Annotated in this window: 194 protein-coding genes, 4 tRNA genes and 7 pseudogenes (2 of these 205 only partly in view); 128 read left to right on the top strand and 77 right to left on the bottom strand. The window is 32.3% G+C overall.

Going from position 1 to position 230,686, the window contains the following annotated elements; genetic code table 11:
- The 9 genes from AC0L3M_RS10455 to AC0L3M_RS10415 form a co-directional block, all read left to right on the top strand.
- Positions 1–955: the 3' portion of a glycosyltransferase family 4 protein gene (locus AC0L3M_RS10455; RefSeq protein ID WP_473430702.1), read on the top strand. It extends 170 nt beyond the left edge of the window; only the last 955 of its 1,125 coding nucleotides appear in the window; its start codon lies beyond the left edge, outside the window; it ends in the stop codon at positions 953–955.
- Positions 956–960: 5 nt separating this feature from the next.
- On the top strand, positions 961–1,527 hold the full coding sequence (locus AC0L3M_RS10450) for an acyltransferase (RefSeq protein ID WP_473430701.1): 567 nt from the start codon (positions 961–963) through the stop codon (positions 1,525–1,527).
- Position 1,528: 1 nt separating this feature from the next.
- The gene (locus AC0L3M_RS10445; RefSeq protein WP_473430700.1) at positions 1,529–1,780 is read left to right on the top strand and encodes a glycosyltransferase; all 252 of its coding nucleotides are present in this window, start codon (positions 1,529–1,531) and stop codon (positions 1,778–1,780) included.
- The gene (locus AC0L3M_RS10440) at positions 1,738–2,346 is read left to right on the top strand and encodes a glycosyltransferase family protein (RefSeq protein WP_473430699.1); all 609 of its coding nucleotides are present in this window, start codon (positions 1,738–1,740) and stop codon (positions 2,344–2,346) included. The genes AC0L3M_RS10445 and AC0L3M_RS10440 overlap by 43 nt, the downstream gene beginning before the upstream one ends.
- Complete coding sequence (locus AC0L3M_RS10435; protein WP_473430698.1) at positions 2,346–3,293, top strand: UDP-glucuronic acid decarboxylase family protein; 948 nt, start codon at positions 2,346–2,348, stop codon at positions 3,291–3,293. The genes AC0L3M_RS10440 and AC0L3M_RS10435 overlap by 1 nt, the downstream gene beginning before the upstream one ends.
- A 3-nt stretch (positions 3,294–3,296) precedes the next feature.
- Positions 3,297–4,052: a glycosyltransferase family 2 protein gene (locus AC0L3M_RS10430; protein WP_473430697.1), complete on the top strand. Its 756-nt coding sequence runs from the start codon at positions 3,297–3,299 to the stop codon at positions 4,050–4,052.
- Between the two features lie 359 nt (positions 4,053–4,411).
- Positions 4,412–5,197, top strand: coding sequence for a polysaccharide biosynthesis/export family protein (locus AC0L3M_RS10425; RefSeq protein WP_473430696.1), 786 nt, complete (start codon positions 4,412–4,414; stop codon positions 5,195–5,197).
- Between the two features lie 7 nt (positions 5,198–5,204).
- Entirely contained in the window at positions 5,205–7,565 is a 2,361-nt protein-coding gene (locus AC0L3M_RS10420) for a polysaccharide biosynthesis tyrosine autokinase (RefSeq protein WP_473430695.1), read from the top strand.
- An 89-nt stretch (positions 7,566–7,654) separates the two neighbouring features.
- Positions 7,655–8,206, top strand: a complete 552-nt coding sequence (locus AC0L3M_RS10415; RefSeq protein WP_292948008.1) for an outer membrane beta-barrel protein — start codon at positions 7,655–7,657, stop codon at positions 8,204–8,206.
- Between the two features lie 255 nt (positions 8,207–8,461).
- Here the strand turns inward: AC0L3M_RS10415 and AC0L3M_RS10410 are convergent, their stop codons facing one another.
- From AC0L3M_RS10410 to AC0L3M_RS10395, 4 genes are all read right to left on the bottom strand, one after another.
- The gene (locus AC0L3M_RS10410; protein ID WP_145004032.1) at positions 8,462–9,640 is read right to left on the bottom strand and encodes an acyl-CoA dehydrogenase family protein; all 1,179 of its coding nucleotides are present in this window, start codon (positions 9,638–9,640) and stop codon (positions 8,462–8,464) included.
- A 751-nt stretch (positions 9,641–10,391) separates the two neighbouring features.
- Positions 10,392–11,105 (bottom strand): tRNA1(Val) (adenine(37)-N6)-methyltransferase, encoded by a 714-nt coding sequence (locus AC0L3M_RS10405; RefSeq protein WP_473430694.1) that lies wholly within the window; start codon positions 11,103–11,105, stop codon positions 10,392–10,394.
- A gap of 242 nt (positions 11,106–11,347) precedes the next feature.
- Positions 11,348–11,878 (bottom strand): ribosome maturation factor RimM, encoded by a 531-nt coding sequence (gene rimM / locus AC0L3M_RS10400; protein ID WP_145004026.1) that lies wholly within the window; start codon positions 11,876–11,878, stop codon positions 11,348–11,350.
- Between the two features lie 68 nt (positions 11,879–11,946).
- Positions 11,947–12,450 carry a 30S ribosomal protein S16 gene (locus tag AC0L3M_RS10395; protein ID WP_145004023.1) on the bottom strand — a complete coding sequence of 168 codons (504 nt, stop codon included), beginning with the start codon at positions 12,448–12,450 and terminating at the stop codon, positions 11,947–11,949.
- A gap of 143 nt (positions 12,451–12,593) precedes the next feature.
- Here AC0L3M_RS10395 and AC0L3M_RS10390 point away from each other — a divergent pair, with 143 nt between their 5' ends.
- The 11 genes from AC0L3M_RS10390 to AC0L3M_RS10340 all read left to right on the top strand — a co-directional run bounded on the left by AC0L3M_RS10390 (position 12,594) and on the right by AC0L3M_RS10340 (position 24,159).
- On the top strand, positions 12,594–13,286 hold the full coding sequence (locus AC0L3M_RS10390) for a DUF6252 domain-containing protein (protein WP_473430693.1): 693 nt from the start codon (positions 12,594–12,596) through the stop codon (positions 13,284–13,286).
- 189 nt (positions 13,287–13,475) lie between these two features.
- Positions 13,476–13,925 (top strand): ferritin-like domain-containing protein, encoded by a 450-nt coding sequence (locus tag AC0L3M_RS10385; protein WP_292948100.1) that lies wholly within the window; start codon positions 13,476–13,478, stop codon positions 13,923–13,925.
- Positions 13,926–14,073: 148 nt separating this feature from the next.
- On the top strand, positions 14,074–18,465 hold the full coding sequence (gene dnaE, locus AC0L3M_RS10380) for a DNA polymerase III subunit alpha (RefSeq protein WP_473430692.1): 4,392 nt from the start codon (positions 14,074–14,076) through the stop codon (positions 18,463–18,465).
- Between the two features lie 196 nt (positions 18,466–18,661).
- Positions 18,662–18,979: a thioredoxin gene (gene trxA, locus AC0L3M_RS10375; protein WP_145004013.1), complete on the top strand. Its 318-nt coding sequence runs from the start codon at positions 18,662–18,664 to the stop codon at positions 18,977–18,979.
- A gap of 152 nt (positions 18,980–19,131) precedes the next feature.
- On the top strand, positions 19,132–19,677 hold the full coding sequence (locus AC0L3M_RS10370; RefSeq protein WP_145004010.1) for a ClpP family protease: 546 nt from the start codon (positions 19,132–19,134) through the stop codon (positions 19,675–19,677).
- Complete coding sequence (locus AC0L3M_RS10365; protein ID WP_473430691.1) at positions 19,677–20,606, top strand: DUF58 domain-containing protein; 930 nt, start codon at positions 19,677–19,679, stop codon at positions 20,604–20,606. The genes AC0L3M_RS10370 and AC0L3M_RS10365 overlap by 1 nt, the downstream gene beginning before the upstream one ends.
- 73 nt (positions 20,607–20,679) lie before the next feature.
- Positions 20,680–20,753, top strand: a tRNA-Asp gene (locus AC0L3M_RS10360).
- 423 nt (positions 20,754–21,176) lie between these two features.
- Entirely contained in the window at positions 21,177–21,356 is a 180-nt protein-coding gene (locus AC0L3M_RS10355; protein ID WP_028283267.1) for a hypothetical protein, read from the top strand.
- 113 nt (positions 21,357–21,469) lie between these two features.
- Positions 21,470–22,231, top strand: coding sequence for a hypothetical protein (locus AC0L3M_RS10350; protein WP_473430690.1), 762 nt, complete (start codon positions 21,470–21,472; stop codon positions 22,229–22,231).
- Positions 22,232–22,287: 56 nt separating this feature from the next.
- On the top strand, positions 22,288–23,478 hold the full coding sequence (locus AC0L3M_RS10345; protein WP_473430689.1) for a sensor histidine kinase: 1,191 nt from the start codon (positions 22,288–22,290) through the stop codon (positions 23,476–23,478).
- Positions 23,479–23,481: 3 nt separating this feature from the next.
- Entirely contained in the window at positions 23,482–24,159 is a 678-nt protein-coding gene (locus tag AC0L3M_RS10340) for a response regulator (protein WP_292948000.1), read from the top strand.
- A gap of 247 nt (positions 24,160–24,406) precedes the next feature.
- On the opposite strand, the gene AC0L3M_RS10335 is transcribed toward AC0L3M_RS10340, so the two are convergent.
- On the bottom strand, positions 24,407–24,904 hold the full coding sequence (locus tag AC0L3M_RS10335) for a DUF456 domain-containing protein (protein ID WP_292947999.1): 498 nt from the start codon (positions 24,902–24,904) through the stop codon (positions 24,407–24,409).
- 125 nt (positions 24,905–25,029) lie between these two features.
- Here AC0L3M_RS10335 and AC0L3M_RS10330 point away from each other — a divergent pair, with 125 nt between their 5' ends.
- From AC0L3M_RS10330 to AC0L3M_RS10310, 5 genes are all read left to right on the top strand, one after another.
- On the top strand, positions 25,030–25,389 hold the full coding sequence (locus AC0L3M_RS10330) for a BlaI/MecI/CopY family transcriptional regulator (RefSeq protein ID WP_292947998.1): 360 nt from the start codon (positions 25,030–25,032) through the stop codon (positions 25,387–25,389).
- A 125-nt stretch (positions 25,390–25,514) separates the two neighbouring features.
- Positions 25,515–26,678: a M56 family metallopeptidase gene (locus tag AC0L3M_RS10325; RefSeq protein ID WP_473430688.1), complete on the top strand. Its 1,164-nt coding sequence runs from the start codon at positions 25,515–25,517 to the stop codon at positions 26,676–26,678.
- Entirely contained in the window at positions 26,679–27,818 is a 1,140-nt protein-coding gene (locus AC0L3M_RS10320) for a tetratricopeptide repeat protein (RefSeq protein ID WP_473430687.1), read from the top strand.
- A gap of 132 nt (positions 27,819–27,950) precedes the next feature.
- Complete coding sequence (locus AC0L3M_RS10315) at positions 27,951–28,652, top strand: PDZ domain-containing protein (RefSeq protein WP_292947994.1); 702 nt, start codon at positions 27,951–27,953, stop codon at positions 28,650–28,652.
- Positions 28,653–28,710: 58 nt separating this feature from the next.
- Complete coding sequence (locus tag AC0L3M_RS10310) at positions 28,711–29,187, top strand: hypothetical protein (RefSeq protein ID WP_473430686.1); 477 nt, start codon at positions 28,711–28,713, stop codon at positions 29,185–29,187.
- Between the two features lie 9 nt (positions 29,188–29,196).
- Here the strand turns inward: AC0L3M_RS10310 and AC0L3M_RS10305 are convergent, their stop codons facing one another.
- From AC0L3M_RS10305 to AC0L3M_RS10290, 4 genes are read right to left on the bottom strand one after another with little or no spacing between them, the layout of a single operon-like run.
- Complete coding sequence (locus AC0L3M_RS10305; RefSeq protein WP_473430685.1) at positions 29,197–29,934, bottom strand: Bax inhibitor-1/YccA family protein; 738 nt, start codon at positions 29,932–29,934, stop codon at positions 29,197–29,199.
- Position 29,935: 1 nt separating this feature from the next.
- The gene (locus AC0L3M_RS10300) at positions 29,936–30,808 is read right to left on the bottom strand and encodes a hypothetical protein (RefSeq protein ID WP_473430684.1); all 873 of its coding nucleotides are present in this window, start codon (positions 30,806–30,808) and stop codon (positions 29,936–29,938) included.
- 50 nt (positions 30,809–30,858) lie between these two features.
- Complete coding sequence (locus AC0L3M_RS10295) at positions 30,859–31,992, bottom strand: glycosyltransferase family 2 protein (protein ID WP_473430683.1); 1,134 nt, start codon at positions 31,990–31,992, stop codon at positions 30,859–30,861.
- A complete protein-coding gene (locus tag AC0L3M_RS10290) occupies positions 31,986–32,960 on the bottom strand; it encodes a hypothetical protein (protein ID WP_473430682.1) in 975 nt (324 codons plus the stop codon). The genes AC0L3M_RS10295 and AC0L3M_RS10290 overlap by 7 nt, the downstream gene beginning before the upstream one ends.
- A 49-nt stretch (positions 32,961–33,009) precedes the next feature.
- On the opposite strand from AC0L3M_RS10290, the gene AC0L3M_RS10285 reads away from it, so the two are divergent.
- From AC0L3M_RS10285 to AC0L3M_RS10205, 17 genes are all read left to right on the top strand, one after another.
- Entirely contained in the window at positions 33,010–33,639 is a 630-nt protein-coding gene (locus AC0L3M_RS10285) for a cell envelope biogenesis protein OmpA (protein WP_473430681.1), read from the top strand.
- Positions 33,640–34,194 carry a crossover junction endodeoxyribonuclease RuvC gene (gene ruvC, locus AC0L3M_RS10280; RefSeq protein WP_292947980.1) on the top strand — a complete coding sequence of 185 codons (555 nt, stop codon included), beginning with the start codon at positions 33,640–33,642 and terminating at the stop codon, positions 34,192–34,194.
- Between the two features lie 35 nt (positions 34,195–34,229).
- Complete coding sequence (hemW, locus tag AC0L3M_RS10275; RefSeq protein ID WP_473430680.1) at positions 34,230–35,357, top strand: radical SAM family heme chaperone HemW; 1,128 nt, start codon at positions 34,230–34,232, stop codon at positions 35,355–35,357.
- A 2-nt stretch (positions 35,358–35,359) separates the two neighbouring features.
- Positions 35,360–36,109 carry a cyclase family protein gene (locus tag AC0L3M_RS10270; RefSeq protein ID WP_473430679.1) on the top strand — a complete coding sequence of 250 codons (750 nt, stop codon included), beginning with the start codon at positions 35,360–35,362 and terminating at the stop codon, positions 36,107–36,109.
- Positions 36,110–36,219: 110 nt separating this feature from the next.
- A complete protein-coding gene (locus tag AC0L3M_RS10265) occupies positions 36,220–36,717 on the top strand; it encodes a DUF4230 domain-containing protein (protein WP_473430678.1) in 498 nt (165 codons plus the stop codon).
- A gap of 116 nt (positions 36,718–36,833) precedes the next feature.
- Positions 36,834–36,971 (top strand): hypothetical protein, encoded by a 138-nt coding sequence (locus AC0L3M_RS10260; protein ID WP_473430677.1) that lies wholly within the window; start codon positions 36,834–36,836, stop codon positions 36,969–36,971.
- Between the two features lie 17 nt (positions 36,972–36,988).
- Positions 36,989–37,354, top strand: a complete 366-nt coding sequence (locus AC0L3M_RS10255) for an MmcQ/YjbR family DNA-binding protein (RefSeq protein ID WP_339808688.1) — start codon at positions 36,989–36,991, stop codon at positions 37,352–37,354.
- Between the two features lie 119 nt (positions 37,355–37,473).
- Positions 37,474–37,743 (top strand): hypothetical protein, encoded by a 270-nt coding sequence (locus AC0L3M_RS10250; RefSeq protein WP_473430676.1) that lies wholly within the window; start codon positions 37,474–37,476, stop codon positions 37,741–37,743.
- A 121-nt stretch (positions 37,744–37,864) separates the two neighbouring features.
- The gene (locus AC0L3M_RS10245; protein WP_145003948.1) at positions 37,865–38,278 is read left to right on the top strand and encodes a response regulator; all 414 of its coding nucleotides are present in this window, start codon (positions 37,865–37,867) and stop codon (positions 38,276–38,278) included.
- A 3-nt stretch (positions 38,279–38,281) separates the two neighbouring features.
- Positions 38,282–38,821 carry a heme NO-binding domain-containing protein gene (locus AC0L3M_RS10240; RefSeq protein WP_145003944.1) on the top strand — a complete coding sequence of 180 codons (540 nt, stop codon included), beginning with the start codon at positions 38,282–38,284 and terminating at the stop codon, positions 38,819–38,821.
- The gene (locus AC0L3M_RS10235; protein ID WP_473430675.1) at positions 38,821–40,779 is read left to right on the top strand and encodes a PAS domain-containing sensor histidine kinase; all 1,959 of its coding nucleotides are present in this window, start codon (positions 38,821–38,823) and stop codon (positions 40,777–40,779) included. Before AC0L3M_RS10240 ends, AC0L3M_RS10235 begins: the two co-directional genes overlap by 1 nt.
- A gap of 2 nt (positions 40,780–40,781) precedes the next feature.
- On the top strand, positions 40,782–41,915 hold the full coding sequence (locus AC0L3M_RS10230) for an FIST signal transduction protein (protein WP_473430674.1): 1,134 nt from the start codon (positions 40,782–40,784) through the stop codon (positions 41,913–41,915).
- Complete coding sequence (locus tag AC0L3M_RS10225; RefSeq protein WP_473430673.1) at positions 41,915–42,979, top strand: sensor histidine kinase; 1,065 nt, start codon at positions 41,915–41,917, stop codon at positions 42,977–42,979. The genes AC0L3M_RS10230 and AC0L3M_RS10225 overlap by 1 nt, the downstream gene beginning before the upstream one ends.
- Positions 42,966–43,283: an Hpt domain-containing protein gene (locus AC0L3M_RS10220; RefSeq protein ID WP_145003931.1), complete on the top strand. Its 318-nt coding sequence runs from the start codon at positions 42,966–42,968 to the stop codon at positions 43,281–43,283. Before AC0L3M_RS10225 ends, AC0L3M_RS10220 begins: the two co-directional genes overlap by 14 nt.
- 12 nt (positions 43,284–43,295) lie before the next feature.
- Positions 43,296–44,009: a LytR/AlgR family response regulator transcription factor gene (locus tag AC0L3M_RS10215; protein ID WP_473430672.1), complete on the top strand. Its 714-nt coding sequence runs from the start codon at positions 43,296–43,298 to the stop codon at positions 44,007–44,009.
- 224 nt (positions 44,010–44,233) lie between these two features.
- Complete coding sequence (locus AC0L3M_RS10210) at positions 44,234–44,728, top strand: CAP domain-containing protein (protein ID WP_473430671.1); 495 nt, start codon at positions 44,234–44,236, stop codon at positions 44,726–44,728.
- Positions 44,729–44,853: 125 nt separating this feature from the next.
- Positions 44,854–47,469: a DUF6923 family protein gene (locus AC0L3M_RS10205; RefSeq protein WP_473430670.1), complete on the top strand. Its 2,616-nt coding sequence runs from the start codon at positions 44,854–44,856 to the stop codon at positions 47,467–47,469.
- 161 nt (positions 47,470–47,630) lie between these two features.
- On the opposite strand, the gene AC0L3M_RS10200 is transcribed toward AC0L3M_RS10205, so the two are convergent.
- The 3 genes from AC0L3M_RS10200 to AC0L3M_RS10190 are packed head-to-tail and all read right to left on the bottom strand — an operon-like array spanning position 47,631 to position 49,540.
- Complete coding sequence (locus tag AC0L3M_RS10200) at positions 47,631–48,041, bottom strand: response regulator (protein WP_292947953.1); 411 nt, start codon at positions 48,039–48,041, stop codon at positions 47,631–47,633.
- Complete coding sequence (locus AC0L3M_RS10195) at positions 48,028–49,281, bottom strand: sensor histidine kinase (RefSeq protein WP_473430669.1); 1,254 nt, start codon at positions 49,279–49,281, stop codon at positions 48,028–48,030. The genes AC0L3M_RS10200 and AC0L3M_RS10195 overlap by 14 nt, the downstream gene beginning before the upstream one ends.
- Before the next feature lie 34 nt (positions 49,282–49,315).
- Positions 49,316–49,540: a hypothetical protein gene (locus AC0L3M_RS10190; RefSeq protein WP_473430668.1), complete on the bottom strand. Its 225-nt coding sequence runs from the start codon at positions 49,538–49,540 to the stop codon at positions 49,316–49,318.
- Between the two features lie 408 nt (positions 49,541–49,948).
- On the opposite strand from AC0L3M_RS10190, the gene AC0L3M_RS10185 reads away from it, so the two are divergent.
- Both AC0L3M_RS10185 and AC0L3M_RS10180 read left to right on the top strand, forming a co-directional pair.
- The gene (locus AC0L3M_RS10185; protein WP_473430667.1) at positions 49,949–50,542 is read left to right on the top strand and encodes an APC family permease; all 594 of its coding nucleotides are present in this window, start codon (positions 49,949–49,951) and stop codon (positions 50,540–50,542) included.
- On the top strand, positions 50,536–51,231 hold the full coding sequence (locus AC0L3M_RS10180) for an APC family permease (RefSeq protein ID WP_473430666.1): 696 nt from the start codon (positions 50,536–50,538) through the stop codon (positions 51,229–51,231). Before AC0L3M_RS10185 ends, AC0L3M_RS10180 begins: the two co-directional genes overlap by 7 nt.
- Before the next feature lie 4 nt (positions 51,232–51,235).
- Here AC0L3M_RS10180 and AC0L3M_RS10175 read toward each other — a convergent pair whose 3' ends face one another.
- Positions 51,236–53,296 (bottom strand): tetratricopeptide repeat protein, encoded by a 2,061-nt coding sequence (locus AC0L3M_RS10175; RefSeq protein WP_473430665.1) that lies wholly within the window; start codon positions 53,294–53,296, stop codon positions 51,236–51,238.
- Between the two features lie 152 nt (positions 53,297–53,448).
- Here AC0L3M_RS10175 and AC0L3M_RS10170 point away from each other — a divergent pair, with 152 nt between their 5' ends.
- The 3 genes from AC0L3M_RS10170 (at position 53,449) to AC0L3M_RS10160 (ending at position 56,506) form a co-directional block, all read left to right on the top strand.
- Positions 53,449–53,727: an STAS domain-containing protein gene (locus AC0L3M_RS10170; RefSeq protein WP_473430664.1), complete on the top strand. Its 279-nt coding sequence runs from the start codon at positions 53,449–53,451 to the stop codon at positions 53,725–53,727.
- 28 nt (positions 53,728–53,755) lie between these two features.
- Positions 53,756–55,000, top strand: a complete 1,245-nt coding sequence (locus tag AC0L3M_RS10165) for an oligosaccharide flippase family protein (protein WP_473430663.1) — start codon at positions 53,756–53,758, stop codon at positions 54,998–55,000.
- A gap of 309 nt (positions 55,001–55,309) precedes the next feature.
- Positions 55,310–56,506 carry a glycosyltransferase gene (locus tag AC0L3M_RS10160; protein ID WP_473430662.1) on the top strand — a complete coding sequence of 399 codons (1,197 nt, stop codon included), beginning with the start codon at positions 55,310–55,312 and terminating at the stop codon, positions 56,504–56,506.
- A gap of 195 nt (positions 56,507–56,701) precedes the next feature.
- Here AC0L3M_RS10160 and AC0L3M_RS10155 read toward each other — a convergent pair whose 3' ends face one another.
- The 3 genes from AC0L3M_RS10155 to AC0L3M_RS10145 are packed head-to-tail and all read right to left on the bottom strand — an operon-like array spanning position 56,702 to position 62,516.
- Positions 56,702–58,216: a glycoside hydrolase family 2 TIM barrel-domain containing protein gene (locus tag AC0L3M_RS10155; RefSeq protein WP_473430661.1), complete on the bottom strand. Its 1,515-nt coding sequence runs from the start codon at positions 58,214–58,216 to the stop codon at positions 56,702–56,704.
- Entirely contained in the window at positions 58,210–59,427 is a 1,218-nt protein-coding gene (locus AC0L3M_RS10150) for a hypothetical protein (protein ID WP_473430660.1), read from the bottom strand. Before AC0L3M_RS10150 ends, AC0L3M_RS10155 begins: the two co-directional genes overlap by 7 nt.
- On the bottom strand, positions 59,427–62,516 hold the full coding sequence (locus tag AC0L3M_RS10145) for a hypothetical protein (RefSeq protein WP_292947935.1): 3,090 nt from the start codon (positions 62,514–62,516) through the stop codon (positions 59,427–59,429). The genes AC0L3M_RS10150 and AC0L3M_RS10145 overlap by 1 nt, the downstream gene beginning before the upstream one ends.
- A 179-nt stretch (positions 62,517–62,695) precedes the next feature.
- Here AC0L3M_RS10145 and AC0L3M_RS10140 point away from each other — a divergent pair, with 179 nt between their 5' ends.
- From AC0L3M_RS10140 to AC0L3M_RS10125, 4 genes are all read left to right on the top strand, one after another.
- The gene (locus tag AC0L3M_RS10140; protein ID WP_145003888.1) at positions 62,696–63,880 is read left to right on the top strand and encodes a response regulator; all 1,185 of its coding nucleotides are present in this window, start codon (positions 62,696–62,698) and stop codon (positions 63,878–63,880) included.
- A 20-nt stretch (positions 63,881–63,900) separates the two neighbouring features.
- Positions 63,901–64,347 (top strand): glycosyltransferase, encoded by a 447-nt coding sequence (locus AC0L3M_RS10135; protein WP_473430659.1) that lies wholly within the window; start codon positions 63,901–63,903, stop codon positions 64,345–64,347.
- A 57-nt stretch (positions 64,348–64,404) separates the two neighbouring features.
- Entirely contained in the window at positions 64,405–65,406 is a 1,002-nt protein-coding gene (locus AC0L3M_RS10130; protein WP_473430658.1) for a type I phosphomannose isomerase catalytic subunit, read from the top strand.
- A gap of 64 nt (positions 65,407–65,470) precedes the next feature.
- On the top strand, positions 65,471–66,049 hold the full coding sequence (locus tag AC0L3M_RS10125; RefSeq protein WP_473430657.1) for a PhnA domain-containing protein: 579 nt from the start codon (positions 65,471–65,473) through the stop codon (positions 66,047–66,049).
- A gap of 53 nt (positions 66,050–66,102) precedes the next feature.
- Here the strand turns inward: AC0L3M_RS10125 and AC0L3M_RS10120 are convergent, their stop codons facing one another.
- From AC0L3M_RS10120 to AC0L3M_RS10100, 5 genes are all read right to left on the bottom strand, one after another.
- Complete coding sequence (locus AC0L3M_RS10120) at positions 66,103–67,203, bottom strand: DUF4407 domain-containing protein (protein WP_473430656.1); 1,101 nt, start codon at positions 67,201–67,203, stop codon at positions 66,103–66,105.
- A gap of 141 nt (positions 67,204–67,344) precedes the next feature.
- Complete coding sequence (locus tag AC0L3M_RS10115; RefSeq protein ID WP_473430655.1) at positions 67,345–69,306, bottom strand: M56 family metallopeptidase; 1,962 nt, start codon at positions 69,304–69,306, stop codon at positions 67,345–67,347.
- A gap of 2 nt (positions 69,307–69,308) precedes the next feature.
- Positions 69,309–69,674: a BlaI/MecI/CopY family transcriptional regulator gene (locus AC0L3M_RS10110; protein WP_099568731.1), complete on the bottom strand. Its 366-nt coding sequence runs from the start codon at positions 69,672–69,674 to the stop codon at positions 69,309–69,311.
- 465 nt (positions 69,675–70,139) lie between these two features.
- Positions 70,140–71,030: a DMT family transporter gene (locus AC0L3M_RS10105; RefSeq protein ID WP_473430654.1), complete on the bottom strand. Its 891-nt coding sequence runs from the start codon at positions 71,028–71,030 to the stop codon at positions 70,140–70,142.
- Positions 71,031–71,126: 96 nt separating this feature from the next.
- The gene (locus tag AC0L3M_RS10100) at positions 71,127–72,515 is read right to left on the bottom strand and encodes a dipeptidase (protein ID WP_292947909.1); all 1,389 of its coding nucleotides are present in this window, start codon (positions 72,513–72,515) and stop codon (positions 71,127–71,129) included.
- A gap of 114 nt (positions 72,516–72,629) precedes the next feature.
- Between AC0L3M_RS10100 and AC0L3M_RS10095 the strand changes: the two genes are divergently transcribed.
- Positions 72,630–72,711, top strand: a tRNA-Leu gene (locus tag AC0L3M_RS10095).
- 22 nt (positions 72,712–72,733) lie between these two features.
- On the opposite strand, the gene mptB is transcribed toward AC0L3M_RS10095, so the two are convergent.
- From mptB to AC0L3M_RS10065, 6 genes and pseudogenes are all read right to left on the bottom strand, one after another.
- The gene (mptB, locus tag AC0L3M_RS10090; protein WP_473430653.1) at positions 72,734–74,092 is read right to left on the bottom strand and encodes a polyprenol phosphomannose-dependent alpha 1,6 mannosyltransferase MptB; all 1,359 of its coding nucleotides are present in this window, start codon (positions 74,090–74,092) and stop codon (positions 72,734–72,736) included.
- Between the two features lie 170 nt (positions 74,093–74,262).
- A complete protein-coding gene (locus AC0L3M_RS10085; RefSeq protein ID WP_292947903.1) occupies positions 74,263–75,753 on the bottom strand; it encodes a cellulose synthase family protein in 1,491 nt (496 codons plus the stop codon).
- Positions 75,750–76,441, bottom strand: a pseudogene (locus AC0L3M_RS10080) (glycosyltransferase family 2 protein). The gene AC0L3M_RS10085 and the pseudogene AC0L3M_RS10080 overlap by 4 nt, the downstream one beginning before the upstream one ends.
- Positions 76,438–77,274: a hypothetical protein gene (locus AC0L3M_RS10075; protein WP_473430652.1), complete on the bottom strand. Its 837-nt coding sequence runs from the start codon at positions 77,272–77,274 to the stop codon at positions 76,438–76,440. Before AC0L3M_RS10075 ends, AC0L3M_RS10080 begins: the two are co-directional and overlap by 4 nt.
- 1 nt (position 77,275) lies before the next feature.
- Positions 77,276–78,865 carry a 4Fe-4S binding protein gene (locus AC0L3M_RS10070; RefSeq protein ID WP_473430651.1) on the bottom strand — a complete coding sequence of 530 codons (1,590 nt, stop codon included), beginning with the start codon at positions 78,863–78,865 and terminating at the stop codon, positions 77,276–77,278.
- 12 nt (positions 78,866–78,877) lie between these two features.
- Positions 78,878–80,181 (bottom strand): annotated as a pseudogene (locus AC0L3M_RS10065) (NAD(P)/FAD-dependent oxidoreductase).
- A 195-nt stretch (positions 80,182–80,376) separates the two neighbouring features.
- Between AC0L3M_RS10065 and AC0L3M_RS10060 the strand changes: the two are divergent.
- From AC0L3M_RS10060 to AC0L3M_RS10040, 5 genes are all read left to right on the top strand, one after another.
- Positions 80,377–81,096 (top strand): DUF547 domain-containing protein, encoded by a 720-nt coding sequence (locus AC0L3M_RS10060; protein WP_473430650.1) that lies wholly within the window; start codon positions 80,377–80,379, stop codon positions 81,094–81,096.
- 40 nt (positions 81,097–81,136) lie between these two features.
- Positions 81,137–82,000 (top strand): transporter family protein, encoded by an 864-nt coding sequence (locus tag AC0L3M_RS10055; RefSeq protein ID WP_473430649.1) that lies wholly within the window; start codon positions 81,137–81,139, stop codon positions 81,998–82,000.
- Between the two features lie 74 nt (positions 82,001–82,074).
- The gene (locus AC0L3M_RS10050) at positions 82,075–83,073 is read left to right on the top strand and encodes a glycoside hydrolase family 113 (RefSeq protein ID WP_473432500.1); all 999 of its coding nucleotides are present in this window, start codon (positions 82,075–82,077) and stop codon (positions 83,071–83,073) included.
- Entirely contained in the window at positions 83,074–84,327 is a 1,254-nt protein-coding gene (locus tag AC0L3M_RS10045; protein WP_473430648.1) for a POTRA domain-containing protein, read from the top strand.
- 36 nt (positions 84,328–84,363) lie between these two features.
- Complete coding sequence (locus AC0L3M_RS10040; protein WP_473430647.1) at positions 84,364–85,122, top strand: metallophosphoesterase family protein; 759 nt, start codon at positions 84,364–84,366, stop codon at positions 85,120–85,122.
- A gap of 12 nt (positions 85,123–85,134) precedes the next feature.
- Here AC0L3M_RS10040 and AC0L3M_RS10035 read toward each other — a convergent pair whose 3' ends face one another.
- The 15 genes from AC0L3M_RS10035 to AC0L3M_RS09965 form a co-directional block, all read right to left on the bottom strand.
- Positions 85,135–85,830, bottom strand: coding sequence for a TIGR04283 family arsenosugar biosynthesis glycosyltransferase (locus AC0L3M_RS10035; RefSeq protein WP_473430646.1), 696 nt, complete (start codon positions 85,828–85,830; stop codon positions 85,135–85,137).
- A 32-nt stretch (positions 85,831–85,862) separates the two neighbouring features.
- A complete protein-coding gene (locus tag AC0L3M_RS10030) occupies positions 85,863–86,825 on the bottom strand; it encodes a DUF547 domain-containing protein (protein WP_473430645.1) in 963 nt (320 codons plus the stop codon).
- Positions 86,822–87,703 carry a sterol desaturase family protein gene (locus AC0L3M_RS10025; protein ID WP_473430644.1) on the bottom strand — a complete coding sequence of 294 codons (882 nt, stop codon included), beginning with the start codon at positions 87,701–87,703 and terminating at the stop codon, positions 86,822–86,824. Before AC0L3M_RS10025 ends, AC0L3M_RS10030 begins: the two co-directional genes overlap by 4 nt.
- Positions 87,704–87,753: 50 nt before the next feature.
- A complete protein-coding gene (arsM, locus tag AC0L3M_RS10020; protein ID WP_028283324.1) occupies positions 87,754–88,722 on the bottom strand; it encodes an arsenosugar biosynthesis arsenite methyltransferase ArsM in 969 nt (322 codons plus the stop codon).
- A 50-nt stretch (positions 88,723–88,772) separates the two neighbouring features.
- On the bottom strand, positions 88,773–89,585 hold the full coding sequence (locus AC0L3M_RS10015) for a purine-nucleoside phosphorylase (RefSeq protein WP_473430643.1): 813 nt from the start codon (positions 89,583–89,585) through the stop codon (positions 88,773–88,775).
- On the bottom strand, positions 89,566–90,186 hold the full coding sequence (locus AC0L3M_RS10010; protein WP_473430642.1) for a TIGR04282 family arsenosugar biosynthesis glycosyltransferase: 621 nt from the start codon (positions 90,184–90,186) through the stop codon (positions 89,566–89,568). The genes AC0L3M_RS10015 and AC0L3M_RS10010 overlap by 20 nt, the downstream gene beginning before the upstream one ends.
- A 6-nt stretch (positions 90,187–90,192) precedes the next feature.
- Positions 90,193–90,705 (bottom strand): rhodanese-like domain-containing protein, encoded by a 513-nt coding sequence (locus tag AC0L3M_RS10005; RefSeq protein WP_473430641.1) that lies wholly within the window; start codon positions 90,703–90,705, stop codon positions 90,193–90,195.
- A gap of 5 nt (positions 90,706–90,710) precedes the next feature.
- Positions 90,711–91,538 (bottom strand): metallophosphoesterase family protein, encoded by an 828-nt coding sequence (locus AC0L3M_RS10000; protein WP_473430640.1) that lies wholly within the window; start codon positions 91,536–91,538, stop codon positions 90,711–90,713.
- Positions 91,523–92,857 carry a sodium:solute symporter gene (locus tag AC0L3M_RS09995; protein WP_473430639.1) on the bottom strand — a complete coding sequence of 445 codons (1,335 nt, stop codon included), beginning with the start codon at positions 92,855–92,857 and terminating at the stop codon, positions 91,523–91,525. Before AC0L3M_RS09995 ends, AC0L3M_RS10000 begins: the two co-directional genes overlap by 16 nt.
- Positions 92,858–92,860: 3 nt before the next feature.
- Positions 92,861–94,306 (bottom strand): SusD/RagB family nutrient-binding outer membrane lipoprotein, encoded by a 1,446-nt coding sequence (locus AC0L3M_RS09990; RefSeq protein WP_473430638.1) that lies wholly within the window; start codon positions 94,304–94,306, stop codon positions 92,861–92,863.
- A gap of 10 nt (positions 94,307–94,316) precedes the next feature.
- Entirely contained in the window at positions 94,317–97,511 is a 3,195-nt protein-coding gene (locus AC0L3M_RS09985) for a SusC/RagA family TonB-linked outer membrane protein (RefSeq protein ID WP_473430637.1), read from the bottom strand.
- Between the two features lie 41 nt (positions 97,512–97,552).
- Positions 97,553–98,239 carry a TIGR04282 family arsenosugar biosynthesis glycosyltransferase gene (locus AC0L3M_RS09980; RefSeq protein ID WP_473430636.1) on the bottom strand — a complete coding sequence of 229 codons (687 nt, stop codon included), beginning with the start codon at positions 98,237–98,239 and terminating at the stop codon, positions 97,553–97,555.
- Positions 98,240–98,278: 39 nt separating this feature from the next.
- Positions 98,279–99,334 (bottom strand): arsenosugar biosynthesis radical SAM (seleno)protein ArsS, encoded by a 1,056-nt coding sequence (gene arsS, locus AC0L3M_RS09975; protein ID WP_473430635.1) that lies wholly within the window; start codon positions 99,332–99,334, stop codon positions 98,279–98,281.
- A gap of 56 nt (positions 99,335–99,390) precedes the next feature.
- Positions 99,391–99,726, bottom strand: coding sequence for an arsenosugar biosynthesis-associated peroxidase-like protein (locus AC0L3M_RS09970; protein ID WP_090838001.1), 336 nt, complete (start codon positions 99,724–99,726; stop codon positions 99,391–99,393).
- Positions 99,727–99,813: 87 nt separating this feature from the next.
- Entirely contained in the window at positions 99,814–100,650 is an 837-nt protein-coding gene (locus AC0L3M_RS09965; protein ID WP_473430634.1) for an alpha/beta hydrolase, read from the bottom strand.
- Between the two features lie 139 nt (positions 100,651–100,789).
- Between AC0L3M_RS09965 and AC0L3M_RS09960 the strand changes: the two are divergent.
- The 4 genes and pseudogenes from AC0L3M_RS09960 to AC0L3M_RS09945 all read left to right on the top strand — a co-directional run bounded on the left by AC0L3M_RS09960 (position 100,790) and on the right by AC0L3M_RS09945 (position 104,348).
- Positions 100,790–102,032: pseudogene (locus tag AC0L3M_RS09960) on the top strand (cation:proton antiporter).
- 5 nt (positions 102,033–102,037) lie between these two features.
- On the top strand, positions 102,038–102,817 hold the full coding sequence (gene xdhC / locus AC0L3M_RS09955; RefSeq protein ID WP_473430633.1) for a xanthine dehydrogenase accessory protein XdhC: 780 nt from the start codon (positions 102,038–102,040) through the stop codon (positions 102,815–102,817).
- A gap of 41 nt (positions 102,818–102,858) precedes the next feature.
- Positions 102,859–103,866, top strand: a complete 1,008-nt coding sequence (locus AC0L3M_RS09950; RefSeq protein WP_473430632.1) for a hypothetical protein — start codon at positions 102,859–102,861, stop codon at positions 103,864–103,866.
- Positions 103,863–104,348 carry a nucleoside-triphosphatase gene (locus tag AC0L3M_RS09945; RefSeq protein ID WP_473430631.1) on the top strand — a complete coding sequence of 162 codons (486 nt, stop codon included), beginning with the start codon at positions 103,863–103,865 and terminating at the stop codon, positions 104,346–104,348. Before AC0L3M_RS09950 ends, AC0L3M_RS09945 begins: the two co-directional genes overlap by 4 nt.
- On the opposite strand, the gene AC0L3M_RS09940 is transcribed toward AC0L3M_RS09945, so the two are convergent.
- From AC0L3M_RS09940 to AC0L3M_RS09910, 7 genes are all read right to left on the bottom strand, one after another.
- On the bottom strand, positions 104,345–104,719 hold the full coding sequence (locus AC0L3M_RS09940; RefSeq protein WP_473430630.1) for a hypothetical protein: 375 nt from the start codon (positions 104,717–104,719) through the stop codon (positions 104,345–104,347). The two genes, AC0L3M_RS09945 and AC0L3M_RS09940, sit on opposite strands and share 4 nt — an antisense overlap.
- Before the next feature lie 123 nt (positions 104,720–104,842).
- Positions 104,843–106,753 carry a molybdopterin cofactor-binding domain-containing protein gene (locus AC0L3M_RS09935; RefSeq protein ID WP_473430629.1) on the bottom strand — a complete coding sequence of 637 codons (1,911 nt, stop codon included), beginning with the start codon at positions 106,751–106,753 and terminating at the stop codon, positions 104,843–104,845.
- Complete coding sequence (locus tag AC0L3M_RS09930; RefSeq protein ID WP_473430628.1) at positions 106,725–106,913, bottom strand: hypothetical protein; 189 nt, start codon at positions 106,911–106,913, stop codon at positions 106,725–106,727. The genes AC0L3M_RS09935 and AC0L3M_RS09930 overlap by 29 nt, the downstream gene beginning before the upstream one ends.
- Positions 106,914–107,018: 105 nt before the next feature.
- Entirely contained in the window at positions 107,019–107,339 is a 321-nt protein-coding gene (locus AC0L3M_RS09925; protein WP_473430627.1) for a hypothetical protein, read from the bottom strand.
- A 22-nt stretch (positions 107,340–107,361) separates the two neighbouring features.
- A complete protein-coding gene (locus AC0L3M_RS09920) occupies positions 107,362–108,429 on the bottom strand; it encodes an FAD binding domain-containing protein (RefSeq protein ID WP_473430626.1) in 1,068 nt (355 codons plus the stop codon).
- A 170-nt stretch (positions 108,430–108,599) separates the two neighbouring features.
- Entirely contained in the window at positions 108,600–109,073 is a 474-nt protein-coding gene (locus AC0L3M_RS09915) for a nucleoside deaminase (RefSeq protein ID WP_145003773.1), read from the bottom strand.
- A 127-nt stretch (positions 109,074–109,200) separates the two neighbouring features.
- Positions 109,201–109,276 (bottom strand) — tRNA-Phe (locus AC0L3M_RS09910).
- A gap of 188 nt (positions 109,277–109,464) precedes the next feature.
- Here AC0L3M_RS09910 and AC0L3M_RS09905 point away from each other — a divergent pair.
- From AC0L3M_RS09905 to AC0L3M_RS09875, 7 genes and pseudogenes are all read left to right on the top strand, one after another.
- Positions 109,465–110,196 carry a type III pantothenate kinase gene (locus AC0L3M_RS09905; RefSeq protein WP_473430625.1) on the top strand — a complete coding sequence of 244 codons (732 nt, stop codon included), beginning with the start codon at positions 109,465–109,467 and terminating at the stop codon, positions 110,194–110,196.
- Entirely contained in the window at positions 110,193–111,485 is a 1,293-nt protein-coding gene (locus AC0L3M_RS09900) for a hypothetical protein (protein ID WP_473430624.1), read from the top strand. Before AC0L3M_RS09905 ends, AC0L3M_RS09900 begins: the two co-directional genes overlap by 4 nt.
- Before the next feature lie 19 nt (positions 111,486–111,504).
- The gene (locus tag AC0L3M_RS09895) at positions 111,505–112,842 is read left to right on the top strand and encodes a hypothetical protein (RefSeq protein WP_473430623.1); all 1,338 of its coding nucleotides are present in this window, start codon (positions 111,505–111,507) and stop codon (positions 112,840–112,842) included.
- The gene (gene lptC, locus AC0L3M_RS09890) at positions 112,842–113,396 is read left to right on the top strand and encodes an LPS export ABC transporter periplasmic protein LptC (RefSeq protein ID WP_292947792.1); all 555 of its coding nucleotides are present in this window, start codon (positions 112,842–112,844) and stop codon (positions 113,394–113,396) included. The genes AC0L3M_RS09895 and lptC overlap by 1 nt, the downstream gene beginning before the upstream one ends.
- A gap of 61 nt (positions 113,397–113,457) precedes the next feature.
- Positions 113,458–113,643, top strand: coding sequence for a hypothetical protein (locus tag AC0L3M_RS09885; RefSeq protein ID WP_028283348.1), 186 nt, complete (start codon positions 113,458–113,460; stop codon positions 113,641–113,643).
- Positions 113,644–114,932, top strand: a pseudogene (locus AC0L3M_RS09880) (hemolysin family protein).
- A gap of 133 nt (positions 114,933–115,065) precedes the next feature.
- Positions 115,066–117,207: a peptidylprolyl isomerase gene (locus AC0L3M_RS09875; protein ID WP_473430622.1), complete on the top strand. Its 2,142-nt coding sequence runs from the start codon at positions 115,066–115,068 to the stop codon at positions 117,205–117,207.
- A 66-nt stretch (positions 117,208–117,273) separates the two neighbouring features.
- On the opposite strand, the gene AC0L3M_RS09870 is transcribed toward AC0L3M_RS09875, so the two are convergent.
- Entirely contained in the window at positions 117,274–118,179 is a 906-nt protein-coding gene (locus AC0L3M_RS09870; RefSeq protein WP_473430621.1) for a GYDIA family GHMP kinase, read from the bottom strand.
- Positions 118,179–119,477: a hydroxymethylglutaryl-CoA reductase, degradative gene (locus AC0L3M_RS09865; RefSeq protein ID WP_473430620.1), complete on the bottom strand. Its 1,299-nt coding sequence runs from the start codon at positions 119,475–119,477 to the stop codon at positions 118,179–118,181. The genes AC0L3M_RS09870 and AC0L3M_RS09865 overlap by 1 nt, the downstream gene beginning before the upstream one ends.
- A gap of 147 nt (positions 119,478–119,624) precedes the next feature.
- Here AC0L3M_RS09865 and AC0L3M_RS09860 point away from each other — a divergent pair.
- From AC0L3M_RS09860 to AC0L3M_RS09845, 4 genes and pseudogenes are all read left to right on the top strand, one after another.
- A pseudogene (locus tag AC0L3M_RS09860) lies at positions 119,625–121,807 on the top strand (S9 family peptidase).
- A 24-nt stretch (positions 121,808–121,831) separates the two neighbouring features.
- On the top strand, positions 121,832–123,421 hold the full coding sequence (locus AC0L3M_RS09855; protein ID WP_145003742.1) for a peptide MFS transporter: 1,590 nt from the start codon (positions 121,832–121,834) through the stop codon (positions 123,419–123,421).
- A 107-nt stretch (positions 123,422–123,528) separates the two neighbouring features.
- Positions 123,529–123,651: a hypothetical protein gene (locus AC0L3M_RS09850; RefSeq protein WP_473430619.1), complete on the top strand. Its 123-nt coding sequence runs from the start codon at positions 123,529–123,531 to the stop codon at positions 123,649–123,651.
- Positions 123,651–124,076, top strand: a complete 426-nt coding sequence (locus AC0L3M_RS09845) for a thioredoxin family protein (RefSeq protein ID WP_473430618.1) — start codon at positions 123,651–123,653, stop codon at positions 124,074–124,076. The genes AC0L3M_RS09850 and AC0L3M_RS09845 overlap by 1 nt, the downstream gene beginning before the upstream one ends.
- A 7-nt stretch (positions 124,077–124,083) precedes the next feature.
- Here the strand turns inward: AC0L3M_RS09845 and AC0L3M_RS09840 are convergent, their stop codons facing one another.
- Genes AC0L3M_RS09840 through surE form a run of 5 tightly spaced genes read right to left on the bottom strand, consistent with a single transcriptional unit; the run spans position 124,084 to position 128,921 of the window.
- On the bottom strand, positions 124,084–126,114 hold the full coding sequence (locus AC0L3M_RS09840; RefSeq protein ID WP_473430617.1) for a ComEC/Rec2 family competence protein: 2,031 nt from the start codon (positions 126,112–126,114) through the stop codon (positions 124,084–124,086).
- A 20-nt stretch (positions 126,115–126,134) separates the two neighbouring features.
- A complete protein-coding gene (locus tag AC0L3M_RS09835; protein WP_473430616.1) occupies positions 126,135–126,749 on the bottom strand; it encodes a C40 family peptidase in 615 nt (204 codons plus the stop codon).
- Positions 126,750–126,756: 7 nt separating this feature from the next.
- On the bottom strand, positions 126,757–127,872 hold the full coding sequence (lpxB, locus tag AC0L3M_RS09830) for a lipid-A-disaccharide synthase (protein ID WP_473430615.1): 1,116 nt from the start codon (positions 127,870–127,872) through the stop codon (positions 126,757–126,759).
- Position 127,873: 1 nt separating this feature from the next.
- Positions 127,874–128,155, bottom strand: coding sequence for a hypothetical protein (locus AC0L3M_RS09825; RefSeq protein ID WP_473430614.1), 282 nt, complete (start codon positions 128,153–128,155; stop codon positions 127,874–127,876).
- Complete coding sequence (gene surE, locus AC0L3M_RS09820; protein ID WP_473430613.1) at positions 128,148–128,921, bottom strand: 5'/3'-nucleotidase SurE; 774 nt, start codon at positions 128,919–128,921, stop codon at positions 128,148–128,150. Before surE ends, AC0L3M_RS09825 begins: the two co-directional genes overlap by 8 nt.
- Before the next feature lie 154 nt (positions 128,922–129,075).
- Between surE and AC0L3M_RS09815 the strand changes: the two genes are divergently transcribed.
- From AC0L3M_RS09815 to AC0L3M_RS09800, 4 genes are all read left to right on the top strand, one after another.
- Positions 129,076–131,241, top strand: a complete 2,166-nt coding sequence (locus AC0L3M_RS09815) for a carboxy terminal-processing peptidase (RefSeq protein ID WP_473430612.1) — start codon at positions 129,076–129,078, stop codon at positions 131,239–131,241.
- Positions 131,242–131,306: 65 nt separating this feature from the next.
- Positions 131,307–132,401, top strand: coding sequence for an ABC transporter permease (locus AC0L3M_RS09810; protein WP_473430611.1), 1,095 nt, complete (start codon positions 131,307–131,309; stop codon positions 132,399–132,401).
- Between the two features lie 69 nt (positions 132,402–132,470).
- Positions 132,471–134,423: a YgiQ family radical SAM protein gene (locus tag AC0L3M_RS09805; RefSeq protein WP_145003719.1), complete on the top strand. Its 1,953-nt coding sequence runs from the start codon at positions 132,471–132,473 to the stop codon at positions 134,421–134,423.
- A gap of 72 nt (positions 134,424–134,495) precedes the next feature.
- Positions 134,496–135,302: a tryptophan-rich sensory protein gene (locus AC0L3M_RS09800; RefSeq protein WP_473430610.1), complete on the top strand. Its 807-nt coding sequence runs from the start codon at positions 134,496–134,498 to the stop codon at positions 135,300–135,302.
- Positions 135,303–135,309: 7 nt separating this feature from the next.
- On the opposite strand, the gene AC0L3M_RS09795 is transcribed toward AC0L3M_RS09800, so the two are convergent.
- The 7 genes from AC0L3M_RS09795 to AC0L3M_RS09765 all read right to left on the bottom strand — a co-directional run bounded on the left by AC0L3M_RS09795 (position 135,310) and on the right by AC0L3M_RS09765 (position 148,434).
- Positions 135,310–136,050, bottom strand: a complete 741-nt coding sequence (locus AC0L3M_RS09795) for a hypothetical protein (RefSeq protein ID WP_473430609.1) — start codon at positions 136,048–136,050, stop codon at positions 135,310–135,312.
- A gap of 32 nt (positions 136,051–136,082) precedes the next feature.
- Complete coding sequence (locus tag AC0L3M_RS09790) at positions 136,083–137,606, bottom strand: DUF2357 domain-containing protein (RefSeq protein WP_473430608.1); 1,524 nt, start codon at positions 137,604–137,606, stop codon at positions 136,083–136,085.
- 3 nt (positions 137,607–137,609) lie between these two features.
- Positions 137,610–139,901: an McrB family protein gene (locus AC0L3M_RS09785; RefSeq protein ID WP_473430607.1), complete on the bottom strand. Its 2,292-nt coding sequence runs from the start codon at positions 139,899–139,901 to the stop codon at positions 137,610–137,612.
- A 32-nt stretch (positions 139,902–139,933) separates the two neighbouring features.
- Positions 139,934–142,789, bottom strand: a complete 2,856-nt coding sequence (gene polA, locus AC0L3M_RS09780; RefSeq protein ID WP_473430606.1) for a DNA polymerase I — start codon at positions 142,787–142,789, stop codon at positions 139,934–139,936.
- A 95-nt stretch (positions 142,790–142,884) separates the two neighbouring features.
- Positions 142,885–143,904: an isoaspartyl peptidase/L-asparaginase family protein gene (locus tag AC0L3M_RS09775; RefSeq protein ID WP_473430605.1), complete on the bottom strand. Its 1,020-nt coding sequence runs from the start codon at positions 143,902–143,904 to the stop codon at positions 142,885–142,887.
- Positions 143,905–143,913: 9 nt separating this feature from the next.
- Entirely contained in the window at positions 143,914–145,578 is a 1,665-nt protein-coding gene (locus tag AC0L3M_RS09770) for an MFS transporter (protein ID WP_473430604.1), read from the bottom strand.
- A 39-nt stretch (positions 145,579–145,617) separates the two neighbouring features.
- Positions 145,618–148,434, bottom strand: a complete 2,817-nt coding sequence (locus tag AC0L3M_RS09765) for a GH92 family glycosyl hydrolase (protein WP_473432499.1) — start codon at positions 148,432–148,434, stop codon at positions 145,618–145,620.
- A 385-nt stretch (positions 148,435–148,819) separates the two neighbouring features.
- Here AC0L3M_RS09765 and AC0L3M_RS09760 point away from each other — a divergent pair, with 385 nt between their 5' ends.
- Together AC0L3M_RS09760 and AC0L3M_RS09755 are read left to right on the top strand one after the other, a co-directional pair.
- A complete protein-coding gene (locus AC0L3M_RS09760; RefSeq protein ID WP_473430603.1) occupies positions 148,820–150,049 on the top strand; it encodes a metallophosphoesterase in 1,230 nt (409 codons plus the stop codon).
- A gap of 53 nt (positions 150,050–150,102) precedes the next feature.
- Positions 150,103–150,399: a thioredoxin family protein gene (locus AC0L3M_RS09755; RefSeq protein WP_145003689.1), complete on the top strand. Its 297-nt coding sequence runs from the start codon at positions 150,103–150,105 to the stop codon at positions 150,397–150,399.
- Here the strand turns inward: AC0L3M_RS09755 and AC0L3M_RS09750 are convergent.
- Positions 150,396–151,022, bottom strand: coding sequence for a polysaccharide deacetylase family protein (locus AC0L3M_RS09750; RefSeq protein ID WP_473430602.1), 627 nt, complete (start codon positions 151,020–151,022; stop codon positions 150,396–150,398). The genes AC0L3M_RS09755 and AC0L3M_RS09750 overlap by 4 nt on opposite strands.
- Positions 151,023–154,331 carry a glycosyltransferase family 117 protein gene (locus AC0L3M_RS09745; RefSeq protein WP_473430601.1) on the bottom strand — a complete coding sequence of 1,103 codons (3,309 nt, stop codon included), beginning with the start codon at positions 154,329–154,331 and terminating at the stop codon, positions 151,023–151,025.
- Positions 154,332–154,481: 150 nt separating this feature from the next.
- Here AC0L3M_RS09745 and AC0L3M_RS09740 point away from each other — a divergent pair.
- A tRNA-Gln gene (locus AC0L3M_RS09740) sits at positions 154,482–154,554 on the top strand.
- 50 nt (positions 154,555–154,604) lie between these two features.
- On the opposite strand, the pseudogene AC0L3M_RS09735 reads toward AC0L3M_RS09740, so the two are convergent.
- Positions 154,605–155,431, bottom strand: a pseudogene (locus tag AC0L3M_RS09735) (universal stress protein).
- Positions 155,432–155,593: 162 nt separating this feature from the next.
- Here AC0L3M_RS09735 and rimP point away from each other — a divergent pair.
- Genes rimP through infB form a run of 3 tightly spaced genes read left to right on the top strand, consistent with a single transcriptional unit; the run spans position 155,594 to position 160,118 of the window.
- The gene (gene rimP, locus AC0L3M_RS09730; protein WP_473430600.1) at positions 155,594–156,055 is read left to right on the top strand and encodes a ribosome assembly cofactor RimP; all 462 of its coding nucleotides are present in this window, start codon (positions 155,594–155,596) and stop codon (positions 156,053–156,055) included.
- Positions 156,056–156,068: 13 nt separating this feature from the next.
- Complete coding sequence (gene nusA / locus AC0L3M_RS09725; protein WP_145003674.1) at positions 156,069–157,301, top strand: transcription termination factor NusA; 1,233 nt, start codon at positions 156,069–156,071, stop codon at positions 157,299–157,301.
- A gap of 39 nt (positions 157,302–157,340) precedes the next feature.
- Positions 157,341–160,118 (top strand): translation initiation factor IF-2, encoded by a 2,778-nt coding sequence (gene infB / locus AC0L3M_RS09720; protein ID WP_145003671.1) that lies wholly within the window; start codon positions 157,341–157,343, stop codon positions 160,116–160,118.
- A 69-nt stretch (positions 160,119–160,187) separates the two neighbouring features.
- Here the strand turns inward: infB and AC0L3M_RS09715 are convergent, their stop codons facing one another.
- On the bottom strand, positions 160,188–160,586 hold the full coding sequence (locus AC0L3M_RS09715) for an SPOR domain-containing protein (RefSeq protein ID WP_473430599.1): 399 nt from the start codon (positions 160,584–160,586) through the stop codon (positions 160,188–160,190).
- 212 nt (positions 160,587–160,798) lie between these two features.
- Here AC0L3M_RS09715 and AC0L3M_RS09710 point away from each other — a divergent pair, with 212 nt between their 5' ends.
- The 11 genes from AC0L3M_RS09710 (at position 160,799) to queG (ending at position 175,683) form a co-directional block, all read left to right on the top strand.
- Complete coding sequence (locus AC0L3M_RS09710; RefSeq protein WP_473432498.1) at positions 160,799–162,106, top strand: c-type cytochrome; 1,308 nt, start codon at positions 160,799–160,801, stop codon at positions 162,104–162,106.
- Between the two features lie 75 nt (positions 162,107–162,181).
- Positions 162,182–165,283 carry a TAT-variant-translocated molybdopterin oxidoreductase gene (locus AC0L3M_RS09705; RefSeq protein ID WP_473430598.1) on the top strand — a complete coding sequence of 1,034 codons (3,102 nt, stop codon included), beginning with the start codon at positions 162,182–162,184 and terminating at the stop codon, positions 165,281–165,283.
- Between the two features lie 32 nt (positions 165,284–165,315).
- A complete protein-coding gene (nrfD, locus tag AC0L3M_RS09700) occupies positions 165,316–166,773 on the top strand; it encodes an NrfD/PsrC family molybdoenzyme membrane anchor subunit (RefSeq protein WP_145003661.1) in 1,458 nt (485 codons plus the stop codon).
- Positions 166,774–166,776: 3 nt separating this feature from the next.
- On the top strand, positions 166,777–167,307 hold the full coding sequence (locus AC0L3M_RS09695; protein ID WP_145003658.1) for a DUF3341 domain-containing protein: 531 nt from the start codon (positions 166,777–166,779) through the stop codon (positions 167,305–167,307).
- Positions 167,308–167,316: 9 nt separating this feature from the next.
- Positions 167,317–167,874: a c-type cytochrome gene (locus AC0L3M_RS09690; RefSeq protein ID WP_186439213.1), complete on the top strand. Its 558-nt coding sequence runs from the start codon at positions 167,317–167,319 to the stop codon at positions 167,872–167,874.
- Positions 167,875–167,900: 26 nt separating this feature from the next.
- The gene (locus AC0L3M_RS09685; RefSeq protein ID WP_292947681.1) at positions 167,901–169,280 is read left to right on the top strand and encodes a quinol:cytochrome C oxidoreductase; all 1,380 of its coding nucleotides are present in this window, start codon (positions 167,901–167,903) and stop codon (positions 169,278–169,280) included.
- 30 nt (positions 169,281–169,310) lie between these two features.
- Positions 169,311–170,387: a cytochrome c oxidase subunit II gene (locus AC0L3M_RS09680; RefSeq protein ID WP_145003652.1), complete on the top strand. Its 1,077-nt coding sequence runs from the start codon at positions 169,311–169,313 to the stop codon at positions 170,385–170,387.
- A gap of 33 nt (positions 170,388–170,420) precedes the next feature.
- Complete coding sequence (locus tag AC0L3M_RS09675; protein WP_292947676.1) at positions 170,421–172,211, top strand: cytochrome c oxidase subunit I; 1,791 nt, start codon at positions 170,421–170,423, stop codon at positions 172,209–172,211.
- Between the two features lie 136 nt (positions 172,212–172,347).
- Positions 172,348–173,370 (top strand): Holliday junction branch migration DNA helicase RuvB, encoded by a 1,023-nt coding sequence (ruvB, locus tag AC0L3M_RS09670; protein ID WP_473430597.1) that lies wholly within the window; start codon positions 172,348–172,350, stop codon positions 173,368–173,370.
- Between the two features lie 61 nt (positions 173,371–173,431).
- Positions 173,432–174,754, top strand: a complete 1,323-nt coding sequence (locus AC0L3M_RS09665) for a cytochrome P450 (protein WP_473430596.1) — start codon at positions 173,432–173,434, stop codon at positions 174,752–174,754.
- 2 nt (positions 174,755–174,756) lie between these two features.
- Positions 174,757–175,683 (top strand): tRNA epoxyqueuosine(34) reductase QueG, encoded by a 927-nt coding sequence (gene queG / locus AC0L3M_RS09660; RefSeq protein ID WP_473430595.1) that lies wholly within the window; start codon positions 174,757–174,759, stop codon positions 175,681–175,683.
- 4 nt (positions 175,684–175,687) lie between these two features.
- On the opposite strand, the gene AC0L3M_RS09655 is transcribed toward queG, so the two are convergent.
- Together AC0L3M_RS09655 and AC0L3M_RS09650 are read right to left on the bottom strand one after the other, a co-directional pair.
- Complete coding sequence (locus tag AC0L3M_RS09655) at positions 175,688–176,461, bottom strand: substrate-binding domain-containing protein (RefSeq protein ID WP_473432497.1); 774 nt, start codon at positions 176,459–176,461, stop codon at positions 175,688–175,690.
- Complete coding sequence (locus AC0L3M_RS09650) at positions 176,431–176,709, bottom strand: LacI family DNA-binding transcriptional regulator (protein WP_473430594.1); 279 nt, start codon at positions 176,707–176,709, stop codon at positions 176,431–176,433. Before AC0L3M_RS09650 ends, AC0L3M_RS09655 begins: the two co-directional genes overlap by 31 nt.
- Before the next feature lie 162 nt (positions 176,710–176,871).
- Between AC0L3M_RS09650 and AC0L3M_RS09645 the strand changes: the two genes are divergently transcribed.
- The 28 genes and pseudogenes from AC0L3M_RS09645 (at position 176,872) to tsaB (ending at position 211,012) form a co-directional block, all read left to right on the top strand.
- Positions 176,872–179,502 (top strand): TonB-dependent receptor domain-containing protein, encoded by a 2,631-nt coding sequence (locus tag AC0L3M_RS09645; protein ID WP_473430593.1) that lies wholly within the window; start codon positions 176,872–176,874, stop codon positions 179,500–179,502.
- 121 nt (positions 179,503–179,623) lie between these two features.
- On the top strand, positions 179,624–179,938 hold the full coding sequence (locus tag AC0L3M_RS09640; protein ID WP_473430592.1) for a glutaredoxin family protein: 315 nt from the start codon (positions 179,624–179,626) through the stop codon (positions 179,936–179,938).
- 12 nt (positions 179,939–179,950) lie between these two features.
- Positions 179,951–181,271 (top strand): annotated as a pseudogene (locus tag AC0L3M_RS09635) (MFS transporter).
- A 23-nt stretch (positions 181,272–181,294) separates the two neighbouring features.
- Positions 181,295–182,221 (top strand): carbohydrate kinase family protein, encoded by a 927-nt coding sequence (locus tag AC0L3M_RS09630; protein WP_473430591.1) that lies wholly within the window; start codon positions 181,295–181,297, stop codon positions 182,219–182,221.
- A 31-nt stretch (positions 182,222–182,252) separates the two neighbouring features.
- On the top strand, positions 182,253–183,737 hold the full coding sequence (locus tag AC0L3M_RS09625) for an alpha-amylase family protein (RefSeq protein ID WP_473430590.1): 1,485 nt from the start codon (positions 182,253–182,255) through the stop codon (positions 183,735–183,737).
- Positions 183,650–183,982, top strand: a complete 333-nt coding sequence (locus AC0L3M_RS09620; protein WP_473430589.1) for a hypothetical protein — start codon at positions 183,650–183,652, stop codon at positions 183,980–183,982. The genes AC0L3M_RS09625 and AC0L3M_RS09620 overlap by 88 nt, the downstream gene beginning before the upstream one ends.
- A gap of 101 nt (positions 183,983–184,083) precedes the next feature.
- On the top strand, positions 184,084–186,381 hold the full coding sequence (locus AC0L3M_RS09615; RefSeq protein ID WP_145003637.1) for an NADP-dependent malic enzyme: 2,298 nt from the start codon (positions 184,084–184,086) through the stop codon (positions 186,379–186,381).
- Positions 186,382–186,429: 48 nt separating this feature from the next.
- Positions 186,430–187,011, top strand: a complete 582-nt coding sequence (gene ruvA / locus AC0L3M_RS09610; RefSeq protein WP_145003633.1) for a Holliday junction branch migration protein RuvA — start codon at positions 186,430–186,432, stop codon at positions 187,009–187,011.
- 6 nt (positions 187,012–187,017) lie between these two features.
- Positions 187,018–194,217: a T9SS outer membrane translocon Sov/SprA gene (sov, locus tag AC0L3M_RS09605; protein ID WP_473430588.1), complete on the top strand. Its 7,200-nt coding sequence runs from the start codon at positions 187,018–187,020 to the stop codon at positions 194,215–194,217.
- 63 nt (positions 194,218–194,280) lie between these two features.
- Positions 194,281–194,661 (top strand): glycine cleavage system protein GcvH, encoded by a 381-nt coding sequence (gcvH, locus tag AC0L3M_RS09600; RefSeq protein ID WP_473430587.1) that lies wholly within the window; start codon positions 194,281–194,283, stop codon positions 194,659–194,661.
- The gene (locus AC0L3M_RS09595; protein WP_341587617.1) at positions 194,654–195,025 is read left to right on the top strand and encodes a VanZ family protein; all 372 of its coding nucleotides are present in this window, start codon (positions 194,654–194,656) and stop codon (positions 195,023–195,025) included. Before gcvH ends, AC0L3M_RS09595 begins: the two co-directional genes overlap by 8 nt.
- A 58-nt stretch (positions 195,026–195,083) precedes the next feature.
- On the top strand, positions 195,084–195,809 hold the full coding sequence (locus AC0L3M_RS09590) for an energy transducer TonB (RefSeq protein ID WP_145003620.1): 726 nt from the start codon (positions 195,084–195,086) through the stop codon (positions 195,807–195,809).
- A gap of 111 nt (positions 195,810–195,920) precedes the next feature.
- Positions 195,921–196,730 (top strand): energy transducer TonB, encoded by an 810-nt coding sequence (locus AC0L3M_RS09585; protein ID WP_473430586.1) that lies wholly within the window; start codon positions 195,921–195,923, stop codon positions 196,728–196,730.
- Between the two features lie 109 nt (positions 196,731–196,839).
- A complete protein-coding gene (locus tag AC0L3M_RS09580; RefSeq protein ID WP_473430585.1) occupies positions 196,840–198,975 on the top strand; it encodes a gliding motility protein RemB in 2,136 nt (711 codons plus the stop codon).
- Between the two features lie 106 nt (positions 198,976–199,081).
- Positions 199,082–199,975, top strand: coding sequence for a heme o synthase (cyoE, locus tag AC0L3M_RS09575; protein WP_028283404.1), 894 nt, complete (start codon positions 199,082–199,084; stop codon positions 199,973–199,975).
- 1 nt (position 199,976) lies between these two features.
- A complete protein-coding gene (locus tag AC0L3M_RS09570) occupies positions 199,977–200,555 on the top strand; it encodes a cytochrome c oxidase subunit 3 (protein ID WP_473430584.1) in 579 nt (192 codons plus the stop codon).
- 126 nt (positions 200,556–200,681) lie between these two features.
- Entirely contained in the window at positions 200,682–201,680 is a 999-nt protein-coding gene (locus AC0L3M_RS09565) for a cytochrome c oxidase subunit 3 (protein ID WP_292947635.1), read from the top strand.
- Positions 201,681–201,703: 23 nt separating this feature from the next.
- Positions 201,704–202,084, top strand: a complete 381-nt coding sequence (locus AC0L3M_RS09560; protein ID WP_473430583.1) for a cytochrome C oxidase subunit IV family protein — start codon at positions 201,704–201,706, stop codon at positions 202,082–202,084.
- 154 nt (positions 202,085–202,238) lie between these two features.
- The gene (locus AC0L3M_RS09555; protein WP_473430582.1) at positions 202,239–202,889 is read left to right on the top strand and encodes a hypothetical protein; all 651 of its coding nucleotides are present in this window, start codon (positions 202,239–202,241) and stop codon (positions 202,887–202,889) included.
- Between the two features lie 10 nt (positions 202,890–202,899).
- Positions 202,900–203,646 carry an SCO family protein gene (locus tag AC0L3M_RS09550; protein ID WP_473430581.1) on the top strand — a complete coding sequence of 249 codons (747 nt, stop codon included), beginning with the start codon at positions 202,900–202,902 and terminating at the stop codon, positions 203,644–203,646.
- A 42-nt stretch (positions 203,647–203,688) separates the two neighbouring features.
- Complete coding sequence (locus AC0L3M_RS09545) at positions 203,689–204,234, top strand: DUF420 domain-containing protein (protein WP_473430580.1); 546 nt, start codon at positions 203,689–203,691, stop codon at positions 204,232–204,234.
- Between the two features lie 35 nt (positions 204,235–204,269).
- Positions 204,270–204,491 (top strand): hypothetical protein, encoded by a 222-nt coding sequence (locus AC0L3M_RS09540; RefSeq protein WP_028283411.1) that lies wholly within the window; start codon positions 204,270–204,272, stop codon positions 204,489–204,491.
- A gap of 113 nt (positions 204,492–204,604) precedes the next feature.
- Complete coding sequence (locus AC0L3M_RS09535; protein ID WP_028283412.1) at positions 204,605–205,306, top strand: ABC transporter ATP-binding protein; 702 nt, start codon at positions 204,605–204,607, stop codon at positions 205,304–205,306.
- Positions 205,299–206,528: an ABC transporter permease gene (locus AC0L3M_RS09530; protein WP_473430579.1), complete on the top strand. Its 1,230-nt coding sequence runs from the start codon at positions 205,299–205,301 to the stop codon at positions 206,526–206,528. Before AC0L3M_RS09535 ends, AC0L3M_RS09530 begins: the two co-directional genes overlap by 8 nt.
- 3 nt (positions 206,529–206,531) lie before the next feature.
- Entirely contained in the window at positions 206,532–207,773 is a 1,242-nt protein-coding gene (locus AC0L3M_RS09525) for an ABC transporter permease (protein ID WP_292948097.1), read from the top strand.
- A gap of 71 nt (positions 207,774–207,844) precedes the next feature.
- Positions 207,845–208,960 (top strand): efflux RND transporter periplasmic adaptor subunit, encoded by a 1,116-nt coding sequence (locus tag AC0L3M_RS09520; RefSeq protein WP_292947613.1) that lies wholly within the window; start codon positions 207,845–207,847, stop codon positions 208,958–208,960.
- The gene (locus AC0L3M_RS09515) at positions 208,950–210,338 is read left to right on the top strand and encodes a TolC family protein (protein WP_473430578.1); all 1,389 of its coding nucleotides are present in this window, start codon (positions 208,950–208,952) and stop codon (positions 210,336–210,338) included. Before AC0L3M_RS09520 ends, AC0L3M_RS09515 begins: the two co-directional genes overlap by 11 nt.
- 2 nt (positions 210,339–210,340) lie before the next feature.
- Complete coding sequence (tsaB, locus tag AC0L3M_RS09510) at positions 210,341–211,012, top strand: tRNA (adenosine(37)-N6)-threonylcarbamoyltransferase complex dimerization subunit type 1 TsaB (RefSeq protein ID WP_473430577.1); 672 nt, start codon at positions 210,341–210,343, stop codon at positions 211,010–211,012.
- Here the strand turns inward: tsaB and AC0L3M_RS09505 are convergent, their stop codons facing one another.
- Positions 211,013–211,825: a mechanosensitive ion channel family protein gene (locus tag AC0L3M_RS09505; RefSeq protein ID WP_473430576.1), complete on the bottom strand. Its 813-nt coding sequence runs from the start codon at positions 211,823–211,825 to the stop codon at positions 211,013–211,015.
- A gap of 254 nt (positions 211,826–212,079) precedes the next feature.
- Between AC0L3M_RS09505 and AC0L3M_RS09500 the strand changes: the two genes are divergently transcribed.
- Positions 212,080–218,760 (top strand): choice-of-anchor L domain-containing protein, encoded by a 6,681-nt coding sequence (locus tag AC0L3M_RS09500; protein ID WP_473430575.1) that lies wholly within the window; start codon positions 212,080–212,082, stop codon positions 218,758–218,760.
- Positions 218,761–218,843: 83 nt separating this feature from the next.
- Here the strand turns inward: AC0L3M_RS09500 and AC0L3M_RS09495 are convergent, their stop codons facing one another.
- Positions 218,844–219,044 (bottom strand): dodecin family protein, encoded by a 201-nt coding sequence (locus AC0L3M_RS09495; protein WP_099568818.1) that lies wholly within the window; start codon positions 219,042–219,044, stop codon positions 218,844–218,846.
- A 121-nt stretch (positions 219,045–219,165) separates the two neighbouring features.
- Entirely contained in the window at positions 219,166–220,068 is a 903-nt protein-coding gene (locus tag AC0L3M_RS09490) for a NifU family protein (RefSeq protein WP_145003560.1), read from the bottom strand.
- A gap of 251 nt (positions 220,069–220,319) precedes the next feature.
- On the opposite strand from AC0L3M_RS09490, the gene AC0L3M_RS09485 reads away from it, so the two are divergent.
- Complete coding sequence (locus AC0L3M_RS09485) at positions 220,320–221,330, top strand: PorP/SprF family type IX secretion system membrane protein (RefSeq protein ID WP_292942577.1); 1,011 nt, start codon at positions 220,320–220,322, stop codon at positions 221,328–221,330.
- A 61-nt stretch (positions 221,331–221,391) separates the two neighbouring features.
- Here the strand turns inward: AC0L3M_RS09485 and AC0L3M_RS09480 are convergent, their stop codons facing one another.
- Positions 221,392–222,405 (bottom strand): SIMPL domain-containing protein, encoded by a 1,014-nt coding sequence (locus AC0L3M_RS09480; protein ID WP_473430574.1) that lies wholly within the window; start codon positions 222,403–222,405, stop codon positions 221,392–221,394.
- A 207-nt stretch (positions 222,406–222,612) separates the two neighbouring features.
- Between AC0L3M_RS09480 and AC0L3M_RS09475 the strand changes: the two genes are divergently transcribed.
- The 3 genes from AC0L3M_RS09475 (at position 222,613) to AC0L3M_RS09465 (ending at position 226,090) form a co-directional block, all read left to right on the top strand.
- On the top strand, positions 222,613–224,775 hold the full coding sequence (locus tag AC0L3M_RS09475) for a tetratricopeptide repeat-containing sensor histidine kinase (protein ID WP_473430573.1): 2,163 nt from the start codon (positions 222,613–222,615) through the stop codon (positions 224,773–224,775).
- A 2-nt stretch (positions 224,776–224,777) separates the two neighbouring features.
- On the top strand, positions 224,778–225,512 hold the full coding sequence (locus AC0L3M_RS09470) for a LytR/AlgR family response regulator transcription factor (RefSeq protein WP_473430572.1): 735 nt from the start codon (positions 224,778–224,780) through the stop codon (positions 225,510–225,512).
- A 62-nt stretch (positions 225,513–225,574) separates the two neighbouring features.
- Positions 225,575–226,090 (top strand): gamma carbonic anhydrase family protein, encoded by a 516-nt coding sequence (locus AC0L3M_RS09465; protein ID WP_473430571.1) that lies wholly within the window; start codon positions 225,575–225,577, stop codon positions 226,088–226,090.
- Between the two features lie 87 nt (positions 226,091–226,177).
- Here AC0L3M_RS09465 and AC0L3M_RS09460 read toward each other — a convergent pair whose 3' ends face one another.
- The 3 genes from AC0L3M_RS09460 to AC0L3M_RS09450 form a co-directional block, all read right to left on the bottom strand.
- Entirely contained in the window at positions 226,178–226,543 is a 366-nt protein-coding gene (locus AC0L3M_RS09460) for a GTPase (protein ID WP_473430570.1), read from the bottom strand.
- A gap of 30 nt (positions 226,544–226,573) precedes the next feature.
- On the bottom strand, positions 226,574–226,798 hold the full coding sequence (locus AC0L3M_RS09455; RefSeq protein ID WP_145003533.1) for a hypothetical protein: 225 nt from the start codon (positions 226,796–226,798) through the stop codon (positions 226,574–226,576).
- A gap of 73 nt (positions 226,799–226,871) precedes the next feature.
- A complete protein-coding gene (locus tag AC0L3M_RS09450; RefSeq protein ID WP_292942590.1) occupies positions 226,872–227,666 on the bottom strand; it encodes a DUF2797 domain-containing protein in 795 nt (264 codons plus the stop codon).
- A gap of 42 nt (positions 227,667–227,708) precedes the next feature.
- Here AC0L3M_RS09450 and AC0L3M_RS09445 point away from each other — a divergent pair, with 42 nt between their 5' ends.
- Positions 227,709–229,223 (top strand): GH3 auxin-responsive promoter family protein, encoded by a 1,515-nt coding sequence (locus AC0L3M_RS09445; RefSeq protein WP_473430569.1) that lies wholly within the window; start codon positions 227,709–227,711, stop codon positions 229,221–229,223.
- Positions 229,224–229,507: 284 nt separating this feature from the next.
- Complete coding sequence (locus AC0L3M_RS09440) at positions 229,508–229,903, top strand: hypothetical protein (protein ID WP_292942595.1); 396 nt, start codon at positions 229,508–229,510, stop codon at positions 229,901–229,903.
- A gap of 220 nt (positions 229,904–230,123) precedes the next feature.
- Here the strand turns inward: AC0L3M_RS09440 and clpX are convergent, their stop codons facing one another.
- Positions 230,124–230,686, bottom strand: the 3' portion of a protein-coding gene (clpX, locus tag AC0L3M_RS09435; protein ID WP_028283431.1) for an ATP-dependent Clp protease ATP-binding subunit ClpX. Its footprint extends 670 nt past the window's final position; only the last 563 of its 1,233 coding nucleotides appear in the window; the start codon falls outside the window, past its right edge — the gene reads right to left on this strand; the stop codon is at positions 230,124–230,126.

Genomic DNA, 230,686 nt, shown 5'->3' with positions numbered 1-230,686 from the left:
TATTAAAATAAAATATATAAAAGGCTACGATTGGACTGGTTCACTTAAAAAGGATTTAGTTTTAGATTTTATATACTCGTTTAAAGCAATGTCTGCTTTAAAAAAGACTGATATTTTAGTGCTAAATACATTTTGGTCACCATTTTTATGTGTGTTATTTTTTTGGAAATATAAAAAAACGGTTTATAATGTTGCTCGTTTTCCTAAAGGTCAATTTAAATTTTTTAAACATATTGATAGATTGTCATGCGTGTCCTCAGCTGTATATGAAGCTTTAATACAGCAAACACCTTCAGTTAAACATTTAGCTAAAGTGATTAGTAATCCTGTTAATACTGACGTGTTTAAAGTGGCAGAAGTCAAAAACTTGAATAAGGATTTATTTCGTATTGTATATACAGGTCGTGTACATCCAGAAAAGGGATTGGATTTGTTGGTTAAAGCTTTCAATATGTTATGTGATGAGTATTCAAACATTGAATTAGCAATTGTAGGACCTCGTGCTATAAGTAATGGAGGAGGAGGAGATGTGTATATTAAAAGTTTAAATGATTTAGCAACTAAATTTAAAATTAATTGGATAAACCCAGTGTCTGACGCAAACTTACTTAAAAATGAAATTGATAAGGCATCTGTGTTTTGTTATCCTTCAGTATCAGAAAAAGGAGAAACTTTTGGAGTCGCACCTTTAGAAGCTATGGCTACTGGTTGCGCAACTATCGTATCAGATTTAGCTTGTTTTAAGGATTTTATTTCACATAAAATTAATGGTTTAGTGTTTAACCATAAAGCAGCACAGCCAGAATTAGAGCTTAAAAATGCAATTAAATTATTACTAAATGATAATGATTTAAGACATGAACTAGCAAAAAATGGAGCAACAACTGCTTTAGATTTTAGTAATAAAAATATTGCAGACCTTTATTTAAAGGATTTTAATCAATTATTAAATTAAATAATATGCCTAGATTAAGTTATAAATCAGAAAATCAAAAAGATCCTTATACTTCATCTTGGTCATTAAGCGAAGTTATAGGTATTCGTCTTTGGCATGTTGTATGGTTGTTTTTGTTTAGACCTTCACCAAAGAAAATGGGTAGATATTGGCGCATTTTTCTTTTAAAACTTTTTGGAGCACAATTAACTTGGGATGTTTTTATTTATTCTTCAGCAAAAATTTATGTGCCTTGGTTATTAAAAATGGAGCATAAATCTTGTTTGGGTCCTCACAGCGAAGTATATAATCTAGGGATTGTACATTTAGCAGAAAAAGTGACAATTTCACAATATGCTTATATCTGTAATGGTACTCATGATTTTAGTGATGTGCGTTCACCTTTAATGATTGGTGATATTTTTATTGATAACAATGTATTTGTTGGTGCAAAAGCTTTTATAATGCCAGGCGTTCATGTTGGCGTAAATGCTATTGTTGGTGCTTGTGCTGTAGTTACTAAAGACGTAGAACCTTGGGCAATTGTTGGTGGTAATCCTGCAAAGTTTATTAAACAAAGAGAAATAAAATAGTATGTCTAAAATACCTATTACAGTTGTCGTTTCTGTTAAAAATGAGGAGTTAAATTTACCGCATTGTCTTGAAAAATTAAATCAATTTTCAGAGGTTATTGTCGTGGATTCTCAAAGTACAGACAAAACACCTGCTATTACTAAACAATTTGGTTTTAAAATAGTTGACTTTAATTGGGATGGTAAATTCCCAAAAAAAGAAACTGGACCTTGCGCAATGTTCCTATTAAAAATGATTGGGTATTATTTTTAGATGCAGATGAGTTTTTGACCCAACCATTTATAACTGAGATTGAGACTAAAATCAAACAAAACAATTACAGTGGGTTTTGGTTAAGTTACAATAACTATTTTATGGGTAAAGAGCTTAAGCATGGTGATAAAATGAAAAAATTAGCCTTGTTTAAAAAACAGGCTGGCGAGTATGAGCGTATTGAGGAAGACTCATGGAGTCACTTAGATATGGAAGTGCATGAGCATCCAATTATTGATGGTCCAATTGGTAAAATCACAAGTGCCATTATTCATAAAGATTATAAAGGCTTAGAACATTACATTGCTAGACATAATGCCTATTCTTCATGGGAAGCTAAACGGTATTTATTTTTAGTAAAAACAGGATTCAATAATTTAACCTCACGCCAAAAAATTAAATATAAATTAATTAATAGTGGTGTCTTACCAATGGTATATTTTTTAGGTTCATTTATCCTAAAATTAGGGTTTTTAGATGGTAAAGCAGGTTTTCGCTTGGCTAAATATAAAGCCAATTACTTTTTTCAAATTCAAACTAAAATAATAGAACTAAAACAAAAATAATGAAACGTATTTTAATTACTGGAGGAGCTGGATTTGTTGGTTCACATTTGTGTGAACGCTTATTAAAAGAAGGGAATGATGTTATCTGTTTAGATAATTATTTTACTGGAGCAAAACAAAATATAGTACACCTTTTAGATAATCCTTATTTTGAGTTAGTACGTCACGATGTTACTCATCCTTACTTTGCTGAGGTCGATGAAATCTATAATTTGGCTTGTCCTGCGTCGCCTGTACATTATCAATACAATCCAATTAAAACAATTAAAACCTCTGTGCTTGGTGCTGTAAACGTGCTAGGTTTGGCTAAACGTGTTAATGCAAAAGTATTGCAAGCTAGTACAAGTGAGGTTTATGGTGACCCAAAAGTGCATCCACAAACAGAAGATTATTGGGGAAATGTAAATCCAATTGGGATTAGATCATGCTACGATGAAGGGAAGCGTTGTGCAGAAACCTTATTTATGGATTACCATTTGCAAAATCAAGTCGCTATAAAAATCATTCGTATTTTTAATACGTATGGTCCAAACATGAATCCTAGTGATGGTCGTGTAGTGTCTAATTTTATTATGCAAGCTTTACAAGGTCAGGATATTACTATCTTTGGTGATGGTTTGCAAACACGTTCGTTTCAATATGTTGACGATTTAGTGGAAGGTATGATTAGAATGATGAATACTGGTCCTGACTTTTTAGGTCCTGTTAACTTGGGTAATCCAAACGAGTTTACCATGTTAGAACTGGCAGAAACAATTATAAAATTAACCAATTCTAAATCAAAATTAATCTTTATGCCTTTACCTCAAGACGACCCTAAACAGCGTCAACCAGATATTAGCTTGGCTAAAGCAAAATTAAATGGTTGGGAACCAAATATACAGTTAGAAGATGGGTTAACTAAAACTATAGCGTATTTTAAAACACAAATGGCTAAAGGCTTATAACCAATGAAAATTTCAATCATAACAGCAACATACAATAGTATCGCAACAATAGTAAGTTGTATGGAGTCTGTATTGCAACAATCCTATCCTAATATCGAGTATGTTATTATCGATGGTCAGTCCACAGATAACACACTAGAAATGGCACAACACATTAAAAGTAAATCGCCTCAGGCTAATATTGTCATTCAATCTGAAGCTGATAAAGGGATTTATGATGCCTTAAATAAAGGGATTGCGTTGGCAACAGGTGATGTGATTGGTTTTGTACATTCGGATGATATGTTGGCTAATCCTAATACCATTCAAAATATTGTAAATTCCTTTAATAGCCAAAACGTGGATGGTGTGTATGGTGATTTACAATATGTAACGCAAACCAATACAGACAAAGTGATTAGACATTGGCAGAGTCAAAATTTTAAATCTAGCTTGCTTAAAAAAGGATGGATGCCAGCACATCCTACCTTATTTTTAAAACGTGACGTGTATGCACAACAAGGTAATTTCAACTTAAAATATAAAATTGCTGCAGACTACGATTTTATTTTACGCATATTTAAAACGCCTGGTTATACGTTTGGATATTTACCAGAAGTGATTACCAAAATGAGAGCAGGAGGAGCCAGTAACCGTAGTTTAAAAAATATTATTATTAAATCTAAAGAAGACTATAAAGCAGTAACATCCAATAAAGTTGGTGGTTGGTACACCATTGTGTTTAAAAACCTGTCTAAAGTCAATCAGTTTTTTAAATAATGTTGGCTAAATAGTGTCGCTAAATAACAAAAATGCAAACCAAATAACACAACCAAAAATGGTTAAAAAAGAAGCCTTATAGCAAAGGTATAGTAACAGTATAGCAAAGGTATAGATAGTGTATGGATAGTGTATTAAAAAAACAGGCTAAAAATGCTGTAAAAGTAAGCGGTTTTAAATGCTTAAAATACATGGTTTTAATCCACTTAAAAGTGGTAGTTTATTATTTTGTTACTATTTTTGACACGTTAAACAAAATAAACAATACAAAACGTCACGCATTATATAAGTCAGACGTTTAAAACCAACTGCCTAACCAGTAGTGGAATAGATAAAAATCGCTAATAGTAATCATAAGTATGCAACCCAAATTTAAACATCACATCGTTAAAGTCATCACAGTCGTAACTATGGCTTTGTCATTAAGTAGCTGTGTTAGTAATAAAGAAATTTTATACTTTCAGGATGCTAACCAATACAATCAAACTAACGTACAGTATCAAGAAAATACCATTCAGCCTAACGATATATTAGCAGTAACCATAAGTGCTGCCATACCAGAAGCAGCTATTCCGTATAACAAAAATGTAAACGCAGCTGCTGTTAATAATAGCGTAGATATTTTAAAACTACAAGGGTATTTAGTAAATCCTGAAGGGTTTATAGCCTTACCAGTGTTAGGTAAAATTAAAGCAACACAGCTAACCAACTCGCAACTAGAAAACCAAATTGTAGCACAACTAGAAAATGGTGGTCACCTAATTAATCCTATTGTAACCGTTAGATTACTTAATGCTAAAGTGACTGTTTTAGGTGAAGTCCAACGTCCTGGAACCTTTAGTTTTACTGAGCAGTACATTAGTGTACCACAAGCTTTAGGCTATGCTGGCGATTTAACTATTAACGGAAAGCGTAACGATATTTTGTTAATCAGAGAGGTGGACGCAACACGTAAAATTACACACATAGATTTGACCACCACCAATTGGATGGACAATCCAGAATACAGACTAAAACCTAACGACGTGTTAGTGGTACAACCTAATCGTGCCAAAGTAAAAACAGCAGGTTACATTGGTAATGTGACGACTATAGTGGCAATTGCATCAGTAACACTAAGTGCTATAATTTTATTGACTAGATAAGTAGACTATGGATAATTACCTAGAACAACAAGACGCACAGGACCAGCAAATAGACTTAAAAGGGATTGCTAATAAGTATTTAGCCTATTGGTATTGGATCGCTTTAAGCGGAATAATTGCCTTAATTATAGCCTTTTTAAATTTACGTTACACACCAAATAGCTACAAAACTACTGCTAAAATTAAGGTGTTAACGGAAAAAGAATCCACTGCCTTAAACCTAGACTTAGATAAATTGTTAGGTAAAGGTAACGTCAACCTAGAAAACGAACGTGCTGTATTGCAATCCTTTAGATTAAACCGACAAGTGGTTAATCAATTAAATTTACAGGTGCAGTATTTTCAGTCTGGTCGTGTTAATAAATCCGAAGTCTTTAACGCACCTTTTAAAGTGGTGTTTGAACCAGAATTAGCAAAACCAGAAGCCGATTTAATTTTTGAAATTACACTTCAGGATAAAGGTTATAAATTACTAAACCTAGACACCGAAGCAACCTTACAAGTCCCAAACTTTTATTTTGAAAAGCCAACGGTTGATTTTCCGTTTACCATTCAGCCTGCAAATGCACAAAGTTTAGTGGCTAATGATAATCCAGTGTACGAGGTTAAAATTAGTAGTCAAACACAAGCGACTCAAAACTTATTACAAGCCATAAAAATTGCACCTGATGGTAAGGATAGTGATATTTTAATATTAAGTCTTGAAGATCCAAGCAAGCAAAAAGCACAACAGGTTTTAAATACTTTAATTGAAGTCTATACACAGGATGGTATTACAGACAGACAGGAAGTGTCTAAACGTACCATCGCGTTTATTGACGAAAGGTTTACGTATCTAACAACCGAGTTGGACTCGATTGAAGTCGCTAAAGGTAGCTACAAACAAAACAATAACTTAAGTATTTTTGAAGCTGATGCAGCGTCTGTGATTCAGAAAAAATCAATTAAAGACGAACAACTTTTTGAAGCCGAAACCCAATTGTTATTAGCAGATGTGCTGGATAAAAGCATTGCTAGCAATCAAGACATAAAATTATTACCTGCTAATATTGGGTTAAATAGTGGTGCAGTAAATACCTTGGTTAGCGATTATAATACTGCTGTGTTAGAATATAACAAATGGAAAGCGACAGCTGGTGACAATAATCCTAGAGTCAAGATTTTAAAAGCGTCTATTACAGATTTAAATAATAACATACAACGCTCATTATCTGGTTATAAAACCCAATTGCAACAGTCCTTATCGCAAAATAAACGTGCACAAGGCTTAGCACAACAGTCTTTTAAAACCTTACCTAGTAAAGAAAAAATACTGCGTAGTATAGAGCGTCAACAAATCCTAAAAGAAAACCTTTACTTACTATTATTACAAAAACGCGAAGAAGCAGCAATTACTATGGCTGTCACTGCAGCTAATGTAAAAGTGATAGATTACGCGATTACTAACTCCATTCCTGTAGCTCCAAAACGTAAAATTGTATTGTTAGCTGCCTTGTTATTAGGACTGGGTTTACCAATCGGTATTTTGTATTTAAAGTTTTTAACCAATACTAAAATTTACACGAGTAAGGATGTTGAAAATATTAACCCAAATACTGCAATTGTTGGTGAGATTCCGGTAATTCCTAATGCTAAACAAGCGTTAAAATTAACCTCAGGAAACACACAAACTGAGGAAGCGTTTAGAACCTTAATCCATAACCTAAACTTTACGTTGCATAACAAACAGACAAATCAAGGTCAAGTTATTGCATTAACGTCTTCGGTTAAAGGCGAAGGAAAAACAACGGTTGCGTTTAATATTGCACAAACCTATTTTCATTTAAAAAAGAAAGTGTTATTAGTTGGTGCAGATTTGCGTAATCCTCAATTACACACCTTAATTGGAAGCTCTAAAGACAAAGCTGGATTATCTAATTATTTAAGTAATCAAACCAGTAATTGGCAAGAGACTTTAGTCCATATGGATGCAGATAGTAACCAATTTGATTTACTATTGTCAGGTCCAATTCCGCCAATGCCAACGGTTTTGTTATCAAGCGCACGTTTCCAGGCGTTTTTAAACGAAGCAAAAGCACATTACGATTATATTATTGTAGATACAGCACCAACCTTATTAGTAGCAGATACGCTAACGTTTATGGATGGTATTGATTATACAGCTTATGTGGTGAGATCTGGAGTGACAGAAAAACCATTAATTGAATACTCTAAGAAATTAGTAGACCAGAAAAAGATTAAAAACATGGGTTATATCATTAACGATATTGATTTTAAAGGATCGTATGGTTATGGTTATAATTATGGCTATGGTTATGGCTATAATGCCGAAACGGTTAAGAAAAAATGGTATCAGTTTAAAAAATAAAACAATAATAACGCCTTAAAAAGGTTTGTAAAGTAACTCCCTAAACTATTAATAGCGCAATATAGTAACTAAGTTAAAATAGTAACTTGATGAATATAAAATCGCTATTACTACACATTGCTGTAGCTAGTACATTAGTCATGTACAAAGCTGTAGCACAAGACAAACCACACGTAAAGCTAGCTTTAGGTGTCAACATTATTAATAACTATCCATACAGCAGGTTACCTTGGGCAATAGACAAGTTAGACTTTGCAACGCCTTTTAATTTAGGTGTAGACTATCAGTTGGATCCTAATTGGAGTATTGGTGTTAATGTGTCCACAAATACGCTAAAAACACCCAAATCCAATGCGAGTTTGTTTGCAGTACAAGCAGATGTTAATTATTATATTATTCCAAATACAGCAAGAGATTATAAGGAGTTATACGTGTTTTTGGCAGCAGGAAAATACACGTACGCTAATACAGACGCGTTTATAGTTGGTCCAGGTTTAGGTATTAGTTATTGGCTGTTTCCTAAAATGGCTGTTAATATCTCTGGACGTGCTAACGTTGCAGTTAAAAATAACAGTCCAGAAGTGGGTAGTTATTACCAATGTAATATTGGTGTTATCTGGCGATTTACAGATGGGTTTTAGATAGCATAAGCAGGCTAACATAGTATCTTAATAACAAAAGAAAGCAAAAGCACTAGCACAAATTAAAACGAAACCACAATCACAACCAAAAAACCTATATCAAAACCAAAAGCAACAGCAGCACAAACAGAAACAGCAATTGTAAAATTGATATAGTACAAAAACAAAAAAAGCACGTCATTATAACGTGCTTTTTTTATATATAAAATTGAAAGTATGAAAGGTTAATCTTTTCTATCATCTATCATCTAACTACTACTTAAAAGCATTCAATCCAGTAACATCTAAACCAGTAATTAATAAATGGATATCATGTGTACCTTCGTAAGTAACAACACTTTCAAGGTTCATCATATGTCTCATAATGCTGTACTCACCACTAATTCCCATACCACCTAACATTTGTCTAGCGTCTCTAGCAATTTTTAGTGCCATATCTACATTATTACGTTTCGCCATAGATATTTGTGCTGAGGTTGCAGTACCATTTTCGCGCATAACACCAAGTCGCCAAGCTAATAATTGGGCTTTGGTAATTTCGGTAATCATTTCAGCAAGCTTCTTTTGTTGTAATTGGAATTGTCCAATAGGCTTACCAAATTGCATACGTTCTTTGCTATATCTTAAAGCAGTATCATAGCAATCCATTGCTGCTCCAATTGCTCCCCAAGCAATACCAAAACGTGCCGAATCTAAGCAACCTAATGGTGCGCCTAATCCAGATTTGTTTGGTAATAAGTTTTCTTTTGGTACTTTAACGTTATCAAAAATAAGCTCGCCTGTTGCAGACGCACGAAGGGACCATTTGTTATGTGTTTCAGGTGTTGTAAAACCTTCCATACCACGTTCTACAATTAAACCGTGAATACGTCCTTCTTCATTTTTAGCCCAAACAACAGCAACGTTACAAAATGGCGAATTTGAAATCCACATTTTTGCACCATTTAAAAGGTAATGGTCTCCCATATCTTTAAAGTTGGTGACCATGCCTCCAGGATTACTTCCATGGTCAGGCTCAGTTAAACCAAAACTTCCAATCCATTCTCCACTAGCTAATTTTGGTAAGTATTTTTGGCGTTGTGCCTCGTTACCATATTTCCAAATAGGATACATTACTAACGACGATTGTACTGAGGCAGTACTACGTACACCAGAATCACCACGTTCTATTTCTTGCATAATTAAACCATAAGCAATTTGGTCTAAACCTGCACCACCATATTCCACAGGAATATAAGGTCCAAAAGCACCAATATCTGCTAATCCTTTAACAATTTGCTTCGGGAATTCTGCTTTTTGAGCATACTCTTCAATAATAGGAGAGACGTCACGCTTAACCCATTCACGAGCAGCATCACGTACTAATTTATGTTCTTCAGTTAAAAGTTCGTCAAGATTATAGTAATCTGGCGCTTCAAATAAATCTGGTTTCATTTAAGTCTGTATTAAAAATAAACTATTCGTGTAGCTTATTGTTTCAATCACAAAAATAACGAAATCGTTTTCAGAACACAATATTATATCAAAAATTAAGGCAAATTTTTAAGAATTCTTTTATTTACGAGTATATAATAACATATTTAGCATTTTTAAACAAAACTGAATAGCAATACCAATGTCACCCTGAGCGCAGTCGAAGGGTCTCTAAAAATCACCAAAACCAATGTCACAAGTAGCAAAACCATTGTCACCCTGAGCGCAGTCGAAGAGTCTCTTGCAAACCCCAAACCCAATAGCAAAACAAAGCCACACAAACCAAGTCATCCTGAACGAGTTTCAGGATCTCAACTAAAAAATAAAAACCTAAATAATCAAGAAAAAAAACGAGTAAAGAATTACTTTTTTTAGAATATTTTCCACAACATTCCAAAGTTTAATAGCAAAACCAATGTCACAATTAGCAAACCCAATGTCACCCTGAGCGCAGTTGAAGGGTCTCAATCCAACCACCAAACCACAATAGCAAAACAAAGCCACGCAAACACGTCATCCTGAACTAGTTTCAGGATCTCAACTAAAAAAGTCAAAACCTAAATAATCAAGAAAAAATCGAGTAAATAATTACTTTTTTTAGAATATTTTCCACAACATTTCAAAGTTTAATAGCAATACCAATGTCACAAATAGCAAAAAAAATGTCACCCTGAGCGCAGTCGAAGGGTCTCTAATAAACCACCAAACCCAATTACATTTTAAGATAAAAATCTTTAGTCAAAGCAATATAATCATCAGTATATTGATGCCTTGAGGTTTCAATAATCAAAGTCTCAGTTTTAATTTCGCTTTCGCGGAAAGAAAACGCTAGCAAACTTCTTTTAACATCCGAAGTAGGCGTTCCTTTAACATGTAAGATGTTATTAGGAAACAAATTAACTTTAGACGCTAGGTCTATAAAGTGAGCCTCTTCTTTAAAGGGAATAACAACCGTAAAAATACCAGTTTCAGACAATAGTTGAGCAGTACAAGTAACTAAATGATCAAAAGGTAAGGCATCTGTAAAACGAGCTAAGTCACGTTGTGTGTTGTCAGATTTGTAATCCTCAGCATAAAATGGAGGATTGGATATAATCAAGTCGTATTTGTCCTCAATTTCTTCTGTAAACTCAGCTAAATCGGCATGATAACAAAATAAGCGATCAGCCCAAACCGAAGTTTCAAAATTATCAACACATTGCTCATAAGCTTGTTCGTCAATTTCTAAAGCATCAATAACTTCCGCTTGACTACGTTGTGCAAGCATTAAAGCTAAAATACCTGTTCCTGCACCAATATCCAAAATAGCAAATGGGTTGGTGTTTAAAGGTGACCAAGCACCAAGTAAAACGCTATCAGTACCAATTTTCATGGCACATTGGTCTTGTTGTACAGTAAATTGTTTAAATTTAAAAGGCTTGCTCATATGACGTTATCCTAAATGTGATGTAGGATTTCTTTAGTTTTGGATGTGATACTGAAATAAATTCAGCATGACCTAGGTTATCTTGTAAGCTGCAAATCTATTAAATACTTAGGTTAAATAACAGCTATGATTTTGTTAGATTATTTATAAAAGACTTACTGCTAGGTTACGTCATCCTGTACTAGTTTCAGGATCTCATTATTTATTAGATTTAGGCTAAAAATAAATTCAGTACAAAAAAATTAATCTTCTAAATATAAGTCAATCAAGCCTTCTGGTGTATCTACAAAAATAGTTTTGTTTGGTTTATCCACTTTAGAAATAAACTCATCATTCATTGGAATTAAAATTTCAATACCATCTCTGTCAATTTCAAATAGGGATTGTGCAGTACTGTCATTAACCGCTTTTATAATACCAACAGTTCCAAAGTTTTTGTCTTCAACTTTAAAACCTATTATTTCATGAAAATAAAATTTATCATCTTCTAATTCTGGTAAAACGCTTAGTGGTAAGTATATGTTGCTTTTAATTAAACTATCAGCATCAGCTTCGGTATCGACATCTTCAAATTTTACACGAAGTAATTCTGATTTATGTAATTGAGAGCTTTCAACAAAAAACGGAACCAATGAACCACGTAAATCTATTAACATAGAATCTAAGTTTTCATAAAGTCCAGGCTCATCAGTATCTAGTTTTATAAGGAGCTCGCCTTTAAAACTATATTTTTTAACAATTTTACCTAAAAAGAAACAGTCTTTAATATCCATAACAAAAGTTTTTTGCATAAAAAACTCCGATAAAAATTATCGGAGTTTAAAAGTATAAAAATTAATTTTTATTCTTCTTCTTCGTTAGATGCTTTTGCATCTTCAGCAGGAGCTTCTTCTACAACTGGAGCGTTAGCTGCAATTCTAGCTTCATTAGCTGCTTTTTCTGCTTCAAAAGCTTTAGTTTTAGCATCAGCTTGCGCTTTTGATAAACCGTCTTTTTTAGCTTCTACTTTACTTGCTTTTTCATCTAACCAAGCTGTAAACTTTGCTTCAGCTTGCTCTTCTGTTAAAGCACCTTTTCTAACACCACCTGCTAAATGGTTTTTAAGCATAACACCTTTGTAAGACAAAATTGCTTTTGCTGTGTCAGTTGGTTGTGCACCATTCTGTAACCATTGTACAGCTCCATCAACGTTTATTTCGATAGTTGCTGGGTTTGTGTTTGGATTGTAAGCACCTAATTTTTCTAGGTATTTACCATCTCTTTTTGCTCTAGCATCTGCTGCTACGATCCAGTAATAAGGTTTTCCTTTTTTACCGTGTCTTTGTAATCTAATTTTTACTGGCATAAATAATTAATTTGTAAGGTACGCGACCTCTATTATTAATAAGCTGCAAAGATACTATATTTTTTTAATTTTCAACTTTTTAAAGTAATTCTGTCAAATAAAATAAATTATTCTATTTTTGGTCTTGTATAAAAGTAACGATAATGAAAAAAATAACAATTTTATTAGTTGTATTATTAACCTTGACATCTTGTAGTGAGGATCTAGTCTTTAATAATCCTGCATTTATAGGATATAATGATGGCGAGTTATGGGAAGCAACAACCTACAGAGCTAATGTTGATGGCTCAGGAAATTTAACAATTACTGGTATTAGAGGTTTAGAGACTATAATACTTAAAACAAATGATACTGCCGAGACTTTGTACCTTTTAGGTAATACAACATCATCTGCAACTTATGAAAATGAGTTTGGTGATTTTTATTCAACTAATAACGTGCCTGACCCAGATTTACAAGTGTATCCTGCAGATGGTAAAATAAATATTTCTGATTTTAATATTATTGAAAGAACCGTTTCTGGAACGTTTACTTTTAACGTATTTGATAGTTCTGGTACACAAACAGAAAATTTTAATAAAGGGTATTTTTACAATGTGCCAATTTTAAGCATCGGAACAGTGGTAACGATAGATCCTTTAGTGGCTTGCCAAAATGCAACAGCAGTAGCGTTGACCACTCAAACTAATTACGAAGCAGTAGATGTTATGTCTGCAGATTATCCGCAAGTATGTAACCTTTATAAAACTGCATTAGAGAATAAAAAGCAACAATGTGGTGATACAGATGGATCGATACAAGATTTAATAGATGATTTAGGAGATTGTACTAATTAATCACCTTTATATTATAATATTTAAGCCAACGCATTAGCGTTGGCTTTTTTTGTTAAATACTCTTAAGGCTATCACAAACCCTGTTAAATCGCTTGACAACAGCTGTCATTTATGTTATATTGTAATTGTAGATGTCAAACAATATGCATCTTTAAAAAATATATTGAAATTTAAATGATCAAAGATATTATGAACTACAGCGAAAAAATTTCAAACAAGTTAAACGAATTATTAATTAAAAATTATGATGCCGAAAAAGGGTATTTAAATGCAATTGATAACGTAGATAATAATGAATTAAAAATGTTTTTTAAAAGACGTGCCTCAGAGCGTAGCGTGTTTGCAAAAGAACTAAGAACCGAAATCTTGCAATATGGACAAATCCCTGAAGATTCTGGAAGTTTTAAAGGAACCATGCACAGAAATTGGATGAGCTTAAAATCAACCTTTACTTCAAATAATGAAGAAGCAATCTTAGAAGAAGCAATTAAAGGTGAGGAAGCTAGTCTTGAGGAATATGACAAATTGTTAAAAGAAAATAATTTGCCACCAACCATAGATAGCTTAATTGCTAAGCATAGAAACGCTATCCAAGCAGCAATTAATACCGAAAAAGTGCATGAAGAGCTAGTCTCATAAATGCATAATTATATTTTACAAAAAGCCAGCATTTACATGTTGGCTTTTTTTGTTTACAACTGTTTGCTAATTCGCTTTAAAGAATTATAAATTCTATGTACTTTTATAGGCTCGTATTTTTCAGCACAAACTTCAAAGAAATCACAGCATGTACTTAATATTTGATACCGAAACAACAGGATTACCTAAGCGTTGGGATGCACCAATTACAGATACAGATAATTGGCCTAGATGTATTCAAATTGCTTGGCAATTACATGATGAGATGGGTAACTGTATCGAGCATCAGGATTATTTAGTACAACCAGAAGGTTTTAATATACCTTATGATGCTGAAAAAATCCATGGTATATCTACAGAATTAGCTCAACAACAAGGGATTCCGTTATCTGAAGTTTTAGAAAAATTTAATGTTGCTCTTAGTAAAACCAAGTATGTAGTCGGTCAAAATGTAAAGTTTGATTTAAATATTATGGGAGCGGAATTTGTTCGCGAAAGCGTAGAAAACCCATTGCAAGAACTTCCGGTTTTAGATACTTGTACAGAGCAGACTGCAGAGTTATGCGAGATTCCAGGTGGACGTTATGGTAAATTTAAGTTGCCAACTTTAACTGAGTTGCATCAGTTTTTATTTGATCAACCTTTTGCAGAGGCACACAACGCAACAGCAGATGTGGAAGCGACAACACGTTGCTTTTTAGAGTTAATAAGATTAAAAAAATATACAAAAGAGCAATTAGACGTTCAGCCAGAGTATTTTGAGCATTTTAATAAGGCTAATCCGCAAACCATACAGCTTATTGGATTAAAGCACATTAACCTTAAAAAGGAAAGTGCTAAAATCCAAGCGCAATTACAAAAGCAGAATACAAACGAGATTTCTTCTGCCGAAATTAAAGAAAACATCAAAGATCTGCAATCTGTAGATTTTGTTCATTTACATAATCACTCGCAATTTTCAGTTTTACAATCTACTATTAGTATCACTGATTTGGTTGATTTGGCAGCAGAGCAAGATATGCCTGCAGTAGCACTTACAGACCATGCAAACATGATGGGAGCCTTCCATTTTGTAAAAGCTATTAACGGTCATAATAGAGCGATAAAAGCTAAAAATGCAGAAGCAGAAGCGAGAGGAGAAACACCTAAAGCCAAAGAAATAAAAGGGATTTTAGGATGCGAGTTTTTTGTTTGCGAAGACCATACAGATAAAAGTAGAAAGGATAATGGGTATCAAATTGTCCTAATTGCTAAAAATAAAAACGGATACCACAATTTAGCTAAGCTATCGTCGCATGCGTTTGTTGATGGTTTTTACTATTTACCACGTATTGATAAAAAATTAATCGAGCAGTATCGTGAAGACTTAATCTGCTTAACAGGAAACCTATATGGTGAGGTGCCCAGTAAGGTTTTAAATGTTGGAGAAAGTCAAGCTGAAGAAGCGTTGCTTTGGTGGAAAGACTTATTTCAAGACGATTTGTATATAGAGCTCATGCGTCATGATCAAGAGGACGAAAATCGTGTAAACCCAACGTTAATCAAGTTTGCTAATCAACACAATATTAAGCTTGTTGCAACTAATAATACCTATTACGGAAAACAAAGCGATGCTAATGCACACGATATTTTATTGTGTGTTAAAGATGGCGAAAAACAATCAACACCAATAGGTAGAGGTCGTGGTTACCGTTACGGTTTACCAAATCAAGAATATTATTTTAAGTCTTCAGAAGAAATGAAGGCATTATTTAGAGATATTCCTGAAGCGATTACCAATATCCAAGAAGTTGTAGACAAAATTGAAGGATTTGAGCTTGCTAGAGACGTATTATTGCCAGCGTTTGATATTCCAGACGAGTTTAAGCATGTCGATGATGAGGTAGATGGAGGAAAACGAGGAGAAAATGCTTTTTTAAGGCATTTAACCTATGTTGGAGCTAAAAAACGTTATGGAGAAGAGCTGTCCGATGAGGTTATTGAACGATTAGATTTTGAACTTTCAGTAATTGAAAATACTGGGTATCCTGGATATTTCTTAATTGTAGAAGATTTTATACGCGAAGCCCGAAAAATGGATGTTTCGGTTGGTCCAGGACGTGGTAGTGCTGCAGGATCTGTTGTAGCTTACTGTTTATGGATTACAAATATTGACCCTTTATTATATAACTTACTTTTTGAGCGTTTTCTAAATCCGGATCGTGTAAGTATGCCAGATATTGATATCGATTTTGATGATGAAGGTCGTAGTCGTGTCATGGATTATGTAATAGATAAATACGGAAGTAATCAAGTAGCACAAATTATTACCTATGGTACTATGGCTGCTAAAAGTAGTATCAGAGATACAGCACGTGTATTAGATTTACCGCTTTTTGATGCAGATAGGATCGCGAAGTTAATTCCGACCATGTCTAAATTAAAAAAGATTTTTGGTTTAAGTGAAAAGGAATTAGGCCAAAAGTTTAGAGCTGAAGATTTAGAAAAAATTAACGAGCTTTTTAATATTTCGGAAGGTGATAATTTAGAAGCCGAAACAATAAACCTTGCTAGAAGTTTAGAAGGCTCTGTAAGAAATACAGGTATTCATGCCTGTGGTGTAATTATTACACCAGACGACATTACTAAGTTTGTACCTGTATCTACAGCAAAAGATTCAGACTTATATGTAACCCAATTTGATAACTCTGTAGTAGAGGATGCAGGATTACTTAAGATGGATTTCTTGGGTTTAAAAACGTTAACCTTAATTAAGGATACTGTAAAAATTGTGAAGGCTAAACATGGTATAGTTTTAGATCCTGACACTTTTCCTTTGGACGATGTTAAAACCTATGAACTTTTCCAGCGTGGAGAGACAGTTGGTGTTTTTCAATATGAATCTCCAGGAATGCAAAAACATTTAAAGGATCTTAAGCCTACCGTTTTTGACGATTTAATTGCAATGAATGCACTGTACAGACCTGGTCCAATGGAATACATACCAAGTTTTGTACGCAGAAAACATGGTGATGAGGATATTGAGTATGACTTACCAGCAATGGAGGAGTACTTAAAAGAAACCTACGGAATTACAGTATACCAAGAGCAAGTGATGCTTTTATCACAAAAGTTGGCAGACTTTACAAAAGGTGAAGCCGATGTCTTGCGTAAAGCAATGGGTAAAAAACAAATTGCGGTTTTGGACAAAATGAAACCAAAATTTGTTGAGCAAGCTAGTGCAAAGGGACATGATCCTAAAAAGTTAGAAAAAATTTGGAAGGATTGGGAAGCATTTGCAAGTTACGCCTTTAACAAATCCCACTCGACGTGTTATGCTTGGATTGCATACCAAACAGCATATTTAAAAGCGCATTATCCAGCAGAATATATGGCTGCTGTACTGTCTAATAACATGAATGATATTAAGCAGGTGACCTTTTTTATGGACGAGTGTAAGCGTATGAAGTTACCAGTACTTGGTCCTGATGTTAACGAGTCTTATTATAAATTTTCTGTAAATAAAGACAATGCTGTGCGATTTGGAATGGGAGCCATCAAAGGTGTTGGACATGGTGCAGTAATGACTATTGTTAATAATAGAAATGAAGATGGACCATATACGTCAATCTTTGATTTAGCTAAACGTATAGATTTACGTGCAGCTAATAAAAAAGCTTTTGAAAACTTAGCGCTTGCAGGTGGATTTGATGAGTTGGGAGACACACATCGTGCTCAATACTTTTTTAAAGATGGTAGCGAGTTGACCTTTTTGGAAAAAGCAATTAAATATGGAGCTAAGCATCAAGAAAACGAAAATTCGGCACAAGTTAGTTTGTTTGGAGGTGAGAGTGATGTGCAAATTGAAGAACCTATTATTCCAGAGTGCGAAACTTGGGGAACAATGGAAAAATTGTCCAGAGAACGTGAGGTGGTTGGTGTCTATATTTCTGGGCATCCTTTGGATGATTTTAGAACAGAAATGAAATCGTTTTGTAATGGTAAAATCTCTGATTTTCATGATCTTAATCCGCATGTTAACAAAGAAATTACCTTTGGAGGAGTAGTAACAGATGTACAACATCGTGTTAGTAAACAAGGTAAAGGTTGGGCATTATTTACTATTGAAGATTATACAGACACCTTTGAGTTTAGGGTATTTGGAGAAGAGTATTTAAAACATCGTCCCTTTTTGTTACAAAATACATTTGTTCATGTTAAAGCATTTGTTAGAGAAGGATGGGTTAATAGAGATACTGGTAAAAAAAGTGAACCTAGATTACAATTTAATAGTTTTCAGTTGCTGCATGATGTTATGGAAAAAAACGTCCGTAAAATATCAATTCAGCTAAATATTAAAGAGTTGGAAGCAGAGAAAATTCAGTATTTAAAAGAGTTAATCTCCATGCATCCAGGTAATCATGCACTAAACTTTTTAGTCTATGACAATAGAGATAAAATTAAGCTAACCATGATAAGTAGAAAACAAAAAATTAAAGTGACTAATGAGTTGTTAAATGAGTTACAAGAGCAACAGATTCATTATTTAATTAATCAATAAAAAACTTTTGTAAATTGTAAAGGTTAAAACCTTAATTTAGTAAAAGTCTAGTATGGATTAAATTGTAATTCATTCTAGCATAAGCCAAACCAATGCAGTAATAGTTAAAACAAATTGTTTGGTTGTAAGCTTTGGTAATATTTTTGACTAATATTGCATATTAACACGTAGTAAAACACAATTAAAACATAATATTATGGCATTAGAAATCACAGATGCAAACTTTGAAGAAACAGTATTAAAAAGCGATAAGCCTGTAGTAGTTGACTTTTGGGCAGCTTGGTGTGGACCATGTCGTATGGTTGGACCAATCATCGATGAATTAAGTACTGAGTATGAAGGTAAAGCCATCGTAGGAAAAGTAGACGTAGATGCAAATCAAGAATTTGCAGCAAAATATGGTGTACGTAACATCCCAACGGTTTTAGTATTTCAAAATGGTGAAGTAGTAGGACGTCAGGTAGGTGTAGCACCAAAAACAGCTTACGCTGAAGCATTAGACGCTTTATTATAAGTCAATGTTATTAAAGTATTGATAAAAGGTTTGCTGTAATGGCAAACCTTTTTTACTTTAGTTGAAACTATAATAAATGCCTAAAAAAATTAAAGGCTTTATTTGTATAGTGATATTAAACTTTAAGATTTAAACGATCAAAATTATAAAAAATGAGTAAAACAATAAAAGTACAAGATGCTATTGATGCTAAGCTTTTAGAAGAGCGTAAAGTGTTTCTTTGGGGAATGGTAGATGATAAATCGGCAAAGCATGTTATAGATAGATTGCTGTATTTAGATAGCTTAGATACAAAAGATATTACATTATACATTAATAGTCCAGGTGGTTATGTAACCTCAGGATTTGCAATGTACGATTGCATAAAAAGTTTAAAAAGTGACGTCTCTACAGTATGTACAGGACTAGCAGCATCAATGGGTTCAATATTACTATCTGTTGGAGCAAAAGGAAAACGTTTTATTCAACCACATGCAAGAGTCATGATACATCAACCAAGTGGTGGTGCACGTGGTCAAGCGAGTGATATTGAAATTACAGCTCAAGAAATTGTTAAAACAAAAGAGCTAAGTGCTCATATTTTAGCAGACAACTGTGGTCAAACGTATGATAAAGTAATGAAGGATTTTAATCGTGACCATTGGATGGGAGCGGATGAGTCTGTTGCTTATGGTATTGTTGATGGTATAGCTGAGTAATGAAACTACAAGACGAACTTAATAAAGCAGGTGGATTTAAAAACCTCGAACATTTGGCAAAACAAGTGGTCGAGGGTTTTATATCTGGTATGCATAAAAGTCCGTTTCATGGTTTTTCTGCAGAGTTTGCAGAGCACAAAATTTATAATCAAGGTGAAAGTACACGTCATATAGATTGGAAGCTATTTGCTAAAACAGATAAACTGTATACCAAACGGTATGATGACGAAACTAATTTACGTTGTCATATTATTTTGGATAATAGTAGTTCTATGCATTATCCAAAAATGGACAACTACGCTTTAGAAAATTTAAATAAGATTGCTTTTTCTGCGTTAGCCTCAGCAGCTTTGATGCATATCTTAAAAAAGCAACGAGACGCTGTAGGATTAAGCATATATAGTGATGCATACGATTTTTACGCACCAGAAAAAGGTAGCGAGCGTCATCATCAAATGCTAATCCATCAATTAGAAGAAGCAGTTAAAGCAGACCCTAGGACTAGACAAACAGATACCTATGTGTATTTGCATCAAATAGCAGAGAAGATACACAGACGCTCTTTAATATTTGTGTTTACAGACATGTTTCAGGCTTCAACAAATCAAGAGAAGTTATTTGAAGCTTTAAGACATCTAAAACATAATAAGCATGAGGTGGTTTTGTTTCATGTGCATGATAAAAATAAGGAAGTTGCTTTTGATTTTAATAATAAGCCCAAAAAATTTATTGATATAGAAACTGGAGACTACGTCAATTTATATGCAGACCAAGTGAAGGATAATTATAAAAACGAAGTTTTAAATTATTTTAATGATTTAAAAATGAAATGTCTGCAATACAAGATTAAATACGTTAATGCTGATGTAAATCAGGCGTTTGACAAAATTTTGACTACGTATATGATCGAGCGTGAAAAATTTATTTAAAAAAAATAAAAAAAGTGAAAAAAGTTTGCGACATTGATGAAGAAGTGTATCTTTGCACTCGCAATAACGCAACGGTCTGGTAGTTCAGCTGGTTAGAATGTCGCCCTGTCACGGCGAAGGTCGCGGGTTCGAATCCCGTCCAGACCGCGAAAATTGCTAAAAGCTCCGATTTATCGGAGCTTTTTTTGGCAATAAAATTTAGTTGTGTTGTTTTGATAGATGTAGTAGTCTATCAAACTGGTAGAAAGCTAGTCAAATAGCTTGAACCGATGGAAAGCTTTCCTTTTTTCTTCTAGAAAATTGGGATGCTTTTTTGTTTTAGGTCACTTCGTCTATGTTATTTGCTTTTCATCGAATTATTTACTACTTTTACTCTATGTTATGATATTTTCGTCGGGCTTTAAAAGTTTCCCTCAAATATTACCTCTATTAAAGCTAATTAATTAATCTTCTTGGACATACAAATAATTAGTGTGTAATTTTGGTAAGCTATAGTATTAGCTTACTGTTAGTATATTTAAATTTTAAAATTAATATATAACTCAAAATTAACCTTAAATAATTATTATTATGAAATCCCTAAAAATTACATTAGTAGCAATCTTTTCTATCGTATTATTAACTGGAGTAAGCGCTTTAAACGATACAACACCAAATAAAGAAAATTCTAATACTGAAGTTAAAAAAGTAGATATTAAGTTGCTTGCAACTAATGGTATCAAAAAAGATAAAGTACCATCTCAAGGATAGTCTATTGTTTTATTGGCATAGTGTTTTAAGCATTGAAAAATTATCAGTGCTATGTATACCTATATTTATCTATTTTATCCTAAATTTGGTTTTACCTTAATTTTGTAAATAGATTGATAAAATATTTTCCATTAGTAATTTTACTTTTTGCTAGTCTAGGTTTTAGTCAGAGTTCCGACTCAATATACTATTACAGAAACTTAGCTAAAAATGATCAAATAACTACTGAAGATAGAATTACCTATGCTAAAAAAGCAATTACATTATCTGCTAAAACGGATAGTGACTCTACTTTATTAAATAGTCAAAGGGTCTTATCTTTTTTATACATTATTGATGGGCAAATAGATAATATCAAATCAATAAACCTTGATAATTTATCTCTTGCTAAAAAAATAAAAGATTCGGTATCAATAGCAAATGCATACTATAATCTAGGCTACTCTTATGGTAAGACACAAAAAGTTGATAGTGCTTATTATTATTACTTTAATGCAGTTAAGCTTTATGATAAGTTAGAGGATTTTAAAAATTATGCTGCAGTTTTATTAAATATGGCTAATATCCAAGAGTCTGAAAGAGATTATATTGGAGCCCAAAATAATGTAATTAAGGCTATTAATGTTGTTGATAAACTTCAAAAAAACGACTATAATGTAGATACAGAATGGTCATTATATAACCTTATTGGTATAATATCAGGAGAGCTTCAGCAATATGATAACTCAATAGAATATCACAACAAAGCGATTAATAGTAGTAATAAACTAAAGGATAATTATTTCTACAAAATCTATTCTAACGTAAATATAGCTTCGACTTATCGAAAAAAGGGGATTACAATCTTGCTATTGATAAGTATAATCAAATTTTAAAAAGTAGTAAACTGTTATCAGAGGATGCTTCGACTTATGCTTATGTAATAAACGATTTGGCGTACTCTAAATTTTTGCGTGGTAAGGATTCTAATAAAGAAATTGAAACCCTTTATAGACAAGCGTTTAGGCTTAGTGACTCCATTTTAGATAAAAATATAAAGATGTCTGTTAGTCTTAATTTTTCAGACTATTTTAAAACCATTAATCAACTTGATTCTGCAGCGATATATTCTACTACAGCATATACTTTGGGTAAAGAGTTAAAGCATAATAAGACTATTTTAAAAGCGCTTTATATTAAGTCTGAAATTGAAAAAGGTGAAGCTTCTAAAAAATATCTCTTTGAACATATTAGACTAAATGATAGTTTGCTTTTTGCAGAACGATCAAGTCGAAATAAATTTATGAGAATTGATTATGAAACGGAAGAAATTAAACAAGAAAACCAACAAATCTCACGTCAGCGCTTGTGGTTACTTATTGTTTCTGGAGGGCTATTATTTACATTGTTTTTTCTGTACATTATTAAAACCCAACGTGAAAAAAATAAAGAACTACAGTTAGAAAGACAGCAGCAAGAGGCTAATGAGGAGATATACAAGCTCATGTTATCTCAGCAAGATAAAATTGATGAAGCAAGAAGTTTAGAAAAAAACAGAATATCTAAAGATATTCATGATGGCATATTAGGAAAACTTTTTGGAGTAAGACTTAGTTTGGATGGTCTAAATTTAAGCGTAAATAAAGAGGCTATTGACAAAAGAAGCCATTATATAAGCGAGCTTAAAAATATAGAAGAAGACATCCGTAAAGTATCCCACGAGCTAAATACCGACTTTATAAAACAATCTGGTTTTTTGGATATTGTCAAGACTTTGGTTGATGCACAAATGAATGCTTATAAAATAGAGTATACCTTTTATGGAGACGATAGTATTGATTGGGATGCATTAAATAATAAAGTAAAAATTCACCTGTATCGTATTTTACAAGAAACGATGCAAAATGCATATAAACATGCTGAGGCAACTAAGGTGGATATTTCATTTAAAATGGAAGCTAATGCATTAGTTTTTTGTATTTCGGATAACGGAAAAGGGTTTGATACACATAAAGCTAAAAAGGGCATTGGATTAAAAAATATAGAGGATAGAATACAAGAAATTAATGGCGAACTTAAAATAAAAAGCCATGAAAATACAGGAACTAAAATTATAATTATTGTCCCTACAATTAATAATTAACCTATGGAAAGTAAAGTATTAAAAATATTAATGGTTGATGATCACCCAATGATTATTGAAGGCTATCAACACACATTATTAGCTACTAAAAAAGAAAATCAAATATTAGAAATTGATATTGCTACGGACTGTGACTCTGCTTTAGCAGCAATAAAAAAATCAAAAAATATTGGAAAGCCCTACGATATCTATTTTTTTGATATTAGCATACCTCAATCCTCAGATGGTATTTATAAATCAGGAGAAGATTTGGCCAAACATATTAAGCAGACACAACCAGAAGCTAAAGTGGTTATTTTAACCATGTTTAATGAGGTTTACAGAATACACAATATAATTAAAACAATAAATCCTGAAGGGTTTTTAATTAAAAGTGATTTAACATCAAGCGAGTTAGCTAGTGCTTTTGAGGTTATCCAAACAAAACCGCCATTTTATACAGGAACAATAAATACAATTATTAAACGAAGCATCTTTAATCCTATTGAAGTGGATGAGATAAATCACAAAATGCTTTACTATTTGTCATTAGGTATTAGAACAAAAGATTTAGTAGAGCCATTAGGCATTACTTTAAGTGCAATTGAAAAGCGTAAAAAAAATCTTAAAGAATTATTTATTGTGGACGATGGTAAGGACGAAACGCTTATTAGCATAGCTAAGGAGAAAGGCTATATTTAAATTTAAATGTTAAATTTTAGTTTTTTTTAGCTGTCAAAAATCTTTCAAACAACTTAGTATTACTAAAACTTGCGGTTTTAACCACAGTAACGTTGTGGTTTTAACCACAATAGGTAAATATAAGATTATATATATTTGTTATATAACTTAGTATAAAGTTAATCATTCCCTTCAAACTTCTGTTTGATTAATAGCATTTACATTTACACACTATAAAGCAACATTTAAGGATGTTGCTTTATCTTTTTTATACCATTAGGTGTTTATATTCCCAAAACGTAGCTATAAAATATCCAAAGTATACAATTGCTACTATAAACTTTAATAAGGTTCCTGTTATAAATCCTAAAAACGATCCAAACGCAGCTTTTAGTGCCTGATTATTATTAGCATTATTATATTTTTCGCCTAAAAAAGCACCAACAAATGGACCAATAATTATGCCTCCTGGAATAGGCGAGAATAAGCCAATAAATAATCCAATAGTTGTTCCAATGACTCCAGATCGACTACCACCAAATCGTTTGGTACCAATTGCAGGAATAAAATAATCTAAAGTAAATATAGCTATAGCCACAATACCTGTAATTATTAAAAACGTCGTGTCATTGGGTACAGCTGTAGTCATATATAAAAATAATAAGCCAATCCAACTTAATGGAGGACCAGGAATAATAGGTAATAAGCTGCCAGCCAATCCAAATAATATAAACATTAAACCTAACAGGCTAAATAAGATATCCATTTCTTTATTTTATTAATAAGACTGTTTAAAAGAAAGATTGTTACAATTTTATAACTAAAAAATTAGTTTAAACTATATTTTTAGTTATATTTGAATCATTCAACTAAAAAGTTAGTTTAAAAAAAATGAAAGCACTTACCAAAGCAGAAGAGGATATTATGCAAGTTTTATGGCAGCTAGAAAATGCTAATGTTAAACAAATAATTGAGTTTTTACCAGAACCTAAACCAGCATATAACACAGTGTCCACCATTGTTAGGATTTTAGAATCTAAGGGGTTTGTAGATTATAAAAAACAAGGAAAAGGACATATTTACTTTCCTGTTTTAAAAAAACAAGATTACAGCAATCAATCGATTACAAAATTGGTGGATAATTATTTTCAAGGTTCGTTTAAAAGTATGGTCTCTTTTTTTGTTAAAAAAAATGACATTAGTTTAAACGAGTTAGAGACCGTATTAAAGGAGATTAATAAAAAAGAATAGTCATGATAAGTTATTTGTTTCAGAGTATTTTATTTCAGCTATTATTTTTAATAGTCTATGATTTGTTTTTAAAAAGAGATACTTTTTTTAGTCACAATAGGTTGTATTTGTTAATTACATCTTTATTGTCATTAGTTATTCCCTTAGTTAAAGTTAGTGGGTTTAATAACCTAATAGATACATCGTCTATAATAGTATTACCAGAATTAGTTTTAGGAAATTTAAATAATCAATCACTAACATATACGTTAAGTAATACTGTATTTACAGTAACTAATGGATATTTATTGGTCACATTATTTATTTTTATTTTATTTATTATCAAGCTAATTAAGATTATAAAACTTATCCATCAAAATCCAAAAAGCCAATACCATAATTTAACTATTGTCCATTTAAAAGATACAAACACAGCCTTCTCTTTTTTTAATTATATCTTTTTAGGAGATACATTAACAACCACTCAGAGGCAATCTGTTTTTGAACACGAAAAGATACATGCCAAACAAAAACACACCTTTGATTTGTTGTGGTTTGAGGTCTTAAAGATTGTGTTATGGTTTAATCCTTTAGTGTATTTATATCAAATCAGAATTAGTAATATTCACGAATTTTTAGCGGATCAAAATGCAGTAAAATTCAATAAATCGGAGTATTATCAACAATTATTGCAGCAAGTTTTTAATGTTAAAACGTATGCTTTTATCAATCCATTTTTCAATCAATCATTAATCAAAAAACGAATCATTATGTTACAAAAATCAAAAACAAAACAGACACATTTAGTTAAGTATTTATTATTAATTCCTATGGTTTTAGGCATGTTAGTCTATTCATCTTGTTCCAACCAAAGTGAAGTAACCAAAGACCCAATAGTAAATATACAAACCGAAACATTAGATGTAAACAACAGTAAGCAAATAGGTGTAGACGTGCCATTTTCTGCTATTGATCAATCGCCTTTATTTGAAGCCTGTAAAACGCTTGTTGACAAAGACCAACAAAAAAAATGTTTTTCAGATCAAGTATCTAATCATGTCCTAAATAATTTTAATACTAAATTAGCTGATAATTTAGATTTAAAAAAAGGAATTACTAAGGTGTTTGTAAGTTTTAAAATAAGTAAAACAGGAGGGATTATTGATGTCATGTCAAGAGCAGAACATCCGGATCTTGAGGTAGAAGCTAATCGTGTAATAAATAATTTACCTAAATTGACACCTGGTATGCATGAAGGTAAAGCAGTAGATGTTGTTTACGGTTTACCAATCGCGTTTAAAATTAAATAAATGAAAACCTTTAGTGTCATAGTCAGTATTTTGTTATTTGTTAGTGTTAACGCTCAAACATCCATTCTAGAAACTGCAGATAGTTTATATAATCATGGAAATTACACTAAAGCAATCCAATTTTATTATCAGTTAGATAATACTGCAGATTATACGGATAAAATAGCCAAATCCTATCAATATATAGGCAACTATGATCAAGCAATAGGCTACTATAATAAGGCAGTATTAAATAGTCCAAATAATCTTTTATTTAAGTTTGAATTAAGTAAATTATTGTTTCAAAATGGTCAATTAGTCCAAGCTAAAACCCATTTGATAGACCTAATAAAAGCAGATCAATCTAACCCTAATTACTACTATTATTTAGGGTTGGTTGGTAATGCTTCTGACGATTTTGAAACTGCTCAGAATAATTTTTTAAAAGCCTTTCAATTGGATCAAACACATCAAAAAGCAATTTTTGAATTGGCTAAATACAGTCTCCAAAAAAGAGCATTTAAAAATGTTGAAGATTATGTAAACAAAGGGTTAGAATCTTATCCAAATAACAAACAATTAATAGGACTTATTGCGCAAAAACACTATTTAAATAATGAATACCATGAATCCATAAGTCAATTTTTAAAACTCTTAGATTTGGGCGAAACAACTAAGTTTGTCTACGAAAAATTAGGGTATTGTTATGGTAAAGTTTACTATTACAGTAAGGCTATAAAATATTTAGACCTAGCTTTAAAGTCAGACCCAAAGGATGCTAATAATCATTATTTATTAGGTATTAATTATGAACAAATCCGTGAATACGATTTAGCCGAAAAGCATGTTTTAATAGCAATTAAACTGCAGGATCAACCCTTGGATGAGCAGTATGCTAAATTAGGCGTTTTGTATAATTTACAAGATAAACCAGACCAAGCGATTCAGGCTTTTACTAATGCAATAAAAGAAAATCCAAAGCCAGAGTCCAATTACTTTTTTAGGACGTTTACAAAATTGGATTATTTTAAAGACCTTGACGCTAAACAAAAAGAGGTTAAAAAGTATATTGATCAATTTCCGGACAGTAAATATTCAGAAATATTAAAGGTTAAATTAGCGACGTATAAAAGCGAAAAATTTCAAAATAAAACCGAATAAATTCATGTTGTTAGATCATCGGTTTAATTGGATTTTTATCTAGGATTTATACCTTAAATCAAATTTATTAGTATAATTAATAACTTTGTATGAAAAATACTATATATTGAAATGTATTAAATTTCTATTATTATGAAAAGATGTCTACCCTTGATTTTTGCTTTATTAAGTTTTGCAAGTATAGTAAATGCACAAACCGCTAATGATTGTAAACAAACCTGCACAATTGATAAAATAGTTTACGAAACTGCTTTTTTAGGTGTTCAGTTTGGTAGTCCATGTGATAAAGAAAGTAAAACAGATCAAGGTGTTATTATCTTAAAAGTAATAGATAATACTGCTGCTGCAGAAAACAACTTGCAACCCTACGACTTAGTTTTGGCAATAGACGATTTAGAAGTAAATAGAAGAGGTGATGCTATGAATGCTGTAAAAGCTTATCAGCCTTTTGATACTGTAAAGTTAACGATTCAACGTGACGGAAAAATAAGTGTAAAAACAATCACATTAGGTGCTAAATCATCTAAAGTAGTTCAAGAAGAAGTGTGCTGCGATGCAATAACAACTACATTATCTAAACAAAACATTAGTCTTTATCCAAATCCTGCAGTAAGTCAGTTAAATGTGGCTTTTAAAGCGGTCCTTCAAGGCGAGTATAATTTTGCTATTTACATGACCAATGGTGTACTTGTTAAACAATACAAAAAACGCTTTACTAAAGGTGATTTAACCGAAGTCTTAAATGTAGATAAACTAGAGGATGGTGTCTATGTATTAAAAATTTCAAAAGACAATACAACCTATTCTAATCTGTTTGTAGTTAAAAGAAATTAATAACATACCAGTTTCTGTCATTTAAAAAAGTTGTACTTTTCGGCTATATTAGTTAATTATGAAGCAAATAGCTGTTTTCTTACTGTGTTTTATGTTGGCCTCTTGTCAATATTTTGATGTAGAGAAGACCTCTTCTGAAGCTATTTTAAAAAAAGAACTCAAAACTTTTAATTGGAAAGAAGTAGACAGTTATCCAAGTTTTAAAACTTGCGATACTTTACAGTCAAAATTAGATGCTAAACAGTGTTTTGAGACAACCTTAGCTAATCATATCTCAAGTAAATTGCAAGAACAAACTATTATTGTGTCTCAGGATATTAATGACACAATTTTATTATCCTTATTAATTTCAGAAAAAGGAGAATTAGTTATAAATGCTATAGAAATAGATAGTGTTACTACACTAGAAATTCCAGAAATTAAAACTATAATTACCAATAGCTTGGATACGCTACCTACAATTTATCCAGCTATAAAACGTGGACAACAGGTAAAGTCTCAGTTTAAATTACCTATAGTTTTACGGGTTAATTAATGGTGGTTATTAAAATTTAATAGCAAACTTTTTCATTAGTCTTAAAATTTCAACATACAACCAAATTAAAGTAACTAAAAGTCCCCAAGTTGCCATCCACTCTTTGTACTTGGACGCTTTGTTTTTTTGTCTTTCTATGTAATCAAAATCTAGTAAAAGGGATAAAGCAGCAAAAATGGCTGCAAAAATATTAAAACCAATAGCTAGCCAAGAGGTTCCCCAAATAAAAGATTTAATTCCAAAAAAGCTTAAAATCCAAGAGATAAAATATACTACAAATATAGTCGTGCACACGGTAATAATAACACTTTTAGTGGTGTTGGTTACTACAATTAAACGGGTTTGATATAAAAACAAAACCACAAAAAAGGTTACGATGGTTACACCTATGGCTTGATACGGTAAATCCGGAAACCTAGCCTGAGCATAAGCAGTAATGCCACCAAGAAAAAAACCTTTTGCGACAGCATATAATGGTACTAAAACATGAGCCCACTGTTGTCTAACAGAAAGCACAATACTAATAACAATAGTAGCAAGCATACCTCCAGAAGCAAACCATTTAATACTGGTTCCGTTGGCATAAAGCTTCCAAATGGCAACAACAATAGTTGTTATAACTAGTAAACAAAATAAGGTTTTGGTCATAATACCTGTAACTGTCATTTTTTGACCAGAAGCAGGATTTTGATTTTTCCAAAAGTAATTTGTAAATGCTGGATTAGAAGTTTTTTCTAAATAACGCATGTTATAAATTTAACTTATAGCCTAAAGCAAGATCCAAAGGAAAGTTACCTTCGTTATCTATAAAAGCTGCAAATAACGAATCCACAACAAGCGTGATATACCCATTTCCTAATTTGTAATCGGCTCCTAAACCAAAAATTAAAGGCACATCAAACCCAGAATTTTTTACTTCATCAATAATTATTGTTTCCGTATTGTTTGGGTCTTGATAGGTAATAGTAGTTTTAGATGTAGTAAAAGTAGCAAACCTAGTTTGTCCGTAAATATTAAAGCTTGGTTTATTTAAAAATCTAAAGCGGTAACCTAAAGCAATTTGGGTTGCGCTATATTTAAAATCGTCGGTATCTCCTGCACTACGTATATTTAAAAATCCAGAATGTTTTGGTGTTGGATTGTCCTGAAATACTTCCAATTCTGCTCCAAAAAAGGGTACAGATTTATTGTCTGGATTAACCACAAAAGGATGATTGGTTAAACCACTAAAAATACCAACTCTAGTTTTTAATTTTGGCTTATCGCTATTATATGTATAATTAGCATCGCTTGATGCATTGGCTTTGTTAATAAAATCTTTTAGACTGTAAAGTGTTAGTTTTACTTTGGATGCATCTTGACCTGTTGTAGCCTTTAAAGTAGTTTGATAAGCATTATCATATTTATTGTCAGCACCTTTAGTGTTTGTCAATTCTGTTAAGGCTTCATTTTGACCTTTAATAAAGTAACGATAACGTCCTTCAAAGGTGTTCCATAACAAGTCGTAGTCACCTTCTACCTCTGTCTTAAGTTCAATTTTTTCGTTATTAAACGTATACGTGTTTTGTGCAATAGTAAGCGTTGTAAAGCTTAAGGCTAAAAATAAAACTAGGGTTTTCATAATGCTGTAGTTTGGTTTAATGCTAAAGTAAATGTTTTTGGCTGAAAAAGCTATTTCTTAAATGTTCGGTTTTTCCATTTATAGGTTGTAAACATAGATATAAAGGCAATATAAACACTAAAAAATGGGTAAATAAAACAGCTCCACAAATAATGCTTAAGCAATTCTTCTTTATTAAATAATTGGCAGGCTTTATAAATTAGTATAAAGTCTATAGCTACTTTTATAAAAAATAGATAAGCAAAAGGTTTTAATGCAAATAGTCCTAAAGCCACTAATAGTAATCCAATTACAAGACTAGCATTCATTAGTAATACTAGTAGTCCAACAATTTTGGCAAAATTATTCTTGTAATTACTAGTTTTGCTAGCCCAACGTACACGCTGTGATATTAAGTTTTTAAGATTACTTTGTGGTTTTGTGGTAACTATAGCTTGATTGTTTTTTAAATATAGAATGCTTTGATTATCAGTTTTTAAAGCTTTTTCCATTAAAAAAATATCATCACCACTGGCAATATTTGTATTGCCTTCAAAACCATTTAGTTGTTTAAAAAACTGTTTTTGATAAGCTAAATTTGCGCCATTACATAAAAATGGTTTATTAATGCCAAAACCACCAATGGTAGCACCAATTAGACTTAAAAAATCTAAAGTTTCAAAATAATTTAATAGTCCTTTGTTTTGATTATAGCATACTGGTCCAGCAATCATTTTTACAGTATGACTTTGTATAAAGTTATCAAAACTATCCAACCAATAAATGGGCACAATACAATCTGCATCTGTGGTAATAATCCATTGGTGTTTAGCTTGTTTAATGGCAGATGTTATAGCGTCTTTTTTTGGTGAATTTGTTTCGCGTTGATTGTCTATTATTTTAATGTTATACTGAGGGGTTTGGCTATGAGATAGTTGATTTTTAATGGTTTTAACCGAATCATCTTCTGAGTCGTCATTTACTAAAACAACCTCAAATAAATGTTTAGGATAATTTAAGTTTAAAAGAGAGTCTAATAATTCCTGTAAATTTTCGACTTCATTTCTAAACGGAATAATTACCGTAAACGTGGTCTTTGGAGTGATATCTTGTAGTCTAAATTGTTTTACTTTATCAAAACCTCGTACAAAAAAGCCTATTAAAAACAGATACAGAATAGTAATGATTACAAAGGTGATTAGCATTTAATGTTAGTTTTTATTGGATTAAAGCGTAAAACAAAATAACTTCCAATTAGGCTTGGTAATGCAAAATTAAGACACCACATAATTAACGCACAGCTTAAAACAGGAAGTTCTGCAATGTTAGCAAATCCAAATAAATAAATGGCAACGCTTCCTTTTATAACCACATCAAAAATTGAAATAGTCGGAATAATAGACGCTAGTAAATACAGTGTTGTAATTATTACCATAGCATTAGGATAACTTATTTCAATTCCTAAAAGGATTAAAATATAATAAAACTGAAAAGAGAATATTATATATCGTACTAACGATAGTACAAAGCCAATTGTAATGTAAGGTAAACCTAGTGTTTTGATATAATTTGTTATTTTTTGAATAGAAAACCCCTTTGTTTTATACTTACTTTGTTTTAATACAAATAGTGTTATTACAACAATAGTGATAGCTATAAGTAACCCTTTTGATATTTTAATAAAATCAACAGTTATGTCGTACGTATTATAGTATAAAATAAAACCAATAACGCCTAAAATAACTGTAATACCCATTTGCATCATATTACTAATTAAATTGATTAGTAATATGCGTTTTCGGTCTGCTTTTGGGTAATAAATGGCTTTGGCACCATATTCTCCAATACGGTTAGGTGTTAATAGAGATGCTGTTAAGGCACCTAAACTTTGCTCTGAAGCTTCAAAAACCGACAGAACCTTAAGCTTGGATACTAAAAAACGCCATTTTATAATTTCTATAAACCAGTTTAAACCACTTAAAAAACTTAAAATCACTATGTTTTTTAGACTAAACAGTTTGTTTTGGTTTAAAAAGTGAATAAAATGACTAAAATTTAATGTGTCATTATATAGTAGTTTTTGGTAGATAAAATAAAATGCACCAACAACTATACTTAATTTAATAAGTACAAAAAAGAATTGTTTAGTTTTGTAAGGCAAGTTGCTGTGCATAAAAGTTGCGCCAATGTTGACGTTTGCAAATTAAACTAAATATTACACAATGTTATCTACTATCAAACACTATTGCTTACTATTAATTGCTGTTTTTGCTTTAAGTACAGCAGACGCACAAATAGAAACTAGTAAATGGAAAGCCTTATTTGCTGTAGGTTTTAACAGTCCATCACAAGACGGATTGGTGACTCCTTTTGAAGCTAACAGTATTAATTTTCCAACCATAAATTTAGGTGTCCAACGTATGTTTACGCCACAATTAGGAGCAAAATTAGACTTTGGTTATAACCGTTTTGCAAATGCAGATAATACACCAGAGTTTAAAACAAATTATACACGTGTAAATTTACAGTTTGTGTACGATGCTACACGCGATTTTAATTTTTTACCATTTGGAACTGGAATGTTATTTCATGTTGGTCCTGGTTACTCTATGATAAAACCATTAGGAGATTATGGTGATAATAAAACCTCGTTTTTAAATGCAATTGGTGGCATGGAGTTTCACTACGGAATAAGTCAAACAGTTTCAGCGTTTGTGGATGCCTCTTATATATTAGGTTTTGCAGACAATTTTGACCCAATCACAGAAGGTTATGGGTCTTTTAATGGCAATATGTTAACTGTAACTGTTGGAGTAGCTGTATCATTAAGCGGATGTTATACATGTAACTAAATGAGTAAAGAACAAATTATACTAGGTATTGATCCAGGAACAACCATTATGGGTTTTGGTTTAATAAAGGTGGTTAACAAAAAAATGAGTCTTATTCAATTAAATGAGTTGGATCTTAAAAAATACGATGATCATTATTTAAAGTTGAAATTAATTTTTGAGCGTACCATAGAGCTAATTGAAACTCATCATCCAGATGAGATTGCTATCGAAGCGCCTTTTTTTGGTAAAAACGTACAAAGTATGCTTAAGTTAGGTCGTGCACAAGGTGTGGCTATGGCTGCAGGATTAAGTCGCGAAGTACCAATAACAGAGTATGCACCAAAAAAAATTAAAATGGCAATTACAGGTAATGGTAATGCTAGTAAAGAGCAGGTTGCTAAAATGTTACAAAGCATGTTGGGTATTAAAACCTTACCAAAAAATCTAGATTCGATGGATGGACTTGGAGCAGCTGTGTGCCATTTTTACAATCAAGGACGTGTGGAGATTGGTAAAAGCTATACAGGTTGGAGTGCTTTTGTAAAGCAGAATGAAAAGCGTGTTAAAAAGTAGTAACACTTATATTTTACAACTAATAGCTTAATAAAATGTCAGGAATATACATACACATACCGTTTTGCAAGCAAGCCTGTCATTATTGTGACTTTCATTTTTCGACGTCCATGAAAAAGAAAGATCAGCTTATTTTCGCTTTAGCGAAAGAAATGGAATTACGTAAAGACGAGTTTAAAAATATAACGGTAGAAACCATCTATTTTGGAGGAGGTACACCAAGTGTTTTGTCTGCAGTCGAATTGCAATACTTGATAGATAGTGTCTATTTAAACTATAAAGTCACAGATAATCCAGAAGTTACCTTAGAGGCCAATCCTGACGATTTAAACGAAGAGGTTATAATCAAGCTCTCTAAAAGTCCTATTAATCGTCTGAGTATTGGTATTCAATCTTTTTATGAAAAGGATTTAAAACTAATGAATCGTGCACACAACGCACAAGAAGCTAAGCGCTGTTTGCAATTAGCAACCCAATATTTTGATAATATAAGTTTAGACTTAATTTATGGGATACCAAATAGTACAAATGCAGAATGGTTGGATAATATACAAACTGCATTAAGCTTTGGTGTGCCACATATTTCTAGTTATGCCTTAACCGTTGAGCCTAAAACAGCACTAGCTAGTTTTATTGCAAAAGGGATTATAGATAATGTGGATGACGATTTGGCACACGAGCAGTTTCATATTTTAATAGAGCAATTAGAGCAAGCAGGTTTTGATCATTACGAGTTATCCAATTTTGGTAAAAAAGGCTTTTATAGTAAAAACAATAGTGCCTATTGGTTAGGTAAACCATATTTGGGGATTGGACCTTCTGCTCATAGTTTTAATGGAGATCAGCGTGCTTGGAATGTAAAAAACAACGCGATTTATATCTCCAAAATTAATCTTAATCAATTACCATTGGAGGTAGAAACCTTAACTGTAACCGATAAGTATAATGAGTACGTCATGACTGGATTACGTACTATTTGGGGAGTTTCGTTAGATAAAATTGAAAAACAGTTTGGAGAATCTTTTTTGGAATACTTGTTGCAGCAGGCTAATCAGTATATAAACAAACAAATGTTGTATATTGAGGATAACAACTTAAAAACAACAAAAACCGGTAAGTTTCTAAGCGACGGAATTGCTTCGGACTTATTTAAAATTATCTAATTTTGATTTCTACAATAACCATAAACAATAAAAAATATACCGTAAACTTAGCGCAACCTTTAGACATATCTATGCCACTTCGCGCTTCAATATCCAATGCTAATGCTTGGTATGTTGAGGCTCCTAAAATAGAACCTGTTGTGGTTAACGACTGGACTGCAAGCGTTAAAGAAGGTGCATCTATAAATTTTAATAATATTCAATTTAATCCACATGCACATGGTACACATACTGAGTGTGTTGGTCATATTACAGAGCAGTTTTATAGTGTAAATAAATGCTTAAAACAGTTTTTTTATTTAGCTGAAGTTATTTCTGTAGCACCAGAATTAATAGGAGAGGACCAGGTAATATCAAAAGCGCAACTACAATATTTATTAAAACAACGTAAACCTAAGGCTTTAGTTATAAGGACAATGCCTAATACCAAAGAGAAAAAATCTAGAAAATACTCCAATACAAACTGGCCTTATTTAACAGAGGAAGCTGCTTTATTTATAAAAAAAATAGGAGTAAAACACTTATTGATTGATTTACCAAGTATTGATAAAGAGAAGGATGATGGCAAACTATTAGCACATAAAGCCTTTTGGGATTTTAATGGTAAGATTAGAAAAGACGCCACAATTACAGAGTTTATATACGTGTCAAACAAAATTGAAGATGGGAAGTATATTTTAAATCTTCAAATCGCTCCAATCGAGAATGATGCAACACCAAGTAAACCTATATTATATAAAATCGAAAATTAAATGGAAACATTTTTTACTTTAATTATAGGAGGAATCCTAGGGTTAGGTGTCTATACGCTTTATAATCATTTACAAAACAAAAAAAGGTAACAGCACAGTCTGTTATACTATTGGATAAAATAAAAAAGGTCTGTAAATTTATAACTGTAGAAGGGGACTTTGCCGAAATCTATCACTACGAAGACGTTAAAGAACGGTTTTTAAAATTAGTGTCAAGCAAGAAAAAAGCCTTAGTAGTAATTAATGCTAAAGCCTATGTTGGCTACGATTTTAATAAAATTGAATTAACATCAAACCATAAAAAAAAGACCGTAACTATTAGTCATTTTCCGCAACCAGAAATTTTATCTATCGAGACTAATATTAATTATTACGATAAAAAAGATGGCTACTTTAATAGATTTGAAGCCACAGATTTGACCAATTTAAGCGAGGAAGCTAAGCAACATATTAGAGATAAAGTTCCAGAAAGCGGATTGTATAATGTGGCAAAAAAAGAAGCTTTAGAATCTTTACTTCTTGTTGAAAATATTGTAGAAACTATTGGTTGGACTTTGGACTATTCTGCTTTAAAAATTAGTGCTAAACAAGATAAGTTATTAAAATAAAGTGCATTTGGTCGATTAAATCAGTATTTAGTCAGATTTGATGTTTTAAGGGTGTATATTTGTGGTAACCTATTTATGTTTTAATACCTTGATTTCTAGAACCAAAGCTATTAGTTATGAACAGATTTTTACAATACATTAATGACACTTTATTAAGCCTAGACATTCCGCCAATCGCAACCAAGGAAGAAGCCCATTATTTAAAAAAACTAAGGAGGCAATCTAGCAAGTCTACTACAAAACATCAAAAATAAAATTAATTTGACTTTATATGGATATAGAGCAATTACGTACCTATTGCTTAAGTAAGCCAAAGGTTACCAATTCTTTTCCGTTTGATGAAAGCACCTTAGTGTTTAAAGTATTAGGTAAAATGTTTGCGTTAGTACCACTAGAAAAATGGGAGCGTGGACTAGCATCTATAAACTTAAAGTGCGACCCAGAATATGCAATAAACCTTCGTGAAGCTCATGAAAGCATAGTGCCTGGTTGGCACTCCAATAAAAAACATTGGAATACTGTCTACATCCATAAAGCCGACTTAAAACCAGAATTTATAAAGCAATTAATAGACCACTCCTATGATATGGTAATCAAAGGAATGACTAAAAAAATGCGGTTAGAATTAGAGTCTTAAAAACATTTATCGACACTTATCTGCAACTTATCTATATATAATTCTCTTTTAAAGAAATAAAAAATTTAACACTATATACCATGTTACCTTTGACACCATTAAACATATATTCTCACAGTATGAGTGTTCTCAATTTTTTTAAAGCCAAAATAAAAGTCATAACTAATGTTAAAGACAATACATTAGATAATATGTATGACAATCAGTATAGTAAAAGTTTGTATTTAAATTTAAAGCAATTAGAATTTATTTCAAATTTTGAAATGCATCTAGATAATAAAGACGTAGATAGTTATTCTCTTAGTTTTCTTCAAGAGCTATCTAAAATTAAGAAGTCTGCTAAGTTAAATACAATACAATCTATTCGTTTTTATAAAAGACAAAAATAGATTTTCCATTCGTCGACACTTAAACGCTATCCGTCGACAGTTATCAATGTCTAACCGAAATATAAATTTTAAACCTTGATTAAGGGGTAAATTTCGATGGATTAATACAAATACCCTCAAGATGATTAAAAAACTGAAAATTCTTCTAATTGAAGATGACATGATTGAAATAATGAAATTGAACAGAACAATTTCTACTCTAAAATTAGACCATACAATTATAGAAGCCAATAATGGTGAAGTTGCATTGCAAATATTAGAGAAAAAAGACAACTTACCTGACATAATTTTATTAGATTTAAACATGCCTAAAATTAATGGTATAGAGTTTTTAAAAATTTTAAAGAAGGATGATGTTTTAAAATATATTCCTACAATAATTTTGACAACGTCTAATAACCAAAAAGACTTGTTAGAATGTTACAAAACTGGTGTAGCAGGATATGTGATTAAGCCTTTAAAATATGAGGATTACGTAATCAAAATTGAAAGATTATTAGCCTATTGGAGTATAAATGAATTAATAGTAGTATAAGTAATGAAGGGTATAGTTTTTACAGAATTTTTAGAGTTAGTAGAAGACAAGTTTGGTCTAGAAATGGTTGATAATATAATAACCAGCTCTACGCTAGAATCCGATGGAGTTTACACAGCTGTTGGGACGTATAGTTTTTCAGAAATGCTTCAGCTTTTAACGCATTTAAGCGAAAATACTGGTATTTCAATAGATAACTTATTACTGGTTTATGCAGAGCACTTTTTTAGTGTAATAGAAAATAGTTATCCAGGATTATTAGCAACTTATAAAGATCCAATCGAGATGATTTCATCTATTGAAAATCATATTCATGTAGAAGTTAGAAAAATTTATCCTGACGCAGAATTACCTACGTTTGAAGTAGTGGAAAAAACTGAAAACTCTTTAGTAATGATATATACTTCCAGCAGAGCAATGCATCACTTTGGTTTAGGGTTAATGAATAAAACATTCGCGCATTTTAATGCAACAGCAACTATAGATTTACAAAAAATTAAAGAAGACGGTACAGAAGTTAGATTTGTTATTAATAAAAATTAATGAGTCAAGATCAGTCAGAAATATTAAAGCGTGCTTTAACTAGAGAAAAGGCAGCAAGAAAAGCTGCTGAAAAAATTCTTGAAGAAAAATCAAGAGAACTCTACTTTACATCTCAAAGGTTAGAACAACTTCTAGACGAAAAATCCTCACAACTTCAAGGTGTTTTCGAGAATATAGCTGATGCTTATGTCGTCATGGATCTACAAGGTGATGTCATAAAATTTAACGAAGCTGCAACAAAATTATTTGGCTACGATGTCTCTAGGGATAAAGTAAATGTTACCAATCTTATATATAAGGCGGACTACCAATACGCTATGACTTCTTTTTATGAGTTATACACTAAAGGTTTTTTTAAAGGTTATGAAGCCAGAGTATACACCAAATCTAAAGAGGTAAAATGGGTGCACATTAATGCAAGTGTTATTTTTGATAAAGATAAAAAACCAGTTGCAGCACAAGGTATTGTTAGAGATATTACCAATCAAAAAATTTCTGAAGAAAAATTAATAGAATCTGAAAACAGATTAGCATCGCTAGTTGTTAATTTGGATAGTGGTATTGTTTTGGAAGATGAAAACAGAAACATAGTATTGACTAATAATAAATTTTGTGAGCTTTTTGGAATAAATGCTGCACCTAAAGATTTAATAGGTATAGATTGTAAAGCAGCTTCAGAGCAAAATAAAATATTGTTTAAAGATCCAGAAGGGTTTTTAAAAAGAATGAGAGCAATTGATGAGGCTAAACAAGTGGTGCTTGGTGATGAGCTAGAAATGGTTGATGGTAAAATTTTAGAACGTAATTATACACCAATTATAAGTGGCGAAAAGTCCAAAGGGTATTTGTGGACATTTAAAGACGTAACCTTAAATCGTACCTACAGAAAAAGCCTAGAAGCACAAAAGCAAAAATATTACAACATAATTGCTAACATGAATTTAGGTCTGATTGAGGTTGATAATCAAGACCAAATATTAATGGTAAATCAAAGTTTTGAGCAATTATCAGGTTATACAGAAAAGGAATTAAAAGGAAAAAATGCAGCACAAATTTTTCCAATTGAAGATGGTTCTGACATTATAAAACAAGAAAATAAAAAGCGCCAAAAAGGATTGTCTAATTCCTATGAGCTTAAGGTTAAAAATAAATCTGGAGATATAAGATATTGGTTAATTAGTGGTGCACCAAATTATAATCTAGAAGGAGAGATTGTAGGGTCAATTGGGATCCATTTAGACATCACCGAAATTAAAAATTTAGAGCTTCAAAAAGAAAAACTTTTAGCCAAATTAGAAAAAAGTAATGACGAGTTGCAAGAATATGCACACATTGTTTCACACGATTTAAAATCGCCTTTACGCAGCATAAACGCACTAGTTAGTTGGTTAAAAGAAGATAATCAAGGAAAGTTAGATGATGTAAGTCTTCAAAATTTTGCATTGATAGAATCTACTCTAGAAAAAATGGAGCAACTAATTACAGATGTTTTAAATTACTCTAGTGTTGGTGCAGATAATACAGCAAAATCTGAAGTCGATTTAAATACGATGGTTAGTGAGCTAATTAGTATGTTATACATTCCTGACCATATACACATTAAAAGCCTTAAAACATTACCAAATGTTAATGGTGATAAAACCAAATTACAGCAGTTATTTCAAAATCTAATTAGTAATGCAGTAAAGTTTATTGATAAAACTGAAGGACATATTATCATAGATGTGGAGGATTTAAAAAGTCACTACAAGTTTTCAATTCAAGATAACGGTATGGGAATTGATAAAAAGTTTCATGATAAAATATTTAAAATATTCCATGCACTAAATAAAAGTAAAGACTCTACAGGAATTGGATTATCTATTGTAAAAAAGATAGTTAATTTACATGACGGAGAAATCTGGTTAGACAGTCAACCAACAGTAGGAACCACTTTTTATTTCACTTTAAAAAAATAGTAATGAAAATAGCACAATTAGTAAAACATAAAAATAAAAATTGGGAATATGTAGTTGAAAAACAGAAACTAATTGAGCCTTTAGTATTGGTTTTTGGAAATAGATTTATGTTGGAAGAAAAAACAGTATACCAAGACCTTAGACAGATTTTTCCTGATGGACATATCGTTTTTGCATCTTCTTGTGCAGAAATTTCATCTAATACAGTTAATCAAAACAGCATTACAGTTACAGCTATACAATTTGAAAAAAGTAAGTTTTTAATAAAAACTAGTAACGTTCTAAACAAAGATTTAGATAGTTTTAAAACAGGAAACGAATTGATAAAACAATTTCCTGAAGAAGGATTAAAATATGCTTTTGTAGTCTCAGAAGGTAGTTTTATTAACGGAAGCCAATTAACAAAAGGGATGAGTGCTGCTACAAATGACAACCTATTAATAACAGGTGGACTATGTGGTGATGATGCACGTTTTGAAAAAACATTAGCATCTTATAATGAAAATCCAAAAGAAGGAGAGTTAGTTGCTATAGGGTTTTATGGTGACACACTTGAGATTTCGTTTTCAATTCATGGTGGATGGACACCTTTTGGTCCAGAGCGTATTGTTACTAAATCTAGTGGTAATGTGTTGTATGAGTTGGATGGTCAACCAGCTTTAGATTTATACAAAACGTATTTAGGTGACAAAGCTAGAGACCTTCCAGGAGCAGCTTTATTATACCCTTTAAATGTAACGTCGGAAGACGAAGATCAATCCATAGTACGTTCAATTTTAAATATAAACGAAGCAGAAAATGCTGTAATTTTAGCAGGAGATATCAAAGAAAACTCCAAAGTACAGTTAATGATGACTAATGTGGATCACATAGCTAATGCATCAGAGCGTGCAGCAACCCAAGCTTTATCGCACAGAAAAGATAAACCAGAATTAGCCATACTAGTAAGTTGTATTGGTAGAAAAATTGTTTTAGACCAACGTGTAGAAGAAGAAATTGAAGAAGTTATTGAGGTCATAGGTACTGACACAGTCATTAGTGGATTTTATTCCTACGGAGAAATAGCACCATTTCATGGAGAAGTTGCGTGTCAATTACATAATCAAACCATGACTATAACGCTAATTAGCGAATAATGAATTCATTATTAAAAAGACAAATACGTAAATATTTAAGTGAAGATTTAAAAAACAACGACGCACTTTCAGAGTTTTTTAATGCTATAAGTAGCTCTTACAATAATTTTGACGAGCAATCACATATGATTCAAAGAGCAATGTCTATTAGTTCTGACGAGTTGTATGCAGCAAATCGTAAATTACAAAACGAAGCTGAAGAACAAAAAGTCGTTATTCAAAAACTAAAAAGTGTTATAAATACGCTTAAGTTTTATAATCTAGAAGAAGACCAAAAAACTGAAAATATAGAACTTACAGGTTCAAAATTAGTTGACTTTATCGATAATCAAACCAAGGAGATTATCGAAATGAATAAACAAAAACAAGCATTATTAAATGAGTTGGCGCACCAAAATCAGGAGCTTAGTGATTATGCACACATGGTGTCTCATGATTTAAAATCGCCTCTTCGTAGTATAGACGCTTTAACGTCTTGGTTAACGGAAGACTATGCTGAGGTTTTTGATAGTAACGGAAAAAACACATTAGATCTAATAAGAGATAACGTGGAAAAAATGGATACGCTTATTAGTGGTATTTTAGAATACTCTACGATTGGTAAAAATCAAATAGAAACCTACGATGTGGATGCTAATCTGCTAATAGAAAACATTCTAAAAATTATTCATGTACCAAGCAATATAAGCGTTACTAAAGCCAATTTGCCAGTAATAAAAGGTGATAAATATAGGTTACAACAATTGTTTCAAAACCTTATTAGTAATGCTATTAAATACAATGATAAAGACCAAGGCGTTATTGAAATTGGAGCAGAAGATAAAGCCAACTACTGGCAATTTTACATAAAAGATAACGGTAAGGGTATTGACAAATCCTACTTTGATAAAATATTTAAAACCTTTATAAAATTAGAAAACAATCCAGACTCAACAGGAATTGGATTGTCTATAGTTAAAAAAATTGTCGAATTATATGGTGGTAAAATCTGGCTAGAATCTCAAGTCAATGTTGGTACAACATTTTATTTCACTTTAAAAAAATCCCCAAATGGAACAACCTAACCAATCCTACATTAACAGTCTATCAGGAGGTGATGAAGCCTTCAAACAAAAGCTAATTGATATTATTAAAAAAGAGTATCCAGAAGAGAAACAAGTCTATTTTGATAATTTTGAAGCTAATAATTTTAAATTAGCAGCAGATAATGTGCATAAACTTAAGCATAAAATTAGTATTTTAGGCCTGGAAAAGGGTTATGAAGTCGCAGTAGCATACGAAAACAATTTGTTAGACGGTACTACAGATCTTAAAGATCAGTTTGAAGCGATATTGCAAAGCATAACAAACTATCTAGAAGAAATTTAAATATAAAAAAATATGAATTGTATTATCATTGATGACGAAGCTACAGCAAGGATGATTATCTCTCAATTGTGCTCAAATGTACCAAGTCTAAATGTTTTGGAAGAGTTCCCAAATGCAATGCAAGCCATAAAATATTTAAATCAAAACGAAGTAGATTTAATTTTTCTAGATATACATATGCCTGATTTTACTGGTTTTGATTTTATCGAAACCCTTAAAAATCCACCTAAAATAGTACTTACAACATCAGATCCAAATTTTGCTATTCAAGCTTTTGAATACGACTGTATCGTTGACTATTTAGTTAAACCTATAACTTTAGAGCGTTTTAAAAAGGCAATTGATAAAGCAGAATCAATAAAGGAAACGACAGCTAATCCAGTTTCAAAATCTGAAAATGTAGAAACCTCTTCTGGTAACGATTTGTATGTTAATATTGATAGACGTTTAATTAAAATTGATATTCCAAGTATCTATTTAGTTGAAGCTAAAGGTGACTATATTCAAGTTAAAACAGAGGATAAAAATTATACAGTACATTCTACTTTAAAAAAAATTGAAGATAAATTACCAGATGATTTATTTTTAAAAGTCCACAGATCTTACATCATTAATATTAAAAAAATTATTGATATCGAGGACAATAGTGTATTAATTAAAAAAGACGTAATTCCTGTAAGTCGATCTAATAGACCAGAATTAATGAAACGTTTAAATTTACTATAACAGTATCGCTTTAAATTGTTTGCGTGGTACCTAACTTATATCTTATTAACAGGTTAGGTAGTGTTTCATTGGTGTTGTTTTTAAACAAATCATAGACGTAAGGTTAAAAAATTAGCTAATCTGTTGATTATTACCATTCGTCGATAGTTTAAAATGCACTAATCGAAAAACTATAAATCCAGCAAGCTTTAAAATTAGTTTTGTCATCAAACAACTAAATAAAGATGAAAAAACTAACTGTAACCCTAATCGTATTATTCAATATTTTTTTAATGTCATGTTCTGTAGAGGAAGAGGTGAATACACCTGAAAGCTATAGTGCTACAACCACAGATGTATCTTACACGCAATTGGATTATGAGATTATAGAGTTGATTAATAATTACAGAATTTCTCAAGGATTATCAAGTTTGGCTATTTTAAATGAAGCTTCAAAAGAAGCTATTGATCATAATCAATATATGGTTACTCAAGGTACACCAAGTCATGACTATTTTTATTTACGTTCTCAAAACCTAAAACAAACGGTTAATGCAAAGACAGTTTCAGAGAATGTTGCTTTTGGATTTAGTAATGCGCAAGCTTTAGTTAATGCGTGGTTAAATAGCGAAAGTCATAGAGAAAATATAGAAAACCCAGAAGCAACAAACATTGGTATATCCACAAAACAAGATGCAGAAGGTAAAAACTATTTTACTAATATTTTTGTAAAACTATAAACGTAAAATTAGTTTATCTACAGTTAATTACCATTCGTCTACACTTACAAAGCATCAATCGAAAAACGAGTTTTCCAGCAAGAATTACAAGTAAATTTGTCTTGTAAATAAGAAACAACTACATCATGACTAAAAAAATACACTCTATTAAAAATCAAATATTAGCACTAGCAATACTATTAATAAGCGTTTGTAGTCTAGCACAAGACACACCTTTTAATTGTGATTATAGTGCGTATTTATTTCAGTATAATGATGTTTATGCTGTTGACTTAGCTTCTGGTAATGCTTTTATAGCAGCTAAGGATATTACTCCAGGTAATATTAATGCAGCAGCTTACAACCCAACAGATGGATTTATTTGGGGTTATTTAAGCTCTCCTTCTAATACAATAGTTAGAATTGGTAGTGATTTTCAAACAACAACGTTTACTATTCCAGAGTTGACCTCAGGAAATAAATATGTTGGAGATATTAGTCCAAATGGAATTTATTATTTTAAAGCAGGTGGAACTAGTTATTTTAAAGTAGATTTAGATCCAAACTCAGCTACATACACGCAATATTTATCTACAGAAAACTTATCTCAAAATATTAGTATTCACGATTGGGCTTTTAATGCAGTGGATGGAAATTTATATGCAGTAGAAAAAAGTACAAATATTTTATACCGTATTGATCCAACTACAAGTGCTGTTCAGGCTTTAGGTGAAGTGCCAATTTTGTCAGGATTAAACTATACTTATGGAGCTGTTTATTTTGATGCAGATGGTCGTTTTTACATATCTGCTAATCAAACAGGAACAGTATATGTTATTCAAAATGTACAGGATGTAACGCCTTCAACTATAATGGATTCTAACTTATTTGCTTTTGGTCCTTCAAGTGCAAGTAATGATGGTGCACGTTGTCCTACTGCTCCAGTAGCACAAGAAATTTGTGATAATGGTATTGATGATGATGGTGATGGTTTAATTGATTGTGAAGATCCATCTTGTTCTGGATTTGGAAGTTGTGATGTAATTGCACCTCCAACTACAGCTAATGATGGTGGTTTAGAAAGTAACGGAAGGTTGTCTGAAGCAATTAATAAACGTAATTTTAATAGAGCAAAATCAAGTTATAAATTTGACCAGAAATCTGCAAAACGTGTAACAAGAGATACAGGTAATTTGTATTCTAATTATAGATCAGCAAGTACTAGTTTTCAATTACAAGATTTTATACCATTAACAACTATTAATGAAGATTATGCAATAGACTCAACACCTTTAGACTTACTAAATATTACTAATGCTACAGAGGTTTACTCAGTAGACTACATGCAAGGAGGTGCTTCAATTGCTTCGATTTTAGCTTTAAAAACAGAAAATGGTGTGTATGAGCACACAAAATATATCTGTGATAGATTATTGGGAGCCGAGTTAATTTCGGTGTCAACCATAGCTATCAACGATCAACCGTTTATTAAATCAATTATTAAAAACGCTGATGGTAGTTTTGAGTATGTATTAAGTTTGTCGGCTAAATTAGATAATGCTGATGCTAATTTTGCAATAGAGTCACATTGGAATTTAGATTTATATCAATCAGATGTAACGTTTTATAATTTCCAAATTTGGTCAGACTCAATTGATGATTTATACAATTTAGCTCAAGAGGTATTAAACTTATTAGATACGGTAAAGCCAATTTCGGAATATCAACTATCAACACCTCCAACTGTATTTGTTAGAAAAGGAAAATATAACAATGGTGCTTTAGATCTTCAAATAATAAATACCAATGCGACTAACACTGTTGCTTTTGATTCTGGTTTTAGAACCACTGAAACTAGTGATTTTAACTACACTTCTAGTAGTCTTGATTTAAACGAAAATTACATTACAGAGATAACAGTACCAACTGGACATTTATTTGATATTGGGTTTAGAATTGGAGACGGAATTAATACTCCAGATGATTTATTTATGTCTGATGGTCCTTGGGGTTTTGATGACTCTCAGGTGTCTACTAACGTCAATAATTATAATGTAACAGAAAACACGACTACATTTAATAGTTTAGATTTTCCAATAGAACGTAATGTGACGCTTAACGCAACCACAAGCACTTATTTTGCAGCTTACAGAGCGATTACACCACGTTTCAAAGCTGTTGATTTAACAGATTTTAATAGTCTTAAATTAAAAGCTAAAGGAACAGGAAACTTAGAGATTACATTAGTGAAGCAAAGTATTACCAATTGGGAAGAACAATACAAGACCACTATTGCTTTAACAGATAATTTTCAAAATTACGCACTTTCGTTTGATGATTTCACATCTACCTTATCATTAGGTTTAGATGCAAATGACATTGTCACTATTGTTTTTACTATGGTTAGTGAAGATGGAAGTACTGTGACTAAAGAAATGAATTTACAAGATGTGCGTTTTTCTAGAGGGACAACATTATCTGTTAATGATTTTGAGACAACAAGTTTAGAAAATAGTATTACAGCCTACCCAAATCCAATGGTGAATACGTCAAACTTACATTTTACTACTACCCAAACAGAAACAGTACAGTTAGTTATTTACAATCAGTTAGGTAAAGTAGTTTATAATAAAACAATAAAAGCACAAGTTGGTAAAAACCAGATAGCATTAAGCAGACAAAATTTAAGTTCTGGATTATATATCTGTAAATTATCAAGTGCTAAAACACATTACAATCCCTTAAAGTTGCTAATAAAGTAACAATTTCATTTAGTTTGTTGATTGATACGTGGTAACCTAATAACTAATAATAGCTTTATACAGTTGGTTACTCACTAAGGGTAAAAGAGAAATCTTTTGCCCTTTTTTTATTTAAGAAGGTTGCTGTTAGTTTTTCTTTGATTATAAATGGATGTTTAACTTTAATCTTGCTCGTTTGCAGATACAGTAGACACCATATTAATCAAGTTTTTTCGTGTAATGGGTTTGATTATAAAATCTGTAATAGCTTCGTACTCTTTAGCTTTTTTAATATCTACGGGATCGATGGAAGAACTAACGATGTATAGTGTAACTTTTTTAGGATATTTAATTTTAATAAATTCATCTAAAAATTGCCATCCATCCATTATTGGCATATTAATATCTAGTAATATTAATTCAGGAACGTTTTTTCCGGATTTAATAATTTCGGTTAAGCCAGAAATAGCATCAGCTCCATTATTATAAACTGTAAAATTTTGACATATATCTGTAGCTAATAAAATTTTTTTAGCAGCAAAAATAAAGATATGGTCGTCGTCAATTAGACAGGCTGATTCAATTTGTTTCATACTTTAAATATATAGAAAAAACGCTTCCTTTGTTTATATTGCTTTTAACTTTTACTTTTCCTTGCATGGCTTCAATTTGGTTTTTAGTAATATATAAACCTAAACCTTTAGCGTCTTTGTGATTATGAAAGGTTTTATATAAGCCAAAAACTTTGTCTTTATGTAAATTTAAATCAATGCCAAGTCCATTATCTTCAATGTCAATTTTAATATAGTTTTTTGTTTGCTCTGCGCTTAAATTTATTTTAGGAGTCCTATCCTGATGTCTGTATTTTAGGGCATTGGATATAAAATTAAATAAAATGCTATCTAAATAAGCAGGTATTGCTAATACATAAATATCCTCTTCTATATCTATATTAATTATGGCTTTGGTTTCTTTGATTTCTGCGCTAAAGTTTGCTAAAGCTTTTTTTGTGTAATCTAAAAGATTGGAAGGTTGCAAATCATCGTTATTATCTGCGCTAATGGTAGATACTTCGTTTAGGTTGTCAATGGTTTCGCTTAGTTTATTTACCGCTTCTAATATTAATGGGACATATTCGTTATTTGTGGCTTCAGGAACCTCTGTATACATTAAATCTAATAACATTTCTATGTTTCCAGAATGTGATCTTAAGTTATGAGATAATATATGTGCAAAATTAAGTAACCTTTCATTTTGCTGTTTTGTAGTTTTTAAAAGTAACTCCACTTTTTTATTAGCAATTGTTCTTTTTGTTATATCAATAAGGTGAGATATAAAATGTACAGGTTTATAATTTTCATCTCTTAAAATGGAAACAGACAATAAACAGTTTATTATGGATTTGTCTTTTTTTATGTATCGTTTCTCGCACTGAAACTTATTGATTTTACCAGCAATTAAATCTTTTATGTTTTCAGGTACTAAATCGACATCTTCAGGATGCGATAAAGTGTTTATAGGGAAGCCAGTAAGCTCTTCTTTGCTGTAGCCTAAATAATCACTAAAGCTATTGTTTAAAGTTAGTATTTGACCATCCAAACTAATTAATGCCATAGCATTAGGTGCATTGTCAAACGTGGTTCTAATTAGTTCTTCTTTTAGTTTAAGTTCTAAAAGCGTTTTGTTTTTTTCAGTAATATCCTGAATGATACCTATAACTTTTTCAGTTTTATTATTTTTTATAACAGGATAAGCTACAATACGTACCCATTTAATATTGTTTTTTGCAGTTTTTAGTTGTACCTCGTTATCATAAGGTTCTTGGATTTTCACAGCACGATCAAATAGAATATTAATTAATTCTCTATCATAACCTTCTAAAAAAGTTGATGCCTTCTTCCAAACTTGGTGTGTAATCAGGCTCTACTTCGTGAATAGTTCTAGTCATGGCACTCCACGTGACTTTATTGTTTTGGAGATTAACTTCCCAAGACCCAATAGCTATAACTCTTTGTAAAGAGTCCATGTAGGTGTAACTAATATTGTCTTTAGTCGTATGATTTTGAAATAACTGATTGTAAAGTTCTTTCATGTAAGTAATTGTTCAGTACTAATAAGTTAGGGCTTATTGAGTGTAATTTGTTGATTTTTAGTATTTAAGTGTTTTTTAAAGTAAATATAATAATAAGCATCTGTTAAAAGGAATATTTATCAGTTAAAATAACAAATTACAGGAATGTTTTAAAATTTTAAATTGAAATTTCACCATATGACATAGCAGTATTTTTAGTTTTTATTCTTTTTATTATGTCTGATTATTAATTAATTAAGTGTGGTTAAAACAACGTTGAATGTTCTTGTTTAAAAGCAATATAAATTAATAAAATCGTTCAATGATTAATCTCATAGCTTTTTTTAATAGAATTTAACACATTAGCTACTTAGTATTTGTATCATCTTTTTGTTATTTATTATCTTTAATACTTAAATTAAAATGTAAATGAGTAAACAAATAACTTTAAAAGACGCTATTTCTATAGGAATTGGAGGTATGGTTGGAGGCGGAATATTTGCAGTTCTTGGGTTGGCAGTGTCATTAGCTAAAGGAGGTACACCTGTTGCTTTTTTGTTTGCAGGTATTATTGCGTTATTAACAGCATATTCCTATGCTAAATTATCTAAAAAATTTCCAGAAAATGGAGGGACTGTTAGATTTGTCCACCAACAATATGGTAGCGGGATTTTTGCTGGCGGAATAAATAATTTGCTTTGGATAAGTTATATCGTGATGTTAGCGTTGTATGCTTCTGCATTTGGATCTTATGCTTCCGAGTTATATAGTGTTACAGGTGATAAATATCAAGACGTCCGTATTTGTCAAACGTCAATAATTGTACTGGCCTTAGCTATTAATTATCTAAGTGTAAGTTTAGTTGGTCGTATTGAGTCTGTTGCAGTGATTGTCAAGCTATTAATATTAGTTATATTTATAGGTGTTGGGTTTTATGGGTTTTTTTACATTCAGAAAATGTACATCAATTACAACCTAGTAATTGGGAGAGTCCTTTTTTATTGCTATCTGGCGGAATGGTGATTTTTGTTGCTTATGAAGGTTTTGAGCTAATTGCAAACTCTATTTCAGATTTAAAAAACCGAGAAAAAAATACTGAAAAAGCCTATTTTGGAGCAGTAGGTTTTGTAGTTGTCTTATATATTTTAATTGCAATTGTTACTGTAGGATCTTTACCTTTTGACAAAATAGCAAGTGCCAAAGATTATGTTTTAGCAGAAGCAGCAGCACCTACTTTGGGGCAAATAGGATTTACTATAATTACTATTACTGCGTTGATTTCTACTTTTTCAGCAATTAATGCTACCATATTAGGAAGCGGAAGGGTAAATTATGATATTGCTGAAGATCAAGAATTACCACGTTATTTTTGTCATATGTTTTGGGGTAAACCTATAGGGTATTTAGTGACAGCAATCTTATCAATAATCTTGGTAAATTTATTTAATCTAGAAAGTATATCCACAGCTGGTAGCGCAGGTTTTTTATTAATTTTTTGCTTGGTTAATTACATTGGTTTTAAAAAACATCAAGAATTAGTATCTAATAAGTCCATTCATTTAATAGCAAGCGTTTTATGCTTATTGGCTTTTTGTACACTTATTATCCAACAATTTCAAACTAACGTTACTGGTGTTATGGTGGCTTTAGGTATTATCTTATTTTGCTTTGTTATGGAATGGGTTTATAAAACGTTGGGTTTTAAAAAGTAATTATCTAATCCCTAAAAACTGGCTTATCAAACAATAACCATTTAAAACGTAATCCAATTTCGTTAAAAGTAAAACCAGCAGCAGTTGCAGATGCAATGTTACTTCTTGTACCAAAAAGGTTAGCCATACAGCGCTCTGAGAATTTATAACCTAATTTAGCTTGTATCCTGTAAGTGCTTTGCTGTTCGTCGTCTTCAATATATTGTAAACCGGTTGCAGCAGTTAATTCATAATACCATTCTTTTGGCTTTGCGATGTTTTCATCTTTAATAAGGTTTGCAAACACCTCTACAGCATTAAAGGTTTCTGGCGAAAAATATACGGATGGAACTTGGTTTTTAAACGTAATGTATTGGTAATTTAAACCTGCTTTAAGTGATGGTTTGGGTAAAATATTATAATATAAAGATGTGAATAATAAGTTTCTGGCATTGCTATCACTTTGACTAGTATAAAAGTACTGCGTAAACCAACCTAGATTAAAATTAGTATTTAAACTGTAATTTGCGTAAAAGTTGTTTTGTACAATCTCGCGATCTAATAACTCGGCATTAAAACTTTGTAATTCGCGTTTATAACCTACGGTTAAATCTTGTAATTTAAAAGGTTTTATATTAAAAGAGACATCAGTTAATAGTTGTGTGTAGTCATTAGTGGTTGCTTTTGCAGACGTTAAACCAGCAGTTCCTTTAAAGGTTAAGTTTGGTAATAATTGGTAGGATATTCCTGCGCTAAAATCGTGAGAGGTTGCTTCGTTATTTGTTACTGCATTAGTGGTGCTTCTGTAATTGTAGCTTCCTAATATTTTAAACTTTGTAGAAAACGGAAACTCTAGATTGTTGTTTACTGCAAACGCTTCATTATCTCCATTGTCAAAGGTGTATGATGTTTTTCCTTCGTAAAAAGGTGTAAAGGTTGTATTAAGGTTTTTTATAAAGTTAGTTGCGTCTTTTTGATTGTCGTAAAACTTCAAGGTGTTTTCTGCAGAGGTGTAAGCAGCTTCATACTTTCCTAAGGCTTTTAAAGCATTTGCGTTTCCTAGATTACCATCAAAAGATGTGCTATCATTTACCAAAATTTGGTCGTAATCTTTGACGCTCTTTTTAAAATCACTTTTATAAATATTAAGTGTTGCGCGTAAGGCTAAAACCCAATTTTCGTTAGGTTTAGACTCAATTAATTTCGCGATAAGCGTATCTGCAGTTTTATATTTTTTATTCCAAATTAAGGCTTGCGCATAACGCTCTGTAGTTTGTTGTGTTACTGTTGCATCTGTTGATGCCTCTAAACTATTATAGGCTTGTTGGCTTAATTGTAGCGCGTCTTTTTCTTTACCGTTTAAGTGGGATACTAATGCTAAACCATTTAATGCTGTGATTTTATTTTCAGGATTTTTAGCTAAAATATCATAGGTTGCTTTAGCATCGTCTAATCTATTTGCTATTAAATATAAGTTTGCTAAGTTTAATAAAGTGTCTTTGTCGTTATCAAAAAGTGTCAGGTTTTGTTTTAATAAAGCTTCTGCTTCATCATATTGTTGCGCTTGTTGTTTTTGATAAGCATAACCTAAATACATATATTTTTTAGAGGTTAAAGCATTTGGATTGCCAGGTAAAACGTCTAAAGCTTTGTTTACATATAGTAACGCGTCTTCATATTCTTTTAAATTAGATAATGTGTTGGCATAACTTAGTAAAGCGGGAAAACTTTTAGGGTCTTCATCTATTAACGTTTTAAAATAGGTTTTTGCTTTTGGAAAGTTTTTATTCCATAATAGGGATTCGCCATAATTTAGTTTCACTTCAAAATCTGTTGGGTAATCTGCCAAAAGATTTGTAAAAAGGGTATTGGCTTGTTCTGGTTTTCCGTTTAAACCAATTGCACGACCATAACATAGTCTAGCAGTTTTATTGTTAGGATGCTCCTTTAGTATGTTTTGGAAAAACGTTTCCGCTTTAGCGTACTTCCCTGTTTCTAAGTATGTAAAGCCTTCTTGCATATCTTGAGCATAACTAAATACAGTAGTTATTAAAAAGGTAAGTAGGGTAAAAAATTTGAGTTTCATGTTTTAGTTTTAAATCAATTGCAAGTTAGGCATTCATATCCATTCATTCATCTACACCAATCGTCCACTCATCGAAATTCAACAGTCCTTCAGAGGTTTGCGTCGCATCTTTGTATCAGAAATCAGACAATAACAATTTAAATATAACAATTATGGCATTAACAATTACACAACAGGACAACACAATTATTTTAGAAGGAAGCTTAAACACTGCAACTATCAATAATTTTACAACACATTTTGGATTTATACTAAACGCATTTAAAAGTGTAACACTAAACATTAATAAGGTTACAGATATGGATGCTTGTGCATTACAAACTTTAAAAGCAATGTATGTTAAAGGTGTAGCAAACCAGCAAATGTTTTTTGTTGAAGGTAACAGAAGTGAAGAAATTTATGAAGCATTTGTATATCCACAAGTAGCCTAATTAGTACTAACCAACACACCATAATAAGATGCAAGCTTTATCTATATTAAAAACAAAAAAAATATCTCCAGAGCAATTATTTATGCTTAGCGTATTAGCAGTAAATGGAGGAAACTATTTGTACAATCTTATTTTAGGTCGTGTGTTAGGTCCAGCACAATTTGCAGATGCAGCTGTGTTAATTACCTTTTTGTTAGTGCTGTCTTTTGTAGCCATGACGTTTCAATTAGTGACTGCAAAATTCTCGGTAGTTTTTGAAAACGATACGTTTAAAAATTTTATCTCAAAAATCTACAAAAACGCGACAATTGTAGGATTAGGTTTAGGTGCTTTAATTATCGTGTTTGCAAATCAGTTACAAGCTCTTTTTAATACATCATCTTCTAGCATGTTTACCATTTTTGGAATAGGAGTACCACTTTATTTTTTAATGAGTGTAAACAGAGGTGTGTTTCAGGGTAAAAAAGAATTCAAGTCTTTATCCATTACCTATCAAGCCGAAATGCTAAGCCGATTGGTTATTACGTTAGCTTTAATTTTTTTATTTGACATACAATCATCGGTTGTTATTGCAGTCGGAATTTTAATTTCTTTTGGATTTGGATTAGTGCCTTTCAAATTTAAAAATTTAAACTTCAAAAAAACTATTGCGATAGAAGCAAGTCAATCGAAACAAGTAAAAAGCTTTTTTATTATTACAGCGTTTTACGAGTTGACACAGATTATAATTAACAATAGTGACATCTTATTAGTAAAACATTACTTTGACGCTTACGACGCAGGATTGTATGCATCACTAGCCTTAATAGGTCGTATTGTATATTTTGTAGCATGGATGTTTGTTATGCTATTATTACCAACAGTTGTACAGCTTAAAAAAGAAGGAAAAGCAACAGCACCAATTTTATTTAAATACGTTGGTTACATCGCAGCAATTGCAACTGCAATAGTTATTGGTTGTGCATTGTTTCCAGAAACTGCAATTACTATATTATTTGGAGATAGTTATCTAACAATGGCGCCTTTATTATGGAAGTATGCTTTAGCAACTGGTTTGTTTGCCATATCAAACATCTTTGCATACTATTATTTATCATTAGATAGATATATTCCTGTGGTAATATCTGGAGTCTTCGGAATGTTGCAAATGGGATTAGTTATCTTTTTTCATGACAGTTTAGAGCAAGTCGTACACATGCAAATAATAGCAATGGTATCATTATTAGTCATCCAAGTGATCTTCTTTGTATTTGAGTCTAAAATGAAAAAATAAAAAGTAATTTATTTTATTAGTCTATTATAAATGAAGAAGCTATGGTTTTAAACCATGGCTTTTTCTGCTGTAAGTATTTTGCAAGTGGATATTAAAATGCTTATCCTAATGTTAGATTATAGTAGTCTAATAACAGTATGTGTTTTGTTGTTTTTTTCTTTTGAAAGTCAACACGTTAAATGGTAAAACGACACCTTTTTACCATTCGTCTACAGTAACTTGCAATCTGTCTAAAGAGGTCTTAATTAGTGTCTTAAATAACGCAAATTTGTAGTGTAATTAAGAAACAACATATTAAAACATATAAAAATGAAACTAGCAATCGTAACAGCATATCCACCAAGTAAAGTAACATTAAATGAGTACGCTTACCATTTAGTAAAGCACTTTAGACAAAAAGAAAATGTAACTGAGATTGTTTTATTAACGGATAAAACAGAAGGCGCAAAAGACATTGCTTTTACAGAAGATGGTTGTAAAATAACAGTTAAAGAGTGTTGGGCATTTAATAGCTACACAAACATTATAAATGTAACTAAAGCTATTAGTAAGACTAAGCCAGATGCAGTTTTATTTAACTTACAATTCATGAAGTTTGGAGATAAAAAAATAGCTGCAGCTTTAGGATTAATGTTACCACTAGTTTGTAAACTTAAAAAGATTCCTAATATCGTGTTATTACATAATATATTAGAAGAAGTAGATTTAGGATCTGCAGGATTTACAAGTAGTAAAATTATGCAAAAAGTTTATGGTTTTATAGGAACAAGCTTAACAAAGCTAATCTTACAAGCAGATACAGTTGCTGTAACAATGCAAAAATATGTTGATATTTTAGAGAAAAAGTATAAGGTGAAAAATGTGACATTAATTCCGCACGGAACTTTTGAAATCTCTGAAGAAAAGCCAGAATACGATTTGCCACAAGGACCTTTACAAGTTATGACTTTTGGAAAATTTGGAACTTATAAAAAAGTAGAGGGTATGATTGAAGCGGTTGAAAAAGTAAGAGCTTCAACTGGATTAGATCTAGAAGTTGTAATAGCAGGAACAGACAACCCAAATGTGCCAGGTTATTTAGCAAAAGTACAAGAAGATTATAAGCATGTGCCACAAGTACGTTTTACAGGTTATGTAGAAGAATTTGAAGTGCCAACCTTGTTTAAAGAAAGTGCAGTAGTTGTATTTCCATACACGTCAACAACAGGAAGCTCTGGTGTTTTACACCAAGCAGGAAGTTATGGTAAAGCTGTTGTTATGCCAGATTTAGGTGACCTTGCATTATTAGTAAAGGATGAAGGTTATAAAGGTGAATTTTTTGAGCCTACTTCTGTAGAAAGTTTAGCAAATGCAATTGAGGCAATAGTAACAAATGAAGCACATAGAATAGCTTTAGGAAAAGCAAACTACGAAGCTGCAACAGCTTACCCAATGGAAAAAATTGCAGATATGTACCTTAATAACTTTGATGCTATCATTGCAACTAAATCACCAAAAAAACTCTAAGAAAAATGAGTGAAAAAGCAGTGGTTTTAGAGCCAGCTTCAGCAGAATAGTACTAGTAAATTACGATACCTTTTTTGTCCCAAACAAATAAATATCTCATATTGATTTAGCAAATATAGTTTTATACAATCTCAAATTAACTTACTTAATTTGAGATTTTTGCTTTTATAAAACTATTTAAACAGCTATCTGCTACTAGTTAGTAATATATTTAAATGATGCCTTTTTTACACCATTTTTATCAATAAACCCAAAATGTTTTTGGGTATTACGTCTCCAAGGTCTGCTACCTACAACAGCTTTTGGTACGTCTACAAAATCATACAACGTCCAAGACATAAATTGTAAATTATTAGCAGCAATAATCTCTTGTATTTTTTTATGGTAGTTAGCTTGATCTTCTTCATTGCTTCCTAAAGGTTTCCAAAAACCATTGTAAGATGACATTCCAAACTCTTGTAATACTAATGGTTTGTTTGGTATTTGGTTTTGCATTGTTTTTATTGCAGCATCCAATTCGCTTAAGCCTTCATAATAATGAAACGAAACAATATCTACCTTATCTTTTAAAATGGGTGCACTTTGGGTGTTTGACCATCCAATAGTTACAGGATGTACCTTATCTATAGATTTTACTAAGTCAATCATATTGTCCAACCAAGCGATAACCATATCTTTTCCTCTAGATTCAAAATCCAGATTAGGTTCGTTTTTAATATCCCAAGCAATAATAGCGTTGTGGTCTTTAAAAGTGGACACTATAGTTTCTGCGTGACGTTGGTTTAAGGTCCAATTCATCACAGAATAATCACCATAAAAATCAAATAACGTAACTACTACTTTTAGGTTTTGCTCTTCTGCAGCATCCAAAGTGTGTTTTAGTTTTTCTAATTTTTTAGGATCGACATCAGCTTTTCCAAAGTCATCATATTGCACAAAAATTCTAACCGAATTTAAGCCTGCATTTTTAATAACCTTAAAGTCACTAATAATAGTGTCTTTCGCGAAAGCGTCACCAAACATATTCCAAGGGGTTGCTTTTGGATAATAATTAATCCCTTTAATAATTAAACTATCAGTTTCAATTTTTGCTATTTCTGGTAAGTACGGTTTAGTGTTTTCTTTAACAAGATGTCTAATACGCCAAAATCCATCTTCTAGCAAAAACACCATTTTATAGGTTGAGGTTTCTGTTGTTTCTAGGACTAGTTGTTCAGCTTTAAAAACACGTTTATATTCTACAACATTTCTATCTGTAACAACAGCTAACTGTCCATCTTCACTAAAAAATTCTAAAGTAGGATTGTGGTTTAATGTTGTGGCTTCAATAGTTGTGTTTTCAGCTTTGTTTAATTCAATAAAACTATATAAATTTTCTCTAGCACTATCTGTGTAATAATCTTTTATACCAGCAGTTTTGTTGGTTTTGTAGGCTACTTGTTTAACATACCAAGCATCTAAATAGTCATTTTGTAATGCATTTAAGTTTTCGTTATCCATTGGACGACCTTCGTTTTGTAAAGGTTCCCAAATTAATTTTGGAGCATATTGTTCTATTTTTTGTATTTCGGTATGTAGCATTGTGCTTCTGTCTGCTCCAGTGTTTAAGTAGCTAAAAAGCCCACTAATACCAGATATTATCAAGGCTACAATCATAATATATGAGATTATTAATATGGTACGTAGTATGTTTTTGTTAAGACCTACCATAGTTTTTTATTATTAAATGTTTTATTTATTCCAGCGGTTTCAACACTAAAACTATACGTGTCGTTTTGGTAAACTGCAGGCTTTAAATTAAAAGTAACATAGCCATTAAAAGATGTTTTTATAATGGTGTCAATAAGCACATTGTCTTTGTAAATTAAAAGTTTGACGTGCAAGCCATCCGGAATCATTTGCTTCATGAAACTTTGTAATGGACCTACTAAAATTTCACGATTTTGCTTGTCAAAATCAACCTCAAAATCTTCAATAACGCTTTGATAGCTTACTGTAATTGTATCGCTTTCTGCCATACCATCAACATAGGCTTTTATGTTCCAATTGTCCTTAAAATCAGGATGAATAATTTTTGCATGTGCCACTCCTTCAATGGTGGTACCTGTGGTTTTTAAAATATTTCCACTAGTGTTGGTAATAAAAAAGGTAACAAAAGTACCATCACTAACCACATTATCTTGTTTGTCTTTAATTACTGTGGTGTTAAATGTGGTAACCTGATTTCCGTCTGCGTAATTATGTGGTCGTTGTGCCATAATTTTAAAATCTGTTGGGATGGCTGCCCAAACATTAATGGTAAACTCTTTGGAGTTAACTCCTAAACTTTCCGATGACACTAACATGCGTCCACTTTCTTTTTTAGAATAAATGTTTTTATAAGAAATCAAGTTTTTTGTAAAAATGACCTCTTTTTCTTCTGAAGCTAAAAATTGAAATTTAGCATCAACTTTAGTGTTTGTTGGCACTGGATTATCTAAAGAATCTGTTGGGATAACAACCAACATTGTGTAATCTGTTGCTCCAGCCTCAATACTTGGAGGACCAATATAAGTTTCCATGGTTGCAACTTCTGCTTTTGGATTTATATTAAATTGACCAGACGCAGATTTATTTTTATCTAATAATATCCAATTGACCACACCAATTTTTTTGGTTATGTTTTCCGGAATTATATATTGAAGTGTACCATCTTCGGCTATAGCCGAAACTAAAGTAGACCCATAACTATTAGAACAATACAATAATGGTTTTTGATCGTCTGAAGCAGTAAACTTTAAAACAATAGGCTTGCCAACATTATAATCTGTTAGTGTCGTTACCAATTTGATAGGATTAATCTTCTCGCTTTGTTGTACAACAGCAAACGATGATAATAAAATCAGACCTATAACAAATATGTATGTGCGTTTAAATGGCATTAATTTGGACTTCCTATGTAGGTGTTAATTTCTATTTTTATATAACTAAAATCGGGATGATCAATTTTTTGTAATTGGGCATCGCTATGGTTTTCAATTCTGTTAGGTACTATTTTTCCAGCTATAGCATCGTTTGGTAAACCATTTACAAAGATATTTTTCATATCACTATTTATGATTTTAACTTTACCGTCCTTTAAAATCTGATATTCAAAATCTTGTTTGCGTTGTTGCCTTACACCTTCCTTTACAAATAAATGATCGACCCAAACCATGTTTTTGTTTTCATCATAGTAAGTTACTAAAAGCTGAGGTATTGTAATCTCTTGGATACCACTATTAAATAAGTTTCCGTTTATAATACTGTCTTTAATACTTATGGCACTTAGTACAACGTTTTTGTACAAGTCAGATCCCGAAACATTTCCTGCTGCTTGTAAGTTAAATTTTGTTGGTTGCTCTTCAAACTCAACTGGAGTAAATTCATCTGGATTAAATGTATCTGGAATAGAATCTTGTGTTCTAGACCAAGCAATACCTTCAAAATTAATCCTAAAACTACTAGACTCTTTAGGCATTAATTTATGCTTAACGTGGTACTTTGCATTATAGGTTGCTAGTTGTTTGTTGTTATCGTTATACAAGGTACCTTTTAAAATAACATCTGCTGGTACATTGTCTACATTTTGGACTTCTCCAATAATAGCATAACTGCCATCATACTGCACTAACTTTGCAGAAACGACCTCCAAAACTGGCTGTTTTAACACGTCTTCATGATGAGTTGCTTCTGTTGTAATACGTCTACGACCTTGATTAAAGTACTTGGTTGTGTTATCAGAATAGAGTTGGTCTGGAGGTAAGTCGTTATTTAAATCGTCAGGTTGTAAATACCATTTGCCTTGACGTTTTGATAGCGATTTGTAATCCACTTTTTCAATTTTTTCTAGAGGTGTAATCCATTGGCTAGTTACTTTTGCCGATACTGTACTGTCATTATGTTTAGTTATTTCAGTCGTGATAGCATCCATTTTTGCGTAGCTACTTAGCAACCCATCGGTTACTGAAATCTCTAGCATGTATTGTGCTATTGGCAACTGGTTTTCCGGATCTATTAAGCTATGTGCTTTTTCAAATTCTTTAAAATCTAACGCATCATAATAGGCGATAATGGCATTTTCTGGACTGCGTTGCGAGTCGTTTTTTAAGTAGAACAAATAAATACCATAAAACACAGCTATGGCTAGAATTAATGACCAAAGGTGTGTGATACGTAAAACGTTTCTATTAAACTTATTATAGGTAGTTGGGAATTTTAAAAATTCGGTAACTGGTTTTATCCGAGTTTTTAAAGCGTTAACCCAAAGCATTTGAATATTTAAAACAAATGCCACTAAAACGGTTAAAAACGGAATAATTCCCCACATTATTTTAACCCATTTGGCAACATCTTCTTTTGGTAAAATTGAAGACACAGGCGGAATGTTTAATCGTTCCCATACCATAATCCCGTTTTCTAATTGTCGTAAACGTTGCCAACCACAAAAGTAGAGTATGGGATCGTAAAACTTATCGTTAGAAAATATGTACTTAAGATTGTATTTTTCTGGCGTTGTTAAAAATTGCTGTAAAGATCCAATTCCGGCAACTCCTTTAAATTTTGAGTTTTCTAAACGCTCGATTGGTCGTGTGGTTAATTCTGGTAATCGTCTTGCAGAATGGTAATTACCATCTACTGTCATGGCATTAGTTTGCGCGCTTAGCCAAGCCATTTGATCTCCAAAACCTAGCGTTAAAAAACGCCATTTATCGTGATCATCTTGATTTAAAAAATTAACAATAGGCAACATCTTAATTTTTTGAGGCTGCGATGGTCTAAAATAATTTAAACTCATAGTAAAAACTACCATAAATACCATGAGTCCAGCAAGTATTCCGCCAATAATACGATGGTAAACAGCACCAAATTTAGACTGAATAAGTTCTTTTAAATCACCTTCAACAAAACGATATACAAATTCACCCATTAACGGAATGGATAATATGGAAGCCCAAAGTGTAAATCTATCTAAGGTTAAAATATTAAAAGCAGTTTCGCCTAACATTTTTAGTGGTACAGGAGTAGTTCCTCCAGTTCCTAAAATGGTACAAATAGTTATTGATAGTCCAAAAAACAAGTAGCGTTTGCTGTAATATCTGTAAAAAATATAAGGTAATAATATTAGTAAAATTCCCCACGGAATTAAAAAGAATACCAATCCAGAGGATGTGATTTCTAAGAAATTATCACGAGAACCATGCGGAATTGGAACCTGAGTAATTGGATTGGCTTTGGAGTTTAGCCAATATGGAAAAATACATCCAACGATTAGGACTAGTGACAGCATTCCAAAACTTACAATACGTTTAAAAAGTTTAAAAAAGCTATTCAAAAATATTTTGAAAGTCACGTCTTTCATGGTGTTGACTTGCTCTCGCGAAACATCCATAATTACCATTCCTATTAAAGGGAAGATAAAAAAGATCATTCCAAAAATTGGTGTTACATGATGTGAAGTTACCGTTACTGCTATTAAAGATAATGAGGTTGCTAAGTACCATTTTTTACCTGTTTTTAACCATAAGTAAATTTCGGGTAAGGCATGCATTAATACAGATACACCAACAATACTAGGTAATTGTCCAAAAATATGAAGCGTCTCTACAAACGATGAACTAAATACTGCCAGTACACAAGCATAACCAGCTACCGTTTTATTAGCGGTCATCATTAATGAAAAACGATAAGTACCAGTCACAAACAGGACAATAGCAATTAACGCAACACTAAACATTCCAAATTTTAAACCACCAATCATGGAGAGTAGTCCAATGGATTGATGTACTAAAGGCGGATAACTTTGTACGGTAAAACCTGTATACCATTCGTAATTCCAAGGTTCAAACCAGCTATTAGCATAATGATCTGCAAAAAACAAGTGTATTAACGCATCATAAGTAGTTTCCAAAGTAAAAAATATGGCACTACCATGAAATGCTAAAGCTAAAAGTATAGCTGTGATTAAATATTTGTTTGAGGTTTCCTTCATTTAAAGCTTACGCTATTATATATGGTAAAGATAAATAAATAAAATAGGGCTTCCATTTTTAATTATCTACAGCAATCTACCATTCGTCGACACTTAGCTATAGGTTAAACTAAATTACAAATTTAAGGCACTTATCTCATGTACATTTGTACCATCAACAACAAACAAACACACTTATTATGAAAGTTTTAGCAATAGATGACCAACAATTAGTATTACTGCCTTTACAAAAAAGATTAGTAGAGCTAGGTTACGAAGTAAAAATCGAAACAGATGCAGTTAAAGGTTTAGAATTATATGAATCTTTTAATCCAGATTTAGTAATTGTAGACATCAATATGCCAGGATTATCAGGATTGGAAGTTGTAAAACATATTAGACTGACTAAAAACTCTCAAACACCAATAATGGTTTTGTCTGGTGAAACTAAAGATGAAACTATTACTGAAGGTTTTGAATTAGGTATTAATGACTACATGAAAAAACCATTAAGCTTAAACGAAATTAGTGCTCGTGTAAAACGATTAATTGGTGCGCCAGAAGTTTCTAATATAGTAACTAAAAGTGATGTAATGATCCAAGAGCGTTGCGTAGGTGTTGTGATACCATGTTACAATGAAGAAGAGCGTTTGCTAAGTGAAGAGTTTATTACTTATATAGATAAAAACTCAGGATATCATTTATGTTTTGTAAATGATGGAAGTAAGGATAAAACATTAGAAGTTTTAAAAGAATTACAAAAAGGAAGAGAAGATTTTATTACAGTTTATGACTGTGAGAAAAACGGAGGAAAAGCTGAAGCTGTACGTTTAGGAATGTTGCATATGGCTAAAAAAGAAGATTTAGACTACATCGGATTTTTAGATGCAGATTTATCTACAGACTTAGCAGATTTTGATGATTTAGTTAAAACTATTGAAACAACAGATTTTAAAATTGTAAGTGGTTCTCGTATTTCAAGAATGGGAGCAAATATTACTAAAGAGTCTGCAAGAAAAATAATTAGCTTAACAATAAACTTTATTATCAGAAAGATTTTAAAAATGGATTTTAAAGACACACAATGTGGTGCTAAAATCTTTCATAAAGATGTAATTGATATCGCTTTTGGTAAAAAATTTGTAACACAATGGATCTTTGATGTAGAAATTTTTAAAAGAATGAGTATCCATTTTGGATTAAAAGAAGCAAAAGCAATGCTATGTGAGCAACCATTAAAAAGATGGATACATGCAGATGGTTCTAAACTATCAATGAAGGACTCAGTAAAAATTGTTGGACAATTAGGACAAATTGCTTGGGTTTACAGAAATAAAAAACAAAATTCAAAAGCAGCAGTCGCAACTAAAGTTAATGTAGCCTAATCTTTAAATTTCCCCAAATCATGAAAACAGGTATTATCATAATCTTTCACAATAACGAAAAACAAATTAACCCCTCTTTTTTTATTCAAAAAATAAGAAATACATCAAATTTAAAATTATGTTTTGTTGACAATGATAGTAAGGATAATACATCTGTTTTGTTGGACGAAATTAAAGAGGCTTGTCCAGAAGTGTCTGTAGTAAATATTAAAAAGTTTAAATCAGATATTTCGGCAGTCAGAGCAGGAGCAAGATATATGTCCAACCAATTTAATCTAAATCAATTAGGATATGTGTCTGCAAATATGCTAAACATCAAGTATCATGGCTTAAATGGCTTGATAGATGCCATAAACGAAAATCAAGAACTACTATCTAAGTTTAATATCGAAGAGCTTAAAAAACGTAAAATTAAAGTGTCTCTGTTTCAAAGCTTGTTTTCAATTATTGATTATTTAAAAAAATAAAAGTCAAAAACCAGTTTATCGAACTACAATATTTAAGTAAATTTTAAATTCAGAACTATGAAAGTATATCCAATAAAATTCAATCCAATATTAAAAGAAAAAATTTGGGGAGGAAACAAACTAGGAACTTTATTAGGTAAAAACACTGCTAAAGATAATGTTGGCGAAAGTTGGGAGATTTCTGATGTAAATGGAAATATTTCTGAAGTTAGTAATGGTATATACAAAGGGTCTAGTTTAAAACAATTAATAGCAACACATCAAGCAGATTTGTTAGGTGCAAATAACTTTGCAAATTTTGGATTTGATTTTCCCTTATTAATTAAATTTTTGGATGCCAAAACAGATTTGTCTGTACAAGTGCATCCTGATAATAAAATGGCTAAAAAGCATCACAATAGTTTTGGTAAAACAGAAATGTGGTACATAATGGATAGTGATGAAAATGCAGATATTGTATTAGGATTAAAAGATAAAACAATAAACCCAGAAGTTTTAAACCATATTAATGCAGATAATGTGGATGCTATTTTTAACAGAGAGCAAGTTAAAAAAGGCGATAGTTTTTTTATACCAGCAGGAAAAATACATGCTATTGGAGCAGGTGTTTTAGCTGCAGAGATACAACAAACTTCAGATGTTACATATCGCGTATATGATTGGGATAGAGTAGATGATAATGGTCAAAAAAGAGAGTTGCATACTAAGTTAGCTGAGCAAGCAACAAAACAATTTGATACTAACGGTAAAGCTAGTTATAGCATACAACCTAATACTAGGACTAATTTGGTTAATTGCGAATACTTTACAACTAATATTTTGGATATTACTAATCTTCAAGCAAAATCATATGACAACTTGGACTCTTTTGTAATATTTATGTGTGTGGAAGGTACAGTAGAAGTTACCATAGGTACTGAACATGAAACTTTAAAAATGGGTGAAACCATACTAATTCCAGCTAAAGCAAATGCAGTGGTTTTTAATTCTACTAACGCTAAACTATTAGAGGTATATATTGATGATAGCTCAGTAAATAATATACAACACGCATCTTAGTTGTAGTTTTAATAGCTAAACACAAAGCAATTACTATATTTGTGCGCATCAAATAATATTAAATATGAGCGTTTTACAAATGTTAAAAGAAAGAAGTAACTCTAATTGCGAGTTGTGTACTTCTAATGTAGATACAAGACAATATAATATTCCGCCATCATTAAACGAAACTGTTGATACTTGTTTAATGGTATGTGCTAACTGTTATGATCAAATCGAAAAAAACACAGAAATGGATGCAAACCATTGGAGGTGTTTAAACGATAGTATGTGGTCAGAGCACGTGGCTGTTCAGATTATGGCTTGGAGAATGTTACAACGATTAAGAGGCGAAGGTTGGCCAAAAGATTTGCTAGACATGATGTACTTGGATGATGATAATTTAGCAATAGCTAGATTAACGGATGAGCATAAAGACGAAGCTGATAAAATTATCCATAGAGATTGTAATGGTGTTATTTTAGAAACTGGAGATAGTGTTGTTTTAGTTAAAGATCTTAAAATTAAAGGTTCTAGTCAAGTGGCTAAACAAGGTACAGCGGTCAGAAATATTAGATTAGATCGTGAAAATGCGACCTATATTGAAGGTAAAGTAGGACCAACACTTACCGTTATTATTACAGAGTACGTTAAGAAACTATAATCTTAATGACAACATATAAAAAGGCTTCAATTATTAATTGAAGCCTTTTTTTGTTATAACGCTTTTTGTTGTTGTTTATTAAATGCATCTGCTTGAAGTTGCATTAGTTGGCTAGCTTTTTTACGTTTGTATTGATACAGTTCATCGTCTTCAGATAAATCAGTATAAATTTTATCATTTATTTTAAAGTCGGCTTTCGCAGATAATTTTCTTTCTTGTACACGTTGCTCAACAACCGTTTTAATAGCTGTTTCTTGGTCTTCTAGTTTAAAATCATATTCGCCCTTAGGTGATAATAGTTTTGCTATTATTGGAGAGGTTTCAATAGCTAAAAATAATAAGAATATAAAAAACGACGGTAACCATGGTAAGGTGTTTAAGGCATTTATTCTGGCCATTAAACCGTCAAAGCCATCAATAATGGGTTGTGTGTTGTCTACTTGTAGCTTATAATCCAAGTTTAGTTGACTTATTTCACTTTCAATAGTTGCAATTTTTGTTTTATTATCTGTTTTTATCTGCTGTAATTCTGCGAAAGCAGTATCGTGTTTGTCACGTTTTTCTTTATAGACTGGTCCTTTTCCAAGTTTATTAGTGCCAGAGGTACCTTCTGCTTCTGTAATATAGGTGTTGTAAAGGGTGTTAACTTCAGCTTCTTTTGTTGTTATTTCATTTTGAAGAGTGGCTATGTTTTGTTTTAATTCATTTTCTTTAGGTGAAAATTGCAACGCAATATCTTCTTGATTTTGAAGGGTCATTGCATTTTTTTCTGTCAGTAATACTTGATTGATTTCTTTTTCAAAAATCTTAAGCTCTAAAGGTTTTGAGATGACTATAGCTATAATTAATGCTAAAATTAATCTAGGTGTAGCTTGTAATAATTGGTTTAGAAAATTGCCTCTTTTTTTAATAGTTGACACAATAAAGCGGTCTAAATTAAAAATTAAAAGTCCCCAGATTAATCCAAATCCAATGGACATATACACGTTGTCAAAAACGGTATAAAGCGCATAGCTAGAAGCTATAAATGCCATTACTGCAGTAAAAAATACGGTTGCGCCTATTCCTGCATATTTGTTTTGCTCGCCAATGGAGGATGTTTTAAGGAGGTCTGTATCTGCTCCAGAACAGATAATGAAAAATTGTTTTAACATGATGTGATTGATTTTGATTGATGACCCTAAGATAAGTTTAGGACTGATTGTCTATTAGAACGCTAAATGTTTGGTTTTGTTACAGTTTTGAGCAAAAAAAGCTTCAAATTATATGAAGCTTTTTTTATTTTATAACGAATATTACTCGTTTACAACTTTGCCATTAACCGTTTTTATTGGTTTTTCAGACAGATGTACAGTGGACACACCGTTATTTGTATGTGATGATATGTTTAACTCTGAATTATTTTTAGCTAAATCCAAAGCCTTATCAGAGCTAATTGCTTCTCCATTATAATAAAATGAAGCGTCTTTTTTTGCCATTCTAATAATATGATCTGTAGTATTCATTGGAGGTGGTGGAGGAGGAAGTGTTATGTCGTCATCCTTCCAGGTTTTTTTAAATTTAATAAAAAGTTTACCGTCTTTATAAACTTTAGTTATTTTTTGACCAGGAATTACTTTGCTACCATCGGTTGGAGTATTAGATAATTTATTCCCTTTTTTGTCGACTTCAATTCCTGATTTGTTATAATACTTAGTTCTGTTTTTTGTTGTTACAAAAAAATGAGCCTCATCATTAATGTTTATAAATCCTGTTTCAGTATCTGAATTTAAAGGAGCTGGAGGAGGAGGAGGATTTTTATAAACTTTACCTTTTATGATTTTATTTTCTTTATAGTATTTTTTTATAACGCGTTCTTGTTTTTCTTTCTGCTCTGGTGTTGCATTTGGATTTACAGGTGGTGGTGGAGGTGGTGGTGGAATACTAGATGCATCTCCTTTTTTTACTTTAGGCGATTCTGAATAGTTTTCATCATTTTTGTCTACAACCTTAATAATAACAGGCTTAAATTTGTTGGATTTAGTTTTAATATCAAATAATTGAATAATATCACCTTTTTTGGTTTTTAAAACATATTGTCTAGCTTCATTATTTGGCATGTTACCTTCGTTAAATAATGTTTTTATTCCAGGGATTTTTAACTTAAAGTTAGTTATATCTTCTTGGTTAGAGGTGCTTAAAATTAACTCTGCTATTCCTTTTTTTGATAAGTTAAGTGTACAACCATCACATGCTATTCCGTTTACTAATAATCTTGTGTCTTGATTAAGGTAATTGATTTTTAATTGTCCGATTTTCTCTAAATCATCTTCAATTTGTTTTGTTAAGGTGTTTTGCCTAGTATTTACTTCTTTTTCATCTTGAAAAAGCATAGCTGGAGTTAGTTCTTTTTCAACTTCTTTCGTGCTACTAAAACTATAAATTAATAGCGCTAATAATGGTAATAGCAATACGCTACGTATCCATTTTGTTCTTTTTGGTGTTTGTGTTTTCATAAGAGTAAAACGTTTTTTGATTGATGAATAATTGATAGCATTTGCTAATGCTAATTCTTGTTGATTAGACGAGAATTGTAATAAAATTGTTTGATAAGTTTTAGTGTCGGTACCTTGATTTATAACGCCTTGATCTGCTAAAAATTCATGATTAAGTTTTACTTCTTTTTTAAGCCAATACAATAATGGATTAAACCAAAATACGACTTGAAGTAACTCTATAATTATGATGTCTAAACTGTGTTTTTGTTTGGCGTGCGTTTGCTCATGTAATAAGACTTCGGGTGGGATTTGATTGTTTTCAAACTTGGTTTTATTTAAAAAGATGAAATTGAAAAACGTATGCGGAATTTCAATTTGCTCCATTAATACATTAACAAAATGACTGCTTTTAACTTTGGTATGTTTTCTGATTTTTGAAACTATTTGAAACAGATTAATACAAAATCTAATAAAAAATAAACCTACTCCTAAAGCATAAATACTCCATAATATGATAGATATGTAGTTGGTTTCTTCTACTATTTTAAAATTTGTGTCTAATGGTATTGTTGTCGAAGTATCAAAAATTAATGATGAGTTATCAAAAGTAGGTTGTACATATTTTACAAATGTTATAAAAGGTATGATAGCTGCTATTGCTACAGCAACCAATAGATAAACTCTTTTAAATTTATGCACACTTAATGGTTCTAAAGCTATTTTGTAAAACAATAGTAAAACCAAAAGGCAAACACTGGATTTTAATAGTAATAGTTCCATGATTACTTGTTTTTAATTTCGTTGTCAATTATTGCTCTTAACTCCTCTAATTCATTTTTACTTAAATCGGTTTCTTTTGTAAAAAACGACGCAAATTGTGAGCTGCTATTGTTAAAAAAGTTTTTAATCAAGCCATTTACATGCTTAGAAAAGTAATCTTTTTTCTTTACTAAAGGGAAGTATTGTCTAGAGTTTCCAAACTTTATGTAATCTACAAAACCTTTGTCAGTCATACGTTTTAATAACGTTGCAACGGTTGTGTTTGCTGGTTTTGGTTCTGGATAGGCTTCTAGTAAATCTTTCATGAAAGCTTTTTCTAGTTTCCATAGGTGATTCATTAATTCTTCTTCCGTTTTTGATAATTGCATGTCTACAAGTTTAGATTAACTTCTACAAATGTAGAATAAAAAAATTGATTCTACAAATGTAGAGGTGTTTTTTTTCAAACTTCTCTTTCTTTTATTTCCTTTTCAGGGGAAATAAAATTCATTCTCGTCTTTAATTAAAGAGGAAAGCAGTAACACTTGACATTCTTATTAACCTTGATTTTTAGAGATTCTTCGCTATGCTCTGAATGACAGAGATGCGACGTGATTATTGTTATTATAAAAAGAATGTTATAGCTACAGAAATAGAAAAGGAGAAGTGTTGTTGTTACATTTAGAAGGAGGTACGACTGAATAATCTCACACGTGTTATCACCCAAAATACGTCATCCTGAACAAGTTTCAGGATCTCATCCCAAACAGAAAGAACTATGTTATCACAAAAAAGGTACTCCTAAATAAAGACTTTTTATTAAGTTGTTTTTTATGACAAGAATAGATTAGTTACTAGTTTCTAGAGCGTAAACTTTCAATAACAACTGTAGATAAGATTAGCATTCCGCCAAAAAAAGTGTTCCAAGTAGGAATTTCGTTTAAAAAGAAAAACGCAATTATAATTCCGAATATTGGTTGTGTACTACCAATAATACTTGCTGTGCTGACTTTAAAATGGTTTAAACTTTGAATAAATAAAGTGTGTCCAATTGCTGTAGTTACTAACGCTAGAATAATAACATACGGAAACTGTGTGCTAATATTTGATATGTCGTATATAAATAAGGCAGGAAGTAAAACGATACTTATTATTAATAGTTGAAAAAACATAAGACTGCTACCATGATAAGACGTTACGTATTGCTTAAGTATTAATATACGCATAGCATAACAGAATGCAGAAAATAGTCCAAACATAATCCCTTTTACGGAGTCATTTTGAAAGTCTAATTCTGGAGAAAGGATGTAAATCCCTAAAAGGACCATTGCGCCTAATAAAAGGTGCATATAATCAAATTTTGTTTTAGAAAATAGGGGTTCTAAAAAGGCTGTCATTATTGGAAATGTAAATAAGGCTAACATACCAATAGCAACACTTGACAACTGTAGTGCAATAAAATAAGTAATCCAATGCGAGGCCATAAATAAGGCGCTTAACACAAAAGCACCCAAGTCTTTTTTAGAATTTATTTTTAGGGTGATGTTTTTGTATTTGCAGTATCCTAGTAATAAAAATAATGCTAGAAAACTACGCCACCAAATTGTAACAGGAGCAGGCATGCTAATATAACGCCCTAAACTACCTGATGTACTAATTAGTAGTGTGGCAAAGGTTAGTGCTAATACGTGCTTTAAATGTTGGTCTTTCACTTTGGTTGGTTGTGTAAGCGGTAGTAGTGGCATCCTTTATTTTGCTGCCATATATGGCAAAATAAAGATATAACGGATGACGCGACCACCTTTTGCCTCCTAAAAGCAAAAGGTGGTGACACCCTAATTTTATTTATGCATTTCTGTAAAGTACTTGTAGAAATACGGAATAGTTTCGATTCCTTTTAAGTAGTTCCATACTCCAAAATGTTCGTTTGGACTGTGGATTGCATCGCTATCTAAACCAAAGCCCATTAAAATGGTTTTGCTTTTTAGTTCTTGCTCAAATAACGCTACGATTGGAATACTTCCTCCACTACGTTGTGGTATTGGTGTTTTTCCAAAAGTTTCTTGGTAAGCTTTACTTGCTGCTTGGTAACCGACACTGTCTATTGGTGTAACGTAACCTTGGCCACCATGATGAGGTGTTACTTTTACTTTAACCCCTTTTGGTGCGATGCTTTCAAAATGTTTTTTGAATAAGTCTGTGATGTTTTCCCAATCTTGGTTTGGTACTAAACGCATCGATATTTTTGCAAATGCTTGGCTAGCAATTACTGTTTTTGCGCCTTCGCCAGTATAACCACCCCAAATACCGTTAACGTCTAAGGTTGGTCTAATACTGTTACGCTCGTTGGTTGTGTACCCTTCTTCTCCGTAAACAGCATCTATATCTAAAGCTGCTTTATATTTGTCTAATGAGAATGGGGCTTTTGCCATTTGTGCACGTTCGTCTAAAGATAACTCTTCTACATTATCATAAAAACCAGGAATGGTAATATGGTTATTGTCATCGTGTAATGATGCAATCATTTTAGTCAAAACGTTTATTGGATTTGCTACTGCACCACCATATAATCCAGAGTGTAAATCGCGATTTGGTCCTGTAACTTCTACCTCAACATAACTTAAACCACGTAATCCTGTTGTAATGGATGGCGTGTCTTGTGCGATCATACCAGTATCACTAATTAAAATCACATCGTTAGACAATTTGTCTTGGTTTTGCTTTACAAACTTACCAAGATTAACACTTCCAACTTCCTCTTCACCTTCTATCATAAACTTAACGTTACAAGGTAAAGTGTTGTTTTTTGTCATAAATTCCATTGCCTTAACATGCATGTACATTTGACCTTTGTCGTCACAAGCACCACGCGCAAAAATGGCGCCTTCTGGATGTAAATCTGTTGTTTTAATAACAGGCTCAAATGGTGGTGAAGTCCATAAATTTAATGGATCTGGCGGTTGTACGTCATAATGACCATAAACTAAAACCGTTGGTAAGTCTTTATCAATTATTTTGTGTGCGTAAATAATTGGATATCCTTCTGTTTCGCAGATTTCTACAACATCACAACCAGCGTCTTTTAAGCTTTTTGCTACAACATCGGCTGTGTTTATAGTATCTTTTTTATAAGCAGAGTCGGCACTTATTGACGGAATCTTTAGTAATTCTATTAATTCGTCAAGAAAACGTTGCTTGTTTTCTTGGACGTAAGACTTTATGTTTTTCATTAAAATAATATTGAATTTATGTAAAAATACGAAAATGAAAATTATTTGTTTGAAGTTATTATGAATATTCAAACTATTGTTTATATTTGCAATCCGAAATTATCGGTATAAGTTGCAGGCGTGGTGGAATTGGTAGACACGCTAGACTTAGGATCTAGTGCCGCGAGGTGTGAGAGTTCGAGTCTCTCCGCCTGTACAAAGTAAAAAAGCTTCTCTTATTAGAGAAGCTTTTTTTGTTTTAATACGTCCCACAATAGTGCTGTGAAAACCACAAGATATTCAAAGCATATAATCCATAAATTTTCTGAGTTATCTGCATTGGCATATGCTAAATAACTTATTATGATTATAAAACTCCAAAATAATGGATGCTTGTAGTTTGTAAATATGGAAAGCAATAAAATAGATGCGATGTACCAAGGGTGTACGGTTGTACTTAGTAATAAGTATACCGTAAAAGCAATAAGCATACTTTTTACCAAGGTTATAAAGTTTTGGTTTTGTCTAGATAATGCTAAGTACCAAATGGAGATGAAAATTATTATAGGTAATATTTTACCAATTATTGCTATTTGATTGTATCCAGTAATTAAATAACCAACCTCTCGAGCGATGTAATATATACTTGCATTAAACTCGAAATCTCCAAACCATAAACCTACAGTTTTGGAGTAGTTGTTTACAAATTCCATTGAAAAAAAGGGTGTAAATAATACTAATGTAGAGACGCCAATTATTAAATAGAAGCAAATTAGTTTTTTGAAATCAATTTTGGAATGGTTGTCTTTAACTCTAAACCATTTTACAAATAACGGTAAAAATAGAAGAGGCACGAGTTTTGTTGAAATAGACAGCGCAAAGACGACAGCAGCCCATTGCCATTTGTTTTTATGTAATAAGTATAAACTGAGAATTAAAAAGAATATCATGACACCTTCAAAGTGTAAATTTCCTGTTAACTCTATTATTATAAAAGGATTTAAGATGTACCAAAATATTTTATTTGGAGATAGATTTAATCTTTGTAAAAGTTTAGCTCCAAAATAAAGTGTTCCGATATCTGCAGCTATTATTATAAGTCTTAATCCTATTACTGATGCAAGAATGCTTGAAGAAGAGAATAAATTAGCTAGCGTAAATAGTAATTGATTTATTGGAGGATAGTTGGAGTAGTGGCTAGCGTTAAGCGCTTGCATACCTGTTACTAATTGTTGTGCTTGATCAACAGGATAGTTTCCTGATGTTATAAAACTTGCAGGTGTATGTAGGTAAGGATTAAAACCTTGTAATATCATGCGTCCATCCCAAATAAAACGGTAAAAATCTTGTGATAAATTTGGGATTGCTATTAAAAAGATTAATCTGCTAATGATTGCTATTGCAAATAAAAGCTTAAAATTATTTTTGTTATTATTTAGTATTTTAAGAAATAATCCAAATAATACAATATATATGGATATTAGATTGGTGTGGTCTGTTCTAGCTAGATCATAAGCAAATACACCATACAAACAAAAGCTAGCTAGTATTAGTAGTAGTGTTAGTTTGTTAGTTTTTAGAAACAATGTATTAAGCATGATGCGTCCTGCGTTAGCGGTTGAAATGGCATCCTTTTTTGCGATAGTTTACAACAAATCTTAGCTGTTTACAAAGAGTTTGTGTTATAAAACAATTTTAAAATAATATAAAACTGCGTCGCAGAAAAGATATAATGGAAGACGCGACCCTTGTGGTAACGCCCAAAATACTATGCTTTAGAGGTTAGGGATTTAAAAAACACAAATCCAAATCCTACGGTTAACATTAAGTGAAATGGAAATAAACCGAAGTCTCCACCTTTATCTCCAACCACAAAAGCACTGTACATACCAAATGCAAAGTATAGCATTAATGCACCTTCAAAAATCACATTAATGGATATATTTTTACGTAAATATTTATTGCCTTTCCAACTATCTTTAAGTGTACTGATATTAAATTTTGGTGTGCGTACAAACTCACTACGTTTACCAACGTGACCTTCTAATACTGCAATAGAATTGTGTAGTGAAAAGCCCATAGCTATTGAGAAAAACGTAAAAAATAGTGCAATGTATTTTAAAAAGTCTTTAAATGTGTTACCATGACTTTGCTTGTACATAACCCAATAACACACAAAAAATATGATTGTACTAACTACAAAAAAGCTCATGACGTAAAAGTATGGTCTCAGGTGTGCGTATTCGTTTTTAATGTACAACATTGGGATACTTAATATACCAACAATTAATACGTTTAAAAACATAGTACTATTTAGTAAGTGTAATAATCCGTGAAGTTTAGTTTTTGCTGTAATGTTTTTACTTTTAACCACACGTCCAAACATTTTTTGGAAGTTTTCGGCACCACCTTTATTCCATCTAAACTGTTGTGATCTTGCTGCGCTAATTACCACAGGAAGCTCTGCTGGAGTTTCAACGTCTTCTAAATACTTAAATTTCCAGTTTTTAAGTTGCGCTCTGTAACTTAAATCTAAATCTTCTGTTAAGGTATCTCCTTCCCAGTTTCCAGCATCAAGTATGCAGGTTTTACGCCATACACCAGCTGTACCATTAAAGTTAATAAAATGACCTTTGCTACTACGTCCAACTTGCTCCAAAGTAAAGTGTGCGTCTAAAGCAAATGCTTGTATTTTTGTTAATGTAGAATAATCTCTGTTAATGTGTCCCCAACGTGTCTGTACTACACCAATTTCTGGGTCTTTAAAAAACGGAATTGTTTTTTTAAGCCAATTTGGTTCTGGTAAAAAATCGGCATCAAAAATAGCAACATACTCTCCTTTTGCTATTTCTAAACCTTCTTTTAAAGCACCTGCTTTAAAACCTTGTCTGTTGGTTCTGGTAATATGTGTAATATCTAACCCTTTTGCTTTAAGTTGATCAACGTGAGCTTTGGTTGTAGCAACGGTCTCATCCGTAGAGTCGTCTAAAACTTGGATTTCTAATTTGTCTTTTGGATAATCCATTAAGGCTATGTTGTCCAATAGACGATCCATAACATACAACTCGTTAAAAACAGGAAGTTGAATAGTTACAAACGGAATTTCTTCCGAATTATTAAAGTTAAATTTTGGTCCGTTTTCTTCTTTCTTTTTTGCTGCTAAGTAATTAAACAGTAGGTTTAATTGTGCCAAAGCATACATGAAAATAAGTACTAGCGCAATGCTATAAATAATAATGGTAATGGTTTCGAGAATCACTTTTTAAAACTGTATTTGAAAATCCACGTTAGTATTTTAACGCCTGCAAATATACTACCTTTTATTGTTCCTGAAACTTTTGAGACACCAATTCTATTTCTGTAGTTTACAGGGACTTCTATATAGCTTAGTTTTTGCTTTAATACTTTTAGTTGCATTTCTACCGTCCAGCCATAGGTTTTGTCTACCATGTTTAAAGCCAGGAGCTTATCATATTTAATAGCTCTGAATGGTCCTAAGTCAGAAAATTTAGCACGAAAAAAAGTGACATTAAGGTTGTTGCTAACCAATTACCAAACACTTGTTGTGGCATCATACTGCCTTCTTCTCTTAATTTTTTGACACGTGCACCAATAACAAAGTCCATATTTTGATCTATAATTGGTGCTACAATTTTGGTTAATTCTTCCGGATAGTCACTATAATCTCCATCTAAAAAAACAATTATATCTGGTTTGTTAGTTTGCTTAGCGATGTAGTCCATACCTTTTAAACAGGCGTAACCATAACCTTTGTTACTTTCTTTTAAAACGGTGGCACCTGCATTTTTTGCGTTAGTTTCTGTAAGATCAGTAGAGTTGTTGCTAACTACAATTACCTCATCTACTAATTTCGGTATATCGTTTATAACGTTTGCAATAGAATCTTGCTCATTGTAGGCAGGAATGATGACTTTTATTTTGGTCATTTAAGGTCGCTTAATTTATTTTCTTTTTTAAAGGACTTTAAATCGGTCCATTCTTTTATTTTTTGTCCTGCTTTAAATTTTACTGCAGATATTAACGCTTCGTTTTTATACATAAGACAATATCCATTTTTTTGATTGTCTTTAAGTTGACATTTATGATTAATTTTTTCGTTGTGATCATAAAATAGCCACCATTTTACTTTTTTATCAGTTAGATAATGGCCTTCCTTTTCTTTTTTACCGCTTTCGCGGAAATATTGCCAGTAGCCAGATTTTAGGTTTTGGTTAAAGCTTCCAAATTTAGAAATTACAGCGTTTTTATAATAGAATTTCCAGAATTTATTTTTTAAATCGTTTAAATAATGCCCTTCGCTTTTAGTTTTTGTATTGTTATAATAGGTTTTCCAGTAGCCATTTTTTAGTCCATTTATATAAAGACCTTGACTTTTTAAGTAGGTGTTTTTATAATAAGTTTTCCAGTAACCACTGGTTTTACCATGAATATAATTACCTGCTTTGTGTAAAGTGTTATTATTATGATAGTAGGTCCAATACTTTTCTTTTAAGCCTTTATTATAATTGCCTTTAGCTTTGATTGTTTTATTGTCATGGTACTCTATCCAATAATTTGTTTTAAGGTTATTACTATAGTTTCCTTTTTTCTTAATGCTTCCGTTTGGGTAGTAATAAATCCAAAAATCTATTTTGTTATTATCGCTAATCCAACCTTTAGACAATAGGTTTCCGTTGTCATAATATGTCCTTACGTAAGTTTTTTCCGCGTAAGCGTTATAACCCAATAACATGAAACAATATAAAACAAAGGTTTTCATTTTATTTTTTGTTTACAAAGTCCATTAAGTCAACATCATTACCTAATAATACTTCTGTTGGATTGATACGTCCATCCATAGTATCGTTTTCTAATTTTAAAACACCTCTTGGGCAAACAGCACTACAAACACCACATCCAACACAACTTGAACGTACTATGTTTTCTCCTTTTTGGGCATAGGCACGTACATCAATTCCCATTTCGCAACTGTTTGAGCAATTACCACATGAGATGCATTGTCCTCCATTGGTCGTGATTCTGAATTTTGAAAATAAACGTTGTTGAAATCCTAATATAGCTGCCATAGGACATCCAAATCTACACCAAGATCTGCTACCTAAAATTGGGTAAAAACCTGTTCCGATAACTCCTGAAAATATTGAGCCTATGTAGATTCCATAGGTAGATCTTAACGCACTACCTTTTACAAAAAATAAATGATCGGTTGTAGATGTAAAGTGCATAATTAATAATAGAGCAATTACAGCAGCATAACCAATTGCACCAGCTTTAGCATCTTTACCAAGCTCTTTGCCTCTAAAATACATGACACCTGCAAATATGATGGTTAAAAATGTTATTACAGAAATGATAAAAACATCACGTGTTAACCAAAAATTATTGCTGTCTTTGCCTAAGTAGCTATACACCATTGCTGTTGTCATCACTACAGAAAATACTAAAACGGTATGTATTAACCATCGCTCTAGCTTCCAAGCGGATAGTTTTTTTGAAGATAAATGTCTAAAACTATCTCCCGCAGTTTCGGCTAGACCACCACAACCACAAACCCATGAGCAATACCAGCGTTTTCCGTATTTGTAAGTTAATATAGGAGTAATGATAAAGGTTGAAGCTATCCCAAAAATGATTAAAGCTAGTCCTAAATTACCATTAGATAAAAAGCCTTTGACAGACCACTCATCAAAAATGTAATAATTTAATGGCCAAATGCTTTTAAGGTCATAATATGGTAAATCATTATTCATGACATACATGAATTCTGGGATTAAAAAAGCAAAACCTAACTGAAAAAACATAACAGAAACGGTTCGGATTTGCTGATAGCGATTATGTCTATATTTTAAAATGTATTTGTAACCAAATGCTAAAATGGCAATGGTATACAGTGTCCCGTAAACAAACCATTGACTGGCATCACGACCGCTTAATAAGTTACTTAAAGGGTCAAATAATCCAATTAAACCAGTGTTTGCAGCACCATCTTTACTTAAGCCCAAATATTCAGGAAAAAAGTATAACACAATATAAAAGCTGGTTAGTATGATACCTAAAGCCCAACCCCAAAATCCTCTGGATGAAATGGATTTATACCATACTCCGTCATTTTTTATACCTTCTAATTTGGTTAAATAAGCTTCTCTAGAATATATAATAATACCAACAGTAATCAATCCTAATGCAAGCGTTAAAAATAAAGCTGTATTTGGTAGACTGACGTTAAATAATGCTAATGCCAAAATTAATAGTCCAACAAGACCAATACCTAAAGCAAATTTTTGTTTTGTTGATATATGAAACGCATCTGGTGATGCTAATGACATACTGTGATTTAGTTTGTTACTCATATTGGAATGCTATTATACTGTTTGTAATTGTTTGTTGTATGCTTTTAGGATATCCTGTTCAAAATGTTTGTAAAATTCTGGATCAAAATTGGCCTCTTTTAAGTTGTTTATTACGTAATCTACATTACGTTGTTCTGTCAACCAAGTATCAAAAGTTTCGTGTCGCATTCGGATACCAAAAGTATTAATGCCTAAAAATGCTTTAGTGTATTTGTTGTAAGCTACAGTTATGCATTTTGTGTCGTCTTGATGTTTCCAATGGAAATGTTTTTCGTGCTCTGGACGTCCACGTTCGCCAAAAACCCAACCGTAAGTTTGGTACTCGATATCTAAAAATTTTGCACTATTAAACCAATGTCCTGGTTTGTATTGTAGTTTGTTTCCACAAATGGTTTGTGCTAAAGTTTCTCCCATCATTCGTCCTGTGTACCAAACTGCTTCAATAGGACGTCTGTTACCAATTGCTTCGTGTTGCTCAGCACAATCTCCAATTGCATACACATCTTTGATGTTAGTTTCTAAATAACGATTGACTAGTACACCTCTTTTGGTTTCAATTTTAGAGTCTTTTAAAAACGAAATGTTTGGAGATACTCCTGCTGTTAGTCCAACTAGGTTACAGGCTATTTCTTCTCCAGTTTCTTCAATAATTATAGATTTTACGTTTCCGTTATCGTCCGATTTAATTTCTTTTAAATTGGTATTTAATCTTAAATCAATATGGTGGTTTTTTATGTGTCTGTTAATCATTTGACTTTCGCCTTCAGGTAAAACACCATTCCAAAAACTAGTCTCTCTAACTAAAAAAGTGACTGGTATGTCTCTTGAATTTAGCATTTCTGCCATTTCAATACCAATTAATCCTCCACCAACTATAACAGCATGTTTACAAGTTTTGTTATCTGGTGCAGTTTGCTCCATGTTATCTAAATCTTGTTTGCTGTATAAACCTTGAACACCTTGTAGGTCTTGTCCTGGCCAACCAAATTTATTAGGTTTACTTCCGGTAGCAATTACTAATTTGTTGTAAGTCATTGTCTCACCTTCAGCAAAATGGAGCGTTTTATTATCAGTATCTATAGTATTGACATAACCTTTTTTTAAGTCGATGCGGTTTTTCTCCCAAAACCAGTTCTCATAAGGTTGGGTGTGTTCAAACTTCATGTGACCCATGTACACATACATTAAGGCTGTACGTGAAAAAAGTAATCTGTTTCGGCAGAAACGATAGTAATTTTCTTATCCGATAATTTTCTGATGTGTCTTGCTAGAGTAACTCCAGAAATTCCGTTTCCTATAATGACGATGTGTTCCATAAAATGAGATTGTTAGATAGTCTGTCGTTTTTAAAGTTAAAAACTTAATTGACTCTGTAGTTTAGAATGGGTTTAAATTACTAGTGTTTGTAAGGTTTTGAAAAACATTGAGACGTCAATTTTTTTATTTTTTTTGAAAGTTTTTGTTAAATGTTAAGACTTATTTAATGTTACAAAGATTTAAAACCCAATATAATGATGAAAAATAGCCTAATAATTGTGCTTGTTGTCAGCGGATTATTTTCCTTGAAAGCGCAAACCCTTAACGACTTTTTTACACAAACAGACGCCTTTTTAAAATCCTACGTGGTTAAAGGTAAAGTAGATTACAAAGCGGTAAAACAAAACGTAGCTAGTTTAAACACAATTTTAACTATTGCAGATCATATTACTGTAGAAGAAACAGATGCTAAAAACTATCAAGCTTTTTGGATTAATGCTTATAATTTGTCTGTTATTAAAGGGATTGTTGATAATTATCCGATAGCTTCACCATTGGATAAAGCTGGTTTTTTTGATAAAACAACGTACAGTTTAGCAGGACAAAAGGTAACATTAAATACCATTGAAAATGAATTGTTAAGAGCCAAGTTTAAAGATGCAAGATTTCATTTTGTACTTGTTTGTGGTGCCAATGGTTGTCCGCCTTTAATTGCAAATGCTTATTTGCCAAAAACACTTGATGCACAATTAGAGCAGCAAACTAAATTAGCGCTAAATGGTGATTATTTTGTGAAGGTAAATGATAAAAAGAAAACGGTTGAAGCTTCTGAAATTATGAAATGGTACAATGAAGATTTTGTACAAAATGGCATGACTGAAATTGAATTTATAAATAAATACAGAACTAATACAATACCTAAAAATTATAAGTTAAAGTACTTTTCTTATAACTGGAAACTTAACAAACAATAAAAAAATATAACGCTTTCGCGGAAAGCAAAACAAAAAAAGCATGAAAAAACTAACTTTACTACTATTAGCTATTACAACCTCAATAACTGGTTTTTCTCAAGATGATGACACTTCAGGAAGTAACATTCAAACCTACACACCTTCTAAATTATTAAGTCAAGGACAATGGGATATTAAGTTTTTTAATAACCTTTATACACAAACAGAAAGTACGTTTACATCTGGTACTGAAGCTAGAGAAACTTATTTTACATCAACTGTAGATGTGTTTACTGGTATTAGTGATAGTAACCGTTTTAATGTTGGTTTACTATTAGAGTTTAGGTCTAATGTTATTGGAGATCGTGATGCTTTAGATGTGTTTAAATTTGATGGTGAATCAAATACAGCACGTTCTGGTTTTACATCTTTTGCACCTGCAGTAAAATTTAATCCTATAAAAAGTGTTAGTAGTTTTACTATTCAGACAGCGTTTCATATTCCTTTAGTTGATAACGAAAGTGAAAACGGAGTGTTTTTAGATCAAAAAGGGTTTACGTTTCAAAATCGTTTTTTTTATGATTATAATTTTAACTCTAAATGGCAATTATTTACAGAGCTTAATACAGAATATCACTTTGGTAAAAAAGAAGATAGTTTTGCTAATAACAGTTTAAGCTTAACACCAGGTTTGTTTTTAAGTTATTTCCCGAGTTCTAAATTTACAGTTTTAGGATTAGTACAACACTCACAACGTATAGATACAGGTAATGATTTTGAACAAGATTTTACTGCAGTTGGAGGAGGAGCAAAATACCAAATTAGTGATGTGTTAAATATTGAAACCTTGTACTCTAAATTTGTTAGAGGTAGTAATACTGGTTTAGGACAATCTTTTAATATTGGTTTAAGAGCTTTATTTTAATAAATAACATTAATTTAAAAGTAAATATATCCTGCTGAAAAGCGGGATTTATTTATATTTAGTAAAAAAACATGATGCGCTTTATTCAGCTTTTACTTATTGCAATTTTACTTCAATCTTGTACAGCACAAGACAAAAAAATAAACGGAGTAAGTTTTGTGGCGCACAGAGATAGTATTACTCAGCAAAATATAGATCCACTTTTAAATGTTAATGCTAATTATGCTGCCATTATGCCTTTTGGTGTTATTAAAGATTTAGCTCATCCTGAGGTTAGTTATGGAGCCGAAAGACAATGGTTTGGTGAGACTAAAATAGGTGGCAAACAGTATGTAAATGCCTTAAAAAAAGACAACATTAAAATCATGCTTAAACCGCAACTTTGGGTTTGGCATGGCGAGTTTACTGGTTTTATAACAATGAAAACCGAAGCGGATTGGAAAATCTTAGAAGAAACTTACACTAAATATATTCTGGATTTTGCTCAAGTGGCTCAAGATACAAAAGCAGAAATTTTTTGTATTGGTACAGAATTAGAGAACTTTGTGGAAGAGCGACCAGACTATTGGATTAGTTTAATTACTAAGGTAAGAGCTATTTATAAAGGTAAATTAACTTACGCAGCTAATTGGAATGAGTATACAAAAACACCTTTTTGGGAACAATTAGATTATATTGGTATTGATGCCTATTTTCCGGTTAGTGATAGTAAAACACCCACTGTAGAAGAGTGTTTAAAGGGTTGGATAAAGCATAAAAAAACAATAGTAGAGTTTACTGAAAAATATAATAAACCAATTTTGTTTACCGAGTTTGGTTACCGTAGTGTAGATTATGCAGGTAAAGCACCATGGACAGTAGATAGAATTGAAGAAAAAGTAAATCTAGAAGCACAGGTTAATACTACCAAAGCTTTATTTGAAGCTTTCTGGAAAGAAGATTGGTTTGCTGGAGGTTTTGTTTGGAAATGGTTTATAAATCATGACAAAGTTGGAGGTGTTGATAATAATAGATTCACACCACAAAATAAACCTGCAGAAACACTTATTAAAAAACATTATAAAGTAAATTAGATGAAGTATTTATTATTTGTTTTAGCCTTTTTTTGTGTTACTATCGCACACTCACAAAACATATCTGATGTTAAAATTCAAGGAAACAAAAAGCTGAAATCTAGTTTTGTCAAAAAAGTAGCTAATGCTAAACCTGGTGCTGTTTTAGATAGTATCCAATTAGATGAAGATATTAAATTATTAAAACGATTACCTTCTGTTTCTCATGCGTATTATCAAGTATTTCCTTCAGAAAATGGAGATTACAATGTGTTTTATAATATCGAAGAAAATTTCACCATTATACCTTCTTTTAATGTATATACCTCAAATGATGGCGAGTTTGCTTACAGACTTGGAGTATATGAGTTTAACCTTTTAGGGCAAAATATGATTTTTGGTGGATTTTATCAAAAAGACATATTTAGTTCATATGGTATAAATTTTAGAGCACCTTATTTGTTTAGTCGTCAGTTTGGTTTGGCGGTAAATCATCAAGATTTACAAACTTTAGAGCCTGTTTTTTTTGATAATACAACTTCAGATTATAGATACAGAAACAAATCTTTTGAAGTTTTAGGATTGTATCAGCCTAACTTTAATAACCGTTTTGAGTTTGGTATTAATTCTTTTTTAGAAGAATATGAATATCAGTCAGGAGCAACAAATCCTGATGTTCCTCAAGCATTAAGTGTTAATAAATTATTGTATAAAGCCATCTATGAATACAATAATCTAGATTACAATTACCAATACGTTTCGGGTTTTAAAAGTCAATTAAATGTACAATATGTAACGTCTACTAGTAATGATTTACCCGAGTTTTTAATTGGATGGAATGATTTTAATTATTACAAAAGAGTAGGGCAAAGAGGGAATTGGGCAACACGTGTTAGATTAGGATTGTCAAGTAATGACGAAACGCCTTTTGCACCATTTTCAGTAGATAATAATTTAAATATTAGAGGTGTTGGTAATACCATTGATAGAGGTACAGGAGCAGTCGTTTTAAATACGGAATATAGACATACTCTATATGAAAAAGGTTGGTTTGCACTGCAAGGTAATGCGTTTGTAGATGCAGGAAGCTGGCGAAATCCTGGTGGAGATTTAGGTGATTTTGGTGATGCTGATAACTTACGAGTGTTTCCTGGTGTAGGCTTGCGTTTTATACACAAATCTATATTTAATGCTATTTTTAGAATAGATTATGGTTACGGAATTTCAGAAAAGGATGGTCAAGGCTTGGTCTTTGGTATCGGTCAATATTTTTAATAATAGTTTTAATTTAATTAAATATTAAAGTATTATATGAAATCAAACAGAAACCTTGTAATTGGTGATATTCATGGAGGATTAATAGGATTAAAGCAATTGTTAGAGCGTATTGGTTTGATTGAAGATGATAGTTTTATTTTTTTAGGAGATTATGTAGATGGTTGGAGCGAATCTGCACAGGTTATACAGTTTTTAATTGAGTTTTCTAAGCAATACAATTGTGTTTTTATAAAAGGAAATCATGATGTTTGGTGTGAACAATGGTTAGAAGATAAAACCGTAAATCAAGCTTGGTTTGTTAATGGAGGCGAAGGTACAATAGCAAGTTATAATCCGTTTTCAGACGAAGACAAAGCCATACATTTACAGTTTTTTAAGCAAATGAAATTGCACCATCTTAATACTAATAATCAATTGTTTTTGCATGCTGGATTTACATCAATGCATGGCGTAGAGAATGAAGTGCATCCTGAGACTTTATATTTTGATAGAACCCTTTGGGAAATGGCAGTCACTATGGATAAAAGAGTGAAAAAAGACTCTGTGTTATATCCTAAACGTTTAAAACATTACCACGAAATTTATATAGGACATACACCAACGATTAGGTTTAATTCCGATCAACCGATGCAAGCTATTAATGTATGGAATATTGATACTGGAGCTGCATTTACTGGTAAAGTTTCAGCTGTAAATATTGATGACAAAACCGTATTTCAAAGTGATAATTTACCTAAATTATATCCAAACGAAACAGGACGAAATAGTACGTCTTATAATTCTTCTAAATAAAATAAAAGGTTTTTAACGCTTACAGATTTTGTTCAAATAATATTCATGTAAATCTTTAGCGGAAGCACCAAGCCATTTTTTTATATAAATGACTAAGTAATGATATTGTAGTGTCCAAACACCATGTTTTTGATATAGTCTAGCTGAGGTTTTAAGCTTATGGTTAATCACAACAAATTCTTTGCGTTTATAAAGCTCATTTATTAAAATATTGTCTTCGTAGATAATGTAATTTTCATCATAACCACCAATATCATTAAATAACGCTTTGGTTATAAACTGACTTTGATCACCACCACGACTTGCTCGCCAAGAAAATTGAGTTAACCAACTAGTAAAACGTAGCCACCAATGGTTGCTATCAAATTGTAATCTAAAACAACCTGCATTATTACCTTTTTTAATTTCATCTAAAATTAACTGGTCATATCTGTTAGGCGGAAAAGAATCTGCATGTAAAAAATAAAGAATATCACCTTTTGAAGCTTTGGCACCAAGATTCATTTGTTTAGCACGACCTTTTTCAGAATGTAAAACTTTAATATTTAAACCTAATCCTTGGATAACTGAAACGGTATTATCAGTACTGCCACCATCCACAACTATAATCTCTTGGATGGTGTTTAAAGAGGCATTGTCAATTAAATGATACAATACTTCTGTAATGTGTTTAGCTTCGTTTAAAACCGGAATAATAATACTTATCATGCTGTATTTACGTAAGTTTTATTAGGTTGGTTTTAGTCATTTAAGTCCCAATTGTAATCTTTGTAGCTAATTTTAGCTTTCGCTGAAATAGTTATAGCTGTGTATTTATTTAAAAAGTCAATTAAACTTCCGTTTTGTTCAAAATCCTTATCAAACCATTTAAATATTTTTGATAATTTTAAACTGTTCTCTTTAATATCGTTACGTTTGGTATCGCTTAAAAATTGTTTAGTTGCTACGGTTAATTGCGTTTCTAAATTTGAAGCTATAAATGCAGTGTTTTGTAATTTAGGACAAGAATAAGAGGCGCAAACAATAGCAAAATGTATGCGTGGTTCGTCCATTTTTCGTAAAATTTCGTGCTCAATGTCTTCTAAACTATACCATTTGTCTCCTAGTTTCCAAAGTTTTTGACCCCAAGGATTTTTAATATCTTTTATGCTTTTTACAGGATAGTTTTTTATAATTAAATCTATTGTTAACGCGTTGTATGCATTAATCCAATAGGCTAGTTTTTCTTCTTTTAAAATAGAATCAAATTCAGGTTTAGACTTTAATAAATCCAGGATATGTATGTATTCTAGTAATTTTTTATATTCAGTTTTAAATGATTTATAGTTCACATTTCCGTTATCAGAAACATGTTTTTGTAATAATTCATCCCATAAAAAATGAATGTTAGAATGCTCTGTTTTCGTAAGAATCTGATTGAATTCGTTATTTTTAGGAATTGAATCTTTTTTGTTTGATATAAATTTTTGTCGTTTATCAACAGTATGATATTCAGCAATTTTTACATCTTCAGTTATTGTGTATTTTGCTTTTTTAATTATGTAACTACTATCATTTGTTTTGTTGATAGTATCCATTTTAATTTCAGCTATAGCTTCTTTTTTAATGGTATTAGTTGCTATTTGGGTATTTGATGCAGTTTGTTTTGTGCTTTTGCAAGCGCAAAACAAGACTAATAATGCTAAGGCTAAAAGTTGTTTCATTTTTTTAAAGGATATAATTCTTGACTTATAAAATCTTTAGGAAACGTTTCGTCGCCTTCAAAACCTAACTCGATATCACGACCATCATGTGGTATGTAATTGGTTTTAAAAATATAATCCCAAATACTTAGGGTTATACCAAAGTTAACACCAAATTTTGTGTGCTCTGGTAAGTATTTTACGTGATGCCAAATGTGCATTTTTGGATTGTTAAATACATATTTTAAAACACCATAATCCCAACCTAAATTAGCATGGTTTAAGTGTCCAACGGTTATTGCAAAAAAGTGGACTATAGCAACGTGTTGCGCATCAAAACCACCAATAATGGCAATAGGTATGTATAACATGGATTTGTATAAAACCGGTTCCATCCAATGATAACGTAAATGTGCAGCAAATCCCATTTCTTTAACGCTGTGATGTACTTTATGGAAGTTCCATAAAAACTCAAAACGATGTAATAAATTATGAGTTATCCATTGCGTAAAATCTGAAATTATAAAGAAAATAAACAGTCCTAACCATAATGGTAAATTATCTACATCAAACAATTGAAAACTTGAAATAGATAAACCAACAACGCCTAAAATATCATCAAAAAAACTTGCAGCAGTATTAGATAAAGCTATTAAAATAATAAGATTTAGTAAAAAGAAATTAAAAAACATGTAAAACGTATCTAACCAAAAATCCTTACGGAAAATAGATTGTTTTTTACGCCAAGGAAACATAATTTCTAAACCCCAAACTACTAATGATATTATGATTAATCCATAAAAATAGTTGTCCCAATTATTTGGGAATATAATTTGGTGTTTTAGGTAGTTCCAATAGCCAAAATAGGCGTTTTTTATAATGTCTAGATACTTTTCCATAGCTGACTAAATTAGTCATTTACTTGTTTTTTAGTTGTAACAAAGGTTACTTAACAGCATCCACCACCATCATAGTGATAAGTAGATTTACTAATAAATATGTCATCCCGACCTAAAGCAGCTAAATCTCCTGCTGTTTTATCGCAAATAGCTATAGGTTGATTTTTAAGTAAAATATGCCCTTTTTTATCATCAAAAAAATCTTGATCACCATAGTATATTGCAGCTTTACCTGTAAAAACACATGGTCCATCTGCTGGCATTGGATCTTTAATGGCTGCTATTTCTATAGATTCTATATAGATTAATTCATCTGTAGGATAATTTTTAGGGTCTAAAATACGATAAGGTTTTCTGGCTCTAATTTCTATTGTACCAAAACCTGCGTCAGTTAATGCTTTTACATAGTCGGCAATTGGTAAACTTCCGCTTAAGCATAAAGCTCTTAATCTATCATCGTTACGTAATGTGTCATTCATTTCCTGCTCGCAAGTAGGATCGCTCATAACAAGTTTGCCATGTGGTTTTAAAACGCGATACATTTCGGCAATAGCCTTTTTTAAATCCTCTGCCTTAAAGATATTAAATAAACAATTTTGTGCTGCTACATCAATTGAGTTATCTGCTACGTTAAGATTTAAAGCATCTCCTTTTACAAGATCTACAAACTCACTTTTAAACCAATCGTTTTGTGCTTCGGCTTCAATAAAATTTTTACGTGATGCTTCTAGCATTTCATCTACCACATCAACACCAATAACACCACCTTTTTGACGATTAAAATAAGCGAATTGTAATAATTCCATACCACCACCAACACCAACATATAACATTTTTGGATTGTTAGTTAAATCTCTAGCATTTACAGTGCTACCACAACCGTAGTTCATTTCTTGCATGATTTTAGGAATCTTAAGACCTGGTAATTCCCATATAGGATTAGTGGTGCAGCATAAGCCAACATCTGGTGTTAAAGCAGCTTCTTTATATAAATTGTTTGTAGCGTCTAAATAGCTCATTTTTTTAGTTTTAAGTTTGTGTTTATAATTTAAACCTGATTTATTTAACACTAAAGTGTCTCTATCAACCCTTTAAATAATGTAATCATATTAGGCTCTGCTTGATTAGCCATAGCTATAATCTCACCAATATCTACAGGTTTTAGATTACTTGGGTCGCATTCATCTGTTAAAACTGACACTGCAGCCACTTTTAAATTTAAATGATTAGCAACAATAACTTCAGGAACAGTACTCATACCTACTGCATCTGCACCAATAATTTTAAGCATTCGGTACTCTGCTCTTGTTTCTAATTGTGGTCCAACAACACTAGCGTAAACACCTTCATGTAATTTTATATTATTAGCTTTTGCTATAGCTTTAATTTTTGCATTTATGTCTAAATCATAAGGTGCACTCATATCTGCAAAACGCTCGCCAAGCTCAGCAACTCCTTTAAAAGCTAGAGGAGAACTTCCTTGTAGGTTAATATGATCGTCAATAAGCATTAATTCGCCTTTCTTAAAGTCTAAATTAATAGCTCCCGAAGCATTAGAAACCAATAATGTTTTGATACCCAATTTTTCCATAATTCTAACAGGGTAAGTCACGTCTTCTAAGCTGTAACCTTCATAAACATGAAAACGACCTTGCATTACAATTACTTTTTTTCCAGCTAAGGTTCCGTAAATTAATTTTCCTTTATGAAACTCGACAGTCGCAGTTGGGAAATTAGGAATGTGATTATAGCTCACCTCTTGGGTAACTTCAAGTTCATCGGTTAATTTTCCTAATCCAGTACCTAAAATAATACCAACTTCTGGTTGGTCAAATCCTTTTTCTTTTAGGTATTCTACGGTTTTATTTATTTGCTTTATCATGTTCAATTAAGGCTTTTAAGGTTTGGTTGTTGGACATATCTTCATAGGTATCAACATCATTTAATGGTTCTAACAAAAATACGTTTTCCTTAACTAAATCTTTCATGGTGTCTTCAAAAACTGTTTCGGTTCCCCAAGATTTATTTTCAAAAACAGCAGGATGCAATTGTTTCATTCCTAAAAGATAATAGCCACCATCTAAAGCAGGTCCAATTACTGCATCATTATTATCTAAAGCATCAAAAGCTTGATTAATATGTTCGGGTTTTAGATCGTATAAATCACTACCAACAATAACTATTTTAGTGTAGCAAGAATCAAAACCAGTTTTAAACGCATTAGACATTCTTATGCCTAAGTGGTCTCCAACTTGTTGGTGTTTTTGATATATGTCACCATCCCAAAGATCGTTTTCTCTAATTTTAACCGAGTAGTATACAGCCTTGTCACAGTCTATTTGTTGTAAAACGCTTTCAGTGTGCTCTAATAATTTTTTATATATCGCTAAAGCGGAAATATTGCCAATTGTCTTAGCTAATCTTGTTTTTACTTTTCCTAATTCAGGGTTTCTGGTAAAGGTTATTACTAGATTTTTATGCATGAATTTTTATTTTTTTGTAGAAGTTGTTTCAAAGACTTTTATTCCTTTAGTTAGCCATTTGCTCCAAGCTTCATTAAAAGTATGTATTTGTTCAGTTTCATTGTCTTCGGAATCTACTACAGTAAAATCATTGTTTTTCCATTCAAAAATACCTCCATAAAGATTAAGGACATTTGTGTAACCTTCGTCTTTTAGTTTCTTTGCAATGGTTTCAGATCGTATTCCTAAGGAGCAATAGACTACTATTTTTTGATCTTTATTAGTGTATTTTTCTGTAACCGTTTTGATGTCAAAAAAATCGTAACCTACTAAAGTTGCATTTTTAATGTGACTGACTTCATATTCTTTAGGTTCTCTTGCATCTAATATAATAGCGTCAGTTTTTGGCATTGCCAATTCTTGAACAGTAATGTAAGGAACGCTGTTTTTATTGTGTTTTTTTAAAAGCTCATCTAAAGTATCTTGAGCAATTAGTTGTGTTGTAAATAGACTGATAAAAATTAATAATACTGTTTTCATGTGATTTATAAATTAAGTCCAAAACCTTGTAATCCACTTTCAATAGCTGGTAAAATCTCGGTATTATCCCAAATACCAGTCACTATTGTTCTTGCATATTCTTCAGGCAATAGTCCATTTTTCATTAAGCTATTGGTTAACTTATAATTATAGTCGAGCGTATGATGCGTAAATTTCATTTCACCATTAATTTCTTCTAAAATGGCATACCAAACTTGTGATGATCCATCGTTAGCAGGCATACCAATAACTCCTGGATTTAACCATAATTTGTTGTCTTGCTCATGATTAAAAGGTAATCCGCAATGTCCAGCAACAATAACATCGCTTTTAGTTGCATCTATTGTTTTGGCCTTAATATTCCAGTCTGTAGATTTAAATACAAATTCTGATACATTAAAATAATCACCATGTACAACGGTTACTTTTTTATTAGCATAATTAAAGGTAATATGATCCGGAAACGTTGCTAAATACGCTATCGAGTTTTTGCTTAGTTTACTTTGTGCATAAGGATACCAAAGTTTTGAAAACCCATCACATCGTGAGCCTTCTGTAAAATCGCATCCACAATCTGCTTCACCTTCGGTTAATTGGATTTCTACATTTCCTAAAATACTTTTAGCATTCCAAATTTTTAAAAGCTGAACCGTTTCTTCTGGTTGTGCGCAATAGCCAACAACGTCTCCTGTGCAAATACAGTTTTCTGGAGCAATATTTTGCTGTTCAGCAATAGCTTTAAGTGCTTCTAAAGCTTGAAGATTACTGTAAACGCCTCCAAAAAGTAAGACTTTACCAGATAATGTGCCTATATTATTTATTGTTTTATCCATCTAGGAACGAAATATAAAAGGTTACAACTAAAAATTCCCCAAACATTTACCCAAAGTAAATCTGCATAACGACCCTTTGTAAAAATTAAAGCTTCTGGGAAAACTTTGAATACTAATAAAAAGCCAAAAAGGATACCACAACCAATACTTAAATAAAAACTGATTTTTGGCACTTTATAATTCCAGAACACAAATATTGGTGTTAAACCAATTACCATAGTTCCGGAAATGGTGGTGGCAGAGAGGATTTCGGCATTAAAAAATATAGGAATTGTACCAAGTACAGCAATGGCTACCATTGCTAATCTACCAAACGTTAGGCTTTTGCCTAATCCCAAATCGACTGCTAATAATTTTGAAAACGATGAAAATGTCGAATCTAAGGTTGAAGCTGCCGACGTAATCATTATAAAATTAATGACTAATAATACCACAACTCCAAATGCTTTTCCAACCTCTACAGCTGCTTGTCCTTTAAAACCTTGATTTTGTGCATACACACCAATTAAACTAAAAAGCACAATGCAAATAGCACCTAATAAGCTAGCCCACAAAAAGCTTTTTCTAGTCACTTTTGGCGAACTAATAAAAGCTCTGTCTGTTAAAACTGGATCATGAAAAGGATAACTAAAGGATTGTATTATGGCTGCAAAAAATAGGTTTAAACCTAGTTCAAAACTCCAAGTTCCAGACGTTGCAATGTCTTTTGCTGTAAAATTTTCAACAGAAAAAATAGTATATAAAATAATGATTAGCAGTACAGAAAATAAGATCATTTGGATCACGTCCGTAAAAATAGAACTGCTCAAACCACCTTTAATTGCATAGCTTAGAGTTAGTAATGTAAATACAATTATGGCGGTGTAATAGCTGGCGCTTCCTGATTCTCCAAAGTAAGAGCCAATAACCATGGTGTTACTCCAAACCTCATTAAATAATCTAATAATGATCAAAATAGTAAAAACAGCAACTGCCTTTTTGCCAAACTTACTAGTTAAAAATTGATGAATACTTGTAAAGCCACCTTTGGTACGTAATTGATAAATTAGTAATCCAGCAACCGCAAAACTGAGATAATATCCAGCATAAGCGACACCTCCAACCAAACCAAAATCTATACCTAAATTGGCAGCATTAGTAATACTTTTGGCAAAAATCCAAGAGATTATTAAACTACCAGTTAGGACTAAAACATTTGGTGATTTTTTATTGTGATTAGCTTTAAAAAAAGATGCAGTGGTTTTTGCATAAGGAGATAAGGCAAACAAGATTAAACTTGAAGCGCTCACTAAAACCCATTGCCAAATTTCTGTACTCATTTTTTAGTTTTGGTCCCACCAAACTGGGAAGTTAATATCATTACCATTAGTAGCACTTGCTGCTTGATTATAGTTTTCGGCATTTAAAGCTTCTTCTTCTGTAGGATAAGGCATTCTTAAAGGTATTAACCCATTGTTTAAACTTGCAGAAATTGCATTAAATTCAGGGAAACCTGTGCGTCTGTATTCTACCCAACCTTCATAACCATTTATAAGATTAGCAATCCATTTTTGGGTGATAATTTGTTGTAAAGGCGTTGTTCCAGGTGCATTATAAGCAGCATTGGTTGTTAGGTAAGTTGCAGGTAAATCGGTTTGCCAATACTCAAAAGCTTGTGCGACTCCTGTTTCATATAATTCTTGTGCATTGGCACTAATTAAGCCTTTTAAAGCAGCTTCAGCTAAAATAAAATGAACTTCCCAAGAGGTAATAAAATTAGCATCCAAAACCGAAGTGTCTTCTCTAAAAGCACTTCCAGCTAACGAATAGTCTGCCAAAGCAATTGAAGTTGATGAGGCGTCAATACCATTTATTAAACCATTAAATTGATTGGAAGACGAGTTTTCAAAAGGTTTGAAAAACGTACTTATTCTATCATCATTTAGGTCAATTAAAATGTTTTCCATCGTTTCCGATAAGACAAAATTATTAAAATCTCCTATTCTTAATTGAGCTAATCTAAAGCTATTTGGATCTGTGTTTGTAAAGTTGAATATAGCATTTTCAGCTGTAGCTGAAATATAATTTCCTTCATCATATAAGCTTTGTAATTCAGTTGAAACATCCACTTGATCGGAAATACGAAGTAAATATTTTAATTTTAAACTATTAGCAAATTTTACCCATGCGTCTAAATTACCATTAAATAAAATATCTCCTTCCAACGGGATCGCTAAATCGTAATTTGTAATAGCTTCAATCCCTTTATCTAGATTATCTAAGATACCGTTTTCATTTAAATAAATAGATTCTTGACTGTCATAACTTGGTGTAACGGTCCCCTCAATTCCATTAAAGGCTTCAAAATAGGGCACATCACCAAATAAATCTGTTAATCCTGCTGCCATATATGCTTTTAAAATTAAAGCTGGACCTTCATAAACCTTAAAGGTTGAGGTGGTTTTAGATTGTGTTAATATAATCTCATTATCACGTAAATTGGTGTAAAATATAGGCCAAGGATTTCCTCCTAATTGTGGCGATTTTAAGGCGTGTCTGTCAAATAAATTGAAATCTAAAGCAGTTCTGTGTTGCGATAATAAATCACCAGCCACAAAACCTTCATAACTCATTTGTTCTCCAAAATCGTAAATAACCTGACGTAGTAGCAAGCTAGGTTGTACTGTGTTTGGTGCATTAGGATTGGTATTTATATCTTCAAAGTCTTTAGTGCAACTTGTCATTAAAACAAGAGTAAAAAAACTTAATATGTATAATGTGTTTTTCATGATGTGTCTATTAAAAATTTAAACTTGCTTTTAATCCAAAACTACGTGATGAGGCATAACTCATATCCTCAACTCCGCTTACAAAACCATTACCCTGAACCGCTAATTGTTCTGGGTCAAAATGTGGGTTTTCAGTAATAACAAATAGGTTTTTACCAATTAAAGACACTGCAATGTCTCCTCCTTCTTTTAAGCCTAGAAAACCTTCTTTTAATTTAAAATTGTAACCAACAGAAAATTGTCTCAACTTTAAGTAAGACGCGTCATAGATGTTATTTTGCTCTTGATTTCTGTCATAAAATTGTCTGTAATAGCTTTCTGCAGATATAGCTACAGTATTTGGTAAGCCTGTATTAACATTAACTCCTTCTGCTACAATACCTTCGTCAGGTCTGTATTCTGTTTCGGCTAATTGTCCTCCAACATTACCTAATGCGCTAGTTCTTGATACAATTTCGCCACCTTGTCTCCAGTCAAATAAAAAGCTTGCAGTCCAATTTTTATAGCTAAAGTCATTGTTCCAACCTAATGTGAAATCTGGATTATAATTTCCAAGTTTCTGCAAAAAATTATTGCTGATGTAATTCCCTTGGTCATCTAAAACAAATTCTCCAGTTGAGTTAGTACTATAACCTGTACCATAAATATCTCCAATCTGTCCACCTTCTTCAACTTGAAACCAAACCGTTTGATTGGCACTATCATAAATTCGGCTATAAGCCAAGGTTAAACGTCCATCTTCTTGAGGTAACTCTTCTATAGTTGCTTTGTTTTTAGCAAAATTGAAGGTTGTATTCCATTTAAAATTAGACGTCTTAATAGGAGTGAAGCCAGCAATAATTTCGACACCAGTCGATTTTACTTTTCCACCATTTACAACTTGTTGTTCATAACCGGATGAAATTGGTATTGGTAATGAAATTATTTGATCTTTAGTTATGGCATTATAATAGGTAAAGTCAAAACGAATACGATCTTTCAAGAAACGTAAATCTGCACCAAACTCGTAATTAGTGGTGCTTTCTGGTTTTAATTCTGAATTAGGAATAAAATCCTGATTGCTAAAAGTAGGTTGACTATTAAAAGGTGTTTGCGATACAAAAGCTCCTGAGGTTTGATACGGATTAGTATCGTTACCAACCTGTGCTACACTGGCTCTTAGTTTTGCAAAAGATACAGCTTCAGGAAGCTCTGAAACATTAGATAAAATAAAACTGGCTGAAGCCGAAGGATAGAAAAAAGAAGTACCATCAACTGAAAAAGGTGTTGCTAAAGCACTAGACCAATCATTACGACCTGTAATGTCTAAAAATAGAAAGTCTTTATAGCCTAATTTTGCAATTCCATAAAAAGAATTAATACGTTTTTTAGATTCAAACTGAAACACTTCAATAGGTGATGCAGCATTATTTAAATTAAAAATGCCTGGTTGCGCCAAACTAACCGTTTGTGATTGCTTGGTTGATGCTGTTTGGTTTAATCGGTTTCCACCAATAGATACATCTAGTTTAAAATCGCCAAACGTATTATTGTAATTTAATAGAAAATCGGTATTAACTTCTCTGTAAAACACATCATGTTCTGCGTAAGCACCATTTTGAAAACGATTACTAGAATAGGCACGTTTTAGTAGTCTTTTTTCAGACGAATAATCCATACCTGTTCTAACCTGTAGATTTAAATGGTCTGTAAATTTATGTGTAATAGCAACGTTTCCGAAGACACGATCACGATTAAAACTATTTGTGTTTTCGTATAAAATAAAATAAGGATTATCAAAGAAGGTGTAGTTAAAACTATATTGTTGTACACCTTCTAAACCTGGTTGCCAATAGTTTTTTAAGCTATTAATATCAAGACTTCGTGGTCCCCAAGCTACCAAACTGTAATTTACATTTTCGCTACCATAACCGTTAGATGGTCTGTTGTCGCTTGTAGAATTGGTGTAAGATAGTGAGGTTGAAATAGTCGTTTTTTCTGTGTGCTCAAAATTTAGTTTTGCAGCAACAGTTTGTCGGTCTAAATTCACACCAGGAATAATAGATTCGCTTCTTAAATCTGTAAACGATAATCTATAATCACCAGTATCAAAACCATTAGAAATAGCAATATTGTTTATTGTAGTAATTCCTGTTTGATAAAAATCTTTTAAGTTGTCTGGATTAGACTGAAATAAGGTTGGTGTAATAGCGTCACCAGAATATAAAGCAGTATCTCCACCACGTACAATAGTTCCGTTTGCTAAAGTCACTGGACTATTAAACTGCGGAAGGTAAATGCCAGCATCCAATTGTGGTCCCCAAGAATAGGTAATGTTATCATTAATTCCGCCTCCAAGACCATCAACGTATTCAAATTGTCCAGAATTACCTTGACCATAACTATTCTGAAATTCTGGTAATCTAAACGCATTGTCAAAAAATAACGACGTGTTAATGCTAATCCCTAAACCTTTAGTTTTTTTACCATCTTTGGTTTTAATAACAATCACTCCGTTGGATGCACGCGTACCATATAAAGCAGCAGCACTTGGACCTTTTAATACAGAAACTTCTTCGATATCGTCTGCATTAACTTCCATAGCTCCATTTCCAAAATCTATTTCCTGAAAACCAGCAGCAGCTTCGTTTGTAAAGTTAAAAACAGTATTATTATTAATTGGCACTCCATCTACTACAAACAAAGGATTGTTGTTAGAAAATGAAGCTTCACCACGAATCGTTATTTTTGAAGACGATCCAACACCTGTCGCACCTTGAGAGACTGTTACACCTGCAAGTTTACCAGCCAAATTATCAATAAAGTTAACCGTTTTAACTTCGGTTAAACCTTCACTTTTTAAAGATTGTACTACATATCCAAGTTCTTTTGTGTCTCGTTCTAGGCCTAATGCAGTAATGACTACTTCGTCTAAATTAGAGGTGTCTTCTTCTAAAATAACATTAATAACCGACTGATTATTAATAGCAATTTGTTGTGTTTTGTACCCAATAAACGAGAATGTTAAGTGTTCCGTTTCATCAGAAATTGTAATAGAATAATAACCGCTATTATCGGATATTGTTCCGTTGTTTAGGTCTGACAAAATATTAACGTATGCTAAAGTTTGACCATCTTGGGCAATTGTTATAGTACCAGTAATTGTGGTTTGTGCAACGCTAAATGTACAAACAAGTAGCAAAGCACATAAGTAAATGTGTTTCATTTAAGTTAAATTAGTTTCAGTATAAAATTGGCTAAAAGCCACTAGTGGTTGGTGTAAACTAATTTAGGAGAGCCTTTATTATAAGGTAATTGTATTGGAAGTAATCTGCGTTGTAACGTTATGTGTTTAAGTATCGCTTTCGCGGAAATACAAAGCTGTAGTATTATTGTTTTTAGTGCTTTTGAAACCGTTTTGTAACTATTTAATATAGCTTTTAAGTCTTTAAACGAATCGATGTCGTCTAAGGTTTCTAGGGTACTAAAAGTGACTTTAGTTGAAGATAAATAGTGTAATGTTGTGCTTTTTAAAGCTGAAGATTGCCAAGGTAAATTTTTAAATTGCTTAGCATTAAATAGGCTTTTGGTTAAGCCCATTAAATAAAAACCACCATCTTTTGATGGTCCAAAGACTAACTGATTGTTGTTTAGTTTTTGGTAAGCTTCATTAATATGTTTTGTTTTTAGGTGTGGCGTGTCGTTTCCTATAGAAATAACATTAGTATAACCACTATTAAAAACTGATTGAATAGCATTTGTAAAACGATCACCAAAGTTTAAACCTTGTTGCTGTGTTTCGGTAAAATGAAAAAAGGGTAATCCTGTTTTTTTAACTTTTCTAATCGTATCGTTTGTAAGAGTTTCAAACAACTGACTATCAGCAAAAGATTTGCGTTTAGCATCCTCTTTAGCAGAATTAGAAAAAATTAAAATGGCAGTTTTAGTCTTCATTTATGGATTTCCGCGACAGCGAAAAAAGTTAGTTTTATATTAAGCAACAACACCTTGACAGCTACTTCCTGCTCCAGCAGTGCAACCATAACAATGTTGTGAAATTACTATGTTTCTACCTTCAAGTAATTCGGTTTTATAGTCTGATATGTGTTTAGATTTACTGTTTACAGGTAGTTCTAGCATTTGATTAAAATCGCAATCAAATAAATAACCATCCCAACTTACAGACAATGTATTAGTACACATGACGTTTGCTACAGCAGCAGGATTATAAGCTTCTACTAATGAGTACATGTAATCTTCATAGTTTTCAGAAGCAATTAAATAATCTAAAAAACGAGCAATTGGTAAATTGGTAATCGCAAATAAGTTATGAAACTGAATGCTAAAATCTTCCAATAGTGCTTTTTTGAAATCTTTTTCCATAGCCATTTGATCACCTGGTAAAAAAGCTCCTGAAGGATTGTAAACTAAGTCCAGTTTTAAATCGCTTCCTGGCATACCATAACCAACAGCATTTAATTCTTGCAATGCTTTTATAGACATGTCAAACACACCTTCGCCACGTTGTTTGTCTGTTTTACCACGAGTCCAGTGTGGCATTGAGCTTATAACATGAATATTATGCTTTTTGAAAAACTGCGGTAAGTCGTAATATTTTTTATTAGCACGAATAATGGTTAAATTAGAACGTACAATAAAATCTTTAATTCCAATTTTTGAAGCTTCTTCTACAAACCATCTAAAATTTGGGTTCATTTCTGGAGCACCTCCTGTTAAATCTAAAGTATGCGCACCTGTTGTTTTAATAACATCCAAGATTTGTTGCATCGTCTCTTGGGTCATAATTTCCTTTCGGTCTGGACCTGCATCTACGTGACAATGCTCGCACACTTGATTACACATGTAACCAACGTTAATTTGTAGTATTTCTAGTTTTTTCGCTTTAAGCGGAAATTGACCAGTTTCAGAAATTTTATCTTTAAAGGTCGGTAATTCGCCATCAGCAAAAATTCCGCCAGATAAAATCTCTAATTGTTTATTGCTTTTTGCTAAATCGCTACCTAATTTTTTAAGGGATTTTGTTGCCATTAATCGTGTTGTCTTATTTGTAATTCTTACGTAAGTAATACCAAATTGGTTTTATTTTAACCGTCTAATTTGTTTACTTTATTCATCATTTGCACACCATGAACTAAAGTTGCACCGCTTTTTATAGCTGCGCCAACATGTATGGCTTCCATCATTTGCTCCTTTGTAATACCACGTTGTAAGGTGTCTTTGGTGTAAGCATCAATGCAATATGGACATTGCTCTGTATGTGCAACAGCTAATGCTATTAATGATTTTTCGCGAGCAGTTAAAGCGCCTTCTTCAAATACTTTTCCGTAATAGTCAAAAAACTTGTTTCCAAGTTCTTCATTCCATTCTGTTATTTTTCCGAATTTTCTTAGGTCCGCTGGATCGTAATATGTTTTTGCCATTATGATTTTTTTTAAAGATATAAATCTAAAACCGTTTTGTCGTAAAGTTTTAGTAGTACTAACAAAAGTACTGTTATTTATGATAAATTAATAGGTGGTAGGTTTTGGTAAGGTGTATTTTTTAGTTTGAATAACTTCGTTTTTAAGGACTGTTTTATTCAAAAAATAAAAGATATCGTCAAGATCTTCAGGATGTACATTAGCTGCATCATGAGTTCCATTTTTGACAAGGTTTAAAAAGTATGAACTTTCTAAAGTATCTAATTTTTCGGTAATAGTTTTAGCACCATGTAGCATAATATAACCAGGTTTTGTTGGTATACAGTGGTGGTGTGGAGCACTGCCAAAGGGTACAGCTTTATCCTGCGTACCGTGTGTAAGTGCTACTGGTATTGCATTGTCAATAGTCAAGTGGTCTATGTCCAAAAATGCACCAGAAAAACCAATTACTCCTGCAAATTTAATGTCTTCATACTTACTTAAATCTGAAATAAAAAAACGTCGCATAAATGCTGCATGTAGTGCTGTCTCTGCTCCAGAGCTGCTTCCTGCTGCAATAATTTTTGTTGTATCTATTTGTAGCATGTTGCTATTTTGATAGATAAAATTAGTAGCGTCTAAAAAATCGATAACTGCCTGATTAAAGGTGAACATCTTGTCTTCTTTACTACAATTGCAACTAAAGCCAGTATCTGTTCCTTTTCTTAATAATCTATATGTTATCGATACTCCAATATATCCGTTTTTATTGGCAGCATTAACGATATTCAACTCGTCAATACCATTACGTCCACCACTAGAAAATCCACCACCATGCATCCAAATGACAACAGGTAAGCTATCTGTTGGTTTAATGTTTTCTGGCGTGTAAACATCTAATTTAAGTGTGTCTAATCCTTTTGTGGCGTAGGTGTAAGTTTTCATGTTTTGAGCTGGACTGGAAAAAAAGGTTAATACAATAACTAGTATGCATAGGTTTTTCATAACACGTATAATAATCTAAATTTTGCCAAATAACAGATTTTTATGCTAAATATTTTAATTTAGCAATAAATATATTTCTATGGATTATTTTGTGATTGCATCAATATTAGTACTTATATCAGCCATTTTTGGGTATATAAATGTGCGGTTTTTAAAAATGCCTAATACCATTGGTTTAATGTTAATTACCATTGTGTTTACATTAGGAGTTTTTGCATTAAGTTATTTTGATGATACTTTACTAAACGCAGAGAAGTTTATAATTACACAAATAGATTTTAAAAGTGTTCTATTAGACGTTATGCTAAGTTTTTTGCTTTTTGCTGGTGCTTTGCATACTAATTTTGAGCAGCTTAAAGTACAACGTTGGCCTGTTTTTGCATTTGCGACCTTTGGTGTTTTGATTTCGACATTTTTAGTTGGTGGTGCTATGTTTTATGCATTGCCAATTGTAGGATTACATATAGATTTTATATTCTGTTTGTTGTTTGGTGCATTAATTTCGCCAACAGATCCTATTGCTGTTTTGGGTATACTGAAAAAGGCAGGTGTGCCTAAAAAATTAGAAACTAAAATTGTTGGAGAGTCCCTTTTTAATGATGGTGTTGGTGTTGTTATATTTTTAACCATTTTTAAAATTGCCGATTTAGGTATTGAAAACGTTAGTGCTTTAGAAGTTGTGGAGTTGTTTGGTGTTGAGGTGCTTGGTGGGATTGCATTAGGTTTGATTTTGGGTTGGATTACGTACAGATTAATGAAATCCATTGACGATTATGATATTGAAGTTATTATAACCCTAGCTGCTGTTATGGGAGGAACTGTTTTAGCACAAAAACTGCATATATCAGCGCCATTAGCAATGGTAACTGCTGGTTTGGTAGTGGGTAATGATACTGTTAGGGATAGTGCTATGTCTAAAACTACAGAAACCTATGTCGATAAGTTTTGGGAGTTAATTGATATTCTATTAAATACGATTTTATTTGTTTTAATAGGTATGGAAATGTTAGTGTTAACCTTTAAATTTGAGTATTTAACTGCTGGTTTATTAGCCATTCCTTTAGTATTAGTTTGCAGATATATTCTCGTTGTTAATACCGATAAAATTCTTTGAAAACAAGTTGGACTTTGTTCCAAAAACTAACCTGATTATGACTTGGGGTGGATTGCGTGGCGGAATCTCTATTGCATTAGCCTTAGGACTTACAGAGGTTATGGAGCGTGATTTAATTTTGGTAATTACCTATGTCGTGGTTGTCTTTTCTATATTAATACAAGGTATGACCGTTGGTAAATTAGTTAAAAAGTTAGAAATTAAATAGCCTTTATGCAAAACTGGATTAGTCTATTATCTGATTTTAAGGCAAAACAACAGCCCATTGCTTTTATTACGGTATCCAAATGTTTGGGGTCAACACCTTGCGTGGTTGGTTCTAGAATGATAGTGACCAAAGACAAACAAATTTACGGAACCATAGGAGGAGGGAAGTTGGAGTTTAAGGCTATTGACGAAGCCTTAATTGCTATTAACGACAACAGGATTATACAGTCTAGTTACACATTAGGACCAGAGTTTGAGCAGTGCTGTGGCGGAAAAGTCGAATTTATTATAGAGCCTATGAATCAATCGCCAGAGTTATTTTTATTCGGAGCAGGACATATCGGAGTAGAAATCTGCAAACTTTTAGTAGACACGCCTTTTAAAGTTAATCTTATAGATTCTCGAGACGACTGGTTTTCTAATTTAGAGTTAGATTCTAGTATTGCAACTCATCAAATCACCGAAACCGATTTTAAAACATTTAAGGATGTTGTAAAATGGGGTAGTAATAGCTATGTTTTAGTGTTAACGCATAATCATGCAATCGACTTTGATATTATAGCATTGGCGTTACAAAATCAAACTAAATTTTTGGGTTTGATTGGTAGTAAAACCAAAAAAGTAAGATTTAATAATATGCTTATTAAAGATATGAATATTCCTGAAGGCATGACTAATGTAGTTTGTCCCATTGGTTTAGACATTGGAGGCGATACACCCAAAGAAATTGCTATAAGCGTTGTTGCGCAATTGCTACAAGTACATTATCAATCTATACTTAAATAGTAATAATAAGTGTCATTGTTAGCAAGGCGAAGAATCTTTAAATGAAAAAAAACAAATCTATCATAGATAAATTAACTGCACTTTGGGCTTTAAATGAGTCCGGTTTGGGTGGCTTTTTGCACGTGTTTAATTCGCCATTTACAGGTTTAATTGTTGGCGGTGTTTCAATCTTGTTAATTAGCTTAATAGCCTTTTATGCTAAAAATAAATGGCAAGCTATTTTAAAAGCATTGGTTATTGTCTTGATTATTAAAATGGCAGTAAGTCCATATTCTCCATTCGGAGCGTATGTTGCAGTCGGTTTTCAAGCCCTTTGTGGTGCGTTTTTATTTTCTAATTTTTCTTGGAAAGGTTTTGTGATATTGGTTTTAGGGATGGTGACTTTTTTAGAGTCCGCATTGCAAAAACTAATAGTACTAACTGTAGTTTATGGTACTGGTCTGTGGGAAGCTATTAATATTTATGGGTCATGGGTTCAGAAAAAGTTAGACTTTGTCTCGGAAACTTCTACCACTTCTTTTTTAGTGACGTTATATCTAGTTGTATATGGTGTTTGTGGACTATTAGCCGGTTTATTTATTAAAAGTATTATTAAGATAATATCAAGAAAACCTGAAGTTGATTTTTATTTAGAAACAAAGCCAAAAGAATCAGAAAGCACTAAACGAAAAGTGCCCTTTAAAACCAAGGTTATTTGGGTTTGGCTAATTACGGTTGCTGTAATTGTTTTGGGATTTTCAATATTTGGAGGTGCTCTTTTTGGATGGCAAAAGGCTATTTATATCGTATTCCGAAGCTTTCTTATTTTAATGCTTTGGTATTTGGTAATTGGTCCTTTTTTATTAAAATTGGTTCAGAAATATTTAAGTAAAAAAGAATCTAAGTATCAAAAAGAGATTACAAATGCGATGGATTTGTTTCCTTATTTTAGACAAATTATTTCATTTACATGGAAACAAACGCAGCATTTAAAAGGATTCAACCGGTTTAAGTTTTTTATAGCCAATAGCATTTCTAATTGTATTCATTTTAAAATTCCTTCGGAATGATTTATATTCTCACAGGAGCAATACGATCCGGAAAAACAACAGCATTATTAAGCTGGTATAAAAACAGAAAGGATGTTGATGGGCTATTGTGTCCCGATGATGCTAACGGAAAACGTTATTTTCTGAAATTAAAAAATAAAACAATTTTTAAGCTTGAAGCTGAAGCTGAAACAGAAGCTATAGTTGCAATAGGAAGCTTTAAGTTTTTAAAATCGGCTTTTAATGAAGCTAATGACTATTTGAATTTAGAAGCTTCAAAAACAGAACCTAAATATTTAATTATTGATGAAATTGGTAAGTTAGAATTAAAAAATGAAGGCGTACATGTTTCAACCGAAGCTTTGATTTCTCAGTTTAAATCAATTGGTAACACACATCTTATTTTGGTAGTCAGAGATTATTTGTTGGATGCTGTTTTGGAGCATTATGACATTACTGAATGTTCTATTTTGACTACATCAGATTTAGAAAATTTGATTTAACTAAAAATAGTTTCGCCTAAAGCGTAATAAATTGCCATTATTGCGGAGTATATCGCGCTACCAAGAAAACGCCATTTTAATTTAAATCTATTCTGAATCAAGTAATTTGCTAAAAACGAAATTGGGATATTCACCAAAAAGGACCAAAAGGCAATTTCTATTAAATTAAAGCCAATGGAATTAAATTGTGCCGAAAATAATTTGATAAACAATAAATGTCTGGCAACCCATAGTGGATTAAAATATGCTATGGCTAAACCTGTTTTGGATAATACAGCGCGTGCACCTTTTAAGTCTTTAGTTTTTTTAACAATCCAATCAAAATAGTTAGGGATTTCAAACGCGTAAAAAGTGGCGCCAACAAATGCCATTCCTAGTAGTCTGTGCCAAGAATATTCGTCAACAATTAAAGCTGCTATTGTGTCTCCTGCACTATATATTAGTGCACCTTTAAGGATGTTTTGTGTTTTGTAATGTAGTGCGATAAGGCTTAATTATTTTTGGTATAAACCAGTTAATACCTTTTCAGGTGTCATTGGTGCATGAAATTGCAAGTCGTAGTTTGGATTAAAAGCTTTTATGGCATTTTGAAGTGCAAAATAAGCACCAATCCCATACATTAAAGGAGGCTCTCCCACAGCTTTAGATTTTAAAATTGCCATGTCGTTTCCTTCCGTTTCCACGGGAATAACCTCTACTGTTTTTGGTACAGAAAAAATATCTGGAATTTTATAGGTGGATAGTGCGTTGGACAATAATTTCCCTTCTTTATTATAAGCAATTTCCTCCATAGTCATCCAGCCAATACCTTGTATTAAAGCGCCTTCTACTTGACCTAAATCAATACCTTCACTCATGCTTTTTCCGTAGTCATGCACAATTTTTACACTGTCAAACTCATAAGTACCACGCATACAATCTATAGTTGTTGTTGTAATTGCGGTTCCGTAAACGTGATACGCAAAAGGATGTCCTTTTTCTTTAGTTTTATCAAAGTGAATTTCTGGAGTCGCATAATGTGCGTTTTCAGTTAAAGCAACACGTTTTAACATGGCTTTGCTTACTAATTCGGTCCAAGTTAAATCGGATTTTTTGTTATTGACATAAACAGATTCTCCTTGTAAAGTAATATCTATTTCTGAAACTTCTAAATCTTCCGAAGCCACAATTTTTAATCTTTCAACTAAAGCGTTACACGCCATTAAGGTTGCTTTTCCGTTTAAATCTGCGGTAGAACTGGCAGCAGAAGGCGACGTATTGGCAACACGCGTTGTATTAGTTGTTTCTATTTTAATTTTTTCAATAGGAATAGAAAACACATCCGCAGCAATTTGCATCATTTTAGTGTTAACACCTTGTCCCATTTCTACAGCAGCAGTACTAATACCAACGCTTCCGTCTAAATAAATATGAACCAAAGCACGAGCATGATTCATTGGTGTGTTTGTAAACGAAATACCAAAAGTAATAGGCATAAACGCTATTCCTTTTTTGAAACTTGTATTATTTTTATTGAAATTTTCAACCTCTTGTTCTAAAGCTTCAATATTAAATATGTTTTTAGCAGAATTCCATGTGTTTTTGGCTTCTACTTTTTTTGCAATTTGTCCATAAGAAAACGTGTCGTTTTCATCTAATAAATTAATTTCTTGAATTTTTCTAGCCGAAACTCCAATTTGGCTAGCAGCTTTTGCAATAGCAGACTCGATTACAAACATGCCTTGTGGTCCGCCAAATCCTCTAAACGCTGTGTTTGGTGGTAAGTTAGTTTTGCAACTCAACACTTTTGTTGTGACATTTGGTATGTAATAACTGTTGGTGGCATGAAACAAAGTACGCTCTGCAATTGCAGGCGACAAATCTGCAACTGCACCAGAGTTTTGTAAAAACTCGGTTTGATATGCTAGTATTTTTAGGTCTTTTGAAAGTCCAATTTTATAAGTACTTTCATAAGGATGGCGTTTTCCTGTCATGCGTAAATCATCATGACGATTTAATATCAGTTTTACGGATTGATTTAAGTGGTCCGCAGCCAAAGCAGCCATTACAGCCCAAGGTGTTGCTTGATCTTCTTTACCACCAAATCCGCCTCCAAGTCGTGTGACATCAACTTCAATTTTATGCATTGCAATGCCTAAAACTTTCGCAATTGTTTTTTGCACAGCTGTTGGTCCTTGTGTGGAGGATGTTACTTTTATGTTTCCGTTTTCTTGTGGTTCTGCGTAAGCACCTTGTGCTTCAATATATAAATGCTCTTGTCCGTTAGAAAATGTTTCGCCTTCAAAAATATAGTCACAGTCTGCAAATGCTTTGTCAGTATCTCCTAAGCTAAAAGAGCGTGGCGCATTAATAAAACTGCCTTTTGCTTTGGCTTCTTTAGCAGTTGTAATTACTGGTAAGTTCATTTTCGCCAGGGATGTCTTTATAAGTAAAAATGCGTGCGACACCTTCCAAAGCCTCTGCTTTAGAATAATCTATACGTTTTATTGTTCCATGTGCTTTTGGCGAATCAAACACGACTGCATGAAATGTTCCTTGTCTAATATTAACATCGTCAACATACAACGATTCGCCACGAACATGCGTGTACGAGTCTAAGTTTTTGATGCTTTTTTTAGTGAAACTGAAACAGCGTCTAGTTTTGTATCTAGGATTTTATTGTCTGTGTTTTTATGCATGTTGAATAAAATCTTTTAAGGTGAATTGCTCCGAGAACAAGGTAGTAAAATGAGCAAAGAACAATTGCCTAGCCAACAAACGCTTATAGTCGCTTGTGCCACGCACATCGCTAATTGGACTGATTTCTTTTTGAAGTATTTGATTAGCTTCAATTATAGTGTTTAAAGTCAAAGACTTATTAACTAAAAAGGCTGAGGTTTCGTGCAAGTATTTTGGAATGGCAGCAACACCTCCAATAGATACATGTGCTTCCAGTATAACATTGTTTTCAACCGTAATATGTATTGCAGAATTGACACTAGCAATATCCAAATGTGTGCGTTTGCAGACTTTTTCAAAGTTGAGAATAAGACTGTTTTGATGGTAACTTAAATTGAATACTTTTTAAAAGTTCTTCCTCTTTTAAATCGTAAGTTTTGTACCCTTTGTAAAAGTTTTTAAGAGCAATTGTGCGTTCTTTTTCTTCTGTATTTAATATTGTAATATTACTATTAAGCGAAAGAAAAAAGATGGTCATGTCTCCAATAGGAGAGGCGTTAACTAGATTACCTCCAAGGGACGCCATGTTTCTAATTTGTTCTGAAGAAACTAATTTTAAGTGTTTTCTTAAATTAGGTAACAGGGTGTTTAGTTTTTTATGATTCCATAAATCTGAAACTGTAGCATTGGTTCCGATTGTGCAAATACCGTTTTCAATTGTTATTCCTTTTAAATAGTCTTTTTCGGCAATTAGATGTACATCATTATCTGCTAAATTATCAGCTTGTTGCACGTATAAATCGGTTCCTCCAGAAACATATTTTCCTTTTGGTTGATTTAAATCTTTAGTTTCAATGTCTTTTAAACGTTGTGGAATGCTTTTAAAATATTCAGGAATAAATTGATTTTCAATTAACCAGTCAAACGTGGTGTTTGTGTTGTTGTCTAGTTTTTTTACAACTTGATGTGCTGCTTTTTCAATTGCTTTATATCCTGTGCACCTGCAAATGTTTCCGCTTATAGCGTCAATTGCATTTGAGTAATTTTTATCTGAATTTGATAATGCAAATCCTGTTAAGGCAACCACAAAACCAGGTGTGCAAAATCCGCATTGTGTGGCGTAATTTGCTTTCATAGCTTCTTGAGCTGTGGTTAATTTGTCTTTAAGATTTGTGCCTTCAACTGTAACAATATGTTTGCCATGTGCATTTCCTAAAGGTGAAATGCAAGAGGTAATACTTTGGTATTCCATGGTGTTACCATTGTGTGTTCCTACCAAAAGGGTACATGCACCACAATCCCCTTCACGACAACCAATTTTTGTTCCTGTTAAACGTTGTTGATAACGTACAAAATCCAATAAAGTGGTTCCGGAATGTTCCGAGGTTTTAATGGTTTTGTTATTTAGGATGAAGGTTATCATGTGGTTTGTTTTAATTGATTTTTAATTATAAATGAATTAAAATGTAACAATAGCGTCACTTCGAGTGAAATTCCCTTTTCGGAATTTTGTATCGAGAAGCTCTTTTTTGAAAATGTTCTCGATACATTTCGACAAAAAGTCGAAACACTCGAACTGACGTCATTGTTTATTTAGTATTCAGTTTTATCAATTTTTTTAGTCCATTCTTGAAAAGGCTCTAACGCTATTTCGCGTGCTAATTGCTCAAATGGGATACTTCTTTCTGCGTATGGTAATGGGATTTCTTTGTAAATAAATTCGTCATCAAAACCAATATTTGCAGCATCTACTTGATTACTTCCGTAATATACTTTGTCTGGTCTAGCCCAGTAAATAGCACCTAAGCACATTGGACAAGGTTCGCAAGAGGTGTATATTTCGCAACCATCTAATTGAAACGAGTCTAAATTTTTACAAGCATCTCTAATAGCTGTTACCTCTGCATGCGCAGTTGGATCGTTAGTAGAGGTTACTTTATTGTTTCCGCGTCCTACAATTTTTCCGTCTTTAACAACTACGCAACCAAATGGTCCACCTTCGTTGTTGTTCATTCCTTTTAAAGCTGCGTTTACAGCTTCTTTCATAAATTGATCTTTGTTACTCATACTATTTTTAATATTTTAAGTTGAAAAAAGTAGCATTAGCTAATATACTACTTTTTTATAGTGAATTATTAATCTTTGGTTAGTTCTTAAAACCAAAAAACCCGATTCAGATGAATCGGGTTTTTAGTGGTGGTGCCTCCAGGAATCGAACCAGGGACACAAGGATTTTCAGTCCTTTGCTCTACCAACTGAGCTAAGGCACCAGTAGCAATAAATTGCGAGTGCAAATATAGTTTCAATTTTAGAACTACCAAACAAAAAATCAAAAAAATTACAATGTTTTTTTACTTTTGTTTCTTTTGAAGGCTTATTTGTCTCAATTTCAATATTATAATATTATTAATACTTTTTAATACAATGGTTTTGTAGATTTACCATTTTTAAATGTAGAATGAATTTAATAGTAGATGTAGGAAATACCCGAACTAAACTAGCTGTATTTGATAAAAACAACATGATAACTGTTGTTATTGTTGAGCAGTCAGAAGTTTTGGATGGTATAAAAGAATTAAGAAAGTCTTATAACCAATTGCATTTAGCAATTATATCATCGGTTGGTGTTATAGATCAAGCTGTTGTTAATTATTTGAACCTACATTTTATTTTATTGGTATTAAGTCATGAAACGCCTTTACCATTCAATAATTTGTATGCGACTCCAAAAACATTAGGCATTGATAGAATAGCATTAGTTTGTGCCTCTGTGCAACAATTTGCTAATAAAAATGTTTTAATAATTGATGCAGGTACTTGTATTACGTATGATTTTATAACTAATACAAATGATTATTTGGGAGGTTCAATTTCTCCGGGAATAAGAATGCGTTATAAAGCATTACATAATCAAACCGCTAAATTACCATTGTTAGAAACACAGTTTCCGGAACATTTTATAGGAAACTCGACAATAAACGCAATAAATAGCGGAATAGTTTATGGTGTTTTAAGTGAAATAGATGGAATAATAGAACGTTATAGTGCTGATTATTCAGATTTAACAATAATTTTAACAGGAGGAGATACTAATTTTTTGTCTAAACAATTAAAAAGTAGCATATTTGCCAACTCAAATTTTCTTTTAGAAGGTTTGAATTTCATATTACAATACAACACAAACGGATGATAAAAAAACTTGTATTAGTTTTTATTGCAGTTTTTGCAATTCAAAGTTACGGACAGGAGGGAACAGCTTCACCATATTCTTTTTATGGTATAGGAAGCTTAAAATTTAAAGGATCGGTTGAAAATCGTAGCATGGGAGGGTTAGGTGTTTACAAGGATAGTATTCATATTAATTTTTCAAATCCAGCAACTTATGGTGGTAACAATCTTGCAACTTTTAATAATGAAACAAGACCAGTAAAATTTACAGTTGGAGGAAGCCATACAACTACTGATCTAAAATCTGATAATGGAAGTGATAGTGCTACAAGTACTACTTTTGATTATTTAGCTTTAGCTTTTCCTGTAGGGAAATTTGGTTTTGGTTTTGGACTACTACCTTATTCCTCTGTTGGGTATGAGTTAGAAACTCGTAATGCCAATGATATGGTTGATTACAGATATGCAGGAGAAGGAGGTCTAAATAAGGCTTTTTTAGCTTTAGGATATCAAGTTAACAAAAGTCTTAGTGTAGGTGTACAGATGGATTATGATTTTGGTAACATCCAAAACAATACAATTAATGTATTGTATAATGACGCTGATGAGCCACTACAATATTACTCAGAAGAGAGTAATAGATCAGATTTAAGTGGTTTAAATTTTAATTTAGGAGTGCATTACCAAAAAATGATTTCGCCTAAATTAGAGTATCAAGGATCGATGACTTATACACCAGAGATTAAATTGACGTCTCAAAACCAACGCTCAATATCTACAATTGATGTCTCTTCTGGTTTAACAAATCAAATTGATATAGACTTATCTGCAACTAATTTAAAAGAAACAGAATTAACTTTGCCTTCTAAATTTACTATTGGGTCTGGTATTGGTCAGCCTAGAAAGTGGTTTGCAGGTTTAGAATATACTTCACAAAATACAAGCGAATTTTTTAATCCTTTGTATGATAATGTTGGAGCAACGTTTGAAGATGCATCAAAATTATCTTTAGGAGGATTTTATATTCCTGAGTACAATTCGTTTTCAAGCGGTTGGAAAAGAGTTACTTATCGTGCAGGTATGCGTTTTGAAAATACAGGGTTAATTATAAATGATGAGTCGATAAAAGAGTTTGGCATGTCTTTTGGAGTAGGAATACCAGTTGGAGTTTGGTTCTCTAATGCTAATTTAGGAGTAGAGTTTGGACAAAGAGGTACAACCACTGCTAACTTAGTAAAAGAAAACTTTGTTAACTTCCAATTAAGTTTATCACTAAATGATAGATGGTTTAATAAAAAGAAATATAACTAACAGCATAAAATTAAAGATTATGAAAACTAAAATCACTTTATTAATAGCCCTGTTTTTGGGTCTGTCAGTCGGATTTGCTCAAGATGAGCAAGAATGTATGACTAAATTGTCCTTAATGACTGAAGCTTCAAAAGCTAAAAATTACGAAGCTGCTTACCCATATTTTATGGAGTTAAGAAAAGACTGTCCAAAATATAACAAAGCGATTTACGTGTATGGAGAAAAAATACTAAGCCACTACATAAAAAAATCTACTGGAGCAGAAAAATTAGGTTATGTAAATGATTTAATTTCAATGTTTGACGAGAGAATGGCAAACTTTGCAAGTATTTCTCCTGTTGGAGAGTATCAAGCAGAGCAATGTCAACTTAAGTATGATAACAAAGAAGCTTTAGGTTTAACAGATCAAGATGTTTTTGATTGTTTTGATGCTGCGTATAAAGCAGACAAGGATAGCTTTAAAAGTGCTAAGAGTTTATATGTTTACTTTAAGTTAATGGTAAGCTTATATGATTCTGAGAACAAAACTGCACAAGACTTATTTGATAAGTATGATGATGTTGCCGAAAAAATTGAAGAAGAAACAGCATTTAACGCTAAAAAACTTAATGAGTTAATCAATAAAGAGGATTCAGGTGTAGCATTAACTAAAAAAGAAGGTCAATACAAAACATATTATAGTGCAATGGTTGATGCTTTTGATAATGTACAACTTGGTGTTGATAAAGAATTAGGAGATAGAGCGAACTGTGAAAACTTAATTCCGTTATACCAAAAAAATTACGAAGCAAACAAAACAAATGCAGTTTGGTTACAACGTGCAATGAACAAGTTATACGAAAAAGGATGTAAAGAAGATCCAATGTTTGTAACTATTGTAAAGCAAAAAAACACAGTACAACCAGATGCTAGTACATCTTACTACTTATATGTTATTACAGGAGAGCAAAAGTATTTAGACCAAACTATGGATCTAGAAACAGATCCATTTAAAAAGGCTAAATTATATTACAAAGCTGCTTCAGACTTTAAAAAGAGTGGAAGTTATGGTAAGGCAAGACAATATTACCAAGAGTCTTTAAACCTTAACCCATCTAACAAAAACCCTCACTTACAGATAGCATCAATGTATGCAAGTAGTGCAAACAGTTGTGGTGATACAAATTTTAACAAAAGAGCTGTGTTCTGGTTAGCTGCTAACGAAGCTGCTAAAGCTGGTGGAGCAGGATCTAAATACGTAGAAAGCTATAACGCTAAAGCACCTACTAAATCAGAAATATTTGCTGAAGGTAATGCTGGTCAAAGTATTAAAATTGGATGTTGGATAGGTAGAAGTGTAACAGTACCAAACCTATAATGCAAAATATTAAATTACATATATTAAAAAACTCAGTCATAGCATTAGCTATGACTTTGTTTTTTGCATGTAAAAACAATTTAGACGATGTAAAAAAAATGGGTATGTCTGCTAATGATCCAGTAGGTGTATCGGATAGTATTAATGTAAAATATACAGACTCAGGTCGTCTAGCAGCAAATTTAGTTAGTCCTAAAATGTATGATTTTAGTAATAGGGCTTTTTCTTATTCAGAGTTTCCAGAAGGTGTTGTTTTGCATTTGTATGATAAAAACCGAGCTAAGACTACTATTATATCAGATTACGCAATACTTTATGACAACACCAATCTTATTGATTTAAGAGGTCATGTTATTGCAGCTACTTCAACAAATGACACCTTGTTTGCAGAGCAATTATATTACGATCAAAGTAAACAATGGTTATTTACTAATCTTCCAGCAACATACAGAGCCAAAGGATATGTAACTAGCGGAATGGGATTTGATTCTGACAGAGACTTTAAAAAAGCTGAAGTTTTAGGTGTTACAGGTCAATTTGCTGTTCAAGAATAATATTTCCTTTCTAATAAAAAGAATACTTTTTTAGTATCTTTACTTATCAATTTATATTTAAATGAAAACTTTTAAATTTTTTCAATACGCTTATTTAGTATTTGCAGTACTTTTTCTTTACGATGCTATTGCAAGTTGGGGAGAAACCAGAGCATATATGTCTCTTTTATTAGGTGTAACAGCAGTGTTTATGTTCTTTTTCAAAAAAAGATTTAATAAAAAGTTCGAAAATCAAGATCGTAAGTAGATGCTTAGCTCAATACTTATAATTGTTACGTGTTTATTATTATCAGCTTTTTTTCAGGAATGGAGATCGCATATGTATCGTCCAATAAAATCCATATTGAAATAGAAAAAAAGCAAGATGGTTTTTTAGCTAAAATTTTATCTAAAATAACAGCTAAACCATCAAAATTTATTGCAACAATGCTTATAGGTAACAATATAGCATTGGTTATTTATGGTTTTTTTATGGGTGATTTGCTTATGGATTGGTTTCAAAGTATGTTGCCAACAGACAATGCATTTGCCTCCTACATGTTAGTAGATTTAAGTTTATTGTCGCAAACCATATTATCCACGTTATTAATTTTATTTACTGCCGAGTTTTTACCAAAAGTATTTTTTCAGATATATTCTAATACACTATTAAAAGTATTAGCCTTTCCAGCTTATATTTTTTATGTGATGTTTAGTTGGGTGTCTGACTTTGTTATTTGGATCAGTGATGTGGTTTTAAAAAAATTCTTTAAAACAGAAGGGGACCAAGTACAATTAGCATTTACAAAAGTTGAGTTAGGTCACTATATTAGTGAGCAGATGGAAAGCATCGAAGAACATGAAGATATAGATTCCGAAATTCAAATTTTTCAAAATGCTTTAGAGTTTTCAGAAGTTAAAGCAAGAGAGGTTATGGTACCTCGTACAGAAATTATAGCCTTAGAGCTTCAAGATACAATCCAAGACCTTAGCGCATTGTTTACTGAGACAGGATGTTCTAAAATATTGATATATAAAGAAACTATAGACGATGTTTTAGGCTATGTACATTCTTTTGACTTATTTAAAAAACCAAAAAATATTGGTTCTATGATTATGCCAATAGAGTTAGTTCCGGAAACTATGTTAGTTAAAGATATACTTAACGTTTTAATTAAAAAACGTAAAAGTATAGCTGTAGTGGTGGACGAGTATGGTGGAACTTCTGGTATAATGACAGTGGAGGATATTGTTGAAGAGTTGTTTGGAGAAATAGAAGATGAGCATGATACTATTGACTTAATTGAAGAACAAAAGGATGCAACAACCTATGTTTTTTCAGCAAGGATAGAAGTAGATTATCTAAACGAAACCTACAAGTTAAATCTACCAGTAGGAGAAAACTACGAAACCTTAGGAGGTCTAATTGTGGATCATACCGAGGAGATTCCGCAGCAAAATGAAATTGTTTCGACAGAAAAATTCAACTTTAAAATCTTAGAAGTTTCAAACACCAAAATTGACTTGGTAGAGCTTCAAATTAAAGAAGAAGACTAATATTTTAAGATAAATACTAACTATTTTACTAACAGTATTTTTAATTAATATATTTATTATAATAAAGTGCTTTTATTATTGAATAGAAAATGGTATTTTCGCCCACTATATTTCACAAAATTTATCACAAAAAATGGCAATTTTAAATAAAATTAGACAAAAAACGGTTGTATTAATCTTAGTTATTGCATTAGCGTTATTCGCTTTTATTTTATCAAGTTTATTTGATAATAAAGATGCATTATTTTCTAAATCTCCAGATGTTGTAGCAACAATCAATGGTCAAGACATTTCAAGAGAAGAGTTTTCTAACCTTGTAGAGTTTCAACAAAGACAAATGGGACCAAATGCAACAACTAGTCAAGTCATGAATAGTGTGTTTGAGACTAAAGTGAGAGAAGCTGTAATGAACGGTCAAATTGAAAAATTAGGAATGACTGTGGAGTCTGAGCAGATGCGTGACCTTATTAAAACATCTTACGGAACAGATCCTACATTTTTAAACGAAGATGGTGTTTTTGATGATTCTAAATTAAAGTTGTTTATAGATAATTTAAAAAGTTCTTCAGCTGAAGCTTACCAAAATTGGTTATCAACAGAGCAATCTTTAGCTACAAATGCTTTACAATCTAACTACTTTAACATGGTTAAAGCTGGTACTACTGCAACATTAGCAGAAGGGCAGTTAGAGCATAAGTTAGAAGGAGAAAAAGTTGATATCAATTATGTACAAGTACCTTACACATCTATTCCAGATACAGAAGTTAACGTATCGCAATCAGATATTAAAAACTACATAAACAAAAATCAAAAAGCTTATCAAACTGAAGCTAATAGAAATTTTCAATATGTGTTTTTTAAAGAAGTTGCCTCTTTAGAAGATGAAAACGAAATTAAAAATGAACTTAACGGTTTACTTAAAGATAAAGAAGTTTATAACGAAGCGACTAAAGCTACAGATAACAAATTAGGTTTTGTTAATACTAAAGACGTAGAAGGTTTTGTAAACAGTAACTCTGATGATTTAAAGTTTGTAGACAAGTACCAATACAAATCTAGCTTACCAGCAACAATTGCAGACACCATCTTTAATTTAGAAGCTGGAAAAACTTACGGTCCATATAAAGACGGTAACTATTATAAAGTAACTAAAGTTTTAGATTATAAAAAATTAGCAGATTCAATCGAGTCTAGCCATATTGTAATTCCTTTTGTTGGAACAACAAGAGCAGCAGCTGATGTTACTAGAACTAAAGAAGAAGCTAAAGCAATGATCGATAGTATCTTTCCTTTAGTAAAAAATGATAAAACTAAATTTGCAGAAGTAGCAAATGAAATTAACTCTGACGGAACTAAAGGTAAAGACGGAAGTATTGGTTGGACAAGATTAACAACTTATAATCCTGCAAGTTTTGACCCTGACTTTGCTAACTTCTTATTTTTTAATGAAACTGGAAGTATAGACGTAGTTTTAACTAAGTTTGGTTACCACATTATTAGAGTAGACGATAAGAAAAATGTTGAAACTGCTGCTAAATTAGCAACAATTGCTAGAAAAATAGAGCCTTCTTCTAAAACAGAAGACAAAATATTTGCTGATGCATCTAATTTTGAATTAGCAATTGCTAAAGGAAACTTTGCAGAAGTGGCTAAAAATGCAAACTACGAAGTACGTCCAATGACAGCTAACGAGTTAGACGAAAGTATTCCTGGATTAGGAAATCAACGTCAAATTGTACGTTGGGCTTTTGAAGATGCAACTGCAGTTGGAGACTACAAGCGTTTTGATAACGTACCAGGAGGAATTGTAATTGCACAATTAACTGGTAAGCAAGAGAAAGGATTAATGAGTGTGGAAGATGCTTCAGTTACTGCATTACCAGCAATTAGAAAAGAGAAAAAAGCTAAAATGATAATGGACAGAGTTAACGCTTCAACATTAGCAGATTTTGCTGCAGCAGAAAACCAAACGGTTAAATCATCTTCAGCAATAAATATGAAAAACCCAACAATTGCAGGAGCAGGAAAAGAGCCAATGGTTGTAGGTACTGCTTTTGGATTAAAAGAAGGTGTAGCTTCTAAATTAATAAAAGGAAACACAGGTGTGTTTATGGTACAGGTTACTAAAAAGACACCAGCTGTAGAATTAGAAAACTATTTACCATTTGCTAATCAAGTAAGTGCACAAAAGTTAAGTGCAGTACAAACTAGATTATACAGTGCTTTAAAAGAGTCTGCAGAGATTGAAGATTTTAGAGCTAAAACAGTACAATAAACAACTATAGTTTACATATAAAAAAAGCCTCTTAAATTATTAAGAGGCTTTTTTTATGCATTATTTTTATAAGACCATATCTTTATATTTTAATACAGTATTAAAACCTTTAGCTTTAAAATAGTCTGTTGGATTAGTTGTACTTGCGACTAAAATAAAATCGCCTCCCCAAGCACCCAAACTTTTAATACTACCATCAAAATCGTTAAAAAGGGTATCCTTAACTTTAGTTTGATTTGTTATAGTACTTATAATGGTTTCGTGCTGTTCTATTAAACTTTTTAAGTCTTCTAGTGTTTCGCTTTTAATAACATTAACTGTTATAGCATTAATAGCTTTTATTGTATTTGCTAAGTCGTGTTTGTTAGCTTTATAATGTGCAATACCATCACGACTATTTTGTTTTTTATTTAAATGAATAAAATATAGGTTTTCAAAAAAGTCAGGTTTAAAGTCTAATGTATTTATTACAGGTAGGTTGTTTGTTAATTGATAAACTATAGCTTTGCTATTTTGTGCACAAGCAATATCATAACCACTACCTCCAAAGGTTAAGTTTAATAATTGGTATGGATCTACGTTAGCCCATTGTGCTAAATTATTTATTAAAGTAGACGATGTGCCCAATCCCCAATTTTTAGGAAACTCAAGTATTGTTGTTATTTTAAAACCTGTTTTACAAGTTAAAAATTCAGGGTTTAACTGCTTTATAGCCTTTAGGATTTGAATTAGCCTATCAGAGATAGGATTACGAGAAAGGTAACCGTCTGTAATTTCATTTAAACTAAATATATCTTCAAACCAAATGGCGTTGTTGTGGTCCAAACTTGTCCATATAATTTGAGGTTCATCAATAGGCTGCACTGTTAATTGTTGCCCAAATTTAGTGGGAACAGCTAAAGCTTTAGCGCCATCAAGTACAACGTACTCTGCAGTAAGTAATAATTTTCCGTGACTATAAAAGGTTTGCATTATTGTCTTAGTTTTTCAATAGCTTCTACAACAGCACTATGTGTAACTACGTTAGTTTTAAAGTGATTTACAATCTGCTCTTTTTCAGAAGGTGTTGCTTCAAACTGATTTAATATATTCATTAAATGCATTTTCATGTGTCCTTCTTGTATGCCAGTTGTGGTTAAGCTTCTTAAAGCCGCAAAATTTTGCGCTAATCCTGCAACAGCTACAATTTGCATTAATTGTTTTGCATTAGGTTGGTCTAAAATTTGTAATGCTAGTTTGACTAAAGGATGTAAGCTTGTTAAACCGCCAACAGTACCTAAAGCTAAGGGTATTTCCATCCAAAAAGTAAATATGCCATCTTCAATTTTAGCATGCGTTAAGCTGCTATATTTTCCATCTTTTGCAGCGTAGGCATGTACACCAGCTTCTACAGCTCTAAAATCATTACCTGTAGCCAACACAATAGCATCAATCCCATTCATGATACCTTTGTTGTGGGTAACAGCTCTGTAAGGTTCGATTTCTGCAATATTAACTGCTTGTACAAATTTTTCAGCAAATGTATTTGGGTCTATGTCTTTTTCAGCTAAAGCTTCAACTTTACAACTTACTTCAGCTCTAACTAAGCACTCAGGTACGTAATTAGATAAAATACTCATGACAATATTTATAGGCTGTTGTAAGTGATGATCAGCTTCATTTTTAAATGTTTTAGCAAATTGTTCTAAACAAGAGTTTATAAAATTAGCTCCCATTGCATCTAAGGTTTCAAAAGTAGCATGCAGCTGATAGTAATTATCTAAATCGCTGGTTTTATCTCTTAACTCAATATCTAAAATACCACCACCACGTTTTTCCATATTTTTAGTAATGGATTTGGTGTCAGTTATAAGTTGCTGCTTTATAGTGTCAAAATAGTTTTTTAAATCACTATAACTTCCGGAATATGTAAAGTGGACTTGACCAATTTTAGTAGTAGATAAAACGGTAGCTTTAAATCCACCTCTGGTTTGCCAGAATTTTGCAGATTTACTAGCAGCAGCAACTACAGAGCTTTCTTCAATTGTCATTGGTATGGTGTAAATCTTGTCATTAATAACAAAATTTGGTGCAATTCCAAAGGGTAAAAAATAATTAGTTATTGTGTTTTCTATAAACTCGTCATGCAACTGTTGTAGCTTTTGATCGCTATTCCAATATTGCTTTAGGATGGTTTCAGCATCTTTATAGGCTGACAGGTGATTTTTAATTAGCCAATTAATCTTTTCAGCTTTTGATAATTTAGAAAATCCAGAAACGAGTGTGCTCATGTTATTATTTTTGAAATGCAAAGATACTATATACACTTTCAAATTATAGTAGTACGTGTAATATTGCTGATTTATCTGTTAATGTTGGCGGTTTTTTGGGTATTTTTTAGTAAACTTGACATCCTATTATTAAATAATTAATTTTAAATGAAGATTTTAAGAATCCTTTCCCTATTCTGCTTTTTAGCAAGTACATTTTTAACTGCTCAAAATAAGGAATTTACACTTGATGAAATATGGAGTGGTACCTTTAGAACAGAAGGTTTAGACGCCTTACACTCTATGAATAATGGTCAACAATATTCGGTTTTAAACTTTAATCGCGCAAGTGGTACAACTACAATCGATATTTACGACTATAAGACTTTAGAAAAGGTTAAAACGTTAGTTAGCTCTAAGGATTTAGATTTAAAATATTTTTCTGATTATACCTTTAGCGAGGATGAAAACAAAATACTTTTAGCTTTTGACGAAGAATCTATTTTTAGACGTTCTTCATTAGGTAAATATGTGGTGTATGATGTGTCAGAAAAGTCTATCCATAGTGTTGCAAACCATAAAATACAAGAACCAACTTTTTCGCCAGACGGTAAAAAAGTAGCTTACGGTTATCAAAATAATTTATACGTTAAAAACTTAGAGACTAATAACGTTACACAATTGACTTTTGATGGCGAAAAAAATAAAATTATTAATGGTATTACGGATTGGGTTTATGAGGAAGAATTTGGTTTTGTTAGAGCATTTGATTGGAATGCAGATAGTAACAAAATAGCATTTATAAGATTTGACGAAAGTGATGTGCCTGAGTTTTCTATGGACGTTTACGGTAAGGATTTATATCAAACACAAACCGTTTTTAAATATCCAAAAGCAGGAGAACGTAATGCTGTAGTGTCCTTGCATTTTTATGATTTAGATAAAAATAAATTGGAAGAAGTAAAAGTGAATAAAACTTACAATGACTTTTATATCCCTAGAATTAAATGGTCTCATGACGCTAATATGTTAAGTGCTATTTATATGAATCGTCATCAAAACGAATTAGATTTATGGATGATTGATGCTAGTCAAAACGAAGCGTATTTGGTTGTTGAAGAAAAGGATAAAGCTTATATAGATATTACAGACAATCTAACGTTTTTAAAGGATAAGACTTTTATTTGGACTAGCGAAAAAGATGGTTATAATCATGTGTATCATTATAGCAAAAAAGGAAAATTAATTAACCAGATTACAAAAGGTAATTGGGAAGTGACAGAGTATTATGGTTATGATAGTGCTTCAGATCGTATTTTTTATCAGTCAGTAGAAAACGGTAGTATTAACAGAGACGTTTATTCTATTAAATTAAACGGAACTCAAAAAGAAGATTAACACAAAACGAAGGCACAAATAATGCAGACTTTAGTGCTAATTTTACATACTTTATCAATACCTTTTCAAGTGCGACAACGCCATATTTATACACTTTAAATGATGCTAGTACAGGAAAAGTTTTAAAAACCATAAAAGATAATAAAGATTTAAAGGAAACTTTAAAGGCTTATACAATATCTGAAAAAGAGTTTTCTACTATTTCTGTAAACGGAAACGACTTAAACATGTGGATGATTAAGCCAGCCAATTTTGATGCTAATAAACAATATCCATTGTTTATGTTTCAATATTCAGGTCCAGGATCTCAACAAGTGGCTAATAAATGGCATAGCGCAAATGACTATTGGTATCAAATGTTGGCGCAACAAGGTTATATTATAGCTTGTGTTGATGGAAGAGGAACAGGTTTAAAAGGTGCAGATTTTAAAAAAGTAACTCAAAATGAATTAGGTAAATTTGAAGTTGAAGATCAAATTGAATCAGCAAAATTACTAGGAGCTCGAGCATATGTTGATTCTAGCAGAATGGGAATTTGGGGATGGTCTTATGGTGGATTTATGTCAAGTAATGCGTTATTTAAAGGAAACGATGTGTTTAAAATGGCAATAGCTGTAGCACCTGTAACTAGTTGGAGGTTTTATGACTCTATTTATACAGAGCGTTATATGACAACACCACAAGAAAACGCAAGTGGTTACGATAACAACTCACCAATAAATCATGTAGATAAATTAGAAGGAGACTTTTTATTAATACATGGAACAGGAGACGATAACGTACACGTACAAAATACAATGCGCATGGTTGAAGCTTTAGTACAAGCTAATAAGCAGTTTGAATGGATGATATATCCAGACAAAAATCATGGTATTTATGGAGGTAATACAAGATTGCATTTATATACAAAAATGACAAACTTTATCAATCGCACTTTAGGCGATAAACTTTAATTAAACTAACTAATATTATAACTTATGGAATTTAAATTTGGAGGTTCAGAAACCAATCAAAAGACCGTATTAGGTCATCCGTCTGGATTATTTGTACTCTTTTTTACTGAAATGTGGGAGCGTTTTTCCTATTATGGGATGCGTGCTTTACTAGTACTGTTTTTAACAAAGTCAATCCTTGAAGGAGGATGGGGTTGGGAGCGTGAAGATGCAACCTTAATGTATGGATGGTATATTGGATTGGTTTATTTAACACCAATAATTGGTGGTTATTTAGCTGATAAATTTTTAGGTTTTAGAAAGTCCGTTGTTATTGGTGCTTTAATAATGACTTTAGGACATGCTGCTATGGCTTTAGAGGGATTAACAGATATGTTTTTTTACATTGGATTAGTCTTTCTTATTTTAGGGAACGGTTTATTTAAGCCAAATATTTCTTCAATTGTTGGTCAATTATATAAAGGTCAAGGAAAAGAGAAAGATGCTGGTTATACCATTTTTTACATGGGAATTAATGCAGGAGCATTTTTGGGTATTCTTTTATGTGGTTACATAGGTGAGAAAATAGGATGGCATTATGGATTTGGATTAGCTGGTGTATTTATGTTTTTTGGAATGTTACAATTTTACTTTGCACAAAAAATATTTGGTAACATTGGATTATCTCCAAATAATAGTGAAGACCTTGACGATACATTAGAACATTCAATGGAAGCGATTGGAGATGATGTAGAAGATGTTATTGACGATGCTAAGTCGTCTAAAGTTACTAAAGATCGTTTGACTGTAATTGGTATTTTTGCTTTGTTTACAGTATTCTTTTGGTGGGCATTTGAGCAAGCAGGTGGATCTATGACCATTTTTGCAGCAGATTATACAGATCGTGCTTTAAGTGGAGAGTCTGCAACGGTTTTTAATATTGTTAATTCAATTATTACATTAGTACCTTTATTTGTTTTAACATGGGTTTTAGGAATGCTATTTAAGCAAACTTTTAAAAAGTATGCCTTATCAAATTTTTTCTTAGGATTTAGTTTTTTAATTATTTGGGTGATTGTTATTTGGATGTTATATAGAGAGTTTACATCTGAAGCTACTGAAGTTGCAGCATCATGGTTCTCTGTATTAAATTCATTATTCATTATATTATTTGCACCAGTATTTTCTAAAATATGGGAAAGCAAATACAACCCATCAGGACCAATCAAATTTGCTTTAGGGTTAATTCTTGTAGGAGTAGGTTTTGCTGCATTAGCATATGGAGCTTCAGGAATCCCAGATGGCGCAAAATCAGCTTCAGTTAGTATGATTTGGTTAATTATTGCTTTCTTATTGCATACTTTAGGAGAGCTTTGTGTGTCTCCAGTAGGTTTAAGTTATGTTAGTAAATTAGCTCCTGTAAAACTAGTAAGTATGATGTTTGGTATTTGGTTTATTGCAAACTTCTTGGCTGGTGTAATTGGAGGTTGGACAGCAAGTTACATGGATCCAATTATGGAAGATTACGGTTTATCAACATTCTTCTTAATCTTTACTTTAATTCCAATAGGAGCAGGTGTAATTATGCTTTTATTAAATGGTAAGATTAAGCGTATGATGCATGGTGTACAATAATTAACACTTAATATATTATTAAAATAAACGCCTCATATTTGAGGCGTTTTATTTTTTTGTAAATTTGGAACACTATTTGCGACTATAAAAGATATAAAATAAATACAATGAAAAACATATTTTTAGCCCTAACATTGTTATTAACAGTTAGTAGTTTTGCACAAGACAAAATTAACTGGGTAACACTTGAAGAAGCTGTTGAGCTTCAAAAAAAGAACCTAGAAAAATAATGATGGATGCTTACACAGCTTGGTGTGGTCCATGTAAACTTTTGGATGCTAGAACTTTTACTAATAAAGACCTAATTGCTTATGTAAATAAGTATTATTATGCTGTGAAGTTTAATGCTGAGGGAAATGAAGAAATTACCTTTAAAGGAAAAACATATAAAAATCCGAGTTACAATCCAGCTAAAGCTAAAACTAGAAATTCTAGTCACGAGCTTTCACGTGGTTTAGGGATTAGAGCTTATCCAACGTTGCTATTTTTTGATGAAGATGCACAGCTAATATCTCCAATTACAGGATATCAAACACCACAAGCTTTAGAGTTGTATTTAAAAATGTTTCAGTCTAATAAACATAAAGACATGAAAACTCAAGCAGATTTTGATGCCTATTACAAAGCCTTTAAAGCAACCTTTAAAAACGATTAAACCGTTTTTAATAGTTTATAATATAAGCTCCTGTTTTACCTGTATGGTAAAACGGGAGTTTTTGTTTTAAACAAGTGGCTTCCCATCGATTTACATACGATCTATAATTATTTCCATCTGCTATTATAACCTTTGGTTTTAAGCTGTCAATTAATCGCTCTAGGTTTAATTTTGGAGATTGTGTTAATACAACATAATCTACTGTAATTCCTTTTAAATTAAAAACAGCTAAACTATCAATAACTAATACATGTTTGTTGTCCAGTTTGTATAGGTTAGTTACAGGTTTTGAAGCTGATGTTTGTAATGCGTTTTTCACTGCATAGCTTCTAATTATAGAATTTGTTTCTGCTGTTTTTAATGTAGAAAAGGTTGCTAATTGATTGTTATGTTTTTTACCTAATAGTGTGTTTCTACTTTTATGAAATACAATAAATTGATTGCTTTTATTATTAAATTGGACAATGGTATAAGATAATTGTAATACCAAGACCGAAATTAAGGTTAGTTGTAACCACCTATAATTCTTATAATGGTAAAGTGCATAAAGGCAAAATATAAAAATATAGGATACAATGACTTGAGCGATGGTAAACGGAATATCAATTATTAAAAAATCTTCCTGACTAGAAATCCATTCAAAAAAGGAATTCATCCAATTGATAACCATTCCAAAAGTGTCTGATAAAAATGTTTTAGGTAAACCAAATAGTGCTAATGTTATTATTAGTAAACCCAAACCTAATATGATACTTAAAAATGGAATTACAATTAGATTGGATAGCCAAAACAAACTAGGAAATTGATGGAAATAATATAGACTTATAGGAATAATTCCAAATTGAGCCGAAACAGTTACTGTTAACGTTTGCCATAACAGCGTTACAATTTTGTATTTAGGTGTCCAAAGTTTTTCTAATATAGGCTGAAAACTAACGATAGCTATTACTGCAGCATAACTTAACTGAAAACCAACATCAAATAAAAAATTAGGTTTAATTAGTAGTAAAATAAAAACAGAAACAGCTAAGGTGTTGTAGATGTTTGTCGGACGTTTTAAGTTAATACCTATAGCAACAATACTAAACATCGTTGTTGCTCTTATAATAGATGCAGAGCCACCTGCAATTAAAGCATAGGTCCATAATAAAATAACGAGTATTATGGTTTTATAAAACTTCCCGTTTTTTAAACGTTCTACAGGTTTGAATACCAAATTTAGTATTAACAATATTATACCAACATGTAACCCAGAAACTGCCAATATGTGTATGGCACCTGCATTAGTGTAATTGTCATAAACTGCTTTTGTTATATTTTGTCTTTGCCCTAATATTAAGGCATTAATAATGGATAGCTGGTCATTTGTATACTGATACTTTTCTAATTTGCTATTTATGTGATTTCTTAATTTAGCTGCATATCCAAATAGGGTATGTGTTTTATTTTGAAGCTGTAGTATATTGGTGTGATCAGCATACAGCTGAAAGTGTACTTGCTGTTTTTCTAAATAATTTTTATAACTAAATTGATCTGGATTTAAAGGCTTTTTAACGTCTACTAATGGTATGGCAGTTGTGTAAATAGCATCTATTGGTAATAAAGATTGTAAACTGTCTTTTTTAACGTTTAACAATGCTTTACCTATAACGTTATTGTTATTTGTTTGAAGCAAGTCAATATAGTAACGCTGACTATAAGCATTTGGTTTTAATAATTCTCTAATCCTAAAAGCTGTAGTAGTAGTGGTGGTATCTTTACTTATATAATTACTAAAGTGATTGGTTTTATTTAAATCTTCGTTACTATTAGATATAAAAAGACCAAATGCAACAAAAGTTAAGTAGATAATAGTACTAAAAAGATAAATGTGATTACTTTTCTTTTTGAAAATAAAATATAAAATAACGGAAAGCGCTGTAAGACTTATAGTTATAAACCAGCTATAAAGTACCGAAATACTTAGTATCTTAGAAAGTACTATACCAAGTATTAAGCAAATTGTAAATTTTATAATTGAAAAATGAAGCAATTTCATACTTCAATATAGTCAATTTCTTACAATAATCGTCGTGCTTGGACAAAAGCAAAGTACCAATATCGTTCAGATAAAAGGGAAGTCATTACACCTTTACTTGTACTTGCATGAATAAACTCTACACGTCCTAATCTAGATGACGTTACTAAACCAACATGGTTAACGGTTCTGCTGTTTCGTTTTGTGGCAAAAAACAGTAAGTCACCTTCTCTAACTTCTTTTACATCTATCCAATCACCATGAGTAGCCATAGCGCTTGAAGATCTTGGTAAACTAATATCTTCAGATTGAAAGGCTGTATAGATTAATCCAGAGCAATCCATACCTTTTTTTGTAGTACCACCATATTTGTATCTAACACCTTCATAACTTTGTGCATTATTAATAATGCTTGCAATTAGTGGATTGTTAACAGCTATGGCTTCTACAGATTGATTATCTTCTGATTGATCATCAGTAGCAATGTCTCTAGTAGATTTTGTGCTGGTTTTTCTTGCAGGACCACGTCTAGCAGGTTTATTGTTGGTTTGGCTGATAACTTCAGATTCAGATTTTGTAGTGACAACACGCTTGCTTTTACTGCTTCCGCAAGACATTAATGTTGCTAATATTAAAAGTAGGACAATTTTATTCATTTAATAATTAATCGTGTATGTAATTGTATATCAGTTTAGCTGTGTTTTCACTAGCACCTTTTCCACCTAATTTTTTTTCTAAGTCATAATAACTCATAAAATATTTAGTACGTTCATAGCTATCTAGTATGGTATCTAACTCTTTTTTTAGACGTTTAGTGTTAAAGTCACCCTGAATTAATTCGGTTACAACCTCTTTATCCAAAATTAAGTTTACTAAGCTAATATAATCTAGGTTTACTACTCGTTTACCAATTTGGTAAGACACCCAACTCCCTTTGTAGCAAACTACCTGAGGTACTTTAAACAAAGCGGTTTCTAATGTTGCTGTTCCAGAGGTTACTAAAGCAGCAGTTGCAAGACTTAGTAAATCGTAAGTTTTATTGCTTATAAAATGGACATTACTTTGTTTAATAAAGGTTTTATAAAAGTCGTAATCCTGACTTGGTGCACCTGCAATTACAAATTGGTAGTCTGGATAGTCATCTACAACACTAAGCATTACGGATAACATTTTTGTTATTTCTTGCTTTCTACTTCCTGGTAATAGGGCAATAATTGGTTTTTCGCTTAAACCATGTGTTTTTCTAAACGTTTTATCGTCCACTTGTGATCTATCTGCAATAGCATCAATTAATGGATGTCCAACAAAATGCACAGGATAATTATGTTTGTTTTCGTAAAAGTCTTTTTCAAACGGTAGGATCACATACATTTGGTCTACATCATGTTTGATAGCTTTAATACGACCTTCTTTCCAAGCCCAAATTTGAGGAGAAATATAATAATGTGTTTTTAAATTTTTAGTCTTAGCCCATTTTGCAATACGTAGATTAAATCCAGGATAGTCAATAAAAATAATCACATCAGGATTATAGTTTGCAATATCTGTTTTACAAAACGATAAGTTTTTGGCAATAGTCCTTAAATTCATGATAACTTCAGAAAATCCCATAAAAGCTAAAGCTTTATAGTGTTTTACCAATGTACCACCAACAGATTGCATTAAGTCGCCTCCCCAAAACCTAAAATCTGCAGTTGCATCTTGTTTTTGCAACGCTTTCATTAGGTTAGAGCCATGTAAATCGCCAGAGGCTTCGCCAGAAATAATGTAATACTTCAATTTATAATCTATTTATTATAATAATTAATCCAATTATTAGAGTGGCTATTAGTACACCTTTTGCCAAATCATCCTTTTTTCTGTTTAAAAATAGAAAAAACAAACCTAAGTTAAGCAAAGCGCCTAAGCTAACTATTTTGTCAACAAATTTAAACTGTATGGCTTTTTTAAAAGTCTCTTCAATGCCATATCTAGAAAAGAATGCGATGTACAGTAATACACCAATTCCTGTAGAAATCACACCTAAAATAAAGCCAAAAATAATGTGTTTTTTGTTATTCAAATTGCCAAGTATTTAGTTCTTGCATGTAATGGTGCGCAGTTAAATCGTATTGTACAGGTACAACAGAAACATAACCTTCAGATAAAGCATATTCGTCAGTATCTGTGCCTTTATCGTAATTTACAAATTCACCAGTTAGCCAATAGTAATCTCTACCTTGAGGTGTTTGTCTTTTGTCAAATTTTTCTTTCCAATTAGCTCTTGCTTGTCTGCAAACTTTAATACCTTTTACATCCTTCTTTTTTAAAGCTGGAATGTTTACATTTAGTATCATACCATCAGCAATACCATGTTGTAAAGCATTTTTAGCTATTTGTTTAATGTATTTTTTAGAAGCTTCAAAATCTGCATCCCATTTATAATCCAACAAAGAAAATCCAATTGCAGGTATACCTTCAATTCCTGCTTCAATAGCAGCACTCATAGTTCCAGAATATATCACATTTATGGAGCTGTTAGAGCCATGATTAATACCAGATACGCATAAATCTGGACGTCTGTCTAAAACCTCGTTAATTGCAATTTTAACACAATCTGCAGGTGTCCCAGAACAGCTGTATTTTAAAGTTTTGTCTCCTTTTTTAGAGACTTTATCTAAGTGTAGTACATTGTTTAATGTAATAGCATGACCCATTCCGCTTTGCGGACTATCTGGTGCTACTACAACGACGTCGCCTAAGGTTTCCATAACTTCAATTAAAGCTAAAATTCCTGGTGCAGTTATGCCATCATCATTAGTCACTAAAATTAGTGGTTTTTTACTCATAGTAGTCTATTAAATTACTTAGCTAAAATACATAATTTCTCCCGTATCTACTCAATTTATTCAGTTTAACAAAAAATTAGGTGGTTTAGATTTTATTGGCATGGTTTTTTCTTTACTTTAGTAGAAATTTCTCGAAAAAAATTAAACAGAACACATGAAAAGGAAATATAATATAATATTGCTAGTACTATTATTAGCATTTGGTTCTTGTAGTTTTACCACTAAAGTTGATGACGATCCAGATAAAGACAAACTTTTAATACAAATCATAACTTTAGCTTTAGACCAATTACATTTTGAGCCAAAAGAATTAAATGATGCTTTTTCCGCAGAAATTTATTCGGACTATTTAGAGTTGGTTGACCCTTTAAAACGTTATTTCTTGCAGTCAGATGTTGACGATTTTAAAAAGTTTGAAACCGAAATTGATGATCAGTTAAGAGCTTATGATATTTCGTTTTTTAGTTTGGTTTATGAGCGTTTAGTGCAACGTCAAGAAGAAGCTAAGTCTTATTATAAAGATATTTTAGCAAAGCCTTTTGATTTTAATCAAGACGAAGATTATAATACAGATTATAAAAACTTACCATACGCTAAAAACAAAAAAGGATTAAAGGAGCGTTGGAGACAACAGTTAAAATTTAATACGCTTTCTAGTTACGATGCTTTAATGGATGAGCAAAATGATACAGCTAAAGTAAACGAAGACGAGGAAGGTACTGAAGCTATTGAAAAAGAGCCTGTAGTTAAAAAAACTATTACAGAAATTGAAGCAGAAGCTAGAGCTGAAACGTCTAAAGCTTTAGATAATTATTTTACAGACTATATCGAAGATATGGATCGTGAGGACTGGTTTGGTATGTATGTAAATACCATTGTAGAAGAGTTTGATCCACACACCTCTTACTTAGCACCAACAGATAAAGATAGATTTGATCAACAAATGTCTGGTAAACTTGAAGGTATTGGAGCACGTTTACAGAAAAAAATGGACTACATCAAAATTGTAGAGCTTATCTCTGGTGGACCAGCTTGGAGAGATGGAGAGATAGAAGTTGGTGATGTTATAATGAAAGTGCGTCAGGACAAAGAAAAAGAAGCAATAAGTGTAGTTGGAATGCGTATCGATGATGCTATTAAATTAATTAAAGGACCTAAAGGGACTAAGGTTATTTTAACCATGAAAAAAGTGGATGGTACTATCCAAGATATTGCAGTAACTAGAGATTTAGTAGAGTTGGAAGAGACTTATGCGAAGTCTTCAATAGTGAAAAAAGACAATAAAAATTACGGAATAATAAATCTGCCTAAATTTTATGTAGATTTTGAAGATTACAATAATCGTAATGCTGCAACAGATATTAAATTAGAAATTGAGCGTTTAAAAGAAGCTGGTATTGAAGGTCTTGTTTTAGACTTACGTAATAATGGTGGAGGATCTTTAAGAACCGTTGTAGATATGGCTGGTTTATTTATTAAAGATGGACCAATTGTACAAGTTAGATCAACCGACGAGCCAAAAGAGGTGTTACGTGATACAGATAAATCCATTGTTTGGGATGGACCATTAGTAATTATGGTAAACGAGTTGTCTGCATCAGCATCAGAAATTTTAGCTGCAGCAATGCAAGATTACAAACGTGCTATTATTATTGGTAGTAAGCAAACTTATGGTAAAGGAACAGTACAAAATGTATTAGACTTAAACCGTATGGTTCGTAATAGTTCTCACGGAGATTTAGGAGCCTTAAAATTAACGCGTCAAAAGTTTTACCGTATTAATGGTGGATCAACACAATTAGAAGGTGTAAAAAGTGATGTTGTTGTTCCGGATCGTTACAGTTTTATTGACATAGGTGAGCGTGATCAAGAAAACCCATTAGCTTGGGATAAGATCACACCTGTAGATTTTGAAGTTTGGAATAGCTATTTTGACTACGATCGTACCATTGCTAATAGTAAAGAGCGTATGGCTAATAACGAGCAATTAAAGTTAATTGAAAATAGTGCAAAATGGGCTAAAACTAAAATGGATGATAACAGCTACTCGCTTAATTACGAAAAATATAGAGCAGAGTTAAAGTTAAATGAAGAAGAAGCAAAGCAGTTTGATGCGATTTCAGATTATAAAACTAATTTAACATTTGAGTCGTTACCATACGAGCAAAAAATGTTTGATCAAGACACAACCTTACGTGATAAACGTAACAGATGGCATGAAAATTTAAGTAAAGATGTTTATGTTGAAGAAGCGCTTAACGTGCTAAATGACCTAAAAATGACTTACGAAATTAAAAAAGTAGCCACGATAAAAAATTAGTAATTTTGTCATTCCTTTGATTTGTATATTTAGCATTGCAAAACTCAGGAATTGATAATTATAAAATGACAACAAAAACATACTCCTTATCACAATTAGCGCTTCAAAAGTTTAAAAAAAACTTTTGGGGCGTTTTTAGTTTGTGTTTTGTAGCATTAGTTGGCTTAGTGTCTGTATTTGCGTATTTATTTGCACCAGACAATTCTCAAAATGCCAATCAAATGCATGTGTCTATTCATTCTAAACCTCCAGGTTTTAATGTTAAGATGTTGACCATACCTTCTCAAATTAAAAACGAGCAATCACTTTTTCAAAAAGTGTTCTTCGGAATAAACAATACAGATACCGAAATTCCTATTTCTAGTTATTCAATACATAATAACCAATTAACGTACACCGAGTTTGCTTCTGATGGTTTAGAAGGCGATACAAAAACAATCGATGCGTCTTTTATCACTCAAAATTCAGCGTCTCAATATATTAAAAACGTTACTTTCTACTTAGGAACCGATAAATATGGACGTGATTTATTAAGTCGTTTATTGGTTGGTGCACGTATTTCTTTTTTTATTGGCTTTGTAGCAGTATTTATATCTCTGGTTATTGGGATATTTATGGGTAGTGTTGCTGGATATTATGGAGGTAAAGTGGATGCTTTAATCATGTGGATTATAAATGTAACCTGGTCCATACCAACGTTATTGTTGGTTATAGCTATTACTTTAGCCTTAGGTAAAGGGTTTTGGCAAGTATTTATAGCAGTAGGTTTAACTATGTGGGTTGAAGTGGCTAGAGTCGTTAGAGGACAACTTATTAGTGCAAAACAAATGCAATATGTGACAGCAGCTAGAGCTTTAGGATTTAACGATTTTAGGATAATAACAAAACATATATTACCTAACATTATGGCTCCTGTGATTGTAATATGTGCAGCCAATTTTGCTGCAGCAATATTAATAGAGTCTGGACTTAGTTTTCTTGGTATTGGTGCACAACCACCTATGGCAAGTTGGGGAGCAATGATTAAGGATCATTACAACTATATTATTTTAGGCAAACCCTATCTAGCTATTTTACCAGGACTATGTATCATGCTTTTAGTAATGGCTTTTATGCTAATTGGTAATGCATTACGCGATGCGTTAGATGTTAAAGTTTAGGCTTCTAGATTAACTATTCCCTTTAAAATAAATACATCACAGTCTTTTTTTATATACTTTTGCAACGTTATGCAAGAATTAAAATTATCAGATTGGTTACCTACCACTAACAAAGAGGTTAAGATACGTGGTTGGCAAGAGCTAGACGTCATACTTTTTAGTGGAGACGCCTACGTGGATCATCCTACGTTTGGTCCAGCAGTTATTGGACGTTTGCTAGAAAGTTTTGGCTTACGTGTCGCTATTGTACCACAACCTAATGTTAACGATAATCTTCAGGACTTTGTAAAATTAGGTAAACCAAGATTATTTTTTGGAGTTACAGGTGGTTGTATGGATCCCATGATTAGCAATTATAATGCTAATAAAAAGAAACGTGATAAGGATGCCTATACGCCAAATGGTGACATCGGATTTAGACCTGATTATGCATCGTCTGTATATTCTAAGATTTTAAAAGAAAAATGGCCTGATACTCCAGTTTTAATTGGTGGTATCGAAGGGTCTTTACGTCGTGTAACACACTACGATTATTGGAGTGATCAATTAATGCCAACAATTTTAGAAACCTCTAAAGCAGATATGTTGGTGTACGGAATGGGAGAACAACCCTTACGTGAAATCATCCGTTTGTTAGAAAAAGGCGTGCCATTTAGTAGTATTAATACAGTTAATCAAACCGCTGTATTAATGAATAAAGACGAAAAAATACCTAAGAACAGTAATTGGGAAGATATTGAAATTGCTTCGCATGAAACCTGTTTAAAGGATAAGAAAAAATATGCGTCTAATTTTAAGGTCATCGAGCAAGAGTCCAATAAATTAGCTGCAAGACGAATTTTCCAAAAAGTAGGAGATAAGGTGTTAATGATTAATCCACCATATCCAACAATGACTGAAGCAGAAATTGATGCGTCATTTGATTTACCATACACACGATTACCACATCCAAAGTATGATAAACGTGGACCAATTCCTGCGTTCGAGATGATTAAGTTCTCAATCAACATTCACAGAGGTTGTTTTGGTGGTTGCAGCTTTTGTACCATATCTGCGCATCAAGGAAAATTTATTGCATCACGTAGTAAGGAATCTATTTTAAAAGAAGTTGATACTGTTGCGAACATGCCTGATTTTAAAGGGTATTTAAGTGATATTGGTGGACCAAGTGCCAATATGTATCAAATGAAGGGTAAAGTACAGTCTATTTGCGATAAATGTGTTGCACCAAGTTGTATTTCGCCAGTAATATGTAGTAATTTAGATACGTCTCATAAACCGTTAACCGAATTGTACCAAGCGGTTGATAGTCATCCAAAAGTTAAAAAATCGTTTATAGGTTCTGGAATCCGACACGATATGTTAGTCCCAGAATTTAATAAAAATGCAGATCCAAAAGAGTTAGATGCCTATACAGAAGAAGTCATGACTAAGCACGTCTCTGGACGACTTAAAGTGGCTCCAGAGCATACTAGTGATCCTGTATTAAAATTAATGCGTAAACCGTCGTTTAAGTACTTTCATAAGTTTAAAGAGCGTTTTGATAAAATTAATATTGCCAAAGGATTAAAATTACAGTTAATACCTTACTTTATTTCTAATCATCCTGCTTGTGAGGTTGAAGACATGGCTAATTTAGCTGCCGAAACCAAAGACATGGGATTCCAGTTAGAGCAAGTACAAGGGTTTACACCAACACCAATGACTGTGGCTACTGTAATTTATTATAGTGGTTACCATCCTTACACGCTTAAAAAAGTAAATACACCAATTACTAGAAAAGAGAAGGACGAACAACACCGTTTTTTCTTTTGGTATAAAGACGAAAACAAAGCGTGGATCAAAAAGACCTTAAATAAACTAGGACGTCAAGACTTATTAGACGTGCTGTTACCTGGTAAAGAGGAGAAATGGCGAAAAAACAAACCTAAAGGTGAAGCTAAAAACACCTTTAATGACGCTGTTCCGTTTAATCAACGTAAGAATAAGGCTAAGTTTAAAAGCAAAAACAAACGTCGTTAAAAATTAGTAATCTATTAACTTTTTTTGATGTAGAATTTTTTCAAGATGTTTTAATTGTAGTATATTATAACTATGAAAAAACAACTACAAATAATTAATGGGATTGCGTTTGTCTGCGTGATTGTAATGAACTATTTATCCAATACTGGTTTATTAAATAACACAACTATTGGCGAAGTCTCTAAACAATACAATACTTTATTTACACCAGCAGGATATGCGTTTTCCATTTGGGGAATCATCTATTTGCTATTAACAGGATTTATTGTTTATCAAGGACGTAGTCTATTTGTAAACGTTAGAAACAACGATTTTATACTAACAACAGGTTGGTGGTTTGCTATCTCATGTATTGCTAATTGTACTTGGATTGTCACTTGGATTTATGGTTACACTGTCTTATCTTCAGTATTTATTTTTATAATACTTATCGCATTATTACAAATAGTCCTTAAAAATAAAATGGAACTGTTTGATGCACCAATCTCTGTTATTGTGTTTTTGTGGTGGCCATTTGTAATCTATAGTGGTTGGATTACAGTAGCTAGTATTGCTAATGTCTCAGCAGTTTTAGTAAAATATAATTGGGATGGTTTTGGGTTATCACCAACCGTTTGGACCTTACTATTAATTGGGATAGCCACAGTAATAAACTTAATAGTTACCTGGACACGTAACATGCGCGAATTTGCACTAGTTGGAGCTTGGGCTTTAATTGCTATTTACGTAGCCAATAACAATGCAAATACTACTGTAGCCTACACTGCATTAGTTGCTGCTTTAATTTTAATTATAAGCAGTAGTGCACATGGCTTTAAAAACCGAAAAACAAATCCTGCTATTAAGTGTATGGAGTATTTTGAGGGTAGGAAAAGTTAGGGTTTAATCATAATTTATGGTTCATCAACTCAGTTATAGTTGTAGTGAAAGGTTTTGCAGAAGCGTTACCTGAATTGTAATTTTTTAATTTTCTGAAGTCCCATTTATTATTTCCAAATTCAGTTAAATCTACTTTTTCTAATTCTATAATTAAATAGTAATCTTGTGATGGATTAGCATAACCTTTTTTAATTAAATTGGCTTTTGAAAATACTTTTGGTCCTTTACTAACAATTTTCCATAAGTTACCCGATGATTTATCTTTATGAGTATGAAGAAGTAAATATTTAGCAGAAACAGTTTCTTTATCTAAAACTAAAGAGCCATTTCCAGAACCCATTCTGAAATTATATAACCCTTTTTTAGAAATCCAATTATATTGGCTTTCATTGTTATAAAAACCAACCAATACATTAGTGTCGTCAGGTATTAATTTTTGTCGTTTATCTGTATCTAAATACTCTGGAATTGGTTCTAAAATTTCGTTAGGTTTATCGTTTTTATAAATAGTGTAGCTTTTGTGAGCAATATTTTCTCGTTGTGAAGCAGAATTTAAAAAGTGATTTAATACCTCTTTGATAAAGTTTTCTAAGTAAATAGTTTCGTTTTCATTTTCTGAAGGTTTTATAGGGAAGGCTCCTAAACCTGGTAATACTTCATGAAAACCTCTAATGGGTTTATTTGTTTCTCCAGGATATAAAACATAAGCTCCACTTGTTCTTCTAATGGCATCTTTATAAGCATGCATTTTTAATAAATCTGCATTTTTATAGATTCCTTTTAAGTTTTCTTTTTTTCATTATTTAAACTTTCTTCATTTGCTTCTATTCCTAATATTTGATTAATATTTGCAATCTTATATTTGGCATCAAAATGAATATGCACAATCTGGTCTTTGGCTTCAGCTTCAGTTTCTTTTAGTTTTGTTGGCCAAATAGATAATGTGTAATCTGGTCTTAGTGTAGTTGTCCAACTTCCAGTTTTAGAAATATCTTCTGTACCACCTGTAAAGCTTCTGTTATAATTAAATCTAATATTTAAATGTCTATTTGCTTTTGTGTAAGTGCCTTTTAGTGCTGTAACTGTTCCTTGTTTAAGTTGTAAGCTTAAGTTATCTTTTGATGGAACAATAAGTTTTTCTAATTCCTTTGGTTCAATATCAAAAACTTGTTTTAAAACTGCTAATAATTTAAAAAATAACCAATATTCGTATAAAGTAGCAATGTCTTTTTTTCCACCACTATAGACTTCGTCTCCGCCATTCCAAACCAATTTAGCTGCTAAATCAAATTTTAACCAAACTTTTAATATTTCTCTATAACCTTCCTTTTTTTGAAGTGTTGGACTGTTAAGTTTTAAAGTGGTTGGTCTAGAAACTTGCTTAAATAAGTCATGTTGAAGATGAGTTTCTAATTTTTCCAATACAATATCTGCTTCTTCTTTAAGTCTAATTCCTGCATTTGGATGATTTGCAATATCCATACAGAATTTTAAAAATGTTTCTAAAGCATGTTTTATAAAACGATTTTCTGAAGTGTCAACACTCTCAAATTTTCTGTATGATTCTATTTTTGTTGCAACAGATTGTATTCCTTGTTTATATAAAGGATGTGAATTATTTAATTTTAATCTGTTATCAGAATTTATTAATGACCTTAATTCTGAGTTTTTAAATCGCTTTATTTTTCTTGCATCTGTTAGTTCTGATTCTTCTGTCCAATTTGTAGTTGGACTAGTTACAATACGTTGTATAGCATCTTCAAAATCTTCAGAATTGATAATTGAACTTACAAATGCGAAACGTTGATATAATGTTTTGTTATCTGCGTTAAAATCAGTTTCAAAAGAATGACTAACTGGAGAGTTGGCTTGAATTATTAAATCTGTACATTTTGAAGTAATATCATTTAGCATGTACTGATAATCTTTTCTATAGGAAGCTTTTTTAGATTGTACCTCTAATTTTAAGTTCCATTTTTTATCTTGATTATCAACGCTATAAATTTGTAAGGTTAAAGTTCCAACAAAAATATTAGGAGCTATTATACCAATATGCTCTTTTCTTTTTCTGCTTTGTATAATATTAGTTTGGTCACTACAAATTAAGCGATACTTTTCAGGACTTGTATTGTCAGAAAATTCAAAATCGTAATAAGAACCCTCTTTCAATTGGTAAGTAGCTTCATGCTCATAAAAATTGGTCGTATCAACTTCTATATCACCTTTGTGTTTGGTGTCGATATATAGATGTAAACCATCTTCAATATGAGATAAATCAATTTTTATGGATTGTTCTTTCACCATGTTTTAAGCTTCAGCATAACTAGCAAAACCATTATCGATTGCACCTTTGTACATTCTTGTGATTTTTTCTAATGATAAAGGATATAAAACATCAGCATTATTATTATAAACAACTGTTTCTGTATTGTTTAAAAATGCTTTACTTGCGTCAACATCTTTTGCTACACATAGAGAGGCTAACGTTTCTAAAACTGGACATAATTTACGTCTAGATCCATGTAGTTTAGGCAATAGTTTTTGCATGATAGCAATGTCTATTTTCGTGGTTTCTTGCATGTCAATATCCAAAGTAGTCAACTGGTTGTAAAGTCTATGTATTTCTGTTGCTGTACGATAACCAAATTCAGCTCCTGTTTTTTTCAATTCTTCAAAAAACAAAACTAATTTTTCGTTTAATATTTTAGTGTCTATTTCTTGGAATGCTTTGTTAGTTGTTATTGAAACAAAATGTTCTCCCATTGAAGCGCCTTTGTTATCAAGGTTCGTAAAATCAATCTCTTTAGGTTCTTTCAAAAATTCTGCAATGTCAGTTTTATTAACTCTAAATTCAATAACATTAGCTCTATCTAAAACTTTAGGACTAAACATATATGTTGTTTCGTCTATGTTAACGGTTCCAATAATAAATAAGTTACTTGGCCAACTTATATGAGAAGGCACTCCATTTTTTAGGCCTTCAGAATGCAATTTAAGTTTATCTTTAGACTCCATAACACTTAAAAAATCTGCAAAGTAACGTTCTACGTGACTCAGATTCATTTCATCTAAAAGCAAGAAATATGGTTTATTGTTATTTTCTTCTTTGTTAGCTTCAATAAGTAATTTTAAAGCACCATTTTCAGGTAATATATATTCTTCGTCATTTAATGCGTTAGAGTAACCTAATAAAGGCTCTCTGTTAGTCCAATCTGCTCCAACAGGCACAATACAATATTGAGACTCATCTTGTGCAATCCATTGTGAAAAAGCTTGTGCTAATTTAGTTTTACCAGAACCAGATAAACCACTTAATAATACAAATGGTTTTGTTGCTAATGAGGCAATGTATCTTGTGATTAACTGAGAATTATAAGTTAAACCCGAAGACTTGCAATTTTCTTCAAAACTCTCTAAATCAAATCTCATAGAGTTATTATTTTTTTCTGGTGTAGATTCATTACTTCCTAACGTAGAATATTTTTCAATGATTTCATCTAAATCATCATTTAGTATTTTCTCATTTGGTAGCTTACTAACATCATAAACTCTAAAAACATGAGAATCACCATATCTTTCTGGCTTTTCAAAATTGTTTTCTTCAAAGTATCTTGATATACTTTGTGCTTTATTAATATTCCATTCTACAATAGGTTTATTAGTCTCACTCCTTCCATAAGCAAGTATTAATTTATTTATATTCTTATAAAATAAATAAACAGGATAAATTCCGTCACTTGTGGTGAAAGGCTCTTTTAAAAAAGATATCCAAGGTATTTTTGCGGAATTTCCTTGACCAAAACTTACTCTTACTTTAGTTTCCTTGTAGGCTTTTTGATAATGTTTTGTTTTTAAATTATCAGTTTTTGCTTGTTCTAAAAAAGATAATAATTGCTCTGAATATCTTGATTCATTACTCATTTTGTTGTTTTTTCTGTCCTCGTTCCATTCCCAAGCCTTATAAGATAATTCATAAAAGGGAACATTGGTTTTTCTTTTTATAGCCTTTAATAAAGTTATATATTCTGAATATGTATTGAACCGAGGATTTAAGCCAAGCTCTAATTCAATAAATGGTTTGGTAGGTCCATTTATTGGTAAATATTTTTCAGGTTTAATATAAAAGAGCGCTTCAGTCAATTTAGTTTTTCCAATACTACTAATTTTTAAAACATCTGAAAAATCTAAATCCGTGATTTTGTCGTTTAAAGCTTTTTTGAAAAAGCCCCATAATCTAGATATTTCATTATTGACTCTATCATATTTATATGGAAATAGCCATACTTTTTGAGCTTGTGCAGAAGGTATTCCTTTTTCATCATTTGGAATTTGAGCTCCAATTTTTTTTGCTATTGCCTGAAGAAAATAAAGCCTTCTTTGCTCTCCATATTTATATATATAACAATAAAAAGTAAATGGGTCAATTTCATTTAATTCGATATCATGCGATTCAGACCCAATTTTTGCTTTGTCATTGAAAGGAGTAATTCCAACAGATTTTAATAATTCTATTAAAACTGATTGATTATTTTCTTTTGTGCTAAGATATTTTGTTATTTCATTATGGGTTTTTACCCAAGTAAAATTATTTTCATCCATTTTTATTAAAACTAATTCGTTTAAATAGAATCCTAATGCGCCTCCAACCAATTCAAACCAGTATCCACTTCAACATCTAATGGCACTTCCATTTTAAAGGCTTGTTCCATTTCGGTTTTAATTAAGGTTTTCATTTCCTCAAGTTCAGGTTTGTAGACATCAAAAACCAATTCATCATGCACTTGTAGTAGCATTTTGGTTTTATAATTACCAGCTTCTAGTTTGTTATAAATGTTAATCATGGCAATTTTAATAATATCTGCAGCACTACCTTGGATTGGTGCATTAACCGCATTACGCTCTGCTGCACCACGTACTACAGCATTACGACTATTTATATCTTTTAGGTAACGTCTACGGTCTAAAATAGTTTTTACATAACCATGATCACGCGCAAAATCTACTTGTGCACTCATGTATTTTTTAAGTTTAGGGTAGGTTTCGTAGTAGGTATCAATAAGTTCTTTAGCTTCACCACGCGATAAGTCGGTTTGGTTACTTAATCCAAAAGCAGATACACCATAGATAATTCCAAAGTTTACGGTTTTAGCATTACTACGTTGCTCGCGAGTAACTTCGTTTAAAGGTACATTAAAGACTTTTGATGCTGTGGAAGCGTGAATATCTTCTCCATTTTTAAAAGCTTCAATCATGGTTTCTTCCTCACTTAACGCAGCAATAATACGCAGTTCTATTTGGCTATAATCGGCAGCTAATAGTGTGTAATCTTCATTGCGTGGTACAAACGCTTTACGGACTTGACGTCCACGTTCTGTACGTATCGGAATATTTTGTAGGTTTGGATTATTGCTACTTAAACGTCCTGTGGCAGCAACAGTTTGCATATAATCTGTATGCACACGACCTGTTGCAGGCTCTACCTGAAGAGGTAACGCATCCACATAAGTGCTTTTAAGTTTTGCTAAACCACGATAATCTAAAATATTGCGAATAATTTCATGATCCTTAGCTAGGTAAGACAGTATGTCTTCTCCTGTTGCATATTGACCTGTTTTTGTCTTTTTAGGTTTGTCAACCAATTTTAGTTTTTCAAACAAAATAATACCTAATTGTTTTGGTGAGGCAATATTAAATTCCTCTCCAGCAACCTCATATATTTTACTTTCTAAAGTGTTGATATCGTTGTTTAAGTCGTCTGATAGACTATTTAAAAAGTCAACATCCAAATTAATACCTTCCAATTCCATAGCAGCCAATACACGTAGTAAAGGCACCTCAATATCATCAAATAATTTTTGAGTGTTAGCTTCGCCTAATTCCTTTTCAAAATGTTCTTTTAATTGTAGCGTAATATCAGCATCCTCAACCGCATATTCTGTTTGTTTTTCCAACGGAACATCACGCATGGATAATTGGTTTTTTCCTTTTTTACCAATCAATTCTGTGATAGCAATTGGAGTATAGTTTAAGTACGTTTCTGCCAAAACATCCATATTGTGACGCATGTCTGGATTAATTAAATAATGCGCTAACATGGTGTCAAATAGTGATCCTTTGACTTGGATATTATATTTAGCAAGGACTTTAATATCGTATTTTAGATTCTGTCCAATTTTCTGAATGGTCTCACTTTCAAAAAATGGTCTAAGCGTTTCGATTAGGACTTGTGCTTCGGTTTTGTCCTCTGGAAAGGGTAGGTAAAAGCCTTTACCAATTTCCCATGAAAATGAAATCCCAACCAACTCTGCAGTTAGTGGGTTTAAACCTGTGGTTTCGGTATCAAAACACACCGAAGTCTGATTCATTAAGTTTTTGATAAATAATGTAGTCGCCATTCCTGAGGCTACACTTTGGTAAAAATGTGCAGTAGTTTCGGCAGTTTTTCGCGCTAAGCTATCTGTGTCAGATGTCGCTGTTGCGGAATTTGGGTCGCCTCCAAATAAATTAAATTGACCAGCTCCAGCACTTTCTGCTTCCTTAGGCGTCACTTTTGGTGCTGCTTTTTCCGAAGGGTTGTCGTTAGCAAGTGATGTGGCTTCTGCACCAGAAGTAAAAGTTTTTGTAAAATTATCTATAAGACGTCTAAATTCTAATTCCTGAAAAATGGTTGTCACTTTAGGAATATCTGGAGCGTCTAACTCAAAATCTTTAGCGTTAAATGTCACAGGAACGTCTAGCATGATGGTTGCTAGTTTTTTAGAAAGTAAACCTAACTCTTGGTTGGCTTCAATCTTTTCTTTCATTTTACCTTTTAGCTCGTGTGTGTTAGCAAAAAGGTTTTCCATGCTACCATATTGTGCTAAAAACTTTTTAGCGGTTTTTTCTCCAACACCAGGTAAACCAGGAATATTATCACTGGCATCTCCCATCATTCCTAAAAAGTCAATGACTTGTAAAGGGTCTGTTACTTCAAATTTTTTCTGTACTTCTGGGATTCCCCAAGTTTCATAACCACCACCAAATACAGGTCTGTACATAAAAATGTTTTCGCTAACTAATTGCGCAAAATCTTTATCAGGTGTTACCATAAAGGTTTGGTAGCCTTCTTTTTCGGCTTGCTTAGCTAAAGTCCCTATAACATCATCCGCTTCATAACCAGCTTTAACCATAATTGGAATATGCATGGCTTTTAAAATCTCCATGATATAAGGTACAGCAGTTTTAATGCCTTCAGGTGTTTCGTCACGATTGGCTTTATAGGCTTCAAACATTTCGACTCTGTCAGCACTTCCGCCTTTATCAAAACAAACTGCTAAATGATCAGGACGCTCACGTTTAATTACATCTAATAACGAGTTCATGAAACCCATAATAGCAGAGGTATCTTCTCCTTTAGAGTTTATTCTTGGGTTTTTTATAAAGGCATAATAACCTCTAAAAATTAAAGCGTAAGCATCGACTAAAAAGACGCGTTTATTGTCTGACATAATAGTAATTTTGATAGAATACCAAAACTACAAAACTTAACGCAGGTTTGCTTTAAAATTTGATAACTTCTGTACTTAAAATAACAAATTATTGATTAAGCTTTTAAGAATGCTTGAGATAAGATTCTTTCGTTTTTACCATGCTGATATTTCATGTACGCAAATCCAGGATGAATACAATACGAACCTGTTTGGCCTGCTTTGTTAATAGCAATGTAGGCTGCCTGAAAATCTTTGTGGTTTTTGTTTTTATTGACTATTCGGTTAATGGCTTCTTCACATGCTTGTTGTGGATGCATTCCGTTACGCATTAGCTCTACGATTAAAAAGCTTCCTACGGTTTTTAAAATTTCTTCGCCTAAACCAGTAGCAGCTGCACCACCAACTTGATTGTCAACATATAATCCAGACCCTATGATTGGCGAGTCGCCAACGCGTCCTTTCATTTTATAAGATAATCCAGAGGTTGTACAAGCTCCTGCAATGTCACCATCTTTATCCAAGCATAACATGCCAATGGTATCATGATTTTCTATGTTGATTATAGGCTTATATTCTGAAGTTTTTTTCCAGTCTTCCCATGCTTTTTTTGAGGCTTCTGTAAGTAGGTTTTCTTTTTTAAAACCCTGTGTATAGGCAAAATCTTCAGCACCATTTGCAGCTAAGATTACGTGAGGTGTTTCTGTCATTACTTTTTTAGCAAGAAGCGCAACGTTAGTAATGTTTTGGACACAAACAACAGCACCACAATCTCCAGAACTGTCCATAACGCAAGCGTCTAGCGTTACTTGACCATCTCTGTCTGGAGCACCACCTTTACCAACGGTTGTATTGGTTAGGTTTTCTTCCTCAATAGCGACACCAGCAATAGCAGCATCTAAAGCTTTTACACCTTGTTCCAACGTTTGACCTGCTTTTGCATTGGCATCTACAAAACCCCAAGTGCAAATGGATACAGGAAAATTAGTGTTATCTATAATGCTAGTAGTGTCTTCTTTTTGTTGCGTTACATCAGATGAATTTTTATCAATTTTAGCACAAGCAAAAGCAGAACTTCCTGTTGCAAGACCAATACTTGTTAATGATGCATTTTTTAAAAACTTTCTTCTATCCATACTATGTAATTAATACGTTACACCTTGTTTATCCAAAATAGATTTAGTCCTGAAAGTATAAAATAATAAATAGCCAAAGCATAATACAGCCATAATGTAGGACGTTTGTATGCCAAAAACATCTGCTAATTTACCTTGTAAAGGCGGAATAATAGCTCCACCTAAAATCATCATTATTAAAAAAGCAGATCCTTGAGACGTGTATTTGCCTAAACCAGCAATACTTAAAGTAAATATACAAGGCCACATAATTGAGCAGAACAATCCACCAGATAAAAAAGCAAATAATGCGACGTTACCAGAAGTTAATAGTCCGATTACCATAGCTAAAACACCTAATAAACTAAATGTTTTTAATGTTGTAACCGGATTGTCTTTAGCATAAAAGAAACCTCCAATTTGTACCGCAACGCATATGGCGAAAAATAAGATTTGGTTAGGCGAATATTTTCCAAAATTGACCAATAATATTACTCCAAAAGCAACGTAAGGTACAATTATTAATAGCCATTTTTTTAAGCCTTTACTAGGGTTAAAAACTGTAATGGCTCCAACCCAACGACCAACCATTAATCCTCCCCAATACAGTGAAATATATGGTGCGATTTGAGCATCGTTTAAGATTGGTAAGCCTAATTCGTTTAGGTTTGTTCCCTCTACAGCTTTTTTTAGTAGTTCACCTAAATTACTACCAACAGTAACTTCTACACCAACGTAAGTAAAAATAGCAAGCATCCCCAAAACCAATTGCGGATATTTCATTGCTCCCCAACCTTCAGGTTTTTTAGAAGAACTAGAATAAGCAAATACTAAACAGCCAACAACAGCAGCTAGTGCGATAATTAAAAAGACTAAACGTTTATTTTCTAAAGCATCTGAAGCTGCTTCATTACCTGTATAAGTACTAAAAATGTAACCAAAACAACCAATGATTATTAAGGTTAATACAATTAATAAGTGTTTAGCTTTATTAGCTGGTTCAAAAGCAGTTTCAGATTTTAAAGCTGGTAATTTTTTTGAGAAATAAAATAATGCTGCTGCTAATAAAAATAAGACACCAACTCCTAAATATAGCATTTGTACAGTGTTAAGTGTAATCTCGTTATTTTTAATCATAGCAGCTAACTCGTCACCAGATAAAGGTGTAGATCCAAAAATAATAAATGCGACTACGATAGGTCCAATAGTGGTTCCTAATGAGTTGATTCCGCCAGCAAGATTTAATCTGTGTGAGCCAGTTTTAGGATCGCCTAATGCAATAGCAAAAGGGTTAGCAGTGGTTTGTTGTAATGAAAAACCAAGTCCAACAATAAAAAGTGCTATTAATACAAAATAAAAAATACTAGTTTGTCCTTGTTCTGCTCCAGCTGTTGCAGGATACATAACAAAAGCACCAATTGCAGAAAGGAGTAATCCATAAATAATTCCGTTTTTATAACCCCAAGCATTTAAGATGTCTTTTTTAATTGTGCTAGATATTATAAACAATAGTAAGGCACCAATGTAATAAGCACCATAAAAAGCAAAATCTACTAATTGCGATTGAAACTGATCGATATCAAAATAGGTTTTACAAAAAGGGATAAATACACTGTTTGAAGCAGCTATAAATCCCCAAAAAAAGAAGACAGTAACTAAGGTTGTTAAAGCAGATTTGTTATTTTGGTTTTCCATTTGTTGGTTTTTAATTTGTCCTAAATATAGTTATAAATGTTATTTGATAGTGATTTCGTCCACAAAAAGCCAGCTTCTACCATTATGCTTGTAACCTAAATGCCATTCTGGAAGTTTGCCTAGTTTTTTTGCTATGATTTTTATGTAACGAAACGGTTTTGGTACTTGTTTAAAGAAGACCTTTTTGATTTCTGTGTATTCAGAAGGTTGTGTGCTATTAACAGATTTAGTGGCATCAATTGGGTTAAAATTAATTCCGTCTGTCGAGCCAAAACAGCTCACTTGGGTTGGATAAAATATCCATGAACGTTGTTCTTGTAAAAAATTTAATGTTACCAGATTTACTTGCTTTACGCTACCTAAATCAACAGTTGCTATTAAGTCTTTGTCTTGATAGCCTTGCCAAGTTCCGGTTCTAAAATCTTGTGTTCCGTAAATACCATCTATTAACGCGTTGTTTCCGCCACCATTATATTGATTTGCATATTCGGTTTCTAGCTTAATTGAAATATTTGGATCTATTTTATAGAATCGGGTTTGGATAGTGGCACTTTTAATTCCGTTTTTTTCTGAGTAGACTTGTAACAATGTAGCTTTAGAGATAGTAAAGGGTTGTTGGTAAGGTTTAAAACTTTGATTGTCTAGACTGTAAAAAGTAGCGACTTGTTTGTCTGCATTATTTAAAACTACTTCAGTTTCGCCTTTAAAGGCAATATCACCTTTTGCGATAAATGGAGCAGGAGTGATAAGATGGTCTATAATTTCGGTTTTAGGTACTTGGTTATCTTTTGTTGCCCAAGTAGAGGGTTGGTCTGTCATTTTAAAATGAAGTGTACCACCATTGATAATATCTGAATGATTGATAAAAGATTGATTTAGCGGACTGCCATTTAATTCTGCGGAAGCGATATAAATATTTTTAGAACTTAAATTATCTGCTGAAATGGTGAATTGTTTACCGTTTTCTAAATTAATGGTTGCTTTTTCAAAAAGAGGTGTCCCAATAATATAGTCGTTACTACCAGGTGTTACAGGGTAAAAACCTAGGCTACTAAAAATGTACCAAGCACTCATTTGACCACAATCTTCGTTACCAGAGATTCCGTCAGGATTATTTTTGTATAATTCTGTTAAAATTTGATAGACTTTTTCTTGGGTTTTGTGTGGTTTATTTACAAAATTATAAAGATATGCCATGTGGTGACTAGGCTCGTTACCATGTGCATATTGTCCAATTAAACCTGTAATATCCACTTGATGTCGTCCAGAGGTTTGGTCTTTTGCAACAAATAGTTTGTCTAAATTAGCGTCTAGTTTGTCCTTTCCGCCTAAAAGTGTCGTAAAACCAGAGATGTCTTGTGGTACGTAAAAACTGTATTGCCAAGCGTTAGCCTCAGTGTAATTAAAATTGACTTCATAAGGATCAAATGGTGCAAACCAGGTGTTTCGGTAACGACCTCTCATAAACTGCGTTTCGGGATCAAAACTGTTTTTATAATATTGTGCTCTTTCCGAATAGGTTTTATAATCGTCTAGCTTGCCTAAACTTTTTGCCATTTGAGCAATAGTCCAATCGTCATAAGCATATTCCAAGGTTTTAGAAACCGATTCGCTTTCTTCTTCCACAGGAATAAAACCGAATTGCTTATAGCTTTTTAGGCCTAATTTATCTCTTGTTGCACTATGTTTCATGGCCTCAAAAGCTTTGTCGACATCATAATTTTTTATGCCTTTTAAGTAGGCGTCTGCTATAACTGGTACTGCATGGTAGCCAATCATACAACCTGTGTAATTGGCACTTAAGTCCCAAATTGGCATAATGCCACCTTCGTTATATTTAGCAATAAAGGTGTTTATAAAATCGTTGGTTTTGTCTTGATCTATGATGGTGTATAAAGGGTGTGCTGCACGATAGGTGTCCCAAAGTGAGAAAACTGTGTAATAATCAAAATCTTTAGTGGTGTGAATTTTTAGGTCCATACCACGATAACGACCATCGACATCTTGATACAAATTAGGCGCTAAAGCAACGTGATACATTGAGGTGTAAAAGTTGGTTTTGTTATCAACATCCTTATCTTGGATTACAATTTTTTCTAATTGTTTTTCCCAAATATCTTGAGCTGTATTTTTTACCTCTTCAAAAGTTAGTTCTCCTATTTCTTTATTAAGGTTTTTTCTGGCACCTTCAATATCTACAGCACTAATACCTATTTTTAAATAAACAGGTTGGTTGTTTGGGTTGTTGAATTTTAACGCTATTTTTTGAGCACCTTTTTGACCTTGTTGAGGTGGAGATTGAAGTACATCTGAAAAAGTATGTGATGTTTTAATAACAAAATACAGACGTTGATCTTTTGCCCAAGCTTCCGAAAAACGATAGCCTTCAATTTGGGTATCCGAAACCTTTGTAATTTTAGCATCTATAACCTTATCACGATGCAATAAATCTACAATTGCAAATTGATTTTCTGCCGAAGGAAAACTGTATTTGTGTATACCACTACGTTTAGAAACCGTTAATTCTACATTAATATTGGTACTATCTAAATGTACTTTGTAGTAACCAGGTTGAGCGACTTCATTATCATGAGAAAAATGAGCACGATAACCAGATTTACCATCTGCACCATTGTTAAAATTTTGCTGGTTGGTTGGCATTATTAAAATATCACCATAATCCGAAACACCAGTTCCGCTTAAATGTGTGTGCGAAAAACCATAGATATAACTATCACTATAGTGGTATCCAGAACAACCATCCCAACCTTCTAGTCGTGTGTCTGGACTAAGTTGCATCATTCCAAAAGGCATGGTTGCTCCTGGATACGTGTGACCATGACCTCCAGTCCCAATAAAAGGATTAACATAGGCTATTAAAGGTTTTTTTGGGTTGTTGGTTTTTTATTTTCGGTTTTGTCATTACAACTAGAAATGATTAAACATAGGATCAAAAACGCGGTTAGTTTTAGTTTCATTAGAAAGAATAGCTTTTATAAGCATCTAATATAATTAAAAATGAAGCTTCAAAAAATTCTATGACCAGTACTTGTGCTTAATATATAAACAGACTTGGATTTACAGGCTTCTTTAATTTTAATTAAAACAGAAAATATAAAATAATAAATCACCTTTTTATAATTAAAAGGACATAGCATAAAGAATTAAAAATCAAAACGTTTAACAAATTGCTAAGATAATTGAGTGTCATATTAGTTAAATTTGTAGTCTAAACTAAGTTATGACACGTCTAATTATTATTTCACTTTTATATATATTATTAACTGTTTATGGTTTTCAGGCTATTAAAACAGTGTTTAAATCAAGTTGGATACATTATTTGTTTTTTGCAATAGCACTTGTTGTTGCCTTAAATATGGTGTATCAATTTGCGTCACCATCCGAAGGTAGAGTGATATCAGGAGGTAGAGGTTATGCTATTGGTTTTTTGCTATCCTTTATGGCTTTTAATTTAGTGCTTGTTCCTATATTAATAGGAGAGGACATTATTAGATCATTTATAAGCCTATATGATAAATATTTTATTACTAAAGAATCCTTTTATCTACCCTCTAGACGTAAATTTATAAGCCAAATTGGATTAGGTCTGGCAGCAATACCATTTGCTTCGTTGCTTTATGGTATGTATCAAGGACGATACAATTATAAAGTTTTAAAATACACATTACATTTTGAAGATTTACCAGACGCGTTTGATGGCTATAAAATGACACATATTAGTGATATCCATTCTGGAAGTTTTGATAATAAAGAGAAAATTAATTACGCTGTTGATTTAGTAAACAAGCAACAAGGAGACGTTATATTGTTTACAGGAGATTTGGTTAATAATAAAGCATCCGAAATGTATGATTGGAAAGACACCTTTTCTAAACTGACAGCAAAAGATGGTGTGTTTTCTGTATTAGGAAATCATGATTATGGTGATTATGTAGATTGGGCAACAGAGCAAGATAAACATGATAATTTAAATGAATTAATAGCTATCCAGAAAGAGATTGGTTTTGATTTATTATTAAATGAAAGTCGTTACATTGAAAAAGATGGACAAAAATTAGCATTAGTAGGTGTAGAAAATTGGGGAATAGGTGGTTTTAAAAAAGCTGGAGACTTGGATAAAGCGTCAAATAATATTGCCTCGGATGATTTTAAGGTATTGCTATCGCATGATCCTTCACATTGGGCAGAACAGGTAATAGACCATAGTAATCACTATCACTTAACGTTAAGTGGGCATACACATGGCATGCAGTTTGGAATAGAAATTCCGGGTTGGATTAAATGGAGTCCTGTTAAATGGCGTTATAAACATTGGGCAGGAATCTATAAAGAAAAAGGTCAATACATTAACGTTAACAGAGGTTTTGGTTATTTAGCTTATCCTGGACGTGTAGGAATTTGGCCAGAAATAACAGTCATAGAACTTAAAAAAGGGACGCAAATTGCTTAATTACAACTAAATGTTATATTTTAGTGACTAGTTTGAACTAAACTGAAAATCAAATGTCAAAATTTGGAGAATTAATAGATGTCGAAATTCCTGTACTGTTAGACTTTTTTACAGAGTGGAATGAACCATCAAAAGCCATGCACGCAGTTTTACGTGATGTAGCTGCAGCACTAGGTGATAAGGCAAAAGTAATAAAGATAGATGTTGACAAAAATCAAGAACTATCCGAAGCTTTACGTGTCAAAGGATTGCCAACTTTAATTATCTATAAAAATGGAGAAATGAAATGGCGTCAAAGTGGCGAACAAGATGCTAATACTTTAATAAGTATTGTACAGCAATTTGTTTAAAGCGCTTTAAACTGATAGCCTTTATTGCTAAAATACTCTAAAACTTTAGGTAGTGCGTATTGCATGTTTTTTGAAGCTTTTATGCTATCATGAAATACGATAATACTTCCCGAAGCACTATTTTTTATAACATTTTGTAAGCATTGTTCTGGTGTAACTTTGACTTCCCAGTCGTAAGATATAACACTCCACATTACTATTTTATAACCTTTTTTAATTAATTGATTGGCTTGTTTACGTTTGATTTTCCCAAAAGGAGGTCTAAACAGATGCTTGTTGTCTGCATCAATTAACTGTTGTGCTTTTTCAACATTTGCTACATAACTATTAGTGTCTGTATGCCATCCTTTAAGATGGTTAAAGGTATGATTGCCTATTGTGTGACCATCATTTAAAACAGATTTAAAAATATCTGGATACTTTTTTATATTATCTCCAATGCAAAAAAATGTAGCTTTCGCATTGTATTTTTTTAAAAGGTCTAAAGTCCATTGTGTGATTTTAGGTGTAGGACCATCATCAAAAGTTAAATAAATAGTCTTAGACAAAGACGCCTTTTTCCAAATGTATTTTGGAAAAAGGCGTTGTATTAATTTTGGTGTTTTTGCAGGAAAAACAGGCATCTATTCGCTTTTTAAAACAGTATCTAATTGCTGTAAAAAATCTTTGTCTGTTGGTGCAGGATTAGTTTCTGGCTCAGGCTCGCTATCATAATATTGTTTAAACAATTCTAGATAGTTAGTAAAAGTCATAGATTCTTTTTTGGCAAATTCTCTGTCATATTCAACTAAAACATCTACTAAAGCTTTGTAGCGCTCAATATCTGTAAGTATTTCAGTAAAGTTGTTGTCTTGATTATCTCTAGTTAAGGTACTGTAGTATTTTAAATTTTCTTGATATTTGGTAGCAACTTCTGTAAAAAGTTGTCTAGCTTTATCTTGATTGTCAACTTCATAGTAGGCACTAATATAAGGCTCTAATAATGTGTAATGACCATACTTATTAACAGGCATATTTTTCATAGCTATGTCTGCTATTTCTTCAGCTTTATCTAATTGATTTTCATTAATTAAATTTTCAATTAATCTTGCTAAGTTTCCTCTGTATGTAATTGAGTTTCTTCTAGTTTCTGGATCATGGTAAATTTTATCGCTTCCACTATTTCCCCAATCCCAATTAACAACCTTATTATACATAAACTCTGTATCTAAGCGTCCCATATCAAATGGATTTGCTCTAGCTACAGGTGTTTTTATAGGGACTAGTTTATAGACCATACCATCAAGTTGTAAGTAATCTTTCATCCAAATGTAGTCATCGTTTCCAAAAGCTCCACCAGTAAAGTATATAGGTCGTTCCCAATTGTTACTAGCAACAATATCAAGCATTAATAGACGGTTTTTTGTTATGGCATTGTCAGTTATTGTTATGTCAACATAGTCTTCTATTAAGTCGCTATCTTTTGCTTTTACAATACCATTAGCCAAAACAGATTGTTTGTCTACTGGTACTCTGATGTTTTCGACAGGAAAATAGTTAGCATTTAAAAATTGCTGAGGATATTGCGTGTAATCTTCTCCTTCTTGTTGTAAAGCATATTTAAGTTTTGTCTTTGGATCATCACTAGTTATAAAATTCATAAATGTAGCAATGTCTAAAGTGTCTTTAGAACGTAAACGTTTCATTAAATATTCTCTTGTTCCATGCTTATATTTATCGTGGGTTAAGCTAGAAGGAATAGGATCACTCTTATAAGCTTTACGCTTCATTTGATCTATATACCAATCCGTTTGGAATAAACTAGTGTTTACGACACGCACATCTGTACGATAGTTTTCAATCTCTTGTGCATACCATAAGGCAAATGTATCATTGTCACCAATGGAGAATAATATACCATTTTCTCCACAAGAATCTAAGTATTTTTTAGCCATAGCTAAAGCTGTATACTTACCTGATCTATCATGGTCATCCCAGTTTTGAGACGCCATTATAACAGGTACTAATAGTAAGCACGCTAAAGTAATAGTTGGAGCTAATACTTTGTTTGATACGTATTTTTTTAATAGATCAAAAATAGCGTAGACACCAAGTCCAATCCATAGTGCAAATACATAAAACGATCCTACGACTGAGTAATCACGTTCTCTAGGCTCAAAAGGTCTAACGTTGGTATATACTTGTATTGCTAATCCTGTAAATAAGAAAAATACCAAGGTAACCCAAAATAATTTTTTGTCTTTATTGAATAAGAAAAATAAGCCTATTAATCCTAAAATTAATGGAAAGAAAAAATACGTATTGCGACCTTTATTATCGGCAACATCACTTGGTAGATTATCTTGAGATTGTCCTAAATGCCACTCATCAATAAATTTAACACCACTAATCCAATTACCATGTTGGTCATAGCGACCTTGTAAGTCATCTTGTCTACCAGTAAAATTCCACATAAAATATCTCCAATACATATAACCTAGTTGGTATTCAAATAGGTATGAGATATTACTAGCTAGTGATGGTTTTTCAATATTGATAAATTGTCCAAATTGTTTTAAAAAGTTATGATAATCTTCATAATCAATTGCACCTTTAGCAACATCACTTTTAAAGTCAATCATAGATTGTACTAATCGCTCTTCACCTTGGTATTCTGGTTTAAGACTAAATTCCAAAAAGCCAGTAAACAGCATGTAGTTTTCTGCATTTTCGCCACTCCACATTCTTGGTAAAATAGCCGCTTGTTTAGAGTTAAAGTTTTGTTTAGCACGTTTATAATCGTTAACAATAATGTATTTACCTGCTGTTTCGTCTTTTTCGTATTTAGGTTTATCATCTACATACGGTTCGTTTTCATCTAAACCAGTGTATTGGTCAGTAAATAATGGTCCGTAAAATAAGTGTGTTTCTGGATACTGTTCTAGATTATAATAAGCCAAAAGTTCTCTAGCACTAGAAGGGTTGTTTTCATTAATAACAACATTTGCGTTTGCTCTAATAGGTAACATTAACCAAGTTGAAGAACCTATTAATACAAATAGTAAGCATATAATACCTGTATTTATATGGTATAATTTTTTAGCTCGTGTATATTTTAGTCCGTAATAAAATGCTGCAACAAGTAATATTCCTGCTATTATTGAGCCAGAATTAAAAGGCAATCCTATTTGATTAACAAAAAATAATTCTAATGCACTAAAGTATCTTAATACATTTGGAAACATTAATTTAAATACAAATAACAATACAGCAACTGATACAATATTGGCTATTATAAAATTTTTAATTGTTATTGTTTTATAGTTTTTGAAATAATAGATTAAGCCAATTGCAGGAATGGTTAATAATCCCATAAAGTGAATTCCAAAAGAAAGACCTACAACAAAGGCTATAAGAATTAACCAGCGATTACCTCTAGGTTTATGCATGTCTTTTTCCCAGCGTAAACCTAAATAAAACATGACAGTCATGATTAAAGTAGCCATAGCATAAACTTCGGTTTCTACAGCGTTAAACCAAAATGAATCCGTGAAGGCAAATGCTAAACTTCCTACAAAAGCACTACCTAAAATGGCAAATTGTTGTCCTTTTTCAAGTTTTTCTGGTTGTCCAATTATTTTTTCTAACAATAAAATAATTGTCCAGAACATAAATAAAATAGCAAAAGCACTAGATACAGCGCTCATCATATTCATTAAATAACCAATTTGTGAAGGGTCTAAAGCAAACACTGAAAACACTGCTCCAAACATCTGAAATAGTGGTGCTCCTGGTGGATGTCCAACCTGTAATTTTGAAGAGGTTAAGATATATTCTCCAGCATCCCAATAACTTACGGTAGGTTCCACAGTAAGCGTGTAAGTGATAAGAGCAATTAAAAAAGCGAACCAACTAAGTATTAAGTTCCATTTTTTAAAGTTAAAAGTCATCATAAATTATAGGTTTATTATGTGTTGCGAATTTAGTAATTATTATCAAACAGACACGGTTTTTAAGTTAACGTTAAGTTTTAATTTAAATTTTTTTAAAAAATGTTTGCGTGAATAAATAATTGTATTAAATTTGCATCCTCATTACGAGATTGGCCTATGGTGTAACTGGTAACACGTTGGTTTTTGGTACCAAAGAGTCTAGGTTCGAAACCTAGTGGGCCAACAAAAAAAGCTTCCTTTTTTAGGAAGCTTTTTTATTTTAATACACTTTGCTTATATCTTAAAAGTAATGACTGGTCGTTTAGCGTGATTGACTAAATCTTCGCTAATGCTACCGTTTAAAAAGTGAGCAATGCCTTGTCGTCCATGTGTGCTAATTCCTATTAAATCGGCATCTATTATTCTAGAAAAATTTAATATACCTTTTTCAATTGTTTCGTCGTTATATATGTTTATCGTGTAATTATCAAAAGTTGAATTGGCTATAAAATCTCTCATTCTAACTTTGGAAGCTGCTGTTGTTGTAAAGTTACTTGGTGTATTAACATTAAGTAAGTGGATTTTAGCCTCAAAAAGGTTAGCTAGTTTTACCGCTTGTACATAAGTTTCTTTGTTGTCATTTTTAAAATCTGAAGCAAACACAAATTCTTTTATATCAAAATTGTCATGTTCGTTTTTAATAACCAGAACAGGTGTGTTGGAGGTTCTAACAACTTTTTCTGTGGTAGATCCAATAAAAAGTTCTTTAAGTCCTTCTGCACCATGAGATCCCATGACAATTAAATCGACATCATGATTTTTACAGGTTTCAAGAATACCCTTAGAAATTTCGTTAAAATCTACTGCTTCATGAACCGTAATGCCTTTTAAATAGTCTTTATCAAGTATTTTTTCAAATTCCTTATGTGCTAATTTCATAAAAAAACAGCCTCAGGTAAATCAGCAGGAGTGCCACCATTAGTGCTTAATTGGTTTAAAGGAAGCTCTAACATGTGCAATAATATTAGTTCACAATTATGTTTTTTTGCTAATTGAGCAGCAACTTTAACTGCATTTTCTGCTTCAGTGGAGAAGTCAGTTGGGACTAGTAGTTTTTTCATAATGTTGATTTAGATGGTTAATAAAGAACTTATTATAAAGTTAGTAATAAAAAATGACTTTTAAAAAGTTATGAAAATCAATAAAATTATGTATCTTTGCAGCGTTGCAAGAGAAAAACTGAAATTGAGGGGACTAAAAGTCCCCTCTTTTTATACTTAAAAATGTTTATAAATACAGTCAAAAGTTTACTAGAGGAAGCCTTAACAGAGCGCAAAGATTTATTTTTAATAGATTTTAGTGTTAATGGAGAGAATGCTATTAATATTATTATTGATGGAGATCAAGGTGTTAAAGTTGAAGATTGCATGTTTATTAGTCGTGCTATCGAGCATAATATTGATAGAGAAGAACATGACTTTGCGTTAGAGGTTATGTCGTCTGGTGCAGCTGCTCCTTTAACATTACCAAGACAATATCCAAAACATGTTGGACGAACTTTAGGTGTTAAAACAAGTACTGGAAATATTGAAGGTGTTTTAACCCAGGCTAATGAGGATGAAATTACTTTAGAATGGAAGGCTAGAGAGCCAAAACCAGTAGGTAAGGGTAAGGTTACAGTAAACAAAAAAGAAAATATTGCTTACAAAGATATTGTAGAAGCAAAAGTTATAATAAAATTTTAATTCAAATAGAGTTATGGAAAATATAGCGTTAATTGAATCTTTTTCAGAATTCAAAGACGATAAATTAATAGATCGTGTCACCTTAATGGCTATTTTGGAAGATGTATTTAGAAATGCATTGAAGAAAAAATTTGGAGATGACGATAATTTTGATATTATTATAAACCCAGATAAAGGAGATTTAGAGATTTGGAGAAATCGTGTTGTTGTTGCAGATGGTGAAGTTGAAGAACCTAATCAAGAAATCTCGTTAACAGCAGCAAGAAAAATCGAGCCAGATTTTGAAGTTGGAGAGGATGTGTCTGAAGAGGTTAAATTAATAGATTTAGGTCGTCGTGCAATTTTAGCATTGCGTCAAAATTTAATTTCTAAAATTCATGAACATGATAATACTAACGTATTTAAGCAGTTTCAGGAATTAGTTGGAGATTTATATACAGCAGAAGTACATCATATTCGTCACAGAGCTGTAATTTTGTTAGATGATGAAGGAAACGAAATCATATTACCAAAAGATAAGCAAATCCCTTCTGACTTTTTTAGAAAAGGAGATAATGTAAAAGGTGTTATTGATAGTGTTGAGCTTAAAGGTAATAAGCCAACAATTATAATGTCTAGAACATCACCAAAGTTCTTAGAAAAACTTTTTGAATCAGAAATACCAGAGGTATTTGATGGTTTAATTACAATTAAAAATGTAGTTCGTATTCCTGGAGAAAAAGCTAAAGTAGCGGTTGACTCTTACGACGATAGAATTGATCCTGTTGGAGCTTGTGTCGGAATGAAAGGATCACGTATACATGGTATTGTTCGTGAATTAGGTAATGAAAACATTGATGTAATCAATTACACTAACAACTTACAATTGTATATTACTAGAGCTTTAAGTCCTGCAAGAGTAACTTCAATCAAGATTGATGAAGAAAACAAACGTGCAGAAGCAATATTAAAGCCAGAAGAAGTAAGTAAAGCAATTGGTAGAGGTGGACATAACATTAGGTTAGCTGGTCAATTAACAGGTTACGAAATTGACGTGTTAAGAGAAGGAGCTGAGGAAGATGTAGAGTTAAGAGAATTCTCTGATGAAATAGAGGATTGGATTATCAAAGAATTTAGTAAAGCAGGTCTAGATACAGCAAAAAGTATTTTAGAGCAAGATGTGGCAGATCTAGTCAAAAGAACTGACTTAGAAGAAGAAACAATTTTAGATGTTATTAGAATTCTTAAGGAAGAGTTCGAAGATTAACATATATTTGAAAAAAAGAAATTAGGTTAAAGGCAATTTATGGCTGAAACAATTAGATTAAATAAGGTATTACGTGAGCTTAACATCTCTCTTGATCGCGCTGTAGAATTTTTAGATTCTAAGGGTGTAGAGGTTGAGAAGCGTCCGACTACCAAAATTTCAGAGGAAACGTACAGTATTCTTTCAAATGAATTTCAAAAAGATGCTAGCAAAAAAATGGCGTCTCAAGAAGTTAACGAAGCGAAGAATAAAGAAAAAGAAGAGCTGCGTATCAAACGCGAAAAGGAGTTAGAAGAAAAGCAAAAAGCAGAAGAAGCTGTTAAGGCAGCTAAAGCTGCTCAGCTCAAAAAAGAGGAAGAAGTTATCAAAGCTTCTAAGGCACTTTCTGGACCTAAAACTGTTGGCAAAATAGATTTAGATTCGGGTAAAAAAGTAGCTAAAAAGGAAGAAGTAGTTCCTGAGCCTAAAAAAGAGCCTGTTAAAGTTGAGAAAACTCCAGAAGCTAAAGAAACGCCTAAGGTTGAAACTAAAGTTGAAGCTAAGACAGAATCTAAACCAGATTCTAAAGTAGTAGCTAAGCCTGCTATTACGCCTAAAAAGGAAGTCGCTAAGCCACAGGAAGAAGAGAAACCTCAAGAGCCTGTTGAAGAGACTTTAAAAACTAAGTATACTAAACTTTCTGGTCCTAAAATTGCAGGAGAGAAAATTGATTTATCTCAGTTTAACAAGCCTAAAAAGAAAAAAGAAGATCCTAAAAAAGATGATAACGCAAATAAGAAGAAGCGTCGTCGTATATCTAAACCAGGAGATAATAGAACGTCTTCATCACCTTCAAGAGGTGGTAACGACAGATACAAAGGTAAAAAACCAGGTGGTCGTAAATCAGGAGGTCCTGTTGTAAAGGCAGAACCAAGTGAGGAAGAAGTACAAAGACAAGTACGTGAAACTTTAGAAAAATTACAAGGTAAATCTTCTAAAGGTAAAGGTGCTAAGTACAGAAGAGAGAAAAGAGATCAACATAGAGAGCAATCAGAAATTGATCAACAAATAGAAGCTGCAGAAAGCAAAATACTTAAAGTTACAGAGTTTGTTACAGCAAACGAAATAGCTACGATGATGGATGTTCAAGTAACACAAATTATCTCAGCGTGTATGTCTTTAGGGATGATGGTAACAATGAATCAGCGTTTAGATGCTGAAACTATTGCGATCGTTGCAGAAGAGTTTGGATATAAAACAGAATTTGTTACTGCTGATATTGATGTTTCAATAGAAGACGTTGCAGATAAGCCAGAAGATTTAGAACCACGTGCACCAATCGTAACTGTTATGGGACACGTAGATCATGGTAAAACTTCTCTATTAGATTACATTCGTAAAGAAAATGTAATTGCAGGAGAGTCAGGAGGTATTACGCAGCATATTGGTGCTTACGGTGTACAATTAGATAATGGTCAAAAAATAGCATTCTTAGATACTCCAGGTCACGAAGCTTTTACAGCGATGCGTGCTCGTGGTGCTCAAGTTACAGATATTGCTATTATTGTAGCAGCAGCAGATGATGATATTATGCCTCAAACAAAAGAAGCAATATCTCATGCACAAGCAGCAGGTGTACCAATTGTGTTTGCAATAAACAAGATTGATAAGCCACACGCTAATCCAGAAAAAATTAAAGAAGGTTTAGCACAAATGAATTTACTTGTAGAAGATTGGGGTGGAAAAATCCAGTCTCATGATATCTCTGCAAAAGTAGGTACAGGTGTTAAAGAATTATTAGAAAAAGTATTACTTGAGGCAGAATTATTAGAGCTTAAAGCTAATCCAAATAAACCAGCAGTAGGAACCGTAGTTGAGGCCTTTTTAGATAAAGGTAGAGGTTACGTGTCTACAGTATTAGTTCAAGCTGGTACATTGCGTGTAGGTGATTATGTACTTGCAGGTAAAAATAGTGGTAAAGTTAAAGCGATGCAAGATGAGCGTGGTCATGATGTACAGGAAGCTGGACCATCAACACCAGTATCTGTATTAGGTTTAGACGGAGCACCTCAAGCAGGTGATAAGTTTAACGTATTTGCAGATGAGCGTGAAGCTAAGCAAATTGCAACTAAGCGTACGCAATTACAACGTGAACAAGATGTAAGAACAACTAAAACATTAACGTTAGCCGAAATTGGACGTCGTATTGCTTTAGGTACGTTTAAAGAGCTTAATATTATCCTTAAAGGAGATGTGGATGGTTCTGTTGAAGCATTAACTGACTCGTTCCAGAAGCTGTCTACAGAAGAAATTCAAGTAAACATTCTGCATAAAGGTGTAGGTGCTATTACTGAAAGTGATGTATTACTTGCAACAGCTTCAGATGCCATTATTATTGGGTTTAATGTACGTCCTGTTGGAAATGCACGTACGATTGCAGATAGAGAAGAAGTTGATATTAGAACATATTCTATTATTTATGATGCCATAAATGATCTTAAAGACGCAATGGAAGGTATGTTATCTCCAGAAGTTAAAGAAGAGATTACAGGTACTGCTGAAATTAGAGAAATATTTAAAGTTTCTAAAGTTGGTACTATTGCAGGTTGTATGGTAATGAATGGTAAAATATTTAGAAACTCTCAAATACGTTTAATACGTGATGGAGTTGTAACTTACACAGGTGTTTTAGATTCGCTTAAGCGATTTAAAGATGATGCCAAAGAAGTCTCTAAAGGATACGATTGTGGTATGCAAATTAAGAACTACAATGACATTAACATTGGAGATGTTATTGAAGCTTTCCATGAAGTAGAAGTTAAGAAAAAACTTAAATAGATTTAAGTTTAGTTATAAAAAAAGCGATTCATTTGAATCGCTTTTTTTATGTTTTAAAACTAACTAAATTTAGTCTTTTTCTTTTTTTGGTTTAAATATAAAGGCATCACCAAATTTCTTCTGTACATCTACTAAAGCTCTTTCTGCTTCTAGACGTGTTCTAAAACTACCTACCCATACTTTGTAGTTAGGAGTCTCAAAAACAAGCTGAGAACTTATGTTTCCAATGCTATTTCCAAACTTAGATCTCATGCTTTCTGCACTACCTAAATTTCCTGAATATATCTGTATTTTATAGCGATCACTATTTTTGTCATCTTTATTCATTTCCTTTTTTATATCTAATAATTTAGAGATAGCAGGATCTTCATTAAGGACGACTGTTCCGCTTTGTGCCATACTAAATGCTGAAAAACATATTGTAATTAAGGAAGTTAAGCAAATGGCTTTAAATTGTGTTTTTTTCATTTTTAATAGTATTTAATGCAAATGTAAATGTATTAAACTAAAAAGTAACTCAATTTATTATTTAGAATTTATCTAAATTAGCAATTAAGACTTCTTTAAGATTTTAAAAATCGACTTTAAGTATTACTTTTGCGTAACGTTTTTCTAACTGTATTCAATATGCAGCAATGAAAAAATCATACCAAAGTTTAGAAGTAAATTCAATATATAATATGAAACAGGTGATTCACCGTAAGTTAAGTAGTAACTATCTTCGTTTAAGCTTAATTTTTTTACTAGCATTCTCAACCTCAATGTTCGCTCAAGAAGGCGACGCAGTTGCAGGTAAATCTTTATTTAACGCCAATTGTATAGCTTGTCATAAGTTAGACAAAAAAATGACAGGTCCTGCTTTACGTAAAGTAGAATCTCGTTTAGCTGATACTGAAGGTTTAGATAGAGAATGGTTGTACAAATGGATAAAAAATAGTGCAGGACTTATTAAATCTGGAGATGCGTATGCAAACAAGATTTATAATGAGTACAATGGTGCTGCAATGAGTGCGTTTCCTACTCTTACTAATGCTGATATTGATAACATCTTAGCGTATACTGCTACAGAGCCAACTGCTGCTCCTGTGGCTGCAGGTGATCCTACTGCTTCTGGTTCGTCTAATGCGACTTCTGAAGGAGGTATTTCTAATAAAATAATTTTAGGAGCATTAGGTGTTTTATTCGCATTGTTAGCTGGTGCTTTATTTTTAGTTAACAAGACACTTCGTAATTTTGCTGAAGCAAAAGGTGTTGAGTTGTCTGAGACTACAAAGCGTACACCAATTTGGAAAGCATTTGTTCAAAATCAATTTTTAGTTTTAGTTTCAGTAGTAGTATTATTGTTAGCTAGTGCTTATTTTGTTTACGGTTTCTTTATGCAAGTTGGAGTTAATCAAGGGTATGAGCCAATTCAGCCTATACATTATTCACATAGAATTCACGCAGGTGAAAATGGTATTGATTGTAAATACTGTCACTCTTCTGCTAGAGTTAGTAAGCATTCAGGTATACCTTCATTAAATGTTTGTATGAATTGTCATAAATCTATTTATGAAGTTGCTGCCGAGACGCAAGCTGAAGGATTGTCAGAATATGGAGTGGATTACAATGCTGAAATCAAAAAACTTTATAATGCAGTTGGTTGGGATGATGCAGAACAAAAGTACACAGGAAAAACAGCTCCAGTAAAATGGATTCAAATTCATAAATTACCAGACTTTGCTTATTTTAATCACTCGCAACACGTAGTGGTTGGAGGTGTTGAATGTCAAACATGTCATGGACCTGTTGAAGAAATGGAAATTATGTATCAGCATGCACCTTTAACAATGGGATGGTGTATTAACTGTCACAGAGAAACAGATGTGAAAGTTAAAGACAATGCATATTACACTAAAATCCATGAGCAACTTTACAAAAAGTATGGTAAGGATAACTTTACTGCAGCTCAAATGGGAGGTTTAGAATGTGGTAAATGTCATTACTAAAAACAAGATTTTTCTTTTCCTTTAAATTGGAAAACCTTAAAATAATTAATAAAGAAATAAATTCAATTATATAATATGTCATCAAACAAGAAATACTGGAAAAGTGTTGAGGAGCTAAAAGATAGTTCTATTGTTGAGACGCTAAAACAAAACGAATTTGTTCAAGAAATTCCTACTGATGAGTTCTTAGGTGATAAGGATACATTGGAGGCTTCTTCAACAACACGTCGTGATTTCTTAAAGTATGTTGGTTTTAGTACAGCTGCTGCTTCTTTAGCAGCCTGTGAAGGACCAGTAGTTAAGTCTATACCTTATGTAGTACAACCAGACAGAATTGTGCCTGGTGTTGCCAATTACTATGCAACAACTATAGCTAATGGTTTTGATTTTGCAAGTGTTTTAGTTAAGACTCGAGAAGGTCGTCCAATTAAGATTGAAAACAACACTTTAGCTGCTACTAATGGTAGTGCAAATGCTAGAGTTAATGCTTCGGTTTTAGATTTATATGATAGTACTAGAGTACAAGGACCTAAAAAAGGTGGTGCCTCTATTTCTTGGTCAGATTTCGATTCTGAAACTACATCAGCATTAAATAACGTTAAGAATTCTGGTAAGCAAATTGTTTTGTTAACTCAAACTTATGCTAGTCCTTCCACTTCTAAATTAGTTGCAGAGTTTACTGAAAAATATGGCAACGTAAATCATGTCGTTTATGATGCCATTTCAGAGTCAGCAGCTTTAGATGCTTACCAAGCAATGTATGGTGAGCGTGGTTTAGCTAATTATGACTTCTCTAAAGCAATGACTATTGTTTCAGTAGGAGCAGATTTTCTAGGCGATTGGCAAGGTGGTGGTTTTGACTCTGCTTATGCTAAAGGACGTATTCCTGTTGATGGTAAAATGTCACGTCACATTCAGTTTGAGGCTAATATGTCTTTAGCAGGAGCTAATGCTGACAAACGTGTGCCTGTAACACCTTCTCAGCAAAAACTTGCTTTAGCGCAATTACATAGTTTAATTGTTGGCGGTTCGGTTAATGCTAATGATTTACCTGCTAAAATTAAGGAGGCAGTTCAAAAAGCAGCTTCTGAGTTAATTAAAGCTGGTAGCAATGGTGTATTAGTTACAGGTATTCAAGATGTGAATGCTCAAACTGTTGCTTTAGAAATTAATAAAAAACTAGGTAGTAAGGCTTTTGATCCTAAAACACCTATCAAAACACGACAAGGAAATAATAAATCAGTGCAAACTTTAATATCTGACATGAAAGCAGGTAAGGTTGGTGCTATTATTATGAGTGGTGTTAACCCAATGTATACTTTAGCTAACGCTTCAGAATTTGCTGAGGGAATTAAAAATACAAGTTTATCTGTTGCTTTCACTTCAAAAGAAGATGAATCTGCTTCAGTTGCACAATATATAGCAGCAACACCTCATTATTTAGAATCTTGGGGTGATGTTGAATTAAAGAAAGGTCATTTTGCACTTATGCAGCCTACAATCAGACCTTTATTTGATACAAGACAGTTTCAAGATGTTTTATTAAAATGGAACGACAATAGTAGTTCATTAAATGATTATATTAAAGCAACTTGGAAAGAGACTATTCTTAATGGTAGTTCTTATAACCAAGCTTTACATGATGGATCCTTTGTTAGTTCAATGCCAGTGGTTGAAGAAGTAATGGAAGAGATTGCTCAGGATGAATTACCTGCTAGCAATGCAGCAAGAGCATTAGCTTCAAGTGTAAAAACTAGTGGTACAGAATTAACATTATATTCTAAAGTTGGAATGGGTGATGGTCAACAGGCCAATAACCCTTGGTTACAAGAGTTTCCTGATCCAATTACTAGAACATCATGGGATAACTATTTAACGGTTTCTAAATCTGATGCTCAAGCTTGGAATATTATCAATGAAAATGATTCTACAGGAGCTTTAAATGGTAGCTACGTTAATCTTAAGTTAGGTAATACTACTTTATCTAATGTTCCAGTAATCATTCAACCAGGTCAAGCAAAAGGATCTGTTGGTTTAGCATTTGGATATGGTAGATCTGCTGGTCTTAAAGATGAAATGAAAACAGGTGTAAATGCTTTTACACTTTATAAAGATTTTAATACAGTACAAAGCGTATCTATCGAGCCTGCAACTGGAATGCATGAATTTGCATGTGTACAGTTACAAAACACATTGATGGGTCGTGGTGATATCATTAAAGAAACTACTTTAGAGATTTTTAATACTAAAGATAAGCACTATTGGAATGAAGTTCCTATGGTATCTTTAAATCACCAAGAAACTCCGGTTACATCTCCTGAGGTTGATTTATGGGATGAATTTGACCGCTCAATTGGACATCATTTTAATTTATCAATTGACTTAAATGCTTGTACAGGTTGTGGAGCTTGTGTTATTGCATGTCATGCTGAAAACAACGTACCAGTAGTTGGTAAAGAAGAAATTAGACGTAGTCGTGATATGCACTGGTTACGTATAGATAGATATTATTCATCCGAAGATACATTTGCTGAAGATGATGCTAAAAAAGAAGGTTTCTCTGGTTTATTTGGAGATAATGGTTCTTTAGGAGGTTTTGGAGAATTAGAAGATCCTGCAGATAATCCACAAGTAGCATTCCAACCAGTAATGTGTCAACATTGTAATCATGCTCCATGTGAGACTGTATGTCCTGTTGCTGCTACAGCACACGGTAGACAAGGTCAAAACCATATGGCATACAACAGATGTGTGGGTACAAGATATTGTGCAAACAACTGTCCGTATAAAGTAAGACGTTTTAACTGGTTCTTATATAACGGAAATGACGAGTTTGATTACCACATGAATAATGATTTAGGTCGTATGGTAATTAATCCCGATGTTACTGTTCGTTCTCGTGGTGTAATGGAAAAATGTTCTATGTGTATTCAAAAAACACAAAAGACTATTCTTGACGCTAAGCGCGATGGACGTGAGATTAAAGACGGAGAATTCCAAACAGCTTGTTCAGCTGCATGTAGTAGTGGAGCAATGATATTTGGAGATATTAACGATAAGGAAAGTAAAGTTGCAAAACTTTTAAAAGACGATCGTATGTATCACTTATTAGAAAGTGTTGGTACTAAACCTAATGTTCAGTATCATACTAAAGTGAGAAACACGAAAGAAGCATAAAAAGATTAATTAATAAACAATTATAAAGGATTATGGCGTCTCATTACGAAGCACCTATTAGAAGACCTTTGGTTACAGGTGAGAAATCTTACCACGATGTAACTGTAGATATCGCAGCACCTGTAGAAGGTAAGGCTAACAAACAGTGGTGGATTGTATTCTCTATCGCACTTGTAGCTTTTCTTTGGGGAATAGGTTGTATTATATACACCGTTTCTACAGGAATCGGAACTTGGGGTCTAAACAGAACAGTAAACTGGGCTTGGGATATTACTAACTTCGTTTGGTGGGTTGGTATTGGTCACGCAGGAACATTAATTTCTGCGGTACTTTTATTATTCCGTCAAAAATGGAGAATGGCAATTAACCGTTCTGCAGAAGCAATGACAATTTTCTCGGTAGTTCAAGCTGGTTTATTTCCAATCATCCACATGGGTCGTCCATGGTTAGCGTATTGGGTATTACCTATTCCTAATCAATTTGGTTCATTATGGGTAAACTTTAACTCACCATTGCTTTGGGATGTATTTGCGATTTCAACGTATTTATCGGTTTCATTAGTTTTCTGGTGGACTGGATTATTACCTGATTTTGCAATGTTACGTGATAGAGCTATCAAACCTTTCCAAAAGAAAATTTATAGTTTATTAAGTTTTGGTTGGACAGGTCGTGCTAAAGATTGGCAACGTTTTGAAGAGGTTTCTCTTGTACTTGCTGGTTTAGCAACTCCTTTAGTACTTTCAGTACACACTATTGTATCTTTTGACTTTGCAACATCTGTTATACCTGGTTGGCATACAACAATCTTTCCTCCATATTTTGTGGCAGGAGCGATTTTCTCAGGATTTGCTATGGTAAACACGTTACTTATCATCATGAGAAAGGTATGTAACTTAGAAGACTACATTACAGTGCAACATATAGAGTTAATGAATATTGTAATCATGCTTACAGGATCTATCGTTGGTGTGGCTTACATAACTGAGTTGTTTGTTGCTTGGTATTCTGGTGTAGAATATGAACAATACGCATTCTTGAACAGAGCAACTGGTCCTTATGCTTGGGCATATTGGATGATGATGAGTTGTAACGTATTTTCACCACAGTTTATGTGGTTTAAAAAACTACGTACAAGTATCATGTTCTCTTTCTTTATCTCGATTGTAGTAAACATAGGAATGTGGTTTGAACGTTTTGTAATTATCGTGACATCTTTACACAGGGATTATTTACCTTCTTCTTGGACGATGTTCTCACCAACATTTGTCGATATTGGAATTTTTATTGGAACAATTGGTTTCTTCTTCGTACTTTTCTTATTGTATTCTAGAACATTCCCAGTAATAGCTCAAGCAGAGGTTAAAACTATTTTGAAATCTTCGGGGCAACGTTACAAAAACATCAGAGAAAGAGGAGATAGTTTAGTAGGTACTGGATCTGATGCCAGAACTTCTGAGGTTAATAATAACGAATCAAAAAACTTAAAGTAGCATATGGAAGCTTCAAAAGTAATTCACGCTATTTATAACGACGACGATGTGTTAATGAACGCAGTTAAAAAAGTTAAAGCTGCAAAACATCAAATCGAAGAAATATATACACCTTTTCCGGTCCATGGACTTGATAAGGCGATGGGATTAGCTCCAACACGTTTAGCTATATGTGCATTTTTGTACGGTTGTGTTGGTTTAACAGTAGCAGTTTTAATGATGAATTTCATTATGATTGAAGATTGGCCTCAAGATATTGGTGGAAAGCCTAGTTTTAGTTACCTAGAAAACATGCCAGCTTTTGTACCAATTATGTTTGAGCTTACAGTGTTTTTTGCTGCCCATTTAATGGTTATTACGTTTTATTTAAGAAGTAAAATGTGGCCTTTTAAAAAAGCTGAAAATCCAGATCCTAGAACAACTGATGACCATTTCTTAATGGAACTTCCAATTCATAACAATGAAGTTGAATTGCAAAGTCTATTATCACAAACAGGAGCAGTTGAAATTAACGTAGTAGATAAAGCACATTAATTAGATAGAATGAAACATTTAATTAAAATATCAATAATAGCCTTAATTGCAATCTCGTTTACTTCTTGTAATAAGAGTTCTCGTCCAAATTATCAATACATGCCAAACATGTATGAGTCTGTGGCGTATGATGCTTACCAAGAGTCGGATGCTTTTGCAAACGGAGTTGAAGCCCAATTACCTGTAGATGGTACTATACCTAGAGGTTATACACCTTTTGAGTATACAAATGACATTGCTGGTTATGATTTAGCTAAAGCTGAACTTAAATCGCCTTTAGATTCTACTCAATTTGATGAGCCAAGAGCTAAAGAATTATACAACATTTATTGTGGTATATGTCATGGTAATAAAGGTGACGGTAAAGGTAATTTGGTTAAAAGAGAGAAAATTCTTGGAGTACCAAGTTATGACGATGTAGGTAGAGCTATTAATACAGGTAGTATTTATCATGTAATGTATTATGGTAAAAACTCAATGGGATCTTACGCTAACTTTTTAAGCGAGGAAGAACGTTGGCAAGTTGTTGCCTATGTTGAGAAATTAAAGGCAGACTTAGAAAAATAAGATTTAGATAAAGTTTATATATAGATATGTACACACTTTCAAATAGACTAAAATTAGTTTCACTAATCCTAATCATTGTAGGAGCTGGATTATGGGGAACAGGTTATTATTCGTCTCATCACGTTACTTTAGATAACGTTAAAACGATGTTAGCAGAAGAAGCAAGTCATGGTGCTCATGGTGATAGCCATGCAACTAGTACTGATACTCATGAAGTTGAGTCTCATGTTATGACAGATTCTCATGGTGAAGAGACTTCACATGCTGAGGCAGACGCACATCATGGAGATGAGCATGCAGAACATGTAATGCATCAAATTCATAATAGACCTTATTCAGCGCTTTATGTTGCTGCATTTTTCTTTATGATGATTGCTTTAGGTGCTCTAGCATTTTATGCTATTCAGTTTGCTGCACAAGCAGGTTGGTCTCCTTTATTATTTAGAGTAATGGAAGGTATTACTTATTACGTATTACCTGGAGCATTAATTGTAGTTGCTATAGCTGTTTGGGCTGGTGATCATATATTTATATGGATGGATCCCGAAATGGTAAATCCAGAGAGTGATAAGTTTGATAAATTAGTAGCTGGTAAGTCAGCTTGGTTAAATACAACTGGTTTTGTTATTAGAGCTTTAGTTTTTATTGGTGGATGGTCTCTATATAGATTTTTTGCTCGTAAATTTTCATTAGCGCAAGATGAAGCTCCTGAAGGTGATAGAAGTAATTTTAAAAAATCATTTCGTATTGCTGCAGCATTTTTAGTATTCTTTATTTATACTGAGTCGATGATGTCATGGGATTGGATTATGAGTGTAGACCCTCACTGGTTTTCAACATTATTTGGATGGTATGTATTCGCAGGAATGATGGTTTGTGCTGTTACAGTAATGGCAATGATTACTATCTACTTAAAATCTAAAGGATTATTACAACAAGTTAACGATAGTCATATTCACGATTTAGCTAAGTTTATGTTTGGATTTAGTATTTTCTGGACATACTTATGGTTTTCTCAATTTATGTTAATATGGTACTCAAACATTCCAGAAGAAGTAACTTATTTTGTAACTAGAATTGAAGATTATAACCTTCCTTTCTTCGGAATGATAGCTATGAATTTCCTATTCCCTCTTTTACTATTAATGAACAGTGACTATAAGCGTATTCCTTGGTTTGTAATTATGGCTGGAGTTGTGATTTTAGCAGGACACTATATTGATATATTCAACATGATTATGCCAGCTACGGTTGGAGATAGATGGTTTATTGGTATGCCTGAAATAGGAGCAATTTTATTGTTCGCTGGTTTATTTATGTTTATTGTGTTTTATGCAATATCTAAACAGCCTCTAATCGCTAAAGGAAATCCGTTCATCAAAGAGAGTGAACATTTCCATTATTAATAAAAAATAAAATAAAGAAGAACGATAACAATGACGACTTTCTTATCAATTTTAGTTTTAGTATTTATTTTCGTTGCAATCTGGCAAATGGTTAAAATCTTTGATTTGACACAAGCAGGTAAGACAAACGATAATAATCAAGTAGCAAATGATAACGATAACCGTATAAACGGTTACTTAATGATAGGTTTTTTAATCTTCATTTATGTTATTACAATAGTATGTTTTGTTAAATGGGGAGACTTACCATTAATGTCTAATTCTGCCTCAGAGCATGGACCTGGTATTGATAGTTTAATGATCATTTCTATGATTGTAATCTTCTTTGTACAAACAATTACTCAGTTTTTGCTTCATTATTTCGCTTTTAAATACAGAGGTGAAAAAGGTAAAAAAGCTTTGTTTTATGCTGACAATAATAAATTAGAGGCTATATGGACTATTATACCTGTAATTGTATTGGCAGGTTTAATTATTCAAGGATTATTTACCTGGACAAGTATCATGAATATTGATGAAGAATCAGATCCTATGATTGTTGAGTTATACGCGCAACAGTTTAATTGGAAAGCTAGATATTCTGGTCCTGATAATGCTTTAGGTAAAGCTAATGTTAGATTAATTGATATCAATAGAGCTAATGAATTAGGTGTGGATGAGTCTGATCCTAATGCTCAAGATGATGTAATCGTTAAAGAGTTACATTTAGTAGTAGGAAAACCTGTTTTATTTAAAATGCGTTCTCAAGATGTATTACACTCTGCTTACATGCCTCACTTTAGAGCTCAGATGAACTGTGTTCCTGGTATGATTACTCAGTTTGGTTTTACTCCTTCTAAAACTACTGCTGAAATGCGTGAAACGCAAGAAATTCAAGATAAAGTAGCTAATATCAACAAAATCAGAACAGAGAAGAGCCAATCTTTAATTGCTGAGGGTAAAGAAGGTTTAGAGCCTTATGAGTTTGATTATTTACTATTATGTAACAAGATTTGTGGAACGTCTCACTATAACATGCAAATGAAAATTATAGTGGAAACACAAGAGGAGTATGATGAGTGGATGAAAGAGCAAAAGCTTTTTGTAGATTCATTAGTAAAAAATTAAATAACAAGAAATTAAATTTAAAGATTTTAGATTATGTCAGCACACGTAGAAGAACATGGACATGACGATCATGGTCATCATCATAAAGAAACATTCATAACTAAGTATATATTTAGTCAAGATCATAAAATGATTGCCAAGCAGTATCTTATTACTGGACTTATCATGGGAATCATAGCAGTAGTAATGTCAATCATGATGCGTATGCAAATTGCTTGGCCTGAAGAATCAAATCCATTATTTAAAGCTTTATTAGGTAAATGGGCTCCAGATGGTGTAATGAGTGCAGATATTTATCTTGCATTAGTAACTATCCATGGTACTATAATGGTTTTCTTTGTACTTACAGCAGGTCTTAGTGGTACTTTTAGTAATTTACTTATTCCATTGCAAATTGGAGCAAGAGATATGGCATCAGGTTTTTTAAACATGGTTTCATATTGGTTATTCTTTACTTCAAGTGTTATTATGGTATGTTCTTTCTTTGTTGAAGCTGGACCAGCTGCAGCAGGATGGACAATTTACCCACCTTTAAGTGCATTGCCTATGGCTCAAGGTGGTTCTGGATTAGGTATGACAATGTGGTTAGTTTCTATGGCTATATTTATCGCTTCTTCTTTATTAGGATCTTTAAATTATGTAGTTACAGTTATTAATTTACGTACTAAGGGTATGTCTATGACAAGATTACCTTTAACAATTTGGGCGTTTTTTGTAACAGCAATTATTGGAGTTATTTCATTTCCAGTATTACTATCTGCAGCATTATTATTAATAATGGATAGAAGTTTTGGTACATCATTCTTCTTATCAGATATATTTATTCAAGGTGAAGTATTGCATTACCAAGGTGGTTCTCCTGTTTTATTTGAGCACTTATTTTGGTTCTTAGGTCACCCAGAAGTATATATTGTATTATTACCAGCATTAGGTATTACTTCAGAGATTATTGCAACCAACTCACGTAAGCCTATTTTTGGTTATCGTGCAATGGTAGCTTCAATTTTAGCAATTGCATTTTTATCTACAATTGTTTGGGGTCACCATATGTTTATTTCAGGAATGAATCCATTTTTAGGATCTGTATTTACATTTACAACGCTTTTAATTGCTATACCATCAGCGGTAAAAGCATTTAATTACATAACCACTTTATGGAAGGGTAATCTTCAAATGAATCCAGCAATGTTGTTTTCTATTGGATTAGTTTCTACTTTTATAACAGGTGGATTAACTGGAATTATCTTAGGAGATAGTGCACTAGATATTAACGTTCATGATACTTATTTTGTAGTTGCTCACTTCCATTTAGTGATGGGTATTTCTGCACTTTACGGTTTCTTTGCAGGTGTTTATCATTGGTTCCCTAAAATGTTTGGACGCATGCTAAACAAAAATTTAGGATATGTACACTTTTGGATAACTGCGGTATGTGCTTACGGAGTATTTTTTCCAATGCATTTTATAGGTATGGCTGGATTACCAAGACGTTACTATACAAACACTAACTTTCCTTTATTTGATGATTTAGCTAGTGTAAACGTTGTTATTACTTTATTTGCTATTATTGGTAGTATTTTCCAAATTGTATTTATCTACAATTTCTTTTCAAGTATATTTTACGGTAAGAAAGCTGTTCAAAATCCATGGAGATCTAATACTCTAGAATGGACTACACCTGTAGAACATGTGCATGGTAACTGGCCAGGTGCTATACCAGAAGTTCACAGATGGGCTTATGACTATAGCAAACCAGGACATGATGATGATTTTGTTCCACAAATTGTTCCTTTAAAAGAAGGAGAAGAAGAATTACAACACTAGATTTTAATTCTAATATCATATTGAAAAGCCTTTCTGTAAAAACAGAAAGGCTTTTTCTTTATATTTGCTTATATTATTCCTTAGCTTTATTTAAGCTATATAATTTATAAGTTTACCGCTTTTGCGGAACATTAACATGAACGATAACCTTGACCCTACTAGCGATAATTTTACTCCAGAAGAGTTTGATGTCGAAAAACAATTAAGACCTCTATCTTTTGAAGATTTTACAGGTCAAGAACAGGTATTAGAAAATCTTCAAATCTTTGTTCAAGCTGCAGTAGGTCGTAATGAAGCACTAGATCACACCTTATTTCATGGTCCTCCAGGACTTGGTAAAACTACTTTAGCAAACATATTAGCAAATGAGTTAGGTGTTGGTATTAAAGTTACCTCAGGTCCTGTATTAGATAAGCCAGGAGACTTAGCAGGTTTATTAACCAATCTAGATGAAAGAGATGTTCTTTTTATAGACGAAATTCATCGTTTAAGTCCTATTGTAGAAGAGTATTTATATTCTGCAATGGAAGACTATAAGATTGATATTATGATTGAGTCTGGTCCAAATGCTAGAACTGTTCAAATTAACCTAAACCCATTTACACTTGTTGGTGCGACAACCAGATCAGGTTTATTGACAGCTCCTATGAGAGCAAGGTTTGGTATACAAAGCAGATTACAATATTATAATACAGAATTACTAACAACTATCATACAACGTAGTTCAGATATATTAAATGTTCCAATATCAATGGAAGCAGCAATCGAGATAGCAGGTCGTAGTCGTGGCACACCTAGAATTGCTAATGCACTCCTGCGTAGAGTCCGAGATTTTGCACAAATAAAAGGTAATGGAAGTATCGATATTAAAATTGCAAAGTATAGCTTAGAAGCGCTTAATGTTGATGCATATGGTTTGGATGAGATGGATAATAAAATTCTATCTACTATAATAGAAAAGTTTAAGGGAGGACCAGTTGGTATTAGTACTATTGCAACTGCAGTTAGTGAAAGTACTGAGACTATTGAGGAGGTTTACGAACCTTTTTTAATACAACAAGGTTTTATAATGCGTACACCAAGAGGTCGTGAGGTTACAGAGTTGGCTTACAAACATTTAGGAAAAATTAAAGGTCCAATTCAAGGAGGTTTGTTTTAATAAACTTTAATGTAAAACACTAAAAACTTTGGACATATATAATAATCTCTTATTTAGATAAATGAAAAAGATTCCAGAAGTTTCACTATTAAAATTTATTAAGCATTCTTTAGAGATTCTTAAAAATCCGTTGCCTTTTCATAATAAAAATTTTCAAGCTTTAGGTGATGTGTTTAAACTTAATGTAGGTTTTAATTCTAAGATATACTTTTGTAGAGACGCTGCTTTTGCGCAGTATGTACTTCAAAAAAATCAAAAAAACTATACAAAATCAAAAATTCAAACTGAAGATTTAGTAAAATATGTAGGTGAAGGTCTTTTAACCTCTGAAGGCGAAAAATGGAAAAAACAACGTAAGATGATGCAGCCAGCATTTCATAAAAAGCAATTACAAAATTTGCTAGATGGTATGCATCAGACGATTATTTCAGAATTTAGTAAGGTTGAAAGTAATAAAATCATAGATCTTTTTCCAATTCTTAATGATTTAGCTTTTCAAACAGTAGTTAAATCTTTGTTCACTCAAGCAGCTAACAATAAGGATATGGAGCGGTTACAGTATATAACCGAAGCAAATCAACGCATGCTAGTTAAAGAGTTAAGGCAACCTTATTTAGGATGGTGGTTTAAAATTGGTGGCACTTTAAAAAAACATTTAGATTTATCAGAAGAAGCTAGAGTTATACTAAAACGCATAGTTGATCAACGTACAGCTTCAGGTAAACGTTATGACGATTTACTTGATATGCTACTGGAAACTCGCTATGAAGATGGTCAAGGTATGACAGAAGACCAATTAATTGACGAGATTTTAATAATTTTTACTGCAGGTCATGAAACCACATCCAATGCTTTAACTTTTACATTTCAGTTATTAGCAAAACATCCTGAATGGCAAGATAAAATCCATAATGAGTTTATTGAACTTGGTGGTGATAAAGCAGATTTGATGACTAGAATATCACAGTCTAAAGTTTGTCAACAAGTCCTTGAAGAGTCCATGAGATTGTATCCTCCAGCATATTTTATTGACAGAGTAAATATAGAGAGGGATGTTTTTAACGAAATGGAATTTGAGCCAGGTAGTAATCTGCTGTTTTCGGTTTACGAAATCCATAGACATCCAAAGTTATGGGATAATCCAGAATCTTTTTTACCTGAGCGTTTTGCAGATGGTGGACGACAGTTTTCTAGTCAATATTTTCCTTTTGGTGCTGGTCCAAGAAAATGCATTGGAAACAATTTTGCTATGTTTGAAATGATTATAGCTGTTACAGCTTTAGTCAAAAAATTTAAAATTCAACCTGAGTTTGATAATATTAAGATTACACCTTTAATCACTTTGAAACCTAAAAATGCACAGCTTAGTTTTCAGATAAGATAATAATGCTTGATAACAAATCTAAATACACAACACAAATCAAAGCCGAAGCTAAACGCTTAGGGTTTTTATCTTGTGGTATTAGTAAAGCAGGTTTTTTAGAAAAAGAAGCACCTAGACTAGAAAACTGGCTGAATAAAAATATGCATGGTCAAATGGGTTACATGCAAAACCATTTTGATAAGCGTTTAGATCCAACCAAACTTGTCGATGATTCTAAATCCGTAATATCATTATTGTTAAATTACTATCCTTCTCAAGTTCAGGAAGACAAAAAAGCTCTAAAATTATCTAAATATGCCTATGGACAGGACTACCATTTTGTAATTAAAGAAAAACTTAAAGAATTAACCCATTTTATTCAGCAAGAAATAGGTGATGTTTCAGGACGTGCATTTGTAGACTCTGCACCAGTTTTAGATAAAGCATGGGCAGCAAAATCAGGATTAGGTTGGATTGGCAAGCATAGTAATTTATTAACCCAACAAGTGGGTTCTTTTTATTTTATTGCAGAGTTAATTATTGATTTAGATTTGGAATACGATTCCATTGTTTCCGATCACTGTGGTACTTGTACAGCATGTATAGATGCTTGTCCAACGCAAGCCATAACAGAGCCTTACGTTGTTGATGGTAGTAAGTGTATTAGTTATTTTACAATAGAACTTAAAGATCAATTACCAAACAACTTGAAAGGTAAATTTGACGATTGGATGTTTGGTTGCGATGTCTGTCAAGACGTTTGTCCATGGAATAAATTTTCAAAACCTCATAACGAGCCACTTTTTAATCCTCACCCAGATTTGTTAGCTATGACAAAAAAAGATTGGGAAGACATTACTGAAGAGGTGTTTAAAAAAGTGTTTCAAAAAAGTGCTGTAAAACGAACAAAGTTTGAGGGTTTAAAACGTAATATAGATTTTCTAAAATAAAATATCAAGATTTTGTCGATTCTCTTAGCACTAATTGAGTATCCAAAATCACTTCTTTAAAGTTAATAATCTTATCATTTTTCTTACTATTTATTTCTTTATACAAAAGTTTAAAGGCTTTTTTACCTATTTCAAAACCAGGTTGATTTATGGTAGTTAGTGAAGGAGATATTACAGAAGACATAAACCAATTACTAAAACCAATTACAGAGATGTCTTCTGGAACTTTTATTTTAAGACTATTAAATGCGGTAATAGCACCAATTGCAACTAAATCAGTATTTATAAAAATACCATCAACACCCTCATGCTCATCCACTAGTTTTTTAGCATAAAAACGCCCTTCTTCATAACTCATGTCTTTAAGAATATAAACCAAGGACGAGTCGTAAGTTATACCATTGTCTGTTAAAGCTTTTTTGTATCCTAAAAAACGGTCAATAGAATTTTGAGGCAGTAATGGACCTCTAAAATGTGCTATTTTTTTACAACCAGTATCTATTAAGTGTTGTGTAGCTTTGTATGCAGCTTCGCGATCATTTATTAAAACTTTAGAGCATTTGACTAGTTTTGCTATTTTATCAAACATAACTAACGGAGTGTTATTAGACATAACAGCATTTAAATGATTATAATCCGCAGTTTGATTGGCCAACGAAATCAATATGCCATCAACCCTTTTATTTAATAATAGTTCTATTTGTTTGCGTTCTAAGTCATAGGACTCATTGGACTGTAACGTGATTACTAAATAGCCTTTTTTTTCTGCTTGAGATATAATTCCCTTAATAACACTAGAAAAAAATGGTGGACTATTTCTGGAACGATTAAACCAATAGTTTTGGATTCTTTAGTTCTAAGATTTACTGCAAATGAATTAGGCTTGTAATTTAAAGTTTGAGCTAAGTCTTTAACTAATGCTTTGGTCTTTTTACTAACATCTGGATAATCTTTTAAAGCTTTAGAAACTGTAGTTATAGATATTCCTAAAGTTTCAGCAATTTGTTTTAATGTAACAGGTTTCACACTTTTTTTTATAAATATAAATAAAAGAATTTAACTATCGAAAACGTTTTCGTTGTTTTCGAAAACGTTTTCGATAAGAATTATGTAATTTAAATAGCCTTTAAATATAAATTTGTTACATATTAAACTAAATTTTTACTAATTAATTAAATTATAGTCAAGATGAATCAAACCAAAACAAAATGGATTTTTATAGCAATTACGCTATTATCCGTATCTTTCATTGTTGCGCAGTCTACAATTTCTGGCTCTGTAAAAGATGCAAGTGGTCAACCTCTTGTAGGAGTTAATGTTATTTTAGAAGATACTAGTAAGGGATCTCAAACAGATTTTGATGGTAATTACACAATTTCTAATGTAGAAAATGGTACCTATCAAATAAATGCATCCTATATTGGGTTTGCTACATTGTCACAAACCGTTACAGTAAATGGTGACTCTGTAATTTCAAACTTTGTATTAGCCGAAGATCTTGAAGCTTTAGACGAAGTGATTATTACAGGAGTGGTTAATCCTAAATCTAGATTAGAGTCTAGTGTGTCGGTGTCTTCAATTGGTGCAAAATTAATAGAGCAGTCAGCACCAAGAACAACAGGAGAAATATTCAAAAACATTCCTGGTGTAAGATCAGAGTCTTCAGGTGGAGATGGTAATGCAAACTTTAATGTACGTGGTGTGCCTGTATCTTCGGGAGGATCTAGATACCTACAACTACAAGAAGATGGACTACCTATTATGCTATTTGGAGATACTTCATTTGGTAATTCAGATAATTGGTTAAGAGCAGATGCAAATATTGGTAGAGTAGAGTCTATTAGAGGTGGATCAGCATCCACACAAACGTCAAATGGTCCAGCTGGAATAATTAATCTAATTAGTAAAACCGGAAATACTGAAGGTGGATCAATATCTACTAGTGCAGGTTTAGATTATAACACAAACCGTCTTGATTTTGAATACGGTACGCCATTAGCAAACGGTATTTCATACCATATAGGAGGTTTTATGAGAACAGGAGAAGGACCAAGAGAAGCAGGTTTTAATGCAAGTAAAGGAGGTCAATTTAAAGCTAATATTACTAAGCAATTTAAATCAGGTTATGTACGTACTTATTTTAAGTTTTTAAACGATAAAACACCAATGTATATGCCAATGCCAATGTTATTACAAGGGTCAGACAGTAATCCTACTTATGCAAACTTACCAGGTTTTGATATTACTACGGATGGTTTACAGACTAAATATTTACAAGAAAGTGCTGGACCTACAAGTAGTGATAGAGGTCGATCTGTAAGAGATGTAAGAGATGGAAACAATCCAATTTCTCAGGCAATTGGATTAGAGTTTTCTTTTGATTTAGGTGAAGGTTGGAAAATAACGGAAAAAGGTAGAATCTCTTTTAATAAAGGTGGTTGGATAGCGCCTTTTACAGCAGGATTTGGTGAAACAAATAGTTTTGTTGCAGGTTTGCCTGTACCACAACCAGTAACGTTATCTTATGCAGATGATGGATCTCCTTACACACCATCTAATGGGTTAATTCAAAACATTCACATGTTTGATACAACTATTGACGACTTAAATAATGTTTTTAATGATATTAAATTAAGCAAAAAGATTGGTGATAATATTGGTGTAACCCTAGGTTACTTTACTGCTAGCCAAAATACAAAAATTTCTTGGCAATGGAATGCATTCCTGCAAGAAGTTAAAGGAGGTGGAGAAGCAAGATTAGTTAACATTGATGGTTATTCAAGAGCCGGACAATATGCATATGGTACGCCAGTTTGGGGTAATTGCTGCCAACGTAAATACAATACACAACATACAGTAAGTGCACCATATGTAGGAGTTGACGCAAGTATCTCAGAAAAATTAAATTTTGATGGTAGTGTTAGATTTGAAAAAGTAAGAGTGGATGGTACAATTGCAGCAGGTAATACACAAGGACCTGTAGATGTTGACGGAAACGGAACTATTGAGGCTATTGAAACTTTAGTACCAGTTGTACAACCAACTAATAGCCAATTTATTGGAGATGAATATGATTTTGTATCTTATTCTGGAGGTTTAAATTATCTAATCAACGATCAATCTGCTGTATTTGCAAGATATAGTGTGGGTGCATCAGGTAGAGCTTCAGATAGAAATGGATACGGAATAGATGGTACTGCATCAACACAGTATGACAAAGTTTCTCAATTGGAAGCAGGTTATAAAAGAAAATTAGCAAATGGTTATATTAATTTAGTAGGATTTACTAGTAACACAGATGAAGATGCTGGTACTGCATTAAATTTAAGTGTTGGTAACGAGTTTAGAGCAACTGGTTTAGAATTTGAAGGAGCTTATAATTTAGGCGATTTTTCAATATCAGGATCTGTAACCTATACTGATGCAGAAATAGTTGAAGATAGAGTGACTGCTGGAGCTAACAATGGTAATAAACCACAAAGACAAGCAGATTTTGTTTATAATTTAGCACCTTCTTACGTTTTTGGTAATAATAAACAACATGTATTTGGAGTAACAGTATTAGGTACTACAGAATCTTATGCTTTCGATTCTAATGATTTAGTACAACCAGGATATGCTTACTTTAACGTCTTAGCTAAAGTTGGTTTAACTAAAGGACTATCTGTAGCGCTTAATGTTAATAATCTTTTTGATACAGTAGGTATTACAGAAGTTAACGGAATTGATGGTCCAGCAATAAATGGTACAGATCGTTATGTTAGAGCTAGATCAATTACTGGTCGTTCTTCTTCTTTAACATTTCAATATAAGTTTTAATCAAAAGTTGAATTAGTTTTTTTAAGTGTTTAATTTGGGTTGGTGATAGACTAACTATCTGCCAACCCATTTTTAATTAAGTTGTATCATGAAGCCATTTACCTTAATAACAATTCTCTGTTTGTTTTTTGTAAGTTGTAATTCATCACAAAAAAATGACAGCTTAGTTTTAAAAGACAAACAAAATAAAAAAGCAATAATTGTGTATGGTAGTGATACTTGTCATTATTGTATAGATACAAAATCCTATTTAGAAAAAAATAATATACCCTATACTTTTTTTGATATAGATAAGAATGAAAAAGCATTACAACAAATGCTGAATAAGCTTAATAAAGCAAAAATAGATGTCACCAATTTAAATATTCCGGTAATAGAAAAAAATGGTGAGATATTTACTAATGATATTAATTTTGAAGATTTTTTAAAAAAATAAAACAATAGTATTATGTTAAAAAAACCAAAATTAAGCTTCTGGCAAATACTGAATATGAATGTTGGATTTTTCGGAATTCAATATAGTTTTGGTCTACAACAAAGTGCAGTAACACCAATTTATGATTTTTTAGGTGCAAGTCCAGATCAAATTCCAATTTTACACCTTGCTGGTCCAGTGACTGGGTTGTTAGTTCAGCCAATTATTGGAGCATTAAGTGATAAAACATGGAGTCCAAAATTTGGAAGACGTAAACCTTTTTTTAATAGGTGCAATTGTATGCAGTTTAGCACTTCTGGCATTTCCTTTTAGCAGTTCATTATGGATGGCAGCAGGATTACTTTGGATTTTAGATGCAGGAAATAATACAGCTATGGAACCTTATAGAGCATTAATAGCAGATAAACTTGATGATGACCAACAACCTTTAGGTTTTCAGATGCAAAGTTTTTTTACAGGATTAGGACAAGTATTAGCTAACTTATCTTTATTTATATTCCCTTTAATTTTCATTGGCTCAACAGGATCTTTACCTACTTGGGTTTATGCGTCATTCTTTTTAGGTGCATTTTGTTCAATAGCTTCAATTATATGGAGTATTAGCAAAACGGAAGAGATTCCGCCAACACCAAAAGAATTAGAAAAACTCAAAGAAAAAAGAAGCGTGTTTGGGCCATTAATTGAAATTTTTTCAGCTATAAAAGATATGCCTAGGGTTATGTGGCAATTAGCTTTAGTCTACTTATTTCAATGGTACGCATTGTTTTGCTATTGGCAAAATTCTTCAAAAAGTGTAGCCTTATCTGTATGGAATGCTACACCTGATAATAAAGAGGCATATAGCGAAGCTGTAAGTTGGACAGGATTAGTAAACGGATGGTACAATGTAGTTACTTTTTTAGTCGCTTTTGCACTAGTAGGGTTCGCTAAAAAATATAGTGCAAAAAAAGTACATGCATTTTGTTTGTTGATTGCTGCAATAGGTTTTTTAGCATTTCCACACATTCAAAATAAAAACTTGTTATTTTTTGCTATAACAGGTTTTGGAATTGGTTGGGCAAGTATGATGGGAATACCCTATTTAATGATTGTTGCAGACATACCCAAAGAACGCTATGGAGTATATATGGGTATTATTAATATGATGATTGTTATACCAATGATAATTCAAACACTATCATTTGGTTATATATTAAAGTATTTTTTAAATAATGATCCACGAATGGCAATCTCTTTTGCTGGTGTACTTTTAATAATCAGTGCAATATTAACACTATTCATTAAAAGTAAAAACAATATAAAAAACGCGAAGATTCAGCCTACTGGGCATTAAAACTTTTTAAATTACATTTTATTATGAAAAACATAGACATTCTATGTGTAGGAGAGGTGTTAATTGATTTTATTGGTCATCAGCCTGAAGCCTTAATAAACGAAACAAGAGATTATCACCGATTTTTAGGTGGCTCTCCCACAAATGTAGCAATGAATTCAGCAAGATTAGGGCTAAATTCAGTATTGGTATCCTCAGTTGGTAATGACGGTTTAGGAGAGTATATATTTAAAAAATTGGCCGAAGTCGGTGTTAATGCATCCAATGTTAACATCATTCAAAAAAAACCAACTAGTGTGATTTTTGTGTCTAGGTCATCGGGTACACCTGATTTTATACCTTACAGAGAAGCAGATTGTGTTATTACAGAAGATCAAATAACAACAAAAAATTTAAAAGACACCAAAATTTTTCATACCACTTGTTTTGCTCTAAGTAAAGATCCTGCGCAAGCAACAATACTAAAAAAAGCAGAAGAAGCATTTAATTTAGGATGTCAATTAAGTATAGATATCAATTATGCGGATAAATTATGGAATAGTAAAAATGAAGCTTTAAAAATAATTAAAGCTTATTGTAAGTTTAATCCTTTGGTTAAAATAAGTGAAGATGATATGCTTAGATTGTTTGGGAAAAAATTACCAGACGAAGAAATCTTTTCATTTTTCCATGCCGAAGGCGTTGACACTGTATGTTTAACTCTAGGAAGTCAAGGCGTTAAATTATCTCAAAAAAACAAACAAATTTTACAGTTACCTGCAATTAAAATAGAAAAAATCATGGATGCTACAGGAGCAGGAGACGCTTTTTGGTCAGGATTTTTGTATGCTTATAGTCAGAAAAAAACAATGAAGGAATGCTTGGATGTAGCACTTAAATTAGCAGCGCTAAAACTTCAAAATGTGGGCAGGTTACCTGAAAACATTAATATTGTCTCTAAATTACTTTAAGTTTTTTCTAGTAATAAAAATATATATTCAAATGTCAGAAATTACTATCTCAAATGGTGTCATGTTTAATGCTTATCCAGATAGCATTGGTGAAAAATGGAGTGATACCATAAAATTATTAAAAACACCAGAATTCAAAGATGTATTTTCTTTGTTTTATGTCCTTCCTACATTTTTTAATAGTGATTTAGATAGAGGTTTTTCTATCATAGATTACAATTTAAATGAAGATTTAGTTACTACTCAAGATTTGCGTGATTTAGATAATTTAAATATCAAACTTAAATTTGACATTGTATTAAATCATTTATCAGTAGCATCTCCACAGTTTAAAGACTTATTAAAATACGGAGAACAGTCAAAATATAAAGATTTTTTTATAAACTGGAATCAGTTTTGGGGTAATAATGGAAGCATGGATAATCAAGGTGTTGTTATTCCAGAAAAAAAATATTTGGATAAATTATTTATGCGTAAATCAGGGCTTCCAATATTAAAAGTACCATTTCCGGATGGTAGCGAACAGCCCTATTGGAATACTTTTTATCAAGATATAAAATATCAAGAAATTTCAATTAACGATCTTAAACAGATACCCAATCTAATCCCTGAGGATGCTGTGTTAATTTGCGAAAAAATAAATCAATTAATTCAAAATAATCAAGATGTATCGCAAATTGATTTAGGAAAATTTACAAGTTTTAAACCAGAAATATTGAAAGTTGTAAATAGTAAAAGACACTATTTAGGGCAAATGGATGTAAATGCAAAATCGCCATTAATTTGGGAATTTTATGAAGAAACTTTAGAAAAAGTTAATGGTTATGGCTGCAACATTTTGCGATTAGACGCTTTTGCATATTTGCATAAAGAAGTAGGGCAATCCAATTTTTTTAATAAACCTGGTACTTGGGATTATTTAGAGCGCATAAAAAAAATAGCTCAAAAAAATAATTTAATGCTGTTACCAGAGATTCATGCCGAATATGGTTTAGGATTACATGATGAAGTAGCGAGTAAAGGCTATTATATTTATGATTTTTTTCTTCCAGGATTAGTCATTCATACTTTAGAAACAGGTTGTAATATTGCACTTTTAAAGTGGATAAATGAAATAGTGACTAAAAAGTATAAAACCGTAAACATGTTAGGCTGTCATGATGGAATACCTGTCCTAGATCTAAAAGGAAAAGCGGTTAATAGTAATTATAATGAAGGTTTATTGGAGGATAAAGAAATAGAAGCCATAATGGATACCATAATAAGTCGTGGTGGACGTGTTAAAAACCTTTATGGGCCATCAGGTACAAAAATATCTTACTATCAAGTAAATGCGACTTTTTTTAGCGCTTTAGGAGAAGATGAAAAAAATTACTTTTGGCTCGAGCTATTCAAATGTTTGTCCCAGGAATACCTCAAGTATGGTATTTGGATATTTTTGCGGGAAAAAACGATTATGAGGCAGCAGATAATGCTGGAAGTGGAGGACATAAAGAAATTAATAGAACAACCTTAAGTCATGATGACATTGAGGCAGGACTAAAAAAAGATATTGTACTTAAACAATTAGAGATAATTAAAATAAGAAATACATGTCATGCCTTTACTGGAAAAGTAGACATAAATACGTCTAATAAAAACACATTAGACATAACATGGCAAACCCAAAACAGTCAAGCACAACTTTTAGCAGATCTTAAACACTTGTCGTTTACAATACAAGTAACAGAAAATAATCAAACAAAAACATATCATTATTAAAATTTAATTAATCAAAGATTATTCAAAGTCTCTCTCATTTTTTTATGTTCAAACGTCTTAAAAACTTACATTTGTAATTCACTAAAACTTAAAGTGAAATTATGAGCAAACAAAGTAGACGTCGTGAAGCTTTAGTATATCATGCAAAGCCAACTCCAGGTAAAATAAAAGTAGTTCCAACAAAAAAATATGCAACCCAAAGGGATTTAGCCTTAGCTTATTCTCCAGGTGTGGCAGAACCTTGTTTAGAAATAGAAAAAGACGTTAATAACGTTTATAAATATACAGCTAAAGGTAATCTTGTAGCAGTAATAACTAATGGTACCGCAGTTTTAGGATTGGGTAATATTGGTCCAGAAGCCTCTAAGCCAGTAATGGAAGGTAAAGGCTTATTATTTAAAATCTTCGCAGATATTGATGTTTTTGATATTGAAGTAGATACTGAAAATGTTGAAGAATTTATTCAAACAGTAAAAATGATAGCTCCAACGTTTGGAGGTATTAACCTAGAAGATATTAAAGCACCTGAAGCTTTTGAGATAGAAAGACGCTTAAAAGAGGAACTTGATATTCCTGTAATGCATGATGACCAACATGGTACTGCAATTATTTCTGCAGCAGCATTATTAAACGCATTAGAGCTTTCTGATAAAAAAATTGAGGACGTTAAAATCGTAGTAAGTGGTGCAGGTGCAGCAGCAATTTCTTGTACGCGTTTATATTTAGCATTTGGTGCTAAACGTGAAAACGTGGTCATGTTAGACAGTAAAGGGGTAATTAGAGATGACAGAGATAATTTAACATCTCAGAAAGCAGAATTTGCAACTCATCGTAAAATTGATACATTGGATGAGGCAATGATTGACGCTGATGTATTTGTTGGTTTATCAACTTCGGATATTGTAACGCCTGCCATGTTATTAGTTATGGCTAAAAACCCTATAGTATTTGCTATGGCTAATCCAGATCCAGAAATTGGTTATGATTTGGCAATTGCAACGCGTAAGGATATTATTATGGCTACAGGACGAAGTGACCATCCTAATCAAGTTAATAATGTACTAGGATTTCCGTTTATTTTTAGAGGAGCTTTAGACGTTAGAGCAACTAAAATTAACGAAGCCATGAAAATGGCAGCTGTAAAAGCATTGGCTGATTTAGCTAAAGAGTCTGTGCCAGAACAAGTAAATATTGCTTATGGCGAAACACGCCTGACGTTTAGTAAAGAGTATATTATACCTAAGCCATTTGATCCAAGATTAATAGCAACTGTACCTCCAGCTGTAGCAAAAGCAGCAATGGAAAGTGGTGTGGCTAAAGAGCCAATTGAAGATTGGAAAAAATATGAAGAGCAATTATTAGATAGATTAGGTAACGATAATAAGATTGTAAGATTATTATTAAACAGATCTAAGCTAGATCCAAAGCGTGTTGTTTTTACAGAAGCAGATTCTTTAGATGTATTAAAAGCAGCCCAAATAGTTTACGAAGAAGGTGTTGCTATACCAATTTTATTAGGTAGAAAAGAAGAAATTGAACGCTTAAAAGAAGAGCTAGAGTTTGATGCAGATGTACTAATTATTGATCCTAAATCTGACGAGCAACTTGAACAAAAAAATAAGTACGCAAAAATATATTGGGAACAACGCAGAAGAAAAGGAGTAACGTTGTTATTAGCTGAAAAGTTAATGAGAGAACGTAACTACTATGCAGCAATGATGGTTAATGAAGGTGATGCAGATGCATTAATTTCTGGGTACTCTCGTAGTTATCCTTCCGTTGTAAAACCAATGTTGGAACTAATAGGATTAGCACCAGGATCCACAAGAATTGCGACAACAAATGTTATGATGACCCAACGTGGTCCTATGTTTTTAAGTGACACTTCAATAAATATAAACCCATCAGCTCAAGATTTAACTAAAATAGCGCAAATGACTGCTAAAGTGGTTAAAATGTTTGGAATGGAACCAATTATGGCAATGACTTCTTATTCTAACTTTGGCTCATCAAAAGACCAAACAGCTACTAAAGTTAGAGAGGCAGTATCTTATTTACATAAAAGACATCCTGACTTATTAGTAGATGGAGAGTTACAAACAGATTTTGCTTTAAACAGTCAAATGTTAACAGATAGTTTCCCGTTTTCTAAACTAGCAGGTAAAAAAGTAAATACTTTAATCTTCCCTAATTTAGAGTCTGCAAACATTACTTATAAGTTATTAAAAGAACTTAATAATGCAGAGTCCGTTGGACCAATTATGATGGGAATGCGTAAACCTGTACATATCTTACAACTACATGCAAGTGTTGACGAAATTGTAAACATGACTGCAATAGCAGTAATAGATGCGCAACAGAAAGAAAAGTGGGAAAAAAACTTAGAAAACAAGAACTAAAATAATGTAAAGATAATTTTCTTACATTTGGAGAGTTAACAAAAATTTATGATTACACACATACAAGGAAAGTTAGTAGAGAAAAATCCAACAGATGTAGTCATCGATTGCAACGGAGTGGGTTATATGCTAAATATATCATTGCATACCTATTCTCAAATTCCTAATCAAGAAAATTTAAAGTTATATACGCATCTTCAAATAAGGGAAGATGCGCATACTTTATATGGTTTTGCTTCAACATCAGAAAGAGAATTATTTAGACTTTTAATTTCTGTAAGTGGTATTGGTGCAAATACAGCAAGAACCATGTTATCATCTTTAACGCCAAAACAAATTAGAGAAGGTATTGCTGTGGATGATGTTGCTTTAATTCAATCTATTAAAGGAATAGGGATAAAAACAGCACAAAGAGTAATAATAGATTTAAAAGATAAAATCTTAAAAATTTACGATATAGACGAAGTTTCTGTAAGTCAAAGCAATACTAACAAAGATGAAGCGTTATCTGCTTTAGAAGTATTAGGTTTTGCTAAAAAACAAGCAGAAAAAGTACTGGATAAAATTGTCAAAGACCAACCAGAAGCTAACGTAGAAACAATTATCAAACTAGCCCTAAAAAATTTATAATTTATTTTGAATACAAGTCAACTTAGCTTTTATAAATCCCTTAAACATTTTTTACTAACTGCTTTTGCATTGTTAGTCTCAGGATTTTCTTTTGCTCAAGAAGAAAATGAAGTAGAACAAGATAGTACCAAAACAGGTTTTAGTTTAGGGAATATCCAAATGCAAAATCCATCAAGTATACAATCTAAGTACACGTATGATCCTGTAACGGATAGATACATATATACTGAAACTGTTGGAGAGTTTAATATTAATTATCCAGTAATTCTAACACCAGATGAGTATCTAGAATTAGTATCAAGCCAGAATTTGAAATCGTATTATAAGGATAAGATTGATGCTTACGACGGTAAAAAAGGAGATGTAAAAGAAGCTCAGAAAAACTTAATACCAGAGTTTTATGTCAACTCTAGTTTTTTTGAAAGTATTTTTGGTGAAGGACCAATATCCATAATACCACAAGGTACTGTTGAAATGGATTTAGGTGTCTTATTTACTAAACAGGATAATCCATCATTTTCTCCAAGAAACAGACGTAATTTTTCATTCGATTTTGACCAACGTATCAGTCTAAGTATGATTGGTAAAGTAGGATCAAGATTACAAGTAACAACTAATTACGACACACAATCTACTTTTGATTTTCAAAATTTAATTAAGTTAGAATACACACCAACCGAAGATGATATCATTCAAAAAATTGAAGTTGGTAACGTTAGTATGCCAATTAATAGCTCTTTAATTTCTGGAGCACAAAGTCTATTTGGTGTAAAAACACAATTAAAATTTGGTAAAACAACAATTACAGGAGTATTCTCAGATCAGCGTTCTGACGCTAGGTCTGTAACTGCTCAAGGTGGCGGAACATTAGACGAGTTTGAGTTTTTTATTAGAGATTATGATGAGAATCGTCACTTTTTCTTAGGACAATACTTCCGTAATAACTACGATCAAGCACTATCAAATTACCCTTTTATAAATAACAACATTCAAATTACAAGAATAGAGGTTTGGATAACTAACAGAAGTAATCGTACTGAAAATGTTAGAAACTTTGTCGCTTTCCAAGATTTAGGAGAAACCAGTATCATTGGTAATCCAGGCGTTTCTGTTACAGGAGGACCTAATGCATTTCCGGATAACGGAAACAATGGATTAGATCCAACTAACATTGGTAACGCAGGATCGCAATTAAATAATGCAATTAGAGATATTGCAACAGCGCAAAGCGGAATCTCAATTTCAGGTTTTAATGAAGGTTTTGATTATGCAAAGCAAGAAAATACTAGAAAATTAATTGAAGGTCAAGAATATACCCTAAACACACAATTGGGTTATATTTCTTTAAACCAAAGATTAAATAATGACGAAGTCTTAGCGGTTGCTTACCAATACACAGTCGGAGGACAAGTATTTCAGGTAGGAGAGTTTGCAAATGATGGTATTGGAGCAACAGATGTTGCTGTAAATTCAAGTGGAGAAGTTACTAATGTTACAAATAATGCATTAGTATTAAAACTATTAAAAAGTAGTATCACTAGTGTCTCTCAACCAATATGGGATTTAATGATGAAAAACGTTTACGATACAGGCGCTTTTCAATTAACTCAAGAAGATTTTAAATTAAATATTTTTTATAACGAATCTGCTCCTGTAAACTATATTACTGCTGTAGAAGGTACGCCTTTCGGAACCGATTTTGAAGGCGAACCTATAGATCAAACCACATTATTACGCTTATTTAATTTTGATAGATTAAATTACAATAACGATCCACAAACTAATGGAGACGGTTTCTTTGACTTTGTTTCAGGCATTACTGTAATTCCGCAAAATGGTAAAATTGTATTTACTAAAGTAGAACCTTTTGGTCGTTATTTATTTGATGTTTTAGATAACGACGGTAATACAGGTAATAACGCGTCGGATTATGAAGCAGATATATATACCAATGCCAATCAAGAAAAGTATGTCTATGATTTACTTTATAAAGCAACCAAAACAGCAGCATTAGACGAGAGTCAAAAAAATAAATTCCAAATTAAAGGACGTTATAAATCTTCAGGTGGAGACGGAATCCCAATTGGAGGATTTAATGTACCAAGAGGATCCGTTCGTGTATCAGCTGGAGGACGTGTTTTAGTAGAAGGACAAGATTATACAGTTAATTACCAATTAGGACGTGTTTATATTATTGATGAAGGTTTAAAAGCATCCAACATTCCAATTGAAGTATCAACCGAAAATAATTCGATTTTTGGACAGCAAACTAAACGTTATACTGGATTAAATGTAGAACATAAGTTTAATGACAATTTTGTAATTGGAGGAACATATATTAATTTAAATGAACGTCCAATTACTCAAAAAGCTAATTATGCTAATGAGCCAATAAACAATACCATTTTTGGTTTTAATGCTAATTATTCTTCGGAAGTACCGTTTTTATCTAGGTTAGTTAATAAATTACCTAATATTGATACAGATGCACCATCTAATATTTCAGTTAGAGGTGATTTTGCATACTTACTACCAGGTGCACCAAAAGGAACAGATTTTAATGGAGAAGCGACTGCTTATATCGATGATTTTGAAGGTACACAAAACGGAATAGACCTTAAATCTGCACAATCTTGGAGCTTATCAAGTAGACCACTTAATGTAAATAATTCTACAGCGTTAGATAATAACGGAATAGAAAACGGTTATGGTAGAGCCATGCTTAACTGGTATACTATTGATCCTATATTTTATGGTAGTCAAAGACCATCAGGAATATCAGATGATGATATGTCAGGATTATATACTAGTCGCGTTTTTGTTAACGAGCTGTTTCCGCAACAGGACATTGCTCAAGGTCAAACATCAGTTTTAAATACTTTAGATTTAACATATTATCCTCAAGAACGAGGTCCATATAACTTTGAGCCAGGTACAGAAAGTGGTGTAATACCTAACCCAGAAAGTAGTTGGGCTGGAATAACAAGACAGATTACATCTACGGATTTTGAACAAGCAAATGTTGAATATATCGAGTTTTGGTTACAAGATCCATTTCAGGAAAACCCAGGAAATCCAGGTGGAAAATTATTTATCAACTTAGGTAATATATCAGAAGATGTGCTTAAGGATGGACGTAAACAATATGAAAACGGTTTACCTCAAGATGGAAATATTAGTTTGCTGCCAGAAACGGTGTTTCAATCTGTAGTGCCACAAAATCAAGCCTTAATTTATGCGTTTGATACAACAGGTCAAGAAAGAACCAATCAAGATGTTGGATTTGATGGATATGATGATGTTGAGGAAGCAGCTAAGTTTCCTTCAGGTTTTTCTGGACTAGCAGATCCTGCAAAAGATAATTATGACTATTATTTAAATGCAGAAGGTGACGTATTTAACAGATACAAATTATATAATGGTGTAGATGGTAACTCTCCAGATGCATTTAGTGATACCAATAGAGGGTCAACAACGCAACCAGATGTAGAGGATGTCAATAGGGATAATACCATGAATACTATTGATAGTTATTTTGAGTATCAAATTGATATAACTCCAGCATCATTAAATATTAATAACGAGTATATTGTTGATACAAAAAACGTAACAGATACTAACAATCCAAGAGTATTACCAAATGGAGAGACTGAATATCCTAGATGGTATCAGTTTAGAATTCCTATTCGTACAGATGACGAGTTTGTTGTAAATGGTATTACGGATTTACGTTCTATAAGATTTTCTAGAATGTACCTTAACGATTTTCAGCAACAAACAACATTAAGATTTGGAACATTAGAGCTGGTTCGTAGTGATTGGAGACGTTTTCAATTGTCATTAGATGGTGGTGCAACACCTTTAGATTTTGATGATACAGCCTTTACTGTTGGTGCTGTAAGTACACAAGAAAATGACGGAAGTTATGTTTCGCCACCAAGTGTAGTGCCAGAGCAGCTTAACAATAACAACACTATTGTTAGACAAAATGAACAAGCACTTGTCGTAGATGTTTGTGATCTTAAAGCTAAAGACTCCAGAGCAGTATTTAAAAATATTAGTGTAGATATGCGTCAGTACAAAAAACTGAGAATGTTTATGCATGCTAGAGATGGAGAAACACCTGGACTTACAGATTCTGATTTAGTAGGTTTTATTAGAATGGGTAATGACCTTACAGAAAATTACTATCAAATAGAAGTACCATTAAAAGTGTATAATGGAGGTGCATCTGCCGAAGCGTATTGGCCAGAAGAGAATGAAATTAATATAGAATTAGAAATTTTACAACGTATAAAGTCTTTAGGGATAAGCAACCAAACATTAACGGATGGTACAGCAAATTTTTATGATGTAGTTGGTGGAGATTTAGTACCAGTTATAGATCAATATGGAGGTTATGTTTTAGGACAACAACGTGTTGCTATAAAAGGAAATCCTAATTTTGGAGATGTTAGAACATTAATGGTTGGTGTCAAAAATGGTACAAATAACTTGCAATGTGGAGAGATTTGGTTTAACGAATTGCGTTTGTCAGAACTAGAAAACGAAGGTGGTTGGGCAGCAATTGTTACGGTTGATACACAATTAGCAGATTTTGCTAGTGTAAGTGCAACTGGTAGAATGAGTACTGCTGGATTTGGAAATGTAAACCAAGGACCAAATGAGCGTAGTCTTGAAGATAGTAAACAATATGATGTAGTAACTAATGTAAATGTTGGTCAATTATTGCCTAAAAAATGGGGAATTCAAATTCCGTTTAATTACGGTCAAGGAGTGGAAGTTATTACACCTAAGTATGATCAACAATACGAAGATATTGAGTTAGACACACGTTTGGATGCTGCTATTGATGATGCAGAAAGAGATTTGATTTTAGAACAATCGGAAACATACACAAAGCGTAAAAGTATAAACTTTATAGGTGTTAAAAAGAATAGAACAGGAGAGGCTAAACCAAGTTTTTATGATGTAGAAAACTTAACGCTAAATTATTCTTATAACAAAATGGAGCATCGTGACTTTGAGATTGAAAGATCTGTTGATAAACAGGTTAGAGCAGGTGTAAATTATGCTTATAATTTTGAACCTAAGTTAATTGAACCTTTTAAGAAAAACGATTCGTTATTTACTGGTAAGTATTGGAAGTTTTTAAAAGAATTAAACTTTAATGTATTACCTGCTAGTTTCACTATAAATACAGATTTAAATAGACAATTTAATCGTCAAAAATTTAGAGATTTAGATTTAACAGGTAACAATATTGGTTTAGAAGAGTTGTACAGACGTAATTATAATTTTGACTACCAGTACAATCTTAATTGGAATTTGACAAAGTCGCTTCAGGTAAATTATTCTTCGTCAAATAATAATATTGTTAGAAATTACTTCAAGGATAATATTATAAATGGAGAGCCAGATCCATTATTAGACGTATGGGATGGTTTCTTTGATTTTGGAGATCCAAATAGACAACAACAACAAATTGGAATTAATTATGAGATTCCACTTAGTAAAATACCAACTTTAAGCTTTTTAAAAGCAACCTATTCTTACTCAGGATTGTTCCAGTGGCAAAAAGGGTCTGACTTATTTGGTAATTTAGTTGGTAACGATGGTTTGACTTATAATTTAGGAAACACAATATCAAACGGAAATACACATAATATTAATTCAACTTTAGACATGAATAAGTTGTATAAATATTTAGGAATTTCTGCTAAACCTAAATCTAGAGGAAATAAAGTTGCTAGAACATCTAGAACTGCTGGACCTCCAGGTATTGCAAATAAAGAAAAAGAGAAGGCTAAAAAAGCAGGTGATGGTATAGGATCTAAAATAGGTAATTTTGGTATCGGATTATTAACCTCAATAAAACGTATTCAAGCAGTATATAGCGAGACTAATGGTACTTTTTTACCAGGTTATTTACAAACTCCAGGTTTTTTAGGAACAGCAAAACCTACTATAGGTTATACTTTTGGAAGTCAAAGTGATGTTAGAGATTTAGCTGCCAGAAATGGTTGGTTAACTGCCTTTCCTGATTTTAACCAACAGTATACTACTAACCAAACTAAGCAATTAGATCTTTCAGCTAACCTTGAGCCTTTTAGTGATTTTAAAATAGATTTAGTTGGATTTAGGACTTACGCAGAAAATTATACAGAAAATTACAGAGTAGAAAACGGACAATACTTATCATTAACGCCTAATACATTTGGTAATTTTAGTATTTCATCTTTTACATTGCCAACTGCTTTTGGTAAGAGTGACGAGACTAGTTCTCAGGCTTTTGATGACTTTAGAAGTAATAGGTTAGACATAGCAAGACGACTAGCAGTACAAAATGGATCAGATCCAAACGATGTTGATGCTGACGGTTATCCTAAAGGTTTTGGTAAAACAAGTCAACAAGTATTATTGCCAGCATTTGTAAGTGCTTATACAGGTCAAAAAACAAGTAAAACTAAACTTGGTGCATTAAGAAACGTGCCAATACCAAATTGGGACGTAAAGTATTCTGGTTTCATGAAAATGAAATGGTTTAAAAAACGTTTCAAACGTTTCTCTTTAACACATGGTTATAGATCAAGTTATAGTATAGGACAATTTAGAACAAATTTAGATTTTGATGGTATAGACTATGGACTAGATTATGACTTACAACCTAGCGAAGATTTAGATCAAGCAGGAAATTTTAAAAGTGAAAACTTATATAGCAGCGTAACTCTTACAGAGATGTTTAGTCCGTTATTCCGTTTTGACATGGAAATGAAAAACTCGGTTAGAATATTATTAGAAATGAGAAAAGATAGAATGCTATCATTAAGTTTTGATAATAATTTAATGACAGAAATAGCAGGTAACGAGTACGTTGTTGGTTTAGGATATCGTATTAAAGATTTACGTATTAAATCTAATTTAGCAGGTCCTAAAAAAGCGATTGTTTCAGATTTAATTATGTCTGCAGATTTATCTGTAAGAGATAATAAAACCATCATACGTTATTTAGACCTAGAAAACAATCAAATTACAAACGGTCAAACTATTTGGGGTCTTAAATACAATGCAGAATATGCCTTTAGTAAAAACCTAACAGGTGTGTTTTATTTTGATTATTCTTTCTCTGAATATGCAATTTCAACAGCGTTTCCTCAAACAACTATTAGATCAGGATTAACGTTACGATATAATTTTGGAAATTAAGAAAGCATTGTTTGAAATTAATAGTCATTTAGATACATTTGCAATTCACTTAATAAATATATAATGAACATACCAGCAGAATTAAAATACACTAAAGACCACGAGTGGGTTAAAATTGAAGGAGACCAAATTACCGTTGGAATTACAGATTTTGCACAAAGCGAATTAGGAGATATCGTTTACGTTGAAGTAGAAACGTTAGATGAAACTCTTGAGGCTGATGAAGTATTTGGTACAGTTGAAGCTGTAAAAACAGTTTCAGATTTATTTTTACCTGTATCTGGAGAAATTGTAGCTTTTAACGATACGTTGGAAGATGAGCCAGAAAAAGTAAACACAGATCCTTATGGTGACGGTTGGATGGTTAAAGTAAAAGTATCTGATGCCTCTCAATTAGACAAGTTATTATCAGCAGACGACTATAAGGTTTTAATTGGTGCGTAAATTACTTCCTGTCATTAGTATTGGTTATAGCATTGCTTTATTAGTATCATGTTTGATAACGGTAAAGGGTGTTATAGAAATGCCAAACAATAATGATAAAGTAATTCATGCAGCTGCTTATTTTGTTTTTACTTGCTTATGGTTTTATACTTTTTTCACAACTTTTAAAAAAAGTAAACCTCAAGCCATTAAGATAACAGTAATTTTTTCCATAGCATTTGGCATAATTATTGAGATATTACAGGAGGTGACAACACAGACTAGACAAGCAGACTACAAAGACGTTATAGCAAATATTATAGGAACACTATTAGCAGTGTTATTAATTAATTTAATTACAAACTTGAAAGTTAAAAACAACTAATACCTTGTTTTTTTGACAAATAAATAGTTATTTTAGCATTCAGTTTAAATTTACAGATATGGAATCTAAGAAAAATACAAAAGCAGACGTAGGACGTAATAGTTCTCTTTACGTAGCAGTAGGACTAGCATTAATGCTATTTTTATCTTACTCAGCAATCAATTATACAACAACTGATAAGTCAGATATTGATATAGGACAATTAGTTTTTGATAACGAAGATGATGATGATGTTCCAATCACAGAAATGCTTAACACACCACCACCACCACCACCACCACCTGCTGCTCCAGAAGTAATTGAAGTTGTAGAAGATGAAGAGGATGTGGAAGAAACAATTATAGAATCTACTGAAACTACTCAAGAAGAAGTTGTTGAGATCGAAATTGCAGATGTTGAGGTTGAAGCAGTAGAAGAAGATGTAGATGTACCATTTTCAATTATTGAAAATGTACCTGTATATCCAGGTTGTGAAGGAGAGCCTAACAACAATGCAAAGAAAAAATGCATGTCTGAGAAAATCGGAAAGTTTGTAAGAAAGAATTTTAACAATGACTTAGCACAAGAGTTAGGTTTAGATAGTGGTATTAAAAGAATTAATGTTGGTTTTAAAATTGATAAAACTGGTAACATTGTAAACATTCAAGCAAGAGCACCACACCCTAAATTAGAAGCAGAAGCTAAAAGAGTTATTGGTAAGTTGCCTAAAATGAAAGCAGGTAGACAAAGAGGTAAAGCAGTAAATGTACCTTACGGATTACCAATTACTTTCAAAGTAGAGTAATACATATTCCATATATATTAAAAATCCCGTTACAATTAAGTAACGGGATTTTTGTTTTTGGTATGCTTATTGTGATTTTGTCATAACATTAACATTTAAACTATATATATTATGAAAAATTCGAAAGAATCTCGTGATCTCACTCGCCAAAATGAGAAAAACGTGCAAAAATCACAAAAACATGATGCAAATTTACAAAAAAACTCGTCGTTGTACTTCCAGATTGGGTTAATTATGTGTCTATTGGCTGCCTATGGTGCATTAGAAATGCGTTTTCAGTCTAGTGATTACATTATACCACTAACAGCATACGTAGATTCTGAAAATGATGCTATGTTTGCGCCTTCAGTTTTAGTAGAGCCAGATGCTGTAGAAACATCAGAGCCTGTAAAAACCAAGCCAGTCCATATTATCAAACCCGAAATTATTGATAATGATACGCCTGATAAAAAGGAAACAGATAATTTGATTCCAGAAATAGTAAAGCCAACAAAACCAAAAGGTAATGTTACAGTGGATTTAGGAGCTTTAGATCCTCCAAAAGTAGATCCAGATATAGAATTACCATTTGAGAAGGTCGAGGTTATGCCTATTTTTCCTGGTTGTGAAAGCGCAACGACCAATGACGAAAGACGAAAATGTATGTCTGATAATCTTACAAAGATTGTAAAACGTAGATTTGATGCAGGATTAGGAGCAGAATTGGGTTTAAAGGAAGGTGTTCAAAAAATTTATATCCAATTTAGAATTAATAAGTTTGGAGAAGCTGAGTTAGTGCAAACAAGAGCACCACACCAAAGATTAGAAAAAGAAGCAGAAAAAGTGGTTAGTAAAGTACCACAAATGACGCCTGGATTACAAGGTGGTAAACCGGTTTCAGTATTATATACTTTGCCAATTGCTTTTCAGGTTAAGTATTAATATAAATAATAAATATTAAGTCGCTACTAGATAATGGTAGCGACTTTTCTATTTTAAAGCGTTAATAAAAAGCAGTATCTTTCGGCTAAATTAAAACCTCAATCTAAATATGAAGACGTTCATTTTAGGACTATTATTATGTACTTCAGCAGTAATCTACGCTCAAGATACAACTGATTATCAAATACCACCTCGTTTTGAGAATTGTCAAGATGCTGAGATAAAACAATTAGACCATTGCTTTAATCAAGAAGTATATAAACTTATATATTCAGAATTTAAACTTCCAGATAGTATTGATAAAAACTATACTGGTCAAATGGCAATAATTTTTGAAGTCACCAAAGACGGTAACTTTAAAACTATTTATATTGATGCACATAGTAAAGATTTAAAAGAAGAAGCTAAACGCGTTTTTGAAGCTTTTCCTACTATCCAACCAGCTACTTACAATGGTAATCCAACGTTTAAGCAATACAGTTTTAATTTATATTTTCCATTAAATCAGAAAAACACACCTCAAGCGTTGCCTAGTATTACAGATGTTAAAACAGATAATAATAGTGACTTAAATCAAATTGCGCAATTAACGGATTTGCAACAAAAAGCAAAGCAAGAGTTTGACAGTGTGCAAAAAGCAACAACTAAGTATACCAATAAAGCTTATACAAGTCAAATCAATATTCCTTTTTCTCATGAAAACTACTTTAGATTTGATCAGGATATTAATAGGATAGGAACTAATAGTCATACAGCATCAAAACCTTATCGTTATGAAGATGTGTCCAATTATTACGATTTTTCTGCTGAAAATTTAAAGCTGCAAAAGGATGCTGAATCATGGTTAGGTCGTAAGCTTTGGAATGAGCATTTGGCACAAATACAAGGCGAAGATTATTGGTTTACAGTAGACCCTATTCTTGATTTACAATTAGGAAAAGATACAGATGCAGATTTTGGTACAACGTATAACAATACTAGAGGCTTGTACATACAAGGAGGTTTAGGAAGTAAACTTAGTTTTTCGGCTTCAGTTTTTGAAAGTCAAGGACGTTTTGCACAATATTACAATCAATATGCCGAAAGTTTAAAAGCATTTGGACCAGATCCTGCAATTATACCAGGTCGTGGTATTGCCAAACGCTTTAAAGAGGATGCTTATGACTATCCAGCAGCAGAAGCCTATTTATCGTATACACCAGCTAAATTTTTAAACGTCCAGTTTGGACATGGCAAACAATTTATAGGTGATGGTTATAGAAGTTTACTGCAAAGTGATGTGGCAAGTCCTTACCCTTTTTTAAAATTAAACACGACCTTCTGGAAAATTAAATACACCAACACGTGGACTTGGTTAAAAGATGTGCGTGATGCAGCAGTGGTGGATAAAGCATTCAGAACAAAATATATTGCAAACCATTATTTAAGTTGGAATGTATCCAAACGTTTTAATTTAGGTTTGTTTGAGTCTGTAATCTGGGAAAATACTAATGACAGAGGTTTTGATATCAATTACCTAAACCCATTAATATTTTTTAGAGCTATAGAGTTTGAAACTGGTCAAGGTGCTGGTAATGCAATATTAGGAGCATCAGGTAAATATAAACTTAGTGATAATGCAAATGTATATGGTCAATTTATTTTAGACGAATTTTCATTAAACGATGTCACAGGAGGAAACAAAAGCTGGAAAAACAAATTTGGTTTCCAATTAGGTGCAAAATATTACAATGCCTTTAAAGTTAAAAACTTAATGCTTCAAGCAGAATACAATCAAGTTAGACCATATACCTATTCTCATAATACAATTGTATTAAACTATGCGCACAACAATCAACCTATGGCTCACCTTTGGGGAGCAAATTTTAGAGAGTTGGTGTTAATTGGACGCTATCAAAAAGACCGTTGGTTTGGAGAGGCAAAATTAGTAACAGGTATTAGAGGATTTGATGTAAACGATGGTACAGACAATTTTAGTTATGGTGGTGATGTCTATCAAGATTATAACGACAGACCTTTTGATACAGGAGTAACAATAGGTCAAGGTATAAAAACAACATCTGTAAACGCAAGTACACAATTAGGCTATTTGGTTAATCCAGCCTCTAATTTAAAAGCATTTGTAAATTTAAGTTATCGTAATTTTAATCCAGAAGCACAAACAGCTTCGGTTTATAATAACAGTACGGTTTGGATTAATTTTGGGATTAGAACAGACTTATTTAATTGGTATTTTGATTTGTAAAAATTTTAAAAATATAAAAAAAACCACAAGCCCAAAAACCTTGTGGTTTTTTTATGCCAAATTCCTTTTTAGCAGTATCTTTGCATCAGAAAAAAATAGCGTTGGTTTGAGTACAACTGTAACCCCTACAATTAAACATACAGCATTATCAGATTTTAAAGAAATCACTAAAATGCGCTTGTCTTTAAGCGTCGTGTTTTCATCAGTTGCTGGTTATTTTTTAGGAGCAGATACTATCAGCCTAAAAATTGTTTTATTGCTTGCTTTAGGAGGTTATTTTATGGTTGGAGCCAGTAACGCTTTTAATCAAATTATTGAAAAAGATTTAGATGCCTTAATGCATCGTACCAAAAACAGACCTGTTGCTTCTGGTCGTATGACGGTTAATACAGCCTTTTTAATAGCTTGTGTTTTTACTATTTTAGGTATTGGTATTTTATATTCAATAAACGCACAAACAGCAATGTTTGGAGCCATTTCAATATTTTTATATACAAGCGTTTACACGCCTTTAAAAACAAAAACACCATTATCTGTATTTGTTGGTGCTATTCCAGGAGCTATTCCTTTTATGTTAGGTTGGGTTGCAGCAACAGATAATTTTGGTATTGAACCAGGAACTTTATTTGCTTTACAATTTTTTTGGCAATTCCCTCATTTTTGGGCAATTGGTTGGTTTTTATTTGAAGATTATAAACGTGGAGGCTTTTTTATGTTGCCTACAGGTAAACAAGATAAAGGTACAGCAGTGCAAACCATTTTATACACGGTTTGGACTATTTTAGTGTCTATTGTTCCAGTATTTGGTGTAACTGGACAATTAAAATTATCTATCGTTGCAGCAATAATAGTTTTAAGTTTAGGATTAGTCATGCTGTATTATGCTATTCAATTGTATAAAAAAATGACTGAAAAAGCAGCAAAACAATTAATGTTGTCAAGCGTACTATATATTACATTAATACAGATTGTATACGTTATTGATAAATTTATAAGATAAAATGGATTTAACTCAAGGGACTTTAGAAGAAAAAACGGGACGTGCAAAAAAAATGATGTTGTACTTTGGTATAGCGTCTTTAATTATGTCTTTTGCAGGATGGACTAGTGCATTTATTGTAAGTAGTTCTAGACCAGATTGGCTTAATGATTTTCAAATGCCTCAGCCTTTTTGGATTAGTATTATAATAATGGTAATAAGTAGTATTACTTTTATAATCGCTAAAAGAGCATTAAAGCAAGGTAAAAATGGATTAACTACTGCAATGCTAACTTTAACATTTGTGTTAGGGTTATTTTTTATTTACAATCAATTTGTCGGTTTTAATCAAATTATAGACTTAGGATTTAACTTTACAGGACCAACAAGTAATATTACAGTAACATATATTTACCTAATTGCAGTAGTACATATGGTACACGTGCTAGTAGGTTTGGTTCCGGTATTAGTGGTGTTAATCAATCACTTAAGAGGTAAATATTCTCAAGATAATATGGTTGGGTTTGAATTAGCAGAAACCTTTTGGCACTTTGTTGACTTGCTATGGATCTACCTGTTTTTTTCTTATACTTTTTTCTAAACTAAAAAAATATTGATCTAATAAGACCAAAACCTTATTTAGATACTATAAAATTAGAGTTTGGTATTTTTTTAACTGAATAAAATGATTATTTTTGTGCCACATTTTAACAACTAATTTAACACTATGAATACTACAGTTGCAACTACTGATACAGAAGGAAAGACTTGGGGAGGTGGTAACCAACCATTAAAAGCAAGTTATGGTAAGATGATGATGTGGTTTTTTATCGTATCAGATGCATTAACATTCTCTGGGTTTTTAGCAGCCTATGGTTTTTCAAGATTCAAATTTATTGATGCTTGGCCAATTGCAGACGAGGTTTTTACTCACGTACCATTTTTCCATGGTAATTATCCAATGATTTATGTAGCGTTTATGACGTTTGTATTAATCATGTCTTCAGTGACAATGGTATTAGCAGTGGATGCTGGTCACCATTTAAACAAGAAAAAAGTGACTTGGTACATGTTTTTAACCATTATTGGTGGTTTAATATTTGTTGGGTCTCAAGCTTGGGAGTGGAATACTTTTATTAAAGGAGACTTTGGTGCTGTACAAACAAAAGGTGGTAACATCCTTCAGTTTGGAGAAAATGTAACTGTGGATGGAGAACAAACTTTTAAACGTTTAGCTATAGCAGATTTTGCTACTGCTGCACCTACAGACAGGGTAGAGCATGAGCGTAAAAATGGACTTTGGTTTGTAGGAGAAGGTACTTTACCTGCTTATCAAGTAAGCGATATCGTTAAAGGTATGGAAGCTAATCCTAATGTGTTAGTTAGAACGCAAATCATTAACGAAGAAGGTGAAAAAACAATCTTAACAAGAGAGCAATCTTTAAAACAAATTAAAGAAAACGGTAAATTAGTAGTTCAAGGAGCTAACTTACATGTAAACGAATATGGTTCGCCATTATTTGCAGACTTCTTTTTCTTTATTACAGGATTTCACGGATTTCACGTATTTTCAGGAGTTGTGCTTAACATCATTATTTTCTTTAATGTTGTTATCGGTACATATGACAGACGTAAAAACTACGAAATGGTTGAAAAAGTTGGTCTTTACTGGCACTTTGTAGATTTAGTTTGGGTATTTGTATTTACATTCTTCTACCTAGTTTAATAATTTTATAGAAAAGAAATATCATGGCAGACGCACATAAATTAGAAATATTTAGAGGATTAATTAAGTTTAAATCTAATACTCAAAAAATTTGGGGAGTTTTAATCTTGTTATCTATCATTACAGCTATAGAGGTTGTTTTAGGTATCTACAAACCATCTTGGGGAACCAACGTTGTGTTAGGGATGAAACTTTTAAACTGGATTTTTATCATCTTAACAATTGTTAAAGCATATTATATTACTTGGGATTTCATGCACATGCGTGATGAATTACCTGGATTAAGACGTGCTGTTGTTTGGACAGGAATATTCCTTATTTGTTACTTAGTATTTATATTATTACAAGAAGGAGGTTACGTTTTTGATGTATACGACAAAGGATTTATCAAAAGAGATTTCTAAGTAAAGAAATCGATATAAAATATAGTTAAAAGGTGGTTTATTAAAGCCACCTTTTTTATTTTTGTATAATTAAAAAAAGCATTGAGATTATGGATAAAAAGAAATTGAAAAAAGGAATTACCTTAGGTGCTTTATTTTTTTACCAGTAATCTTTTTGTTGTTTTTATATCCTTCTACTAATAACTACAATCCTTTAGACGTTGTTAAAAATAACGTCCTTGATTTTCAAAACTTGTCTTCAGCTACAACAGACTTACAATTAGAAAATCATATCACAGTTTTAGGTTTTTTAGGTAAAGATCCAGAATCAAAAGTTGTTGAAACCTCTAACCTAAAAGAATTAATTTACGATAAGTTTCAAGGCTTTAAAAAGTTTCAAGTTATTATGTTGGTGTCTAAATCTACATCAGATGCAACAGATAGACTTAAAAAAGAATTAACTAAATACGGAGAACTTAAATATTGGCATTTTGTTGAGTTGGATGACTCTGATACAAAAAAAATGTTTAATAGCTTAAGGTCAAGTGAAGTCTTAGATTTTAATTTAGCAACTAACAAAGTATATATTGTTGATAAGGAATTAAATCAGCGTGGACGTTTAGATAACAGAACCAAAAAAGAAATAGAACAAGGTAAACAAGCCTATCCGCTTACTGCTTATAATGCATCAGAAGTTGCACAGCTTAAAAATGTCATGGGAGCAGATGATTTACGTGTTTTGTTTACAGAGTATAGGCAAAAACGTAAAGGCGAGTTTAACTCGACCTCTAGACGTGCAGACGATTTAAAAGGAGACACAAACTAATAGCATTACCATGAGTAAAAAAGCAAATTATTCTTACGTAGGTATTTCATTCATTATATTGTTATTCGGGATTATTTTTATTCCTAAAATCATAGATAGAATTAGTAATAAGGATGTTAATCGTACAGACGAGAGTAGAAGTAAAGGCGTTATTGTAAATTCTAAAAGTAACACAGCAGATAAATCAGATGTAGGCTATTTAGTGATTAATGAAGAACGTAAAAAAGTGCCAGAATTTAGTTTTACTAATCAAGATGGTAAAACAATAACTAACAAGGACTATTTAGGTCAAGTGTATGTGGTGGATTTCTTTTTTACAACGTGTCCTACAATTTGCCCAAGAATGAGCTCTAACTTAGCATCTATACAAAACACATTTAAAGATAATCCAGAGTTTGGTATTGCATCATTTAGTATCATGCCAGATAACGACACTCCAGAAATCCTAAAGGCTTATGCTGCAGATTATGGTGTTACTAGCCCAAATTGGCATTTAATGACAGGAGATAAAGAGGCTATTTACCAATTATCAAATATGGGTTTTAATATCTTTGTTGATATTGAAAATTTTGAACATTCAGGAGATTTTGCTTTAGTAGATAAAGAAGGATATTTAAGATCTAGAACAGATGCTTTTGGTAATCCAAAAATATTTTATAAAGGTGTAATTAGCGAGCAAGAAAAAATGGATGAAGATGGTAATGAACAAGAAATTACAATCTTAAAAGAAGACATTGCAAAACTATTACAAGAGTAAACTTAACGCGTCCTAATCTAGCCACATCTATTAATTACAATTATGAGTACAAGAAAACTAAACGCCGAACAAAAGTATAATAAGTGGATTGTTATCCTATCTGTTATTATCCCTATAGCTGTAGCAGCTTTATTTACAGTTAAATTAAAAGACTTAGGTTTTAATGTAGAGCCTTTAACATTTTTACCACCTATTTATGCGACAATAAATGGTATTACAGCATTTGTATTATTGGTAGCTGTTTGGGCAATTAAAAATAATAAACGTAAGCTACATGAAAATTTAATGAAGTTTGCAATCTCCTTATCAGTATTATTTTTAGTAATGTATGTCGCTTATCACATGACAAGTGATTCTGCTAAATTTGGAGGCGAAGGCGCAATTAGGTCTATTTATTTTTTCATTTTAATAACACACATTGCATTATCGGTAGTAGTCATTCCTTTTGTATTAATAACTTATGTTAGAGCAATCACAAACAATATACAACGTCATAAAAAAATAGCTAGAATTACGTTTCCATTATGGTTGTACGTTGCAGTTACTGGTGTGATTGTGTATTTAATGATTTCGCCTTATTACGTGTAACAGCTATTTAAAGCTTTGCTAAGCACCTTACAATTATGAAAACTAAAGTTTTTTTATTTCTATTTTTAATCGTTTCGTTTTTACAGACAAATGCACAATGCGCTATGTGTAGAGCTGTACTAGAAAACGAAGAAGGTCAAGCTGCAGCAAAAGGTATTAACGATGGTATTGTCTATCTAATGTCCATACCATACATCATAGTTTTTAGTTTAGGTTTCTTTATTTATTGGAAATATTTTAAAGTAAAAAAGAAATAGAAGCACTTTAAAACCAATATTTAACAAAATTTTTTAATAAATGTTGTAACAAATTGTATCCTTTGTAGTCTAATTGTTATTGAGTTAATCATCAATCAAAAAAACCATCAATTATGCTCAAAATAAATAAGTTACATAAGTCTTATCCAATTGGCGATTCTAGTCTTCATGTCTTAAAAGGTATTGATTTATCTGTTGAAGAAGGCGAAATGGTTGCTATTATGGGTTCTTCAGGTTCTGGAAAATCGACGTTACTTAATATCATTGGAATGTTAGATGAAGCTGATGAAGGCGAGTATATACTTGATGGTGTCCCTATTAAAAATCTTACCGAAAAGAAAGCAGCGATTTACCGAAACAAATTTTTAGGATTTATCTTCCAATCGTTTAACTTAATAAATTACAAAAATGCAGTAGAAAATGTTGCATTACCATTGTATTATCAAGGCTTAAAACGAAAAGAGCGTATTGAAAAAGCAATGTTTCACCTTAAAAAAGTGGGCTTAGCTAATTGGGCTACTCACTTACCAAACGAGTTGTCAGGTGGACAAAAACAGCGTGTAGCAATTGCACGTGCTTTAGCTGCAAATCCAAAATTATTATTAGCCGATGAGCCTACAGGAGCATTGGATACCAAAACCTCTTATGAGATTATGGACTTTATCCAATCTCTAAACGATGAGGGTAAAACCATTTTAATGGTAACACACGAAGAGGATATTGCCAATATGTGTAAGCGTATTGTGCGTTTAAAAGATGGTGTTATTATGGAGGATGTGTTTATTAATCAAGAAAGAGCTTCTGCACATGTTTGATAGAGACCTTTGGCGCGAAATATTTCAGAGTATAAACATGAATAGAACCAGAAGTATATTATCTGGTTTTACAGTAGCTTTTGCCATATCGTTATTCGCCATTCTATTTGGAGTAGTCAATGGATTAGTCAATACATTTGATACCGCTTTTGTGGATGATGCTGCTAACTCTATTTTTATTAATTCTGGACAAACCTCAAAAGCACATAAAGGATTACAAGCTGGTAGACAAATACAGTTTACTAATGAGGATTATGAGTATATTAAAGACGAATTTGGTGACAAAGTACAATTCATAACCGCAAGAATATACAGAAATGTAAATGCTTCGTTTAGAAACGAAAAAAATAGCTACAGTGTTAGAGCAGTTCATCCTGACCATCAATATCTTGAAAACACTAAAGTAGAATACGGTAGATACATCAATCAATTAGACGTTGACAATAAAACTAAAGTTGTAGTTATTGGACGATTAGTAGAAGAGGATTTATTTTTAAAAACAACTGCTATAGGTAAATACATTAATTTAAATGGGATCCAATATAAAGTGGTTGGTGTGTTTAGTGATGATGGTGGAGATAATGAAGAACGATTAATCTATATGCCTGTATCTACAGCACAACAAATTTATGGTAACAATGACTATATCGATCAAATCAATTTAACCTATAACCCAAGCATGAATTTTGACCAGGCAATTGGGTTTAGTACAGCATTAACCAGAAAACTTAAAGATCGTTTTTCAGTCTCTCAAAATGACCAACGTGCTATAAGGGTTAGAAACTTGGCTAATGAGTCTAAAGCTATTAACCAAATGACAGGAGGTTTAGGTGTCATGGTATTAGTTATTGGATTTGGAACATTAATAGCAGGAATTGTTGGCATCAGTAACATGATGATTTTTATTGTTAAAGAGCGTACTAAAGAGATTGGAATTAGAAAGGCACTTGGCGCTTCACCAAAATCTATAGTTTTAATCATATTATTAGAATCTATTTTAGTTACAGTTATTGCTGGATTTGTAGGCTTGCTTATTGGGATGACAGTTGTAGAATTTGCAGGACCAATGCTAGAAAAATATTTTATAAAAGACCCATCGGTAAGTTTAAATGTTGTTGTTGCAGCAACTATTACACTTATTGTAGCTGGTGGTATTGCAGGCTATTTACCAGCTAAAAAGGCATCCAAGATTAAACCAATTGTCGCACTTAGAAATGATTAAATTATAATGTTTTTATTCGAAAGAGATACATGGCAAGAAGTTTACGATAGTTTAAGTAAAAACAAACTACGTTCAGCATTAACTATGGTTGGTGTTTGGTGGGGAATTTTACTACTTATCGGATTACTTGGCTCAGCAAAAGGGTTAGAAAATTCTTTTAATAGATTATTTGGTGATTTTGCTACAAATAGTGTGTTTGTTTGGGCACAAAGTACCAGCAAACCTTTTAAAGGGTTTCAGGAAGGTAGACAAGTACAACTTAAAATAAGTGACGCTAAAAAAATTGAAGAAAATGTTGAAGGTATTGAGTTTGTGGTGCCAAGAAATCAAAGTTCTGCTTTGGTAGTACGTAATTTTCTGTCTGGTAATTTTGGTGTAAATGGTGATTATCCTTTATTAGATCAAGTTCAAAAAAAGAAAATGATTCGTGGACGTTTTATCAATCAAACTGATATTGATGAAAATAGGAAAGTCGTCGTTATTTCAGAAGAAATCTACAAACAAATTTTTGAAAAGGATGAAGAAATGATAGGCGAATACATTCTGTTAAACGGAATGAATTTTAAAGTAATTGGTATGTTTGAAACTGGTAATGCTAATATGGGACCATCTAGTGATATTCATATTCCTTTCACCACTTTTCAACAAATATATAATATGGGTGAAAATATTGGTTGGATGATGATTACTGGTAAACCAGAATACGATATTTCGCAAATTGAAGCAGACTCCAAACTAATTTTAAGAAACTTAAATAGAGTGCATCCAGATGATACACGTGCATTTGGTAGTTTTAATTTAGGTAAAGAGTTTGCAAAAATCACTGGATTTTTAACAGGAATGCAATTTTTAACCTGGTTTGTTGGTATAGCAACCTTAATTGCAGGTGTATTTGCAATTGGTAATATATTGCTTATTACAGTTAAAGAAAGAACTAAAGAAATAGGTGTTAGACGTGCTTTAGGTGCCACACCTTATGAGATTAAAAGACAAATTGTTGTGGAGGCTGTATCAATCACTTTAGTTGCAGGACTGTTAGGTATAATTACTGGTGGCTGGATACTAATAGCGTTGGATAGTGCTTTTGGTCAAGGTGCAGAAGCTGTTATTGTTAACGCATCAGTGTCTATTGCAGTGGTATTTATTGCCTTAATAATTTTGGTGGTATTAGGGACTTTAATAGGACTAATACCAGCCTTTAAAGCAACAAGTATTAAGCCTATTGAGGCATTAAGAGAAGAATAATTTTATCAATTAAATATAATTAAAGTAAAGTCTAAAAAACTTTTAAAATCAACCGAGTAAACTATATAAAAATGAAAAAAGTAATAAAAATAATTGTAATTGTTGCTTTGGTAATAGCACTTTTAATGGTGTTAAAATACTTTAAAGACTCAAGTTCTAAATCAGTGGAAGAGTTTAAAACAGCAGAGCCTTTTTATACCTCAATAAATACTAAAACGGTAGCTACAGGTAAATTAAATCCAGAGGAAGAAGTAGAGCTAAAACCTCAAATTTCTGGTATTATCGATAAAATCCTAGTCGAGGAAGGTGACATCGTTAAAAAAGGAGATGTGATTGCTAAAATTAGAGTCGTACCTAACGAGCAAAGTTTGGTTGGTGCAAGTGGACAAATATCTACAGCAAAACTAGCGTTTAATAATGCTAAAACATTATACGATCGTAATAAAGCTTTATTTGAAAAAGGGGTTATATCTAGACAAGATTTTGAAAACAGTCAATTGTCTTTAAACCAAGCACAAGAAACTTTAAATCAAGCTCAAAATAATTACCAAATTATTAAAAGAGGATCATTGTCTGGTGGTGGATCTGCAAATACAAATATTATCGCTTTAATTCCTGGAACAATTCTAGAAATTCCGGTTAGAGAAGGTGATCAAGTTATTGAAAGTAATAACTTTAATGCTGGTACTACAATTGCGACTATTGCAGACATGAGCAAAATGATTTTTGAAGGTAAAGTGGATGAAGCTGAAGTTGGTAAATTAGAAGAAGGAAAAGATATTAAAGTAATTTTAGGTGCGATTAACGAAAAAGTGTTTCCTGCTAAACTTACATTTGTGGCGCCTAAAGGGATGGAAGAGAATGGAGCAGTACAGTTTACAATTAAAGCAGATGTAACGGTAGAACCTTCAACTAAAATTAGAGCTGGTTATAGTGCTAATGCTGAAATTGAAATGGAAAGCAAGGACAGTATTTTAGTGATTAAAGAATCATTATTACAGTTTAACAGAATTACTGAAAAACCATTTGTTGACATTGAAACAGCTCCAGGTACTTTTGAAAAAAGAGATGTTGAATTAGGATTGTCTGATGGGATTAATGTCGAAATCACAGAAGGTGTTAAAGAAGGAGAAAAAATTAAAGTGTGGAACAAAGCATCAAAAGAAGATAACGAAGATGAAAACTAGAAATATAATACAATTCACATTAGTATTCTTAGTAGGCTTCACAGCTTTTGCTCAAGAAAAAAAGTGGTCATTAAAAGAAAGTGTTGATTACGCATTGCAAAACAACATAACCGTTAGACAGTCACTGCTAGATCAACAAATTGCAGAACAAAATTTAAAATCTGCAAAAGGAAACTTTTTACCTACAGTAAATGCAAGTGCTTCTCAAAATTGGAATTTTGGTTCGTTTATAGATCAAAACGGAAGCAGGATTTCTAGAGATTCTAGAGGTAATGGGTTTGGTTTAAATGCAGGTGTTACCTTATTTAATGGTTTTAGAAATACAAATCTTCAAAAGCAAGCAGATTTAGGTATTGAAAATAGTAAGATTCAATTAGATATTTTAAAAAATAATATCTCGTTAAATGTTGTAAATGCGTATTTAAATATATTGTTTAATCGTGAAGCGGTAAAGCAAGCAGAAGAGCAAGTAGCAATTAGCCAAAAAAGTTTAGAGCAAGTACAAGAACTTGTTGATGCAGGAGCCAGAGCAAGTGCAGATTTGTTAGTCTCTAAATCGCAATTGGCTTCAGATAATGAGCGCTTAGTTAATGCCAAAAACAATGTGGTTTTATCACTATTAGATTTATCACAGATATTACAAATACCATCTCAAGGTTTTGATATTCAAAATGTAGATATTGATTTAACGGAAGCAGTCTTAGCTTACAAAAATTCAAACGAAATTTTATCTTATGCTTTAGATAATCGTCCAGAAATTAAAGGCGCACAACTTAATATTGATAATGCTGAGTTAAACTATCAAATAGCAAGAAGCGCGTATTTACCAACCTTAAGTTTTGGTGTTGGTGCAAGTACGTCTTACCAACATTTACAAGGACAAGATGATGTTTTACCTATAGTTACAGGATTTGATGCAACGTCTGGAGAGGCAATAATCGAATTGCAAAAAAATGGATTTGCAGAGCAAATTGAAAACAACCTTGGATACAATGTTGGTTTTAGTTTAAACGTGCCAATTTTTAATGGATTTAGAACAGATGCAAGTGTTAAAAGAGCAGAGATTAGTAAAGATCGAATCATTTTAGATTTAGAGCAAGAAAAACAAACGCTAACTTCCAATGTCGAGCAAGCTTTTGCTGATGCTAAGGCTTCATTAATTCAATATGAAGCGTCTAAAATATCTTTAGAGTCTCAAGAGTTAGCTTTTCAAAACGAACAAGATAAATACGATTTAGGTGTTAGTACATCGTTTCAATTAGAACAAGTTCGTAACCGACTAATAAATGCACAATCGTCTTTTTTAAACGCTAAATACAATTACGTTTTTAAAACTAAAGTGTTAGATTTTTATCTTGATAAACCAATAACAGAATAAAAGTGGCATATATTTTAAATATTGAAACGTCTACAACTAACTGCTCAGTCTCTCTTTCTCATAAAGGAGAGACTTTGGTGTTAAAGGAAGATTACGGAAATGGTTATTCTCATGCAGAAAAACTCCATGTTTACGTTGATGAGGTGTTAAAAGAAGCAAAGATTTCAACGTTACAATTAGATGCCATAGCAGTAAGTAAAGGACCAGGATCATATACAGGATTGCGCATAGGTGTGTCTGCAGCAAAGGGCTTAGCATTTGCTTTAAACATACCATTAATATCTGTATCTACTTTAGAAGCCTTAGCGCATCAAGTAAAAGCAGATTCTGGATTAATTGTACCAATGTTAGACGCTAGACGTTTAGAGGTGTATTCTGCTATTTTTGATACTCAGTTTAATAGCATTAGAGCAATTGAAGCGCAAGTCCTTGATGAGACGTCATTTCAATCTTATTTGTCAGAAAATAAAGTCTACTTTATTGGTGATGGTGTAGCTAAAACTAAAGCGTTATTAGATAATAACAATGCAGTGTTTATTGAAAACAAATTACCTTCTGCAGATCAAATGAGTGCTTTAAGTTTTAATAAATACAAAAAAAGCGACACCGAAGATGTCGCTTATTTTGAACCGTATTACTTAAAAGATTTTGTAGCAATAAAATCTAAAAAATAATTAAGCCTGTTTTTGTATTTCAACACTATGTGGATAAGGTATATCAATACCAGCAGCATCTAGTGCTTCTTTAGTTTGTTCGGTTGTCTCAAAATAAACAGCCCAATAATCTTCAGCTTTACACCAAGGTCTTACAGCAAAATTAATAGAGCTATCTGCTAATTCAATCACATTTACTGTAGGTGCAGGTGCTTCTAATACTTTAGGGTTAGCGGTTAATACAGACATTAAAACTTCTTTTGTTTTTTTAATGTCAGATTCATACCCAACGCCAAAAACCAAATCTACACGTCGCGTACCTTCAGTAGAAAAATTAATAATATTTCCATTGGACAAAGAGCCATTAGGTATAATAATTTCTCTGTTTGATAATCCTGTAAGTTTAGTCGTAAAAATTTGGATCTCTTTTACAACTCCAACTTGACCTTGTGCTTCTATCAAGTCACCAATTTTGAAAGGTTTAAATAACATAATTAATACACCTCCAGCAAAATTAGCTAAAGACCCTTGTAAAGCTAATCCAATAGCTAAACCTGCTGCAGCCAATATCGCAGCAAAGGATGTAGTTTCAATGCCTAACGTACCTAATACGACTATAATTAGTACAATTTTTAAAACCCAACGTAATAGGTTTATTAAAAATTTTTGTAAGCTTTCATCATAATTTCTAACTAGCATTAGTTTTTTCAAAGCTCTTAGAGCTTGTTTAATAACAAAAGCACCAATAATCCAGATAGCTATTGCAGCTAACATTTTAGGCGTGTATTCAATAATAATTTCAGACCCTTTGTCTATCCATTTTTGTAATTCCATTGTATGATTTTATAAGTTAAAACAAATATAGATATAATTTGTAAACTCTAGGGTTGGGTAGGAGTTTTTGAATTGTAACTGTTTAATATATATACTATTCAACCCTGTCTGTTTTTATTATAAAAATGCGTGTTAATTGATCTATGTAAGATCTATTCTTATCATTTTTTAAGATGAATTTAATCAAATTATTAGGCAGTATTTTAGTATAATTGTAAATTAACCAATTATTCAACCCTTTTACTAAATAAGAAATGAAAAAATTTCTACTTATTGTTACTTTTCTAGGTGCTTTATTCACTGCTCAATCTCAAGATATTTTGATGCAAAACGGAACGTTTTCGCAATGTTCAGGTGTGCTTTATGATTCAGGAGGAGCATCGGCTAATTATGCTGATAACGAGAATTTTGTTTTAACGCTATGTCCAGATGGACCAGATCAATTTATTCAAATACAATTTACTACATTTAGTACGCAACTAGGTTCTGACGTAATGACTATCTATGATGGTGATGATACAAGTGCTGCGGTAATTGGTACATATTCTGGTGGTGGAGCAGCAAATAATCCAGGTACAATTTCTGCATCAACAACTAGTGCAACAGGTTGTATTACAATAGAGTTTGTAAGTAGTGCAGCAGCAAATACTTCAGGTTGGGCTGCTAATATTTCATGTTTACAATCCTGTCAAACAATTACACCTACTATAGATGCTACAAACCCAGTAGCTGATGGTTTAGGTGTTATTCAAATTCCTTTAGGTGGTACTGTTAGTTTTGATGGTAGTGCAACTTTTGAAGATGACGGAACAGGAGCAACTTATAACTGGAATTTTGGAGATGGATCTTCAGCAGCAGGATTATCATCAAGTCATGTATTTAACAATTTAGGGACGTTTACTGTAACATTTACAGCAACAGATAGCAATCCAACAGGATGTTCTGCTTCTACAACTATCGAAGTAGAAGTTTTAAGTCCATATATTACTGTAAATCAAACAACTTATACAGTTCCGGAATTAATAGAGGATGTATTAATTGATAGTCCATGTGCTACAGTTTCTAATTTTAATTGGAGCACAGGAAGCAATTTTGGGCAAGAAAATGGGATTGGATATTTTACAGCACTTCCAGGTGCATTTCCATTTGAAGCAGGTATTGTTTTAAATTCTGGTGATGCAATGGAAGCTGAAGGACCTGAAACAGGAACACAAAGTAGTGGTGGATGGCCAGGAGATGCAGATTTAGAAAATGCAATACCAGCATTAAACCCAGGAGATTCAAATGATGCTTCTTTTATCGAGTTTAATTTTGTGCCAATAGCTGATAGTATAAGTTTTGATTTCTTATTCGCATCAGAAGAGTATGGAGGTTTCCAATGTGGATTTACAGATGCTTTTGCATTTTTATTAACGGATTTATCAACGACTGCAGTTACTAATTTGGCAATCGTGCCAGGAACAACAGATGTTGTTTCTGTGTTTACGGTTAGAGACAATGCGTATAATGCTAGTTGTCCATCGGTTAATCCAACCTTTTTCGACTCTTATTATGGAGCAGGAGGATTGCCTCCAGGAAATTCTCCAATCGATTTTAGAGGTTATACAACTTCTATGACTGCTTTTTCTAATGTAACGCCTGGTAACACTTATAACATTAAACTAGTTATTGCGGATGATGGTGATTCAGCCTATAATGCAGCAGTGTTTTTAGGAGCAGGAACATTTAATTTAGGAGGAGATTTAGGAGATGATGTTACCATAGATGCTGGTACAGCAATATGTTCCGGAGGATCTGTACCTTTAGATACAAACTTACCTACAGCAACTCATACTTGGTATTTAGACGGAGTTGTTATACCAGGAGAAACGGGATCTACTTTAAACGCAACGGAAAATGGTGTTTATAGTGTTGATGTTGTTTTTTCTGCAACATGTCAAGCGACAGATTCTGTTTTAATAGAATTTATTCCAGGACCAATGGTGGAAAATACCATTGATATTATTACATGTAATAATCCTTCCGGAAATGAAATTTTTGATTTAACGGTTAATGATTCCGAAGCGATAGGAAGTCAAGTCGCTGCAGACGTATCTATTAGTTATCATAATAGTTTGTCAGATGCACAATTGGGACTTAATCCTATTGCGGACCCAGCCAACTACATTGGAAATGAAACCTATCCAGAAATTATTCATATCAGAATTGAAGATGTGGCATCAGGAACTTGTTCAGATGTTGATACTTTTAATCTAGATGTGATAACATCGGTTCTTAACCAAGCACCAGACATGGAGGTTTGTGATGATTTGTCTAATGATGGTGTTGAAATGTTTAATTTAGAATTACAGACTGCAACAGTGTTAGGTACGCAATTAACTTCAGAATATACAGTAACGTATCATAACTCATTTGCAGATGCTGATTCAGGTGATAACCCATTAGTTAGTCCATATAATGGTAGCAATGGTGAATATGTTTTTGTTCGTATCGAAAGCTTAATTGATTCAGACTGTTATACAGCTACTACTTTACCAAACGGAGGATTTACCTTAATTGTTAATCCTAATGCTATAGCTGTACAACCTGCTAACATGGTAGTATGTGATGATGTTTCTGAAGATGGATTTGAGATTTTTGATTTAACAACTCAAGAAACTACAATTCTTGGAGGTCAAGATCCAGCAAACTATACAGTTACTTTTTATGAAAACTTAACAGATTTAGAGGCAGAAACTAATCCTATTTTAAATCCAACTACTTATCAAAATATAGATTCGCCAGAACAAATTGTATATGTAAGAGTTAACGATAATATTAATCCAACATGTTATGGGTCTACAACTTTTAATCTTATAGTAAATGCATTACCTACAGCAATCACACCAACACCATTAGAAGTTTGTGATGATGGTACACCAGACGGATTTACAAGTATAGATTTAAGTATTAAAAACAATGAAATTAGTGGAGGTAACCCAGACTATGCAGTAAGTTATTACCTAACGCAATTAGATGCAGAAACAGAAACTAGTCCATTAGCCATCCCTTATACAAACATTTCTAACCCACAAATAGTTTATGTAAGAGTAGAAGATGTGACTACAAGCTGTTTTACAACAACGACTTTACAATTAGATGTTGTACAAGCACCAGTAGCATTTACACCAACTGCTTTAGAGTATTGTGATCCAGACAGTGATGGCTTTGGAGTCTTCACATTAAGTGATGCTACAGCAGAAATTACAGGAGGCGCACCAGGATTAACGGTTACTTATCACGAAACCTCAAGTGACGCGACAAATAACGTAAACCCATTAGTTAGTCCATATAATAACATTGTAGCAAATACTCAGGTTATTTATGTACGCGTAGAAAGTGCAACAATCTCAACAGACTGTGCAACGTTTGTAGACTTGGTTTTAATAGTAAATCCAACACCACAAATCACAGACCCAAGTGCTTTAGAAGTTTGTGATAATGATGCTGACGGTTTTGCAATTTTTGATTTAGAATTAAACAATCCAGAGATATTAAATCAGTTAGATTCAGATACAACAAACGATTTAGCAGCAGCAGATTATACAATAACATTTTACGAAACAGAAGCCAACGCTAATGTGCCAACAAACGCAATAGCAACACCAAATGCTTACACAAACACAACCGCAGATATACAAATTATTTGGGTACGTGTGGATGATAACGCTAATGGCTGTTCTACAGTAACACCAATGGATTTAATTGTAAACCCATTACCAGTATTAGTACAACCTGATCCAATAGCCTTATGTGATTATAACAATCCAGGAGACGAAGTAGAAGCCTTTAATTTAGAAGATGCCAATGCACAAATTCTAGCAGGACAAACCGGAATCACCTTAACCCACTATATTAGTCAATCAGGAGCAGACAATGCTACAGCAGCGGACCAAATATTTAGTCCATACACTAATATTGTAAACCCACAAACGGTTTATGTAAGAGCAGTGGATAATGTAACAGGCTGTGTAAGCACAATTACATTAGACTTAAGAGTTAATCCTATCCCATCACCACAAGCAAGTCCAGTGGCTTTAATAGAATGTGATGACGATAACGACGGATTTACAACTTTTAATTTAGACAGTCAAACAACAACGATTTTAAATGGAGAGCCAGACGTAAGCATCAGTTACCACGAAACACAAGCCGATGCGACAAACGATTTAAATGCCTTAGTTAGTCCATACACAAATATCGTTGCAAACACGCAAATGATATATGTGCGTGCAGAAAATGATATCACAGGATGTTTTACAATAGTCGTATTACCATTACAAGTACAACCATCACCAGTAGTACCATTAGTAATCGATGATTATATCGTATGTGATGATAATGATGATGGGTTTAGCCAATTTGATTTTGATACAGTAATGGCACCACAAATCTTAGGGACACAAGATCCAGCAGATTTTACATTAACTTACCATACCACACAATTAGCAGCAGACAATGGAACTAGCCCAATAGTTAACACAAGTAACTATACTAATGTTACTAACCCACAGACAATTTATGTTAGATTAGAAGGTAACGTAAATGGATGTGTTACAACAGGCTCATTTATAATCCGAGTTGAGTTTCCACCAGTAATTGTGCAACCAACACCATTAGCAATATGCGATGAGTTAGATGCAGATTATTACGAAAACAATGACGATATGGCAACGTTTGACCTAACGGTTAAAAACGACGAAATTACCGCAGGTAATCCTAGTTGGATTGTAACCTATTACGAAACACAAGCCAATGCACAAGCCGACGTTAGTCCAATAGTAGACCCAACCATGTACACTAATATGATGGTAGGAACAAATCCAGCTAACCCACAAACAGTTTATGTTAGAGTCACAGATGCAGATACAGGATGTTTCTCATTTACAACATTAACCATCCGTGTGTTACCAAACCCAACACCATTACAAAACCCTACAGATTTAGAATTATGTGATGATGTGAATATTGTAGGACCAAATGATTTAATAGAAATCTTTGACCTAACCACAAATGAAGTAACCACAATAAACGGAGAATTAGGCGTAAGCGCAAGTTACTACACGGATTTAGATGATGCCTTAATGGGAACTAATCAAATAGTAGACCCAACAGCACATAGTAATGAAGATCCAGATAATCCAGGCGTAGCAATTAATCCGCAGACGATTTACATGCGTGTAACAAACGGAACAGATGCCTCAGGAACAGGAGGAACAGGATGTTATACTATAGTAAGTTTTGACATTACAGTAAATCCATTACCAGAGGTTAGCCCAATAGAAGATTATATCTATTGCGAATTATTTAATGATGGTCAATATGGTTTTGATTTAGAAAGTAAAACACCAGAAATCCTAAACGGACAAGACGGAACAATCTTTACTGTAACGTATCATGAAACACAAGGTGAAGCAGATATGGCTATGAATGCATTAAGCAGTCCATATACCAATACAAGTAACCCACAAACCATATACGTTAATATCACCAATACCCTAACAGGATGTGATACGACCACGACATTTAATATCGAAGTTCAGGAAGCAGCACAAGCCAATCCAGACCTAGTACCAATCGTATACCAGATATGTGATGACAATATGGAAACCGATGGAGATACAACTGATGATAGCGCACAATTTGATTTATTAACATTAAATCCAGAGGTATTAGATGGACAAGATCCAGCCAATTACATTGTAAGCTATTATGCAACACAAGCAGATGCCGATGCAGCAACAGATGCGTTACCATTTTTATATGAAAACAATGTTAATCCACAAGTTATTTATGTACGTGTAGATAACAATACCATGACTGTATTACCATTGGCTATCGATCTAGCAGGATTAGGGACAACAGGAATAGACTTTAATGGTGACGGAACGATTGATACAATTGATACCGATTTAGATGGTGTCTTTGACCTAATAGATGTTGATGGCGATGGACTATCAGACGGAACAGATACAGATGCAGATGGTCTAATTGATGAAGTAGATATTGATGGCGATGGTATTGCAGATGCAGTAGATATTGATGGCGATGGTGTGTTAGATAATCAAGCAGACAGCTCAGTATGTTATGACACTGCCGAAATCACATTACAAGTTAACCCATTACCAGAGTTTGATTTAGATGACTTTTATTTATTATGTGTTAATACAAACGGAACCGAAGTGGTAAACACACCAGTATTAGATACAGGATTAAGCACGACAGACTACACGTTTGAGTGGCAATTAGAAAGCGTAACTCTTCCAGGAGAAACAGGAAGCAGCTTAACACCAACACAAGGTGGTTTGTATACAGTAATAGTAACAGATGCAGTTACAGGATGTACCAATGACGACTCTGCAACGGTAGAAGAAAGTGAGCCACCAGTAATCACAGCAGAAGTAACCACAGCAGCCTTTGCAGAAGTACATAACATATCAGTAACCGCAACAGGAAGTGGTGTTTCAATCTTCGAGTTTAGTATAGACGATGGACCATGGGAAACAAATACACCAAATGACGGTATGTATATGTTTACAGACGTAGGAGCAGGAGAACATATAATAACAGTAAGAGACATTAATGGCTGTGGAGAAGCAAGTATACCAGTAATGGTAATGGACTATCCACACTTCTTTACACCAAATGACGATGGGTTTAACGACACTTGGAACATTTACGGAATAGAAGACCAATTAGATGCCGAGATATACATCTTTGATCGTTACGGTAAATTATTAAAACAATTAAGCCCAAGTGGACTAGGATGGGATGGGACGTATAATGGTAATCCAATGCCAACTAGTGACTACTGGTTTACGGTTGAGTATAGAGAGCCAAACGATACCTCAAATACAAGAAAACAATTTAAAGCCCACTTTACTTTAAAAAGGTAATTAAGCAAGATTAAATAACACCAATAAAAAAAGCTTGAACAAATGTTCAGGCTTTTTTTATAATACTATATTTTAAAAAGGTATTAATTAACCTCAAATGTAATTTTAAGATTAACTCTAAAGTCTACAACTTCGCCATCTTTAACGCTAGCACTTTGATCTTGTACATAAACAGATCTAATGTTTTTAACGCTTTTAGATGCATGCTTTACTGCTTTTTTAGTTGCATCTTCCCAACTTTTATCAGAGTTTGATAATACTTCGATTACTTTTAATACTGCCATAATATTTAAATTTTAATTATTGTTTGTTTCTTAAAATTACAAATTTTAATACAATAATTGATGATTTAAATCTTCTAACAATATAGTAGTCGGGTTAAACAGTATGTTTTATAGGTTGAAATTAACCATTTAGAGCTACAACAGATTCTACTTTTCCTGCTAACATCTCTTTAAGCATATTTTCAATTCCGTTTTTTAATGTAAATGTTGAAGATGGACAACCACTACATGCACCTTGTAAAATTACTTTTACGGTTTTAGTAGTTTCATCATAGGATTCAAATTGGATGTTCCCTCCATCACTTGCAACAGCAGGCTTAATATATTCTTCTAGAATGTTTACAATTTGCTTAGAGGTGTCATCTAATGTTTCAAAGTGTGCTTCTACTTTTTCTACAGATTTTTCTACAACTTCTGGTGCATTAGGTGATACTATTTCTTTAGCATCCTCTATGTAATTTTTTATAAACTCTCTTAATTCAAAAGAAATGTCATTCCATTCTGCGATATCATATTTTGTGATTGACACATAGTTTTCGTCAAAAAAGACGCTTTTAACAAATGGAAAATGAAATAAAGCTGTAGCCATAGGTGATGGCTTAGCTGTTTCGATTGAGGTAAACTCGTAGGAAGAGGTTACTAGTTTTTTGTTAGAAACAAATTTTAGTACTGATGGGTTTGGCGTGCTTTCCGTGTAAACGGTTACAGCAACCTTTTTTGTTACAGCAGTTTCTGACACAGCTATTCCACCATCATTTAGATAGGATTCAATCTGTTCTGCTACTTCAGTCTTAACATCGTTCCATTCTACAATATTATATCTTTCAATAGCTATAAAATTGCTAGATATGTAAACTTTTTTTACAAAAGGAAGATAAAATAATTGTTGTGCTAAAGGTGAGTCTTTAGCCTCGTCAATGTTGTTAAATTCAAAGCTTTGGTGCTTGGTTATAAATTGGTTTAATTCGAATTTAATTATGGTAGGGTTAGAGGTTTCTTGTATTGAAACTTTAAAATCACTCATTGTTACTTTTTTTTGCAAAAATACTAAAGAAAAGTATAGATATCTATTATATTTGATTTTTATAAAATTTAACGATTTTTGAAGTTTATTTAATAAAACATTTTTATCTTGAACCTTTAACTTTTAGGATTGAAATTATAAAGAGTAAATTTATATATTTGAGACTCACTTTTGATTTTAAGTTAAAAGTTAGTTATAAACCCAATAGCGTAGCTATTTTTATAGACCTGTCTACCTCGAAATAAGAGATTATGAGATTAAAAAACATATTTTTAATAGCAATTGTTGCTTTATTTGGCACTCAATTTTCAAAAGCCCAAGAGGGATTACCAATCTACTCAGATTACTTAACGGATAACTACTACTTGATTCACCCATCTATGGCTGGTGCAGCAAATTGCGCTAAGCTTAGGGTTACAGGAAGACAGCAGTGGTTTGGAGATGATGATGCTCCAAAGTTAATTACTGCTAGTGTAAATGGTAGAATTGGAGACTCGCAATCTGGTATTGGAGCTATTGTATATAGTGATAAAAATGGGTACCACTCTCAAACTGGTGCTTATTTTACTTACGCACACCATTTAATGTTTTCTAGAAGTACTACTGACCTAAACCAATTATCTTTTGGTTTAAGTGTTGGAGCGATACAATATAAGTTAGATGAAACTAGCTTTTTAGCTGATGGATTTGATCCTATTATTGCTGGAATAGAGCAGTCTGCTACTAATTTTAATGTAGACTTTGGTTTTTCTTACTTCTTATATGATTTTTATGCACATGCAACCGTAAAAAACTTATTAAAAAATGATGGTATTAATTTTAATGAGCAAGGTATAAGCTATGACAATTTAAGAACCTACTTAGTATCTGTAGGAAATACCTTTGGAAGCTATGGTAGCGAATGGAGTTTTGAGCCTTCTGCTATGTTTATGTATAGAGATGCTACTGAGGAAGCATCTTTTGACCTTAACCTTAAAGCATACAAATCCGTAGACTTTGGTAAGGTTTGGGGAGGATTATCTTACAGACGATCTTTAGATGGTGCAGAGTTTAGAGATGGATCTGGAGTAAGCAGCCAAAAATTACAATATATTACACCAATATTAGGTGTGGAAGTAAACAACTTTGTGTTTGCTTACAACTATAGCTACCAAGCAAACTCTGTAGTGTTTAATAATGGTGGATTCCACCAATTAACATTAGGGTTTAACTTTAACTGTGGTAAAGAAAGATACAGTTGTAATTGTCCTGCAATTAACTAATTGTCAATATATAATTTATAAAAAAAGCCTCATTTTAATGAGGCTTTTTTTATGGTTTTAATTAATGGTTAGTATTTAACTCTTTAACGTCAATGGTTCCGTCAGGTGATATAACAAAGTATTTATGTTTGATTTCTGTTTTAACAATAGGGTCTTGTTTTTGCTCAGCTGGTTTAGGTGTAAAATGTAATTTTATTTCCATGCCAATTTGCACAACAGGCTCTAATATTGAAGGATTAATTACAATATCGTAGTTCTCGTAAGACAAAGGTTGGTAATAATATGAGGTTTGTTTTTTTACTTCAGTAACACCTTTATCCTGTTTTAAAGCTTGGAAAGATATGCTGTTATAAGCCTGATAATTTTGATAAAAATCTTTTGGGAAGTAACAATATTTTTGATCAGCCATGACAGCATTATAGTTTTCTAATTTAAAACCTAGTAGATTATAATATTCTTTTTTTTCGGTAATTAAATTTAAAAGTTTAGTTTGTAGATTCTTATACACATCAGCAATGTTTTCAATATAATAATCCACTTTTACCAAGTTATAAATTTCGTTTTTAGCACAAGCAGTAAGAATTTTTTCAAATTGTTGTGTCTTAGTAAATTGGATGTGTATGTTTTGTTGCAGTTCAAATCCTTTAGGGACTTCAGTATACGTTTTGCTAAATAGCTTTTTAGTGACCTCTACCTCATAAACAGGAACAAACGAAATCACGTCAATAGCAATATCCTTTTCTAAAATTCCAATTGACGATAACTCTGTTTTGATATTTGCAATACGATCATTTAAAAGGGTGTTAGTAATTTCAGCAGTTTCGCCAATTTGAGTAACATTAAAAATAGCAGTGTAGGTAGTTGCTTTTACATTTTGTAACGCTCTAACGTCAATTATAATAATACTGTTAGGATTTAAATTAGGTGTAAGTTGTCTAGGTGAGTTACCATAAGCAATAGCATTTCCGCTAGTAATATTTTGTCTAGAAATGCCTTGATTAAGATTTCCCATGTGTTGTGCTTGGATGTTAATAGATAGTAAAGTGAATAGGGCAAATAATTTAGAATATTTCATGATTGCTTTAAGTTTTAATTTTGGTAAACCTATAAGCAACATATTTAAAACAAAAGCCAGATTGAGTAAACTAACAATATAAATGAGTCAGTTTGGTATATAAATGAGTTAAGACTATAATTTTAGTTGTTTTACTTATCAAATTGAAAAAAGTACATTTTATTTAATGGGCTAAAGTGCGTAAGTTTATATTCTATAATTTAATAAATGAAAAACCTACGCATACTACTAACTATTTTGTTGTGTCTAACAGCACAGCAAATCATGCAAGCGCAACATCAGTTAAATAAATCTGAAGAGGCTACTTTTACTGTAAAAGGGTTAGTTAGAGAGGTGGATACTTATAATCCAATTGTTGATGTTAACATCCAAGTTAATGGAGGATCTTACACTAGTACTAGTCTAAGTGGCGAATTTAGAATTAATGTAAAAATAGGAGATGAGATTATGATTAGTCACAAGGATTTTGAGACTATTTATTACACCGTAAAATCCGATGACGATATAACCGTAGAAGTCCATGCTTTAATCGAGGATGCCTATGTTAAAAAGATAAAAACCAAATCTAATACATTTAAAAGTACCATTGATTCAGCTGTTTTTTACAAGAAAATTTCAGCAGAAAAAAGTATACAGTTTATAACTGAAAGTATTCCAAAAAGCACATCTGTTAAGCAAAATGCCGAAGCTTTTGAGATCTTAGCAGACGTCTATATGTATTGGAAACAATACGATTTAGCGGTAACAAACTATCGTATAAGTTTAAATAATGTAAATGCAACAGACGTTAATTTAAAATTAGCTAAAGCCTATTTTAAAAACAAAAACCACCAAGAGAGTTTAGCTATTTATAATAGTTTAAAAACTAGCGATTTGTCTAATTGGCAAAACGTAATACGTTACGAAGGATTAGGTGATGTCTATGCTCAAATCAATCAAAACAGTAAAGCAACGCAAGCTTATACAGAAGGATTAAAAATAGCGACTACTAATCAAATTTTGCCTAAAGTTACAGACTTAAATTCTAAACTAGGAGAGGTTTACAATTCAGAAGGTAAAAAGGCTAAAGCCGAAGTGTTATTAGAAAACTCTGTAGCACTTGCAGCTCAAGAAAATAAAACAAGAGAGGTAGAACAAAAAATTAAGTTTGCAGATTTTCAAAATGTTAATCAATCTTACGATCAAGAAATTAAAACCAGAAAAGAGATTATTAAAGATATAGCTGTTATTGAAAAAGACTCCATAATAGCTAACGAGAGTAACATAACTAAGCAAAAACAAAACTATAAAATTGGTAATGCGTATTTCCTTCAAAAGGAATATAAAGAAGCCATTCCATACTTAGAAAAAAGTATTGAAGAAGCAGATAAAAAAGAAGATTTAATAGTAAAAAAAGATGCGACTAAAAAGCTAACAGATGTGTATGTCGAGTCTGGTAATTTTAGCGAAGCTAAATTAATGTTTGACGAGTACGTTAAAACTGTAGACCAACTATACATTAAAAAAGAGCAAGAAATATCGCAAGCAGCACGATTTAATAAAAGTATTGCCGAAAAGCAAAACCGAATTGCAACTCTAGAAACAGACCGAAAGTTGACGCTAAGTCAAGTTGAATTATCTGAAGAAAAAAATAAAAGTCAGCAACTTATTATATATTCATTAATAGGTGGTTTATTCCTGTTGGCAGTAGCAGCTTATTTAATGTTTAAATATATAAAACAACAAAAATTAGCAAACAATTTATTAGCTTTAAAGTCTTTACGTAGTCAAATGAATCCGCATTTTATTTTCAATGCACTAAACTCGGTCAACAGTTTTATTGCGACTAATGACGAGAGGACTGCAAACAAATACCTATCCGATTTTTCTAAATTAATGCGTGCAGTTTTGGAAAACTCTGAAGAAGATTTTATTCCGCTTCAAAAAGAAATTGAACTTATAGAATTATACACAAAATTAGAGCATTTTAGGTTTAAAGATAAGTTTGAATACACTATTAACATAGACAAAACTATAGATATCGAAGCCTATCAGATTCCGCCTATGTTACTACAACCTTACATAGAAAATGCAGTATGGCATGGACTACGTTATAAAAATGACATGGGATTGTTAGAAATTTCAATAACCAAAAAACAAAAAGGAGTGATAGCAATAACAATTGCAGATAATGGTATTGGACGCAAAAAATCTAAAAGTTTAAAGACCCAAAATCAACAAAAACATAACTCTAAAGGATTAGGAAATATTAAAAAACGTGTCTCTATTTTAAACCAAATGTACAAAGACAAAGTAGATGTGTTTATAGACGATAATACAACTGAAGGTGACGTTGGGACAAAAGTGGTGGTAACCTTAAAGAAAGATTAATTATGAAACTAAACGCAATATTAGTAGAAGACGAAGTACAAAGTAGAGCCATATTAAAAAACTACTTAACTAAATACTGTCCAAAAGTTAATATAATTGGCGAGGCAGAAAACATAAACGAAGCCTTAGAGTTAATCCGTACCTTAGATTTAGACTTAGTGTTTTTAGATGTAGAGATGCCATATGGTAACGCATTTGATTTATTAGACAAAGTTGGTGATCGTGATTTCGAAACCATTTTTGTAACCGCATATAATAACTACGCAATGGATGCCCTAAATGCACACGCATCTTATTATTTAATGAAACCAATAGATATTGACGAGCTGATTAAAGCAGTTGACTATGTATCCGAAATTAAGTTAAAAGAAGACGCATTACAAGACCAAGTATTAATACCTAAAACCAATAATGTAGCAGGTAAAATAACCATACCACAGCAAGACGGTTTTGAGGTGTTAAATACTAAAGATATTTTGTATTGTAAAGCAGATGATAATTATACAGAGATCTATTTAAACAACAATAAAAAGAAAGTAGTCAGTAAGACACTAAAATATTTTGAAGACGCGTTAACACCATCAGGATTTGCTCGTGTACACAAAAGCTACCTAATTAATGTAAGCGAAGTCGTTAAATACGTTAAAGGAAAAGGAGGAAGTGTTATACTTAGTAACGGACAAGAAATTATGGTGTCTGCTTCAAAAAAATCAGATTTATTATCTTACTTTAAATAACTCAATACCTCTGTTCGGATGTTTTAGAGAAACTAACAAAAAACATAAAAAACAAACAACACATGCCAATAATAAAACCAGTAAACGGTAAAGCACCACAAATTACAGCAGACTGTTACATAGCCGAAAACGCTACCATAGTAGGCGATGTCCAAATAGGCAAACAATGCAGCATTTGGTTTAATGCAGTGCTACGTGGTGACGTAAATTATATAAAATTAGGAGACAAAGTCAATGTCCAAGATGGAGCAGTCGTGCATTGTACCTATCAAAAATACCCAACCATAATAGGTAATAATGTATCCATTGGTCACAATGCTATAGTCCATGGATGTACAATCCACGACAACGTGTTAATAGGTATGGGAAGCATCGTGATGGATAATTGCGTAGTAGAAAGTAACAGCATTGTAGCAGCAGGAGCTGTCGTAACCCAAAATACAATAGTCCAATCAGGAAGCATTTACGCAGGTGTGCCAGCAAAAAAAGTGAAAGACATTAGCAAAGAGTTAATACATGGCGAAATAAATCGTATTGCCGATAATTACGTCAAATACTCAGGCTGGTTTAAAGAGTAATTTTTGGGCGTTACCACAAGGGTCGCGTTATCCATTATATCTTTTTTTGCCATATATGGCAGCAAAAAAAGGATGTCATTACTACCGCTAACGCAACCTATCGCAAGACTTGGACTCAATAGTAAGAATTAGTTCTTCCACAGATGTTAAGGACGCAATAGCTTTGCTTGACAAAAAGGGTTGTAACGTGTTGTTGGTTTTGGATAATATAATTGGATAACTATAATTTTTAGCTTTAAATTTTGTTTCAAACGCATCACTATGTAAAAATTCAATTTCTAAAGGAGTTCTGTTTCTAAAATCTTTCCAAATTGTATTTTCTGTAAACGTATTAAACGTTAAAGCACATAAATTACAAGCATAAGTTTTAGGGCTAAATAATTTATGTGCAATGTCAAGTGCTAGGTTTTTAAAACCTGATTTGGCATTATAAACAAATACTAGTGTAGTCATATAGACTAAGTCGTAAAACAATTAAAATAATTACTTTCTGTAATTAAAAGGTTTGTCTTCGTAAAAATGTTCAAATGTTTTATCTGTAAAGTAATGGTCTTTTAATACCTTATAAACCATAATAGCAACAAATACTTGACCAATAACAGTTAGGTAAAAGACCCAACTAAAAGACATATTCATGGCTACCATAATGGTAACAGTAATTAATAACAAGGTGGTAATAGCCACCCAAAACATTGCAGGCGTTTTCATAGTTTTTTTTATTTACAATTTACTAAAAACTAGAGAGATATGTTTTGTGTGACTCGTTAATTTATATATAAAATTAAGTAATACTAATGTTTACAACCAAACCTTCATTACTTCTAATGTTACAAACGGTATTATCTTCAAAAATTAAATATTGTCCTTTGATACCTTTTAAAACACCTGTGTAATGTGGTGTCTTTGTAAAATTTAAAGACTTAGGTTTTGTTGGATACTGTAACACCGGAAATTCAATATTAGTTTCCTGATTATCTTCAATAAAATATTGTTTTGCTTCATCAGGTATATACTGTTTTAGCTTATCACGCCATTCAATTAAATTTTCATCCTTAATATCGTTTTTAAGCATGGTACGCCAATTAGTTTTATCACCAACATAATCCTTTAAAGCAACCTCTGTAATTCCAGCAAGATACCTGTTAGGGACTTCAACAATCTCAATAGCTTCATGTGCACCTTGATCAATCCAACGTGTTGGGACTTGACCTTTTCTGGTAACACCAACTTTTACATTGCTAGAATTGGCCAAATAGACAATGTGTGGTTGTAATTGTACTTGCTTTTCATAGGCTAAATCGCGCTCTTCAATATCCAAATGGGCTTGACTTAACTCGGGTTTCATGATCCAATCTGCTGCTTGCGGAATCTCAAAAAAGCAACTTTTACAAAAACCTTGACGGTAAATAGGCTTATCTAAATGGCAATTTAGACACTCGTATTTTACAAAACTAAACGTTAAGGTTTTGTCTAATAATTGGTTAATATTAATAAAGTCATTTTTAAAAACCATATAGTAATTTATAGGTTTAGAAAACTCGGTTTGCATTTTTGTCAACACACCTTGGTAGGTCATAAAAAAAAGTATTATTTTTAAAACTTAAAGATACAAATAACTATGCCAATTCCTCTTGTTAATTCTATTGCTTCATGGTTTTTAAAGAAGCGTTTTCATCAAATAGAGTTGTTTTTAAAGTATCCAAACGAGGTGCAGCAAGAGCTGTTGTTTAATTTGTTAGACATAGCTAAAGACACTGAGGTTGGTAAAACACACGGATTTGCTTCAATAAAAAACTATGCAACATTTGCAGATCGCGTACCTATATCTACTTACGAGGATTTACAGGATAGTATTGAGCGCTCAAGACAAGGTGTAAATAATATTTTTTGGCCAAAGCCAATTAAATGGTTTGCAAAATCTAGCGGTACAACCAGTGCTAAAAGTAAGTTTATTCCTGTTAGTTTTGACAGTTTAGAAGATTGTCATTATGCAGCAAGTAAAGACTTGCTATGTATGTATCTTAATAACAATGAAGACTCGCAATTATTTACTGGTAAAAGCTTAAGGTTAGGAGGTAGTAAAGAACTATACAAAGAAAACGGAACTGCATTTGGAGATTTAAGCGCTATTTTAATAGATAATATGCCTTTTTGGGCAGAGTTTAGTAGCACGCCAAGTAGTAAGGTTAGTTTAATGAGTGATTGGGAAACCAAAATGGCTGCTATAGTTAACGAGACTATAAACGAGAATGTTACCAGTCTTGCAGGTGTCCCAAGTTGGATGTTAGTTTTACTTAATAACGTTTTAGATAAAACCGATAAAACAAGCTTATTTGACGTTTGGCCTAATCTAGAAGTGTATTTTCATGGAGGTGTAAGCTTTAATCCGTATATCGAGCAATACCGAAATATACTACCTAAAAAAGATTTTAAATATTACGAAATTTATAATGCATCGGAAGGGTTTTTTGCAATCCAAGATCAAAATTACTCTGGCGATTTATTGTTAATGTTAGACTATGGTATTTTTTACGAGTTTATCCCTATGGTTACATTTGGGACTAAAGACCAAAAAGTAATACCATTAAGTGAGGTAGAACTTAATAAAAACTATGCAGTTGTAATTACGACTAATGCTGGGCTTTGGCGTTATATGATAGGTGATACCGTAAGGTTTGTGTCTATTAGTCCATATCGTATAAAAGTGTCAGGACGCACAAAACACCATATTAATGTTTTTGGCGAAGAGTTGATTATTGAAAACGCTGAAGATGCTTTAAAAAAAGTATGTAAAAAGACGAAGTCAGAAATTGTAGATTACACAGCAGCTCCAATATTTATGGAAGGTAAAGAAAAAGGTGCGCATGAGTGGTTAATCGAGTTTAAAACGCCTCCAAAGGATATTAATTATTTTAATGAGCTGTTTGATAATGCGCTTAAAAGTCTAAACTCAGACTATGAAGCTAAACGTTATAATAATATGACATTAAATAAACCAAAAATACACATAGCTAGAGAGCAGTTGTTTTATGATTGGTTAAAGCAAAATAATAAGCTTGGAGGCCAACACAAAGTCCCAAGACTATCTAATACGCGTCAATATATGGACGAGCTAATACTTTTAAATACATAGGTAATAGTTAGTGTTATGTGCTGTTCTTTTTAGCTAATGTCTATATTTATAATTATCATAGTTTAAATAAAATAGTCTATTTATTTGGTTATCAAACAAATAAAACATATATTAGTCTTGCTATTAATCTGGCTTTAAGGGAAGTCATATTGAATTTAATCAAGAAAAAACCACTTTAAACATCTGTCTAAAGTGGTTTTTTTATTTGTTTTAATATCATGGTGTTAAATAAAATTATAAAAAATTTGTTTAAGTTTAAATAATTAATTCTAAATAAAAGTATTATGAAATTATTTAAAAAAATCAGCTATTTATTTTTTATTAGTTTGTTTATTTCTTGTTCATCAGAAACTGAAGCCGATCAAAATCTAGAAAATTCTAATGTAAATAAGGCAGTAGATACTGTTGTTTTTGGAGAAGAAGTGGCTAGAATGGAAGAAGGGACTTTAAAAATTTTTAATCCTAATCAATTAAAAGCTGAGTTTAAGTTAAAATCAAAATCTCAAGGCTATAATCCAGAATATAGCAATCAATTTAAACTTGTTGAAGGAGATAAGTCCATTACTGCTTTTAATAGTTATTTATTAATATTAACTAGTGTTGACCAAACCTTAAAGACTGCAATTGAGGTGGCAGAAAAAGATGGTGTTTTTTATAAAATAGGTAATTCAACAAAATAGGAATACATAAACATTTAATAGTTTGGGCTGTTTCATAGGTCGTAACCCAATAAAGTCAAATATTAAATACAATCTTACAATTTGTGAAATTACTAATAATTGGACAAAAGCAGTTACTGTTATAATTGGAGAGGATGTAATACAGCAGGTAGAATAATAAATAAAAAGCCACTTTAATCTATTGATTAAAGTGGCTTTTTTAAATTGCGTAAACTATAATTTATGAGACTGCTTTTAATTTTTTAATAGTAGTCTTACTTAGTTTTTGTTCAGCGTAAGCTTTTGTTACATTTAGTTTTTTAGTATCACTTCCAGGAAGTTCAAACATGGCGTCCGTAAGGATTTCTTCGCACAAGCTTCTTAATCCACGAGCACCAAGTTTATACTCTATAGCTTTGTCAACAATAAAGTCTAAAGCACCATCGGTTAAACTTAGCTCTATTTCGTCCATTTCAAACAGCTTTTTATATTGTTTGATAATGGCGTTTTTAGGCTCTGTTAAAATAGCTCTTAACGTTTTACCGTCAAGTGGATCCATGTAAGTTAAAACAGGTAAACGTCCAATAATTTCTGGTATTAAACCAAAGTCTTTTAAATCCTTAGGGATAATATATTGTAATAAATTATTGTGATCTACAACATCTTCTTTTATAGAAGCGCTATATCCTACAGCTTGCATATTTAATCGTTTTGAGATTACACGCTCAATACCATCAAAAGCACCACCAGCAATAAATAAAATATTTTCGGTATCAACTTCAATAAATTTTTGGTCAGGATGTT

This window comes from Olleya sp. KJ81-1 (assembly GCF_055808135.1).
Note: the sequence above shows the minus strand (reverse complement) of the source record. Positions and strands in the feature narration are given on the sequence as shown.

What these genes read in the sequence shown, in the direction of transcription:
- AC0L3M_RS10450 (WP_473430701.1), top strand. Translation starts at nt 961, where the DNA reads ATGCCTAGATTAAGTTATAAATCAGAAAATCAAAAAGATCCTTATACT.
- AC0L3M_RS10445 (WP_473430700.1), top strand. Translation starts at nt 1,529, where the DNA reads ATGTCTAAAATACCTATTACAGTTGTCGTTTCTGTTAAAAATGAGGAG.
- AC0L3M_RS10435 (WP_473430698.1), top strand. Translation starts at nt 2,346, where the DNA reads ATGAAACGTATTTTAATTACTGGAGGAGCTGGATTTGTTGGTTCACAT.
- AC0L3M_RS10430 (WP_473430697.1), top strand. Translation starts at nt 3,297, where the DNA reads ATGAAAATTTCAATCATAACAGCAACATACAATAGTATCGCAACAATA.
- AC0L3M_RS10425 (WP_473430696.1), top strand. Translation starts at nt 4,412, where the DNA reads ATGCAACCCAAATTTAAACATCACATCGTTAAAGTCATCACAGTCGTA.
- AC0L3M_RS10420 (WP_473430695.1), top strand. Translation starts at nt 5,205, where the DNA reads ATGGATAATTACCTAGAACAACAAGACGCACAGGACCAGCAAATAGAC.
- AC0L3M_RS10415 (WP_292948008.1), top strand. Translation starts at nt 7,655, where the DNA reads ATGAATATAAAATCGCTATTACTACACATTGCTGTAGCTAGTACATTA.
- AC0L3M_RS10410 (WP_145004032.1), bottom strand. Translation starts at nt 9,640, where the DNA reads ATGAAACCAGATTTATTTGAAGCGCCAGATTACTATAATCTTGACGAA.
- AC0L3M_RS10405 (WP_473430694.1), bottom strand. Translation starts at nt 11,105, where the DNA reads ATGAGCAAGCCTTTTAAATTTAAACAATTTACTGTACAACAAGACCAA.
- rimM (WP_145004026.1), bottom strand. Translation starts at nt 11,878, where the DNA reads ATGGATATTAAAGACTGTTTCTTTTTAGGTAAAATTGTTAAAAAATAT.
- AC0L3M_RS10395 (WP_145004023.1), bottom strand. Translation starts at nt 12,450, where the DNA reads ATGCCAGTAAAAATTAGATTACAAAGACACGGTAAAAAAGGAAAACCT.
- AC0L3M_RS10390 (WP_473430693.1), top strand. Translation starts at nt 12,594, where the DNA reads ATGAAAAAAATAACAATTTTATTAGTTGTATTATTAACCTTGACATCT.
- AC0L3M_RS10385 (WP_292948100.1), top strand. Translation starts at nt 13,476, where the DNA reads ATGAACTACAGCGAAAAAATTTCAAACAAGTTAAACGAATTATTAATT.
- dnaE (WP_473430692.1), top strand. Translation starts at nt 14,074, where the DNA reads ATGTACTTAATATTTGATACCGAAACAACAGGATTACCTAAGCGTTGG.
- trxA (WP_145004013.1), top strand. Translation starts at nt 18,662, where the DNA reads ATGGCATTAGAAATCACAGATGCAAACTTTGAAGAAACAGTATTAAAA.
- AC0L3M_RS10370 (WP_145004010.1), top strand. Translation starts at nt 19,132, where the DNA reads ATGAGTAAAACAATAAAAGTACAAGATGCTATTGATGCTAAGCTTTTA.
- AC0L3M_RS10365 (WP_473430691.1), top strand. Translation starts at nt 19,677, where the DNA reads ATGAAACTACAAGACGAACTTAATAAAGCAGGTGGATTTAAAAACCTC.
- AC0L3M_RS10355 (WP_028283267.1), top strand. Translation starts at nt 21,177, where the DNA reads ATGAAATCCCTAAAAATTACATTAGTAGCAATCTTTTCTATCGTATTA.
- AC0L3M_RS10340 (WP_292948000.1), top strand. Translation starts at nt 23,482, where the DNA reads ATGGAAAGTAAAGTATTAAAAATATTAATGGTTGATGATCACCCAATG.
- AC0L3M_RS10335 (WP_292947999.1), bottom strand. Translation starts at nt 24,904, where the DNA reads ATGGATATCTTATTTAGCCTGTTAGGTTTAATGTTTATATTATTTGGA.
- AC0L3M_RS10330 (WP_292947998.1), top strand. Translation starts at nt 25,030, where the DNA reads ATGAAAGCACTTACCAAAGCAGAAGAGGATATTATGCAAGTTTTATGG.
- AC0L3M_RS10320 (WP_473430687.1), top strand. Translation starts at nt 26,679, where the DNA reads ATGAAAACCTTTAGTGTCATAGTCAGTATTTTGTTATTTGTTAGTGTT.
- AC0L3M_RS10315 (WP_292947994.1), top strand. Translation starts at nt 27,951, where the DNA reads ATGAAAAGATGTCTACCCTTGATTTTTGCTTTATTAAGTTTTGCAAGT.
- AC0L3M_RS10310 (WP_473430686.1), top strand. Translation starts at nt 28,711, where the DNA reads ATGAAGCAAATAGCTGTTTTCTTACTGTGTTTTATGTTGGCCTCTTGT.
- AC0L3M_RS10305 (WP_473430685.1), bottom strand. Translation starts at nt 29,934, where the DNA reads ATGCGTTATTTAGAAAAAACTTCTAATCCAGCATTTACAAATTACTTT.
- AC0L3M_RS10300 (WP_473430684.1), bottom strand. Translation starts at nt 30,808, where the DNA reads ATGAAAACCCTAGTTTTATTTTTAGCCTTAAGCTTTACAACGCTTACT.
- AC0L3M_RS10295 (WP_473430683.1), bottom strand. Translation starts at nt 31,992, where the DNA reads ATGCTAATCACCTTTGTAATCATTACTATTCTGTATCTGTTTTTAATA.
- AC0L3M_RS10290 (WP_473430682.1), bottom strand. Translation starts at nt 32,960, where the DNA reads ATGCACAGCAACTTGCCTTACAAAACTAAACAATTCTTTTTTGTACTT.
- AC0L3M_RS10285 (WP_473430681.1), top strand. Translation starts at nt 33,010, where the DNA reads ATGTTATCTACTATCAAACACTATTGCTTACTATTAATTGCTGTTTTT.
- ruvC (WP_292947980.1), top strand. Translation starts at nt 33,640, where the DNA reads ATGAGTAAAGAACAAATTATACTAGGTATTGATCCAGGAACAACCATT.
- hemW (WP_473430680.1), top strand. Translation starts at nt 34,230, where the DNA reads ATGTCAGGAATATACATACACATACCGTTTTGCAAGCAAGCCTGTCAT.
- AC0L3M_RS10260 (WP_473430677.1), top strand. Translation starts at nt 36,834, where the DNA reads ATGAACAGATTTTTACAATACATTAATGACACTTTATTAAGCCTAGAC.
- AC0L3M_RS10255 (WP_339808688.1), top strand. Translation starts at nt 36,989, where the DNA reads ATGGATATAGAGCAATTACGTACCTATTGCTTAAGTAAGCCAAAGGTT.
- AC0L3M_RS10250 (WP_473430676.1), top strand. Translation starts at nt 37,474, where the DNA reads ATGAGTGTTCTCAATTTTTTTAAAGCCAAAATAAAAGTCATAACTAAT.
- AC0L3M_RS10245 (WP_145003948.1), top strand. Translation starts at nt 37,865, where the DNA reads ATGATTAAAAAACTGAAAATTCTTCTAATTGAAGATGACATGATTGAA.
- AC0L3M_RS10240 (WP_145003944.1), top strand. Translation starts at nt 38,282, where the DNA reads ATGAAGGGTATAGTTTTTACAGAATTTTTAGAGTTAGTAGAAGACAAG.
- AC0L3M_RS10235 (WP_473430675.1), top strand. Translation starts at nt 38,821, where the DNA reads ATGAGTCAAGATCAGTCAGAAATATTAAAGCGTGCTTTAACTAGAGAA.
- AC0L3M_RS10230 (WP_473430674.1), top strand. Translation starts at nt 40,782, where the DNA reads ATGAAAATAGCACAATTAGTAAAACATAAAAATAAAAATTGGGAATAT.
- AC0L3M_RS10225 (WP_473430673.1), top strand. Translation starts at nt 41,915, where the DNA reads ATGAATTCATTATTAAAAAGACAAATACGTAAATATTTAAGTGAAGAT.
- AC0L3M_RS10220 (WP_145003931.1), top strand. Translation starts at nt 42,966, where the DNA reads ATGGAACAACCTAACCAATCCTACATTAACAGTCTATCAGGAGGTGAT.
- AC0L3M_RS10215 (WP_473430672.1), top strand. Translation starts at nt 43,296, where the DNA reads ATGAATTGTATTATCATTGATGACGAAGCTACAGCAAGGATGATTATC.
- AC0L3M_RS10210 (WP_473430671.1), top strand. Translation starts at nt 44,234, where the DNA reads ATGAAAAAACTAACTGTAACCCTAATCGTATTATTCAATATTTTTTTA.
- AC0L3M_RS10205 (WP_473430670.1), top strand. Translation starts at nt 44,854, where the DNA reads ATGACTAAAAAAATACACTCTATTAAAAATCAAATATTAGCACTAGCA.
- AC0L3M_RS10200 (WP_292947953.1), bottom strand. Translation starts at nt 48,041, where the DNA reads ATGAAACAAATTGAATCAGCCTGTCTAATTGACGACGACCATATCTTT.
- AC0L3M_RS10190 (WP_473430668.1), bottom strand. Translation starts at nt 49,540, where the DNA reads ATGAAAGAACTTTACAATCAGTTATTTCAAAATCATACGACTAAAGAC.
- AC0L3M_RS10185 (WP_473430667.1), top strand. Translation starts at nt 49,949, where the DNA reads ATGAGTAAACAAATAACTTTAAAAGACGCTATTTCTATAGGAATTGGA.
- AC0L3M_RS10180 (WP_473430666.1), top strand. Translation starts at nt 50,536, where the DNA reads ATGGTGATTTTTGTTGCTTATGAAGGTTTTGAGCTAATTGCAAACTCT.
- AC0L3M_RS10175 (WP_473430665.1), bottom strand. Translation starts at nt 53,296, where the DNA reads ATGAAACTCAAATTTTTTACCCTACTTACCTTTTTAATAACTACTGTA.
- AC0L3M_RS10170 (WP_473430664.1), top strand. Translation starts at nt 53,449, where the DNA reads ATGGCATTAACAATTACACAACAGGACAACACAATTATTTTAGAAGGA.
- AC0L3M_RS10165 (WP_473430663.1), top strand. Translation starts at nt 53,756, where the DNA reads ATGCAAGCTTTATCTATATTAAAAACAAAAAAAATATCTCCAGAGCAA.
- AC0L3M_RS10160 (WP_473430662.1), top strand. Translation starts at nt 55,310, where the DNA reads ATGAAACTAGCAATCGTAACAGCATATCCACCAAGTAAAGTAACATTA.
- AC0L3M_RS10155 (WP_473430661.1), bottom strand. Translation starts at nt 58,216, where the DNA reads ATGGTAGGTCTTAACAAAAACATACTACGTACCATATTAATAATCTCA.
- AC0L3M_RS10150 (WP_473430660.1), bottom strand. Translation starts at nt 59,427, where the DNA reads ATGCCATTTAAACGCACATACATATTTGTTATAGGTCTGATTTTATTA.
- AC0L3M_RS10145 (WP_292947935.1), bottom strand. Translation starts at nt 62,516, where the DNA reads ATGAAGGAAACCTCAAACAAATATTTAATCACAGCTATACTTTTAGCT.
- AC0L3M_RS10140 (WP_145003888.1), top strand. Translation starts at nt 62,696, where the DNA reads ATGAAAGTTTTAGCAATAGATGACCAACAATTAGTATTACTGCCTTTA.
- AC0L3M_RS10135 (WP_473430659.1), top strand. Translation starts at nt 63,901, where the DNA reads ATGAAAACAGGTATTATCATAATCTTTCACAATAACGAAAAACAAATT.
- AC0L3M_RS10130 (WP_473430658.1), top strand. Translation starts at nt 64,405, where the DNA reads ATGAAAGTATATCCAATAAAATTCAATCCAATATTAAAAGAAAAAATT.
- AC0L3M_RS10125 (WP_473430657.1), top strand. Translation starts at nt 65,471, where the DNA reads ATGAGCGTTTTACAAATGTTAAAAGAAAGAAGTAACTCTAATTGCGAG.
- AC0L3M_RS10120 (WP_473430656.1), bottom strand. Translation starts at nt 67,203, where the DNA reads ATGTTAAAACAATTTTTCATTATCTGTTCTGGAGCAGATACAGACCTC.
- AC0L3M_RS10115 (WP_473430655.1), bottom strand. Translation starts at nt 69,306, where the DNA reads ATGGAACTATTACTATTAAAATCCAGTGTTTGCCTTTTGGTTTTACTA.
- AC0L3M_RS10110 (WP_099568731.1), bottom strand. Translation starts at nt 69,674, where the DNA reads ATGCAATTATCAAAAACGGAAGAAGAATTAATGAATCACCTATGGAAA.
- AC0L3M_RS10105 (WP_473430654.1), bottom strand. Translation starts at nt 71,030, where the DNA reads ATGCCACTACTACCGCTTACACAACCAACCAAAGTGAAAGACCAACAT.
- AC0L3M_RS10100 (WP_292947909.1), bottom strand. Translation starts at nt 72,515, where the DNA reads ATGAAAAACATAAAGTCTTACGTCCAAGAAAACAAGCAACGTTTTCTT.
- mptB (WP_473430653.1), bottom strand. Translation starts at nt 74,092, where the DNA reads ATGCTTAATACATTGTTTCTAAAAACTAACAAACTAACACTACTACTA.
- AC0L3M_RS10075 (WP_473430652.1), bottom strand. Translation starts at nt 77,274, where the DNA reads ATGAAAACCTTTGTTTTATATTGTTTCATGTTATTGGGTTATAACGCT.
- AC0L3M_RS10070 (WP_473430651.1), bottom strand. Translation starts at nt 78,865, where the DNA reads ATGAGTAACAAACTAAATCACAGTATGTCATTAGCATCACCAGATGCG.
- AC0L3M_RS10060 (WP_473430650.1), top strand. Translation starts at nt 80,377, where the DNA reads ATGATGAAAAATAGCCTAATAATTGTGCTTGTTGTCAGCGGATTATTT.
- AC0L3M_RS10055 (WP_473430649.1), top strand. Translation starts at nt 81,137, where the DNA reads ATGAAAAAACTAACTTTACTACTATTAGCTATTACAACCTCAATAACT.
- AC0L3M_RS10050 (WP_473432500.1), top strand. Translation starts at nt 82,075, where the DNA reads ATGCGCTTTATTCAGCTTTTACTTATTGCAATTTTACTTCAATCTTGT.
- AC0L3M_RS10045 (WP_473430648.1), top strand. Translation starts at nt 83,074, where the DNA reads ATGAAGTATTTATTATTTGTTTTAGCCTTTTTTTGTGTTACTATCGCA.
- AC0L3M_RS10040 (WP_473430647.1), top strand. Translation starts at nt 84,364, where the DNA reads ATGAAATCAAACAGAAACCTTGTAATTGGTGATATTCATGGAGGATTA.
- AC0L3M_RS10035 (WP_473430646.1), bottom strand. Translation starts at nt 85,830, where the DNA reads ATGATAAGTATTATTATTCCGGTTTTAAACGAAGCTAAACACATTACA.
- AC0L3M_RS10030 (WP_473430645.1), bottom strand. Translation starts at nt 86,825, where the DNA reads ATGAAACAACTTTTAGCCTTAGCATTATTAGTCTTGTTTTGCGCTTGC.
- AC0L3M_RS10025 (WP_473430644.1), bottom strand. Translation starts at nt 87,703, where the DNA reads ATGGAAAAGTATCTAGACATTATAAAAAACGCCTATTTTGGCTATTGG.
- arsM (WP_028283324.1), bottom strand. Translation starts at nt 88,722, where the DNA reads ATGAGCTATTTAGACGCTACAAACAATTTATATAAAGAAGCTGCTTTA.
- AC0L3M_RS10015 (WP_473430643.1), bottom strand. Translation starts at nt 89,585, where the DNA reads ATGATAAAGCAAATAAATAAAACCGTAGAATACCTAAAAGAAAAAGGA.
- AC0L3M_RS10010 (WP_473430642.1), bottom strand. Translation starts at nt 90,186, where the DNA reads ATGCATAAAAATCTAGTAATAACCTTTACCAGAAACCCTGAATTAGGA.
- AC0L3M_RS10005 (WP_473430641.1), bottom strand. Translation starts at nt 90,705, where the DNA reads ATGAAAACAGTATTATTAATTTTTATCAGTCTATTTACAACACAACTA.
- AC0L3M_RS10000 (WP_473430640.1), bottom strand. Translation starts at nt 91,538, where the DNA reads ATGGATAAAACAATAAATAATATAGGCACATTATCTGGTAAAGTCTTA.
- AC0L3M_RS09995 (WP_473430639.1), bottom strand. Translation starts at nt 92,857, where the DNA reads ATGAGTACAGAAATTTGGCAATGGGTTTTAGTGAGCGCTTCAAGTTTA.
- AC0L3M_RS09990 (WP_473430638.1), bottom strand. Translation starts at nt 94,306, where the DNA reads ATGAAAAACACATTATACATATTAAGTTTTTTTACTCTTGTTTTAATG.
- AC0L3M_RS09985 (WP_473430637.1), bottom strand. Translation starts at nt 97,511, where the DNA reads ATGAAACACATTTACTTATGTGCTTTGCTACTTGTTTGTACATTTAGC.
- AC0L3M_RS09980 (WP_473430636.1), bottom strand. Translation starts at nt 98,239, where the DNA reads ATGAAGACTAAAACTGCCATTTTAATTTTTTCTAATTCTGCTAAAGAG.
- arsS (WP_473430635.1), bottom strand. Translation starts at nt 99,334, where the DNA reads ATGGCAACAAAATCCCTTAAAAAATTAGGTAGCGATTTAGCAAAAAGC.
- AC0L3M_RS09970 (WP_090838001.1), bottom strand. Translation starts at nt 99,726, where the DNA reads ATGGCAAAAACATATTACGATCCAGCGGACCTAAGAAAATTCGGAAAA.
- AC0L3M_RS09965 (WP_473430634.1), bottom strand. Translation starts at nt 100,650, where the DNA reads ATGAAAACTTACACCTACGCCACAAAAGGATTAGACACACTTAAATTA.
- xdhC (WP_473430633.1), top strand. Translation starts at nt 102,038, where the DNA reads ATGCAAAACTGGATTAGTCTATTATCTGATTTTAAGGCAAAACAACAG.
- AC0L3M_RS09950 (WP_473430632.1), top strand. Translation starts at nt 102,859, where the DNA reads ATGAAAAAAAACAAATCTATCATAGATAAATTAACTGCACTTTGGGCT.
- AC0L3M_RS09945 (WP_473430631.1), top strand. Translation starts at nt 103,863, where the DNA reads ATGATTTATATTCTCACAGGAGCAATACGATCCGGAAAAACAACAGCA.
- AC0L3M_RS09940 (WP_473430630.1), bottom strand. Translation starts at nt 104,719, where the DNA reads ATGGCATTTGTTGGCGCCACTTTTTACGCGTTTGAAATCCCTAACTAT.
- AC0L3M_RS09935 (WP_473430629.1), bottom strand. Translation starts at nt 106,753, where the DNA reads ATGAACTTACCAGTAATTACAACTGCTAAAGAAGCCAAAGCAAAAGGC.
- AC0L3M_RS09920 (WP_473430626.1), bottom strand. Translation starts at nt 108,429, where the DNA reads ATGATAACCTTCATCCTAAATAACAAAACCATTAAAACCTCGGAACAT.
- AC0L3M_RS09915 (WP_145003773.1), bottom strand. Translation starts at nt 109,073, where the DNA reads ATGAGTAACAAAGATCAATTTATGAAAGAAGCTGTAAACGCAGCTTTA.
- AC0L3M_RS09905 (WP_473430625.1), top strand. Translation starts at nt 109,465, where the DNA reads ATGAATTTAATAGTAGATGTAGGAAATACCCGAACTAAACTAGCTGTA.
- AC0L3M_RS09900 (WP_473430624.1), top strand. Translation starts at nt 110,193, where the DNA reads ATGATAAAAAAACTTGTATTAGTTTTTATTGCAGTTTTTGCAATTCAA.
- AC0L3M_RS09895 (WP_473430623.1), top strand. Translation starts at nt 111,505, where the DNA reads ATGAAAACTAAAATCACTTTATTAATAGCCCTGTTTTTGGGTCTGTCA.
- lptC (WP_292947792.1), top strand. Translation starts at nt 112,842, where the DNA reads ATGCAAAATATTAAATTACATATATTAAAAAACTCAGTCATAGCATTA.
- AC0L3M_RS09885 (WP_028283348.1), top strand. Translation starts at nt 113,458, where the DNA reads ATGAAAACTTTTAAATTTTTTCAATACGCTTATTTAGTATTTGCAGTA.
- AC0L3M_RS09875 (WP_473430622.1), top strand. Translation starts at nt 115,066, where the DNA reads ATGGCAATTTTAAATAAAATTAGACAAAAAACGGTTGTATTAATCTTA.
- AC0L3M_RS09870 (WP_473430621.1), bottom strand. Translation starts at nt 118,179, where the DNA reads ATGCAAACCTTTTATAGTCACGGAAAATTATTACTTACTGCAGAGTAC.
- AC0L3M_RS09865 (WP_473430620.1), bottom strand. Translation starts at nt 119,477, where the DNA reads ATGAGCACACTCGTTTCTGGATTTTCTAAATTATCAAAAGCTGAAAAG.
- AC0L3M_RS09855 (WP_145003742.1), top strand. Translation starts at nt 121,832, where the DNA reads ATGGAATTTAAATTTGGAGGTTCAGAAACCAATCAAAAGACCGTATTA.
- AC0L3M_RS09850 (WP_473430619.1), top strand. Translation starts at nt 123,529, where the DNA reads ATGAAAAACATATTTTTAGCCCTAACATTGTTATTAACAGTTAGTAGT.
- AC0L3M_RS09845 (WP_473430618.1), top strand. Translation starts at nt 123,651, where the DNA reads ATGATGGATGCTTACACAGCTTGGTGTGGTCCATGTAAACTTTTGGAT.
- AC0L3M_RS09840 (WP_473430617.1), bottom strand. Translation starts at nt 126,114, where the DNA reads ATGAAATTGCTTCATTTTTCAATTATAAAATTTACAATTTGCTTAATA.
- AC0L3M_RS09835 (WP_473430616.1), bottom strand. Translation starts at nt 126,749, where the DNA reads ATGAATAAAATTGTCCTACTTTTAATATTAGCAACATTAATGTCTTGC.
- surE (WP_473430613.1), bottom strand. Translation starts at nt 128,921, where the DNA reads ATGAGTAAAAAACCACTAATTTTAGTGACTAATGATGATGGCATAACT.
- AC0L3M_RS09815 (WP_473430612.1), top strand. Translation starts at nt 129,076, where the DNA reads ATGAAAAGGAAATATAATATAATATTGCTAGTACTATTATTAGCATTT.
- AC0L3M_RS09810 (WP_473430611.1), top strand. Translation starts at nt 131,307, where the DNA reads ATGACAACAAAAACATACTCCTTATCACAATTAGCGCTTCAAAAGTTT.
- AC0L3M_RS09805 (WP_145003719.1), top strand. Translation starts at nt 132,471, where the DNA reads ATGCAAGAATTAAAATTATCAGATTGGTTACCTACCACTAACAAAGAG.
- AC0L3M_RS09800 (WP_473430610.1), top strand. Translation starts at nt 134,496, where the DNA reads ATGAAAAAACAACTACAAATAATTAATGGGATTGCGTTTGTCTGCGTG.
- AC0L3M_RS09795 (WP_473430609.1), bottom strand. Translation starts at nt 136,050, where the DNA reads ATGCATGCTTATAAAGATGCCATTAGAAGAACAAGTGGAGCTTATGTT.
- AC0L3M_RS09790 (WP_473430608.1), bottom strand. Translation starts at nt 137,606, where the DNA reads ATGGTGAAAGAACAATCCATAAAAATTGATTTATCTCATATTGAAGAT.
- AC0L3M_RS09785 (WP_473430607.1), bottom strand. Translation starts at nt 139,901, where the DNA reads ATGGATGAAAATAATTTTACTTGGGTAAAAACCCATAATGAAATAACA.
- polA (WP_473430606.1), bottom strand. Translation starts at nt 142,789, where the DNA reads ATGTCAGACAATAAACGCGTCTTTTTAGTCGATGCTTACGCTTTAATT.
- AC0L3M_RS09775 (WP_473430605.1), bottom strand. Translation starts at nt 143,904, where the DNA reads ATGGATAGAAGAAAGTTTTTAAAAAATGCATCATTAACAAGTATTGGT.
- AC0L3M_RS09770 (WP_473430604.1), bottom strand. Translation starts at nt 145,578, where the DNA reads ATGGAAAACCAAAATAACAAATCTGCTTTAACAACCTTAGTTACTGTC.
- AC0L3M_RS09760 (WP_473430603.1), top strand. Translation starts at nt 148,820, where the DNA reads ATGACACGTCTAATTATTATTTCACTTTTATATATATTATTAACTGTT.
- AC0L3M_RS09755 (WP_145003689.1), top strand. Translation starts at nt 150,103, where the DNA reads ATGTCAAAATTTGGAGAATTAATAGATGTCGAAATTCCTGTACTGTTA.
- AC0L3M_RS09750 (WP_473430602.1), bottom strand. Translation starts at nt 151,022, where the DNA reads ATGCCTGTTTTTCCTGCAAAAACACCAAAATTAATACAACGCCTTTTT.
- AC0L3M_RS09745 (WP_473430601.1), bottom strand. Translation starts at nt 154,331, where the DNA reads ATGATGACTTTTAACTTTAAAAAATGGAACTTAATACTTAGTTGGTTC.
- rimP (WP_473430600.1), top strand. Translation starts at nt 155,594, where the DNA reads ATGTTTATAAATACAGTCAAAAGTTTACTAGAGGAAGCCTTAACAGAG.
- nusA (WP_145003674.1), top strand. Translation starts at nt 156,069, where the DNA reads ATGGAAAATATAGCGTTAATTGAATCTTTTTCAGAATTCAAAGACGAT.
- infB (WP_145003671.1), top strand. Translation starts at nt 157,341, where the DNA reads ATGGCTGAAACAATTAGATTAAATAAGGTATTACGTGAGCTTAACATC.
- AC0L3M_RS09715 (WP_473430599.1), bottom strand. Translation starts at nt 160,586, where the DNA reads ATGAAAAAAACACAATTTAAAGCCATTTGCTTAACTTCCTTAATTACA.
- AC0L3M_RS09710 (WP_473432498.1), top strand. Translation starts at nt 160,799, where the DNA reads ATGAAACAGGTGATTCACCGTAAGTTAAGTAGTAACTATCTTCGTTTA.
- AC0L3M_RS09705 (WP_473430598.1), top strand. Translation starts at nt 162,182, where the DNA reads ATGTCATCAAACAAGAAATACTGGAAAAGTGTTGAGGAGCTAAAAGAT.
- nrfD (WP_145003661.1), top strand. Translation starts at nt 165,316, where the DNA reads ATGGCGTCTCATTACGAAGCACCTATTAGAAGACCTTTGGTTACAGGT.
- AC0L3M_RS09695 (WP_145003658.1), top strand. Translation starts at nt 166,777, where the DNA reads ATGGAAGCTTCAAAAGTAATTCACGCTATTTATAACGACGACGATGTG.
- AC0L3M_RS09690 (WP_186439213.1), top strand. Translation starts at nt 167,317, where the DNA reads ATGAAACATTTAATTAAAATATCAATAATAGCCTTAATTGCAATCTCG.
- AC0L3M_RS09685 (WP_292947681.1), top strand. Translation starts at nt 167,901, where the DNA reads ATGTACACACTTTCAAATAGACTAAAATTAGTTTCACTAATCCTAATC.
- AC0L3M_RS09680 (WP_145003652.1), top strand. Translation starts at nt 169,311, where the DNA reads ATGACGACTTTCTTATCAATTTTAGTTTTAGTATTTATTTTCGTTGCA.
- AC0L3M_RS09675 (WP_292947676.1), top strand. Translation starts at nt 170,421, where the DNA reads ATGTCAGCACACGTAGAAGAACATGGACATGACGATCATGGTCATCAT.
- ruvB (WP_473430597.1), top strand. Translation starts at nt 172,348, where the DNA reads ATGAACGATAACCTTGACCCTACTAGCGATAATTTTACTCCAGAAGAG.
- AC0L3M_RS09665 (WP_473430596.1), top strand. Translation starts at nt 173,432, where the DNA reads ATGAAAAAGATTCCAGAAGTTTCACTATTAAAATTTATTAAGCATTCT.
- queG (WP_473430595.1), top strand. Translation starts at nt 174,757, where the DNA reads ATGCTTGATAACAAATCTAAATACACAACACAAATCAAAGCCGAAGCT.
- AC0L3M_RS09645 (WP_473430593.1), top strand. Translation starts at nt 176,872, where the DNA reads ATGAATCAAACCAAAACAAAATGGATTTTTATAGCAATTACGCTATTA.
- AC0L3M_RS09630 (WP_473430591.1), top strand. Translation starts at nt 181,295, where the DNA reads ATGAAAAACATAGACATTCTATGTGTAGGAGAGGTGTTAATTGATTTT.
- AC0L3M_RS09625 (WP_473430590.1), top strand. Translation starts at nt 182,253, where the DNA reads ATGTCAGAAATTACTATCTCAAATGGTGTCATGTTTAATGCTTATCCA.
- AC0L3M_RS09615 (WP_145003637.1), top strand. Translation starts at nt 184,084, where the DNA reads ATGAGCAAACAAAGTAGACGTCGTGAAGCTTTAGTATATCATGCAAAG.
- ruvA (WP_145003633.1), top strand. Translation starts at nt 186,430, where the DNA reads ATGATTACACACATACAAGGAAAGTTAGTAGAGAAAAATCCAACAGAT.
- gcvH (WP_473430587.1), top strand. Translation starts at nt 194,281, where the DNA reads ATGAACATACCAGCAGAATTAAAATACACTAAAGACCACGAGTGGGTT.
- AC0L3M_RS09590 (WP_145003620.1), top strand. Translation starts at nt 195,084, where the DNA reads ATGGAATCTAAGAAAAATACAAAAGCAGACGTAGGACGTAATAGTTCT.
- AC0L3M_RS09585 (WP_473430586.1), top strand. Translation starts at nt 195,921, where the DNA reads ATGAAAAATTCGAAAGAATCTCGTGATCTCACTCGCCAAAATGAGAAA.
- AC0L3M_RS09580 (WP_473430585.1), top strand. Translation starts at nt 196,840, where the DNA reads ATGAAGACGTTCATTTTAGGACTATTATTATGTACTTCAGCAGTAATC.
- AC0L3M_RS09570 (WP_473430584.1), top strand. Translation starts at nt 199,977, where the DNA reads ATGGATTTAACTCAAGGGACTTTAGAAGAAAAAACGGGACGTGCAAAA.
- AC0L3M_RS09565 (WP_292947635.1), top strand. Translation starts at nt 200,682, where the DNA reads ATGAATACTACAGTTGCAACTACTGATACAGAAGGAAAGACTTGGGGA.
- AC0L3M_RS09560 (WP_473430583.1), top strand. Translation starts at nt 201,704, where the DNA reads ATGGCAGACGCACATAAATTAGAAATATTTAGAGGATTAATTAAGTTT.
- AC0L3M_RS09550 (WP_473430581.1), top strand. Translation starts at nt 202,900, where the DNA reads ATGAGTAAAAAAGCAAATTATTCTTACGTAGGTATTTCATTCATTATA.
- AC0L3M_RS09545 (WP_473430580.1), top strand. Translation starts at nt 203,689, where the DNA reads ATGAGTACAAGAAAACTAAACGCCGAACAAAAGTATAATAAGTGGATT.
- AC0L3M_RS09540 (WP_028283411.1), top strand. Translation starts at nt 204,270, where the DNA reads ATGAAAACTAAAGTTTTTTTATTTCTATTTTTAATCGTTTCGTTTTTA.
- AC0L3M_RS09535 (WP_028283412.1), top strand. Translation starts at nt 204,605, where the DNA reads ATGCTCAAAATAAATAAGTTACATAAGTCTTATCCAATTGGCGATTCT.
- AC0L3M_RS09530 (WP_473430579.1), top strand. Translation starts at nt 205,299, where the DNA reads ATGTTTGATAGAGACCTTTGGCGCGAAATATTTCAGAGTATAAACATG.
- AC0L3M_RS09520 (WP_292947613.1), top strand. Translation starts at nt 207,845, where the DNA reads ATGAAAAAAGTAATAAAAATAATTGTAATTGTTGCTTTGGTAATAGCA.
- AC0L3M_RS09515 (WP_473430578.1), top strand. Translation starts at nt 208,950, where the DNA reads ATGAAAACTAGAAATATAATACAATTCACATTAGTATTCTTAGTAGGC.
- AC0L3M_RS09505 (WP_473430576.1), bottom strand. Translation starts at nt 211,825, where the DNA reads ATGGAATTACAAAAATGGATAGACAAAGGGTCTGAAATTATTATTGAA.
- AC0L3M_RS09500 (WP_473430575.1), top strand. Translation starts at nt 212,080, where the DNA reads ATGAAAAAATTTCTACTTATTGTTACTTTTCTAGGTGCTTTATTCACT.
- AC0L3M_RS09495 (WP_099568818.1), bottom strand. Translation starts at nt 219,044, where the DNA reads ATGGCAGTATTAAAAGTAATCGAAGTATTATCAAACTCTGATAAAAGT.
- AC0L3M_RS09490 (WP_145003560.1), bottom strand. Translation starts at nt 220,068, where the DNA reads ATGAGTGATTTTAAAGTTTCAATACAAGAAACCTCTAACCCTACCATA.
- AC0L3M_RS09485 (WP_292942577.1), top strand. Translation starts at nt 220,320, where the DNA reads ATGAGATTAAAAAACATATTTTTAATAGCAATTGTTGCTTTATTTGGC.
- AC0L3M_RS09480 (WP_473430574.1), bottom strand. Translation starts at nt 222,405, where the DNA reads ATGAAATATTCTAAATTATTTGCCCTATTCACTTTACTATCTATTAAC.
- AC0L3M_RS09475 (WP_473430573.1), top strand. Translation starts at nt 222,613, where the DNA reads ATGAAAAACCTACGCATACTACTAACTATTTTGTTGTGTCTAACAGCA.
- AC0L3M_RS09470 (WP_473430572.1), top strand. Translation starts at nt 224,778, where the DNA reads ATGAAACTAAACGCAATATTAGTAGAAGACGAAGTACAAAGTAGAGCC.
- AC0L3M_RS09465 (WP_473430571.1), top strand. Translation starts at nt 225,575, where the DNA reads ATGCCAATAATAAAACCAGTAAACGGTAAAGCACCACAAATTACAGCA.
- AC0L3M_RS09460 (WP_473430570.1), bottom strand. Translation starts at nt 226,543, where the DNA reads ATGACTACACTAGTATTTGTTTATAATGCCAAATCAGGTTTTAAAAAC.
- AC0L3M_RS09455 (WP_145003533.1), bottom strand. Translation starts at nt 226,798, where the DNA reads ATGAAAACGCCTGCAATGTTTTGGGTGGCTATTACCACCTTGTTATTA.
- AC0L3M_RS09450 (WP_292942590.1), bottom strand. Translation starts at nt 227,666, where the DNA reads ATGACCTACCAAGGTGTGTTGACAAAAATGCAAACCGAGTTTTCTAAA.
- AC0L3M_RS09445 (WP_473430569.1), top strand. Translation starts at nt 227,709, where the DNA reads ATGCCAATTCCTCTTGTTAATTCTATTGCTTCATGGTTTTTAAAGAAG.
- AC0L3M_RS09440 (WP_292942595.1), top strand. Translation starts at nt 229,508, where the DNA reads ATGAAATTATTTAAAAAAATCAGCTATTTATTTTTTATTAGTTTGTTT.